Raw genomic sequence first — 227,277 nt, forward strand, 5'->3', positions numbered from 1 at the left:
GTGACCATCATCGACCTCACCTGTGCCCTTGATCTCGGAAACGGCCTCCTCAAGCATTTGCTGATAGAGTTCGAAACCCACTTCCTTGATATGGCCCGACTGTTCTTCGCCGAGCAGATTGCCAGCACCGCGAATATCCATATCGTGGCTGGCCAGCTGAAAACCGGCACCGAGCGTATCAAGTGATTGCAAGACTTTCAGCCTGCGGTCGGCCATCTGCGTCAGCATTTTGTTTGCAGGCAGCGTGAACAACGCAAAGGCACGCTGCTTCGAGCGTCCAACCCGGCCGCGCAATTGATAAAGCTGGGCAAGACCGAACATATCGGCGCGGTGGATGATCAGCGTATTGGCCGTCGGAATATCGAGGCCGGATTCCACGATGGTTGTCGACAACAGCACATCATATTGCCCGTCATAGAAGGCATTCATGATGTCGTCGAGTTCACCGGGCGGCATTTGCCCGTGTGCGGTCGCTACTTTCAACTCCGGCACCTGCGAATCCAGAAAATCCTTGATTTCGCTTAAGTCAGAGATGCGCGGGCAGACATAAAAACTCTGACCACCACGATAACGCTCCCGCAGCAATGTCTCGCGGATGACCAGAGGATCGAATGGCGACACGAATGTGCGCACCGCCATGCGATCCACCGGCGGCGTGGTGATCAGCGACAATTCGCGAACGCCTGTCAGTGCCAGCTGCAATGTCCGCGGGATCGGTGTTGCTGAAAGCGTCAGCACATGCACATCGGATTTGAGGTCTTTCAGCCGCTCCTTGTGCTTGACGCCAAAGTGCTGCTCTTCATCGATGATCAAAAGGCCCAGATTCTTGAACTTGATCCCCGACCCAAGCAGTGCGTGGGTGCCGACGACAATATCGATCTGACCCTCGGCAATGCCCTTCTTATTCTCCGCCAATTCCTTGGAACCGACCAGCCGCGACGCCTGTGCCACATTCACAGGCAATCCCTGAAAGCGTGTCGAAAATGTCTTGTAATGCTGCCGCGATAGCAGTGTTGTCGGCACCACAACAGCCACCTGAACACCATTGAGCGCAGCGACAAAGGCAGCACGCAGCGCAACTTCCGTCTTTCCAAAGCCGACATCGCCGCAGATCAGGCGATCCATCGGCTTACCGAGTGAGAGATCGTCAATGACCGCTTCAATAGCGCGGTCCTGATCTTCCGTCTCATCATAGGGGAAACGCGCCGCAAACTCGCCGTACAGCCCCTCGGGCGGCGTGAGAACTGGCGCACCGCGCATTTGCCGCTCAGCAGCAATGCGGATCAGATGCCCGGCAATCTCAAGCAGCCGCTTCTTCAGCTTGGCCTTGCGCGCCTGCCATGCACCGCCGCCAAGCTTGTCGAGAACTGCCGTCGAGCTTTCCGAACCGAAGCGCGAGAGAAGTTCGATATTTTCAACCGGCAGGAACAGGCGATCATCACCCGCATAATGGATTTCGAGACAGTCATGCGGCGCACCTGCCGCTGTAATCGTCCGCAAACCGATAAACCGGCCGATACCGTGATCCACATGGACAACGATATCCCCTGCATTCAGCGCAGCCACCTCACTGATGAAATCCTGATCGCGCTTACGCCGCTTGGACCGGCGAATGAGCCGGTCACCCAGAATATCCTGCTCGGCGACCACAACGAGATCACCCGCATCAAAACCGGTTTCCAGAGATAGAATACCGGCGGTAATCTTGTCGCGAGCCAATGCCTTGACCGTGCGCAGGTCTTCGACCAGCTCGATCTTTTCAAGGCCATGCTCGTTCAGAACCTGAATCAGCCGGTCGCGCGATCCCTCGCTCCATGCGGCAAGCAGCACTTTTTTGCCCGCAGCGCGTTCATCGGCAATATGTTTGACCACACTATCGAAGACATTGGCGTCCTTGGCGGTGCGCTCTTCAACGAATGTTCGTCCGCGATGAGCACCCGCATGGATAACAGACCGCCCGGTTACAAACGGCGCATCGAAAGGCGAGAAATCAATCCGCATCCCGGATGAAATCGCCGCTGCTTCCACTTCTGCGGGTGTCAAATACAAAGAGCCCGGTTCCACCGGCTTGTACGGCACCGCTTCTCCGGGTTCTTTACCATCCGACTGTTTTTTGCGCGCCTCATAATGATCGACCACCATCTTATGACGTTCGGCCATGGCTTCATGCGCCAAATGGTCGAAGATGACGGGCATGTTGCCCGCATGATCAAACACGGTTTCCATGCGCTCATAGAAGAGTGGCAACCAATGCTCCATACCGGCAAAGCGGCGACCTTCCGATATGGCCTGATACAATGCGTCGTCACGTGAAGGCGCACCGAATTTCTGCACATATTGCGAGCGGAACCGGCTGATTGTCTCCGGCGAGAGCGTGATTTCGCTCATCGGCTGCATGGAAAATTCGGTTTTCTGGCTTGATGTACGCTGGGACGCGGCATCGAATGTGCGGATGGATTCGAGCGTATCGCCGAAGAAATCAAGCCTTAGCGGCTCTTCGGCTCCCGGCACGAAAAGATCAAGAATACCACCGCGTACGGCATATTCGCCGACATCGCGCACGGTTGAAACGCGCTCAAACCCATTGTTTTCAAGGCGTTGAACAAGCGCATTCATGTCAATTCTATTGCCGGGCTTGGCGAGAAACAGCTGCTCAGCCAACACTTTACGCGGGGGTAGCTTTTGCAGCACCGCATTGGCGGTCGCCAGAATGACACCCGGATGTTTTTGATCACGAAGGGAAGCAAGGCCAGCCAGAGCCGCCAGCCGCCGCGCCGCCGTATCGGAACCGGGTGATACCCGATCATAGGGCAGGCAGTCCCAGCCGGGCAGTTGCAGCACCGGCAGATCAGGCTGCACGAAATTTAGCACCTGTTCGATATCGGCGACGCGCTGGCCATCGCTGGCAATAAACAGCACCGGACCGCCCGCACCCGCTTCGGCAACCACCTTGGCCAGCGTAAAGGCTTCATAGCCGTCAACCACGCCGTCAATGACGACATGTCCATTGATATCCGGTTTCAGTCCGAGTTTGGAAAAGGCAGTCATATCTGATCAGAATTTCATTGTGTTGCGAGAAGCCACGATCCTGTGAAAGATCGGCGTATCATATTCGGCGGGAACGTCAGCCTCCCCGGTAACCCATTTGAGCAGGTCGCGGTCGAGCGCTTCCATCAGTTCTTCATACTGATCAAGTTCCAGCTCCGTCAGGCTTTCAATATGCGCATCGGCAAATTGCCCGAGAATCAGATCCATCTCGCGCATGCCGCGATGCCAGGAACGAAACAGGATTTTGCGCTGTCTTGGTGGCAGATCAACTGTTGAACGACTGCTTCCGGTCATGGACAGTCTCCCTTGGAATATCATGAAAAGGCTTCGGCTGGGCGGGAAGCCATAGGATTGCGGCTGGGTATAGCGTGCATTGAGGCCGCTGTCAGCCTTGCAACGCGCTTTGAAGACGTTAAACCTAGGGAATGCGTCCATCTTTGCTTGATCCCCTGTTTGCTTCCGTACGCTCGCTTCCCGGTATCGGACCGAAAGTGACGGGCCTGCTTGCCACTTTGCTCGGAACCCAGCCACCCGGAACCGAACCGCGCGTCGGCAATCTCGTTTATCTGCCGCCCAACAGCGTTATCGACAGGCGCAATCGCCCGGGAATCGCCTACGCGCCTGAGGGTGCCATTGTCACGCTGGAAGTCCGCATTGATCGCCACCAGCCGGCACCAAAGGGACGCGGTAATGTGCCCCACCGCGTTTTTGCCCATGACGATACCGGGGAAATCGGCCTTGTCTTTTTTCATGCCAAACTCGCATGGCTGGAAAATATCATGCCCGTCGGTGAGACAGTCATCGTTTCCGGGCGCATTGAATGGTTCAATGGGAGACCGACCATGGTTCACCCGGATCATATAGCCGCTATTGCCGACGCCGCATCGCTGCCACTGGTCGAACCTGTTTATCCCCTGACCGCTGGCCTTTCGCCCAAAGTGCTGGCGCGGGGCGTACAGGAAGCTTTGGTGCGAGCACCTGACATGCCTGAGTGGATCGAGGAACCGGTTCTTGCCAAACATGCCTTTCCCACGCACCGGCAGGCGCTTGAAACGATACATCGGCCGCAAGACCCCACGGATATCGCTCTTGATCACCCGGCGCGCCAGCGTCTCGCCTATGATGAGTTTCTGGCCGGTCAGTTGGCACTCGCCTTGGTTCGCCTCAAAACGCGGCGTCTGTCAGGCCGCAAACTGGAAGGCGATGGAAGTCTCAAGGCAGAGATTATTGCTGCATTGCCCTATGCGCTGACTGGCAGCCAGCAGCAGGCAATCAAGGAAATCATCGCCGATCTGCGCGAACCGGAACGGATGCTCCGATTGCTGCAAGGCGATGTGGGCTCCGGCAAAACCATCGTTGGATTGCTCGCCATGGCCCATGCGGCGGAATCAGGCGGGCAATCGGCTCTGATGGTACCCACTGAAGTTTTGGCCCGGCAGCATTATGCGACGATAGCTCCCTTGGCTGCAAAAGCTGGCCTTCGCGCAGCATTGTTGACAGGCCGGGAAAAAGGTCGTGAGCGCGAGGATATATTGGAAGGTCTGCGTTCAGGCGCGATCCATATCATCATCGGCACCCATGCGCTCTTTCAGGAAAAGGTTAGTTATCACGACTTAGTCTTTGTAATCATTGATGAACAGCACCGCTTCGGTGTTCATCAGCGGCTGCTGCTTCAATCCAAAGGCTCGGCCCCTGATATGCTCGTCATGACCGCAACTCCTATCCCGCGCACACTGGTTCTGACTGCCTTTGGTGACATGGATGTATCAAAGCTGACTGAAAAACCAGCTGGACGCCGCCCGATCACCACTGCGATTCTGCCGATGGAGCGATTAAGCGAACTGGTAGACCGTATGCGCCGGGCGATCGCCGACGGCCAGAAGATTTACTGGATCTGCCCGCTGGTTGAAGAATCCGAACTGGTTGATCTGGTTTCCGCCGAAGAGCGCTTTCAAGCGCTGCAACCATTGCTAGGCAATCAGATCGGTCTGGTGCATGGTCGCATGAGCGGACCGGAAAAAGATGCGGCTATGCTCGCCTTCAAGAATGGTGAAACACGCCTTTTGATCGCAACGACAGTTGTTGAAGTGGGTGTTGATGTTCCCGATGCCACGATTATCGTTATCGAACACGCGGAACGCTTCGGCCTTGCCCAGTTGCATCAGCTGCGCGGGCGCGTTGGACGCGGCGACAAACCTTCCACCTGCCTTCTACTCTACAAGGGACCGTTAGGCGAAGTTGCCCGTGCGCGGCTGGAGATCATGCGCGAGACGGAAGACGGCTTTAGAATCGCCGAGGAAGACCTGAAACTGCGTGGTGAAGGCGAATTGCTGGGCACCCGGCAATCCGGCACACCGGGTTTTCGGCTTGCAAGTATTGAAGCCCATCAGGAGTTTCTGGAAATCGCCCGCAAGGATGCGCGTTATATTCTCGGACGCGACCCGGAACTGCAAAGCGCGCGCGGCGAAGCTTTGCGCGTTCTGCTTTATCTCTTCGAACGCGACGAGGCCGTGCGGCTTCTTCGCGCGGGATAGATCATTCCACCGTTACCGATTTCGCCAGATTGCGCGGCTGATCCACGTCCGTGCCCATGAACACAGCCGTATAGTAGGCCAGCATCTGGATAGGCAGGGCGTAGATGATCGGTGTGATGATCTCGGGCATATCAGGCAGAATAACCGTATGCATGGTCTTCAACGTACTGGCCGCAGCGCCGCGTGAATCGGTAATCAGAATGATCTTGCCACCACGAGCCGCTACTTCCTGCATATTCGAGACTGTTTTTTCAAACCAACGATCATAGGGCGCAATGACGATGACCGGCATGTGTTCATCGATCAGCGCGATGGGACCATGCTTCAACTCGCCCGCCGCATAGCCTTCCGCATGAATATAGGAAATTTCCTTGAGTTTCAGCGCGCCTTCAAGAGCCAGCGGGAAGCTCGTGCCACGGCCGAGATAAAGCGCGTGCTTGACCTGCGACAGATCGCGGCTGATAGCCTCCATCTGTTGTTCCAGCTTCAATGCCTGCGTCGCATAACGCGGAATTTCGGAAAGCTCATGCACAAGACGGCGCTCATCATCAGCAGAAATGGTGCCGCGCATCTTGCCCGCTGTCACCGCCAATGAAGCAAGCGTTGCCAACTGGCATGTGAACGCCTTCGTCGAGGCAACCCCGACTTCCGGACCAGCCAGCGTCGGGAAAATCGAATCGGACTCGCGCGCCATGGTCGATTCTTTAACATTGACCACGGAGCCGATCTTCAGCCCTTGCTGCTTGCAATAGCGCAGCGATGCCAAAGTGTCCGCGGTTTCGCCCGACTGCGAAACGAACAAGGCAAGACTATCTTTCGACAATGGCATTTCGCGATAGCGGAATTCCGACGCGACATCGATATCAACCGGGAGCCGGGCAATCTGCTCAAACCAGTATTTGCCGATCAGGCCGGCATAATAGGCTGTGCCGCATGCCGATGCCGCGATCCGGTCGATCTTGGCGAAATCAACGGGAACCGCATCAGTGCGAATGGTACCCTTGGAAAAATCAAGGTAATTGGCCAGCGTATGGGAAATAACCTCCGGCTGCTCGTGGATTTCCTTTTCCATGAAGTGGCGGCGATTGCCCTTGCTGACGAGAAACGCCGTACCAGCAGATTTTTCGATCCGGCGTTTAACAGCCATGCCGCTTTCATCATAGATCGCCACACTGTTGCGCGTTAGCACGGCCCAGTCACCGTCCTCAAGATAGGACAGTGTGTCGGTGAAAGGAGCAAGCGCAATGGCGTCCGAGCCCAGATACATCTCGCCGTCGCCATAACCCACAGCGAGCGGCGGTCCATTGCGGGCGGCAATCAGCAGATCCTCCTCACCCTTGAACATAATGGCAATGGCAAAGGCACCGCGCAGTTCCGGCAAGCTCTGGCGAACCGCTTCAACAGGGGAAAGCCCACGATCGAGCGCACGCGTCACCAGATGGGCAACGGTTTCCGTATCGGTTTCAGTTTCAAAGACATAGCCGTCTTTCTCCAGCATGCTGCGCAGCTCGGCAAAATTCTCGATAATGCCATTATGAATGACAGCAAGACGCGGCGTTGTATGCGGATGCGCATTGCGCACGGTCGGCGCACCATGCGTGGCCCAGCGTGTATGACCGATACCGATTGTGCCGCTGAGCGGTTGTTCTTTCAGAAGATTGTCCAGATTGACGAGCTTGCCCTCGGCGCGGCGCCGGTCAAGCACGCCTTTGTTGAGTGTCGCAACACCGGCGGAATCATAACCGCGATATTCCAGACGTTTCAGCGCATCCACCAGCAATGGCGCAACCTGTTCGCGTCCGATGATTCCAACAATTCCGCACATAGAAAGCTCCGATGGCTCAGGGTCTCGATTTCTTCTTGCCTATGGCAAACTTACGCCGGGAAGAAGGCTGGTTACAATTCAGTCTTTAGCATGAAGCAGAATGGGCTATTCCGCTTTCTTGGCTTTTTTCTGCGCGGCATAACGCTCGCGCAATAGCACAGCCCGCCCTTCCTTGATGACCTGATGTGCCCGGCCAAATGCCAGCGCGTCGTCTGGTACATTCTGCGTAATTACACTGCCAGATGCCACATAGGCATTGTCACCAACTGAAACAGGCGCGACCAGCGAGCTATTGGAGCCGATAAAGGCACCAGCCCCGATCTGCGTCAAAGCTTTGTTGTAGCCGTCGTAATTGCAGGTGATCGCACCAGCTCCGATATTGGCACCGGCGCCCACATTCGCATCCCCAAGATAACTTAGATGACTGACCTTGGCACCTGCCCCGACTTTGGCATTCTTCACTTCTACGAAATTTCCGATCTTGGCATTTACCGCGAGATCGGCGCCTGGCCGCAAACGTGCAAATGGCCCTACCATTGCTCGCGGACCAATATGTGCACCTTCCAGATGCGAAAAGGCATGAATGACGGCACCAGTCGCAATCGAAACGCCGGGACCAAAGACGATATTCGGCTCCAATACTACATCTGATTCAATCAAGGTATCGTAGGCAAAAAACACTGTTTCGGGTGCTTGAATGCTCACACCGGCCAGCATCATTGCGCGCCGCTTGCGGTTCTGCCAGATAGCTTCGGCTTCAGCCAGTTCCACACGCGTATTGATGCCAATAATATTCTCAACCGGAATTTCAATCGCGACTGCCAATTTGCCAACACCATTGGCGATTTCGACCACATCGGTCAGATAATACTCGCCCTTGGCATTGGCATTCCCGACCTTGTCCAGAAGTTGCAAGGCGCTGTCACCGCGCAGGGCCATAAAGCCACCATTGCAGAAACCGATTTTCTTCTCGTCATCACTGGTATCCTTGTCTTCGCGAATGGCGAGAAGTTTACCGTTTTCTTCGATGAGACGACCATAACCGGCTGGATTTTCGGGCCGGAAGCCCATGATAACGACATCGGCGCCATCCTCAAGCTTGGCGCGTGCCTGATCCAGCGCTGCTGTTTCAATGAGTGGTGTATCGCCAAACACGACAAGAATATCGTCATAGCCGCGCGCTATAGCATCACGCGCCGCAAGCACGGCATGGGCTGTTCCCAGCCGCTCCTTCTGTTCATGCACCGTCACATTTGAAACAACTGATTTCACTGCGTCGCGAACAGCATCGCCCTCGCGGCCAACCACGAGCGCAATGTCACCACTGCCAGCACTATGAACTGCCTTGGCCACATGAGCGACGATAGGCAGCCCGGCAATCGGGTGAAGCACTTTCGGTAGCGCCGATTTCATGCGCGTGCCCTCACCGGCGGCAAGAATAACCGAGAGGCAGGTACGTGATGTCATTGTCAGAATTCCGAATCCGTTTTGGCTAAGCACAGTCTTATGCCTGATCGTGGCATAATCCCGGTTGCCAATGCATGAACAATTTCCGTTTCTTTAGCCGAGTTGGCCAAGGATTGGAAATGTTTCAAGCAGCCAGAACGAGAATGTCTGCAATCCACCGGTCAGGAACAGAACACCTGTTGCCACAAGCAGCCCGCCCATCACCTTTTCCACTTTGCCGAGATGCATACGGAAACGCGTGAGGAAGCGCATGAAATAGCCGGAGAACAAGGCTGCTATAATAAACGGAATACCAAGACCAAGCGAATAGACTGCGAGCAGCAATGCTCCGTCCGAGACCGTATCACGACCGCCTGCAAGCGCGAGGATTGGTCCCAGAACAGGCCCAATGCAGGGCGTCCAGCCAAATGCAAAGGCAAGGCCCATCACATAGGCTGCCAGCGGATTGGCCGGTTTGCCCTTGGTCTGGAACCGCGCTTCACGCGACAGGAACGCCAGACGAAATACGCCGAGGAAATTCAACCCCATCAGGATAATGACGATACCGGCAGCAATTGCGATTTCCTGCTGCCACATGCGCAGCAACCCGCCAATCGTCGAAGCACCCGCCCCCAGCAATACAAACACAGTCGAAAAACCAAGGACAAAGCAGAATGACGACAGCAGCAGGGCCTGCCGAACCGGAGAAACACGTGCTGCGGGCTGATCCGAACGGAAATCCTCCACGGTAACGCCAGCCATATAGCAGAGATAGGGCGGCACCAATGGCAGGACGCAAGGGGACAGGAAGGACAGCGCACCGGCACCGGCGGCGGTCAGATAGGAGACATCAAGCGCCATATGCGCTCCTCGTTTGGCATTACAATTTCAACTTGTGGTGCCATAGGCCGAATCCCCCGCAAATTCCAATCACCTTTTCGCCAGTTCTGCGCACAATCCTCCCTTCACTTCCGATTTTAAGGGCGTCATATCCGTGTGAAACGGCTTCATTGCTCAAAAAAACCGTGGAACCTGTAAAAACAAGGCTCAATGTTGCAAAAACAGTGCACAATAGCTGTTGACCGATGCCAAAGTCATCCCTATGTTCCGCCGCACTTCCCAAGGGTTAGCGCAAGCGTCTTCCCTGACTGGGAGCGCGTAGCTCAGCCGGTAGAGCAACTGACTTTTAATCAGTAGGTCCGGGGTTCGAACCCCCGCGCGCTCACCACCTCTCCAGACAATTCCCTGAAATTTTGGCGACTATTCAGTGTGCAGTTCTGTGCGCCGATTGGCGATCACCGTTTCCGGGGGGACAAGCGTGGGCCTATACCGAAGTGACCGGCGGCAGTAATATGCATACCGTACCGTGAACGACGCGGTCACTGAGGGTCAAAACAAAATGAACGGGAACACCAAGGACAAGAATAAAGCACTGATCAGGCTCGTTTACGAGAAAACACGAAACGGCGGGCCGCAATCAACCGCACCTTTACTCGATAGTGAATTCGTCGCCCGTATTGGCGATAGCGTACCTTGGGGCGGTGTTTACAAGGGCCCGGATCATTATCTTGGCACATGCGTACGGCAATATTCTCTCTATCTTGAGCCGACATCCGTCGTCTATGAAACTCTGAATTCCCAGGATGACGAGGTACACGCTCTCGTTCACCTCAAGATGCATGAAGGCGACGCCACCGTACCTTTCCTCCATACATGGACAGTGCGCGGCGATAAGGTCACCCATCTGAATTCCGTGTGCCTGCAACCCAGCCTTCTGTCAGCCCCAATATTGTCGGCCCGCAGAAAACGGCCAAAGCGATTGCAGCTTTATGAGCGCCTGATGCTGGTCAAACGGCGGCAAAGCATGTGAGACTCAATCAACGGTATTAAAAGGCGCTGATTTCAGTCTTCGTAGGCGGCACTGAAAATATGTGCATCGCACCCTGTCGAATTATCCATCTTTGCTCTAGATTTTCGTGGTTCCGGCACTCCAGCAATCATGATTTCCCCAAAGCACAGGATGAATAATGACCAGTAACCTCCTCGTCCGCCCCGTTAGCCGTCAGGATTACGATCAATGGCTACCGCTGTGGGATGGTTATAACGCATTTTATGGCCGTTCAGGTCCGACTGCCCTGGCACCGGAAATCACGCGGATGACATGGGAGCGATTCTTCGATGCCTACGAGCCCGTGAACGCCCTCGTCGCCGAAAGCGATGGAAATCTTCTGGGTCTGACGCATTATATTTTTCACCGAAGCACCACCTCGATTGCGCCAAACTGCTACTTGCAGGATCTGTTCACCAACGAAGCCGCGCGGGGCAAGGGCGTCGGCAGGGCTTTGATCAACGGCGTTTATGAGCGCGCGCAGTTGGCAGGATCGCCGCGTGTATATTGGCTCACACATGAAACCAATCACACTGCCATGCAGCTCTACAACAAGGTGGCCGAGCATTCAGGGTTCGTCGTTTATCGCAAGTTTCTTTGACAAACTTTACCGCAGTATCGGGGCCAACAAGGTTACTGCACAAGCTTTTCCCGCAGGAAGAGCCCCAATTCCTTGGTAATCTTGGACGGCTCCTTGGCCATAAACAGGCCGAAGTCGGCGCTTGGCGCTGACGGCAGCTTGTGTCCTGAGTCAATCGTTTCGCAATCGGTTGGAATACTCTCGGGCAACATCAGGCTATATCCAAGCCCGGCCCGCAATGCTCCGATCAGAGCGCCATAGCTCGACACCCGGCAAGCCACAGACCATTCCACACCGGCACTGGCAAAAGCCACACTTGTCTTATCCTGCCATGTGCATGAGCCCTCAAACACAATGAGAGGGACTGCATCGCCCTCAGCCACATCGATCAACCGGCTTCCACTCCAAACCAGCTGTCGCGACCAATGAAAGAACGGCACAATCGAAAATCGCGATGGATCGGCAATCACGATGTCGAGTTTCTCGTTTTGCAAGCTTTGGCTGAGTTCGCCACTATGTGCCGTGACCAGATCAAGTTCAACCTGCGGAAACCGCTTGCGAAACTCCGCCAGAAGGATGGGCAGGCGCGTCACCACGAGATCTTCAATCAGCCCAAGCTTTACACGGCCAACAAGCTGCCGTCCTTCGATTTGCAGACGTGCATCTTCACCAAGCGCGATGAGCTTGCGTGCATAAGCCACGAGAACCTGGCCAGAATCGGTCAGCGAGACACCGCGCGAAGTGCGATTGAGAAGTTGCACGCCGAGATCAACCTCCAATCGCTTGATCTGCATGCTCACCGCTGCCTGCGTGCGTGACAAACGTTCGGCGGCTCCGCTGACAGTGCCGGTTTCAGCAACCACAATGAGTGCTCGCAAAAGATGCGGATCAAGATTCAAGTCCATCAATATTCCTTATATTGATATAAGAAATATCAAGATACATTATGACTTGGCGATATGGCAAGGAACACTCCTGAACCAAGGAGTTGATCTTGACCACATTTCGCGAACGTTTTGAGGAAACTGGCCTGACATGGCCCGCTATTACACCTGCGGATTTCCCCTTCAAGCCAGCCATACGTATCGACAATATTGTCTATATCTCGGGGCAAATACCGGAGATCAGCGAGAACATCGCTTTCACCGGCAAAGTCGGCGACGCGGTCAGCATTGAAGATGCCAAAAAGGCAGCAGAAATTTGCGCAGCCAATATTCTGTTCTGGCTCAGCGAAGAACTTGGCGGCGATATCTCGCGCGTGGTGCAGATCGCTAAAGTCACTGTTTATATCAACGCTGTTGCTGGCTTCAGTGGATTTTCTGCTGTCGGGAATGGTGCATCCGAGTTGCTCCTGAATATCCTGGGTAATAAGGGAAAACACGCCCGTGCAGCCATCGGCATGGCGGGACTACCACTCAATGTACCTGTGGAAGTCGATGCAATCATCCATGTCAGCTAGGCGTCAATAACAGTGAGATCATTATCATGAATTTCGGATTGGATGGAAAACGAGCGCTTGTGGTGGGTGGCAATAAGGGGCTTGGTCGCGGAGTAGCAAAGTCTCTCGCCGAAAACGGCGCAATCATTGCCATATCGGGTCGGGACGAAGCAGCGTTGAATGACACAGTGAATGAGCTTCATGCCCATTCTCCCCGCTCCTTTGCTCTCAATGCCGATCTTGCTGATCCGGTGGCTTTGGCAGCCATGCTTGACCGCATTGATCGGGATATGGGCGGGGTTGATATTCTGCTTTTGAACGGTGGGGGCCCACCACCATTTTCCGCATCTTCGCTCAATATTGTGCAATGGCGAACGCAGTTCGAAACGATGTTTCTCTCCGGCGTGCGCATTGCAACGCATTTTCTCCCCAGAATGCGCGAACGGCACTGGGGCCGCATCCTTGTCGTGTCATCGACCAGTGTCCGGGAGCCGATTGCGGGCCTGACCGCATCAAACGCGCTGCGGGCTGCCGTTGCCGGTTGGGCAAAGAGCCTTGCGGGTGAAGTCGCAGCAGATGGCGTAACCGTCAACTTGCTGCTTGCCGGGCGTCTGGCCACCGCACGTACGGACAAGCTCGAACAAATGGATGCCGACGCGCAAGGCCTGGATGTTTCCGTCATAGCCGCACAAAGTCAGGCCGAGATTCCGGTTGGCCGCTACGGTACGGCTGAGGAGTTCGGGGCCGTGGCGGCGTTTCTCGCCAGCGAGCAGGCATCTTATATAACCGGAGCGGCCATCCCAGTTGATGGGGGCTTGTCGCGCGCTATTATCTAGTGATGATGAAACAACCCATGCCCCAGCCCTCCAAGTCTCGCTGGTGCAATCGTGTTCTAACCACAAAACTCATCCGAATGAAGGAATAGTGCCATGCCGGAGCGAAGCCGTGTTGAAGCCTTTGTGGCAATTGTTGAAAGCGGCGATCATGTGAAAGCCATCCGCGATTTTTATCATGAGGATGCATCAATGCAGGAGCCGGGAAAAGAGCCCCGGCGCGGTCGCGATGTGCTGATTGCGCATGAGCAAGCGGCTTTGGACCGGTTGCAGAACATGCATACCCACCCTGCCCGTGCTGTACTCGTCGACGGCGATAATGTTGTCATTCATTGGGTATTCGACGCCACCAACCGCGAAGGCGTGACGCGGCGACTGGAAGAACTGGCCTATCAGCGTTGGCAAGGCGATCGCATTGTCGAAGAGCGCTTTTTCTACGACACGGCATCGTCTTTCACCATTGTTGAAAAGTGAAATGCAATTGAACCCACCCGGCCCTTCAAGCCGGGTGGGTTCACATCAGCAATCAGGCCCTGCCTGCCCGCGTTGTAATCCCGATCGTTATGGCTGTTAGCAACAGCAGTGCCGAAGCGACTATGATGACCGATGTAAACGCCTGTTCGAATGCGGCGTTGGCCAAGCCAATCAAGGTCGAGGCAGTATCAGGCGCGAGCCCCTGCGCCATGATCAATGCCTCATCAAGACTGTCGTAAACCAATGCCGATACATTCATCGTATCAGGCAATACCAGTGTAACGCTGTAGATCGTCGACATAAGGCTGCCGAGCAGAGCAACACCCATTGCGCCGCCAAGTTCATAGGAAACTTCCTCGATCGAAGCCACCGTTCCGGCGCTCTCTTCCGGCGTATTGAGCATGACGGCGCTTGATGCCGCAGTCATCGCCGCACCGAAACCGAAGCCAAGAATCACGAGGCTTGAAATCTGCACAAAGGGTTTTGCATCATACACGTAGAGCAGGCTGGCAACGCCAAGTCCGGCTGCAACGAGACTGACCCACATGATACGTTCCGATCCGAGGCGCGGCAGCGCCAATCCAGCAATCGGTCCAGCAACAAATGCCGCCAATGGTACCGGCAAAATAAGAAGTCCGGCCTCCAGTGGCGACAATCCCATGACCAGCTGAAAGCGCTGGCTCAGTACCAATTCCATGCCAACAAGGGCAAGCGAAGCAATGAAGGCGGTGGCAACACCCGCTGAAAACCGCCTGTTACGGAAGAGTTTGAAGTCAATCATCGGCTGCGTCGAACGCCCCTGACGCCGAACGAACAGCCAAAGAAAGGCCATGCCGATGATAGCGGCTATCGATGCAGCTGCGTAGACAGGCGCCTGTTTGCCAAACTCCTTGATCGCATAGGTTACCCCGATGAGGCCGACCATGATCTGCCCCGAGGCAACAATATCCCACGGCCGCGTCGCATCACCCGCCCGGTTAGGAATCACCCAGAGCGTAAAGGCAAGCGCGACAATGACAATCGGAACGTTGATCAGGAAGACCGAACCCCACCAGAAGTACTCCAGCAGGACACCGCCGAGGACCGGGCCAATGGCGGCACCGCCTGAGGCAATTGCCGCCCAGATGCCAATAGCAAAGGCCCGTTCCTTTTCATCGGAAAATGTCTGCCGCACGATTGAAAGCGTAGCGGGCATCATCATGGCCGCGCCGACGGCCAGCAAAGCGCGTGAAGCGATGAGAACGCCGCTTGTTGGAGAAAAGGCTGCCGCCAGAGAGGCCAGACCGAATACGACAAGGCCGGCGGAAAAGAGTTTCTTGTTGCCAAACCGGTCGCCAAGCGCACCGGCACCGGGCAGCAGACCGGCAACAACAAGAGGATAAGCATTGACGATCCACAGCTTGGCGGAGGCAGAGGCATGAAGATCATGGGTTAGACGTGGCAAAGCCGTGTAAAGAACTGTCATGTCAATGACGACGAGGAACAGAGCGCTGGAGACGATCGCAAGGACCAGCCAGCGGTTTTGGGGTAGCATTTCTTTCACCATTGGAGCGTTCTTCGCTCCCGTTATAATTGCAATCGCGGACCGATTGTTCATCGATCCGCAATACATATATAAATACGATCGTATTGAAATGGAAGAGGGAGATCGATTTGGGCCGGAAACGCACGATTGATCGGGATAAGGTTCTCGACGCGGCAGAATCTGTTGTGAGCAAGGTCGGCGCAGCTGCATTGACCATCGATGCCGTTGCAAAGGCTGCCGGTATTACCAAAGGCGGCGTGCAATATTGCTTTGGTACGAAAGGCGCTTTGATCGACGCCATGCTGGAGCGCTGGGGGCAGGATTATGATACGCAAGTGGTGCAACTGACCCAAAAAGCATCCGCCTCGCCTATCCACGCCCATCTGGAGGCTACGCGCAAAGGCGACGAAAGCTCTAACGCCAAAGCCGCAAGCCTGATGGCATCACTTATCCAGACGCCCGAACATCTTGGCAGCACCCGCGAATGGTATCGCACGAGAATGGCGGATTTCGACCTGACGACGGAAGAAGGACGGCGGGCAAGAACCGCATTCATCGCTACGGAAGGCGTTTTCATGTTGCGCTTCTTCGGCTTCATGGAAATCAGCGAACAGGACTGGAACGCCATCTTTGATGACATAGAGGCATTTGTACTGAGCAAGGAAAAGCCCGGAACATAATCCCCTGTCAGGCTGCAAGCGGGATTCTCAGTTCGGCCCTTAGGCCACCTTCCGGATCATTCTCAAGCTTGATATCGCCACCGCAGCGCTGTGCAATGTTGCGCGCAATGGTAAGCCCCAGCCCAAAACCACCGGTTTGCCTGTTACGTGAACCCTCCACGCGCCGGAATGGCTGGAAAACCTCATCCAGTTTGGCTTGCGGTATGCCCGGCCCCTTGTCCTTGATCGCAAGAACAATGTCATTTCCCACCTGTTTCAGGCTGACATTGGCCTTTTCACCATAGGTCACCGCATTGTCGATCAGGTTTGTAACACAGCGGCGCAGTGCAATTGGCCGGCCGAAGCAGATGAATTTGCGCGAAGCCGCACTTTTTTTGTCGAACGTAACCTCAGGATAGTTATCGACAATAGAGTCGACGAGCGACCAGAAATCGATCTTCTCCTGTTCTTCATCCACCACCTCATAGGTGGCAAAATCGATGACTGAACGCGAAATCGCTTCAATATCATTGAGGTCCTGCATCAATGACTGACGCAATTGCGATTTGCGCAAAAGTTCAAGCCGCAAGCGGATGCGGGTCAATGGCGTGCGCAAATCATGGGCCAATGCCGCTGCCAGTTGCTCGCGGTCCGCAACATATTCACGCAATTGCTCCTGCATCGCATTCACCGCCCTTGCCGCGGATTTATATTCCGAGCTGCCATATTCGGGTAATGGCGGAATTTTGACGTCCTCACCGATGCGTTTCACCGCACTTTCCAGTGCGCGGTATGGCGCTGTCAGCCTGCGCATCGCCCAGATCGACAGAATGATGACGATGGCGGCGACCGCCCCGAACAATGGAAGGGTCTGCACCGTAAGTATCGGATCAATCGGCGAAACCGGTGTTACAAAGTTCAGCCATTGCCCGTCATTGAATTCGATAGATGCCGCAAGGCCACCGCTTTGGCTAAAATCCTGCGCGAGATCTGACAGCTGTTTTTCCACGACACCGACATCAGGATTGAGGGCGCTCGAACTTATCTCAGTACCTGGCGAAACCTTATTGGGTAAATCCCTGCGAACCCGGGCATCGGTGACGCCAAACGCCGAGAAGCGTGCAACAAGCACATCTTCAAGCTCCGCGAGATTGTCATCGGATGCGATCGCCGATGTCACTGCCGGATCATCCGACATATAAAGCGGACTTGATGCATTCGACATGACCGCAGCAAGTCGGATTCGCTCCGGTGGCGGTGCAGCGTAGAGCAGCTTCACCAGCGTATAGGCGCGCTCGCTCAGACGAAACAATTCAAGGATATTATTGCCCTCATTGCGATCGCGCGAGACGATGGACAGCGTGGCAATCTGTGTCGTGATCAACCCGGCAATCAGGATCAGCAGTATCCAGCTTGGCAAGGACTGGGGGAAAAAACGCTTCATTCCGCTATGACTTCCGGCACAAACTGATATCCGCCACCGCGAATTGTCAGGATCAGCTTGGGCGAACGCGGATCATCTTCCATCTTGCGGCGCAGACGGCTGATGAGAATATCAATGCTGCGATCATAGCCATAGGCCACATTGCTTCCCGCCAGTTCCAGAAGTTGATCACGGCTCAGCATGCGCTGTGCGCTCTTGACCAGTGTTTCAAGCAGGTTGAACTCTCCACTTGTCAGTTCCACGCGCACATTGTCAGGCGATACGAGCCGGCGCCGTGAACAATCCATGGTCCATCCGGCAAATTTATAAACCTGCGGCTCTAGACGGCGATCCGTCCCCGGCCCGTCAAGACGGCGAAGAACAGCCCTCACCCGTGCCAGCAGTTCGCGCGGATCAAATGGCTTGGAAACATAGTCATCTGCTCCCATTTCCAGTCCGACAACGCGATCGGTGGTTTCAGTGATTGCCGTCAACATGATGATCGGCACGCGCGAGTGCATGCGGATGTCACGGCAAATCTCCATGCCGCTTTTGCCCGGTAGCATCACGTCGAGAATCAGCAGGTCGACGGGCGTGCGCGAAAAAATGACCTGCATCTCGTCATTGTCTCTGGCGACCGAAACCCGCATGCCGCGCTTTTTCAGGAATTCATGCAGCAAATCACGAATAGCCTCGTCATCATCGACAATCAGGATATGTGGCTCGGACTTCATGCGAATCTTTCAACAATAAAAGGCTCTGATTTGCTTATCCGGCAACAAGATAGTGTCCGAAATCCGCATTGACCAGCCGGAACATATGCGCCTACGGGCGATTCAGCATCGCTTCCAATTTCAGAAACAATCCAGAAACAAAACTCTACAGAGCGGAAAAACGCCCGCAATAGTCGTGCCCGATAACAAGCGCATCGGTTCTGCTCCACCACGGAAACAGAACAAGCATTCACAAAGGGTCCTATGCGTAACATTTTGACCATATCGACAATCATTCTGACCGGCGCTCTGTATTTCGCCGGGCCGATTGAGACGTCCATGGCTGATGAGACGCCAACCCGTACCGTGCTTTGCGGCAAACTTCAGCAGCAAACTCAACAAGCCATCACCGAACACGCCGAGGCAAAACGGGCTGCCAAGGCGAGAGCACTTCAACGTAAGGCAACCAGGTTTTGTGCCAGCAACAAGCAGGCGCAAGGCATCAGGACATTCGCCCAAGCGTTGAAACTGCTCGGTGTGCAGCCGATTGATGATTGATCGACTGTGTCCCATGAGCCCCCATCAAAAGGAAACTGACCTATGAAAAAGTCCCTCTATACAGCTCTCGGCCTTGCCATCGCTCTCGCTGTTTCGGCTCCAGTTCTGACCGTTTCCAGCGCCAACGCAGCAACTGCAGCTGCACCAGCTGCCGCAGCACCAGCGACAGCCGCCGCTCCCGTTAAGCACGCTGCAAAGGCAAAGCATCACGTCAAGAAGACCGTCAAGCACAAGGCTCACAAGAAGGCAGCTGCCAAGAAGGTCTAATCTTCTCAATGCGCTATTCTTGACTAGTCTCAAAACTATGCCGGACATAGGAAACCATAGCCGGCATAGCTTTTTGATGTCTGACGCTTCCGCCATATTGTTTTTAAGTAGTAAAAAAGATCAATGATTTCTGCTGGATAGCGTCACGCCAGATCAAAGACGCTAGATATTGTGGTAATCGACCCGATCCATACAAGTTTAATTACCCAAAACACATTTCCCATCGTAAAATCCTCGTGATGATTCTGCGGCCGATCACGGATCGCCCATGAAGAGCGGCATCCACGGTCTGGACCATCGTAACGCAACCGGCATGTGGAGAGACGACTATGGGTGGAGAATCACTACTTATTTTCCTGTTAGTGGGACTGATCGCTGGATGGCTGGCGAGTCAGCTCGTTCGCGGAGGCGGCTTTGGCCTCATCGGCGACTTGATTGTCGGCGTCATCGGCGCGTTCATAGCGGGATATCTCTTTCCGCGTCTGGGCATTTCGCTGGGAGCCGGAATTCTGGGCTCGATTATCGCGGCCACAATCGGCGCCGTTATATTGCTCGTCATTCTTCGTGCTGTTAAACGAGCCTGACGTCATAGAACACCAAAAATGACAAAGCCTCCGAACCCGGCAAGGTTCGGAGGCTTTCTTTTTGCGCGATAATCAACCGATCAGGTATGGCTTGGCTGAGGTTCTGCGCCCGGCTGCGGTTTGGTCACTGTCTCAACCTTATGATCCTTGTGGGAAATGAAGGTGTAGAACATCGGCACCACAAAAAGCGTGAAGATCGTACCAACCAGAATACCCGAGAAGATCACCAGACCGATGGAGTAGCGGGCTGCCGCACCCGCACCTGTTGCCGTGATCAGCGGAATAACGCCGAGCGCCATAGCTGCTGTGGTCATCAGGATCGGGCGAAGACGTGTCTTGGCAGCCAGAATAATCGCATCGTGCCGCGATATGCCGTGCAGTTCACGCTGCTGGTTGGCAAACTCCACCATAAGAATGCCGTGCTTGGTGATCAGCCCCACAAGGGTGATCAGCCCCACCTGCGTATAGATGTTCAGCGTACCAAGTCCCATATTGAGCGGAACAATTGCACCGAAAATCGACAGCGGAACCGACATCATGATGATGAACGGATCGCGGAAGCTTTCGAACTGTGCCGCAAGCACAAGGTAGATCACGACGATAGCGAGCACGAAAGCAATCAGGATTGTATTGCCCTGCGTGACCTCCAGACGCGATTGGCCTGTGTAATCCAGGAAGAAGCCGTTTGGCATCAACGGACGTGCCGTATCAACCACAGCCTTCAGGCCCTCACCCGTTGTAACGCCCGGCATCGGCAATGCGGAAATCGTTGCCGAGTTAAGCTGATTGAACTGCTCGATAGCTGCCGGAGATGCATTTTCCGTCACTTTGATAACCGCCGATAACGGCACCATGTCGCCGGATGAACTCTTGACGAAGTATTTGCCAAGGTTTTCCGGATTGGAACGGAAATCTTGCGGTACCTGCGGAATGATATCGTAGCTGTTGGAATCGCGGTCAAATTTCGCGATCTTGCCGCCACCAACCAGAAGCCCAAGCGTCTGGCCGATTTCACTGACAGGAATACCCAGAGCTGATGCACGATCACGATCAATCGTCACAGTGACCTGTGGCGCGTTAAACGATAGCGAATTCTGCGCGACAATGAACTTGCCTGAAGCCTGCACCTTGTTCTTGATCTCCTCAGCCACTTCGAAGACCTTGTCGGCGGGACCCGTCGATTGGATGACGACCGAAATCGGCAAGCCACCACCCGTGCCGGGCAAGGTTGGCAGCGCGAAAATATAGGCCTGTGCACCGGCAATCGGACTGATCATGCCTTGCAGTTCCTGCTGCAACTGCTTCTGCGACTTTTCGCGTTGCGCCCAGTCTTTGAACACCCAGATCGCAAATGCCGAATTGGTGGTGCCCAGACCCGCAATATTAAAGCGGGCCTTGAGTTCAGGCAGATCCTTGGTCAAGGCATCAATCTGATTGGCATAGAGCTGCGTATAGTCGGTTGTCGCATATTGCGGCGCGTTGACAAGCGAGACCAGGAAGCCCGAATCTTCTTCCGGTGCCAGTTCGGATGACGTCTTGTTGAACAGGAAGGCCGTCAAAGCCACAAGCGCTATAACGATGAACAGGGTTATCGGCCGGAAAGCCAGCGATCCCGCCACCCGTCGTTCATAGGCGCCTTCCAGCCAGCTGAAGCTGTTGTCAACAATACGCTGGAAACGGCTGTGATTGCCACTTTTCAGCAGCAAGGCGCACATCATGGGCGAGACCGTCAAAGCAGCTACGCCCGAAATGATGACCGCACCAGCCAGCGTGAACGCAAACTCGCGGAACAAGGCACCTGTAAGGCCGCCGGTAAACCCGAGCGGCGCAAACACAGCCGCCAGTGTAATCGTCATCGCAATGATGGGGCCGGTGATTTCCTTCATGCCCTTAAGCGCAGCGTCGATTGGCTTGAGCCCCTCTTCGATGTGACGATGGATGTTTTCCAGAACCACGATCGCGTCGTCAACGACGAGACCGATCGCCAGAACCATCGCGAGCAGCGAAAGCAGATTGATCGAATACCCCAGAAGGAACAGGAAGAAGCAGACGCCAACCAGTGAAATTGGGATCGTTACGACCGGAATGATAACCGAGCGGAATGATCCAAGGAAAAGCAAAATCACCAGAACAACAATGAGCACCGCTTCACCGATCGTCTTGAACACTTCCTCGATGGACGAGCTGATCTGCTCAGTCGAATCGTAAAGCATGATGATAGACATGCCTTCTGGAAGCGTGGCGTCGATCGCAGGCAGTTCTTTGCGTACAGCAGCCGTCATATCCAGCGGGTTCGCCGATGGTGTCGGGAAAATACCGAGGAATGTGCCACTTGATCCATTGAAAGTAACCCGTGTGTCCGTATTGACAGCTCCAAGCTCAATGCGGGCCACATCGCGCAGACGGACGATATTGGTGCCATCCGACTTGATGGGCATCGCACCAAAGGCTTCAGGCGTCTGCAAGGTCGTTTTCAGCGTAATTGGCGATGCGACATAGAGGTTTTCGATCTTGCCCGGCGCCGACAGGAAGTTTGACTGCTTGATAGCGGTCAAAACCTCCGATGCGGTGGTCTTGCGTGCAGCGAGCTGAATCGGATCGATCCAGACACGCATCGAGAACACCTGACCACCCAGAACCTGCGCATCGGCAACACCTTGAATCGTCGACATACGCGGCTGGATGACGCGCTGCAGATATTCGGTAAGCTGCACACTGGACATGTTGGGATTTTGCACAGCCAGATACATGGTCGCGAACTCCTGACCAGTACCCTTCTTGATCACGGGATCATCGGCTTCCGTTGGCAGATCACCGCGAACCTGATTGACCTTGGAAATGACCTCGGTCAGCGCCGCGTCTGGATCAGCGCCAAGTTTCATCTGCACGGTGACCGTGCTGGATGACGGCACCGATGATGATGTCACATAGTCAATGTTTTCCGTTGTGGTGACAGCCTTGGCAATCGGTGCAGAAATGAAACCCTGCATCAGATCGGCGCTGGCGCCCGCATAAGTCGTTGTGATGGTGATAGCCGTTTCGTCAACCTTCGGGTACTGGCGAACCGCAAGGTTCGACACGCCCTGGGCGCCGAGCAGGATAATCATCAAGGCGACAACCGTCGACAGAACTGGACGGCGAATGAATACATCTGAGAAATTCATTTTGTGGGCAGTCCCGCGTCAGTGGTGTTGGCTGGATTGACGGCATTGGCAATTGTCACTGCTCCGCCGGCGTTCAAGCGATTTTGGCCTGCAGTCACAACAATATCGCCCGCCTTGATGCCTTTGGTGATCTCAACCAAAAGACCTGAGCGGCGACCCGGCGTAACGAAAACCTGCGCAAGAACAAATCGCTCTTCCTTCTTGGCAGCGGCAGGGTCAGCTGGCTTTGTTGCGTCGGCTGGCTTGGCAGCGTCTGCTGGTTTGGCAGCATCGGCAGCCTTGGCCGGCTCTTCCTTCTTTACCTCAGGACGAAGAACGAAGATGTAATCGCCGTAAAGGCTGGAGACGAGCGCGGTCTGCGGCAGAGTAAACACCGCATCTTCCTTTGGAAGCGTGACATAGACCTGAGCAAACTGGCCCGGACGCAATTTGCCGTCCGAGTTGTCGACCTTCGCACGCACGGAAACCAGCCGTGTTGCCGGATCGATCCGTGGCTCTACAGCCGTGATCTCACCATTGTAGCTCTGGTTGGTATCTGACAGGCTCATCTTGATCTGTTGTCCGATATGAACCTGATTGAGATTTTGCTCGTTAACCGTGAAATCGACGCGCATGGTGGCAAGATCCTGCAACGAGACAACAACGTCGCCCGGCTTCAGATACTGCCCCTGTTCGATCTGCGGAATACCAACCGTGCCCTTGAAAGGCGCCTTGAGCAGCTTCTGCTCCATGACGGCCTGCAATTTGGCAATTTCGGCCTTCTTGGCCAGTGATGCGGCCTGTGCCGTATCCACATTGGATTCAGCGCCGACACCACGCGTATTCAGCGTGCGTGCGCGTGCCAATGTCTGATCGTTCAGAACATCCTGAGCCTTGGCAGCCACAATATCAGCCTTTTCGATGGCATCATCCAGCTGCAGGAGCGAAGCGCCCTGCTCTACAACCTGATTTGCCGTGAAAGGGATTTCCTTGACGATACCAGCAACCTCGACAGCCAGGCTAACGCCCTGAATAGCGCTGACGGAGCCGATGGCTTCAATATTCGGTGTCCATACGCTGGGTTCAACCTTGTAGGTCGAGACAGCTTGGGCAGGCTGTTGCATGGTGGCAAAGAACTGCTTGATCATTCCCTCTTTGAAATAATTGAACCAAACCAAGCCTCCGCCAAGCACCACGACCAGAAGTAGAATGATCACGGGTAGAATGTAGCGCTTTATCATGGGGAACCGCTCCGGAACAAAACAATGGCCAGCAAAGTTTGTTGCCAGCCTGTCAAATGAGAATAACGTGATGTGGACTTGATTGCCACGTGCCATTTACTGTACCGTCCGGACGGTAAAGTCAATAGAAACAGGATTCCTTATGGGACTAAAGTTTTGAAGAAAGAGCAGAATGCGGGCGGCAGTTCTCACAACGAAAGATAAAATTCTGCAGGCAGCTGCGGAAATCGCCATGGAGGTGGGTCCTGTTCACCTCTCTCTTGATGCGGTCGCGAGGCGAGCGGGGCTTTCAAAAGGCGGCTTGCTCTATACGTTCCCCACCAAGGCCAAACTGCTCGAAGCACTGGTTGAGCACCATGTGGCGGAGTTTGACGAATCACTGCGCATGCAGGAAGCCAAGCGAAACCACAAGGTGAACAGCGTGGTTCAGGCCTGTATCGAGGTGTATCGCGCTGAATTTGTGCTCAATGAGCCTGAACCATCGGGCATATTGGCTGCTATCGCCAATGATCCGAGCTTTATCGATCCCATCAGGCGCTACAACAAACAATTACTCGATCGTATGAAAGAGAACTCGGAAGATCCGACAATGGCGCTGATCGCATTTCTGACCATAGAAGGCCTGCGCAGCCTGAAGCTGCTCGATATGGATACCCTGACCCACGAAGATCAGATCACGGCGATTGACGGGTTGCGTCAGCTTTTTGCGCCCTGTGATCCCGATAAGCCATCCCAGCCCGCAACGGGCTGATCAGGCATAAACCGGAATATCACCCTGAGCCCAGGCACCTTGGGTCTCTTCGCTGAATGCCTCGAAGCGTTTGGCCTCAATGGCATTGCGGATGCCCTGCATATGCTGCTGGTAATAGGCCAGATTATTCCATGTCAGCAACATGCCGCCGAGTGCTTCACCTGATTTGACCAGATGATGCAGATAGGCGCGGCTGTAATCACGCGCGGCCGGGCATGACGACTCTTCATCAAGCGGACGCGGATCATCCGCATGGCGGGCATTGCGCAAATTGACCTTGCCGCGCCGGGTAAAGGCAAGACCATGCCGCCCTGCCCGTGTCGGCATCACACAATCGAACATATCGATCCCGCGTGCGACGGATTTCAGAATATCGTCAGGCGTACCGACGCCCATCAGATAACGCGGCTTTTCCGTGGGAAGTTCGGGACAGGTCACATCGAGCATATCGAGCATGACGTCCTGCGGCTCGCCGACTGCAAGACCACCGACCGCATAGCCCTTCAAATCCATGGCTTTAAGCGCCTGCGCGGAGCGAATGCGCAAATCCGGCACGTCGCCGCCCTGCACGATGCCAAACATCGCCTTACCAGGTTGAACACCAAAGGCCGTCTTGCACCGTTCGGCCCAGCGCAACGACAATTCCATAGCGCGCTGAATATCCTTCGGCGTCGAAGGCAAAGCCACACACTCATCGAGCTGCATCTGAATATCGGAATCTAGCAAGCCCTGTATCTCGATTGAACGTTCCGGGCTCATTTCATAGGCGCGCCCATCGATATGCGAGCGGAAGGTCACGCCTTTTTCGTCGAGCTTGCGCAATTGCGCCAGAGACATGACCTGAAAACCACCGGAGTCCGTCAGGATTGGTCCCGGCCAGCGGGCGAAATCGTGCAGACCACCCAGCTTGGCAATGCGCTCGGCACTGGGACGCAACATCAGGTGATAGGTATTGCCAAGAATGATATCGGCACCAAGATCGGCAACCTGATCCATATACATGGCTTTGACCGTCCCGGCCGTGCCTACAGGCATGAATGCGGGCGTTCGCACGGTACCGCGTGGCATGGTGATTTCACCACGCCGGGCTTTGCCATCGGTTGCGATCAGTTTGAATTCAAAATTTTCTGTCATGATGCGGATCGCCATAACAGGCTTGCATCGCCATAGGAATAGAAGCGGTAGTGATTTTTGATCGCATAGGCATAGGCCTCATGCATGCGCTCAAACCCGCTGAAGGCGGAAACCAGCATGAACAGCGTCGATTTGGGCAGATGAAAATTGGTCATCAGCAGATCAACCGCGCGGAACTGATAACCCGGCGTGATGAAAATATCCGTCGGACCCGACCACGCTTTGACAACGCCATCGGGCGTGGTCGCGCTCTCAAGCAGTCGCAGCGATGTAGTGCCGACGCTGACAATACGTCCACCCCGTGCTTTCACGGCATTCAGCGCATCAGCAGTGGCTTGATCGACGTGGCCAATCTCCGCATGCATCTTGTGATCGGCAGTATCATCGGCTTTGACGGGCAAAAAGGTGCCCGCTCCCACATGCAGCGTCACGAAATGTTCTTCGATACCGCGCTTCTTCAGGTCTTCGAGCAGTGCAGGCGTAAAATGCAGCCCAGCAGTGGGCGCAGCGACTGCACCTTCCTCACGAGCATAAATGGTCTGATAATCTTCCTTATCGCGGCCGTCTTCTGCACGCTTTGAGGCAATATAGGGCGGCAAGGGAATATGCCCGACGGCAGCAATCGCCTGATCAAGATCGGCGCCGCTGAAATCAAAGACCAGCAAAGCCTCGCCCGCTTCGCCTTTCTCTGCAACAGTGGCCTGAAGCGATCCCAGCAGACAGGCATTGTTGCCATGGCCGAAATCGATCCGCTCTCCCTGTTTGATGCGTTTCGCGGGGCGCAAAAAGGCTTTCCAGCGATCTGGTCCGGTGCGCATATGCAGGGTCGCGCTGATTTGGGCTTTCACGCCTTCACGTTCGCGAAAACCTTCAAGTTGCGCAGGTATCACTTTGGTATCATTGAAAACCAGCGCATCGCCAGCCTGCAGAAAATCACCAAGATTCCTGACAATATTGTCCTCAAATCCTGAAGTATTCGCCTTCACAAGCAAAAGCCGCGCTGAATCGCGCGGCTCTGCAGGTCTCAATGCGATGTTTTCTTCCGGCAGGTCAAAATCGAAAAGATCAACACGCATGATGTATCAATGCGATCTTATTCGACGTCTGCGGCAACGCGCATCGACACGATCGAATCCGGATCCTGCACAGGCTCGCCGCGCTTGATCGTGTCGACATTGTCCATACCTTCGATAACCTGACCCCAAACCGTGTACTGACGGTTGAGAAAAGCAGCATCATCAAAGCAGATGAAGAATTGGGAATTGGCAGAATTCGGGTTCTGCGAACGGGCCATGGAGCAAGCGCCACGACCATGGTTGGCATTGGAGAATTCAGCCTTCAGATCAGGTTTTTCCGAACCACCCATACCGGCGCGCGATGGATTGAACGACGAACCGCCCTGCTTGCCAAACTTCACGTCGCCAGTCTGCGCCATGAAACCGTCGATAACGCGGTGAAACACAACGCCATCATAGGCGCCTTCGCGTGCCAGTTCCTTGATGCGCTCGACATGGCCGGGGGCGAGGTCAGGATAGAGTTCAATGACAACATTGCCCTTGGTCGTTTCGAGCAAAATCGTGTTTTCTGGATCTTTGTAAGCCATATGAGGCATCTCCTGTTTTATGTGTGTTATTTTGCCGGACCGACAGTGACCTTGATCATCTTGTCCGGGCTATCGACAGCGCCGTTCTGCGCTTCATTGCCTTTTTTGATCTTGTCGACGGTTTCCATACCGCTCGTCACCTTGCCGACAACCGTGTACTGGCCGTTCAGGAACGAGCCATTGTCAAACATGATGAAGAACTGCGAATTGGCCGAATTGGGGTTGGATGAACGCGCCATGCCAACAGTGCCGCGCACGAAGGGTTCCTTCGAGAACTCGGCAGGCAGGTCAGGACGCTTGGAACCACCGGTTCCAGCGGCCGCCTGATTATAGCCCTTCTCGGTATTGCCATACTGCACATCGCCAGTCTGGGCCATGAAACCCGGAATAACGCGATGGAATACGACACTGTTATAGGCACCTTCCTTGGCGAGTGCCTTGATCTGCTCGACATGTTTTGGAGCAAGATCGGGGCGCAGTTCGATCTTTACATCGCCGTCCTTGAGCTTGATGATCATTGTGTTCTGGTCATCGGCCCAGCTTGGGCTCAATGATGCGAAAGACAGGGAAGAAACGGCCGCCACAAGAAGCGCAGTGCGAAATACGGACATGAAAGTCTCCAAAGGATCGGGTTAAAAAGAGAGCCCTATTTGAATTTGGCCTTGAGCGCCTCGGCGACAAGAGCAGGAGCAAAGTGCCTGATATCACCGCCCATGGCCGCAATCTGGCGGACCAATGTGGCAGTAATTGTGCGAACCGAAGGATCGGCCGGAAGGAATACAGTTTGCAGTTCCGGCGCCATCTGGCCGTTCATGCCAGCCATCTGCATTTCATAGTCAAGATCAGTACCGTCACGCAGGCCCCGCACCAATAGCGAAGCACCATGTTTACGCGCTGCATCAATCACCAATCCGTCAAAAGAAATCACTTCGAGCCGCTGACTATCCTTGCCGAAAACATCCGCCGCAACGCGGTTGATGAGGTCCATACGCTCGGCAAAGGAAAACAACGGCGCCTTGCCCGGATGAATGCCGATGGCCACGAAAACCTTGTCGGCAAGGCGCAACGAGCCCTTCAGGACATCCATATGGCCATTGGTGATCGGGTCAAATGATCCGGCGTAAATTGCGATTGTCATACCGTCTCCTAACCGTTTTGCCCGCAGCTTTCAATGGCCGCAAACATTGCCCTTTCATTCTTAAATGAACGGAAGATGAACGAGGCAATCAGCAAGCATTCAGTTGCCGTTAACTATAAAGAACTCTGAAAATGAAACCTTTTGGCTCTTAGGGCGTTGTTAACCATAAGAAAGCTGAAGATTGAAGGGACCAGAAATGTTTATTCTTCTTAGCGTTGGCATGATGATCGCGATGATGGTTTCCGCCGTCGTCATGATGATCGAAGAAAACAAAAAGCGGGAAGCCAAAGTAAAGACATCCCGCTTCGGTATTTATCCTATGAATGGCCGCATCGACCGCCAGCGGTTCTAACTTTCGTCAGAACCGCTCTCTGGGGCTGATGTATCTGCCTCACCGTCGATAGGCGCAACTACCTCAAGTTCTTCGTCTTCGCTGTCGGTTTCTGAAATCCGCTCGACCGAAACAACCTTCTCGCCATCCGCAGTATTGAAGATCGTCACGCCCTTCGTGGAGCGTCCCGCGAGGCGAATACCGTTCACCGGCACACGGATCAGCTGACCACGATCAGAAACAAGCAGTATCTGATCCGAAGCTTCGACCGGGAACAGCGATACCAGCTTGCCGATTTCATCAGTCTTTGATGTATCCGTTGCGCGGATGCCCTTGCCGCCGCGTCCTGAAACGCGGAACTCGTAGGACGAAGAGCGCTTGCCATAGCCAAATTCGCTGACGGTCAGAACCGTTTGTTCGCGATCACGCAACTCGCCATAGCGTTCCGGACCAAGATCCGTCACATCCGTAGCCTCTTCGCCGACCAATGCGATTTCCTCGACATCATCTGCGCCCTGCGCACGCCGCTCTGCAGCGGCCTGCTTCAGATAAGCTGTCCGTTCGGCAGGCGTCGCTTCGACATGACCAAGAATAGCCATCGAAATGATCGTATCGCCGGGCGCCAATGTGATGCCACGCACGCCGATGGAATTGCGGCCAGCAAAGACGCGCACATCGGTAACCGGGAAGCGAATACACTGGCCGCCGGCTGCTGTCAGAAGCACATCGTCAAATTCATCGCATGTATCGACGCCGAGGATTTCATCGCCCTCTTCTTCGAGCTTCATGGCGATCTTGCCATTGCGATTGACCTGAACGAAGTCAGAAAGCTTATTCCGGCGCACGGTGCCGCGCGTCGTTGCAAACATCACATCGAGATTTGCCCAGCTTGCCTCATCCTCAGGCAACGGCATGATCGTGGTGATGCGTTCGCCCTGTTCGAGCGGCAGCATGTTGATCAGCGCCTTGCCGCGTGATTGCGGTGTGCCAATCGGCAGACGCCAGACCTTTTCCTTATAAACAATACCGCGCGAGGAGAAGAACAGCATCGGCGTGTGGGTATTGGCCACAAACAACCTTGTGACGAAATCCTCGTCCTTCATGGTCACGCCCGAACGGCCCTTGCCGCCACGACGCTGTGCGCGATAGGTCGTCAGTGGAACGCGCTTGATATAACCCGCATGGCTGACAGTCACGACCATATCTTCGCGGGCGATCAGGTCTTCATCGTCCATATCAGCACCGCCATCGGTCAATTCCGTGCGGCGTGGTGTGCCGAATTCGTCGCGAATAGCGGCAAGTTCGTCCTTGACGATGGTCATGATGCGCAGGCGCGACGCCAGAATTTCGAGATAATCCTTGATCTCGACGCCGATCTTATTGAGCTCGTCGGCGATTTCATCGCGTCCAAGCGCCGTCAGACGCTGCAGACGCAGGTCAAGAATGGCGCGGGCCTGCTCTTCCGACAGATTGTAGGTATTGTCATCATTGAGCGTGTGCCGCGGATCAGCAATCAGCGTGATCAGCGGAGCCACATCATTGGCTGGCCAGCGACGCTCCATCAACTGGTCACGCGCCGTCGCTGGGTCCGGAGCCCGACGGATCAGCGCAATGATTTCGTCAATATTGGCAACGGCAATCGCCAGACCAACCAAGACATGCGCGCGGTCACGCGCCTTGCGCAGCAGGAACTTTGTGCGGCGACTGACAACTTCCTCGCGGAAGGCGACAAACGCGCGCAAAATATCCATCAGGTTCAGAAGGCCGGGCTTACCACCATTGAGTGCCACCATATTGGCACCGAATGACGATTGCAGGGGCGTGAAGCGATAAAGCTGATTGATGATAACGTCAGCAACCGCATCACGCTTCAATTCCACGACAACGCGGTAACCGTCACGATCAGACTCATCGCGAATGTCCGAAATGCCCTCAATACGCTTTTCGCGCACCAGATCGGCCATCTTTTCGATCATCGTCGCCTTATTAACCTGATAAGGCACTTCGGTGATAATAATGGCTTCGCGGTCGCCGCGCATGCTCTCGACAGCAACCTTGCCGCGCATCAGGATCGAACCACGACCGGTACTATAGGCCGAATGGATACCCGAACGGCCTAGAACGATACCGCCTGTCGGGAAATCCGGTCCGGGAATGATTTCCATCAGTTCCGGCAGGTCAATCGCCGGATTGTCGATCAGGGCAATACAGCCATTGATGACTTCAGCAAGATTGTGCGGAGGAATGTTGGTGGCCATACCGACGGCGATACCACCGGAGCCATTGACCAGAAGGTTCGGAAAGCGCGCAGGAAGAACCACCGGCTCCTGCTCACGGCCATCGTAATTGTCCTGAAAATCGACGGTTTCCTTGTCAATATCTTCAAGGAGTGACTCCGTAACCTTCTCAAGACGGCACTCGGTGTAACGCATCGCGGCGGGAGAATCGCCATCGATGGAACCAAAATTGCCCTGTCCATCAACAAGCGGATCGCGCAGCGACCAGTCCTGCGCCATGCGAACCAGCGCATCATAGATCGAAGCATCGCCATGCGGGTGGAATTTACCCATGACTTCACCGACGACACCGGCAGACTTACGATAGGACCTGTTCCAGGACAGACCCATTTCGTTCATCGCATGCAGGATACGCCGATGCACCGGCTTCAAACCGTCACGCACGTCAGGCAATGCACGGCTGACAATCACGCTCATGGCATAGGAGAGATAGGAGCTTTGCATCTCCTCGATAATGGAAATCGGCTCGATACCGAAATTTCCGCCTGGTTTATCGTCTTCTGGGCCGGATGGTGGGGTTAGTTCAGACACGAGGCACTCATCTTTCGTATAGAATCAATCTTCATCTTATAGCGGCTTTTCAACGCAAAAGCCAACCAACGGCACCGCAATGCACAGTTGAAAACCCTTTGTTTTCAATAGGATACAACAGTTCATTTCAATCAGTGAAAAACTTGGTTGCAAAATCTCAACTTTATCGACGCTTCACCGCGAATCCGGTACTGTTCATCAGCTTCAATCAGAGAAGAAAAGCAAAATCGTGGCGCTTTATGACACCCTGCTCAATGCGCTCGTTACCTTGATGGTGACGATCGATCCACCGGGACTGGCGCCGCTCTTTCTGGCGTTGACACGGGGCATGAATCGCAAGGAGCGTGGTCAGGTCGCCTTGCGCGCCAGCATCACTGCTTTCATCGTCCTGACGATTTTCGCTGTCGCCGGTGCGCAGATATTGGCGCTGTTTGGCATCACCATCGGTGCCTTCCGTATTGCGGGTGGCCTGCTCCTGTTCTGGATCGCGTTCGAAATGATCTTCGAGAAGCGACAGGAGCGTCACGAGAAGAGCGCCACGATTGCCATCACCAAGGATCATATCCGCAATATCGCTGCTTTTCCGCTGGCCATTCCGCTGATTGCCGGTCCCGGCGCTATCTCGGCAACAATCCTGCTTGCCGGCACCTTGTCCGAGCCGGTATCGCGCCTTGCGCTGATTGGTATCATTCTGATCTGTATCGCTGCGTCCTACCTCGTATTTTTCCTTGCTGAGCGCGTTGACCGGTTTTTGGGTGAAACTGGCCGTTCGATCCTCACACGCCTTCTGGGCGTCATCCTTGCGGCGCTGGCGGTGCAATTCGTGGCGGATGGTATCAAGACCTTCATCACCACCTGATTATTTGAGATGATCTTCCTCTGCCGCATCCTTCTGCGTGATCAGTCGCGCGCTGCGCGCACCGCTGACTGAAATCCACAACCAACTCATGGCTACGGCAAGACGATTGCGCACGCCGATCAGAAAGTAGATGTGCGCCAGTCCCCATAACCACCAGGCGACATACCCCTTAAGCTTGATAAAGCCAAAATCCGTAACTGCCGCGCGCTTGCCGATCGTTGCAAGATCACCCGCATGGCGATAGCGGAAGGGCCTTGGCGTATTATCGCCCGCCAGTCTTGCCTTGATGGTCTTTGCGACATGAATGCCCTGCTGTTTGGCCGCAGGCGCAATACCGGGAACCATGCCCTTGTCGCCATTCTTGACGGTCGCCGTATCGCCGATGACAAAAATATCCGGATGACCGGGTGCCGTCAGATCATCATTGACAACAACACGCCCTGCCCGGTCTGCCGATACGTCGAGCCATTTTGCCGCCGGAGACGCCTGAACGCCCGCAGCCCAGATGATGGTCGCAGCACCCACAAATTTACCGGCATATTCCACACCATCGGCAGTACATTTCATCACCGGATTGCCCAGATGCACCTGCACGCCAAGCTTTTCCAGCGCCCGCTGCGCATAGGCAGACAGATCAGGCGCGAAAGCGCCGAGCACCCGGTCTCCGCCTTCGATCAGGATCACCTTTGCCGTGGCAGGATCGATGACCCTGAACTCACCTTTCAGCGTATCGCGGGCAAGATCAGCAATCGTTCCGGCGACTTCAACGCCTGTCGGTCCCGCGCCGATGATCACGAATGTCAGCAAAGCCTCGCGGCGCTTCGGATCAGGCTCGCGTTCAGCCTTTTCAAAGGCGGTCAGAATACGTCTGCGGATCGTGGTGGCATCTTCAAGCGTCTTGAGACCGGGGGCAAATGGCTCCCAATCATCATGGCCGAAATAGGCATGGCGCGCGCCTGTTGCCAGCACCAACGTGTCGTAGGGAATAACCTCGCCATCCGCTGTTGAAATGGTCCGCGCATTTGTATCAACACTTTTAACAGTGCCAAGCAATGTCTTGATATTGCTGTATTTACGCAGGAGATGCCGGATAGGCCAAGCAATTTCCGATGTGGCCAGTGTCGATGTCGCAACCTGATAAAGCAAAGGCTGGAAAAGGTGGTGGTTGCGCTGATCGACAACAGTGACGTCGACATCAGCATTGCGCAAGGAATTGGCCGCTTCCAGTCCCCCGAATCCCGCCCCGACAATGACCACCCGGCGCGGGGTGTTCGAGGGCTTCGCAGTATCTGTCATATCAGGCTCCTTGAGCAAAAGCCTCCCTGTTCCTTTAGAGCATCTAACACGCCGAGCGAAAAGGTCAAAACGGCTGGCTTACCGCCGTCAGTGCAGCCCAGCGGCCCGGTGTGATGCCAAAAGCTTTCTTGAACTGCCGGTTGAGATGACTTTGATCGGAAAAACCCGTTTCCGCTGCAATTTCCGCCAGCGGCACACCAATTTTCATCAGATCCTTTGCCCGCTGAAGGCGGCGCATCAACAGGAACCGATGCGGACTTGTGGCATAGAGCGTCCGAAAATGCCGCGATAACGCGTAACGATCAAGACCGCTGACCGTTTTCAGCTCCTGTGAACGCACCACGCGCAAGGCATTGTCAGCCAGATAGTCACGTGCCATCCCCGCCTGCCTCACTGCTGGTTTGCCCATCGGCTTCAATGGCTGCCCGGCATGCCGGGACAATCCCTGCGCCAACTGTGCGACGATATCATCAGCCAGCAGCTCATCCATTTCCTCGTCCAGATTGTTGAAAGCCATTGAAATGGCCTGAACAAGCGGCGCATCGGCAAAGACCGGATCGCTGATAAAAGGCAATGACCCTCGATTGCCGCCAAGTGCCTCTATTGCCAGCGCGGGTTCGAGATAGATAATCCGGTAACGCAGGCCATCATCCGTGCCAGCACCGCCATCATGCACTTCATCAGGGTGCAAAACCAGAATATTGCCGGGAAGGCTTTGCCGCTTTTCGCCGCGATATTGAAATGTCTGCACGCCATGCAGCGTCAGGCCAATGGCATAGGTATCATGCCGGTGCGGCTCAAACGCATCGCCGGTAAAGCGCGCTTCCATACGTTCAAGGCCCGGATTGGAAGGCGCCGACAGAATCGCATCGCGCACCGGACGTTCGCACAAACGTCCAAGACCGCGCAGCGCTTCCTCTCTTAGATTTTCCGGCATCCGCATTCCCGACCCATGACTGGAGACCTAGATTTGGTGTTTGATACGAAAATTGCAATTGTTGTGCGCGATGATTTAGCGACGTGGCAGAAACTCAACGTGTCCTCATTCCTGACCGGTGGCCTTGTTGCGCAAACCTCTGGTTTGATCGGTGAGCCCTATATAGATCGTGCTGGCAATCATTATCACGCTCTGCCCATCCAGCCCATTATCATACTGACGGCAAATCAGGTCACCCTGTCGGCGATCCATCGCCGCTCACTGGAGCGCGAGGTCAAATCCTGTCTCTATGTCGAGGAAATGTTTGCAACCGGCTATGACCAGCTCAATCGGGCGACATTTGCCCGGTTTGCGCCTGATGATGCCAAAGTTGTCGGCATTGCGCTGCGGGCGGAAAAGAAGATTGTCGACAAGATCACCAAGGGTGCAAAAATGCATCCATGAGCCTACCAACCTGATACGAGCGCAAACACAACGAGATAACGCACCGTCTTGGCAATCGCGACCAGCAGGACAAAACTCCATATTGGTTCGCGCAAGACGCCCGCAATCACTGTCAGCGGATCGCCAATGATCGGCACCCAGCTCAAAAGCAGCGTCCACTTGCCATAGCGCTGATACCAGCGCGTGGCACGGTCCAGTTGCGCCTCGCTTGCCGGGAACCATTTTCTGTTGCGAAACTGTTCAATCCCACGCCCAAGCAGCCAGTTGACCATGGAACCAAGGACATTGCCCACGCTTGCAACGGCAATCAAAGCGGATGCCGGATAGGAATGGCTAAGAAGTAACCCCGCAAGCAGCGCTTCCGATTGCATGGGTAAAATGGTTGCGGCCGCAAAAGCGGCCGCGAACAATCCGGCATAAACACCAAAATCAAGCATGATCAGGCAATAACCGGCAACTGATTACAAAACTGGATCAGAACGGAATCTCGTCATCGAGATCACGCGAGAAATTACCGCCTGCATTGTTGCCGCCGCCGCTATTGCTTGACGAGGACGCGCTGGAACGGCCGAAATCGGAACCATAATCACCATTATCGGAAACCTGGCCACGGCTCGAATTATCAAAAGAACGCCCGCCGCCGGAACCGGCACCCTCACCGCGTGAATCGAGCATCTGCAATTCGCCGCGGAACTTCTGCAGAACGATTTCCGTCGTGTAGCGCTCATTGCCGGTCTGGTCCTGCCATTTGCGCGTCTGCAAGGAGCCCTCAATATAGACCTTCATGCCTTTTTTCAGATACTGCTCGGCAACCTTGGTCAGATTATCGTTGAAAATAACGATATTATGCCATTCGGTTTTTTCCTTGCGTTCGCCGCTGTTCTTGTCGCGCCAGCTTTCTGACGTGGCAAGGCTGAAACTGACAACAGGATCACCTGAACCCATTTTCCGAACTTCCGGGTCCTTGCCCAGATTGCCTACCAAAATCACCTTGTTGACACTGCCGGCCATAAAAATACTCCACAAAATTAGCTTTTCGATTTTGCGCCATCATACAGAAGCCGCGCACCCGGCGGGTAACTGTCTGGCTCTATCCACAAAATACTGCTCAAATCCCGCATCCAACTGCCGTGAAACGCATGGCTGGATGAACTGGCAACTGACATTCTCCTGACAAATCTGTCAGGAGCCTTGCCCTCGTGCCGTTTCACCGGTGCAACTTTCCTGCGCTTGTCTGGTTTATCAGACGCGGAACCAACAGGTTTTGCGCTGATTTCACCTTGCCTGCAATATTTGTTCTTTTTTTGTTCTATCACTTGCTCTATGGATGTCAACATGGCTATGGTGATTCCAACTCAGGTACAGCCTCGTAATTTGCAGGAAACTTTCTAAATAAGGGAAAGACTCCGGCCAGCGAGCCAGTTCCTCCCCCATAACGGCGTGACAGTCATGAGCGATCAGAAATTTATATCCATTCGTGGTGCCCGCGAACACAATTTGAAGAATGTCGACCTCGACCTGCCGCGCGACAAGCTTATTGTCATGACGGGCCTGTCCGGTTCGGGCAAATCGTCCCTCGCATTTGATACGATCTATGCGGAAGGCCAACGGCGTTATGTCGAGAGTCTGTCGGCCTATGCCCGGCAGTTTCTGGAGATGATGCAAAAGCCCGATGTCGATCAGATTGACGGACTTTCACCAGCTATTTCCATTGAGCAGAAGACGACGAGCCGCAATCCGCGTTCCACGGTCGGCACTGTCACGGAAATCTACGATTATCTGCGTCTGCTCTATGCGCGTGTCGGCATTCCCTATTCACCTGCAACGGGCCTGCCAATTGAAAGCCAGACCGTCAGCCAGATGGTTGACCGCGTTCTGGCGCAGGATGAGGGCACGCGGCTGTTTATTCTCGCGCCAATTGTCCGCGGTCGCAAAGGCGAATACCGCAAGGAATTGGCCGATCTGCAGAAGCGCGGCTTCCAGCGCGTAAAAGTTGACGGCATATTCTACGAAATTGCCGATGTTCCGGCGCTGGACAAGAAATACAAGCATGACATTGATGTGGTGGTCGACCGCGTTGTCGTGCGTTCGGATATTTCGGCTCGTCTGGCTGACAGTCTCGAAACAGCGCTGAAGCTTGCCGATGGCATTGCTCTGGCGGAATTTGCCGACAAGCCGCTTCCATCTGATGAAACATCTGGTGAATCCGCGAATAAATCCAAGAACGAGACACATGAGCGTCTGATGTTCTCGGAAAAGTTTGCCTGTCCGGTTTCGGGTTTCACCATTGCCGAAATTGAGCCGCGCCTGTTCTCGTTCAACAATCCGTTTGGTGCATGTCCGACCTGCGATGGCCTTGGCACCCAGAAGGCAATTGATCCCAGTCTGATCGTCCCGGATGGAAGCCTTACTTTAAAGGGTGGCGCTATTGCACCTTGGTCGAAATCGAGCTCGCCCTATTACAACCAGACATTGGAAGCATTGGGCGGCAGCTACGGCTTCAAACTCGCTGACCGCTGGCGCGATATCAATGAAGAGGCACAGAACGCCATCCTTTACGGCACCGGCAGCCGCGAAGTTCATTTCTCCTATGATGACGGCCTGCGTTCCTACAAGACAACAAAGCCTTTCGAAGGCGTCATTCCCAATCTGGAACGGCGCTGGAAGGAAACAGATTCGGCTTGGTCGCGTGAAGAGATTGAGCGCTTCATGTCCGGCACCCCCTGCCCGGCCTGCGGCGGTTATCGCCTGAAGCCGGAAGCGCTGGCCGTCAAGATCGGCGGTCTGCACATTGGTCAGATTACCGAAAAGTCGATCCGCCATGCCGACGCCTGGTTCAGCGATATCGATAAAAGCTTCAACGACAAGCAGACCGAAATTGCCGCGCGTATCCTCAAGGAAATTCGCGAGCGTTTGCGCTTCCTCAATGATGTCGGCCTCGATTATCTGGCACTGTCGCGCAACTCAGGCACGCTATCCGGTGGTGAGAGCCAGCGCATTCGTCTGGCATCGCAGATCGGTTCCGGCCTCACTGGCGTGCTGTATGTTCTCGACGAGCCATCCATCGGTCTGCATCAGCGCGATAATGAGCAGCTTTTGAAGACGCTGCGCCATTTGCGCGATCTCGGCAATACGGTCATCGTCGTCGAACATGACGAAGATGCGATCCTGACCGCCGATTATGTGGTTGATATTGGTCCAGCTGCCGGTATTCACGGCGGCGAGATCATCGCGGCGGGCACGCCTGCCGATATTATGGCAAGTCCGAAATCACTGACAGGCAAGTATCTGTCCGGTGCGATTGAGGTGGCCGTACCTGCGGAGCGGCGCAAGCTGAACAAAAAGCGCATCAAGATCGTCGGCGCGCGCGGCAATAATCTGAAAAACGTTTCCGCGGAAATTCCGCTTGGCACCTTTACCGCAGTGACGGGTGTATCCGGTGGTGGCAAGTCGACATTCCTGATCGAGACCCTGTTCAAGTCGGCCTCGCGCCGCATTATGGGTTCGCGCGAACAACCGGCGGAACATGACCGGATTGATGGTCTGGAATTCCTCGACAAGGTTATCGATATCGACCAATCGCCGATTGGCCGCACGCCGCGTTCCAATCCCGCGACCTATACGGGTGCGTTCACGCCGATCCGTGACTGGTTTGCCGGTCTGCCGGAAGCCAAGGCACGCGGCTACCAGCCGGGACGCTTCTCATTTAACGTCAAGGGCGGGCGCTGTGAGGCCTGTCAGGGCGATGGCGTGATCAAGATCGAGATGCACTTTCTGCCCGATGTCTATGTTACCTGTGATGTCTGCCACGGCAAACGGTATAACCGCGAAACATTGGAAGTGCTGTTTAAAGGCAAATCCATTGCCGATGTGCTCGATATGACTGTTGAGGAAGGCGCCGAGTTCTTTGCCGCTGTTCCCGCCGTGCGTGACAAGTTGCAGACACTGGCAAAGGTGGGGCTTGGCTATATTCACGTCGGCCAGCAGGCCAATACCCTGTCGGGTGGTGAGGCACAGCGCATCAAGCTTGCCAAGGAACTGTCGCGCAAGGCAACGGGGCGCACGCTCTACATCCTTGACGAGCCGACAACCGGCTTGCATTTCCATGACGTAGCAAAACTTCTTGAAGTGCTGCATGAGCTTGTGGACCAAGGCAATACGGTCGTGGTTATCGAGCACAATCTTGAAGTCATCAAGACAGCCGACTGGGTCATTGATCTTGGACCGGAAGGTGGTGATGGCGGCGGTGAGATTGTTGCTGTCGGACGACCCGAAGAGATCGTGGAGGAGCCACGCTCCTATACCGGCAAATTCCTGAAAGAACTTTTACAACGCCGTCCCGGTAACAGGGCGCAGGCTGCGGCGGAATAGTTGACAAACCCGCCGGAGACGGCGGGTTTTGTTTATGGGCTGGAACAAAGACGGATTGACGGGAGGCAACCATCATGACCACAAGCGGGACAATCAGAACAGGGATTGGCGGCTGGATTTTCGAGCCATGGCGCGGCACCTTCTATCCCAAGGGACTGTCGAAGACCAAAGAGCTTGAATATGCCGGTCAGCATTTGAGCACTATCGAGATCAACAGCACCTATTACGGCACGCAAAAGCCGGAAACCTTTGCCAAATGGGCAAGTTCGGTTCCCAACGGCTTCATTTTCTCGGTCAAGGGCAATCGTTTTGTCACCAACCGCCGCGTGCTGGCGGAAGCCGGCGAATCTATGGAACGTTTCATCAAATCCGGTATTGCCGAACTCGCCGACCGATTAGGCCCGCTGCTCTGGCAATTTGCACCGACCAAAAAATTCGATGCTGAGGATTTTGGCGCATTTCTTGATCTTCTGCCTGAGAAGGAAGGTGGTATTCCGCTGCGCCATACGGTTGAGGTACGCCACCCCTCCTTTATCGATCCCGATTTCATTGCGCTTCTGCGCAAAAAGAATGTCGCTGTCGTCTATGCCCATCATTTCGATTATCCTGAAATTGCCGATGTGACGGCGGATTTCGTCTATGCGCGCTTGCAGAAGGGCGATGACGCAGTGGAAACTGCCTACCCCGCCAAGGAGCTTGATCAGTGGGCAGAACGGGCCAAACTTTGGGCCAGAGGGGATGAGCCGGATGATCTGCCGCTGGCAGCGCCAGCAAGCAAACCAGAGAAAAAGCCGAGAGATGTTTTTGTCTACTTCATTCATGAAGGCAAAGTGCGCGCTCCGCAGGCAGCACAGGCACTGAAGGATCGCTTACCTCGTAAGCCTATTGATGCATCACAATTGGCTGCGCTAACGGATAAAATGTATAAGCAAGACGAAAGTGCCGACCAATTCACGCGTAAAATGCGTGATGAAGACCGCTATTGATGTTTTACGTTGATACATCGGTGCTCGTAGCTGCTCTTACAGCTGAAGGGGAAACAAAGAGAGCCCAAAAATGGCTTTCCGAGCAAGCTCCCGGCGAAATTGCAATAAGCAATTGGACAATCACAGAGTTTTCGTCAGCGCTATCGATCAAATTGCGAACAGGGCAACTTGACTTGAAAAACCGAGACGAAGCACTATCGACATTCCACCGCATTGTTACTGAATCATTTAAGCTTTTTCCGGTTTCGAATATACAGTTTTCGCAAGCGGCCAAACTAGCAGATCAACACGACTTGGGGTTACGGGCTGGCGATGCATTACACCTCGCTGTTGTCCTAGATACTGGTACAACAATGTGTACCCTAGATAAACGCTTTGCGTATGCTGCCGATGCCTTGGGAGCAAGAGTTCACCAACCACACTGACTGCTTTATAGGCATTTTGATTATTTTTTAATCACATTGCGTATGACACATATTTTTCTCTGCAAGCACAATGACAGGCAGTTCGAAAAACTCCCTGCGTCAGCATGGGTAAAATCACATTCCTCGAATTAATTCACTTTAGGGGTCGACTTGGCATGCTTCCTGCTTTTTGTTGGGCAAGCGGGCAAGAGGTCCGCCTGCCATACATAGGGAGTTTATTCTCTGATGAAGAAAATTGAAGCCATCATCAAACCATTCAAGCTGGATGAGGTGAAAGAGGCACTGCAGGAAGTGGGGCTTCAGGGCATTACCGTGACTGAAGCCAAGGGCTTCGGACGTCAGAAAGGCCATACGGAACTGTATCGCGGCGCTGAATATGTCGTCGACTTTCTGCCAAAAGTGAAAGTCGAGATCGTTCTGGGCGACGAGTCCGTCGAAGCTGCCATCGAGGCAATCCGCAAGGCCGCTCAAACAGGTCGTATTGGCGACGGCAAGATATTCGTTTCCAATATCGAAGAAGTCGTGCGTATCCGTACCGGCGAATCCGGTATCGACGCAATCTGACCCTGCTATCCCATTTTGCCGGCGCTGTACCCGCCAGCCCATCCGCTATCATCGTCGCTGAACAAGGAAAACTGACATGACGACCGCAAAAGACATTCTCAAACAGATCAAGGACAATGATGTAAAGTTCCTTGACCTTCGCTTCACTGATCCGAAGGGCAAGCTGCAGCATGTGACGATGGACGTTGCCGAAGTTGACGAAGACATGTTCGCCGATGGCGTCATGTTCGACGGCTCCTCCATTGCCGGCTGGAAAGCCATCAATGAATCCGACATGGTTCTCATGCCTGACACTGACACGGTTCATATGGACCCGTTCTTTGCGCAGTCGACCATGGTCATTCTCTGCGACATTCTCGATCCGGTCTCCGGCGAAGCCTATAACCGCGATCCGCGCGGTACAGCCAAGAAGGCCGAAGCCTATATGAAGGCTGAAGGCATCGGCGACACCATTTTCGTTGGTCCAGAAGCTGAATTCTTTGTCTTTGACGACGTCAAGTACAAGGCTGATCCTTACAACACAGGCTTCAAGCTCGATTCAACAGAATTGCCGTCCAACGACGACACCGATTATGAGACCGGCAACCTCGGTCACCGTCCGCGCGTCAAGGGTGGCTATTTCCCGGTTCCTCCTATCGATTCCTGCCAGGACATGCGTTCGGAAATGCTCACGGTTCTTACCGAAATGGGCGTTCGCGTTGAAAAGCATCACCATGAAGTGGCGGCTGCACAGCACGAACTGGGCATCAAATTCGACGCCCTCACCCGCAACGCTGACAAAATGCTGATCTACAAGTACGTCGTGCATCAGGTTGCGAACGCCTATGGCAAAACTGCGACCTTCATGCCAAAGCCAATTTTCGGCGACAATGGTTCGGGCATGCATGTGCACATGTCGATCTGGAAGGAAGGCAAGCCAACCTTCGCTGGTAATGAATATGCCGGTTTGTCTGAAAACTGCCTGTTCTTCATCGGTGGCATCATCAAGCATGCCAAGGCAATCAACGCCTTCACCAACCCGTCGACCAACTCCTACAAGCGTCTGGTCCCCGGTTACGAAGCTCCGGTTCTGCTGGCTTACTCCGCACGCAACCGTTCGGCCTCCTGCCGTATCCCGTTCGGCTCGTCGCCGAAGTCGAAGCGCGTTGAAATCCGCTTCCCTGATCCGACAGCCAACCCATATCTCGGCTTTGCCGCGATGCTGATGGCCGGTCTCGACGGCATCAAGAACAAGATCCACCCCGGCCAGCCAATGGATAAGGACCTTTATGATCTTCCTGCAAAGGAACTCAAGAAGATCCCGACCGTTTGCGGCTCGCTGCGTGAAGCTCTCCAGAGCCTCGACAAGGATCGCGGCTTCCTCAAGGCCGGTGGCGTGTTCGATGACGACCAGATCGACAGCTTCATTGACCTGAAAATGGCAGAAGTGATGCGTTATGAAATGACCCCGCATCCGGTCGAATACGACATGTACTACTCGGTCTGATTAGACCTGTTTGGTATCAAGGAAAACCCCGGGCATGCCCGGGGTTTTATGCTTTTGATCGCAGCGAGACTTGGAATATCGGGGAACAATGTTATATTGTTCTTGGAGTGAGAGGCGAGCTTTCGCCCACCTCTCGTGTCTTAGATTGTGAATCGAACCCGGAGCACGACTTGCCAGCCTGTCCGGGTTCTTTTCACTTCCAGGGTGATGGTCAGTGGTTTACGCCACATCACGTCACCTCCAAGTTCAAAGGCAAGGCCATTGCCATGGTCGGGAGGCCTATCTTCCCGACGCACTGCTGGCTCAGTGCATCCTGCTTTACCCTTGAAACACCGTCACAGATTTAATGCGGCACGAATTCGCATCACGCAATAAACGTGGAGTTGAATCAATAAGATAAAGCAGGTTACTGATAGTTTTAATGGAAATCCTGGCGTGGCGCTTAGGAAGCAGCGACAGCTTCAAGCATTTTGACGGCAGCATTCATCTCGCGCTCGCGGATGGCACGGCGGGCCGCAGCTTCGGCGTCCTCGCCCCACTGTTCGATAGTCCAATCTTCATCCACATGCGCCAAATTCCACGCATTGTCGCCGGAAATTTCACCCTTCGCGACGGCAATAGCCAGAATGGCCGAACCGGTCAGGGTCGTGATTGTATGCAAAGCGGCGATGGCAAAAGCATCCTTGAACTGGCCAAGATGTACACCAAAGGCGGCAAGCGCTTCACGCGGCTGCTCCGCATGCATGACACCTTCTGCGAGGATGAACCGCGCACCGAGTTCCGATGCCGCCCAATCAATAATCGGGTCCCAGAGCTCGGTTTGGCGCGCAACCAGCCGCTCCGGTGAACCGGCACGGTAACAGAGCATATCCGAGGAGGCGAAACGCAGCACATCCTCCAGCACTGCCTGCGGATCATTGACGATGCCGTCAATGGCAGTATTGGCCAGCCGCGTTGCCGGCATTTTAGCCGGATCAATCTCTTTTTCCTGCGCAGCAAACTCATCAGCAATCAGCTGGGCCGCGTCGCGGGTCGGCAATACAAGATTTTGCCGGGCGGGTGTTTTGACGGCTCGACCATCCAGTTCAACGGCAAACAGCCCATCCTGCTCAGCCACGGCTGCAAGTTTATAAAACCGCTTGGGCAAAGGCAGCTTGGACGTTATCTGCGCCCGGCGCACCGGATCTGGATCGGAAAGGCCGTCCTGAGTGTCCAGATTAAAAAGATCGTTGCGCATGATCAAAGTCCGTCTGTTTTGGTCTCAGTGGCTGAAAGCCCGATATAAGTTAAGGCATAGGCCATCACGAGTTGCGGCTATCAAGCCTCAATTGTCTTCGTCGCCATCACGTTCATCGAGGCCAAGAAGATTCCAGGTCTGCACCATATGCGGTGGCAGTGGCGCCGTGACATCAATGATGCCGCTGCCCGACGGATTGGGAACGCGGATGCGGCGCGCATGCAGATGCAGGCGGTTTTGAATGCCACCCGGAAACGACCAGTTGGTATCGGCTTCAAAATATTTCGGATCGCCAATGATAGGGCAGCCAATATGCGCCGCATGAACACGCAGCTGGTGCGTACGCCCCGTATAAGGCTCCATTTCCAGCCAGGTCAGCACTTGGCCCGCCGATTCAATGACGCGGTAATAGGAAACCGCATGATCGGAATCCGGCTCACCGTGCTGGGCCACACGCATGCGGTCGCCATCGGGAGTGGTTTCTTTAACAAGCCACGTGGTGATCTTGTCCTCGCGCTTGCGCGGAATGCCTTTGACGAGGGCCCAATAGGTCTTCTTTGTTTCACGCTCGCGGAAAGCCGCAGTCAGTGCCTGTGCGGCGCCGCGTGTGCGTGCGACCACAAGAACACCCGACGTATCGCGGTCGAGCCGGTGCACGAGCCGGGGTTTTTCACCCTTCTTGTTGCGCCAGGCTTCCAGCATGTCATCCACATGCCTGTTAACGCCGGAGCCGCCCTGCACTGCCAGACCGGCAGGCTTGTTGAACACAAAAACCTTTGGGTCTTCATAGAGCAGCATCTGGGAAAGGACATCGCCATCTTCCCGGCCGCGAATACTCTTGCCGGTCAAATGCTGGCCATCGGCCTTGGCGTCCACCTGCAACGGCGGAATGCGCACCGATTGGCCCGCCTGCAGGCGTGTGTCCGATTTGGCGCGTGAGCCATCAACCCGGATCTGCCCCGACCGCAGCAATTTCTGCAGGTGTCCGAAACCCAAACCCGGATAATGTACCTTGAACCATCGATCAAGGCGCATTTCCGCCTCGCCGGTGTCAACTGTCTTCTGCTCTACCACTGCCATAATTCATACCCTGTCTAATCAGGCATGCGCTTAGCACTAAGCGACCGCTCTTGCGAGCCATAATCCTAAAAACAGCGCACCAATGCTCAATATGACGCTCAGGAGCACATAAATCAGTGCTGAAAACACCTCACCACGTTCCCATAAGAGCGCAACATCAAGCGAGAAAGAGGAAAAGGTGGTGAAGCCACCCATGATACCGACGGCCACAAACAGGCGAAGTTCAGTCGAACCGTCGAAACGTCGCGCCAGAAGCTCGATAAACAGCCCCATCAACAGGCCGCCAACCACGTTCACGGTCAATGTTCCCCAAGGAAAAGCTGCACCCAAAATCCTGGTCATCAGCAGGCCGACGAGATATCGAGCAACCGAACCGATAGCTCCACCTGATGCAACCAGTAATATTGCGTTCACTTTACCTTGCCTCCGGCGGTTTATTCTTTGAAGTCAAATATTTGACTCATCACGGGACGTTAACAGACGTAGAAAAATGTTCCTTGAACAGACGCGGAAGTGACACATCTTTAGAGCATTGAATATTGCAGCGCACAAGCACCTCATGCAGAGTCAAAATTGAGGAATGTGCGCAGAAGCGGGCATAACGAGCGGAGTGGCAAAGTGTCATTGATACAGATCTATTGGAAATCTCTCCAATATCTCGGGGCGGAAAAGCGTGCGACCACGTTTATCTGCCTGGTCAACGTTGCCTTGGCCCTGACAATGCTGTTTGAGCCTGTTCTTGTGGGCCGCGTCATTCAGGCGATTACAGTTAAATCCAATATCTGGCCGCCTCTCAGCCAGCTGGCCGGTGTTGGCCTGTTCCACATCGTTGCCAACGTGCTGGTATCGCGTGAAGCTGACAGGCTTGCGCATCGCCGTAAACTGTCAGTGTTGACGGAAGCCTACAATCGCGTGATCAGTATGCCGCTTGCCTGGCATCATCAGCGCGGCACGTCCAATGCCATGCACACGCTTTTGCGCGCTATTGAAACCCTGTTCAGCCTCTGGCTTGAATTCATGCGCACACATCTTGCAACCGCTGTTGCGCTCGTGGGCCTTGTTCCCATGGCCCTGTCGCAGGACTGGCGTCTGGCATCGGTTCTCGCCGTTCTTGGTGTCGTCTATGTCATCGTCAGCCGCGTTGTAACGGCAAAGACCAAGGATGGTCAGGCACAGGTTGAGCGCCACCATATTCAGGCATTCAGCCACGTGACGGACTCAATGGGCAATATCTCTGTTCTGCAGAGCTATAACCGTATTGATGAAGAAACACGCGCCCTGCAGTCTTATACAAAGCAGTTGCTGGATTCACAGTATCCGGTTCTAAACTGGTGGGCTCTGGCTGCCGGTATCAACCGCATGGCCTCGACAATCTCGATGGTGGTGGTGCTGTTCCTCGGTTCCTATTTCGTCATTCAGAACCAGTTGAATGTTGGACAGGTCGTGGCATTCACCGGTTTTGCTGCCTTGCTGATCAGCCGTCTTGACCAGCTGAGCGCCTTCGTGAACCAGATTTTTGCTGCTCGCGCCAAGCTCGAAGACTTCTATGAGATGGAAGACTCCGCTGCTTATCAGGCTGAGCCAAAGGCTGTGCACGACATCGACAATGTCAGCGGCGAAGTGGAATTCCAGAACGTGTCATTCGATTTTGCCAAATCGACACAGGGTCTGAAGAATGTCTCGTTTAAGGCCAAGGCGGGTCAGACGATCGCTATCGTCGGTCCAACGGGCGCTGGCAAGACAACGCTCATCAACGTGCTCCAGCGCGTTTATGACCCGAAGGAAGGTCGCGTGCTGGTGGATGGCATCGACACACGCACGATCAGCCGCCGTTCGCTGCGCAATGCGATTGCCACGGTGTTCCAGGATGCGGGTATGTTCAACCGCAGCATCGAGGATAATATCCGTGTTGGCCGTCCGAATGCGACCGATGAAGATGTTGCAGCCGCAGCAACTGCTGCCGATGCAAGCGACTTCATCCTGTCAAAATCGGCAGGCTTTGATACGATGGTTGGTGAGCGTGGTTCGCAGCTTTCGGGTGGTGAACGTCAGCGTGTTGCAATTGCCCGCGCTATCCTGAAGGACGCGCCGATCCTCGTGCTTGACGAAGCAACGAGTGCGCTCGACGTTGAAACGGAAGCACGCGTCAAGGTTGCGGTCGACAAGCTGTGCCAGAACCGCACGACATTCATTATTGCGCACCGTCTGTCGACGGTTCGTGATGCCGATCTTGTGCTCTTCATGGACCGTGGCGAAATCGTTGAGTCCGGCAGCTTTGATGAGTTGGCACACCAGAACGGCCGCTTCACTGCACTGCTCAAGGCCGGTGGCCTCAAGTTGGATGATGATACGACCAATGTCACGCCCTTCCCGCGCAAGCCGGAAGCTGCGGCGTAAAACCTTACATAAGCACTTAAAATGCAAAAGGCCGCTTCATCTGAAGCGGCCTTTTTTGTTCATTCTAAAACCGCAGATTTTCTGCCAAATCGGTGGTTCATGGTTCGTGGTTCGTGGTTCGTGGTTCGTGGTTCGACAAGCTCACCATGAGGGAGAGTGAGGATGCAACGCTAATCGCAGAGATTGCAGATCAAAAAGGTTGCAGAACAAAAAGGTTGCAGATCACAAAGGTTGCAGAATATAGCTCCCTTTCATCACCCCTCTCCCTCATGGTGAGCTTGTCGAACCACGAACCCACGAACCACACATCGCCAATTTTGCAGGTGACTACTCACCGCGCTCAACTCTCAGCCGGTTCCAATATTCGATACGTTTGCGGATTTCGCGTTCAAAGCCGCGCTCGGGTGGATTGTAAAAGGTCTGGCGGCCAAGGGCATCAGGAAAATAGTTCTGCCCGGAAAACGCTTCGGGCTGATCATGATCATAGGCATAGCCCTTGCCATAGCCCTCACCCTTCATAAGCTTTGTTGGTGCATTCAGAATGTGTTTGGGCGGCACAAGCGAGCCATTCTCCTTGGCCACCCGCATCGCTGACGCAAACGCCGTATAAACAGCATTCGACTTGGGCGCAGTGGCGAGATAAACGCAAGCCTGCGCCAGAGCCAATTCACCCTCAGGCGAGCCCAGATAATCATAGGCATCTTTGGCAGCGTTGCATATGACCAGAGCCTGCGGATCGGCAAGACCGATATCCTCGCTTGCCATGCGCACGAGACGCCTGCCAATGAACAACGGGTCTTCACCCGCATCAAACATGCGGCAGAGATAATACAGAGCCGCATCAGGATCAGAACCGCGCACTGATTTGTGCAGGGCTGAGATCAGATTGTAATGCCCGTCCTGCCCCTTGTCGTAAACAGGAGCCCGGCGCTGGACGATCTGCTGGACGCGCTCGACATTGAAGATTTCTCCTTCACGCGCCGCGCGCCAGACTTCCTCCGCAAGCGTCAGGATTGCCCGGCCGTCACCATCGGCCATGCGCACGAGGCTCGCCCGTGCTTCCTCATCGAGAGGCAATGGTTTGCCTTCGTGCTCCTCGGCCCGTTGCATCAGCGCTATAAGGCTGGCTTCGTCATGCGGATGAAAGACGAGCACACGCGCCCGCGACAGAAGAGCGGCGTTCAGCTCAAATGATGGGTTCTCCGTCGTAGCACCCACGAGAACAATCGTTCCGTCTTCCATGACTGGCAGAAACGAATCCTGCTGGGCACGATTGAACCGATGAATCTCATCGACGAATAATAATGTCTGGCGACCGGACATTTTTCGCGCCCGTGCCATCTCGAAAACCTTTTTCAGGTCGGCAACACCGGAAAAGATCGCCGATATCTGTTCGAAGGCAAGATTGGTTTCACCTGCAAGCAAACGTGCAACGGTGGTCTTGCCGGTGCCGGGCGGGCCCCAGAAAATCATCGATCCGAGCGAGCCCGACGCGATCATGCGTGTCAGGGCACCTTCGGGTCCGGTCAGGTGTTCCTGACCGGTCACCTCACCGAGAGATCGCGGACGCAAACGGTCGGCGAGCGGCCTGCTCCGGTCCGAAGCCGGATCGTCCTTCGCCGAAAATAGATCCGTCATTGTCCTGCAAGCCTCATCTAGCGAATGATCTGGCGGATGACCGCACCGCCGCGTTCAAACTCGAAGCGCCACAATACGGGCGAACTGGACATCACCGCCGTCAAATCTGCGACCGTGGTAATATCGCGACCGTTGACCTTGCGCACAATATCGCCTGGCTGCAAACCAATACGAGCTGCCGGGGTATCGGGGAAAATCTTCTCGACCGCAACACCTGTGGTGTCGCCCGACAGACGCAGACGCGTCGCACTGCTTGGTGTGAGGGTAATAACCTGCGCTCCGGAAAGCGGGTTCTTGCCTTGAATCACCGCCTTGCTGCTTGGATCATCAGGCCTTGGCTTCTCCAGTACCAGAGAAATCACCTTCTCCTTTGACCTGCTCAGAACGCCAAGCTTCACAGTCTTGCCAATTCCCGCGGTCGACAGGCGATATCCAAGTCCATCAAAATTCTCGATACGGAAATCGTCCACGGACAAAACCACATCACCAACCAGAAGTCCGCCCTTTTCGGCCGGTCCATCCTTGACGACACTGGTTACCAAGGCACCGTAAGGCTGCTTCATTCCAAGACCTTCGGCGACATCAGACGTTACGTTCTGGAACGTCGCGCCAATATATGGGCGTTGGAATGTGTCGCCGCCCTGCTTTGCCGTGTCGACAACGGCGCGCACCATGTTGGAAGGAATGGCAAAACCGATACCGACAGAACCGCCGGAGCGGGAGAAAATCGCTGTATTGATACCGACAAGCTTGCCATCCATGCCGATCAAGGCACCGCCGGAATTGCCGGGATTAATCGCCGCGTCTGTCTGTATGAAGAAGTCAAAATCGGAAATACCAACCCGGGTGCGGGCTTGTGCCGAGACAATGCCGCTCGTCACGGTTTGACCGACACCAAAGGGGTTTCCAATTGCCAGAACCAGATCACCGACCTCAACCTTGTCTGAGTCGGCAAGTTGCAGGACCGGAAACTGCTCATTCGCATCGATCTTCAGAATGGCAAGATCGGTCGATTCATCTTTGAGAAGAACGCGTGATTCAAATTCGCGTCCATCGGATAATGCGATCTTCACTGTTTCCGCATCGCGAATAACGTGGTTATTGGTGACGACGATACCCGTTGGATCAACGATGACACCGGAACCGAGCGACGATTGAATGCGCGGTGGGCCATTGAATTTGCCACCGAAGAACTGCTCGAAGAAAGGATCACCGGAAAAAGGCGAGCGCTGTTGCACTTCGCGTGCCGCGTAAACATTGACGACCGCTCCCGCAGTCTGTTTGACAAGCGGCGCAAAAGACAATTGCGTATCCGCACGGGTTGCCGGGACCTGCTTTGTCGTATCAACAGCCGTTTGCGCGTAAACTGGCGCTGTCATACCGGACATAAGTGCCGTGCAAATAAGAAGCGTCCGTGCTGATAGTGCAATTCTGGAAGAACTCATATCGATCTCCTGTACTGATGAATCAGTAAAGCTTGTCAATCCAATGTGCTGAATTTCATAGGAGATACCAGCCATGAAACAAAGCAAATTTGAGACATGGCGGCTCTCGCCTAAAATACGCGATCACGATTAATCTATCACAGGGGGTTGCGGAAGGCTTCCAACAGAAAAGGGGCCCGTAAGGGCCCCGATCCTTAAATCCAGCAATGCAAAAGCGCAGATTATGCGGCTTCAGCTTCGCTTGCCTGTTCAGCAGCAACGCGGGCCAAATCCTTGGAACCCTTGGCGCTGACATCACGATCAACGAATTCGACCACTGCGAGCGGTGCATTGTCACCGGTGCGGAAGCCTGCCTTCATGATGCGGATGTAGCCGCCATTGCGCTGGCCATAACGCGGAGCAAGCGTGTCAAACAGCTTTGCTACGAGCTTGGCGTCGCGGATTGCCGAGATCGCCTGACGACGAGCATGCAGATCACCGCGCTTGCCGAGTGTGACAAGCTTTTCAACGATTGGACGAATTTCTTTAGCCTTGGGCAGCGTTGTAACGATCTGCTCATGCTCAATCAATGATGCAGCCATATTGGCAAACATCGCCTTACGATGGCTGGCAGTCCGGTTAAGCTTGCGGCCTGAATTACCGTGGCGCATGAGCCTTCTCCTTCAATTTCTCTTTTCGGGCTCACGGCCCGGGCTTTGTTGTCGGGCAAAAGCCCGGGTTCTTAATACTGGTCTTCGTAACGCTTCGCGAGATCTTCAATATTTTCTGGCGGCCATGATGGGACTTCCATACCAAGATGGAGACCCATGGAAGCCAGAACTTCCTTGATTTCGTTTAGCGACTTGCGACCAAAGTTTGGTGTACGCAGCATTTCTGCTTCTGTCTTCTGAATAAGATCGCCAATGTAAACGATATTATCATTCTTCAGGCAGTTTGCCGAGCGTACGGAAAGTTCGAGTTCATCGACCTTCTTGAGCAGAGCCGGATTGAACGCAAGTTCAGTGACCTGTTCCTGCTGTACTTCCTTCTGCGGCTCGTCAAAGTTGACGAAGATCGCCAGCTGGTCCTGCAGAATGCGTGCTGCATAAGCAACAGCATCTTCACCGGAGATTGAACCATCGGTCTCAATCTGCAGGATAAGCTTGTCATAATCGAGAACCTGTCCCTCACGGGTGTTTTCGATCTTGTAGGAAACCTTGCGAACCGGTGAGTAGAGGCTATCAACCGGGATCAAGCCGATTGGCGCATCTTCTGCACGGTTGCGGTCAGCCGGAACGTAGCCCTTGCCGGTGTTAACGGTGAATTCCATGCGGATTTCAGCGCCTTCATCCAGCGTGCAAATAACGTGTTCCGGATTGAGGATTTCGATATCGCCAACCGTCTGAATGTCGCCAGCCGTTACAACGCCTGGGCCTTCCTTGCGGACGACCATACGCTTCGGACCATCGCTTTCCATGTGGATAGCGATTTCCTTGATGTTAAGGACAATGTCCGTCACATCTTCACGAACGCCTGGGATCGATGAGAATTCATGCAGAACGCCATCAATCTGTACGGCAGTCACGGCAGCGCCGCGCAGTGAAGACAGAAGCACACGGCGCAGAGCATTGCCGAGCGTCAAGCCAAAGCCGCGTTCAAGCGGCTCAGCGACAACAGTTGCCTTTGTCTTCGAGCCGGAGGTCTGGAACTCGACCTTGTTCGGCTTGATCAATTCTTGCCAGTTTTTCTGGATCATCTAGTTTTTCCCTATCCTTGCCATGCCACCATCCAATCGTGACAATGAAGCGTGGAAACCGTAGAGGAACTGAATTTCAGCTCATACGGCCAAATCTTGTCGAAACAGATTAGACGCGGCGACGCTTGCGCGGGCGGCAACCATTGTGCGGGATCGGTGTCACATCGCGGATCGATGTAATCGTGAAACCAGCAGCCTGGAGTGCACGCAGAGCCGATTCACGGCCGGAGCCCGGTCCGCAAACTTCAACTTCGAGCGAACGCATGCCATGTTCCTGTGCCTTCTTGGCACAATCTTCAGCAGCCATCTGTGCAGCGAAAGGCGTGGATTTACGTGAACCCTTGAAGCCCTGCGCACCGGCGGAGGACCAGGCAATTGCATTGCCCTGCGCATCCGTGATGGTGATCATCGTGTTGTTGAATGTCGAATTAACGTGGGCAACGCCCGACGAAATATTTTTACGCTCGCGGCGGCGAACGCGTGTGGCTTCCTTGGCCATAGTAGTCCTTTCAGTTGATCTCGACGCCTCCGTATTTCCAGAGGCTCCACCATGGTTTCAGTTAAAGTGCGAAACCGGCACTGTATATCTCTGCACAAAGCAGAACCGGCGCAGCGAACCGCGCCGGAGTGATCTTACTTCTTCTTGCCGGCGATTGCCTTGGCAGGACCCTTACGGGTACGCGCATTGGTATGCGTACGCTGGCCACGAACTGGCAGGGAGCGACGATGACGCAGACCGCGATAGCAGCCCAGATCCATCAGACGCTTGATGTTCATCGAAACTTCACGACGCAGATCACCTTCTACATGGTAATCACGATCGATGGTTTCACGAATCTGCAATACTTCGGCATCGGTCAACTGATTGACACGACGCTCCGCAGGAATGCCGACCTTAGCGACGATTTCCTGTGCAAACTTTTGACCAATCCCGTGAATGTACTGAAGCGCGATAACAACGCGCTTATTCGTCGGGATGTTGACGCCAGCAATACGAGCCACGTCTGTTCTCCTTGTTAACCGGCAGAGCTGGGCAGTCAACGCGACCGGCCAGATGACGGGATGAAAATGATATCCGGGACAAACACAAACGATCAGCCCCGAACCTGCTTTACCGGATCGGCGCCGATCGCTTCATATCCAAGCGAATTTCCGCCGTCTTTGAAGGAATCGCTTCGAAAAGTCAACTCCTCCCGTACATTTTTGTCGAAAACTAAAGTTCCGCCAAAATCTTTTCGATTGATGCGGTGACTTCTTCGAAGTCCGCCATGCCATCAACCTTCTTCAGCTTGCCCTTGGCATAGTAATAGCCAATCAGGGGCGAAGTCTGTTTGTAGTAAGCTTCCAGCCGCGTGCGAACCGTTTCAGCATTGTCATCGGGACGCCGCTTGAATTCTGTCGAACCGCATTTGTCGCACACACCCGGTACCTTGGGCTGCTTGTTGGTGTCGTGATAACCCGTGCCACACTTGGCGCAGGTATAACGTCCGGAGATTCGCTCGACGAGCACATTGTCGTCGACCTCAAGCTCGATGACACAATCAAGCTCAAATCCCTTGTCCGACAGCATGTCCCCCACGGCATCGGCCTGAACAAGTGTCCGGGGATAACCATCAAGAATAAAGCCATTGGCTGCATCGGGCTGATCAATGCGCTCTGAAACGATCGCATTGACGATTTCGTCGGATACCAGCTTGCCGGCATCCATGACAGCCTTGGCGCGCAAACCGACATCGGTTCCGGCTTTGACTGCGTCCCGCAACATGTCCCCAGTGGAGAGCTGCGGTATCCCTAGTTTCTCTACCAAGCGCTGAGATTGAGTTCCCTTACCTGCCCCCGGTGGTCCGAGAAGTATTAATCTCATCTGTTCCGCTTCCCTCCACGGAGCTTAGACTTCTTGATAAGCCCCTCATATTGATGCGCGATCAGGTGACCCTGGATCTGTGCAACCGTATCGAGCGTGACGCTCACGACAATCAGCAGCGATGTACCGCCGAGATAGAAAGGAACGCCAGCCCAGGAAATCAGGAACTCCGGCAGCATGCAGATCAATACGAGATAGGCTGCGCCGAGAACCGTGATGCGGGTCAAAACGTAGTCGATATATTCGGCTGTACGTTCACCGGGACGAATGCCGGGAATAAAGCCGGAATGCTTCTTCAGCTGATCGGCAGTGTCCTTCGGATTGAAGACAAGCGCCGTGTAGAAGAAAGCAAAGAACACGATCATCGCGGCATAGGAAGCCATATAGAGCGGCTGGCCATGACCAAGCGAAGAAAGGATCGTCGTCGCCCAGCCCGGAAGGTTCTGGTTGTTGGCAAAGCCGGCAATGGTGGCAGGCAGGAGCAACAGCGAAGACGCGAAGATCGGAGGAATAACACCGGCTGTATTGAGCTTCAGCGGCAGGTGCGATGTATCGCCCTGGAACATGCGATTGCCCACCTGACGCTTCGGATACTGGATCAGAAGACGGCGCTGTGCACGTTCAACAAAGACGATAATACCGATGACTGCAATCGTCAGAACAATGATTGCAAGGATAATAGGCGTAGACAAAGCGCCGGTACGGCCAAGTTCCAACGTGCCGGAGATGGCCTGCGGAAGGTTGGCGACAATACCGGAGAAGATGATCAGCGAAATACCGTTGCCGATACCGCGCGCTGTAATCTGTTCACCCAGCCACATCAGGAACATGGTTCCGCCAACGAGCGTGATAACGGTCGAAAACAGGAAGAATGGTCCGGGATTGGTGACAATGCCCTGACTGCCCTGCAGACCAACGGCAATGGCATAGGCCTGAACCGTCGCCAGCAGCACCGTGCCATAGCGTGTATACTGGTTGATGACCTTACGGCCCTGCTCGCCATCTTTCTTGAGCTGCTCAAGCGCCGGAATAACCGACGTCATCAGCTGAACGATAATCGACGCGGAAATGTAGGGCATGATGCCGAGCGCAAAGATCGCCATACGAGCGACCGCGCCACCAGCAAACATGTTGAACATGCCGAGAATGCCTTGGGCCTGATGATTGAAGGCCTGGGCATAGGCACCAAGATTAATGCCGGGAAGCGGAATGTAGGTTCCGAGCCGGTAAACCAGCAATGCGCCTAATGTAAACCAAATGCGCTTTTTGAGCTCTTCGGCTTTGGAAAAAGCAGAGAAATTAAGATTGGAGGCGAGCTGTTCAGCGGCTGATGCCATAAGTAGTCTCCGGTCTGCGCCCGTCAGGCACTGACGGTCCTACCCAGATATGTGCCGTTACTGCGCCGAGCATTCCTAATCGGAATAAGGAATGCATCAGCACCAGGATTTTCCCATCATATTTACCAAAAGAACAATGCGGGATTTTTTTGGTAAATATGATCGGGCAAGACAAGATACAAGCGGCGACCCGGAAGGCCGCCGCTCATTTCATAGATTTATTCTGCAGCTGCTGCAACAGCAGGAAGCTTGACCGAACCGCCAGCCTTTTCGATCTTTTCGATCGCGACCTTGGAGGCGCCAGCAACTTCAACCGTTACCGCAGTGGTGATTTCACCACCGGAAAGCAGACGGACACCGTCTTTTGCACGGCGAATAATGCCAGCGGCTTTCAGGGTTTCAATCGTGATCGCAACCTTGGCATCGAGCTTCTTGGCATCGATAGCAGTCTGGATGCGGCCAACAGATACTTCATTGAAATTCTTCATGAAGATGTTGGTAAAACCGCGCTTTGGCAAGCGACGGTAAAGTGGCATCTGTCCGCCTTCGAAGCCGTTGATGGCAACGCCCGAACGGGACTTCTGGCCCTTCACACCGCGACCGGCAGTCTTGCCGGAGCCGGAGCCGATACCACGGCCAACACGCTTGCGAGCCTTGGTGGCGCCTTCGTTTTCACTCAGATCATTGAGTTTCATTTGATCAATCTCCGGAGTTCTTAAGCCTCGTCCACAACGCGGACGAGATGCTGAACTTTCGCAATCATGCCACGGACGGAAGGCGTATCTTCCAGAACCCGGCGACGATGCATTTTATTGAGGCCCAGGCCAACAAGCGTTGCACGCTGTTCTGCCGGACGGCGGATAGGGCTGCCGATCTGTTCGACCGTAACCGTCTTACCCTTCTTCTTCTCAACCATGACTTATATCCTTTAGTCTACAGCTAGCGGGACCGAGATCCCTGCCCTGCTGCGCCAGCTTCTGGCCTATTCTTCCGAACCGACCACGTCGCGGCGACGAGCCTGCAGTGTGGAGTACTTGATACCGCGCTGGGCAGCGATGTCCTTGGGATGCATCTGGTGCTTCAAGGCATCGAATGTCGCACGAACCATGTTGTATGGGTTCGACGAGCCGAGCGACTTGGCAACAACGTCCTGTACACCAAGCGTTTCGAAAACGGCACGCATTGGACCACCGGCGATGATACCAGTACCAGCTGTTGCTGCACGAAGCAGAACCTTGCCGGCGCCATGACGGCCATGAACATCGTGATGAAGTGTACGGCCTGAACGCAGCGGTACAAAAATCATCTCACGCTTGGCAGCTTCAGTGGCCTTGCGGATAGCTTCCGGCACTTCACGTGCCTTGCCATGACCAAAACCAACGCGGCCCTTCTGATCGCCAACGACGACGAGAGCTGCAAAACCAAAACGCCGGCCGCCCTTGACGACCTTGGCGACACGGTTGATGTGAACTAGCTTGTCAACGAATTCGCTATCGCGCTCTTCGTTGCGGCCGCGATCCTCGCGGTTCCGTTTTTCCTGTGCCATGCTCCTAATTCCTTTTTCTTTTCCGGTAGCACGAATGATAGTAGCGAAATCCGGCTTACAGGAGACAAGCCCCTGCAGTCCCGGATCTCGAAAGTGTTTGCCTTAGAAGCTGAGACCAGCTTCGCGAGCAGCTTCAGCAAGTGCCTTTACACGGCCGTGGTAAATATAGGCACCACGATCAAAGACAACTTCCTTGATGCCAGCCTTGACAGCGCGCTCTGCAACGAGCTTGCCGATCAGGGCCGCAGCATCCGAATCTGCACCGGTCTTCAGCTTGCCCTTAAGGTCAGCTTCGAGAGTGGATGCGGATGCAATAGTGTGTCCACGCGCATCATCAATGATCTGCGCATAGATATTCTTCGAAGAACGGTGGACGCTGAGCCGCGGACGGTCACCGGCAACCGCCTTGAGCTGGCGGCGAACACGCGAAGCGCGACGCTGAATGATTTCTTTCGGCGATGCCATGACACGAATTCCTTACTTCTTCTTACCTTCTTTGCGAACGATCTTCTCGCCCGCATACTTCACGCCCTTGCCCTTGTAGGGTTCTGGACCACGATATTCGCGGATCTCAGCGGCAACCTGACCAACCTGCTGCTTGTCGATGCCAGTGATGACGATTTCCGTCGGCTTCGGCACTGCAACTGTAATACCTTCCGGTACCTGGTAGACCACTTCGTGGCTGAAACCGAGCGACAGCTGGACATTCTTGCCCTGCATAGCCGCACGATAACCAACACCATTGATCTCGAGACGCTTTTCAAAACCGTCCTTAACACCTGTGAAGATGTTGACGATCATCGTGCGGCTCATGCCCCACTTCGACCGTGCGGTCTTGCTGCTGTCACGTGGATCAACGCGAACGGCGTTATCTTCGAACTTGACCAGAACTTCGTCGTTGGCGACAAAGCTCAGCTCACCCTTGGGGCCCTTGGCCTTGATGGTCTGGCCGTCAACGCTGGCGGTTACGCCTGCCGGGACTGCCACTGGTTTTTTACCGATACGAGACATTTTTCAAACCTTTTCCAGCCAGCGCTTAGAATATACGGCAGAGCAATTCGCCGCCGACATTCTGTTCACGTGCCTCGTGGTCTGCCATCACGCCCTTCGGCGTCGACAGGATTGAAATACCAAGACCGTTCGCAACCTGCGGGATCGACTTGACCGAAACGTAAACGCGACGGCCAGGCTTCGAAATACGGGTAATCTCACGGATTACTGGTACATTCTCAAAATACTTCAGTTCGATTTCGATTTCGGACTTGCCGTTTTCAAAATCAACCTGGCTGTATCCGCGGATATAACCTTCGGACTGAAGAACATCCAGAACGCGTGCGCGCAGCTTGGAAGCAGGTGTAGAAACCTTGCCCTTCTTGCGCATGATTGCGTTACGGATACGTGTCAGCATATCGCCGAGAGGATCTGTCATAGACATCTGTCTTCTCCCTTACCAGCTCGACTTCACGATGCCAGGCACCTGGCCGAGCGAACCCAGCTGGCGCAATGCGATACGCGACATTTTCAGTTTGCGGTAATAACCGCGCGGACGGCCCGATACTTCACAACGATTGCGAATACGAACCTTGGTGGAATTGCGTGGCAGTTCTGCCAGCTGGATAGTCGCGCGGAAGCGCTCATCCAGAGGAAGCGACTGATCCATCACGATTGCCTTCAAACGAGCACGCTTTGCAGCAAACTGCTTGACGAGCAAACCACGGCGCTTGTTCTTTTCGACTGCGCTAGTCTTTGCCATTTCAAATACCTCGCTACGCTTGCCGTTACTGGCGGAAGGGGAAGTTGAAGGCGCGCAAAAGAGCGCGTGCTTCATCATCCGTCTTCGCAGTCGTGCAAACGATGATGTCCATGCCCCAGATCTGATCAACCTTATCGTAGTTGATTTCCGGGAACACAATGTGTTCCTTGATACCCATGGCAAAGTTGCCACGACCATCAAAGCTCTTTGGGTTCAGACCGCGGAAATCTCGAACGCGCGGCAGCGCGATCGTGATCAGACGATCCAGAAATTCGTACATACGCTCTTTACGAAGCGTAACCTTCGTGCCGATCGGCATATTCTCACGTACCTTGAAGGTAGCGATCGAATTACGCGCCCGGGTAATAACCGCCTTCTGGCCAGCAATCAATGCCAGATCTTCAGATGCGACAGTTGGCTTCTTGGAATCAGCAGTTGCTTCACCAACGCCCATGTTAAGAACAACTTTGGTGATGCGGGGAATCTGCATCTCGTTGTCATATTTGAACTGCTCGAGAAGATCTTTACGTACCACTTCAAGGTACTGCTTCTTCAAGCGTGGTTCGATCTTTGCAGCTGGATTAGCCATCGATCTGGTCTCCCGAACGCTTTGCTACACGTACCTTGTCGCCGTTCTCGAGGACCTTGAAGCCAACACGGGTCGGCTTGCCATCCTTGGGGTCGGCAATAGCAAGATTGGACAGATGGAGCGGCGCTTCTTTCGAAATAATGCCAGCTTCCTGAGTCTGTGTCTGCTTCTGGTGACGCTTGACAACGTTGATGCCACGAACGAGCGCCTGCTCATCCTTTGGCAAAACTTTGATTACTTCGCCGGTACGACCTTTGTCCTTACCAGCAAGAACGACAACGCGGTCGCCTTTACGGATTTTCTGCATCGTCTGCTCCTTTAGAGTACTTCTGGAGCCAGCGAGATGATCTTCATGTGGTTCTTTGCGCGAAGTTCGCGCGGAACCGGTCCGAAGATACGCGTGCCGATAGGCTCTTTCTTGTTGTCGATCAGGACTGCAGCGTTCTTGTCGAAACGAATAACGCTACCATCTGCGCGACGGATGTCCTTGGCTGTGCGAACAACCACAGCCTTCATCACGTCACCCTTTTTTACACGGCCGCGCGGAATTGCTTCCTTGATCGAAACGACAATAATGTCGCCGACCGAAGCATACTTCCGCTTCGAGCCGCCCAGCACCTTGATGCACATGACACGACGGGCGCCGGAATTATCCGCGACGTCGAGGTTTGTTTGCATCTGAATCATGACTAGCCGCCTTCTTCTTGTTCAACCGGACTGGGCTTTCCTTGCCCCTCGCGATTGTTGCGTACTTACATACAGATAGTTAATTAACTCGCCGGGGCGTCTGTTACGACAACCCAACGCTTGTCTTTCGAAATCGGCTTCGATTCCTGAATGGAAACGGCATCGCCGACCTTGAACTGGTTGCTCTCGTCGTGCGCCTTGTACTTCTTGGACTGGCGCACAGTCTTCTGGAGGAGCGGGTGCGAATAGCGCCGCTCGACCTTGACCACGACGGTCTTGTCGTTTTTGTCGCTGACGACAACGCCCTGCAGAATGCGTTTAGGCATGGTTTTCTTCCTTAAGCCTTGCTCTCGACCGCTTTCTGGCGGGCGACTGTCTTGATGCGCGCTATATCACGGCGAATCTGCCTGACACGAGCGGTTTTTTCCAACTGACCGGTTGCTTTCTGGAAGCGCAGATTAAACTGCTCTTTCTTCAGGCCAGCCAACTCTTCATTCAACTGATCGAGGCTCAAGGCCCGGACTTCTGCGGATTTCATAACATCCACCCCTTATTCTGCGATGCGCTGAATAAAGCGCGTCTTGACCGAAAGCTTGGCAGCACCAAGGCGAAGAGCCTCACGAGCCACGTCTTCCGGAACGCCGTCGAGCTCAAACATGACGCGGCCTGGTGCTACACGGGAAGCCCAGTAGTCCACGGAACCCTTACCTTTACCCATGCGGACCTCGGTAGGCTTCGATGTTACTGGCACATCCGGGAAAATCCGGATCCACACACGGCCCGCACGCTTCATGTGACGGGTAATTGCACGGCGAGCGGCTTCGATCTCACGCGCGGTTACGCGGTTCGGCTCGAGGGCCTTCAGGCCGAAAGCACCAAAATTAAGATCCGTGCCGCCTTTCGACGCGCCGTGGATACGGCCCTTGAACTGCTTGCGGAACTTTGTGCGCTTAGGCTGCAGCATTGTTCTCTACTCCAAAATTCTCTTTCCGGAAAGACGCTATTTTAAGCGTTTTCGCGGCGACGGTTCTGACCCTGATGACCATCACCTTCAACAGCGCGACGTTCGGAGGCCATTGGGTCATGCTCAAGGATTTCGCCCTTGAATACCCAGACCTTGACGCCGCAGATGCCGTAGGCGGTGTGTGCTTCAGCAGTTCCGTAATCGATATCGGCACGAAGTGTATGCAAAGGCACGCGGCCTTCACGGTACCATTCCATACGCGCAATTTCCGCGCCGCCAAGACGACCCGAGCAATTGATACGAATGCCTTCTGCACCAAGACGCATGGCCGACTGAACGGCACGCTTCATGGCACGGCGGAATGCAACACGGCGTTCCAGCTGCTGAGCGATGGACTGCGCAACCAGTACTGCGTCTGTTTCCGGCTTGCGGACTTCAACGATATTGAGAGTTGTGTCCGCGTTTGTCATTTCTGACAGCTTGCGGCGCAGCTTCTCGATATCGGCGCCCTTCTTGCCGATGATCAGACCTGGACGTGCAGCATGGATCGTAACGCGGCACTTCTTGTGCGGACGCTCGATCACCACCTTGGAAATGGCAGCCTGCTTCAATTCGTCCATCAGATACTTGCGGATCTTCAGGTCTTCATGCAGCAGCTTGCCGTATTCACCGGTGTTCGCGTACCAACGCGAGTCCCAGGTCCGGTTGATGCCAAGGCGGAAGCCAACCGGATTAATCTTCTGGCCCATTATGCGGCCTCCCCTTTTTCCTCAACTTCGCGGACAACGATCGTCAGATGCGAGAATGGCTTCTCGATCCGGCTTGCACGACCGCGACCACGAACGTGGAAACGCTTCATCACGATTGACTTGCCAACATAGGCTTCAGCAACAACCAGAGCATCAACATCCAGGTCATGGTTGTTTTCTGCGTTGGCAATAGCTGATTCGAGAGTCTTTTTCACCGTTCCTGAAATGCGCTTGCGCGAAAATTCCAGATCGGCAAGAGCGGCGTTAACCTTCTTGCCACGGATCATAGCCGCCACCAGATTTAGCTTCTGAGGGCTGATACGGAGCGTACGGGCAACGGCTTTCGCCTCGTTGTCCTTAAGCTGGCGCGGAGCCTTAGCCTTGCCCATCTTTATTTCCTCTTCGCTTTCTTATCCGCGCCATGACCGTAATAGGTACGCGTCGGAGCGAATTCACCAAACTTGTGACCGATCATCTCTTCGTTGACCGAGACCGGCACATGCTTGTTACCATTGTACACACCGAAGGTCAGACCGACGAACTGTGGCAGGATCGTGGAGCGACGGCTCCAGATCTTGATAACTTCACTGCGACCGCCCTCACGTACCTTCTCAGCTTTCTTGAGAAGATAGCCATCGATGAACGGGCCTTTCCAAACTGAACGAGCCATTTCAGACTACCTCTCTTACTTCTTGCGCTGATGACGCGAACGAGCGATGAACTTGTCCGTCGACTTGTTGGAGCGCGTCTTCTTGCCCTTCGTAGGCTTGCCCCACGGAGAAACTGGATGACGACCACCGGACGTACGACCTTCACCACCACCGTGCGGGTGATCAACCGGGTTCATGGCAACACCGCGAACGTGCGGGCGCTTGCCAAGCCAACGGCTGCGGCCTGCCTTACCAAGGCTGATATTGCCGTGGTCAGGATTGGATACTGCACCGACCGTGGCAAAGCACGAACCGTGGACAAGGCGCTGTTCACCTGAGTTCAGGCGAAGGATTGCCATGCCCTGGTCGCGGCCAACGAGCTGCGCATAGGTACCGGCGGAGCGAGCAATCTGACCGCCCTTGCCTGGCTTCATCTCCACATTGTGGATGATGGTACCAACAGGGATCGACGACAATGGCATCGCATTGCCTGGCTTAACGTCTGTCTGTGCGCCAGCAATAACGCTGTCGCCAACAGCCAAACGCTGCGGAGCCAAGATGTAGCTCAACTCACCGTCTTCGTAGCGGATGAGAGCAATGAATGCGGTCCGGTTCGGATCGTATTCAAGGCGTTCAACCTTGGCAGCCACGTCATGCTTGCGGCGCTTGAAATCTACAAAGCGGTATGTGCGCTTGTGACCACCACCCTGATAGCGTGCAGTGACGCGACCGGTGTTGTTACGACCACCCTTTGAATGAAGACCTTCGGTCAAAGCCTTGACAGGCTTGCCCTTGTAGAGCTCCGAACGGTCCACAATCACCAGCTGACGCTGGCTTGGTGTGGTTGGATTATAATGTTTGAGTGCCATTGTCTTTACTCCACGGCCCCTCAGAGACCAGTCGAAACATCGATCGACTGCCCTTCGGCAAGCGTCACGACTGCTTTCTTGACATCACTCTGGCGCCCGACGATGCCGCGGAACCGCTTCACCTTGCCTTTGCGCACAGCTGTATTGACTGCAGTAACCTTCACGCGAAACAGCGCTTCGACTGCGGCCTTGATTTCCGGCTTCGTTGCCTTGCGGGCTACGTTGAAGACGACCTGGTTATGTTCAGAAACCAGGGTCGACTTTTCCGTAATAACCGGGCTGACGATCACGTCGTAGTGGCGAAGATCGGTCATTTGAAACGCTCCTCGAGAGCTTCAACTGCAGCCTTGGAAAGCACGAGCTTGCCGCGACGCAGGATGTCGTAAACATTGATGCCCTGAATTGGCAGAACATCGATGTTCGGGATGTTCGAAGCAGCACGACGGAAATTCGCATCAATCTCGGCACCGCCGATGAGAAGCGCATTTTCGAAGCCCAGCTTGGCGAACTGCGAAACAAGTACCTTTGTCTTTGCATCGGCAGAAGCCAGATCATCGATGATGATGAGTTCTGAAGCCTTTACCTTGGCAGACAGGGCATGACGGAGCGCAAGAGCGCGAACCTTCTTCGGCAGGTCATGATCGTGGCTGTGAACAACCGGACCATGAGCCTTACCACCGCCGCGGAACTGCGGAGCACGTGCCGAATGGTGACGGGCGCGGCCCGTACCCTTCTGCTTGTACATCTTGGCGCCGGTGCGTGCGATTTCCGAACGACCCTTTGCCTTGTGCGTGCCCTGCTGCTTGCGGGCAAGCTGGTAACGGACCATGCGCTGAAGGATGTCGTCGCGTGGCTCAAGACCGAAAATCTCTTCCGAGAGTTTGACCTTGCCGGCGTCTTTGCCTTCAAGTGTTGTAATTGTGAGATCCATTATTCGGCTCCCTCGGTTGTCTGAGCTACTTCTGCATCAGACACAGCTGCTGCGGTGTTTGCGGCCTGGCGAACACCAGCTGGCTTGGGAGCAGAAGCTGGCAGCGCTACCTTCATGGCATCGCGAACCAAAATCCATGCACCCTTGGAACCAGGAACAGCACCACGAACCAGAATAAGACCACGATCCAGATCAGTCGAAACAACTTCGATGTTCTGGGTCGTCACGCGGGTCTGACCCATGTGACCGGCCATCTTCTTGCCCTTGAACACTTTACCCGGGTCCTGACGCTGACCGGTCGAACCGTGAGCGCGGTGGGTTACCGAGTTACCGTGTGTGGCGCGGTGACCACCGAAGTTGTGGCGCTTCATCGAACCGGCAAAACCTTTACCGATCGATGTACCCGTCACATCAACCTTCTGACCAACGACGTAATGCTCGGCCGTGATCTCAACACCGACATCCAATAGGTTGTCAGCAGAAACGCGGAACTCAGCCACTTTCGCCTTTGGCTCAACAGAGGCCGTCGCGAAATGACCGCGCAGTGCCTGTGTTGTATTCTTTACTTTGGCCAGGCCTACACCGAGCTGAACGGCAGTGTAGCCATTCTTCTCGACTGTACGCTGAGCCACAACCTGACAATTCTCCATCCGGAGTACTGTCACCGGCACATGCTCACCTGCGTCATTGTAGACGCGAGTCATGCCCAGTTTCTGTGCAATTACACCTGAACGCATCGGTTCGTCCTTCCGTCCTCAAGCCTTACAGCTTGATCTCGACATCAACACCAGCGGAAAGATCGAGCTTCATCAGCGCGTCTACTGTCTGCGGGGTTGGGTCTACGATATCGAGAAGACGCTTATGAGTGCGCATCTCGAACTGTTCGCGGCTCTTCTTGTCGATGTGCGGCGAGCGATTAACCGTGAACTTCTCGATCCGCGTAGGAAGCGGGATCGGTCCGCGCACATTGGCACCGGTACGCTTGGCAGTCGACACGATTTCCCGCGTCGAATCGTCAAGGATCCGATGATCAAACGCCTTGAGGCGAATGCGGATGTTTTGACCGTTCATTTCATCTTTTCCTTGTTTAGCGGAGACGCCTATAACAGGCGTCCCTGCATAAAACCTTAATATTATTCAATGATCGAAGCGACGATGCCTGCACCGACGGTGCGGCCACCTTCACGGATAGCGAAGCGGAGCTTCTCTTCCATTGCGATCGGCACGATCAGCGTCACATCAACAGAGATGTTGTCGCCGGGCATAACCATTTCCGTGCCTTCCGGCAGTGTTACTACACCCGTCACGTCGGTCGTGCGGAAGTAGAACTGCGGACGGTAGTTGGAGAAGAATGGCGTATGACGGCCACCTTCGTCCTTCGTCAGGATATAGGCTTCTGCCTTGAACTTGGTGTGCGGCTTGACCGAACCTGGCTTGGCAAGGATCTGGCCACGCTCAACGTCTTCACGTCCAACGCCGCGGATCAGCGCGCCAATGTTGTCGCCTGCCTGGCCCTGATCGAGCAGCTTGCGGAACATTTCAACGCCGGTAACTGTTGTCTTTGTCGTCGGCTTGATGCCGATGATTTCAACTTCTTCACCAACCTTGACGATACCGCGTTCAACGCGGCCCGTCACAACCGTACCACGGCCGGAGATCGAGAACACGTCTTCGATTGGCATCAGGAACGGCATGTTGATCGGACGCTCTGGCGTCGGGATGTACTTGTCAACTTCAGCCATCAGCGCGCGCACTGCGTCTTCGCCGATTTCCTTGTTGCTGTCTTCAAGCGCAGCCAAAGCCGAACCCTTGACGATCGGTACATCATCGCCAGGGAAGTCGTACTTCGACAGAAGCTCGCGGACTTCAAGCTCAACCAGTTCGAGCAGTTCAGCATCGTCAACCTGATCAACCTTGTTCAGGAACACGACGATCGCAGGAACGCCAACCTGACGGGCAAGCAGGATGTGCTCGCGGGTCTGTGGCATCGGGCCGTCAGCGGCAGACACAACCAGGATCGCGCCGTCCATCTGTGCAGCACCGGTGATCATGTTCTTCACATAGTCAGCGTGGCCGGGGCAATCAACGTGTGCATAGTGACGCGCTGGCGTCTCATACTCAACGTGTGCCGTCGAGATCGTGATGCCGCGGGCCTTTTCTTCAGGCGCTGCATCGATCTGGTCGTAAGGCTTGTACTCACCAAAATACTTCGTAATCGCTGCTGTCAACGACGTCTTGCCATGGTCAACGTGACCAATCGTGCCGATGTTGACGTGCGGCTTGTTACGTTCAAACTTGCTCTTAGCCATAGCTGTCGTTCTCTCGTCATCACAACCGGTCTAGGGCCGGTACCATGTTTGTAGCTCAGACGAGACAGCACGCCGTCCGTCAGCTCAGTCGCCCGCCCGATCAGTTACGATCAATCCGGGTTAGCTTTGTCCTGATCATGCTCGTTCATATGGGGACACATGAGCGGCGTGCAATGCTCAAGACAAAAATCGAAGAGCACCAATACACGCTCACGCGTGCACGCGGTGCTCTTGTAAATCTGGAGCGGGTAGCGGGAATCGAACCCGCATATTCAGCTTGGAAGGCTGCTGCTCTACCACTGAGCTATACCCGCACACCTTACTGTGCCGTGCATTCATGACGCACAAGGACAACAGTAACACTCATCACAGCGCACAAGCCATACCAAAACCATTTCAGGTCTTGGCGGCGTGCGCCAGGCGGGCGGTTCCGGCAGTGGTGGAGGAGGTTGGATTCGAACCAACGTAAGCCAAGCTAACGGATTTACAGTCCGTCCCCTTTAACCACTCGGGCACTCCTCCGGTCACTGCCGTGGAACCGCGCCATCAGGCACTCTGCAAACCGTCTGCCGAATTTGTTTTCCAGCGGCGGCTTGCGGGTGGCCTTATGCCGACTAGCTTTCGTGGTGTCAACAGTCTGCAGAAGAAAATGACGGACCCTGTGAAAATCAATGCTCAGGGGCGCCGGTTCATGCCGTTGCGGCGCAGAAAACCGAAACGCCTGCATTTTCGCCAATAAGCATATATCGCCGGGCGACATGAAAGGTTATAGGTTGCGCCATGAGCGAAGATAAACCATCCCACACACCCAAAGATTCCCACTATGCCACGCTGCGTCGCCAGTTCCGCGACAAGAAGGCAGGAGGCCCGCCACAAGCGCAGCGCCCCACACGGCCAGCGACGGAAGGAACACAGGCGCCGGAAGGACTGGTGCGCCTTTATGGCCTGCACACGGTGCGCGCGGCGCTGGATAACCCCAATCGCCAGATCAAGCGCATGCTTGTGACAAAAAATGCCCTCGACCGGCTGGAAATTGCCGATTCGGACGCCCTGCCCTTTGATGTCGATATTGTCGATCCGCGTGCTATCGACCGGGAGACCGGTTCGGAAGCCGTGCATCAGGGTGTGATGATCGAGGTCAAACCGCTAAAGGCCCAGTCGCTGAAGGCGCTCAAAGACAGCAAGCTCCTGTTGATTCTCGATCAGGTCACCGATCCGCACAATGTCGGTGCCATCATGCGCTCCGCCGTGGCTTTCGGTGCCGGCGCCATTGTAACGACAGCCCGTCACAGCCCGCAGGAATCGGGTGTATTGGCCAAGGCTGCCTCCGGCGCACTTGAACTCATTCCGCATATTGAGGTGCGCAATCTCGCCGAAGCGATCGACGAACTGCACGAACTTGGCTTCGCCACGATCGGGCTTGATTCGGAGGGCCCGCTGGAGCTGGAAAAAACCATGGCAGGTGATCGCATCGCTCTGGTTCTCGGTGCAGAAGGCAAAGGCCTGCGCCAAAAGACGCGTGAAACAGTGACCCACCTCGCCCGGCTCGACATGCCCGGCGCAATCAAGTCACTCAACGTTTCCAATGCGGCGGCTATATCGCTTTATGCAGCTCAGCGTTTCCTGACTGCCAAGGCCGATTAAAAAAGAATCATCGATCTGAATATTTTTCGCTGCTGCGGTGTTCATTCCACGTCAGGGCACGCACTTGAATAAGTGGTGCCCTCCTGACGGAGTGTACCGATGCTGCGAAATAATACGGAATCTTATGGGCTGGTGACGATCCTCTTCCATTGGATCATTGCCATCATCTTCATAGGGCAGATTTTGCTCGGCTATCTGATGGTTCGAACCAGCGATTTCGCGCTGCAGTTCAGCCTTTTTCAATGGCACAAGTCCTTCGGATTTCTCATTCTTGGCCTTTCAGCATTCCGGCTGCTCTGGCGAATGGCAAATCCGCGCCCGCGCGATCCGGTTGATATGAGCCGCATTGAACGTTTGGCAGCGCATATGGCGCATGGCATCCTTTATCTCGCGCTCTTCCTCATTCCATTGACTGGCTGGGCACTGGCGTCGAGTTCACCGCTGCAGATACCCACCTTTGCCTTCAATCTCGTCGTCATACCGCCGCTACCCCTGACAATATCAGATCAGGCGGAAGCATTCTGGACAGCCAGCCACGCCTGGCTTGCCTATCTCTCCGCATTCGTAGCCGCCGCCCACATATTGGCGGCCTTTCATCACCATTTCTGGAAGAAAGACGCTGTCTTGCGGCGCATACTCGGTTGGCATTCTCGCATCCGCATCACCGCACAAAAGGATATCAGATCATGAAAAACGCCAAGAAATTTGCTTCCGGCATAGCAAGGACTGCGGTGGCTTTGTTCATCGCTATAGCGCCCGCCATGGCCAATGCAGACACCCTGTCGGAGGTCGCGGGCCGCTATCAGATAGATGCCGCTTCCCGTATCGGGTTTGTTGTCGCGCAAATCGGCGGCGGCGGCATATCGGGTAACTTCAAAAAGTTCTCCGGCGTGTTTGCCCTTAACAACAGCGACATCAGCCGGTCGACCATCGAATTCACGCTCTTTCCTGAGAGCGTCAGCACTGGTCAGGCCCGCATTGAGAGTTTCCTGCGCTCCGACGCGGTTTTTGATTCGCAGAATTTTCCAAAAGTCACGTTCAAGTCGACACAAATCACCCAGACCGGCCCCAGCACGGCCAATGTCGATGGCATATTGACCGCACGCGGCAAAAGCAGCCCTGCCAGTTTCCAGGCCAGCCTTTCCACCCACGACAAGAATGCGATTGTCTTTCATGTCGAAGGTAAGGTCATGCGCTCGCGCTATGGAATGGATGTAGGCACACCAATCTATTCCAATGTTGTACAGTTCGACATGACAATCCACGGGCAGAAAAGTTAGTACAAATTACGACAATTAAAGACAATTTACGGTTTTTACTTGCTAGCGCGTTAATCATCAAATCGGGAATAGACAAAATTGGCAGAATACACTGAACGTAACAGGGGTTATCCATTGTCATATACTTTAGTATGAATTAGCTTAACCGTGTGTTGGAGGAAGATTCATGTCGCATCCGTACCGTGATTTACCTGACCACCAATATTGGCGCCGCGCGATAAGCTCGCACACCTGGGACGAAATCGATCCAATTGTTGATACACCCGTCAAACTGCAGCGAACCACCCGGGTCGCCACAGCGGGCAGCTGTTTCGCCCAGCGGATTGCGGCCTCGCTAATGGATCAGGGCTACTCCTATCTCAAGACCGAAGATCCTCCGAACGGGCAGGAAGAGAACCCGCTCTACGGGCAGTTCTCCGCCGCCTATGGCAATGTATACACGGTCTTGCAGCTCCACCAGCTGATGGGGAGAGCCTATGGGACCTTCAAACCGGAAATCAATTACTGGGTCAATTCACAGGGCCGGTATATGGATCCGTTCCGGCCTGCGGTACGGGAAGAAGGTTTTGAAACTCTGGAAGAGTTGCTCGATCTGCAAAAATCGCATCTTCGCGCCGTTCGCAGGGTTTTTGAAGAGTGCGAAGTCTTCCTTTTCACCTTCGGTCTGACCGAAGGCTGGCTGGCAAAAGGCGACAAAGCCGCTATCCCGGTTGTTCCCGGCGCCGTTGACTGCCCGGATTGGAATGATCGCTACGAGTTCCACAACGCCCGTGTCCATGAAATGAACGAGTTGTTGAATGCGTTTTTGAAGGATTTGCGGCTCGTCAATCCGACGGTCGAGGTGATCCTGACGGTTTCCCCGGTATCGATGATCGCTACCTACGAAAAGCAGCACGTCCTTCTTTCAAACACCTATACCAAATCTGCTCTCAGGGTTGTCGCCGAAGAAACGGCCAGAGACCACGATTTCGTCTCGTATTTCCCATCATTTGAAATGGTTCACGCCCACCCGTCACAAGCCCAATACTATGAAGATGATTTTCGTCTTGTTCGTTCTGAAGGCGTGGCACGCGTCATGGCAATGTTTGCAAAACATTATCTTGGCAACGACGATTCCCAGAAACCTCGGTCCAAGCCCGCTCCGCGCAGTGTCAACAAGGAATTGGCCGAAGAGACGGCACGGGAATACGCAAATGTTGCGGGCGTTCTTTGCGATGAGGAAAGACTGGCATTTTAGGAGCTGAAGTCGAATGACCGTACGCGTAGCTGTCGTTGGAAACTGTGCTGCACTTGGTATTGCGAATGCTGTTCAGGCATTATCACCCGATACTTATGTTCAACATTTCAGCGTTGCTGATATTTATGGCCTTGATCCGACACAGATCAAAGAGATGTTTGACGGGTTTGATCTCAGCTTGTCCTTCTCCGAAATTGGCAGCTATCAGGCAATTCACCAACAGGTCCTGAAGATTAACCGCTCCGTCATGTGGCCAAGCATTGTGTTTGCCGGATATCATCCGGATATCGCCTATTTTGGCATTGACGGTCGCATCGCCAGCTCCTGCCTTGGCGCATATAACTCACGCATAGTCGCACTGGGTTTTGCCCATGAGATGTCGGTGGAAGATACTGCCGAACGTTTCAACGCTTTGACTTACGGCCGCCTCGGCTATTTTGACGCCTATGATCTGGGCCGCGAAGAGTTCTTGCGCACGGCTCGCAATCACAACCTTGATCTTGAAGCAGATTTTGCAAAATGGGAGAAAACCGGCCCATTCATGTACACATCCAATCATCCCAAAATACAGGTGATTAATGATGTGGCTCGTAAACTGATCGAGGCATCCGGGCTGGAGATTACCGGGGATATGGACACGGACGCCACCGTGCCCGATTATTTTGCCAACAACATCGTTTGGCCTCTTTACCCGGAACTCGCAAAACGCATTGATAATCCGAATGGCTCATACGAGTTCAGACCGGCTGGCCATCTCCACAATCCGTCAACAGTATTGAATTTGGAAGAATTCGTTGATGGCTGTTTCAAGAAATACACGACTGACGGATTTACCCCCGCTCAGTTCAGAAACACCGGCCTTTACACCGTGCTGGGTCCGCGAATGGGCCTCGACCTGCGCCACTGACGCCTGCCTCTTGCTACGACCACATCAATCCTTGTCCCCGACCGATATCTCTGCCACGGCAGGTTGAACGGTTACCTCTTCGCTCTTTCGCGGAGCATAGCCAAGGATTTGCCGGACGCCCTTTGCTGAAAAGGGTTGAGCAAGCTGGCCAAGGAAACTCTTGGCGACACGCCCACTGATGCCGATGTCCACTGGTGAGGGGCGTGGCGGGTTAAAGTAAGTTCCGAGTATCTGGTCCCAAAGCACGAGATTCTCACCATAATTGGTGTTTCCCTCAGAGAGTTCCTTTGAGTGGTGCCAGCGATGCAGACGCGGCGTGCTCAAGAACCAGTCGAGGGGTCCGGTTCGTACATCCACATTGCAATGGGTCAAAAGACCGGTGAACGCAGTAACGGCGCTGATCCAGAGGAATACTGGCAATGGTGCACCTAGCAGATAGAGCGGTATCTGGCTGAGCACGATCTTGAACAGGGAGTCGATTACGTGGAACCGGCCCGTATTGACGACCCACAGACGCTCGACACTGTGGTGCAGCGCGTGAAACCGCCAGAGTGCAAGTTTCTCGTGAGCCAATCGATGCGCGATATAGAGCCCGAATTCCGCAATGATCAGCCCGAGAACAACCTGAATCGCCAGCGGCCAGTCGCTTGGCCATATATGCACGGATGTTGCAAGAACCGGCTGGGCAATGATGGCCACGACCATGGGGAACGATGCTCCAATGGCAGCAGCGATCTGCACAGCGCCCTTTGTCAGCATTGTATGGGCGATATCATTGAAGGTCTCGCCATCCCGTTTTAGCCATGTCTCCTCATAGGGCATGATCCGTTCGAATATGGCGATCAGGGCCACCACGGAAAAATAAACCACATTGAACCACAGCAGCGGCGATTGCGTCTGGAAGGCTACATAAGTGCCGATGAGACCGACAATGTAGAACAGCGGCCACAGCGAATAGGAAAGCGCCGCATAGAGCCATGAATTTCTGGGGATTGTCATTGGAAAATCCCCTCATTGTGGGTCATCAATCTGTATTTCATTTTCGTCGCAGTCATTATTGCTTCACGCGGTGCTAATTCAATTGGCTTGCTTTCTCGCGCCGCACAAGTGGCTTTTCACCAGAAAGGGCAGACGTCAAATTCTGGCGCGTACAGCAAGTTGGGTTTTCACTCGTTTAGATTGCAAGAACATTGCATGAAATCCTGATTATGACATTCCCAACCGGAACTTTTATTTGATTCCGCGGTTCAGTCATCGCTGGATTTCCAGCAGAGGCTTGACATTATTACCTGCTCTCCAAGTTGGTTGGTGGTCAAGCCTCTCCTATTTGGGACGTGCAAAGCGTCAACTCAAGGCCTTGGCGATAAACGGCAGACTAATGTCCATGCGATAATCCACAGCCGTATGATTATCATCGAACTCCTCATAGCGATGGCTGATGCCAAGTCGGTCAAGCGTGCGATGGATGCGGCGTGAGCCGTAAAGGATGTTGTACTGATCCTTGGTGCCGCAATCGAAATAGACCGCTTTCAGTTTCTTAAGATTATGGCCATGCGTTTCCGCCAACTGTGCCGGGTCCCAGGCCAGCCAGTTGGCCCACCGCTCCTCGATAAGTTCACAGGTTTCCAGATCGATGGGTAGACGCAATCCAAGAAACGCAGCCGGGTCAGGGTCAAATGTTGCGGCTTGAGCCAGTGTCATGATCACCAATGTGTCATTGTCACTTTTCTTCGGCTTCGCCTCGAAAGCCTTTATCCAGGCTTCGATGGACAGGTCGTGTTCGGCCAAAGCCCGCAACACACCGGGGAATTCGGCGAGATAGAGCTGTTCAAACCCCGCATCGCCGGAATGGCTCGCCGCCGCCGACCAGACGTCAGGCCGGCGCATTGCATGCACATGCGTGCCATAGCCACCGGAGCTTTTACCGAAAACCCCACGCTTGCCAAAACCACCGCAGCGAAACTGGCCTTCGACCTTCGGCAACATCTCATCAATAAGGAAATCTTCCCAATTGCCCATTGCCGCACTGTTTATGTACTGGTTGCCACCCAGACGGGTAAAACAGTCAGGGAATGCAACGACCACAGGCGGCATCTCACCAGAACCAATCAACCGGTCGAGCCGCTCCGGCACATTCTCGCCAAACCCCTTCCAGTTGGTGTGCGCAGGACCGCCAGCCGTGAAGCCAACCAGATCGACAAGCAGTGGCAGGCCCGCGCCATCATGGCCGGCAGGCACATAGACATCGACAATTCGATCGGTCGGATCGCCCAGAACATTATTGCGAAGATGCACGCTGTTGATATCAAGGCGGTGCACAGTTCCGGCCGGATGATTGGTGACACGCATGGGAAAGCCTTCGGATAATTGACAAGCGAGCCTCCGCCACAAGGACAGATTCGCGTGATCAAACGTGCTACCGGCGCAGCGCGAAGGCAAGCCTGTTTGTAACCGCTACCCGTCGCATCACGCCGCTTTACTGGCGGATCAATAAATTATCACATCAAATTTGATCGAAACCGGTGGTCCTCACAACCCATTTGGTAAGATTCCGTTAGGATTTGAGGACTAGGTGATTGGGGAAGACAAAGGACTTGCCCATGCGCCGCGTGATGATGATTGCTTTGTTGTTGCTGACAGGCTGCGCCTCAGCGCCCACTCAGACCAACAATGTTTGTGCCGTGTTCGATCAAAAGGACGGCTTTTTCAACAATTGGTATTCCTACGCCAAGGGAGCGGAAGCTCAATATGGCGTGCCGGTTCCTATTCTTATGGCAACGATCAATACGGAATCCGGCTTCCAGGCGCGCGCAAGACCCCCGCGGACCAAATTGCTTGGCTTTATTCCATGGACACGCCCATCCAGCGCATACGGTTATTCCCAGGCGCTCGACGGGACATGGGCCGAATTCCAGCGCAGCACCGGCCGTTATGGCAGCGGACGGACAAGTTTCGCCGACGCTGTCTATTTCGTCGGCTGGTACCATGCACAAAGCCACCAGAAGAATGGCATTGCGCTCAACGACCCCTACAATCTCTACGTCGCCTATTATGCCGGTCCGAAGGACTACGCACGGGGCACATGGAGAAACAAACCTGATATCGACCGGGTCGCGCGCCGTACCGCTGCTATGGCAAGCAAATATGCGGCGCAGATGCAAAGCTGCGGCATGTAGATTTACAGCGTGGATCGCGGGCACCCCGCCTCAAACATCAATCAAACGAAACGGGCGCCATGGGCGCCCGTTCTGTTTAGCGAAACAATGATGTTACGAATGACTTATGGCTTCATCGCCGTGTACGCGCCATCATGCCAGACATTGATGTCATACTTGGCATCCTTGATGTCGCCCTTCTCATCAAAAACAACAGCACCAACAACGGTGTTAACCGGCTTTCCATCCTTGAGTGCGGCGGCAACCTTCACCGCATCGTCGCTGCCGGCGCGTTCCACGCCCTGGGCGATAGCTTCAACAACAGCATAGGAGAAAAGCGTGAAACCATCAGGCGTGAAGCCACTGGCCTTGATTTTCTCGACTGCTGCCTTTGCCTCAGGACGTGCCTGCGGATTTGCCGGGAACGTGAACATCACGCCTTCGCCAGTCTTTCCTGCCACCGCCCAGAACTCAGGCGAAGCAATGGAGTCACCCATCATCAGCTGGAACTTGACGTTCTGATCTGCTGCCTGACGCAGGATGAGACCGGCTTCCGGATGATAACCGCCGAAATAAACAAAGTCTGCCTTTGCTTCCTTCAGCTTGGTAATCAGCGCCGAATAGTCCTTGTCACCAGCATTGATGCCTTCATAGAGGACTTCCTTCAGTCCGCTCTCGTTCATCTTGCCCTTCACCGCATCGGCAAGGCCTTTGCCATAGGCTCCCTTGTCATGCAGGATGACGACGCGCTTGCCCTTGTACGTCTTGGCAATCCACGGTCCGACAAATTCGCCCTGACCATCGTCACGCGTGTAAAGGCGCATGATCGTCGACCAGCCTTTTTTCGCGGCCGCCTCGGTCAGATCAGGATTGGATGATGCTGGCGTCATCATCAGCACACCGGCTTCCGCATATACAGCCGAAGCGGGAATGCTGGAGCCCGAGCATGCATGACCGTCAACAAACTTGATGCCTTCCGCAACAATGCGATTGGCAATCGATACAGCCTGTTTTGGATCGCAGACGTCATCTTCGAACACCAGTTTGATCTGGCGGCCTTTGACACCGCCCTTTTCATTGATAGCAGCGGCTGCCGCCTGTGCACCCTGTTTGAATTGATCACCGATATTGGCAAGCTGTCCGGTCATCGGACCGGCGACTGCGATTTTCAGATCGTCAGCCAAAGCTGCCGGTGCGCCCAAAGCAACACCCAGTAACGCAGCTTGCATTATTCTTTTTAACGGCATGTTTTTTCCCCTCATTTTTCTTCAATTGTCCCCAAGGACGAGCGAACCGTACTATAAGTAAAATTGAAATACCACGGCTCCCATATGATCATTTAGTAGGAAAAACGCTGCGTTGGTTAGTGAAATATTAGAATGATTTTCCGCCGTTTCGCCTATTGCCAATTTTACGGATTTTTTGTCGAAAGCTCATAATCAGTAAGTACTTCTTCGAGAACCTTGCGGGAATTCTCCGCTTCAAGCGGATTGGTACCGGCAAGTCCGGCATAGACAATCAATGCCTTCCACAATGTCCAGCCGCGCCCCCGCACCCATGTTGCCTCGTCAAGTGGCAAAGCAGCGCGAAATGCCCCTCGGCTCTCGCCGTGAAAGAACGTCCAGGCGATGGCCAGATCGCAGGACGGATCACCTACACCTGATGTGCCGAAATCAATGACTGCACTCAGCGTGCCATTCTTGACCAGAAGATTACCGAAGCTGATATCCCCATGAAACCATACAGGCGCACCGTGCCATGTTGCATCAAGCGCAGCATCCCAGGCGGCGGTGGCCGCATCGGTGTCGATCTTGCCCCGCAACGCCACAATAGCTTGCCGGGTTTGCCCGTCATAAATGGTCAAGGGCCCACCACGATAAAAATTGTGTGCGCCCGGTGCTGGACCATCCGTTGCATCGGCTCTTTGCAAGGCGGCGAGAAACGCCGCCAGATCAATAGCAAACTGTTTGAGATCGCCAATACGTTCCGGTTTGGCAACCTCCCCCTCAAGCCATTTATAAACGGACCAGTGCCAGGGATAGTTCTCGTCAGGGATTCCCATGGCCAACGGCGCCGGGATCGGCAGGGGCAAATGCGCCGCCAGCTTTGGCAGCCAGAACTGTTCCTTCTGGACTTGTTCCGCATAATCCCTGCTGCTCGGCAACCGCACCGTCATTGCATCGCCAAGATGAAACGTGCGGTTGTCCCATCCGCCATGCTCGACAGGTTTAACCGGCAGAGCAGCCCATTGCGGAAATTGCTTGGCAACCAGCCTTCTCACCAGCGTGACATCGATCACCGGCGCGCGGTCCTGTCGCTCATCCTCTGACATTGATGACCGCTCCTAATCTGGCTTGGTTTGCTTTGCCGCTTGCGAAGCCCGCCGCTTGTCCGTCAGTCCGTCGTGATCACCCATTGTTCGCTCTGGCGGATTCTCCCACCAGTCGGAACGAAGCGGCTTTCGCTCTGGATTACGGGGATAGTAGATGAGATTCTCCGGCTTTGGTGTTTCACCCACAACCAGCAAACGCACCTCTTCCTCAGTATTGTTGAGAAAGCTGTGGCAAATCCCCGTCCCTGCGGGAAAGCCGACACCATCACCGGGCTTCAATCGATGCAGTACCCCATCAATCCACACATCAGGCGTGCCGTGGATCACATAGACGAATTCTTCCTCTGCGCTTTCGGCATGCGGGAACGATGTACGCCTTCCTGGCAGCAACCGCTGATGGTGGATACCAATTCTGCCAAGCCCGAACTGCTGCCCGAATGATGCATCCACGGCGAGCAGTTCATCATCGCCCTTGTAGTGATCTTCATCCGGCCGCTCGATATCGGACCAGTGCGCGATAAAGGGCGGACGCCCTGTTGATGTCATGTCATGCCTCCCGATCAAACGAACAGCGCGACGATAGATCGTGCAATTGATGCCAGCAACATTGATCGCGGTCTTTCCGCTGGCATTTGCGTGTTTACATGGCGATTAAATAGGGATATTTATTGTCCTTAATAAAATGCCGATTGTGTTCGGCTATGGAATGAATTCATGATCCTGAAAAGCCAAGTCGAATGGGCGTTGCATTGTTGTGCCATCCTCGCAGGTCTGCCTGACGGCCGCTATCTGTCCACCAAAGCACTCGCCGAGTTCCACGGGTTACCGAAAGAATACCTCTCAAAAGCGCTACAGAGCTTATCGCAGGCAGGTCTCGTCCACACGACGCTTGGTCCGTCAGGTGGATACAGATTGGCAAAGTCTCCAGCTGAACTCAGCTTCCTCGACATTGTCGAGGCGGTAGAGGGCAAGACCAGAACCTTTGTCTGCAACAATATTCGCGCCAACAACCCTTGCCGCCCGCAAGGCTATTGTGAAAGCAGCCCATGCGCCGTTGCCCGCATCATGTGGGAGGCCGATGAAGCGTGGCGCGAGCGGTTGCGCAGTGTCAATCTGGCTCAACTGACGGAAACCCTGTCTCAGGAGATACCGTCCAAACTCTGGAAGAGTAGCTTTGAATGGGTGTTAGACCGCGCGGGGTGAAGGGGCGGCCGCAGGCAGCGCATGCTGCGCAGCGGGCATCTGGAAGAGATAACTCTGCGGCGGCATCGCCAGAGAAAGGCCGCTGGCCTCACATTGGCGATAGACCAGATCAATCACCTCATTTTTCGCGGGCGTTCTATTGGCCGGGCTAGGCACGCGAAAGAATAGCTCCGCTTCGATTGCAATCGCATCGATTGTTTTGAGGGCGACGATTGGCGGCGGGTCCTTGATGATTTGCGTGCAGCCTTGCAAGGCAACTTGCATAACGGTCTCAATAACTTGCGGCCTGTCTGTTGCGGCAATACGCACCGTCAATACCATCTGATAGGCCTCATCGGGACGGCTGAGATTGGTCAGTCCGACCTTGGCCAACACGCTGTTTGGCAGAATGATAACGTTGTGTGAGCCGGTTAAAAGATAGGTGGAGCGCCAGTTGTTTTCGGTGACGCGTCCCTCCGTGCCATCACCCAGCAAAATCCAGTCACCGATAACGAAGGGCCGTCCCAGCGTTAGCGCAATGCCGGAAAACACATCACCAAGCGTGTTCTGTAGCGCGAGACCAAAAATAATGGCAACCACGCCTGAAGTTGCGACGAGTGTACCGATAGGCACATCAAAGACGAAGGCCAAAATGGATAGGAAAACCCCGAGATAGACTGCCGCAACGATCAGATCCTGCAACAGGCGTGCTTCCTGCGGCCTCCGCTCCACAACAATATAGATACGAACAAATCCAATCATCGCCCAGGCAAGGTGTGTCCACCAGAGAATCTGCGCAGACATGGCCAGAAATGCCGCCACGCCTTGCAGGTGTTTCTCCGTGAACCGATGCGGCAGAATCCCATTGAAGCCAAGTATGGCCGTCATGACGACGAAGAAAACAATCTGGACGACAAGCCGCGCCGTCGGGCGACCGCGACCCTGCAAAAGCCAAACGATGACCCCAGCAACGCCGAAAAGGTCGATCAGAATAAGCGGCAAGGGAAGATGATCATTGAACATGGCATGTCTCATTGGCACTGCATGGCAAAACCGGGTGCAATGAACGACACCCGGTTTTCATTTCTGACTTACTTCTTGATCGGAAAGGTCAGGCCCTTTTCTTTCGTATCGACAACGAAGACCGCCAGAAGCTTGGCCGGTTTTGTCTTACTGCCATTGGCACTGACACCATGGCGATCACCCGGCATTTCCGAAAAATTCTCGCCGGCATGGTAGACTTTCACCGGACCATCATTGACCTGACTGCGGATGGAGCCTTCCAGAACGGTGGCATAGATGAAAGCTGAGGTCGGATGGGTGTGGGCCTCGGACGAACCGCCAGGCCCGTATTCGACCAGTATGCCCTTGATGCTCTTGCCGGGAACGTTCGGCAGTTCATGCTCATAGACGAGCGTGACTTTAGCGGTGTTTTCGCTTGCGGTGGCAGAGATTACCGGCGCGCCCAAAACCACGGTCGCAACAGCAAAGCCTGTGATGATTGATCTTAACATTTCAAAATCCTTTGTTTGGGTGGGATAAATGTCTTTTACGATTTCCGGCTGGTGGCAAACCACTGCTCGAACGTAATCCGGCCAAGCCGGGGATTATTGTCGGAGACCAGTGAACCTTCCTCCAGACGCGCACCAAAATAGCGAGCCTCCGGATCAGGCTGGACTTTGCGGGAATCGCCCATCGCCTTGAGGTATCGTTCGACCAGATCGCTCAGCCGCGAACGCTCCGGGCCAGCAATCTCAAGCGTCCCGTTGAGAGGTTGGGCAAGTGCGATATCGGCCATAACATCGGCAACGTCATCGGAAGCGATCGGCTGCACATAGGCCGGAGACAGATGCACTTCGTCACCCACTGTCCCGGACTGAGCGATGCCACTGAGGAATTCCATGAACTGTGTGGAATGAACAATCGTATAGGGAATGCCCGCGGCCTTGATCAGATTTTCCTGAGCCAGCTTTGCACGGAAGTAGCCGCTTTCCTGCAGACGTTCCGTGCCAACGACAGAGAGCGCGATATGGTGTCTGACCGCAGCGGATTTTTCCGCCGCAATCAGGTTACGCCCTGAAGTTTCAAAAAACTCCAGCACGGCCTTGTCTTCGAAGGATGGCGAATTGGCCAGATCAATGACGACCTGCGCCCCGGCAAGCGCTTCGTTCAGCCCCTCGCCTGTGATTGTATTGACGCCTGTGTTTGGAGATGCGGCAATCACCTCATGTCCTTGCTTGCGCAGGCGTTCAACTGTCTTAGAACCGATAAGGCCGGTTCCACCAATAATAACGATTTTCATATGACTTCTCCGTTCAAAGGGCTCTGTGCCCGCATGTATCTGTGACTGTTTGAAGGAGGCTTTAGTTCAAACCGGCTTTGTCGAGGCCATAAGCTTTGTCGGCCGAACCCGGGACAGTCTTGAACGCGACGTTGACGCGGTTCCATGCATTGATAACCATGATCGAGAAGGTCAGATCGGAAACTTCCTTTTCAGATAGCTGTCCACGTACCCGCTCATAAAGCTCATCGGGAATACCGCCCTCGGTCAAGGTCGTGAGCGCTTCAGTCCAGGCAAGAGCAGCGCGTTCACGCGGGACGAAAAGGGTCGACTCTCGCCAGATTGCAACGTGATGGAGGCGCAGTTCACTCTCTCCGTGAATTTTTGCTTCCTTGACATGCATATCGAGGCAAAACCCACAGCCATTGATCTGTGACGCCCGGATATGGATGAGATCGTGGATAGTCTGCTCGATGGCACTGTCTTTCAGGGCCATGCTGAGGTCCAAAAGCTTTTTGAACAGTTCAGGCGATTGTTGAGCATAGTTCAGGCGCGACGTCATTGCTTTCTCCATAATTAAGGACATTTAATATCCTTATGGATAATTTATATCCTTAATTTCTGGACTGTAAAGCCATTCACGTATAAGTTGCAGACATAAGGCTTATGTCGAAAAGTATGAGGGTGACGATGGACATCGTATCTGCGTTGAGAACATTCCTTCGGGTGACTGAGACCGGCTCGTTTTCAGCCGCCGCAGCAAACCTTGATTTGACGCAGCCCGCCGTGTCCCGCCAGATATCGGCGCTGGAAGCGCATCTGAACACACGCCTTCTGCATCGCACCACAACTGCAATGACGCTCACCGTCGAAGGTGAGCAGATGATCCCGATGGCATTAAGGGTTGTCGAAGCGGTTGACGCTCTCGGAGAGGCAAGCTGCACGGAGAAGTCAGCCATATCCGGGAAAGTCCGCCTCTCCCTCCCTACGCCACTCGGGCTTTATGCAAGTGACAGGCTGGCCGGGTTGATCGAACGTCATCCGAATCTTTCCGTGGAACTGATCTTGCGCGAGGAACCATCAGATTTGGTTGGGGAAGGAATTGACCTTGAAGTTCGCCTTGGTCCGGTGGCAGACGGTAACCTGATCTGTCGCAGGATCGGATGGACAACCGCCTTTCTTGTCGCAGCACCGCACTATCTAAAAGGGCGAGTGGCCCCGGAAACGCCGGGAGACATCGACGCACATGATTGCATCTCCTATAGTCGCAGCGGGGATGGACGGGTTTGGTCGTTCTCCGGTGGGGCCACTGACATTGCCGTGCCAATTGCCCCCCGCATCATTGCAAACAACTCTGTCGCGGTTCATCGCGCGGTTCTGGCTGGGGGCGGGCTTGCGGTGCTTTCCCACATCCTTGTCTCCCGTGATCTGGAAGACGGCAGACTTGTCAATGTCATGCCCGATTTTCCACCGAGCCGCCTGCCGATCTGCGTTGTCTATTCAACCCGCCGAAACATGCCCCAGCGCGTCCGGATCGCTCTTGATTTCCTCATTGAGGCCGTGCGGGAAGACCCGATGATGGCGTCTTCGTCCTCGGCAAAAGGCATGGATGAGAATTAAGAACATCATGTCCCCTTTATCTACAGATGCAATTGATTTCATTGACATTTGATACACAACTCGCACAGATTTAGCTTTGTTCTGTACGACTTGCTCTTTGAACCCGAGGACAGCGGAGCCAGTGGAATGATGCGAAGGCAATGATGGAAGATAACCCTGCACTTCATAGCCGTCATTTAGGCATGACAGCACTATTGAAATCGTATTGGATTTTCGTGTTTCTGGTTGGGCTATTTAACGTCTTTGAGTATCAGGGTTACGCGGTATTGGTAATGCTTGGCACTATCGTTTTTTCGCTGCCTGCGATGGCCGTCGTAATCGCGCTCTATTTCCTGTTCCCAAAACATTTCAATCGCCATTATCTGTACTACTGCCTAGGCATACCAATCCTCTGCATTTCGATACTCCTCTGGGGGCTTGGCAAATCCGATACAACCGTGACATGCGCTGCCATTATCGGTCTTATCTCTCTGCCGACCTGCGCGATCTATTTCATGCGGCAAGAAATCAGGCGCGCGAAGCAGAAATGAATGCAACACCGCCCAATCCATCCTGCAAGAAGGCCGTTTGAAATTCTAACTAGGAAGGTCTGCACGGCCAGCCGCCGTTGCTGCAAATGATCCTTCAATATTATCACAATCGTTCACGACTCTTCATTCTGATTGTCCATATCAACGACATTGCATCATATCGATATGCCCCCTGACCATAGATGAGTTGTGCAGGCAAATAAGCCACAAGCGCGCCTCCAGCAAACATCGCCAGTCCCTTTATTGCAATAGATCGATTCACGGTCCTGCTCCCCTTGCGAACACCTAAGCGCATTATTCACGCTTGACTCTCCACGGCAACGAGGCCCTGCTTCGGAAGATACTGACCCCTCGTGGCTGTAGACAACACCTTGTGGATTGGAAAGATTGGACACATGGCGCTGAAACGGATGGACAATATAGGAATCGTTGTCGATGACCTCGAAGAGACGATTGATTTCTTTCGCGAGCTTGGCCTCGAGCTTGAAGGACGGGCCATGATCGAAGGAGAATGGGCCGGGCGTGTCACCGGACTGGGCGATCAGCGCGTCGAGATTGCCATGATGCGTACGCCTGATGGCCACAGCCGATTGGAGCTATCCCGTTTCCTCACGCCACCTGTCATCGCAGATCATCGAAACGCCCCGGTCAATGCCTTGGGTTACCTGCGCGTCATGTTCACCGTAGATGACATTGACGACACGCTCGAAAGGCTCCGCAAGCGCGGTGCACAGGTCGTCGGCGAAGTCGTGCAGTATAAAGACGTGTATCGGCTCTGCTATATCCGCGGGCCCGGAAAACTTCTCATCGGACTCGCCCAAGAACTCAGCTAATTCGCTCAATCGGGATCTGACAGGCATTTTCTCTGAAACGATGACAATAGAACAAGCCCTGATTGTTGGGCGCATCTTGAAATCGCCATATCGAAGCATCACGTTTTCTCTGTTGTCGCTCTCCAGTGTACAACATGAGGTCCGGCAACCCTTCCCCGTTACTGCCGGGCCTCATCTTAGTTGAGCGAACCAACATTCCATCTTCCAGAAATGAAAAGCCCCACAATCCGCAGGAAAGTGGGGCTGATATAGCGCGGCCGATTTAATCGACCGAGATTACTTCTCCGGTTCGACGATCGACGGAGACTCTAATATCATCCCCTCGATAGTCGGTTCCCTCAATTATGAACCGCGACCGCGTTCTCGTAACATCGTCAACCTCGCGAAGCCCCTCCGAACGCGCGATCCGCACGGCTGTTCTCTCGCTTATGCTGCTGATGCGCCGATAAGAACGTTCCATCTGAGGTTCAACAAGCCGAACCCCGCCCGGACCAATTTCGATGGATTGTGCGTATGATGGTGCTGAAGAAACCACCATCAGAGCCGCTGCTCCTGCCATTACCAGAACCTTGTGCATTACTCTCTCCTTAACTGTTCCTGCCAAGCTGTTTGACCAATGCTTCGCAGGCACCCCACGACTGACGGTTAAGAATCCGTTTAGGGCCATTGTGAGGCGGTGGAGCTGTTCAAGGATGAATATCCAACAACAGGTAGCTGACGGGCCACACGCGTGAGCCATCCAAATATTTGCAATCTCCGGCCCTACATTGGCTGCATCGACTAAGTGTGCAGTAACTGCCCCATAAGGGAGAAAAATTACCTTTGGCTGTCGGTTTTATCGCTCTCCACGCGTCTTCCTTACAAGGACATATTCAAGAGGAGACCAACATGCTCATTATCGCAGGCCACTATTCCGTTTCACCCAAACTTCGCCAATCATACGTAGACGCTTTCGCCGATCTGGTTCACAGGGCGCGGGCTTATCCGGGTTGCATCGATTTATCAATCAGCGCTGACCCAATTGATCCATCCAGAGTAAATATGATCGAAATATGGACTTCCGACGAAGTGCTGGCGGCTTGGCGCAAGAATTGTAATCCGCCTAAGACTGGTGTCAAAATGCATGATGTCAAAGTGGAGAAGCACTATATCAGCCGGTCAGAAGCTCCATTCTGAATTTGGTACAACTCTTCATGGCGGTGAATGGCGTGGATCGAAAGATGCGTCGAATTAAGTCTTCGAAGCGCATTGCGGACCAGATTGAGAACGCATTGCCCCGCACCTTTAAAAAGGTGCTGGACAGTCAACAACTTAAGAATCGCTAAAAGAAAAATGGTGCCCCCGGAGAGACTCGAACTCCCGACCCTCTGATTACAAATCAGATGCTCTACCAACTGAGCTACAAGGGCAGCGGCGTCCGATTAGCACAAACATCCCGGATGTAAAATGGAAAAACAGCACTTTATGCAATTTTCCCGCTTTTTTTGATTGAGCAGCATTTTGCCAGATCAATCGCGCCGTGCTAGGCGATACGTCCTTGAGATGCTCGGACACGCAGGCAGCCATGAACCGGAATATTGAAACCTTCGCTTTTCTTTCCTCCGGAACACCGGAATCCGACGAGGCTATGCACAATCTCGTCAAGCTTTACGGCCAGACCGCACCGAAGGATGCCGATGTCATCGTCGCGCTGGGCGGTGATGGTTTCATGCTGCAGACCCTGCAGAACCACATGAACCAGGGCAAGATGACCTATGGCATGAACAGGGGCTCTGTCGGCTTCCTCATGAACGAGTACAGCGAGACCGACCTGAAAGAGCGTGTAGAGGCCGCACAGGCTGAAACGATCCGCCCGCTGAAGATGGTTGCAGAATCGCTTGAAGAGGGCACAGTGACTTCCTTTGCGCTCAATGATGTCTATCTGCTGCGCCAGTCCTATCAGGCAGCCAAGATAAAGATCACCGTTGACGATCAGGTCCGGCTTGAAGAACTGATCTGCGATGGCGTGATGGTGGCAACCCCAGCCGGCTCCACCGCTTACAATCTGTCAGCTCAGGGCCCCATCCTGCCACTTGATGCACGGTTGCTCGCGCTCACCCCGGTTTCCCCGTTCCGCCCGCGCCGCTGGCGCGGTGCGCTCCTGTCAAACAAGGTCACGGTGCGGCTTGATATCCTTGAACCGGAAAAGCGGCCGGTCAACGCTGTCGCTGATCACACGGAAGTAAAGTCGGTGCTTTCGGTGACAGTCGAAGAAGCATCCCAGTTGCGTGCAACCATTCTGTTTGACAAGAACCATTCATGGAATGAACGGATTCTCAAAGAACAGTTCCTTTATTGACAACATTAGACTAAAGTGATGCACAATTGTAACAGACTCTTAAATCTCAAGGGATGCAAGAGTTGACTTTTGTTGGTATGGGCCGTAACGCCATTCCTGCAAGACATTGTGCAATGAAAAGCACCCATTCCATTGGCAAAATAACGGACATGTGCGGCATCGACTGCAGATAGAAAGTTAAATCTCCATTGACCACGTTCGCTGATCTGGGCCTTTCGCCGAAAGTGCTCGATGCTGTGGAAGCAGCAGGATACACCATCCCCACTCCGATTCAGGCTGGGGCGATCCCGCACGCGCTGCAGCGCAAGGATGTTCTCGGCATCGCCCAGACCGGAACAGGCAAGACTGCTTCCTTTGTGCTGCCGATGCTCACATTGCTTGAACAGGGCCGCGCCCGCGCGCGCATGCCCCGCACGCTGATCCTTGAGCCAACACGCGAGCTTGCCGCGCAGGTCGAGGAAAACTTTGTCAAATATGGCAAGAACCACCGGCTCAATGTCGCGCTACTGATTGGCGGCGTTTCCTTTGATGACCAGTTGCGCAAGCTTGAACGCGGCGCTGACGTGCTCATTGCCACGCCCGGCCGCCTGCTCGACCATTTCGAGCGCGGCAAGCTGCTTCTGACCGGTGTTGATATTCTCGTCATCGACGAAGCCGACCGTATGCTCGATATGGGTTTCATTCCCGATATTGAGCGGATCTGCAAACTGATCCCCTTCACCCGCCAGACACTGTTCTTCTCGGCCACCATGCCGCCAGAGATTACCAAACTGACGGAACAGTTCCTGCATGCGCCCGTGCGTGTTGAAGTCGCCAAGGCCGCGACCACAGCCAAGACGGTTGAGCAGCAACTGGTCAAGTCAGGCAAAAAAGATTGGGAAAAGCGCGCCAAGCTGCGAGATCTGATCCGCGCTGAAGAAGATGGCCTGAAAAACGCGATCATCTTCTGCAATCGCAAGAAAGACGTTTCCGAGCTGTTCCGCTCGCTGGTCAAGCATGAGTTCGATGCCGGTGCCCTGCATGGCGATATGGATCAGCGTGCCCGCACCACAATGCTGGCCAATTTCAAGGACGGCAAACTGAAAATTCTCGTGGCCTCTGATGTGGCGGCACGCGGACTTGATATTCCTGACGTAAGCCATGTCTTCAATTTCGACGTGCCTATTCATTCGGAAGATTATGTACACCGCATCGGTCGCACGGGCCGCGCCGGACGTTCCGGCAAGGCTTTTACGCTGGTCACACCTGCCGATGTAAAACATCTTGCATCCATTGAAAAACTGATCGGTGAAGACATCAACTGGTATGATGGCGACCTCGCCACCCTGCCCGTTTCGGAAGAAACCGACGAAGCTCCGCGCCGTGGCCGTAATGCCCGCGGCAAGAGTGAAACCAAGCGCAAGCCGCGCAATGAAGGCCGCGAACGCGAACGCCCGCAGTCTGAGATCGACATCATCGCCGCGGCCGACCGCGCCAAGGAAACCGGCGAGCAGCCTGTAACCGCTGAAGAGCCTGTGAAAAAGACAGCCGAGAAGCCGCAAAAAGCTGCCATCAAGGCCGACAATGAACAGCGCCGCGCCCGTCCTGCTGCCCCGCAGGAACAACCGCGCCGTGAACAGGAACCGCGCCGCGATCATCGCCGCGACCGAAATGACAACGATACATCACCGGTTGGTTTTGGCGATGAAATCCCTGCCTTCATGCTGATCGATACAAAAATCTGAGGGCTCGATCGTGAATGCACCGGGCGTTGGATGTGGAATCGTCTTCTTAAGGGACGGCCATATCCTCTTGTTACAACGCAAGAAAAGCCCCGAGATCGGCGCTTGGGGTATCCCCGGCGGCAAGATCGATTTTCTGGAGACCGCCGAACAGGCAATCAGACGCGAAGCCTTTGAGGAGACCAGCCTTGAGGCTGGTTCCATCCGCCAGCTTGGCCTTAGCGAGCAGCTTTTCCACGATGAGCGCCAGCACTGGTTTGGCGTCCTGTTCCTTGCCGAAACATTTTCCGGCGAAATGCAGCTGCTTGAACCGGACAAACATGGCGGTATCGACTGGTTTCCTCTCGATAACCTCCCCGCGAAGCTTACGCTCCCGACCATGCATGCGCTGGAATTGATCCGTCAAGACGCCTGAGCCCCCTCTTACGGAGGGAGCTTTAATCAACGGGTCGGGCCATTCTGCTGATAGGTCCTGTTACTTCACCGCACGCAGCGAGGCCTCATAGGCCTTGCGCGCCCATTCGGTCATGATGTCAGGATCATCAAACGCATCGGCAGGGATTGACCAATAAGGCATTTCGACAGTTTTTGATTTGCCTTCGTAGGTCCACCGCCGGCAACCGGCGGCCTCAAAATCCGGTGCAGAGACCTTGTCAGCCTTCAAGAGGATTTCGTCGGCAACCTCAAGCGCGAAAACCAGCCCGTGATGATAGATGCCCTTGCCGCCAAACATGCGTTTGATGGTGACAGGCCCGAGGCCGGAAAACAGGTCGTGAATCGCATCATTGTCCATGGCTTGAGTATTGCAGGCGCAAAGACGGGCGTCACGCCGAAAATTGCGCTACCATGACTGCAAATTGAGGCGGGAAAACTCAGGAAGTGGCTGAAGCCAAAGCTTCCGGCTTGGCAGGGGTCAATTCGACCGACTCACCACAGCCGCAGGCTGATGTCTGATTGGGATTATTGAAGACAAAGCCCGTGCGCAGGGTCGTTACTTCAAAATCCATCTGCGTGCCCAAGAGATACAGCACGGCTTCCGGTGCTACAAATACCTTCGAGCCATCCTTTTCGACAATATCATCGCCGGGCTTGGCTTCTGTAACGAGATCAATGGTATATTCCATACCCGCGCAGCCGCCTTTCTTGATGCCGACGCGAATACCGAGCGCATTTTCACGCGTCGCTACAATCTCGCTCACGCGGGATGCTGCAGCATCAGTCAACGTCATGACAGAAAAACGACCCATTTCTAATCTCTCTTGGTTCAGATCGTACAACGATCAGTCTGTATCATAGTTAGTGTTACATAGTCGTCACCGCAAGTGTTCAAACTCACCCACGTCCCACAAACCTGCATGCAGAAGGCAGAAATCATGAATTACCGCCATCTCATTCTCTGTAGCGTCGCCGGTCTGGCGCTGAGCCTGACACCTGCGCTGGCCCAGGAAGCCAAAAAGCCCGAACCGCCAAAGCAGGAAACCGGGGCTAAGCCCGCAGCACCCGCCGCGGCCGCGCCAGAAGCCCCTGCCACCAAGGAAGCCCCGGCTGCCAAGGAAGCCGCAGAGGCCCCAAACCAGTCTGTGCCTGATTATCTTGACGACCGCAGCACGCCCGAACAGCTGGTCAAATCCTATTATAACGCCATCAACCGGCAGGAATATGCCCGCGCCTATAGCTACTATGCCGAGGAAGGCCACACACAGGCCTTCCCGCAATTTCAGGCGGGTTATGAAAACACCGTTTCAGTGGTCCTGCGCCTTGGCAAGGTTGAAAGCGAGGGCGCAGCCGGTTCCACCTACTGGAGCCTGCCACTGGCAATTGAATCGACGCAGAAGGACGGTAAGCGCACAGTTTATAACGGTTGCTATCGGCTGCGACTGGCAAATGCGGCCATTCAGGGCGTTCCCTTTGTGCCACTGTCCATTCTCGACGGCACCCTGCAGAAATTCGAGAAGCCACTGGATCAAAGCGTGCCTGAAGCGTGTGAAGCGCCCTGACGGCCTTAGAAATAACTGACAATGCTGACGATGGCGACCAGCAGGCATGCCAGGGCCGCAGCCATGGAGCCTTTTGCGTTCTGTTCTGCCTGTTCCAGCACGGATTCGGCTGCACAACTCATGGCAGACCGACCATCAAGCAATCCGGCAATATCAGCTCGTGTGAGAATCTCGGTCGATGAATGCCAGTGCCAAGCGGCCTTCAGCGCGAAGAAAATAACGCCCGCTGTGCCAAAACGCACAATCCATATGGCAATAGGCAAATCAAAAATCATAATAAAACAAATTCAAGCGCTGGGTGATGCCCCACCACATATTCGATGACATTATGTATCATCAATGGCATCCGGGACATAAACGGTTAAACTGTCTGCACCAAACGGTGCAGAGCGGACAACCATATCATGCTTGGCTACCGGACTTCTGGCAATTAGACTTTAGACGTAAGACCTTAGATTAATATCTGAGATGCGCGCGACTGGATCAGTACCAGCCGACGGCGACCTGCGCTTCTTCCGACATACGGTCGGGCGTCCATGGCGGATCGAAAGTCATGCTCACGTCAACAAAACTGACGCCTTCGACCGAGCTTACCGCATCCTGTACCCAGCCCGGCATTTCACCGGCGACAGGGCAGCCCGGCGCTGTCAGGGTCATTTCGATCTTTACGGACCGGTCGTCCTCGATATCGATCTTATAGACAAGGCCCAGCTCATAGATATCAGCGGGGATTTCCGGGTCATAGACCGTCTTCAGCGCGCCGATAACATCATCGGTCATGCGTGCCAGTTCATCGGCTGGAATAGCAGACGCAGAAACAGCACCGCTTACCTCGGAAGTCTCTACAGGTGCTTCCGGCTTCACAGTTTCGTCTTTTTCCAGTGTCTCGACTTTATCGGTCATCGTTTTCACCCAAAGAATTTCCGCGCTTTTTCCAGCGCATCGGCGAGAACATCGATCTCGTCTCTTGTATTATACATCGCAAACGATGCACGGCATGTGGATGTTACGCCGAAACGTTTCAAGAGCGGCTGAGCACAATGTGTGCCTGCGCGCACCGCAACACCCGCCCGGTCGATGACCATCGACACGTCATGGGCATGAATGCCAGCAAGTTCGAAGGAGATGATCGCGCCCTTGCCCTTGGCATCGCCGAAAATACGCAGCGAATTGATCTGGCGCAGCCGCTCATGCGCATAATCGCGCAAATCTTCCTCATGGGCGAGAATGGCGGCGCGGCCAATCTTTTCCACATATTCAATGGCTGCCCCAAGACCAATCGCCTGAGCAATCGGCGGTGTGCCAGCCTCGAAGCGGTGCGGTGGATGGTTATAGGTGACAATATCCTCAGTCACCTCTTCAATCATCTCGCCGCCGCCCTGGAAGGGGCGCATGGCTTCCAGCTTTTCCTTGCGGCCATAGAGCACGCCGATGCCGGATGGGCCATAAATCTTGTGGCCAGTGAAAATATACCAGTCGCAGCCGAGATCCTGTACATCAACAGGCAGATGCACCGCGCCCTGACTGCCATCGACAAGCACCGGAATGCCGCGCGCATGGGCGATGCGAACGATTTCCTTGATCGGCGTCACCGTGCCAAGCACGTTGGACATATGGGTAATGGCAACCAGCTTGGTGCGATCAGTCAGCCGCGCCTCGAATTCCTCGATATGGAACGCACCCTGCTCATCAACAGGTACCCAGACCAGCTTTGCACCCTGCCGTTCCCTGATGAAATGCCAAGGCACAATGTTGGAATGGTGCTCCATGATCGACAGGACAATCTCGTCGCCCTCACCAATATTAGGCATGCCATAGCCATAGGCGACCGTATTGATCGCCTCGGTAGCGGACTTGGTGAAAACGATCTCATCGACAGAATCCGCATTCAGAAAGCGGCGAACGCTTTCGCGCGCCTTTTCATAGGCGTCCGTAGCGGCGTTCGACAGGAAATGCAGGCCGCGATGCACATTGGCATATTCATTCGAATAGGTGTGGGTGATCGCATCAATAACCGCCTGCGGCTTCTGTGCCGAAGCGCCATTGTCGAGATAGACAAGCGGTTTGCCGTAGACTTCACGCGACAGGATGGGAAAGTCGCGGCGGATCGCCTCGACGTCATAACCGGCTTGAATGATCTTCGTATCCATAGTGCCCGCGCTTTCCTGCGTTTGGGTCAAATGTTGAATGCCGGCCGGATCAACCGGCAGGCGAACAATCAGACATGAGCAGCCAGCCACTTGTCGAGAATAGCTTCCAGAGCTTCGACCAGCGGTTCGCTTTCCAGTTCTTCGATGATTTCAGCCACGAATGCCTTGATCAGCAGGCCGCGTGCATCACTTTCGGGGATGCCGCGCGCCTGCAGATAGAACAGGTGGTTGCTGTCGATTTCCGTCACCGTTGCACCATGGCCGCAAGCCACATCATCGGCAAAAATTTCGAGTTCCGGCTTGGCATCAAATTCGCCATCATCGGACAGGAGCAGCGTGTTGCAGGCCATGCGCGCATCGGTCTTCTGGGCGATCCGGTTGACCTTGATCTGACCCTGAAAGACACCGCGTGCGCGGTCTGTTACCACATTGCGGATGATCTGCACCGACGTGGTGTTTTCAACCAGATGGCCGAGCGTCATGGTCACATCCGTATGGCTGTCGCCACCGAGAAGGTTGACACCGCGCAGCTGGAAGTCCGAGCCTTCACCCTTGGACAGCACATGCACTTCCTGCCGCACCAGCTTGCCGCCCGCATTGACGATATAAACCGTCAGCTTGGCGTTGGTGCCGATGGTCGCGGTGAACTGGGCAAGCTGTGTGGCTTCAACGCCCTGTTCGCGCAGGATGATCCAGACAATCTGTGCATCATCGGCAACAGTGATATTACTGACGGACGTTGAAAAGCCCTCACCCTCGCCGCCGGTCTGACGCTCGATAATGGTTGCCTTGCTGCCCTTGCCGAACTTGACGGCAAAACGCACGTGGCCCTGCCCACGCACCTGCGCATTCTGCAGTTCCAGCGGCGCTTCAAGCTCGACACCGTCGGCAACGTTCACCGACCAGCCATCGGTCACGTAAGCGGCATTGATCTGGCCGATTGCATCGTCACCACCACGAATGGCAAGATCACGGATCGCCGATCCATCCGCCAGTTTTTCGCTGTATTTGGTGAATTCGACACCTTCAATCCGCGGCGCGTTCAGTGCAACGCCGTTGGAAACGGTGGCAACAGCTGATCCCTGAATAACGGCCGGCAAGGCATTGGTACCAGCCGCGCTATCATACGCAGCAACGCTACGCAGCAAGGTGCGCAGATCGGTATAGTGCCAGCTTTCGACGCGGCGCGACGGCAGGCCCTGCGTCTTCAATGCCTCGATGGCATTGTCACGCGCGCTGACGATTTCCGCATCGCCCGGCAATTCGCCCATCCGGTCTACAAACGAGTCGACCAGCGCCGCTTCTGCGGTTGTCGGCTGGCGTCCTGTGTGAACATTCATAACGTCGCTCCTCAGGCTGCCTCGCCGATGATATCGGCATAGCCGTTCTCTTCAAGATGGAGGGCAAGGTTCTTGTCGCCCGACTTGATGACCTGTCCCTTGTAAAGGACATGGACACTATCAGGAACGATATAATCGAGCAGACGCTGATAGTGGGTGATCACGATCACCGCACGGTCAGGCGAGCGCAGCGCATTGACGCCATCGGAAACAATCTTCAGCGCGTCGATGTCGAGGCCGGAATCGGTCTCGTCAAGCACGCAAAGCTTTGGCTCCAGCAGTTTCATCTGCAGGATTTCCGCACGCTTCTTTTCGCCGCCGGAGAAACCGACATTGAGCGGACGCTTCAGCATGGCAATATCCATATCGAGCGATGCCGCAGCCGTTTTTACGCGGGCGATGAAATCAGGAATTTTTAGTGGCTCTTCACCGCGCGCCTTGCGCTGCGAGTTCATCGCCACTTTCAGGAATTCCATCGTCGCAACACCAGGTATTTCCATCGGATACTGGAACGCCAGGAAAATGCCCTTGGCCGCACGCTCGGATGGATCGAGTTCCAGAATGGATTCGCCATTGTAAAGAATGTCGCCTGATGTGACTTCGTAATCTTCACGGCCCGCAAGAATATAGGACAGTGTCGACTTGCCGGAACCGTTCGGCCCCATAATCGCCGCCACTTCGCCCGCCTTGACCGTGAGGTTAAGGCCGCGAATGATTTCGGTGTCCGTATCTGCGATCTTCGCATGAAGGTTGATGATCTCAAGCATTGTATTACCCTTTGAATTCCGTGGGATCAGCCGTGGCGATCCCTAATATGATCTTGTTTGGCGAATGACTGGCCCTTGGCCGCCACATGGCTATCCGACTGAGCCCTCAAGGCTGATGCCGATCAGTTTCTGCGCTTCCACGGCAAATTCCATCGGCAGTTCCTGAATGACTTCCTTGACGAAGCCATTGACGATCAACGCAATAGCCTCCTCTTCCGGAATGCCGCGCTGCATCACATAGAACAGCGCATCTTCGGAAATTTTTGAGGTCGTCGCTTCGTGTTCGAACTGGGCGGTGGCGTTCTTTGCCTCGATGTAAGGCACCGTATGCGCACCGCAATCATTGCCGATCAGCAGCGAGTCACACTGGGTGAAGTTACGCGCATTCTCCGCCTTGCGATGGGCCGAAACCTGACCGCGATAGGTGTTGTTCGACTTACCAGCCGAAATACCCTTGGAGATGATACGGCTCGACGTGTTCTTGCCGAGGTGCAGCATCTTGGTGCCGCTGTCGATCTGCTGATGACCATTGGAAACCGCGATGGAATAGAATTCGCCGCGTGAATTGTCGCCGCGCAGGATCACCGATGGGTATTTCCACGTAATCGCCGAACCGGTTTCAACCTGTGTCCACGAAATCTTGGAGTTCTTGCCGCGGCAATCGCCACGCTTGGTCACGAAGTTGTAAATGCCGCCCTTGCCTTCCGCATCACCGGGGAACCAGTTCTGCACGGTCGAATATTTGATCTCGGCATCATCAAGTGCAATCAATTCCACAACTGCCGCATGCAGCTGGTTCTCATCGCGCTGTGGTGCCGTGCAGCCTTCGAGATAGGACACATAAGCGCCCTCTTCGGCAATGATCAGCGTGCGTTCGAACTGGCCGGTATCCCGCTCATTGATGCGGAAATAGGTTGACAGTTCCATCGGGCAGCGAACACCCTTGGGCACGTAAACAAACGAACCATCGGTAAAGACAGCCGAATTCAGCGTCGCATAGAAATTATCAGAGACCGGCACAACGGAAGCCAGATACTTCTTGATCAATTCTGGATGCTCGCGGATCGCTTCGGAGATCGAACAGAAGATGACGCCTGCTTTGGCCAGTTCAGCCTTGAAGGTTGTAACAACGGACACGCTGTCAAACACCGCATCCACAGCCACACGGCCTGACTTATAGACATTATCGCTGGCTTCTTCCTCATCGGAAGGGCTCGGCTCGCCCATTTTGCGCACGCCCGCAAGGATTTCCTGCTCTTTCAGCGGAATACCCAGCTTCTCATAGGTGCGCAGCAGCTCAGGATCAACCTCGGCAAGCGATGTCGGGCCGGTCTGGTTTTTTGGTCCAGCGTAATAAACCATGTCCTGGAAGTCGATCTTCGGATAATTCACCCGCGCCCATGTGGGCTCTTCCATGGTCAGCCAGCGTTCATAGGCTTTCAGACGCCATTCCAGCATCCACTCCGGCTCGTTCTTCTTGGCCGAAATAAAGCGGATAATATCTTCGCTAAGGCCCTTTGGCGCCTTATCCATTTCGATAAGGGTCTCAAAGCCATACTTGTACTGGTCCACATCCAGGGTGCGGACCTGATCAATAGTTTCCTGCACGGCAGGCATTGGCGTTCTCCATCCTCGCGGGATTCAAGGTCCCGCAGTTGCAAACGTCAAGGCGTGTGTCGTCTTGAATATTTGCCTCAATGTAGTGTGCTAACGCACGATTTAACACCGGTAATCACCGGATATTTTGTAATTATCGGCAAGTTGTTGCCAATAATCGCAATATTTCACGCCGCATCGGCAGCAGCCAGCTTGGACCGGTCGCGCCGCGCAACAATTTTTGTCAGCGCATCCAGAAAAAGCGCTATCTCGTCCTGCGTGGTTTCAGGCGATGTGGAGACCCGCAGGCCGCCTGTTCCATTACCAAAACCCATGGCCGCAAGCACATGGCTTGGTCCAACTTTTCCCGAAGAACAGGCAGATCCTGCCGATAGCGCAATTCCCGCCAGATCGAAAGCGATTTGAACGGTTTCCGCCTTCATATCTGCAAGACTGAAGAAGGTCGTATTCGCAAGCCGGTCGACCGTATCGCCATAGATAACCGCATCCGATGCTATTGACCGGATACCGTCCTCGATGCGCTGCCGGTTGGTAAGCCCCCAGCCACCGGATTCAAGCTGCTCGCGGGCAAACCGCGCCGCTGCGCCAAAACCTGAGAGGATGGGCAAGGCTTCCGTTCCGGCGCGATGCCCCTTTTCCTGTCCACCGCCGCGAACAAGCGCTTTGGGCATGACCAGATCGGAAACAGCGATAATCGCGCCAACGCCCTTGGGGCCGCCGATCTTGTGCGACGATAAAATGAGATAATCAGCAGAAGCCGTTGTGATATCGAGAGGAATCCGCCCTGCCGCCTGCACGGCATCCACCACAAGAAATCCGCCGAACTCTTTGACAATCCTGCCGATTTCGCCAATGGGCTGCAAAACGCCGGTTTCATTGTTGGCAGCCTGTACGGCAACCAATGGCAGGCCTTCGCTCTTGTTATGGGCGGCGAGACGTGCGCGCAGTTGGCCAAGGTCAAGCAGGCCATTCTTATCAACGGAAACCGTTTCAATCTGCTCCGGCGCGAACTGACCGCCTGCCAGCACACATGGATGCTCGCTGGCACTGACATAAAGCCGCGAAAGCCGCACCGGCGCGCGTCCCATCACATAATGCGGGGTGAGCAGGGTTGACGCGGCCTCGGTGGCACCCGATGTAAAGAACACATGATCAGGTTTGGCATTCACAAGAGCGGCCACCTCGCGGCGGGCGCTTTCAAGAATTGCCTTTGAAGCACGGCCTTCGCTGTGAACGGACGATGGATTGCCCGTCTGCGCCAAAGCATCGACCACAGCATCGCGTGCCACCGCAAGCAGCGGTGCACTGGCATTGTAGTCGAGATAGGCGCGTTTTTGGGCCATACCTGTCGCAAATCCTGTTCTTTTGAACTATGCGCTGGCGAAAAGCGCAATTTTCTTGAAATTCAACCTCGGACCAGCCTATTAAGCCGCTTCGAGACAAATTCTACACCAGTTTTGAACGGTTCTAAACTGGTTTTATGGGTGCTGTTGATCGCCGTCAAGTCCGGCTGATAAACAGGAACCCTGTGGCGAAGAGTGGAGTACACATGCCTGAAGTAATTTTCAATGGACCTGCGGGCCGTCTTGAGGGCCGTTATCAGCCTTCGATGGAAAAAAATGCGCCAATAGCCATCGTGCTGCACCCGCATCCACAATTTGGCGGCACCATGAACAACAAGATCGTCTACGATTTGTTCTACATGTTCCAGCAGCGCGGTTTTACGACATTGCGGTTCAACTTCCGTGGCATTGGCCGCAGCCAGGGCGAATTTGACCATGGTTCGGGCGAACTGTCCGACGCCGCCGGTGCGCTTGACTGGGTTCAGTCGCTGCACCCTGATTCGAAAACCTGCTGGGTCGCCGGTTATTCCTTCGGTGCGTGGATCGGCATGCAGCTTCTGATGCGCCGTCCGGAGATCGAAGGCTTTATTTCCGTTGCTCCGCAGCCCAACACCTATGATTTCTCGTTCCTCGCACCCTGCCCCTCATCGGGTCTAATACTGCATGGCGATCAGGACAAGGTTGCCCCGGCCAAGGACGTTCAGGGTCTGGTTGACAAGCTGAAAACCCAGAAGGGCATCACCATCACCCAGAAGACAATGGTCGGCGCCAATCACTTCTTCACCGGCATGACCGATGAAGTCATCGTAGAATGCTCCGATTATCTCGACCGCCGTCTGAATGGCGAACTGGTGGAAGCCAAGCCAAAGCGCCTGCGCTAACGGCTTAGGGCATTCTTGCTGCATTGCAAATCCTCGGGCCCAAACCCGAGGATTTTTGATTTGAGCCGGTTCTGTATGAAAGTGGTTCGTGGTTCGTGGTTCGACAAGCTCACCATGAGGGAGAGGAGTGATGAAAGGGAGCCAAGTTCTGCAACCCTTGCGCTGCAATCTCTGCGATTAGCATTGCAACCCTCCCTCTCCCTCATGGTGAGCTTGTCGAACCACGCACGATGTTGCTGCAGCCATCAATTTAAAAAAATCATGCCAACTTATCCAACACCATCTCACCTCGCTTATTCTGATGGTGTCCTTTCCGGCGGGAATGCTCCGGAAACTTTCTGAAGTCAGGAAAGGATCGGTGATTTCGTCTGCGGGGAGAACCCAACCGCAGGGGAAGCGGTTTTATCTCACAAGGGTAAAACCAGTCATCGGGACGGGTGATCCGGGAGTTTTCTTGGTTGAAACAGGAAAATCTCCGGGGAACGCATTGATTACACTACCAATACCAAGACTTCCGCGTTCCCCTGATGGATCGCCCGTCTTTCCCACCCTTCAATAGCCAGACGCGAAAGCGGGCGTGGTGATGGGAGAGGTATGTTCTGCAACTGCAATGTTGGTGGATGTATTCACCCCCCTCTGTCCTGTCGGACATCTCCCCCACAAGGGGGGAGATCAGCCTTCAATACGTTTCTTGCACAATCTGAAACTGTTCCGGTTGTGCAAAGGCGTTCATGTCAATGTGATCTCCCCCCTTGTGGGGGGTCCGAAGGACGGGCGAGACCCGTGGCTCGCCCCGGCAGTCCGACAGGACAGAGGGGGGGTGAGCGCTGCCGGTTCGTGGTTCGTGCAATCTACTTCCTACTCCCCACAACCACTCCACCCGGCACCGCCGCATCACACCCCGTGGTCGTCGGAAACGTCAGCGGCAAGCCATCAACGGCGCGCACGGCGAGATAGGCCCAGGCCTCCGCTTCCATCGAATCGCCGTTGAGACCCAATTCCTCAGCTGCAATAACCGCTGCACCGGTCTTGGCTGCCCCATCAGTCAGATCAGCCATGATAGTCGCATTCTTGCGACCGCCGCCGCAGATCACCCACAGCACGGGCATGTCAGGCGCATAGGCACTGGCTTCGAGGATTGCATCGGCAGTGACTTTGGCGAGTGTGCGCGCGCCGTCGGCAAGCTCGGGATTGCCGAGATCTTCGAGCGTGAAATCATTGCGGTCGAGCGACTTTGGCGGTTTCAGGTCAAAGAACGGCTTGGCCATATAACGCCCCACGGCATCGGTCAGCACCTGACCTTCGCTGGCAATTGTTCCGCCGGAATCATAGGCGATTCCCGCCCTGTCCTGCACCCACTGGTCGATCAGCGTGTTGCCGGGACCCGTATCAAAGGCGATGGGATCGGCAGTCCCCGATATAATCGTCACATTGGAAATACCGCCAATATTGACAAAGACGACCGGCCTGCCCTTGCCAAGCTCGGCAGGAACCCGTGCAGCGAGCGCCTGATGATAGACGGGAACCAGCGGCGCGCCTTGCCCGCCATGCACCATGTCATTGGCCCGCATGTCGTAGACGACAGGAATAGCGGTCAGATCAGCCAGCAACTTGCCATCACCCAACTGTACCGTCAGTTTCTCCAGCGGCCGATGCAAAACTGTCTGGCCATGAAACCCAATAATATCAATGGCATCGGCGCTTAGCTTGTGATTAGAGAGAAAGCCGAGAACCGCCTCGCCATGCCGCCTGGTCAATTCCTGTTCAATTGCTGCGAGACTGCCGGGCCGTTCATTGCGCGTGCGAATGGATTTTGCTTCACCAAGCCCCGCTTCGATGCGGCGGCGGAATGCCGACTCATAGGCGACAAAGCCTGACGGACCGCGCCGAACCTCGTTTTTGCCATCGGTTTCGAGGAGCGCGATGTCGATTCCATCCATAGATGTTCCGCTCATCAGGCCAATTGCCCGCCTTATCGCTGTCACGTCACACCCTTTCTTGTGATTCGGTTCGGAATGATGTTAAACGGCCACGTCTTGTTCGGCACGTTTCTTCATGCCGGATGCTTCCCTACGTAAAAGTTTCAGGAAAAATCATGTCTGCCTTCAAATCCGACTTTATGCACACGCTTTCCACGCGCGGCTTCATCCATCAGGTCTCCGACGAGGCTGGTCTGGATGCGCTTTTCGCCAAGGAGACAGTGACTGCCTATGTTGGATATGATGCGACGGCCACGAGCCTGCACATTGGCAACCTTATTTCTGCGACCATGCTGTATTGGCTGCAGGAAACCGGACACCGCCCGATTGCCCTGATGGGCGGCGGTACTTCCATGGTCGGCGACCCCTCTTTCCGCGATGAACAGCGCAAGCTGCTGACACCCGAGGCGATCAACACGAACATTGAGGGCATCAAGCGGATTTTCGCGCGCATTCTGCGTTTTGGCGATGGCCCGACCGATGCGTTTCTGGTCAACAATGCCGATTGGCTGATGGGTCTTGGCTATGTGGAATTCCTGCGCGATGTCGGCCGCCATTTCTCGGTCAATCGGATGTTGTCCTTCGACAGCGTCAAGCTGCGGCTGGATCGGGAGCAATCCCTCTCCTTCCTCGAATTCAACTACATGATCATGCAGGGCTACGACTTCGTTGAACTCAACCGTCGTCATGGCTGCGTGTTGCAGATGGGCGGCTCGGATCAATGGGGCAACATCATCAACGGCGTTGATCTTGGCCACCGCATGGGAACCCCGCAGCTCTACGCTTTGACCACCCCGCTGCTCACCACCAGTTCAGGTGCCAAGATGGGCAAGTCAGCCTCCGGCGCGGTCTGGCTCAATGAGGATGCCTTCAGCCCCTATGATTTCTGGCAGTACTGGCGCAACACGGAGGATGCCGACGTCGGTAAATTCCTGAAGATTTTCACACGCCTTTCGCTGGATGAAATCGCGCGGCTGGAAGCGCTTGGCGGCTCGGAGATCAACGAAGCCAAGAAAATCCTCGCAACGGAAGCAACCGCAATCGTGCACGGCCGCGAAGCTGCGACAATGGCGGCCGAAACCGCCCGCACAACCTTCGAAGAAGGCGCATTGGCCACCAACCTGCCATCCATCGATATTGCCACGGGCGAACTTGATGGCGGTATCGGTATCCTGACACTGCTTGTGAAGGCTGGTCTTGCCGGCTCAAACGGCGAAGCCCGCCGCCATATTCAGGGCGGTGCTGTCCGTGTGAACGATGCCAGTATTTCCGATGAAAAGGCGCAGGTTTCAACGGTTGATGTGACAGGTGATGGCGTGATCAAGCTGTCACTGGGCAAGAAGAAACATATTCTGGTCCGCCCTGCATAACGAGCCGATTTTGCGTGGTTCGTGGTTCGACAAGCTCACCATGAGGGAGAGTGAGGATGCAACGCTAATCGCAAAGAGTGCAGCACAAAGATTGCAGATCGCAGATATTGCAGTTCGCAGATATTGCAGTTCGCAAATGTAGCAGAATTTGGCTCCCTTGCATCACCCCTCTCCCTCATGGTGAGCTTGTCGAACCACGAACCACGAACCACACACCCTACCCCCGCAACAAAACCACCCAGTTTTGCTCTATTGCGTGTTTCTCACTGAAACTCGAAAATTGACCTGAATATGCCCGGTGCGATAACCGAAATCGGATTGACGATAATCTGTGGCTGTTTGATTGGGCCCTGTAGCTTATAGGTAATGCCGATCAGGCCGCGATCCCGGCCATTGCCGAGCAGCAGGCCGAGCACCGGCAGTTCGCCAAAGATGCGATTAATGCCATAGGCGGGCATGAACGTGCCTGTCAGAGCCATATTGCCCTGAGGATCACTCAATACTCCTTGGAACGTCGTCCCAATAGTCGAACCGCGTACAACGCCATTGGCGAGATTGATATAATTCTTGCCCTTCTCGATCTGGGAAAAGCCCCGCTCGAAAGTAACCGTCGACACATCGATATTCTTCTTCACCGCGTCGTTAAGGCTGGTACCGTTTGGCGACGAAGAAACGAGGCTCGCCAATCTCGGTTCATTGACGAGGGTGAAGTCGCGCGCATCGATCTGCCCGCGCAATGGGCCATCGCCTTTGGAATCGAGTGTAACGGTGATGCTGCCGCCCTGCATCTTGTCGTAGAAGCCGGTAAAGCGCAGCACGGCCCCTGCATCCTTTGACTGAAGGTTGACAGAACGCGCGCCACTTTCCGAACTGTCCGTGGCGATGACCTTCTGGCCGGATTTCGTTACCGCGTTGAAAGCAAGACCGGAAACATTGGAACCGACGCTCTCATAGGACAGTGATACATTGCCAAAGCTTTCCGAAAAGAAGCCTTGAACATCATCAATATCCGCATTGACGAGAACACGTTTCTTGTCGCTGTTATCGCCGCTCTGCTTCTTGTCGGTCACCTGATTGAGCAGGGAGCGCGCGTCAAATGACTTGCCTTTGACATCCGCCCGGTAGCCATAGCCGGTGCGCGATACCTTGACGGCAATATCATCGGTGCGGTTGAGGCTGACCTGACTGAAATCCGCACTGGCAAGGTCGCCTTTGACCACGGATATGTCTCCGCGCAACCGGAAGGTTTCGCCGGAGATATCGAGATTTTTGATGCTGATATTGTCCGCATCCTGCTGCAGGCCGAATTTCGCCGTGGCTTTCACCCCGGCGCCTTTGGTCCAGCCAAGCTGTGCCAGCTTCACTTCGGCTTTGCTCAGGTCAGCAGTAGCAACCTGACCGCCATCAGCGGATTTATCGATATCGACAGTAATTGGCCCCGAGATAAACGGATCAAGGCTTGGGAATAGCGTATTGCGCGTTTTATCGTCCAGTTGCAGCGAGACCGATTGCCTGCGCTTGGCAGGATTGCTGCCGAGCGGTTCAAACAGCGTAATATTGGCTGGAACACCATTCAGCTGTGCCTTGACGTCGATATTCGCCTCGGTGTCGTTGACGTTAAGCGTGCCGTTGGCATTGGTGATCGTCTGGCCATCGAACTTCTTGGAAAGGTTCACGCCATTCAGATCGATCGCGGCTGACCATTGCAAACTTCCCTGCGGCGCGTGGCGTGTCACCGGAAATGTCACAAGAACATGGGTTTTGACATCGCCGCTGATATCATCTGGCGTAAAGGGCACACCCTTCACCGCATTGATCGGCTTAAAACCGGCGATCTCGGCAATAGCAGAGGCATCACCGGCAATATTCAGATCAAGCTCCGAAAGCACCGGACGTTGCGGACCCCACGGAATGATCAGCGTACCATCAACAATGCGCGCTTCGCGGTTGCCGGGCGTAAAGGCCGAACCTTTCAGCAGCTTGATGGTCGTATAGGCGCCGCGCACGCTGATAGCCCCATCGGCATCGCGGATAGGCGGCAAATCTCCAACAATGTCGAAGCGCGTATCCTTTACGTTGAAATCAACCTGCACTTCATCGGCCGTCAAGGGCGGTGGTTTGCCGGGGCCATCGAAACGGCCAGCGGCAAAAATAACGTCGATACGGCTGTCCTTTACCTCGCCGCCCACGATATTATCGAGAACCCAGCGACGCGCACCGGTGGCAATCCAGATCGGCCATAGCTGCTTGACCTGCGCTGACGGCATCTTTGGTACACGCAGCGCAAGCGTCATCGCCGGTGAGCCCTTGCCAAAGGTTGCACTGCCCTGCCCGTAAAGTTCGTTCTCGCCATCACTGCGCACGGCGATCTCGGACAGGTCGAGTTTTTTCTCACCCGGTGCGTATCGTCCGGTCACTCGCGCATTGAACACAAGCGGTGGCTCTGTGGAATCCTGCGGCGCGGAACTGGCTTCCTGCGTGAGCAGCTCAAAACGATATCCGGGATTCGCGACCTCTCCCACAGCTGTTGCATCGTCAGGCAATGGCTCTGGCCCGATGGCACCTTCAACAACGCCCTTGAAACCACCGAAATGGATGCTAGACGGTGTAATCTCAACCTTTTTCGTACCGAACACATGTTCGAAATTGATCTGGGTGCTGGCGCCCATGTCCGAAACATTGCTGATACTGACGGGACCTTCGCTCACATTGAGCGAACCCCAAACCCGCATCGGCACGGTCGGCGCACCGGCAACCCCATCCAGCTTGATTTCAGCTTCGTTGTTATAGGCAAAATACGAACCATCGGGCTTTATGCCATCGGCATCCGGCACAGGCGCTATGCCGTGCGTGCCAATGAGCGGAATCTTGCTGATCGCCAGTGAGAATGAATCGATCTTGGCACCGATGGCGGCACGTTTGACCTGCGCCGATACATCGATGACCTTGCCTCTCCACTCCACCAATCCCTTGATTGCGACGGGACCGCCCGTTTCAGCCAGTTCCAGATTGATAATGCGCAGGCTTTCCGGCTGACCGGCAACGGTGAAATCAAAGGTCGTATCGGAGACTGTGATGTCACGGGTTTCGCGCTGATCCAGCAATGAAACAGCATTCTGCAACCCGGTAAAAAGCAGCTCCGAAACGCCATCAAGATTAACAAGACCGCGATCATCCTGCGGCACAATCGACATGAAGTCGAAAGGCTCCTGACTGGCAACCTTGATCTGCGCCCCGTCAAGCCCAAGACTCTGCACCTGCACATTGCCCTGCAAGAGCGGCAGCGTGGCCAGACCGATGCGCACCGAGCGGATATTCTTTATCTCCACACCGCGTTTGACGTCGGAAATATTGACATTGCGCGCTTCAAGCGCGACGTGCCTGCGTTGATCAAGCGAGATTTGAGCCGATTGGATCGTGGCATCGGTATCGGGGCCGACAACGGATTTGAGCGCAGTCTGCGCGCGCTGGGTCAGCGCTTCGCCGCCAATGCCGACACGCAACACCACGAAGGCTATTCCGGCAAGAACCACGAGAAGAAGCAGGAATGACGCCAATGCACCACAGACGAATCGAAACCGCGAGCGGCGGGCAGGCATAGCTACCGGCACCTCGCCCTGCTCGACCGCAGACGGGTAATGATGAAATTTCAGGAAGTCGCGCTTTGTAAAACGGACTCTTTTCGGTTTCTCTGTCAAATTCCCAAGCCAATTGAGGAATCATGTGGGAAACCGTAGACGATTCCCTTGCCTCTCTTATAGTTGCCCAAGTGAGGCTCGCATTCAATGATGAAAGAAAGGCATTCCTATGACAACTCTGGAAATCGGCAATCCCGCCCCGGACTTTACCCTTCCCCGTGACGGTGGCGGCACGCTTTCTCTGGCGGAATTGCGCGGAAAACCTGTTGTCCTGTATTTTTATCCAAAGGACGATACGAGCGGTTGCACTCAGGAAGCCATCGAGTTTTCCGGACTGAAGCCCGAATTTGAAAAGCTTGGTGCAAAAGTCATCGGCATGTCGCCCGATCCAACCAAGAAGCACGATAAGTTCAAGACAAAGTATGATCTGAAGGTTGATCTTGTTGCCGACGAGGAAAAGACCATTCTGGAAGCCTATGGCGTCTGGGCTGAAAAGAGCATGTATGGCCGCAAATATATGGGCGTTGAACGCACGACCTTCCTGATCGATTCGAACGGCAAGATCGCCAAGATCTGGAACAAGGTGAAGGTTCCGGGCCACGCAGCCGAAGTTCTCGCGGCCACCAAGGCGCTCTAGGTCATCTTGTCGTTGAAATGAATGGAAAAATGCCACTCCGTTAGGGTTTGTTAACCATAACGGAGTGTAATGCCCGTCAAGAACTGAAGCTAAAAATGACGAGCAAAGCGGCCATGAAGAAGGCAAAACATTCCCCCATCTTCAGCAATCAGAAAGAACCCCACACGGTCATCATCGCGCGGGGCGAAACTATTCGTCATTTTACCCTGCGGCCCTGGGCAGCCATTCTTGGCGGTACCCTCGCCTTCGCGCTGGCGGGAACCTATCTGATTGCCACGTCCTATCTGGTTTTCCGCGATGATCTGATCAGCGGCAGCGTTGCCCGTCAGGCACGGTTGCAGCAGGCCTATGAGGACCGCATTGCCAATCTGCGCACCCAGCTTGATCAGGTCACCAGCCGCCAGATGCTCGACCAGCAGCTTATGGAAACCAAAGTATCCGAACTGATCCGCCGCCAGAAATCACTGGCTGAGCGGCATGACAAGCTCGCACCTATGCTGGAGCGCGCAGAACATGCGGGCGCCGCTGTTGCACCGGTTGTGGAAGACAACGCGCCGATGGACAGCAATGGTCAGGACGTCGTGAAATCGCAGGATGACGAAGCGTTCTATGGCATCGATCCCATCATTACGGGACCAACGCCGGTCTCGCACAAACCGGCACCGCGCAGCGATAAGCCAGCGAAAGGCGTCGACAAGGCGGAACTTCTGCTGAAATCAGTCAATACATCGCTCACGGACATTGAAGCCAAACAGATCGCGCAGATGCAGACGCTGTCCAATACAGCCTATGAAAACGCCGACAAGATCATGGAAGCGCTGGCTGCCACCGGCGTCAAACCGGTTCTCGATGAAAAGTCAGATGTGGGTGGCCCCTTCATTCCCGCCGGTAGTGTTGCTCCCTTTGATGCCAAGCTGAATGACCTCGATCAGGCGCTGGAACGGCTGGAAAGCGCCAAAAGCCTGGCCAAAACCATTCCCATTTCCAATCCGGTTCCGGGCATGCCCGTGTCCAGCACTTTTGGCGTGCGCAAGGACCCGATCATCGGCTCCATGGCGTTTCATTCCGGCATGGATTTCCGCGCAATATCAGGCTCGTCAGTACATGCGACAGCCAACGGCACGGTCACCGAGGCTGGCTACAATGGCGGTTATGGCAATATGGTCGAGATCGACCATGGAAACGGCCTGTCGACCCGCTATGGCCATATGAGCCAGATTCTCGTCACCGTCGGCCAGAAGATCAGCATCGGCGATATTGTCGGCAAGGTCGGCAGCACAGGCCGTTCCACCGGCCCGCATTTGCACTATGAAGTACGCAGAAACGGCAGCGCCATCAATCCTGCCGGTTTTCTCACAATTGGCCGCGAAGTCGCTACGGCGCTTTAAGCCAATGGTCTAGATTTTTCCTTGTTTCTTCAGCACGTCCGCTGCATCAAACGCCCCACGCGCACCACCTTCATTTGCCCGGAACATAACAACCGTAACTCCAACATTGGCAGTTGGTGCATAAACCGGAGTTGCGAACCCCTGGCCCGCATAGGTGCCGTAAGCAGTGTTACCGTAAACATTTGCGCTTGCTGTGCCTGAACCATAGCTTTGGACACCAGCAAGTCTCTGTCCTTGTGAAGTCGAGGCTTGTTCCAGACGGAAGTGCGTATAGCCCCGCCTTAAAGTTGCTTCAGCTGCCTTCTTCATGGTCATGCTGGGAGCGCTGCCTACAAACAAAAGTCCACTCGCTTGTGTGTCCAACCTCACCATGTTCTGTGCCAATGGCATTTCACTCGTTGTGGCACAGGCAGTGACGAACAACGACATAAGACCGATTGCGATACGCTTCATATTCCCCCCCAATATTAATAGTCCACCCCGGACGCGGCGAACCTATCTAGAGAGACCCGTAGCTGCAATATCCAACTTATTTGTAATTTCGTAATATGAGCGAACTTACCCGGCGAAGTGTATCGCAATCACACACAAATATTAAAACGTGTTGGATAGTAAGCGTAAAAAAACCGGCAGGAAGATATCCTGCCGGTTTTCTGATTTGGCAATGTGCCAGAACTTTTAGGCGATATCCTGCACGTCCGCATCGGTGCCGTGCACGCGGTGTGCCAGCGCTGCTTCCATGAACATATCAACATCGCCGTCGAGCACGTCCTGCGGGCTGGTGCTTTCAACACCCGTCCGCAAATCCTTGACCAGCTGATAGGGCTGCAGGACGTAGGAGCGGATCTGGTGGCCCCAGCCAATATCGGTCTTGGATGCGGAGATGGCGTCGGCTGCCTGCTCGCGCTTTTCCAGTTCGGCTTCATAGAGACGCGCGCGCAACATGGACCACGCCGTGGCGCGGTTCTTGTGCTGGGAGCGTTCCGCCTGACACTGCACGACGATACCAGTTGCGATGTGCGTGATACGCACGGCGGAGTCTGTCGTGTTGACGTGCTGACCCCCGGCACCGGAAGCGCGGTAGGTATCGATGCGAACATCGGCTTCTGTCACCGCGATCTCGATATTGTCATCGACAACCGGATAAACCCAGATACTGGAAAACGATGTGTGCCGCCGCGCATTGGAATCATAAGGCGAAATGCGCACCAGACGATGCACGCCCGATTCTGTCTTCATCAGACCATAGGCATTGTGCCCCTTGATCAGGATCGTGGCGGACTTGATGCCGGCTTCTTCACCGTCATGGATTTCGAGCAGTTCGACCTTCATGTCCTTGCGATCGGCCCAGCGCGTGTACATGCGCAGAAGCATCGACGCCCAGTCCTGACTCTCCGTGCCACCGGCGCCGGAATGCACTTCGACATAGGTGTCATTGGCATCGGCTTCACCGGATAGAAGCGTATCGATCTGGCGCCGGTCGACTTCCACCTTGATGGCGCGAATGCCCTCTTCCGCCTCGGCAACGATGGACTTGTCGCCCTCCTCATCACCCATGGCGATCAGCTCGATATTGTCTTCGAGCGACTGGCTGAGTGTGCGGATGGAGTTGATGCCGTCTTCCAGCTGCTGGCGCTCGCGCATGAGCTTCTGGGCTTCCTGCGCGTCATTCCACAGTGCGGGGTCTTCGGCAAGCTGGTTCAGATAGCCAAGGCGTTTGATTGACGTATCCCAGTCAAAGATGCCTCCTCAGCAGGCTTATGGCCTGCTTGATCTCATCGACCAGCGTCTCGATTTCAGCGCGCATTGGCTGTCCGTTCCTTCTGCATTTATCGTTATTTTCGAATTTCGGCGGACCATATTCACTGGTCCGCGCGATGTAAAGTCTTGAAGCTTTACGAATTATCCGGGTTTGAGGCTGTTAGAAAAGCCCGCCGCCGCCGCCCTGAATGGCCCTGTTGACGTTCGGTGACTGCACCTCAACCGGCGCACCTTCCGAGAACGTACCCATGCCGATGACGGAGTAGCTGTCCGCAGGACCTGTGCCCGGCTTGAAGGCTTCCATGATCACATTGGGCTGGCCTTCGCTAGCGCGCATACCCGTCTTGCGATCGATAGCGACAACAGTCATGCCCTCGGGCACGCGGAAGTCAACCGAACGCTGGCCCTGCATGGCAGCTGCAAAGAAATCCTTGGCCACCGGCGCGGCAAGCCCGCCACCAGTGCCGCCATGGCCCATCGCCGTCGGTGTGTCATAGCCAAGATAAAGGCCAATCACCAGATCAGGCGTGAAGCCCATGAACCAGGCATCCTTTTCATCATTTGTCGTCCCTGTTTTACCGGCGATAGGACGGTTCAGGCTTTTGAGGATCGTTGCCGTACCACGCTGGATAACGCCTTCCATCATCGATGTGATCTGATAGGCGGTCATCGGGTCAAGCACCTGATCACGGTCATCAACCAGTTCCGGCTCCGGCTGGTTCTTCCAGTCTTCCGCCGTACAGGTTTCGCACTTGCGCTCATCATGCTTGAAGATGGTCTTGCCGTAACGGTCCTGAATACGGTCGATGATCGATGGTGTGATCTTGCGACCGCCATTGGCGATGATCGAATAACCTGTGACCATGCGCATCACGGTCGTCTCGCCTGATCCGAGCGCCATGGCCAGAACCGGCAGCATCTTGTCATAAATGCCAAAACGTTCGGCATACTCAGCCACAAGCTTCATACCCATATCCTGCGCCAGACGCACGGTCATCAGGTTACGTGACTGTTCAATGCCGTAGCGCAAGGTCGATGGTCCGGCAAAGTTGCCGCCGTAGTTCTTTGGCGCCCACACACCGAGGCTGCCGCCCTGATCAATGGAGATCGGACCGTCAAGCACCACGGATGCGGGTGTATAGCCATTATCAAGCGCCGCTGAATAGACGAATGGCTTGAAGGACGAGCCGGGCTGACGCATCGCCTGCGTTGCACGGTTGAATTCGGATTCGGCAAAGGAGAAGCCCCCAACCATCGCCAGAACGCGGCCCGTATGCGGGTCCATGGCAACCATGGCGCCTTCGATCCCCGGCACCTGATGCAGATCGAAGGCCGTATCGCTGCCCTCCTTCTTCTGCACGAACACAACATCACCCGGCTTGAACACGCCTTCCAGCGATTTTACCGGCGTGCGCCTGCCATCCTTATAGAGGTTCATGGCCCATTTAATGTCAGCCACCGCAATCGTGCCCTTCTTGCGCTCGGGCACCAGACCGTTTGCATCGTTACGCTCCGGCTGAAGACCAATCGTGGCCTCGGTGGGCGTCACTTCAAGAATGACCGCAAGCTGCCAGTCCGGAACATCGGAAAAAGGCTTGATTTCTGCCAGAGGAATACCCCAGTCGCCAATGGTCGAAATGGTCTTGTAGGGGCCGCGATAGCCCTTGGCCTCATCATATTTGAACAGGCCATGCTGCAGGGCGGCACGCGCCTGCACCTGCATTTTCGGATCAAGCGTGGTGCGCACCGACAGACCGCCCTCATAAAGAGCGTTCTCGCCATATTTGCCGATAATCTGGCGGCGAACTTCTTCGGTGAAATATTCAGATGCGAAAAGATAATTGCCCGTATGGCGCGGCGTCACGCCAAGCGGCTCTGCTTTTGCTGTCTTCGCCTCTTCGGCGGTCACATAGCCATTTTCGGCCATACGATCGATCACCCAGTTGCGGCGTTCAATCGCCCGCTCGGTCTGGCGGAAGGGATGGTAATTGGATGGCCCCTTGGGAAGCGCGGCCAGATAGGCAGCTTCTGCAACGGTGAGTTCATTGACCGATTTGTTGAAATAGGTCAGCGCCGCGCCAGCAATACCATAGGAGTTCAGGCCAAAGAAAATTTCGTTCAGATAAAGCTCAAGGATGCGGTCCTTGGAATAGGCCTGCTCGATGCGGAAGGAAAGGATGGCTTCCTTGACCTTGCGGCCCATCGTCTGATCGGAAGAAAGCAGAAAGTTCTTGGCGACCTGCTGGGTAATTGTCGATGCGCCAACCGGACGGCGTGAGCCCCAGTTCTGAATGTTGACGATGACAGCGCGCGCAAGGCCACTGATATCAACACCGGGGTGCTGGTAGAAATTCTTGTCTTCCGCTGAAATGAAAGCAGCTTTCACACGATCAGGAATGGCCTGAATAGGCAGATAAAGCCGCCGCTGCCGTGCGAATTCTGCCATCAGCGCGCCATCAGACGCGTGAATGCGCGTCATGACAGGCGGTTCATACTTGGCCAGAACTTCGTAGTCGGGCAGGTCTTTCGATACATTGACCACATAAAGCGCCGCGCCGCCTGCCGCCAGAAGCGCCATGACGGTGCCGATTCCGAAAAAATATCCGATCAAGCGTATCATTTGTATCCGGAACCCGTTTCATCCATTGGCATGTCGATAATCGATGCACGATCTTTATCAATGCAGATTGCACCCCGGGAAACCGTTCCCCGGCACTTCAAACCGGAATACACAACGCCCGGCAAACTCAGTGACGCAATTGAGCGACAAATGTGACAAAGGCAAGGACAACCCGGTTCTGCACACAATTTAAATACCAATTGTGGAGTTTCGGCAACGCACGCGTGAATATACTAAACGTTACAACTCAACCGGCGGTCGGAAACTGTCAGTTCAGTGCGCCTGCTGTCTTTTTTCCGGAAAATTCACCAACGGCAGTGGCAAGGCGCTCGGCCACGTGGCTGCGCCATGCGGGGTCCTGCATCAGTTTTGCATCTTCTTCATTGGACAGGTAGCCGATTTCCACCAGCACCGAAGGCACATCCGGCGCACGCAGCACCTGGAACCCGGCAAAGCGATGCGGATTGTTGATCATGTTCACATCGCCCTTCAGCGCACGCACCACGCCTTTGGCAAAGCTCAAGGAGAATGTGTGCGTCTCGCGCCGTGTGAGATCCATGAGAATATCGGCGATCTCAGGCGTCTCATTGTCAAAGGTGACGCCCGCCACCGCATCCGCCTTGTTTTCGCGGTCGGCCATGGCGCGCGATGCCGCGTCGGAAGCCTTGTCGGAAACCGTATAGACAGTCGCGCCGCGAATGCTGCGCTGGTTGATCGTATCGGCATGAACGGAGATAAACAGATCGGCTTCGTACTGGCGGGCAATCCGCACTCGTTCGGTCAGGCGCAGGAATTCATCGCTGTCCCGCGTCATTTCGATCCGCAGGCCGGGAATCTTGCGCAACTGGTCGCGCAGTTCCCGCGCAAACATCAGCGTAACGTCCTTTTCCATGATGCCGCCGGTGCTTTCCGCACCACTATCGATACCGCCATGCCCCGCATCCACCACAACGGTGAAGGGTTTAGGCGTTTTGCTGACCTCATTGGGCGCAGCACTTGCAAGACGATCGCCCTTTGGCGCCATCTGCGTGGAAGCGGTTGTTGCATTCTGGTTTTTGATGGCTTCGGCAAACTCGCGGTCAGAAGACGCTACAAGGTCGGCCACAAGGCGATAACCGGGGCTGTTATCATTCTTCAGAACATCGACCCGCTCGACACTGAATGGGCCTTTTACCGTAAAAATAAGCCGCGAACGGGCATCATCAATCATGCCATAGCGCACGTCATCAATAAGACCGCGCGGCTCAAGCGACTTCTTGTCAAAGGCAAACACGGCTTTGGGCAGATCAATCACCAGACGGTGCGGCTGATCCAGCATTAAAGTGGACACCTCGGGTTCACGATCGAAATTGATCACAACACGGGTCCGCAACTCGTCGCCTGCAGCCTGATAGGTCAAGGCGGCAAGTTCATTGGCGGCACTGGCTTTCTCGCCCGCCTGCACAAATGCAAGCAAACCCAGAAAGACAGTAACAAATACCCGGCAGATCACATTCATTTCATTGCAGATCGACGTCGGCACGCGCCGGACATCATCCCCTCTGGTGCTATTTCGTATCAGACGGAGCACGATTGTTACATCGCTTTAGCCACATTATATGTGAATGATAGGTAACGCGTCGTGGTTAATTTAGTCTTATTAACTGACTTGTCCCGCCATCTTGGCCGCCACTTCTGTGCCACCCTGATGACACGATTATGAAGAAGGCCTTGTCATAACGCGACACACCTCCTAAAAGCAAAGGTGGGTTACTTCCTGCCCTCCGGAATCAGGCTCCTTCGTGTCACGGCAAATGACCTGCTGACACTGAAGACAGAGACATGGAGCAGCAAGGGCGAATTTCGCTGTAGGTAACCGGAAAAGAATTTGGCGTGAGCAGACAGAAAATGTCGGCCAGCGCTTTTTGTGAACGGCAGATAGCGCAGACAAGGCGCGTCGAGCCAGCCCTTTCGGGGGTGTTAAAGTGTCGGCACTGCTTCAAGGCGTGCCATTCGTGAGGTCGTTTCGTCAGGAACAGAGATGTTTGATACAGACGTGACTATAATCGGCTTGAAAGCCGCGGGTGCTGAAACGCAACCCCGCGTGATGCCGTGTCTGTCTGTTTCTGCGAACCTTAATATATCCGGCAAATGTGAAAACGCGGCTCCGGCACCCCTACGGGCGTCCCGGTTGCACCGCGTTTTGAGCGTTTCAGCCGGGGAGAAGAATTATAATGTCGGACAAAATGCTAATCGACGCCTCCCACCAGGAGGAAACGCGCGTTGTCGTGGTTCGCGGCAACCGAATTGAAGAATTTGACTTTGAGTCGGAACACAAGAAACAGATCAAAGGCAATATCTATCTGGCGCGTGTCACACGTGTAGAACCATCGCTTCAGGCAGCATTCGTTGAATATGGCGGCAATCGCCATGGCTTTCTTGCGTTCAGCGAAATCCACCCTGATTATTACCAGATCCCTGTTGCAGACCGTCAGGCGCTGATCGAGGCGGAAGCCGAGGCAGCCAGCCAGGACGAAGACCATGAGGAAGCTGCCGGCGAGCAGCGCAGCCGTGATCGCAATGATCGTGGACAGCGCAATCGCCGGGGCCGCAGCCGTCGTGGCACCCGTCAGGGCGACGACGCGGTCAAGCTCGATGCCGCTGACGAAGAGAACGCATCCGCTGACGAAGCCGGTGACGCGCACGAATCGTCGGAACAAGGCGGATCGGACGAAACCCCGTCTTCCGAAGACAATGGCGGCCAGACCCTGGCTGCTGCCATAGACGCTGATGTCATTTCCGAAGCCATCATTGTTGAGACGGACGAAGCTACCGACGCTGAAGAAAAGGCTGACGAGAGCGACAATCACGCGCGCAAATCCAAGCGCCGTTCGCAGGACGACAAAGAAGAGCCGCATGACGAGCTTGACGAAGTCGATTCCATCGGTGCCGAAGATGCCATGGAAGAAGTTCCGACGCATCAGCGCTTCCAGCGCCGCCAGTACAACATTCAGGATGTTATCAAGCGCCGCCAGATTCTACTGGTGCAGGTCGTCAAGGAAGAACGCGGCAACAAGGGCGCGGCCCTGACCACTTACCTGTCACTTGCCGGTCGCTATTCGGTTCTGATGCCAAACACTGCCCGTGGTGGCGGTATTTCGCGCAAGATCACCAGCATTCAGGACCGCAAGCGTCTGAAAGACATCGTCAAGGATCTCGAAGTGCCCAAGGGCATGGGCGTGATCCTGCGCACCGCCGGTGCCATGCGCACCAAGCCCGAGGTCAAGCGCGACTACGAATATCTGATGCGCCTGTGGGAAAATGTCCGCAGCCTCACCCTCGCCTCCAGTGCGCCGACCCTCGTTTATGAGGAAGGCAGCCTGATCAAGCGCTCGATCCGCGATCTTTATAATAAAGACATCACGGAAATCCTCGTTGCCGGTGAAAACGGTTACCGCGAGGCAAAAGACTTCATGCGCATGCTCATGCCGAGCCATGCCAAGGTGGTGCAGCCCTATCGCGAGTTAACGCCGATCTTTGCGCGCAATGGTATCGAGGCACAGCTCGACCGCATGTTGCAGCCGCAGGTCACGCTGAAATCCGGTGGCTATATCATCATCAACCAGACCGAAGCGCTGGTGGCGATCGACGTCAACTCCGGGCGCTCGACCCGCGAACATTCGATTGAAGACACCGCATTACAGACGAATCTTGAAGCGGCGGATGAAGTTGCGCGGCAATTGCGTCTGCGCGATCTTGCCGGTCTGATCGTTGTCGATTTCATCGACATGGAAGAAAACCGCAACAACCGCGCGGTGGAAAAGCGGATGAAGGATTGTCTGAAAGACGATCGCGCCCGTATTCAGGTTGGTCGTATCTCGCATTTCGGCCTGCTCGAAATGTCGCGCCAGCGCATTCGTGCCAGTGTTCTGGAAAGCACGACACAGGTCTGCGCGCATTGCGGCGGTACCGGTCATGTGCGTTCCGCCTCGTCGATTGCGCTGCATGTCATGCGCTCGATTGAGGAATATCTGCTGCGTCATTCGCAGAACAACATCATCGTTCGCACCACTGTGGCAACAGCGCTTTATGTTCTCAACCACAAGCGCCAGAACCTTGCCGATCTCGAAACCCGTTTCGGTCTGACAATCAGTATTGAGGCGGATGACAGCGTTGGCGCCCAGCATTTCGCTATCGACAAGGGCTCCATTGCGCTTGGTCCGATTGTTCCGCTCACCGAAACGCCAGCTCTCGGCATTATCGATGATTTTGACGAGACCGATCCGGTCATCGAAGAAATCGATGATGAAGCCGAAAGCGAAGCGCAGCCCGGCGAAACCGCTCGCGCTGGTGACAATGACGAATCGTCCCGCAAGCGCCGGCGCAAGCGTCGTCGGCGTGGCGGTCGTGATCGTCAGGACGTCGCTGCCGGTGAGCCCGGTCAGGCCGTAAGTGGTGACAGCGAAGGTGACGACGCGGATGTTCCTGCTGTTGAAGGCGAGGATGCCGCTGCCGCCAAGGCACGCGAAGAAGAGAACGAACGCCGCAAGAAGCGCCGCCGGGGTCGTCGTGGTGGTCGCAAAAACCGCCGTCCGGAGGATGGCGAGGATCATCAAATCGCCGCCAAGTCCGTACCCGATGCGGAACCTGTTTTCGTAAGCATTCCGCTGCCGGATTTCAGCAAGCCCGCCGCGGTTGAAACCAAAGCGACTGCTGTCGAAGAGGCTGTTTTCGTCGAAAGCACAATCGTTGAGGTTGTTGCGGATGCGGAAGAAGCGCCAGCAAAACCAAAGCGCGCCCCTCGCAAGCCGCGCGCCAAGGCTGGAGCTGAACCCGCTGAAACTGTAGCGGAAGTTGTATCTGTCGAGGCTGAAGCACCGGCAAAGCCAAAGCGCGCCCCTCGCAAGTCAGCCAAGAAGGCTGTTATCGAGGAAACCGTTGCGGAGGTAGTTGCAGTGGAAGCACCGGCAAGCGCGCCGGTTGAGGTTGAACCTGCACCGGAACCCGTTGCTGCGCCAAAGCCTGAGCCAAAAGGGGAAAACGCTGCGCCCGTCGTCACCTCCAGCTCCACCAAGGATAAGAAAGACGGTGAAGCGTCGCCGAAACGCGGCTGGTGGCAGAAGAAGGGTTTTTTCTGAGCCTGAAAAACGCGTGGATAACTGAGTTGAAGAACCGGCATCATTGCCGGTTCTTCTTTATCAAGACTCCCTGTATCCTCTACGGAAGCCGCAGATTTGCCTGATTAATCTGCATTTTCACAATTAAGGGAACGCGATTTGCTTCTCTTTCAATAAGAGACTGACTTCGATACGAATAAGCCATGATGACAGTTCGACAGATCATTTCACGTCAATCGTTCACTGCCATGGCGCGCAGCGCAGGTGCTGCACTGGTCGCGGGAGCTATCAGCCTCGTACAGACTGACATTGCTGCCGCACAATCCAATGTGCCCATTGTCCGCGATGCGGAAATCGAAGCGCTTGTAACTGACTATGCCACCCCGATCATCAATGCAGCGGGTCTTGGCAAGCACGCTATTCGCATCGTTCTGGTCAACAACAACAGTTTCAATGCATTTGTCGATGGCCGCCGCATCTTCATCAATACGGGTGCTCTTCTTCAGGCGGAAACGCCCAATGAAATCATCGGCGTTCTGGCCCATGAAACCGGGCATCTGGCCGGTGGCCACCAGTTCCAGTTGCGTGAGCAGTTGGCACGCGCCAAGACCATGGCCGTTGTCGCAGGGCTGCTTGGCCTTGGTGCCGCCGTTGCGGGTGCTGCAACCAAGCAGGGTAGTGTAGCGCAGGCGGGTGCCGGTGTTGCCATGGGTGGTACGGAAGTCGCCATGCGCAGCCTCCTCAGCTATCAACGCACGGAAGAAATGGCGGCAGACCGGTCCGCGATCACTTACCTCGCCAACACGGGGCAATCAGCCAAGGGCATGCTGGTAACGTTTGAACGCTTCTCGAACGCCCTGTCATTGACGGGCACGCGCACAGACCCCTATCGCATCAGCCATCCTCTGCCGCGCGAGCGCATCGCCAATCTGGAAACACTCGCCCGCGCCAGCCCCTATTTCGACAAGGCTGATAGTCCTGCCCTGCAACAGCGTCACGACCTGATGCGCGGCAAGATCGCGGCCTATACCGGTGGCGGTGCCAGCGTGCTGCAAAGCTTCCGCAAAGACCCCAACAACATAGGTGCGCGCTACGGCAACGCCATTGCAACCTATCTCAACGGGTCGTCGCAGGAAGCGCTCGGGAAAATCGACGCGCTGATCCGCGAACAACCCAAAAACCCATATTTTCACGAAATGCGCGGCGAAATTCTGCTCAAACAGAGCAAGGTGACGGAAGCGGCAGAGGCCTATAAAAAGGCCGGAGCCCTCGATCCACGCAAATCAAGCCTTATCCGGATGAGCTATGGCCGGGCGCTTATGCTCAGCGGCAAGCCTGCCAATCTGAAAGCGTCGATCAAGGAAATTCAGGCCGGTATCGACCGTGACCGCGAATTCCCCGATGGATACGGTTATCTTGCCCAAGCCTATGGCCAGCTTGGCGACGGTCCGCGTTCGGACCTCGCTTCAGCAGAACAAAAATACTACTCCGGCAAGATTCAGGAAGCGCAAATTTTTGCCATACGGGCCCAGAGAGCCCTTCCCAACGGATCACCAGACTGGGTTCGCGCCCAGGATATCATCAATTCCAAGCGCAAATCAGAAGACTGAAGCTGCTTTGCCGACATCGATACAAACAAGGACATGACAATATGAAAAAAGTCGCTCTGGTAGGTGCATCCGCAGGCCTCGCCGCCCTCGTTGCGCTCGGTTTCAGCCAACAGGCTGTTCTGGCCCAGACCAGCACCGCTGCCACGTCGCAGCCTGCCATGTCTTCAAACGTCAATCGCGCTGAAATCGAAGCGATCATCAAGGATTACCTGATCAAGAATCCGGAAGTGCTGCTCGAAGCACAGGCGGCTCTCACTGCCAAGCAGGAAGCGACGCAGCAGCAGGCGCAGGGACAGATCATCAGCCAGAACAGCGACAAGCTTTTCAATTCGCCCGCCGATGCCGTCTTCGGTAATCCCAAGGGCGACGTCACGGTGGTTGAGTTCTTCGATTACAATTGCGGCTATTGCAAACGCGCCCTGCCCGACATGGATGCGCTGCTGAAGAGCGACACGAAACTGCGCTTCGTGATGAAGGAGTTCCCGATCCTCGGCGCCGATTCCACCCGCGCGCACATCGTGGCGAAAGCCTTCAAGGCGCTGATGCCTGAAAAATATCTGGAATTCCACCGCGACCTGCTTGGCCGTGATGGCCGCGCGACGGAGGATTCCGCCATGCAGATCGCCATCAAGCTTGGCGGCAACGAAAAGCAGATCCGCGAAAAGATGAAGTCACCTGAAATCGCTCAGGCATTTCAGCAGAACTATGACCTAGCCAACAGCCTGAATATCAACGGCACGCCGTCCTATATCATCGGTAACGAAGTGGTTCCCGGCGCTCTTGGTGTGGATGCTCTGGCTGAAAAAATCAGCCATATTCGCAACAAATAGCGCTGTTCATATGCCAATGATTGCAAAAACCCGTTGTGGACAAGCAATCAAGTGACTTTGCAGGCTTTTCGCTTGCCGATAAGCCGTTTATATGGGACCCGTCATCGGGTCCCGAAACCCGTCAATATGTCCGGTATGGTATGAAACAGCTGATCTTTGTCCTCAATGGCCCGAACCTGAACATGCTGGGAAAGCGTGAGCCGGGAATCTATGGCGCTTCCACATTGAGCGATATTGAGGCTCTCTGCCGCACTGAGGGTGAAAAACTCGGCGTTGAGATCGAGTTTCGCCAATCCAATCAAGAGGGTGATCTGGTCACCTGGATTCAGGAGGCAGGCGAGAAAAAAGCCGCTGTCCTGATCAATCCAGCCGCCTATACACATACATCAATCGCATTGCATGATGCCATCCGCGCGGCCGCGGTCACGCTGGTGGAAGTTCATCTGTCCAATATTCACGCGCGCGAGTCATTTCGCCATCACTCCTACGTTTCCCCTTTGGCCAAAGGGGTGATATGTGGCTTTGGGGTGGACGGCTATGTGATGGGCCTGCGCGCACTCGTCAAAGCAGCGGCACCGCAATAACAAGGGCTGCCGAACAGAAATAAGGGGCTTGAAAAAGCATGGCTAGCAGAAACACCGGGATCGACAAGGTCATGATCCGCGATCTCGCAGAAATTCTGAACGAGACGGATCTCACCGATATCGAGATCGAACAGGGCGACCTGCGTATCCGCGTATCGCGCCAGATCACAATGCAGGCAGCACCGCAGGCAGTCTATGCACAGGCTCCAGCCGCCGCTGCACCGGTTGCCGCCGCAGCACCCATTGAGGCAGCCAAGCCCGCTGGCGATCCATCGAAGAACGCTGTTCCTTCGCCCATGGTCGGTACAGCCTACCTCTCCCCTGCACCGGGTGCCCGCGCCTTCATCGAGGTTGGCACCAAGGTCAAGGAAGGCCAGACACTGATGATCATCGAAGCGATGAAGACGATGAACCAGATTCCATCGCCTCGCGCCGGTACCGTTACGGCCATTCTCATCGAAGATAGCCAGCCGGTTGAATATGGCGAATTGCTAGTTGTGATCGAATAAATCGAGAGCGTGATGTTTCAGAAAATTCTCATAGCCAACCGCGGCGAAATTGCCCTGCGCGTTCTGCGCGCCTGCAAGGAGCTGGGCATTCAGACTGTCGCGGTTCATTCGACCGCCGACGCCGACGCCATGCATGTACGTCTTGCGGATGAAAGCGTCTGCATTGGACCGCCCCCTTCGCGCGATAGCTATCTGAACATTCACCAGATCGTTGCCGCCTGCGAAATCACCGGTGCCGATGCCATCCACCCCGGCTACGGCTTCCTGTCGGAGAACGCCAAGTTCGCGGAAATCCTTGAAGCGCACAACATCACCTTCATTGGCCCCACCGCCGCGCATATCCGCATCATGGGTGACAAGATCGAAGCCAAGCGCACCGCAAAGCGTCTGGGCATTCCGGTTGTTCCCGGCTCCGATGGCGGCGTCACCGACGATAAGGAAGCCGCGCGCATTGCTGCCGAAATCGGCTATCCGGTTATCATCAAGGCTTCAGCTGGCGGTGGCGGACGCGGCATGAAGGTTGCGCTCAGCGAAGACGAACTGTCCGTCGCTCTATCGACCGCCCGCACGGAAGCTGGCGCTGCCTTTGGCGACGATGCTGTTTACATCGAAAAATACCTGCAGAAGCCACGCCATATCGAAGTTCAGGTCATGGGCGACGGCATGGGCAAGGCTGTGCATCTGGGCGAACGCGACTGCTCGCTGCAGCGCCGCCACCAGAAGGTATGGGAAGAAGCCAACTCACCCGCCCTCAATGCGGACGCGCGTGAGCGCATCGGCATGATCTGCGCCAATGCCATGGCCGATATGGGCTATCGCGGTGCGGGCACCATCGAGTTCCTCTACGAGAATGGCGAGTTCTATTTCATCGAGATGAACACCCGTCTTCAGGTGGAGCATCCGGTCACCGAAGCCATTACCGGCATCGATCTCGTACACGAACAGATTCGCGTTGCCTCGGGCGGCGGTCTTTCCGTGACGCAGGATGATATCCGCTTCCATGGTCATGCCATTGAATGCCGTATCAATGCGGAAGATCCCCGGACTTTCGCACCCTCACCCGGCAAGATCACTCATTATCACACGCCCGGCGGGCTCGGCATTCGTGTCGATTCCGGCGTCTATACCGGCTACAAGATTCCGCCTTACTATGACAGCCTCATCGGCAAGCTGATCGTGCATGGCCGCAATCGCGTGGAATGCCTGATGCGTCTGCGCCGTGCGCTGGATGAATTCGTGGTGGATGGCATCAAGACCACGCTGCCACTGTTTCAGGACCTGATCAACAATCCTGATATCGCCAACGGTGACTACGATATCCATTGGCTGGAAAAATATCTGGCTGGCGATACGAAAACTGCCGAAGATGAGGCATGACGGGTAAAGACCCGGCAGAAAGCTTCCAAATAGACCCCGAGTTGTTGCTGCGCGCCTATGCAACCGGGGTCTTTCCCATGGCCGAAGAGGCCGACGATCCGGAAATTTTCTGGGTCCGTCCGGAAAAGCGCGGCATTATTCCCTTTGAAAATTTTCACGTCTCGCACAGTCTGCGCAAGACCATTCGTCAGGGCCGTTTCGATATCCGTTTCGATACGGACTTTGAGGGCGTTATTGACGGTTGTGCCAGCGGCAGCGGTGAACGCGCCCGTACATGGATCAACCAGCCGATCCGGGAAGCCTATGGCAAGCTGTTCGAGTTTGGTCACTGCCACACGGTTGAAGCATGGCAGGAGAACAGGCTCGTCGGCGGCCTTTATGGCATTTCGCTAGGATCAGCATTTTTCGGCGAAAGCATGTTTTCGCGTGAGCGTGATGCGTCGAAAGTCTGCCTCGTTCATCTCGTTAGTCATTTGATTGAAAAGGGTTTTACCCTGCTCGATACCCAGTTCACCACCACCCATCTGGAAAGTTTTGGCGCCATTGAAGTGCCCCGGCGTCAGTATCAAAAAATGCTCGACAATGCGCTGGCAGAGTCAGCAGAGTTTTGATCCGTCATAGTCTTCGTAAGAATATGAAGTATTGTCCTTTTCGTTGAAGCTGCCACAGAGCAGAGCGACGAAAGATATTTTTACGAGCAGTGTCGGGTTGGTGGTTTTCCAAACGTCCTTGAGCTGGAAGCCCCAACACAGGAGAGGAAAACTATTATGAAAATCAATGCTTATCTGAATTTTGACGGACAATGCGAAGAAGCATTCAAGTTCTACGAAAAGGTTCTGAACGGCCAGATTCAATATATCGCCCGTTTCGGCGATATGCCCGAAGGTGCAGGGATGCCCGGAGCGGAAAATCAGGTCATGCATGTGCACATGACCGTCGGGAACGCCGAGTTGATGGGCTCCGATGCACCGCCGCCCTATTTTGAAAAAGCGCAGGGTATGCACGTTGCGCTGCATCCAGACAGTGCCGAAGAAGCTGAGCGCATCTTTGCCGGTCTCAGCGACGGCGCCCGCGTGACAGCACCCATTGGCGAGACATCATGGGCCATACGGTTCGGCATGCTGGTGGATCGCTACGGCACACCCTGGATCATCAACTTCGCCAAGCCGATGTAAGTTTACGCAAACAGGCTGATCCCGGTGCGGGTGTGCCGGGGTCACGGTTTTATCCGCTGTATATATAGTTCCAAGTTTCACCCCCCTCTGCCCTGTCGGGCATCTCCCCCCCAAGGGGGGAGATCACATTGACATGAACGCTTTCCCAAAACAGGAAGCGTTGCAGATTGTGCAAAGGCAGTAATACAGCTGATCTCCCCCCTTGTGGGGGAGATGTCCGACAGGACAGAGGGGGTATAAAGCCATGCAACGATGAAAGCAGGAACTCAGCTCTTGGCTGGAGCCGGAACATCCGAAGACTGTTTGCAGCCTTTTAGCCAGACATCATACACAGGATGCTCAACGGCGTTGAGACCGGGGCTATCGGCAAACATCCAGCCGGAGAAAATCTTGCGGATCTTGCGATCAAGCGTGATTTCATCCACTTCAACAAACGTATCCGTCTTCGGCGTTTCCGTATCCGGACGCGTGTAGCAAACACGCGGGGTCAGTTGCAGCGCGCCGAACTGAACCGTTTCATCGATGTAAACATCAAACGATGTGATTCGACCGGTGATCTTGTCGAGCCCGGAGAAAACGGCGATGGGATTGGAAATCTTGTCGTCGGCGGCAAAGGCCGGAACACACAGGCTTGCGGCAAGCACACCCGTCGCCAAAAGGCGTAATTTGCTGCGGAACGGAAAGGACAAGTGGGAACGGATCATTTCAATTCCGGCTGTGTTCAGGCTGACGGGACGGTCTCATACCAACCCGTCGATAATCACCAATTGTGGCAGAAGAAAATCCGCTCAGGATCCCGGTGTCCACGCATCATAGTCACCCGTAACTGTCGGGCGGTTGTCACCATGGGCAATGGAGCCTTTTGGACGATAGGCGGCAGCAGAACCGGTCAGATTGGGCTGATGTGCCTTTTCCCATGCATGCGGCTTGTAGTCTTCACGCGATGGCGCTGTTTCGGCGCGATGATGAATCCAGCCGTGCCAGCCAGCGGGAATGGCAGACGCTTCCGCATAACCCTTGTAGATCACCCAGCGGCGCGTACGGCCTTCGGAGTCCTGCGTGCCTTCATAATAGACATTGCCGAACTCGTCCTCACCGACTTTCGTACCCTTGCGCCATGTAAAGACGCGCGTACCGATCGTCTGACTGTTCCACCAGGTGAAAAACTGTAAAAGGAAGGTCTTCATAGCAATCCTGCTTCGAACTCTCTCGTTCAACTCTTCGGGTTATGGCCGTATCGTCAGGCGATAGCAAGGGTCAAGTTGCCGCTGGCCCTGCTTCAACAACCATTTTGAAACCGGCATGGCTCTTCTTGAAGCCAAGCCCTTCATAGAAGCGATGCGCGTCAACGCGCTTTGCATTTGACATCAGCTGGATCAGCCCCACGCCATGTTCCTTGCCCAGCGCAATACAATGGTTGATCAGCTTGCCACCCACGCCCTGCCCGCGCATATCGCTGCGGGTCTGCACTGCACCAATGGTCATGTTGGTCGTGCCAATGCTCGTCAAGGTTGTGGTGAATGTCACCTGCGCTGTGGCAACCACTTCACCATCCAGAACACCTACAATCAGCTGATCGCAGTTGCTGGCCTCGATCTGGTCGAAGGCACGTTCATAGCGCGGGAAAGCTTCAGGGTCGGTCGTGTCGCCATGGCCACCCAGCAAATCTTCAGCAAAGATCGCAATCAAAGCGGATAAATCCGCACGCTCGGCGCGGCGAAAAACCAATGTCACGGTGCAAGCTCATATCCAGACAGGGATTTTTCCATGACCAGCACGGAAATACCGGAATTGGCCTCGCCCCAATTGTCTGTCCGTGCGCCGGTCAAATCGAATCCACGGCTTTCATAAAAGCGCCGAGCCTTTTGATTTGATTCGATAACTTCAAGCTGCAACATGAACACGCCGGGGAAAGCGCTTTCCGTTTCCGCCAGAAGCAACGACCCAACGCCGTTGCTCTGCTTTTCCGGATGCACATAGAGCTGGTTGAGCAGCGCCAGCTTGTGATCCTTTTGCGAGGCATAGGCCATGCCAAAAAGATCAGCCCCGTCATCGGCAAGAATGAACTCCGAATAGGGTTTCGCCAGCTGCTTTTTCAATGCATCCAGCGAGTGGTAGCGATTGGTAACCGCATTGACCTTTTCGACGCCATAAACATCGTCGTAAGTCGCATGCCAGGTCTCTACGAGCAAATCACGGACTGCTGCCAGATCGTCCTTCGTCGCGCTTCGAATCCACATATTTTAATCGACAATCCCGAGTTTTGCCTTGACCAGATCGCTGACAGCCTGCGGATTTGCCTTGCCACCAGTAGACTTCATCACCTGCCCGACAAACCAGCCAGCCATGGTTGGTTTTGCCTTTGCCTGCTCGACCTTATCAGGATTCGCGGCAATGACATCATCCACGGCTTTTTCAATGGCGCCGGTGTCAGTCACCTGCTTCATGCCGCGCTCTTCAACCAGTTTGCGCGGATCGCCGCCTTCGTTCCAGACAAGCTCGAACAGGTCTTTGGCGATCTTGCCTGAAATGGTGCCTTCCTTGATCAGGTCGATAATGCCGCCGAGCTGATCCGCCGATACGGGAGATTCTTCAATCCCCTTGCCCGCCTTGTTCAGCGCGCCGAGCAGATCGTTGATCACCCAGTTTGCCGCAAGCTTGCCATCGCGCCCTGCAGCCACCGTTTCAAAATAATCGGCAATCGCCTTTTCCGTCACAAGAATAGACGCGTCATAGACCGAAAGGCCAAGCATTGACACAAGGCGCGCCTTCTTGTCATCGGGCAGTTCAGGCAAATCGGCGCGCAGCTCATCCACATAGGACTGCTCGAATTCCAGCGGCAGCAGGTCTGGATCGGGGAAATAGCGATAGTCATGCGCTTCTTCCTTGGTGCGCATGGAGCGTGTTTCGCCCTTTACGGGGTCAAACAGCCGTGTTTCCTGATCGATTGATCCACCATCTTCCAGAATGGCAATCTGGCGGCGCGCTTCGTAGTCAATGGCCTGACCAGCAAAGCGGATGGAGTTGACGTTTTTGATCTCGCAGCGCGTGCCGAATTCGCCGCCCGGCTTGCGCACGGAGACGTTGACGTCAGCGCGCATCGAGCCTTCATCCATGTTGCCATCGCAGGTGCCGAGATAACGCACGATGGTGCGCATCTTGGTCAGGTAAGCCTTGGCTTCATCGGCCGAACGCATATCCGGCTTGGAGACGATTTCCATCAGCGCCACGCCTGAGCGATTGAGGTCCACATAGGACATGGTCGGATTCTGGTCGTGCAGCGACTTGCCGGCATCCTGTTCCAGATGCAGGCGCTCAATACCGATCTCTACATCTTCGAACTGGCCCTTATTGTCAGGACCAACGGAAATCAGCATGGTGCCTTCGCCAACAATCGGCTGCTTGAACTGGGAAATCTGATAGCCCTGCGGCAAGTCAGGATAAAAATAGTTCTTCCGGTCAAACACGGATTTCAGGTTGATCTGTGCCTTCAGACCAAGACCGGTCCGAATCGCCTGACGCACGCACCATTCGTTGATGACAGGCAGCATGCCCGGCATGGCCGCATCAACAAGCGAGACGTTCTCATTGGGCTCAGCACCAAAGGTCGTCGAAGCACCGGAGAAGAGTTTCGAATTGGACGTGATCTGCGCATGGACTTCCATGCCGATGACGATTTCCCAGTCGCCTGTGGCACCGGAAACAAAACGCTTGGGTTCGGGTGTGCGGGTATCAACGAGAGTCATGCTGGACTGCAATTCCTGGCTAAATTTATCTGTCTATTGGCTAATCGAAACAGCCCCGTGAGGCAAGTGTTTCTGGACCTGCAAGCATCACGTTTGAGGAAATGCGCTGCTTCGACCTGTTTTTCCGGGCCTATGGTGATACCGTTGATTCCCGGGAGCGGTGATCGGGAGAGGATCGCCTGACATATGTTCGGAGGACATCCATGCAAAATATCTACGGTTTCGCCATCCCTGAAACCCTTGCTGAAACCGTAAGCCCCGAAACAACGGCGCTTGTTGTCTACGATATGCAGGTGGGAATATTGCACCAGATGAAGGATGGCGCTGCCATACTGGACAAGGTGCTGCAAACGCTCGAAATTGCCCGCTCCGCCGGCATCCGCATCTTCTTCATGCGCCATATGTCCCTGCCGAAGAAAATGGCCGGTGTGTTTCAACACAAGCAAATGATGGCCTGGCAGCGCAAAGTGTCAGCCGAAGAGGTCGAACCATGGTTCCTGCGTGACAGCCCCGGCTTTGCGCTTGCCCCGGAATTGGCGGTGCGCGAGGATGAGGCCATTCTCGACAAGATCACCTTCTCAGCCTTTGAAGGCACACCGCTCGCCATTGCCCTGCGCGATTGCGGCCTCAAAAGCTTCATCATCTGCGGTATCGCCACGGAAATCGGCATCGACCCGACGGTGCGCCATGGCGCTGATCTCGGCTTTATTCCGGTTATTCTCACAGATGCCTGTGGCGGCGGTCATGCGGAGGCGGCAGATCGGTCGATGGCCAACATGGCCTATATGGGCGACTCCATCCTGTGCACCGTCGATGAACTGGCAGCCGCGCTTAATCCACGTTAGTTCGTCGCCCGCCCTGACTGGAAAAACGATGCAACCGCAAAGCGCGTTCGCATCGGACGCAAACAGGCCAATCAAAGGCGGTGCGAACTTAACGGTCCCAATGCCGGGCTGTTAGCTTGATGCAGGAAAGCACTATCGCAACGGAGGCACTGAAATGGCACACCGCAGGTGGCTCGTTCCAGCACTGGCAATTCTGGGCCTCTTAACATTGCCCGAAGCAGCAAGTGCCGCCTGTTCCAGCATTGACACCGGCAAATGCACGATCGAACTGAAGACGGGCATTCGTATGGCCTATGTTGAGACCGGTCCTTCGGATGGAAAAGCCGTCATCCTGCTGCACGGGCTGACCGACACAGCGCGCTCCTGGTCTGCCACTATGGCAAGCCTTCACAAGCTTGATCCCTCCCTGCGCATTCTTGCGGTTGATCAACGCGGCCACGGCTCATCCTCAATGCCAGCAGGCGCGGAATGCCCCAAAGACCCGAAATCCTGCTTTGCACCTAAACTCTTCGCCGACGATCTCTCGGCTTTCATGGAAAGCCTGAAGATTCCAAAAGCAACGATAGCGGGTCATTCCATGGGATCAATCGTATCACAGGAAATGGCGCTTGATTATCCTGACAAGGTTGAGCGTGTGATCCTCGTTGCCACCAGCAACAAGACCAAAGACAATTCCGTTGTCCGGGATTATGTGCTCAACGAACCGGTGCTTGGCAGTTGGAAAAAAGCACTCGATGCCAAGGGGATTACCAGCTCCGAAGCGATCTGGAATGCAACGCCGCGCGATGCGGACCCCAAGGCGGAGGAATGGATTGCCAAAAACTGGGATGTTGATCCAGTGGCGGACCCATCACTGGTCAAGGCAATTGTCCCGGAAACGTCCAACGTGAAAATGGGAACGTGGATTGGGGCGACGAGCGCGCTGCTTGACTTTGACAACACCGCCCGCCTTGCCAACCTCAAGACACCTGTTCTTGTTCTATGGGGATCGCAGGACAGTATTTTTTATCACGAACCCGACCAGATCGGCATCATCGACGCATTACGCAAGGCAGCATCCGCAAACGGTATCGTGGCAGTCTGGAAGCAATATGGTGTCGACCCCCTGCCAGCATCCGGTGCGCAGGAAACCGATATCGGCCATAATGTGCAATGGGATGCACCCGATCAGGTCGCCACCGATATTCTGAGCTTCATCAAAACGGGCAAACCAACACCGGACCTCACGCGTGCCGTCATCACTTCGGCAGGCACGACAATCAAGACCGAACCCGGCAAAGCGACCATCATAACTTTGCCTTAAGCTGCCAGCATCTCCCGCAGTACCATGCGCTTGAAACCGTCGACCAGTGCAGCGCCTTCCGTAGGGTCGACGGAAATTGCGAGATGCATCGTCGCTTGGCCCAAATGCATGATCAGGAAGCTTGAGTTTTCCAGAAAAGCCCTGTCCGCAGCCGGATTGACGCGGGCGCGCGCGTCGGCCAGCACAGCACCGTTCAGGCGGCTATCAAGCAGATCTATATCGCGCAGCGCCTTATCCGCCTGTGTGCCCGACCAGATGTCGCGCATGACGGGTTCGGCAAGAAACAGCGCATAATAAATATCAATCAACTCCGCAAAAGACGCCTGTAAGCCGTTCATATCATGAACATTTTTCAGCGTATCAGCAATGCATTCGCGCCCTAGTGCATTGTACCGATCGGCAAGGGTGCGGATGATTGATCCCTTGTCCGGAAAATACTGATAGAGCGACCCGATCGATATCCCCGCTTTCTCAGCCACGTCGCTCATGCGCATGGCGTCGCTGCCATTGTCCGCGATCAGCGTCGAGGCGCAGGACAGGATGCGCTCCACCCGCTCCTTGCTGCGGCGCTGGGTCGGTTCCTTGCGCATGGCGGCTTCCTTGTCGCCACTCTCAGGCACGATAGGTGCAATCTCATTCATTGGCAGAGTCTCCAACTCTCATAAATTCCACTTGACTCGCAGAATATGAGGATTTATCACTTATTGCAAATGTGAGGATTCCTCATATTAATTGAAGGGAGATGAAAATGACCAACAGCAGCACTTCTTCGACAAAACCAATCCTGATTATCGGTGGAACCGGAAAAACTGGCCGCCGCGTTGCCGAACGCCTGACGGCACAGGGCGTGTCTGTCCGCATCGGTTCACGCAGCGGCACCCCGTCCTTTGACTGGGAAGACCGCAACACCTGGCTTCCGGCGCTTGATGGCGTGAGAGCCGCCTACATCACCTATTACCCCGATATTGCCATTCCCGGCGCGACGGAAACAGTTGAAGCACTCACCCGTCTTGCTGTTGAAAATGGCGTCAAGCGGCTGGTGCTGCTGTCAGGTCGCGGCGAACATGAAGCCCAGCGTGCCGAAAAGGCTTTTCAGGCATCAGGCGCCGACTGGACTATCGTTAGAGCCAGCTGGTTTGCCCAAAATTTCAGCGAGAACGTCATGCTGGCCTCCATTCTTGCCGGTGAACTGGCCCTGCCGGTTGGCGATGTGCGCGAGCCCTTCATCGATACGAATGACATTGCCGATGTTGTCGTGGCTGCGCTCACCGATGACAGGCATATCGGCCAACTCTATGAAGTCACCGGCCCGCGTCTCTTGACTTTTGCCGACGCGGTGGCCGAAATCGCCAGCGCCACCAAACGCGATATTCGCTATGTGACGATAACGCCGGAACAGTTCTCGCAAGGGTTAGCGCAGGAACAGCTTCCGCCTGAAATCGTCGGGCTGTTGAACGACCTCTTCACGCAGGTGCTCGATGGCCGCAATGAATATCTGTCCGACGGTGTGCAGCGAGCATTGGGCCGCGCCCCGCGCGACTTCTCAGACTACGTTCAGGAAACAGCAGCAACCGGCGTCTGGTCGGTATAGTGGAGGGACAGTAACATGTGGCTACCTATTCTCACCCTTTTGGCCGCCTTGGGAAGCGGCCTGATGGCGGGTTTGTTCTTCGCCTTTTCAAGCTTCATCATGACGGCATTCGCCAAGCTTCCGCCCGAACAGGGCATCGCCGCCATGAATTCGATCAATGTGACGATCCTCAACTTCTCGTTCACGCTGGCTTTCTTCGGCACAGCAGCGATCTGTGTGGTGCTTGGTGTTGTCAGCGTTCTACGCTGGAGCGACGCCGGGTCTCTGGCCCTACTGGCTGGCAGCGTGCTCTTTCTCGTCGGCACGATCATCGTTACAATGGTTTTCAATGTACCGCTCAATGACGCATTGGCGGCGGTTGCTCCCGCAAGCACCGAGGGCGCAAGCGTCTGGGCAAATTATCTGAAGGATTGGCTTCCCTGGAATCATGTGCGGACGGTTGCAAACTTCGCCGCCCTCGCCGCCTTCATCTTCGCCTTCGCCCAGCAATCGCAGGCATAAAACTACCCGATGACACGAAGCGCGCGTGCAGCGCGCTTCAAAGCCTGCGGCGGCTGACCATAAAGCCGCAAAAACGCGCGCCGCATGCGTTCGGGATCCACGAACCCCACGGACACCGCAATGCTCTCAATCGGTTCACTACCCGATTCAATCCGCCCTCGTGCCGCTTCCGCCCGCAAACGCTCTACCGCCTTTGCCGGAGTCTCTCCCGTTTCAGCCCGAAATGCCCGGCCAAACTGACGCGGACTGAGACAGGCCGCCTCTGCCAGCCGTTCCACCGGCAATGCCTCATGCAAATGCTCACGGGCAAAGCTCAAAGCGCGCCGCACCCGGTCGCTATCGGGCGCCAATTCCAGCATGGCGGAAAATTGCGACTGGCCACCGGGACGGCGATGATAGACCACCAGCTCCTGCGCCACCGCCCGCGCTGCATCGCCACCAAGATCATCCTCAATCAGCGCCAGTGCCAGATCAATTCCTGCGGTGATACCAGCCGATGTCCAGACCGAACCATCCTTCACGTAGATTTTGTCGCCATCAACCGCGATATCGGGAAAGCGCTTTTGCAGATCCGCCGCGCGCCGCCAATGGGTTGTCGCCCGCCTGCCGTCAAGCAGACCCGCAGCCGCAAGCAGAAACGCACCGGTGCACACACTGGCAACCCGCCGCGAACGCAGCGCCATATCCCGTACCAATGCGGGAAGTGTTTCCGTTTGTGATCCCGTGCGCGCGCCTCTACCGCCTGCAATCATCAGTGTATCGAAAGTCTGATCCCCGACCCGCTTGGTCATGACTTCAAGTGCTGCGGTGCTCGCTACAAGCCCGCCATCTGCCGAGATCACGTGCAACCGATATTCCGGCCCTGCAATCTGAAAAGCCGACAATGGCCCCGTCAGGTCGAGAATCTGAAACTCAGGGAAAATGAAAAATCCGATATTGCGGGTCATGGCTGGAAATGAGGGTTCTATGTCATTTAAGACTCGATCATGCCGCTCTATTCTGATGCTGTCAACTCATGCAGAGGAATAGCCATGGCCCATCCGATCACCATCGTCATCCCCATCTACAACGGCGTCACGCATCTTGATTTCACTGGACCGCACCAGTTTCTCTCCCGTCTGCCGGATGCAAAGGTCATTGTTGCTTCCATGGGTGGCAAGGATGTCGGTGCGGACGGCCTTGTCTTTTCCGGTCTTGCTGATCTTTCGACAATCGAACGGTGCGACGTGCTTTGCGTGCCGGGTGGCTCCGGTTGCACACGCGCCCTGCAGGATGAAGCGTTTGTCCTTGCAATTCGCCACCTCGGCCTCTCTGCACAATACATCACCTCGGTCTGTACCGGATCGCTGATCCTTGGCGCTGCCGGTCTTCTCAAGGGCAAACGGGTGGCCTGTCATTGGGCATGGCGGGACATGCTGCTGCCATTCGGTGCTATTCCCAACACTGATCGCGTGGTGCGCGACGGCAATATCCTGACTGGCGGCGGCGTCACCGCTGGCATTGATTTTGTGCTCACGCTGATTGCCGAATTGCAGGGGGATGAGGTTGCCCAGCGCATTCAACTCATGCTCGAGTATGCGCCTGCCCCGCCTTTCAACTCCGGCCGCCCCGAAACCGCATCGCAAAAGACTGTCGACGCAGTGCGCAGTTGGATGCAGCCATTTGTGCAACAGCGGCATGACGAGATCGCGCTGGCTGCTGCACGGCTTGCGGAATAATCCTGCTCCAATCAACCAGACCCGGCCAGCCATGTGGCCGGGTTTTATTTTCTTATAATCGCGCTTGCGACTCACATAAGTCTGTGCTTATGTATTGGCATGTCTGAGGTCGATATATTCAAGGCACTTGCCGATCCCACCCGCCGCGCCGTGTTTGAACGGCTGGCCGATGGTGAGAAGAATGCGACGGAACTGCGCGAGGGATTTTCCCTGTCACAGCCCGCCATGTCGCAGCATCTTGCGGTGTTGCGCTCCGCCGGGCTTGTTGCCGAACAAAAGACCGGTCGCCATGTTCATTACCGGGTCAACCCGGATGGACTGGCGCAAATCCACCAATGGCTCAACCGCTACCGCGCCTTCTGGCCGCAGCGCGTCGATGAACTGAAGCAGCTTTTGAAGGAGATGGATCAATGACCAGCGACACGGCAGAAGCCGACACCGCCCTGCGTTACGAATATGATCTGGATGCCGCACCCTCAAAAGTCTGGCGCGCCCTGACCGTGCCGGAATTCGTGGCCCGCTGGCTGCTGCCCGACCCGCAGGCGCCACAGGAGCCATCGCGCATTTCGCTTGAAGTCATCGAGGCCGATACGGAGCGCTTCGTTCGCTATTCCATGCGCGAAGACGATGAAGCGGTGCCTGATAGCATCGTCACCTTCCGGATCGATCCCAATGGCTCGGGCGGCACCACGTTCAGCATTGTGCATGAGCCTGTAGCCTTGGCAAAGCCGATCAGCCGCACCGCTGCCAACGGCAACGCGCCGCCGACAACCATGCGCCTTGCCGCTTAAACCAAACAAAATCTCAATATCGAAGGAGTGTTCGCCATGCGCGACATGATGCAGCTCGTCCCTATGGTCGTGGAACAATCCAGCCGTGGTGAACGATCATTTGATATCTATTCGCGCCTGTTGCGCGAGCGAATTGTCTTTCTGAATGGTCAGGTGGAAGATGGAATGGCAACGCTGATCTGCGCGCAACTGCTGTTCCTTGAATCGGAAAACCCGAAAAAACCCATCTCCATGTATATCAACTCGCCCGGCGGCGTGATTACCAGTGGTCTTGCCATTTATGACACGATGCAGTTCATCACCTGCCCTGTTGCCACGCTGTGCATGGGCACGGCGCGCTCCATGGGATCATTCCTGCTGATGGCTGGTGAACCCGGCCATCGCGCCGCCCTGCCCAATGCCAGCCTGCACGTACACCAGCCGCTTGGCGGTTTTCAGGGTCAGGCCTCGGATATTTTCATTCAGGCTCAGGAAATGGCCGTCGTTAAACGGCGCATGACAACGCTCTATGCCCATCATTGCGGACGCACGGTGGAAGAGGTCGAGAAAACCCTCGACCGCGACCATTTCATGACCGCACAGGAAGGGCTCGACTGGGGGCTTGTGGATACGATCATCACCAAGCGCGACAGCGATCCGTTGCAGATTACGAAGGAGTGAGCGCCAGCCTCACCCCTTCCAGTGCGAACAGCGGATCACATCGCAGAAATTGCCACGATGGAAATGCGGATCCTTATCCGCAAGTACATCGGCCTTGACGTTGCCAAAAGTGGTGTCAGGCTTGTGCTTGATGCCGTCATAGAAGGCCTGAATGATATCTTCCTTGAAGTGGTCACTGCGTGGAAACGCCTTGACCACCGCCTCACGCTCCGCATCGCTATATTGCTTGTAGGTCAGCCCCAGCACATCCATCTCCACCCCGGCAGTCACCAGTGCCACAACAGGGTGCATATGTTTGGGGATTCCGGGCGTTGTATGCAGGGCAATCGCCGTCCACACCGTATCAATATCCGCTTGGGCAATGCCATGACCGCGCAAAAATTCCCGTGCCGCATTGGCACCATCCACTTCGAAGCGCTCATCGGCGCTGCTGTGCTGATGGGTCAGGCCCATATCATGGAACATTGCGCCGGTGTAAAGCAGCTCAGGGTCGAATTTCAGCCCCTTCTGCTGTCCTGCAATCGCACCGAAATAATAGACGCGGCTTGAATGGTTGAAGAGCAGTTCCGAAGCCGTGTCACGCACCAGCTCGGTGACGTCTCTTGCAAGCTTCGTATCGGGAATGCTGATACCACCAATGGATATGGACATTTTGAGTTCTCCTTTGTCTTGGATACCGACCCTATCGTTCGCGCCATTTGGCAGCAATTGACTGAATACGTCTAATTCTGCCAATATACGATCCGTAACGCCACGGAGCGAAAAATGCGGACCATCAGTCTATTGGCCATGCCCGGCGTCCAGCTTCTCGATGTATCGGGACCAATGGACGTGTTTGCCGAAGCCAATGTGCAATCGGGACGCACGGAATATGAATTACAGGTGGTCGGCATTGAAGCCGGGCCAATCCGCAGTTCATCAGGTGTGCGGCTTTTGCCTGACCGGATCATAACGGATGAGGCAGATAGCATCGATACAATGCTGGTTGCCGGATGCCCGCATGCGCCTGATATCCGGCTTACGCTGGAACAACATCAATGGTTGCGCAGCTCCTGCCTGCGGGCGCTCCGCTTTGGTTCCGTTTGCAGCGGCGCTTTCATTCTTGCAGCGGCAGGGCTGCTTGATGGCAGGCGCGTCACCACCCACTGGGCCGTCGCGGACACCCTGACTGCAACTTACCCCACCATTCACGTCGATGCGGATGCGCTGCATGTGCGCGATGGTCCTGTGCGGACTGCTGCGGGCGTGACGGCCGGGCTCGATATGGCGCTTGCTCTGGTTGAGGAAGATCTTGGCCGCGACATCGCCCTCAAAGTGGCGGGTCAACTGGTGATGTTCTTCAAGCGCCCCGGCGGACAGATGCAATTCAGCCGTCATGGCGAGGCGGAACCGGGCGGGCGGTCCGCCCTGCAGGAGGTCCAGCGCTGGGTTGCCGCCAATCCCGGCGAAGACCATTCCGTCGCCAGCCTTGCCCAGCGCACCGGGCTTAGCCCACGCCATTTCGCCCGTATTTTTCAGCAGGAAGTGGGTATTACACCGGCTATATGGGTGGAAACGGCGCGAATCACCGCTGCGCGCAATCTTCTGGAAAATGGCCACCGGCTGCCAAAACAGGTCGCAGTCGAATGCGGCTTTGCCGATGCGGACACGCTGCGCCGCGCCTTTGTGCGCCATGTCGGCGTGACACCGGCAGAGTACAGGCGGCGCTATTTGTGAGGGTGGACAGGGCGGCGATCTTATTTTATACGGCTCGTCCACACCGATGGAGTGTTTATGTCTAATCAGTCTGAGTCCCGCTAGAGCCCCAGCTTCTTTGAAGGTTGGGGCGTGAAAACAGGAGCACCGCGCCAAACGTATTTGGCAGCGGATAGGTTCTTATGGGCTTTTGCCCGTTTTCCCAGGACTTGGATCAATGGATATTTCGCGCGACGAACAGCGCATACTTCACCTGCTCGCCCAGGGCGGCAAAATTTTACTCGAAAAAGATGAGCGCAAGGCCATCACGGACATCATCTGCCTCACCCGCGATGGTTCCCGCTATACGGCTTGCAATTTGCGGCTCTTCCGCAAGCTCAAGCAGAAGGGCGCCATCGCCTCATCCGGCGGCGGCCCCTACCGCGTAACCCGTCGCGGCCTGCAACTGGTAAGGGCGGAGCTGGATAATCGGTAAATGGGTGACCGGCGGTGCTGAATGGTGCCGCCGGTTGCTTTACCAAGGTTCTGGCATTGATGTTGAGGCATTCACCCCCCTCTGTCCTGTCGGACATCTCCCCCACAAGGGGGGAGATCAGCTGTCACTACTGCCCTTGCACAATCTGCAACATTTCCAGTTGTGCAAAGGCGTTGATGTCAATGTGATCTCCCCCCTTGTGGGGGAGATGTCCGACAGGACAGAGGGGGGTGAGCGCTTGGCAGAGCCATTGTTCGTGGTTCGACAAGCTCACCATGAGGGAGAGTGGAGCACTGCAACGCTAATCACCAACTTTGCCGAACTTGGCTCCCTGCAGCCTATGCTCTCCCTCATGGTGAGCCTGTCGAACCACGCAGAATAGGCCTGCAATCATCGATGCAAGCTAACCACAAACCCTCAAAAATCCTCCGGCTCGGGTATCCGGCCAAACGCAATTTTTGAGCCGATATAATTCCCCGGACCGGTGGTCAGCCCGAGATTGAGTGCCTTGGAACCGTGGCGCACGCGCACCTTGTCGAGCATATCGGACACCCGCTCCCACTGTCCGCGCTGTTCGGTGACGGCGTACGTATCAAACAGATCCTGGCTTTCCTCCGTCTCGCTGGACAGATCATGCAGCACAACGGTCACGGTGCTCACATTTCTCATTTCACCTGCCTTGACCATTTTATCGTGCAACGCATTGAGGCAATTGAGAAAACTGTGGTCATCACGCGCCGGGCGAAATTGACCTTCCATGGTCACGCGGTTGTCCCGGTGGGCACCAACCGTATAGCTGAGCGCTCCTGCGCGGTAATGCGAACGGCGCAAACGCCGGGCGGCGCTGAGGCAAAGCAGCCGCGCGCATTGCAGCACCTTGTCGGGTGCCCGCCAGTCCGGCGGCAGGTTGCGGCCATGGCCAAACATGCGTTTGACCGTCTCGGGCTTTTCCACCGCATAGCCATGCAGCGCCGTGACAAACCGCTCGCCCTCCACGCTGCTCCAGATTGCCCGGGCGTGTTTGGGCGCGAGCGCCCAAAGGCCCGGCACGTCATTCACCCCGGCCTGTCCCAGCCGCTGCTCCATACCCTTGGAAATACCGGGTAGATCTTTCAGTCGCAGGTCGAACAGCCGTCCCGGCAGGTCTTCATGGTCAAGCACGACGCAACCATCGGGCTTGTCCATTTCCGCCGCGATCTTGGCGAGGAGTTCATTCAGGGAAATGCCGATGGAACAGGTCAGCACCGCGCCCATTTCATTGTGCAGAGCCCGCTTGATGCGTGCGGCAAGCCCATGCGGGTCCTTTGCTTCCGATGCCAGCAGCGTGCATGCAACTTCATCAATGGAACGCACCGCAGCAATGGGCACGCACGTCTCAATGGTTTTCAGAATCTGGTTATGCAACTTCACATAGACGTCAGGCCGGGCTTCCAGAAAAACGATATCAGGACAGAGTTCTCGCGCTTCGCGTACGGAAGTGCCTGTTTTGATGCCAAACGGCTTTGCCTCGCGGCTGGCGGCAATCACACTCGTATGGGGAGAATCCAGCGGCACTACCGCAATCGGACGGTCGCGCAGTGCCGGGTTCAGCTGCTGCTCGGCGCTGGCGAAGAAACTGTCAAAGTCGAGATACAGTTTTTCCAGATGGGTCGGTTTGCGCATGGATCACGGGTTCTATCATTGCCGATATGAGAACAAAAATAGAACATATGCGGAGAGAGTGCAAACTTATTCCGAAATTGCCGCGGTTCTGCTGACAGCCGCCGTCAGGCTTTTGCGGCGTCCATGATACGAAACTGGGTGGTTGTCGACCCGTTCCAGTGGTTGAGCGCAAGATTACCCGCCACATGCATGGATTGGCCAAGATTGCCGAACAGGAAATCACCAAGCGGCGCACCCGTGGCGCGAAAGGCAATGGCGTTGATGCGCTTGCCATCGGCCCCCGCCAGCGTTGCCTTGACGTGGTTGGTGCCAACGGTGCGGGCATCAACCAGCCTATGGTGTGGCAGCACAAGCACGGGCTGCGGATGGCCCGACCCGAACGGCCCGGCCCTTTCCATTGTCTCATAGAGTGGCACTGTCGCACCCGAGGCACTGAGCGCGCCATCAATGGCCAATGACTCGTTTTCGCGCAATTGGCCGACCATTTCCGCCGCGTGCTCTTCGAAAAATGCCCGCAAGGCACCCATTTTGCCACGTTCAAGTGTGATACCCGCCGCCATCGCATGGCCGCCGCCCTTGACCAGAAGCCCGGCATCAACGGCACTGCGCACCAGTTTGCCGAGATCAAATCCGCTGATCGAACGTCCGGAACCACTTCCCGTGCCATTGACATTGAACGCAATGGCAAAAACCGGACGGCGCGTCCGCTCCTTCAATCGTGCCGCAATCAACCCGACAATTCCGGGGTGCCAGTCGTCACTCGCTGTCACCAGAACGGCAGGACCGCCGCCACTCGACATCTCAAACATAGCCTCGGCTTCCGCCTGCTCCAGCATGACGGTTTCCATGGCTTGCCGTTCCGTATTGAGCCGATCAAGCTCGGTGGCAATGCGCGCTGCTTCGTTGGGATCATCCAGTGTCAACAGGCGCGAGCCGAGCCCGGCATCGCCAATACGCCCACCGGCATTGATGCGCGGTCCGATCAGATAACCGAAATGGAAGGCGCTCAGCGGCTCGCCGATGCGTGATACCCGCGCCAGAGCAGCAAGCCCGGCATTCTGCTGCGCCCGCGCCACCAGCAGACCTTTGACCACAAAGGCGCGGTTCAGTTCTTTGAGCGGCACCACATCGCAAACGGTGGCCAGCGCCACCAGATCAAGCATCGACAGCAGATCAGGCGCAAGTGTTCCCGTCGCGATGCGCTGTTCGCGCAGCGTCCGCAAAACCTGCACCAGCGTGAGGAAAACCACACCCGCCGCGCAAAGATAGCCCTGCCCTGACAAATCATCTTCGCGGTTGGGATTGACCACGGCGACGGCAGCGGCTGGCAATTCACCGCCGACCTGATGGTGATCAAGCACAACCACATCGGCGCCTGCCTCACGGGCCGCCTCAATGGCCAAAGCGCTGTTGGTGCCGCAATCCACGGTGACAATCAGCGAAGCGCCGTTTTGCGCCAGTTCGCGCATGGCCTGCGGATTTGGCCCATAACCTTCGAAAATCCGATCCGGGATATAGATGTGATTGGCAATGCCGTAATGGGTGAGAAACCGCGACAGAATGGCCGATGAACAGGCGCCATCCACATCGTAATCGCCGAAAATCGCCACTTTTTCATGTTTGCCGATGGCCTGCGCAATGCGGAGGGCGGCCTTCTCCATATCGGTGAGCGAGGCCGGATCGGGCATCAGCCCCTTGATTGTCGGATCCATGAAGGCCGGCGCATCATCGACACCAACGCCGCGCCCGGCAAGAACACGGGTGACAAGATCGGGAAAACCATGGTTCTGCGCCATGGCAAGGGCAATGTTGGCCTCGCGCGGTCCCAGCCGGTCAATCCATTTGAGACCGGTTGCCGAGTTTTCAACGCCGAGGAAGAGCCGTTCTGGTGCCATGCAACGCTTCAATCATCCGGCGCACCTGAATGCAATGCTTCGAATGATGTATCCGGTGAACAAACCGGCAATTACTGGGCGGGCGCTGGTGTAACGGCCCCATTTGCAGGCGCGGCTGCACCATCCGGCGGTGGTGGTGGCGGTGCACCGATGTCATGCATTGTTGTGGCAAGCGAGGTGGCGAAGTCGGAAAGGGTGCGTTCCGCCGCTTCCTTGCTGCCTTTCGCGTAGTTGGCGGCGGGCTGGATCAGCAGATAGCGGCTATGCATACCGACAACACAGACGAGAAAGGCGTGCTTTTCCTGTGCCGCGTCGGCGCTGACACAGGGCATTGCCAGACCTGCACTGTATGGCAGCGTACTCTGCACGGCTATTTCGCCAGGTTGTGTCGAATGATACTGGGTCGCCTTCTCAAACAGATCGCGAACAACTGGATCATCCGCCCCGTCCTTGATGGGATAGGCGGCTGCCTTGTTGTTGGCCTTGACGCCCGCCATTATCACCGTTGCCTTGGCATCCACGGCTTCATATTCCGCTGTGACACCAAAATCCTGCGGATTGACACTGTGCTTGACCAAGGTGAATGGCCCAACGGTCTGAGGAAATTTGTCGGCAATGGAATTGGATCGATACCCCTGAATGAGGTCAAGATAGGGATCCTGAGCCAACGCACCGCCGGACAGCCCGGCGAGCACGAGCGTCGAAACAAGGCAGGCAGTTATTTTCGTTCGGATATTCATGGCTTTAACACTCATATGAACTCCCGATATGAAAATAGCTCAAAAAGCATGGCCCCAATAGGGCAATTCCTACTGAGCCACGAACGCAGTTAATAAAATGCCCTGCTGCTCGGGTGAGCGGCAGGGCAAAAAGTGTTTCAATTGCCTGATCTTACTGGAATTTGCTCATATCCTGATGCTTTGCCTTGATCTCGCGCACGGTCTGCGAGTGCGAGCGCATGACGATGGTATGGGTCTGGATATAGTCACGGGCGAATTTGACGCCTGACAGCATATTGCCGTCCGTAACGCCGGTTGCGGCGAAAAGCACGTCACCCTTGGCCATTTCTTCCATGGTGTAGATCTTCTTGGGGTCGCTGATGCCCATCTTGGCTGCACGAGCGATCTTGTCGTCGCTGTTGAGCTGCAACCGGCCCTGCATCTGACCGCCAATGCAACGCAGTGCTGCGGCAGCCAGAACGCCCTCAGGCGCACCACCAATACCGATATAGATGTCGATGCCCGTTTCATCGGGGTCGGTTGTGTGGATCACTCCGGCCACGTCGCCATCACCGATGAGGCGGATCGAAGCGCCTGTTGCACGTACTTCCTCGATCAGACGCGCATGGCGCGGGCGATCCATGATGCAGGCGGTAATCTCGTTGATTGGAACACCCTTGGCTTTCGCAACGGCAGCAATATTCTCGGCTGCTGGCGCATCAAGCTGGATAATACCGGCGGGGTATCCGGGTCCAACGGCAATCTTTTCCATGTAAACATCCGGCGCGTAAAGCAGATTGCCCTTTTCGGCAATCGCGATCACTGCAAGCGAATTGGGCAGGTTCTTGGCGCAGATTGTTGTGCCTTCCAGCGGATCGAGCGCAATATCGACTTCGGGGCCGGTACGTGTACCGACTTCTTCACCGATATAGAGCATCGGCGCTTCATCGCGCTCACCCTCGCCGATCACCACGGTACCGCTGATTGGCAGACGATTGAGTTCCTGACGCATGGCATCCACGGCGGCCTGATCGGCAGCCATTTCATCGCCGCGTCCGCGCAGACGCGCTGCCGCCACGGCGGCACGTTCGGTCACGCGGACAAGCTCAAGGGTCAAAATACGGTCGAGGCCCATTGAAGTCTGGTCGGAAGTTTTCGGCATAAATCTATCCTGCGTTCGTGTGGAGATACCCAGTTGCGGATCAACAGGGTTCTTCCTAGCATTGCTGTGCAAACCTTTTGTCAAAGTCATGCCGCAGCGGCAAGACCCCGCCAGCAGGAAAGTGCCCTCACCGAAAAAGCTAATCGATTAAACGGGCTAGCAGCCGTTCACGAAGCAATACAGCGCTTTTACAAAGGGTCATGTGGTTGGCTTTTGTGTGAGGGGGTGTGGTTCGTGGTTCGTGGTTCGACAAGCTCACCATGAGGGATTGGGTGGATGCAACGATAATCGCCAACGTTGCAGACTACCGACATTGCAGAACCTGACTCCCTGCAACCCACCCCTCTCCCTCATGGTGAGCTTGTCGAACCACGAACCACGCATCACGCACTGTGGTGATGCAAAGCAAATCTCCTTACAAAGAAACCACTGTCGTCCATTCAGAAAGCTGCTCTGTTCTGGCACGCGTAGGCGCGTCAATTTCGATCAGCAATGGAGCGCGGGCGGCATGGATATTGAGCGTTGGAAACCACAATCGGTTTTTGTCGACGACAATCAGCAATCCATCCGTATCGCCGACCGGAGAAAATGTATCGGTCTGGGGCGGAAACGGCGGCACACCAAACCCGGTCGTCAACAGATCAACGGAGGTTTTGACGTTCTCAACAGCAAAACCAATCTCGGCAATGGAAAATGGCTGCGGGCCAACAAAGGGCAGACCGCTATATTCATCATGGGCAATATATTCCAGAATAATCCCTTCGGGGCCGATGAAGTAAAGTGAACGCGAATGCCAGCCCTGCGGACCGGTAACAACATCGCTGTCACCGACGGAAATCAGTCCAATGCGCCTACCCAACCAGTCTCTGATCCGCTCGAACTTTGTCGGTGCAATGCCGAACGCCAGATGATGCACACCGCTGAATGCTGTGCCCTGCTCCATCACAAGGCGGCTGTAACCCACAGTTACAACGGCATGGCTGATATGCTCTTCAACCGGCAACTGGAGTATATCCCGATAGAAGGAAACAGCCGCGCTTAAATCCTGCACAGTGATGCGCGCAGAGAAAATCTTCATTTCACATATCCCTGAAAATCATTCGATTTGCCCAACGTAATTCCTCAAGCAAGGTTGAGGTCAATAGCCGTAAACATCTGTTTTAGATATATTTTGGTGCATAATAACAAAACGCCACCCCTTGGAATACAAAGGATGGCGTCTGAACCGGGTAAATAATCTGGCCTGTTAGCCAGCGCGCTCGATGCGGATCATCTGTGGCTTGTCGGTGGCATGTCCATCCTTGACGATGCCTTCCAGCGCCTTCTTGACGGCGGCCTCGGTCGTCTCGTGCGTGACGAGAATGACAGTCTTGGTCGCATCAGCATGGCTTTCCGGCGTCTGACGCTGGACAATCGATTCCAGCGAAATGTCATTATCGGCCATACGCTTGGCAATGGCTGCAAAAACACCGGCACGGTCATGCACTGTCAGGCGAATGAAATAGCCGCCCTCATGCGAACGCATCTTGGCGCGTTTATAGGGTGCGAGGGCTTTTGCCGGTGTGCCAAATACCGGTCCATGCTGGAAACCTGGACGGCTTTTGGCGATATCGGCAAGATCACCAATGACCGCCGATGCCGTTGCAGCACCGCCCGCGCCCGGACCAGACAGCAGCAACTCGCCAAGCAGATCGGTTTCAATGGCCACCGCATTGGTCACGCCATGCACCTGCGCAATCACCGATTCGACCGGAACCATGGTTGGATGCACACGCTGCTCGATACCGCTATCGGTTTTGAGGGCAACGCCAAGCAGCTTGATGCGATAGCCGAGTTCATCGGCGGCTTTGATATCGGCCAGCGAAATATTGCTGATGCCTTCGAGGTAAATATCATCGGCGGCAATCTGCGTGCCAAAGGCGAGACTGGTCAGGATCGCCAGCTTGTGCGCCGTGTCGTTACCTTCAATATCGAAAGTCGGATCGGCTTCCGCATAGCCAAGACGCTGCGCGTCGGCGAGACAATCCTCAAACGAAATGCCCTCATCCCACATCCGCGTCAGGATGTAGTTGCACGTACCATTCATGATGCCATAGACGCGCGACACGGTGTTGCCGGTGAGCGATTCACGCAAGGCCTTGATAACCGGGATACCGCCAGCGACCGCCGCTTCGAAGTTGAGCAGAACGCCCTTTTCCTCGGCAATCTTGGCAAGAGATACGCCGTGCTTGGCCAGAAGCGCCTTATTGGCGGTGACCACATGACGGCCAGACTTGAGCGCAGCTTCCACTGCAGTGCGGGCTGGACCCTCGTCACCGCCGATCAGCTCGATAAAGACGTCGATATTATCAGACTTCGCCAAGGCAACGGGATCATCGAACCAGGTGGCAGATGAGAAATCCACGCCGCGATCCCGCTTGGCATCACGCGCAGATACAGCGGTGACGATGATTTGCTTGCCGCACTGACGGGTGAGCATATCGCCCTTGTCCCGCAAAATTTTCAGGACCGCGGCACCAACAGTGCCCAGTCCGGCGATTCCCACGCGCAGCGCATCACTCATCGTTCATTTCCCTGAAATATCTAGCCTGAAACGGCGCCCAAAGGCGCCGCGAGTTCCGGTTTCGGCTTACCGCTTAGCGGCGCGCGTTCAACGGAATGACGTTGTGCAGCTTTTCATCCGCCGTTGCAAGAAACCGCTTGAGGTTGCGGGCTGCCTGACGAATGCGATGCTCGTTCTCGACCAGCGCGATGCGGATATAGTCATCACCGTGCTCGCCGAAGCCGATGCCCGGAGCAACGGCCACATCCGCATGTTCGATCAGAAGCTTGGAGAATTCCAGCGAGCCGAGGCTGCGGAATTTTTCCGGGATCGGTGCCCAGGCGAACATGGTTGCCGCCGGTGATGGAATATCCCATCCGGCGCGGCCAAAACTGTCGACCAGAACATCACGGCGATGCTTGTAGATCGAACGGACCTCCGCAATGTCGGAACCATCGCCGTTCAATGCAGCAGCGGCAGCAACCTGAATGGGCGTGAATGCACCATAGTCGAGATAGGATTTAACCCGGGTGAGCGCCGAAATCAGGCGTTCATTGCCAACGGCAAAGCCCATGCGCCAGCCGGGCATGGAGAACGTCTTTGACATGGAGGTGAATTCCACGGCCACATCAATAGCGCCCGGCACCTGCAAAACAGATGGAGGCGGCGCATCATCGAAGTAAATCTCCGAATAGGCCAGATCCGACAGAATGATGATTTCATTCTTGCGGGCAAAGGCAACCACATCCTTATAAAAATCCAGCGATGCCACATGGGCTGTTGGATTGGATGGATAGTTGAGGATCAGTGCCAGCGGCTTGGGGATCGAGTGGCGAATGCCACGCTCCAGCGCCGGGATGAACTGGTCATCGGGCATCGCCGGGATCGAACGGATCACACCGCCCGACATGATGAAGCCGAAAGCATGGATCGGATAGGTCGGATCGGGGCAAAGCACCACATCACCGGGCGCGGTGATCGCCTGCGCCATATTGGCAAAGCCTTCTTTCGAGCCAAGCGTTGCCACAACCTGCGTGTCCGGGTTGAGCTTAACGCCGAAACGGCGCTCGTAATAGGCGGCCTGAGCGCGCCGGAGACCCGGAATACCCTTGGATGAAGAATAACGATGGGTGCGCGGGTCCTGAACGGCCTCGCACAGCTTGTCGACAATGCCCTGCGGCGTCGGCAAATCGGGATTGCCCATACCCAGATCGATAATGTCCGCACCCGCCGCTCGCGCGCTCGCCTTCAGGCGATTGACCTGTTCAAATACGTAAGGTGGCAGGCGGCGAACTTTATGAAATTCTTCCATAGGTTTGGGTCCGGTAAAATGGGTTTAATGTGCGGGTGCGCTATACACCCAAACTGCAAAGCGGTCGAGCAATGATTGACCTTTTGTGTCTGGCACTTAAGTCAATTGCTGCGATGCCATCCAGCTTGGGATTTCTTAGGAAGACACTGTGAATGCGGTGTCTTCGTGACTATGCAAGGCAGCGTGTTATTGCGTGCCTTCGATGGCCTTCAGATCATCCTGCTGTTGCTGGACCAGCTTCTTCATTTCCGCCTGTCGCCGCGCAACGGCGGCGGGATCGGCGGTGGCATTGCCCTGCCCGCTTTTGGCAGCAACAAGCTTCTTATGCACTGCGTCCTTCTCTTGCGGCGTAAACTGCGCGGTCTCGCCCTTCGGATCGGGTGTGAACACCGGATAGGTGCCGGTATTGACCGGACCGGTCAGCGGCGAGTTGGACATTGGCTCCGGCGGCATGTTCGCACAGGCGCTCAGACCAGCAATCAGAACGGCGCCAACCGAGAAGCGGATAATGGTTTTGACCGAGATATTCATTGTTTGTCCTGACTGCCGGAATCGATATTCATCATGGTGATAAGAATTGCAGGTTAGAGGGATAGCATTAGAGCCCCGTACATTCAAATAGGTTCAATTCTGTTTCTCCAAGGGAAATACAATCTGCGGGCAAGGTGACAACACCATCATCTTTCCTGCAGAATGGCTTCAATTGAATGTCCGTTGCTCTGACTTGTGGTATCATGTCTATTATGCTGATCGGGAGGATCGGCGGGAGGAAGTGAATATATGGATAATCACGGCGACAAGACCGGAAAAACGCCGAACCTCGATCATTATGTCATCAAGGACCCTGAAGCCTTCGCTCGTAATGTCGCCCATATGATTGAGCAGGCCGGCAAGGCCGCTTCCGCCTGGGTCGAGCCGCGTGAAAAAGGTCTGAAGCGCGACACGATTGCCGATCCTGTCACCGATGTGGTGAAAACCCTCTCACGCGTTTCCGAGTACTGGTTATCAGAGCCGGGCCGTGCGCTTGAAGCGCAAACCAAGCTTTTCGCCAGCTACATGACCATCTGGTCCAACTCCATCCGCCGCATGAGTGGTGAAGAGGTTGAAGATATCGTCAAGCCCGACAAAGGCGACAAGCGCTTTTCCGATGAGGATTGGGGCAAGAATGCCTTCTTTGACTTTCTCAAACAGGCTTACCTTGTCACAGCAAACTGGGCTGGCGAACTGGTCACCCATGCGGAAGGCCTTGACGATCACACGCGCCACAAGGCCGCGTTCTATGTCAAGCAACTGACCTCAGCCATATCGCCGAGCAATTTCCTTTTGACCAATCCCGAGCTTTACAAGGAAACGGTCGCCAGCAATGGCGAAAATCTGGTCAAAGGCATGAAGATGCTGGCGGAGGATATTGTCGCCGGTGGTGGTGATTTACGCCTGCGTCAGTCAGACCTGACGAAATTCACCCTTGGCGAGAACGTCGCGACCACGCCCGGCAAGGTCATTGCCCGCAGCGACGTGGCCGAAATCATCCAGTATGAAGCATCCACCAAGGACGTGTTGAAGCGTCCGCTTCTGATCTGCCCGCCATGGATCAACAAATTCTACATTCTTGATCTCAATGCTGAAAAGTCCTTCATCAAATGGGCCATCGATCAGGGTCACACCGTTTTTGTGATTTCATGGGTCAATCCCGATCATCGTCACGCGCTGAAGGACTGGACCGCCTATATCAATGAAGGCCTCCGCTTTGGCCTCGATACAGTCGAGAAAGCCACAGGCGAAAAGGAGGTCAATGCGATTGGCTATTGCGTTGGTGGCACCCTGCTCAGCGCCGCCCTTGCCCTTTTCGCGGCAGAAGGCGAAAACCGGATCAAAAGCGCCACACTTTTCACCACCCAGGTCGATTTTACTTACGCTGGTGATCTCAAGGTCTTTGTCGACGAGGATCAGATTCGCGCGCTGGAAGCCGCCATGTCCGCCGAGGGCTATCTCGATGGCACACGCATGGCGACAGCCTTCAATATGTTGCGCTCCGGCGATCTGATCTGGCCCTATGTCGTCAACAACTACATGCGCGGCCGCGATCCGGTGCCGTTTGATCTTCTCTATTGGAATGCCGACGCGACACGGATGAGCGCTGCCAATCACTCCTATTATCTGCGCAATTGCTATCTCGATAATAATCTGGTGCGCGGGATGATGAAACTGGCAGGCGAGAACCTGTCATTGGGCAACGTCAAAATCCCCATCTACAATCTCGCAGCCAAGGAAGACCATATTGCCCCGGCTTTGTCAGTCTTCACCGGCTGCAAATATTTTGGCGGCGATGTCACCTATGTGCTCGCTGGCTCCGGTCATATCGCTGGCGTCGTCAACCCGCCTGCCAAGAACAAATACCAGTACTGGACCGGCGATTCACCGGTTGGGGCATTCGACGAATGGCTCACCAAGACCACAGAACATCCCGGCTCCTGGTGGAATCATTGGCACAAATGGATCGAATCGCAGGATGAAAACCGCGTCCCGGCCCGCATACCGGGTGAAAATGGTTCGGAAATCCTCGCCGAGGCCCCCGGAACCTATGTCCGCATCCGCGTCTGAAAACCCGCTATTTTGCTGGCTTTTAAGTTTATCGAAGCGTTGAGAACCGTGGCAGGAAAGTGGCTAATCACTTTTCTGCCTCATTCTCACTATAGCCAAACGCTTGTAGAGACGTTTAAAAACCGTTAACTTTACCAACTCTCTGCCGGTGTTTTTTGCACTTCAACGAAACTTCGCGAGCGTCCTGCTCATAAGAAAAGCGGATTGGACTGAACCTTTGCAAGCGCCGGAAAAGACGAGACGGGGGAATCGTTGAACAAACTGTCAGCCTCAGTAGCGGCCTTCCGGGCAAGCACCGTCATATGCGTTGTCACGCTTTTTGCGATGGCAACGGTGTCGTGCACGTCTACGGGCTCGTCGCCGACAGCAGGTTCCGTCCTCAGTGTCGCCCCAACAACGACCACAACATCCACGGCTACCGCCAATGCAATGCCCGTGACTGGCTCGGAAAGTGTCTCTCCGGAAGCATTGGCACTTGCTGGCGGTTCAGAAACCAATGCGCTGAAGGCTGTCAATGAGGCCGCCGTGCAGCCGGGGCAGGATAAGCTTGCCGCCGCTAACGCCACGCCGCTGCAGGCAGGGAAAGAGGCGGCTGCCACAGCTGCACCGGGCAAGATACCCGGCAAAACCGCGCTTTTCGGATCAAGTACACCAACACCACAACCGGAAGCCCAGCAGCAGATTGCAGCGCTGGCACCAGCAGCGGCGAAACCACCGGTAAAGACTTCATTGTTTGGCAGTTCCACCAAAGCTCCGGAACCGGTAGCAGCAGAGCAACCTCAGCAGGTTGAAACGCCTGAGGCCAGCAGCAAGGGCGCAAAAGCGGCTCAAGCCGCGGAAGCACAGGCAGCCGCAGCCCAAACACGGCCGGGCGCAGGCAAGGATAACGGGCGGCTGGTGCGGCTCTTTTCCAATAACAATGCTGCCCCGCCGTCAAAACGTCTCGTAGCCGTCATTCAACCCAAGGCACAGGCTCAGCTCAAGGCACTCAGCAGCGATAGTCAGGTGCAAATGGCCGGACTGCCCTCTCCTTCTGATTACAAGCCGACCGAGCATCTTGCCTCGCTACCCGGCGTGCGCCCCAATGGCGGCATTGTCATCATGCAGCGCGACAGCCTTTATCAGGATGATGATGAGGGGTCCGCAGCGCCGGTGATTCTCGCTTCAGCGGCCGGACTCGCCCGTCTTGCTCCCAATGGCCTCAGGGTGCAGCGCGAAAGCGTCGACGTAGCCTGCCTGAAACCGCAGCTGGTTGGCATACTGAAAACAATCGAACGCCGTTATGGCAAATCGGTTATCGTCACGTCAGGCTATCGCAGCCCGCCCTACAACCGGCTGGTGAACGGTGCAAAGGCCTCTTTGCACATGTCCTGTGCCGCCGCCGATATTCAGGTTCCCGGTGTTTCCAAATGGGAATTGGCAAATTTTGCCCGGTCAATGCCGGGGCGTGGCGGCGTTGGCACCTACTGCTATACCGAATCAGTACATGTCGACATCGGCCCGACTCGCGACTGGAACTGGCGCTGCGGCCGTCGTCGCAGCTAGTATAAATCGATAGTAGCGGCACTCGTTCTGCCCGGCACGCAGTATATTTGCCCACAGCCGTCCGAAACAATTTTCACTTTTCCCAAAAAAGAATGAAATATGGGGTTGCAGTCGAAAAACTGTTTCACTATAAGCCGCTTACCTGCAGGCGCCCATCGTCTAGCGGTTAGGACGGCGCCCTTTCACGGCGCAAACAGGGGTTCGATTCCCCTTGGGCGTACCAGGTTTTCTCCCCGGAAAATCAATGATTTATAACAGCTGGCTAACAACCCTGCGTGTCGTATGGTCATGTGAAACGGCCAGCCCTTGAAGGAGCCGGCCGTTCTGTCTTTGGTCAGTATTATCAGTTTGCAGGCGCCGGTTTTGCTGGATCCGGTGCGGGAGTTGCCGGAGCTGCATTGGGTTTTGCAGGTTCCGACGTGGTCGCAGGTGGCGTCGTACCACCCCCTGATTGCTTGTTGTCACAAGCTGCCAACGTGAACGCAGCGATCGCTAGAATCGGTACAAGAAACTTATAGTTCATCGTGTCTCCTCCTATGCGTTTCACCCGCCTTAGGCAGGCAAGACACAGGATGTGACACTCAAAGCGATGAGAACAGCCCACGGCGTTCAAGCTTTGTCACTGACTGTTAAAGAAAGTTATGAGGTTGTATTCCTGACCTGACCTATCATGAATCACTGCTGAGATTCCGATCTTTAGCAGTAGGGTTCGGTTTAACCTCCAAACGAACCCGAATTCTCCCACCCCAGAGCAAATTTGCCTGCCCCTTAAAAGGCAGGCTTTTTTTCGCCTTCTGTTTTTACACAGTGCGGATGCAATGCCTGCGAATGAGCATAACTGAGCCACAATCCCGGCACGTTTTTTCTGTCTCTTCGGCCCATGCAGGAAAACATAATCATGAGCAAACAAACGAAAACAACGCTGACATTCTTTCTGGCTGGCCTTGCTGCTATCGCGGCAGTGCTGACCGCAGATATGTCCCTCGCAGACGTGATCCGGACAGTCCAAAATCTGTCCTGACGGCTGAAAGCCTGTCCTGACGGCTGAAAGCCTGTCCTGACGGCTCAAAGCCTGTCTTGATTACAGATTGTTCAGAGCCGCCGGTTCGGATAGATCTCGGACATGATTTTCTCCACGCCCCTCGCCACCGGCAAACTGGTCCAGCGCTATAAACGATTCCTCGCCGATATCATTCTGGACGACGGCATTCCGATTACCAGTTCCGTTCCCAATACAGGTTCCATGCTCGGGCTCACTGATCCCGGCATTCGCGTCTGGTTGTCCCAGTCCGACGATACGAAACGCAAATATGCGCACACGCTGCAAATCGTCGAAGCACAGGGTACATTGGTTGGGATCAACACCGGCCTGCCCAACCGCATTGCCGAGGAAGCTATTGTGGCAGGTCTATTGCCGGGCCTTTCCGGATATCGCGATCTTAAGCGCGAGCAGAGATATGGTGCCAATTCACGGATCGACATCCTGCTGACTGACCCTGAGCGCCCGACAGCCTATGTCGAGGTGAAGAACGTCCACTTCTCCCGGACGGCAAATCTCGCGGAATTTCCCGATTCTCCGACCGCCCGTGGCGCAAAACATCTGGACGAGCTAGGCAACATGGTTGAGAATGGTCACCGTGGTGTCATGCTCTATGTGATCCAGCGCGATGATTGCGACCGCTTGAGAATCTGCGGCGATCTTGATCCGGTTTATGCAAGGGCATTCGAGCGGGCAATGGGTCGTGGGGTTGAAGCTTACGCAATAAAATGCCACATCACACCTTCGGGTATCGCAGCAACAGGCGCGATACCCATTATTGATTGACGCCAAGCGGAAAGCACCATGGTTACCTATCTTGATGCGCAGACTGCGCCCCTGAAGAACACCGGACAGATCAGGCTGCACGGCCCTGACGGTTTTGCGGCCATGCGCAAAGCTTGCCAACTGACCGCACGCTGCCTCGATGAGCTTGCGAGCATTGTTGCACCCGGCGTCACCACCAATACCATCGATCGCTTCGTCTTCGAATTTGGTGCCGATCATGGCGCCCTGCCCGCAACGCTGAACTATCGCGGCTACACAAAATCGTCCTGCACCTCGATCAATCATGTGGTCTGCCATGGCATTCCCGATGACAAGCCAATGCGTGAAGGCGATATCGTCAATATTGACGTCACCTATATTCTCGACGGCTGGCACGGCGACTCCAGCCGCATGTATCCGGTTGGCGAAATCAAGCGCGCTGCGGAACGGCTTATGGAAGTAACCCACGAAAGCCTGATGCGCGGCATTGCAGCCGTCCGCCCCGGCGCGCGCACAGGCGCTATCGGCGCAGCGATCCAGAATTATGCGGAAGCGGAGCGCTGCTCGGTTGTACGTGATTTCTGCGGCCACGGCGTTGGCCAGCTGTTTCATGATGCACCGAACATCCTGCACTACGGCACGCCCAATGAGGGCGTCGAACTGCGGGAGGGCATGATCTTCACCATCGAGCCGATGATCAATCTTGGCCGTCCGCACGTCAAAGTGCTCGCCGATGGCTGGACCGCAGTTACGCGTGACCGCTCGCTGACAGCACAGTACGAACACACAGTCGGCGTTACCAAAGATGGCTGCGAAGTCTTCACGGTATCACCGGCAGGCCTGTTCGCCCCAGGACTGAAACTCGAATAGAATGCAGAGGCCCATGAGCGAAGACGAGCCACAAAAGACTTTCTTCCTCAATGAGCCTTCCCCAAACACCCTTCAGAAACAACCTGGTGTTGAAAAAAGCGCTGGCACGTCGAATCTTGCCAGCAAACCGGATGAGCCAGTCGAGCCTCATTATACCGGTCACCGCGAGCGCATGAAGGAGCGTTTTCTGAAAGTTGGCCATCAGGGCTTGGCTGACTATGAAATGCTGGAAGTGCTGCTTTACCGCTCGATACGGCAAGGTGACACCAAGCCGCTCGCCAAGGCGTTTTTGGCGCGCTTCGGCAGTCTTGCGGAGGTATTGGGTGCACCAGAGCATCTGCTGCTGGAGGTGAAGGGCTGTGGGCCCGTTGTGGCCTTTGACCTTAAACTCATCGCCGCCTTTACGCACCGCATCATCCGCAGCGATATGAATCAGCGCACAGTGCTCGGCTCATGGGGCAAGCTGATCGACTATTGCACTGCCGCCATGGCGCACGAACAGCGCGAGCAGTTGCGTATTCTGTTTCTCGACAAAAGAAACACCCTGATTGCCGACGAGGTGCAACAGGTTGGAACAATCGACCATACGCCCGTTTACCCGCGTGAAGTCATCGCCCGGGCGCTGCAATTGTCAGCCAGCGCCATTATCCTTGTCCACAATCACCCCTCCGGCGATCCGACACCATCGAAAGCCGATATCGAAATGACCAAGACCATCGCCAATATCGGCTCGCAAATGGGCATCGTGGTCCATGATCACATCATTATCGGCAGGAACGGCCATGCCAGCCTCAAAGGCATGAAACTTTTTTAGCCCTGTCAAAATTGCATTCGAACCGCAATCGCGATCAAATGCCCTCTCCCGGCGGCGTGTAGTTGAATGCCGTGCATATGTGGAGAGTTTCATGAATTCGGTTGAGAAAGCGATCTGGTACGTTGAAGGGCATTTTGCCGAGGACATAACGCTCGACGATATTGCCGGCGTTGCAGGTCTTTCGCGGTTCTATATGTCGCGTGCATTCGGCATTTTTGCCGGGCGCTCGGTCAGCAGCCATATACGTGGCCGCAGATTAACGGAAGCAGCGAAATCCCTGTGCGAAGGCGCCCCGGATATTCTCAGTGTCGCGCTTGATGCCGGTTATAGCTCCCACGAGGCATTCACGCGGGCGTTCCGCGATCAGTTCGGGCTTACCCCCGAACAGGTTCGCGCACAGCGCCATGTCAGAAACATCCCATTGGTGGAGCCGATGAAAATGGATCAGCAATTTATTATCAATCTGGAAGAGCCGCGCATCGAAAATGGCAGGCCGATGCTCATCGCAGGCATAGGCGAACGGTATAGCTGCGAAACAAGTTCAGCCATCCCGGCACAATGGCAACGCTTCGGCCCCTATTTCGGCCATATCAACGGCCAGATCGGTGATTTCGCCTATGGTGTGTGCTGCAATGGCGATGATGCCAGTAATTTCGACTATATTGCTGGTGCTGAAGTGAAAGACTTCTCGGATATTCCGGCGGAATTTGCGCGGGTTCGCATACCCGCCCAGACCTATCTGGTATTCTCGCACCGGGATCATATCTCGACGATACGCAGCACCATCATGACGATCTGGGGCAAATGGATACCCGAATCCGGTCATGTGCTGGCTGATGCGCCCAATTTTGAGCGCTATGGGCCGGAGTTTGATGCGCGAACTGGCAATGGCGGCATGGAAATCTGGATTCCAATCAATAGCTGAACATATCCTGACACAGTGCTGTCAGCAGCAAATCCGCTATGATGAACACATAAAAGCGGAGAAACCAGCATGTTACAGGCCTGTCTCAACGGAGGACGGACACGGGAATTTCACCCTGCAGTTCCGTTGACAGCATCGGAAATAGCCGGGGATGCAGCGCTTGTCGTGGCAGCCGGGGCGCGTGAATTACACATCCATCCACGCGGCCCGGACGGATTGGAAACACTCGATCCGGATCATGTTGCCGAGACATTACAGGTTGTTCGCGCAATCATACCAGGCATTCCTGTCGGCCTTTCCACCCATTGGCGCATAGCACCGGGCGGAATTGCCCGACAGGAACCCATCAACCGCTGGAAGACACTCCCTGACTATGTCTCGATTAATCTGATCGAAGACGATGCAGAGGATTTGATCGCCCTTGTTCTTGGCAAAGGTATCGGCGTAGAAGCCGGCCTCTGGTCCATCGACGATGCAGAACGATTTGTCAGGCTGAGCAACGCCGGAAAATGCCTGCGTGTCCTGATTGAGATCAACGAACAGGATGTTGAGGATGGCTTGCGCGTTGCAGACGGCATACAGGCGGTCCTGAACGCGGCGGGCAGCAAACTTCCCATCCTCATGCATGGCGATGAAGTCAGCGTCTGGCCGCTCTACAGGGCAGCTATGGAGAGAGGTTTTGACGGCCGCATCGGTCTGGAAGACGGCAATCTCCTGCCTTCAGGGCAAATGGCAAAGGATAATGCCGATCTGCTGCACGCTGCTTTCAGCATGCTTGCTCGCTAGATATTTTTATATCTCATCGAGAAACTCATCCAGAAACCGGCGCAGCCGCTCTTGCCGCACCTGCGCTATCTGCGCGCCTTTTGCAGTATTGAATCCAGCAGTCAGTTTGAAAAGCTTCGTCTCGAAGTGATCAATGGCGAAGTTCCTATCGTCAAACTCACGGTTGATTGCGGTCGGATCAGCGCGATCATAGAGCCCACTTCCCATTCTACCGGCAATGTAGAAACACCGTGCCGCACCAACCATACCAATGGCATCCAACCGGTCGGCATCCTGAAGGATTTGCGCCTCCAATGTACGTGGTGGAATGTTTGCAGAAAAACTATGCGCCTCAATAGCATGTGCCGCTGCTGCGATCTTGTGAGTTTGCCAGCCGATATCTGTAAGAAGGTCAGATGCCTTCTTCGCGGCCAGCTGCGAGGCTTGTGCCCGGAGCGGCGAGTTCTTTTCCACCGCTACGCAATCGTGCAGGATTGTCGACGCAACCAGTATCTCCTTGTCGCCGCCCTCCGCAGCATGGATTGCTGACGCGTTTTTCCAGACCCGCAAGAGATGCGACACGTCGTGGGAACCATCCGTTGAACCCTCGGTCGCATAAGGTAGCAATTTTTCGGCAAGCGCCTCGAACGGCGTAAAAGCAGCAAAGGACATTGCACGGCATCTCTTTGGAATCAGTCGGAGTGCCAACATACCCTGTTGAAACATGACCGGGTATAGGTAACAAAAAGGCCGCTCAAAAGCGGCCTTTTCATTCAATAAATCAGAAGCTTATGCTTCGTCTTCGGTCTTCTTCTTGGCGGCCTTTTTCGGCGCTGCTTTCTTGGCAGGCTTCTTGGCTTCACCAGACTTTTCGTCCGACTCGTCTTCAGCCATCAGCTCTTCCTTCGTCACCTTCTTGTCGGTGACATTGATGGAAGTGAGAAGGTGATCGACAACCTTTTCTTCAAAAATCGGAGCGCGGAGATTGTTGATTGCTTCCGGGGTCTTGCGGAAGAATTCATAAATCTGCTGTTCCTGACCTGGGTACTGACGAACCTGATCGTAAACGGCGCGCTGCAATTCTTCTTCGGTCACTTCGATACCGGCCTTGTTGCCGATTTCGGAGAGAACGAGACCAAGACGAACGCGGCGCTCAGCCAGCTTGCGATATTCTTCGCGCGCGGCTTCTTCCGTTGTGTCTTCGTCTTCAAAGGTCTTGCCAGCCTGCTGCAGGTCCTGACCGATCTGTGCCCAGATATTGTTGAACTCGGCATTGATCAGACGTTCTGGCGATTCGAACTGGTACTCACCATCGAGCGCATCGAGAATCTGACGCTTGACCTTCTGGCGGGTGAACGAGCCGTACTGGCTTTCGATCTGTTCGCGGATAACCTGACGTAGACGGTCGGCGCTTTCGATACCGAGCTTCTTGGCGGTTTCGTCGTTGATTTCGAGTTCGCCGGGCTTGCCGATTTCCTTGACGGTGATGTCGAAGGTTGCATCCTTGCCTGCGAGGTGCGCCGCACCATATTCAGCCGGGAACGTCACCTTGATCTGCTTTTCGTCGCCAGCCTTGGCGCCTACAAGCTGATCTTCAAAGCCGGGAATGAACTGGCCCGAGCCGAGGATCAGCGTTGCGTCCGTATCAGCGCCACCATCGAACGGCTCGCCGTCGATCTTGCCGAGATAATCCATGGTAACGCGGTCGCCGGTTTCGGCCTTACCCTTCTTGGGCTCAAAAGTCTGGGCAGAGCTTGCAACGCGCTTGACCTGCTCTTCAACTTCCGCATCCGTAACATCCACGACTTCGCGCGTGATGGAAATCTTGGAAGCATCCTTGAGTTCGATCGCTGGCAGAACTTCGTAGTTCAGCGTGAATTCGAAATCGGCTTCGCCGTTCAGAACCTTGTCTGCTTCCTTCTCGTCTTCAGTCATTGCGACTTCTGGCTGGGTAGCGGACTTTTCGTTGCGGTCTGCAAGGATCGTGCGCGAGGAATCGCTGAGGATCTCGTTGACGACTTCAGCCATGAAGGACTTGCCGTACATCTTGCGCAGGTGATTGAGCGGCACTTTGCCGGGGCGGAAGCCATTGATGCGCGCCTTGGCGCTGGCACCTTGGAGGCGTTCGGAAAGCTTTGCTTCCAGATCCTTGGCCGGAACGACGACCTTGATCTCGCGCTTCAGCCCTTCATTGAGCGTTTCAGTAACCTGCATGTCCAAACCTTCACTTTTTTAACATTTGTCCCGCCGTCGCCGGCCTATTAGCCAGATTGCGGGAGAAAAACTGTCTGCCATCGTGGCTTCTGGTGCAGATGGGGCGAGCCATGCCCTGACCATCTACGTTGATTTTATTGCTTTATTTCTTTTTCGGCCTGTTATTTGTGTCAGAATTCTTATCACAGAACGTGCCACAAAGCCGCGGAAGAAATTGCACCCTTACCGATTGGTGGCTCCATTTACTTGCACTGCGTACAAAAATCAATGGCACAGCCCTATGCGATTTGAAAATCCGCGCCGGTGCGCCTGAACTCCTGCACACAAGTCCGGCGCTTTCATGATCACAAAAAGAAGTGAAATATTTGTCTGATGACAACCATGTGCAACTGTGCAAATCTTGATGTGTGGGGACCATCGATAGCCATACTGGAAATACACCATACGGAATTTTGGAACTGCCCTTGCGCTGGTCCCTATCGAGACTAAGTATTAAATCGATACAATCTGAGAAATTGACTTGTTTGTCTGCGGCACCAGCGTTCCAGCTGTTCTGGTCAGTGCTCATCTGACTCGTAGCCATAAGATGAATCACCGGCGCGGACGGAGATGCCCAAGCATTTCAACAGGCGCGGAAGTCTGATCGTCATGGAGGCCTGCCCTTGTCACGGAACTCTCTTTCTACACTTACCCTCGGCTTTGCACTTGCGCTCACGACTGCCTTGCCGGTGCTGGCGCAAAATGCGCCCCCGCCTCCGACAGTCACCGTAGCAAAACCTGTCGTGCGCGACGTCATCGACAGCGATGAATTCATCGGCCGCTTTGAAGCCGTCGATCAGGTTTCTGTCCGATCGCGTGTTGATGGCTATCTCGATACTGTCCACTTCAAGGATGGTGCTCTGGTCAAAAAGGGTGATCCGCTTTTCACCATTGACCAGCGGCCATACATATCCGCGCTGGCTCAGGCACAATCCGCGCTGGAAGTTGCCAAGACCACGGAAACCTATGCGGAAGCACAGTTCAAGCGGACACAATCGCTGACCGGAAGTGGCACATTGTCCGTATCGACGCTGGATGACCAGCGGCGGGCGTTTCTCGCCGGTCAGGCGAGTGTCGTTGGTGCTCAGGCCGCCGTGGATGCAGCCCAGCTCAACCTCAACTATACGCAGATCACTGCCCCGCAGGATGGCCGTATTGACCGCCGGCTTATTTCGGTCGGCAATCTGGTCAATGCCAACAATACAATCCTGACATCTATCGTTTCGCTTGATCCGATCGACTTCTATTTCGACGTGGATGAGCGCAACCTGTTGTCCTATTCGAAGACTGCCCGTGAAAACGGCGCAAATCTGCAGGAAGGCGGCGGTGGCCTTGAAGTCACCGTCAGGCTTACCGATTCGAACGAGCAGCCATTCAAGGGCAAACTCGACTTTGCCGAGAACAGGCTGGATGATGCTACGGGAACAATGCGCGTGCGTGCACGCTTCGACAATCCCAAGTTCATTCTTCAACCCGGCCTTTTTGGCCGTGTCGAAGTGGCTGCTTCGAACACATATAAGGGCACGCTCGTGCCTGATGAAGCGGTTGGCTCCGATCAGAATGAACGCGTTGTCTATGTCGTCAATGCTGACGAAACAGTCACCACCAAGCCAGTTCGTCTCGGACCGAAGCTTTACGGCTACCGGGTTATCCGCAGTGGCCTGAAGGGTGACGAAACCATCGTGGTCAACGGCCTGATGCGCATACGCCCCGGCATCAAGGTCAAGCCCGAAATCATCCAGCTTCCGCCGGAGGTTAAGGGTGCGGAGGCAGGGCAATGAGGTTTGCGCATTTTTTCATCGACAGACCGATCTTCGCGTCGGTTCTGTCCATTGTGCTGCTGATTGTCGGCGGTATCGCCTATACTCAGCTTCCCGTTGCCCAATATCCTGAAATCGCACCACCAACCATCGTTGTCCGCACCGCCTATCCCGGTGCTGATGCCGAAACCATTGCCAATACGGTCGCCACACCCATCGAACAGCAGATCAACGGCGTCGAGGACATGCTCTATATGTCCTCCTATTCGACCGCTGACGGCTCAATGGCGCTGACGATCACCTTCAAGCTCGGCACGGATCTCGATAAGGCGCAGGTTCTGGTGCAGAACCGCGTTGCCATCGCCGTACCGCAATTGCCGCAGGACGTGCAGCGCAACGGTATCACCACGACGAAAAGCTCGCCCGACCTGATGATGGTCGTCCACGTGCTTTCGCCTGATAATCGTTATGACCAGCTCTATGCGTCCAACTATGCCAACACCCGTATCCGTGACGTTCTGTTGCGGCTCGACGGTGTCGGTGAAGTTACTATCTTTGGTGAACGCCAGTATTCCATGCGTATCTGGCTCGATCCGCAGAAACTGGCCGCTTACAGCATGACATCCGCTGATGTGGTTCAGGCGCTGCGTGACCAGAACGTGCAGGTCAATGGCGGCGCTATTGGCGGGCCGCCCACATCAGGCACGAATGCTTTCCAGTATACGGTCACCATGCAGGGCCGTTTCAGCGATGCCCGCCAGTTCCGCTACGTCATCGTCAAGACAAGCGGTGATGGCCGTCTTGTACAGTTGCAGGACGTCGCCCGCATCGAGCTTGGTGCGAAAGACTATGTGACAAACAGCTATCTCGACGGCAGCCCTGCCGTTGCACTGGGTATTTTCAGCCGCCCTGGCACCAATGCGCTCGCTGCCGCCGAAACAATCCGGTCCACGATGACGGAACTCTCCAAGGATTTCCCTCCGGGCCTGAAATACGACATCGTCTATGATCCAACGGAATTCATTTCTGAATCAATTTCCGACGTTTACAAGACGATCTTCGAAGCCGTCATCCTTGTGGCACTGGTTGTGCTTGTCTTCCTGCAATCCTGGCGGACGGCAATCATCCCCATCGTTGCAATTCCAGTCTCGCTGATCGGCACCTTTGCCATACTCTCGGCATTCGGCTTCTCGCTGAATATGCTGACCTTGTTTGGTCTGGTGCTCGCCATCGGCATTGTGGTTGATGACGCCATTGTGGTGGTCGAAAATGTCGAACGAAACCTCGCGGCGGGCATGAGTCCGAAAGAAGCCTCGCACATAACCATGGATGAGGTCGGAACTGCGGTCATCGCCATTTCGCTGGTGCTGATTGCGGTGTTTGCGCCCACAGCCTTCATTCCCGGCATCTCTGGCCAGTTCTATATCCAGTTTGCCGTGACCATCTCGGCCGCGACGGCCATTTCGGCGCTTAACTCGCTGACACTTTCGCCTGCTCTGGCAGCAATCGTGCTGCGACGGCATGACCATGCACTGTCCAACAATCCCGCAGCACGTTTCGGGCGAATGCTCGCCAATGGTTTCAATACGGGCTTCGACAAGATGGCGAACGGCTATTCATGGATCGTTCGGCGCCTTGTCGGATCGTGGGTTGGCATAGGCGCGTCTCTGCTCGTCTTTGTTGGCTTGCTCGGCGCCACATGGTTTATGGCCAATACGATCCCGCGCGGCTTCGTGCCGCCCATGGACCAGGGCTACGCCATTGTGGTCGTCCAGCTTCCTGACGGTGCATCCCTCGCCCGCACGGACGCGGTTATTGAAAAAGCGTCAAAGATCATCCGGGGTATTCCGGGTGTCCGCAACGCGGTGGCCTTTGCCGGCTTCAACGGTGCGACGTTCACCAATGCATCAAACTCCGGCGTGGTCTTTGCTCCGTTCCAGCCCTTTGCTGACCGGATCAAGAATGGCCAGACCGGCGATTCGATCATCAAGCAGATCTATGGAAGCCTGCAAAGCATTCAGGAAGCCTTCATCATCGCCGTACCGCCGCCACCAATTCGCGGCGTCGGTAATGCCGGTGGCTTCAAGATGCAGATTCTCGACCGCGACAGCTCGGACATGCGCCGCGTTCTCGGCCTTGCCTACCAGATGATGGGGGAAGCCAACCAGACACCGGGACTAACAGGCGTCTACACCACTTTCTCCGCCAATAGCCCGCAATACTTCCTCGAGATCGACAGAGACAAGGCGCAGGCGCTCAACGTGCCTATTCCAAACATCTTTGAAACGCTCTCAACCAATCTTGGCACGTCCTATGTCAATGATTTCAACGCCTTCGGCCGTGTTTATCAGGTACGGGCGCAGGCCGACCAGCAATACCGGCTGGATCGGACTGATATCCTTGCACTGAAAGTACGCTCGGCCACGGGCGCACTGGTGCCACTTGGCACCCTGATTGAAATCAAGGACACAAACGGCCCCTCGCTCGTGCAGCGATACAATATGTACGTATCGGTGCCGCTACAGGGTAACGCTGCACCCGGTGTTTCCTCCGGTTCAGCGCTTGACAAGATGGAGGCATTGGCAGCCAAGACCCTGCCCGCTGGAACAACCTTCCAGTGGACAGAACTTTCGCTGCAGGAGAGACAAACGGGCAACACGGCTATCCTGATCTTCGGACTTTCCGTGGTGTTCGTCTTCCTTGCCCTCGCTGCCCAGTATGAAAGCTGGGTCCTGCCACTGGCGATCATCCTGATTGTCCCATTGGCAGTGCTGGCCGCGCTGATAGGCGTCTATTTGCGAGGGATGGATAACAACATCCTGACTCAGATCGGTCTTGTGGTTCTGATTGGTCTGGCGGCGAAAAACGCGATCCTGATCGTGGAATTCGCCCGCCAGCATCAGGCGGAAGGCTCTACTCCCGTCGAGGCAGCCATTGAAGCCAGCCGTCAGCGTCTGCGCCCGATCCTGATGACGGCTTTCGCCTTCATCTTCGGTGTCGTGCCGCTGATGATCGCCCAAGGCCCCGGCGCAGAAATGCGTCAATCACTGGGTACGGCTGTGTTCTCCGGCATGCTTGGCGTGACATTCTTCGGCCTGTTCCTGACACCGGTGTTCTACGTTGCACTCCGCTCCATCGGGCGCAAGAAAGCCACTGTGGAGACGCCTACGGAAGCGCCTGCCCATTAGCGCTGGCACTCCCCCTTACAAATCAGATCGCGCCGGCATCAGTGTCGGCGCGATTTTTTATTGGCATCGAAATTGATCCTTTGAGGCATTGCAAAACGCCTCACTTTCACCAGACTGCTCGGCAGATTCTCAAGGAAGTGAAGCTCATGACCGTTCACGATATCCGCCCGACTGTCGACGCCCCCGATGATGATCCGCATATCTGGCTCGAGGAAATTGAAGGGACCAAGCCGCTTGAATGGGTTGCCCGGCAATCCGCAGCCACCCTACAGCGCTTTGGTGGCCAGCAATTTGAACGGGATCGTGATGTTCTGACCGCAATTCTGAACAGGCCAGACAAGATTCCGATGGTCGCACGCCGTGGCAACTATCTCTACAATGTCTGGCAGGATGAACAGAACCCGCGCGGCCTGTGGCGCCGCACCACCATGGCATCCTATAAAACGCCGGAGCCGGAATGGGAGCTTCTCCTCGACATTGATGCGCTCGCCACATCCGAGAACGATGACTGGATATGGAGCGGAGCGCATATCGAATCGGAAAAACGGCAGCGTGCCATTATCAGACTATCGCGCGGTGGCAGCGATGCCGTTGTCCATCGCGAGTTCGATATGGACAGCTTCCGTTTCATCGAGGATGGGTTCAACCTGCCCGAGGCGAAAGGCGATCTTGACTGGCTGGACATTGATACCGTCCTGATCTCGAGCGCGCTTGGCGAAGGCATGGTTACCCAATCCGGTTATGCCCGCACTGTGCGTCTGTGGAGGCGTGGCAGTGATCCACTGTCTGCGCCTGTCCTCTTTGAATGCCCACCGGAATCCATGGCTGTGGGTGCAGATATTGACCGCAGCAGCGGCAGCGAGCGCATCTGGTTTGTCGAGCAGCGCTCCTTCTTTGAAACGACGGGCTGGTTGGGCGACCGTGAAGGCGCCAAACAGCGTCTGGATGTACCGGCGACGGCCTGGTGGAATTCCTACAATAAATGGCTGACCGTAAAGCCGAGGGAGGACTGGACCGTATCCGGCATCACCTACCCTGCCGACACGCTGCTGGGCATTTCGCTCCAGGCCTTTCTAACGGGCGAGCGCAATTTCCAGATTCTGTTCGAGGCCGCGCCGCGCCGCGCCCTGCAGGGCTTTTTCTGGAATGATAAGAAGCTTGTTGTCTCGTTTCTCGACAATCTTGCGCCGCGCTTCGAAATTTTCGAACCCGGCGAAGGCAAATGGGCAAAGACATCCGTCAGCGCCCTTCCCTCCGAAGGTATTGTTCATCTCTGGTCGCTGGATGTCGAACATGACGACACCACGGGCGAATTGCTGGTTGCAGCACAGGACCCGATAACGCCAGCACAGGTGCTGTTGCTCGATATTGCCAAGCCAGAGGCCATCGCCGCACCGACGCTGCTCAAACAAAGCCCTGCGGTCTTTGATGCCACCGGCCTTGTTGTCACGCGGCATGAAGCTATCTCGACGGATGGCGAAGCGATCCCTTACACGCAGATCGGGCCAAAGGGTGAAACGGGTGATGCACCTGTCCACATGACTGGCTATGGCGGTTTTGGTCTGTCGATGGAGCCTTATTACAGCGCATCCATCGGCAAGTTGTGGCTGGAACGCGGCGGCACCAGCGTGGTTGCCAATCTGCGCGGCGGAGGTGAATTCGGCAGCGCGTGGCACGAGGCGGGGCGCCGGGCAGGCAAAAAGCTCTCCCACGATGATTTTGCCGCCATTGCCGCAGATCTGGTTCGTCGCGGCGTTACGCGGCCCGAACGTATAGCGGCAGAAGGCGGCTCCAATGGCGGTCTGTTGATCTCCAATATGCTGACGCGTTACCCCGAACGTTTCGGGGCGCTGTTCTGCACCATTCCACTGATCGACATGCGCCGCTACAACAAGCTTCTCGCCGGAGCAAGCTGGGTCGACGAATATGGTGATCCTGACAAGCCTGAGGACTGGGACTTCCTGAAAGAGCTGTCAGCCTATCACAATGCTGTACCTGGTCGTCCCTATCCGCCCACCCTCATTGCAACAACACGCCGGGATGATCGCGTTCACCCCGGGCACGCACGCAAGATGGCGGCAAAGCTGCAGGCTCTTGGCTATAATACCTATTTCTACGAGCCTGAAGCTGGCGGGCATGGTTATGGCAAGGACAATAAAGAACGGGCGAGCTTCATTGCGCTTGGCTACACTTTCCTGCGCGATGCAATCGGCTGGAAGCCAGTCTCGGAGTAAACTGTTCAAACAGCAGCTTTTTCCTTTGACCCCCGGGAAGACGGTGATATAGAGACCGGCGCTTGGGGGTCGAATACGACAACCATCTGCGGATATGGCGAAATTGGTAGACGCACCAGATTTAGGTTCTGGCGGGAGACCGTGGGGGTTCGAGTCCCTCTATCCGCACCACTCTTCAATAGATATTTCAGGATTTTAGATCGATCTGTCAAAGCCGCTTTAGTTGCGGCTTGTCAGTATGCCGGCTCCTGATAGAGCAGACGCCCATTATACTTGAGCGCACTGATCTGTGCGTCGCCTGTCTTGGACACCGCGATCACAGCATCAACCGCGTGTTCGCCTTGCATCTTCTCAACAGTTTGCCCCCATCCCTCGGGAAGGTAATAGCGCTCAACGCCGTACTGAACCGCATACACGTCGTTTGTGACCGCGTAGGAATGATTGAGCGTCCGTCCGTGCAATTGAACGTCACCGGCAGCAATGTCCGTACGCTTCTGCCAGGAAGCACTGGCGAAATTCCAGCGCCCGTCCGCACCTTCCTTGACCGTAACATAGATATCGATGAGCCCTGTTGTCTCGGGCTTATTGCCCGTCACTTTGTCTGTCCCAACAGATGAAATGCCATAGCCCAGCCGCACATATTCGCCGCGCAGAAGGTCACGCGGATCAACCGGTTCCGTTGCCAAGGTGATCCTTGTACCATGGCGAAGAACCGTCGCATGCTTTTCCACCATGGCGTAAAGTACACCCGATTGCAGCAGTGCGACGACAATCCCTGCCAGCAAAAAGCGATTTATTTTCATAGCGCTACACTCTTCAGCAGACTCTTTTTCTGAAGGCGCCGCTCCATGCGGATGACAAAGACCGCAAGCAACAGGACCAGCACACCGACAGTGAGGAAAAAGCCGGCTGTTCCAATCATCGTGCCGATTGTTTCGAAGGCAAGATAAAGCACCTCAACACAGAAAATCGCATAGGCGCTCCACCTGATGGCAAGATTGCGGTGGCCCGACAGGGCCAAACCGGCAATCGCAAGCGCCAGAATGGCAAAGCCCGTTGTCACCTCGCGCGTCCGGCCAAACCCATGATCATCAAACTGGAAAATCATCAGCACCATGTGGGCAGCCAGAAAGCCATAGGCACCAAGACCTATACCCCATCCAGTCAGATCATCCAGAACCGGCGATCGCAATGCATCAAGCAAAAACAAGCCAAGTCCTGCGGCAAGCGACAGCCACAGGATGACACTGACATCAAGATCGAAATGAACCACACAGACAAAGACCAACAGTAAGACTGCCAGGAAATGCCGCGCCGCGTCAGCTTTCACGTACCAGATAAGGCCTGCCGCCATGACAGAAAAGACTGGTACGAGCCAGACATAGGTCAAACGTGATGCATTATCCGGCTCCACGCTTGCCGCAAGATAGATACCGGCAATGACAATGCTGGTTGAGACAAGCGTCGGTGATCGCAACAACAGGGCAGCAATAACCGTTCCGCCAGTCCACCACAGGGCAGCAGAGGCCATATCACCCGATAGATGATACATCTGACCGACAAACGCGATACCGGCGCCGAAACCTATGGCGGCGATCAGATAGAGCGCTTCGCTGAAAATCTTGTCACCCCGGCTCGCCCGCCATGCGCCGCCAAGATAACCGCACCAGAGAACAGCAAAGATCAGCCCAACGCGAACAAGCCTTGGCATGGCTTCCCAATTCGCAGCGATCAGGGACAGGAGCGCGGCGCCTAGCAGAATAGCGCCGAGGATGGCCAGAACATTGCCAAGGCCAAAGCTGACGCCCTGCCCGGCAATATCTTTGCGCAAGCGTTCTGCCGTGGCGTCATCAATCAGCCCGTCACGCTGCCACCGCGCAATATGCTTGCGCAGGGTGAAGCCGATTATCATGCCTTCTGCTCCCGATTCGAGATGTGTGACTAATAACGATAGCCGTAATGAAAACGCAATTGCAGCCGGATTCGGGCAACAAACCATGAAGATGACAATTGTGCGGCGCAGCAATTAAAATCGATTAATGATGCAATGCAACATATGCATAGCTGGCGTGCAAACTTGGCTCTGCACATTCGGCAAGGCATCCACTATCTTCAGTTCAACGATCAAGACTGATCAACGAAACAATTTGAACCGAATGGTGAATGAAATGAACCTTATCCGCTCTTACAGCAACTGGCGCCGTTATCGTGACACGGTTTCCGAGCTGAACCGTCTGTCGACCCGCGAACTGAACGATCTGGGCATCTCCCGCTCGGACATCCCGTTCGTAGCCAAGAAGTCCGCAGTACGCTAATCGCATAACAGAATATCGCCGAGGCTCATCCTCCTCCCAGAGCCTCCGCGATCAAAGGCCGGCACTCCTCCTCCCAGTCGGCCTTTACAAAACGGCACCCACCGCACCTCCTCCCGCGGTGGGTGTTGTTGTTTCGGGCCTACCTCTGGCTGTTGAAACCTCTCTCCTCCCAATCAGTCAAACGCATAACGTCAGGTTTTCCGCCCGCCGGCTCATACCAGGAGTCGACGGCCCAGAGCGTTCCGGATTTGTCGCGCAGCACCGCTGCGAAATGCGGATAGCGGCCATCGACGAAGCTTCCGCGCGATTCCCGGCGGCTGACACTGTGATGTCGCAACAAGCCAGCATTTTGCAAATAGCGCAGGAAATGATCCGTATTGGTGGATTCATCCACGCAATCCATCTGACCCTTCTGCCGTGCTTCGCCAAATTCCATCTTTGGCCGGTCCGCCACGCCAATCACCTGTGTCGAGCGAAGCTCAAACACCTGCACGGCGCGCCGTATGGCAGCGCGCTCCGCATCGGCCGATTTGCGTCCACTTGCCATAATGGCGGCAATCCGAGTGCGATCGCCTGATGTCAACGTCACCGGTGTTTGGAAGTAACAACCATAACCATGGCAGACACGGAAGCTTTGCGCATTGGCGGAACCTGGCCAAAGTGACAGCGCCGTAAAAAGAACCAACGACAGATAAAACCCTAAGCCTGATGTTTTCATGCGCCATTGTATCAACGGCCATAATCAAAACCTATCACAACAGCTTGATTTGGTTACCGGCACCATCTCTGCGGGGTAGAAACGTGCGGTGAACCTGCGTACATTCGCAGTCCCCAACCATCCTCCCCGGAGATTAAATCATGCAAAAACGCCCCCTTGGCCGTACTGGCCTTTCCATCGCGCCGCTGGTTTTTGGCGGCAATGTTTTCGGCTGGACCGCCGACAAAAAGACTTCCTTCGATCTGCTCGACCGCTTCGTCGATGCGGGCCTCAATGCAGTCGATACAGCCGATGTTTACTCACGCTGGGTTCCGGGAAACAGCGGCGGCGAATCAGAAACAATCATTGGCGAGTGGATCAAGTCTCGTAACGCACGCGATAAGGTGATCATCATCACCAAGGTCGGCGGTGACATGGGTCAGGGCAAGAAGGATCTTTCCCCTGCCTATATCGCCAAGGCAGTTGAAGCATCACTGAAACGGCTGCAGGTGGACAGCATCGATGTATATCTCTCCCATTGGCCTGATCCGGAAACGCCTTATGAAGAAACACTGTCGGCCTATGACACGCTGCTGAAGGCAGGCAAGATCAAATCCATTGGTGGCTCCAATCTCGATGCGGACCAACTGCGTGCGGCGCTTGATGTTGCCAAGGCAAACGGCCTTCCCCGTTATGATGTGCTGCAGCCAGAATATAATCTCTATGACCGCGTCAGCTTCGACGGCAAGCTGCGCGACCTGTGCATCGCCGAAGAGATCGGCGTCATCAGCTATTTCGCACTCGCACGCGGCTTTCTCTCCGGCAAATACCGCAGCCAAGCTGATCTGGCACAGAGTCAGCGTGGCAGCGGCGTCAAGGATTATCTCAACCCGCGCGGGTATCGCATTCTTGATGCACTGGATGCGGTTGCCGCCAGGCACGGCGCCAAGCAGGCCGAGGTGGCCATCGCGTGGATCATAGCCCGCGACGGCGTGACAGCCCCCATTTCCAGCGCCACATCGCTGCAGCAGTTGGAAAGCCTGATCAAGGCAGCGTCGCTGAAACTTGACGCAAGCGATATTGCCGAACTTGATAAAGCCAGCGCCTGACCCTTTAAAAGCCGCCACGGACAAGCTGTGGCGGCTTTTGTACCATTGAAGCGTGACGCCAAACCGTTTATTGGGGTGCTATGTCAAACACACCCGTACATATCATTGGCGGCGGTCTCGCCGGTTCCGAAGCTGCATGGCAACTGGCCGAAGCAGGTATTCCCGTCATCATCCACGAAATGCGCCCCGTTCGCGGCACAGATGCGCACAAGACGCAGGATCTGGCTGAACTTGTCTGTTCCAACTCGTTCCGCTCCGATGATGCCGAAACCAACGCCGTTGGCGTCCTGCACGCGGAAATGCGCCTTGCCAATTCACTGATCATGGCATCGGCGGATTCCCATCAGGTTCCGGCTGGTGGCGCGCTCGCTGTCGACCGTGATGGCTTCGCTCAGGCCGTCACAGCCAAGCTTGAAGCACACCCGTTGATCACCATCGAGCGTGAAGAGATCACCGGCCTCCCGCCCGCAGAATGGGACAAGGTCATCATCGCGACCGGCCCGCTCACGGCCCCTTCTCTTGCGGAAGCCATTGGCAAGCAGACCGGTGCTGACGCACTCGCCTTTTTTGATGCCATCGCGCCGATCGTCCATTTTGACAGCATCGACATGAATACCTGCTGGTTCCAGTCGCGCTACGACAAGGTCGGTCCCGGCGGCACCGGCAAGGACTATATCAACTGCCCCATGACCAAAGAGCAGTATGAAGCCTTTGTGCAGGCGCTGATTGGCGGGGACAAGACGGAGTTCAAGCAGTGGGAAGGTACGCCCTATTTCGATGGTTGCCTGCCAATCGAGGTCATGGCGGAACGCGGCGTCGAAACTCTGCGTCACGGCCCCATGAAGCCGATGGGCCTGACCAATGAGCATAACCCCACTGTCAAGGCCTATGCCGTCGTGCAGCTCCGGCAGGACAATGCACTTGGTACGCTCTACAATATGGTCGGCTTCCAGACGAAGCTGAAATATGGCGCACAGACTGAGATTTTCCGGATGATCCCCGGCCTTGAGAATGCAGAATTTGCGCGTTTGGGTGGTCTGCACCGTAACACCTATCTGAACTCGCCCATCCTGCTCGATCCGACACTGCAGCTGAAATCACGTCCGGGCCTGCGTTTTGCCGGTCAGATCACCGGTTGCGAAGGTTATGTCGAGTCTGCAGCCATCGGCCTGCTTGCCGGGCGTTTTGCTGCCGCCGAGCGGCTGGGGCAGAGTTTGACGCCACCGCCTGTTACAACTGCCTTCGGTGCTCTGCTTGGCCACATCACCGGTGGCCATATCGTCAGCGATGAGGAACCCGGCAAGCGCTCGTTCCAACCGATGAACGTCAATTTTGGCCTGTTCCCACCGATTGAAGCGCCAAAGTCCGAGGGCAAGCGCCTGCGGGGCAAGGAAAAGACCAATGCCAAGAAACGCGCCATGAGCGCGCGTGCCCTTGCAGATTGCCGGGCTTGGCTGGGTTTGCCAGTGATAGCTGAGGCTGCTGAGTAACCAAAGTGTTGCAGAGCCTATGGTTCGTGGTTCGTGGTTCGACAAGCTCACCATGAGGAGAGTGCGGATGAAAGGGAGTCAGGTTCTGCATTCCTTATGATCTGCAAAGTTGACGGTTATCGTTGCATCACCCCTCTCCCTCATGGTGAGCTTGTCGAACCACGAACCACGCATCACGCGCGATATCCCGCAGAACAGTACGCGATTCAAGCAAAGCGCATTGAAGCCCGGAGCATAACCCACTGGCGGCGTAGCGGCGAAACAACCGGCGTCTCATTCGCCACATCAAACCCACTCGCCTTGAGTTTCTTCAAATACATTCCTGTGAGACCAACGGGCAGATAGGCAGGGCGCAACGTTGCTGGCAGTGATTTCGCCGCTGTTTCATACTTGCCAAGGTGATCCTCAGCCAGTGCAATCATCGCATCTATCGCGCGTTTGATTGCAGCCTTATCCGTACCTTCGAGCAGCATCTCTGCGCTGCAACCGACGGCTGCCAATATATCTGCCGGAATGTAAGTCTGGCCGCGTCGCCGGTGCAGCGGCAATAGCCGCAACAATCCGGTTACGGCCTGCGCAACGCCTGCATGCCCTGCAATATCTGCCTGGGCTGGTGCCTTTTCCGCATCCAGTACCAGAGACGCCAGTTGGATCAGTGCCGAGGCCGTCTCACCGCAATAGCCCTCAAGATCATTGCGGCTGGGCATGGGATCATCATAGAGGTCGAAAATACGCGCTTCGCAATAATTGTCGAAGGCGGCGCGTGGCAGATTGTACGTCTTGATTGCTTCCAGCAAAGCCGCTGCAACAGGATTGCCGACCGCTTCGCCATGCTCGGTGCCGTTGATCAGATCGCGCCACCACTGCAATCGCACTTCACCCGGCAGTGGATCGTGGATCAGATCACGGATACGCGCGATCTCCACATTGAATGCGTAGAGCGCAGCCAAGGCACCCCGTTTCTCTTCCGGCGCATAAAGCACGGAAAGATAGCGGTCCGGATCGGCATCCCGCAATAATTGCAGACAATGGGATTCATTTGCGTTCATGGGGCTGAGATACAGACAAGCGCCGGTTTAATCTACAGCAATCAACGCCGCAGCGACGGCGCGATCTTCCGCCAGCAGAACATTATAGGTGCGCACGGCGGCACCCGTGCTCATGGGATCAGAGGAAATGCGATGCTCGCGCAATACATCGCGCAGGGCCTGCGGCAGGCGGCGCAATTCCGTGCCCATACCGACAAGCAAAATCTCGATATCATCAGCCTGTTCAAGCACCAGAGCCAAATCCTCTGCGGTCAGGGCAGTTTCGATCTTTGGCGCCCAGCCATGAATGCCCGATGGCAGGCAAAGGATTGATCCGCGATGCGACATATCGGCGAACCGGAACCCGCCATTGCCATAGGCATCTATCGGCGCACGACCGGGGAAATGCGCATCCCGGATTTCAATGCCTTTGACCACTGTTCTATTCTCCGACATCGGCCCGGCGGCCATCCTCGACAACATCCCGCCCTTTTAGGCCAAACAGCATCAGCAATGGGCCTGCGACGAAGATCGACGAATAGGTCGCAACGACGATGCCAACAGCGATGGTAAGTGCAAAGGCGCGCACATCATCACCGCCATAAGCATAGAGTACGATCAGTGCCAGGAAGGTAGCCAGTGATGTCAGGATGGTACGCGACAAGGTTTGATTGATCGAGGCATCGAGCACCGCAGACAGGGATACACCATTGCCATGCCGCCGCAGATTTTCGCGAACCCGGTCGTAAATGACAACCGTATCGTTGAGCGAATAGCCAACAATGGCCAGCAGGGCCGCAATACTCCAGAGGTTGAACTCCATCTGGAAGATGATGAACATGCCGAGCAGCAGCAAAACATCGTGGATCGTCGCAATGATCGCGCCAAGCGCAAAATGCCATTCGAAGCGGAACCAGACATAGGCAAAGATTGCAGCGAGAGAAAGCGCAACGGCCAAGCCGCCCGCTTTGGCCAGTTCGCCTGATACCGTCGGCCCTATCACATCGACCCGGCGGAATTCATAATCCTGATCGAGTTCGCCGCGGATTTTAACCCCAACGGTCTGCTCGGCATTCTCACCCTCACCCTGACTGCCAACAGTAATGAGCGCGCGGTCATCCGATTTGAATGGTTCGATCTTTACGTCGCCAATGTTGAGATCATCAAGCCGGCTGTACACATCATCCAGATCGATCGGGCCCTCACTGGACGCGATCTCAACCATCGTTCCGCCCTTGAAATCGATGCCGAAATTCATGCCGATAACAAAGAACAGGACGATGACTGCCACGCTTGATAATGCCGAGAAACCAAGCGTCAGCCCACGCAGGCGCATGAACGGAATTTTCGTGTTGTAGGGAACAAGCTTCAATGCCGCGCGGGGTACTTCCTTCGGCTTTGACCACTGCACCCATGCCGAAACCATCCAGCGTGTGAGGGTGAAGGTTGTGAACAGCGTGGTAATAATGCCGACGGTGACAGTCACGGCAAAGCCATGCACGGGCCCAGTGCCCAGAATGAAAAGCACCAGAGCCGCGATCAAGGTGGTGACATTGGCATCAACAATCGTCGCCTGCGCCCGGGCAAACCCGGAATCAATCGCCTGAATGACCGAAAAGCCTGCACGTCGATCTTCGCGGATACGCTCATAGATGAGGACGTTTGAGTCAACCGCCATACCTATGGTCAGAACAATACCAGCCACGCCCGCAAGGCTGAGGGGAACGCCAACAATGGTCAAAAACGCCAGGATCAGAATGATGTTGACGATCAGCGCTATGCTGGCGATCACGCCAAGCAGGCCATAGGTCAGCAGCATGAACAGGATGACAAGCCCAGCACCGATAAGTGCTGCAATCTTTCCAGCTGAAACAGCCGACGCGCCAAGATCCGTTCCGACCGACCGCTCTTCAATGACAGTAACAGGCGCAGGCAGTGCTCCAGCGCGCATGACGATAGCAAGATTGCTGGCACCGGACAGATCAAAATTACCGGCGATTTGGCCGGTGTTACCCGGAATGGCCTCGCTGATAACTGGTGCCGACAACACCTGATCATCGAGAACAATGGCGAACGAGTTTCCGATATTCTCCTTCGTTGCCTTGGAGAAGCGCTCAGCACCGGCACTATCAAGCTTGAATGTGATGACCGGCTGCTGCGTCGCGGTATCGACACCCGCCTGTGCACCAACGAAATTCGCATTGGTAACGATAGGTTCTTTCTTGACGAGATAGGCGACGGGCGGATCATCAAAGGAATAGACAACATCCGAGCCCGCAGGCGGCGTGCCATCAATGGCCTGCTGCACCGGCATTGATGTATCGATCATCCGAAAGCTCAATTGCCCGGTGAGGCTCAGAATGTCCTTGAGCAGCTGCGAGTCATAAAGACCCGACACTTCAACGAGAACACGGCCACTTCTCTGGCTCTCCACATTGGGATTGGTATAGCCAAGTTCGCTGAGGCGGCGGTTCATCACCTCTATTGCCGCATCAGTCTGCGCCAGCTTGTCTTTGTCGACCTGCAGGCGGATACGCGAACCGCCCTCCAAATCAAGCCCAAGCGCAAGCTGTTTCTTTGGAAGCCAATTTGGCAGGTTCGCCAGCTGGATGGGCGTAAACAGATTTGGCAGAGCCAGGATCACGCCTACAAGAACAACGGCCCAGATGAGAAGTGTCTTCCAGCGGCTAAAATAGAGCATGCAGTCGCGACCTCAAGAATCAACAGGGCGGCCTGATGCCGCCCCGTCACTATGACTTATTTCTTGTTATCGGCAACCGGTTCGCCTTTGACGCGTACGTCCGACACCAATGCGCGGATAACGCGAGCCTTGACGCCCTCGCCGATTTCAACTTCGAGTTCGCCAGTATCTTCGAACACTTTCGTCACCTTGGCAACGAAACCACCACCGGTGATGATGGTGTCACCGCGGCGGATGTTCTTCAGCTGCTCTTCGCGCTTTTTCATCGATGTGCGCTGCGGACGGATGATCAGGAAGTACATGATCACGAAAATCAGGATGAATGGCAGGATGCTCATCAGCATTTCCGGCGCACCACCGATGCCCGTTGTCTGTGCATATGCGGGAGTTACGAACATAGAGACAGTCTCCAGAGTAATTCTTGTTTGAATGATACAGAACCTGCGGAATACAATGTTTGGAATGGGAAAAGCAACCGTGCAAAATCCCGCATCCCGCTTTTCGGTTTCCCATCAACATGATAGTGGCTTGAACGCAGAAAAAACAAAGGCTTGAGAAGAATGTTCGAGGAATTGCTGGCCGATAAACTTGACCGACTGATTGCTGTGCTGGAACGTATGGCACCGCCAAAAGCGCAACCCGCCAATCTCGATGTGGCTGATTGCTTCGTCTGGAACCCGGATCATCTTGCCTTTGACCCGGTTCTGAAGGTCAATCGTGTCGACATTTCCCTCATTCGCGGCGTCGATCGTGTGCGCGATATTCTCTTTGACAACACCAAGCGCTTTGCCGATGGATTGCAGGCAAATAATGTATTGCTGTGGGGCGCGCGCGGCATGGGTAAATCATCGCTGGTCAAGGCGGTTCACGCTTCGGTGAACGCTGCGGCGCCCGGCAATGACAATACGCTGAAGCTGGTCGAGATACACCGCGAGGATATCGACAGCCTCCCCGCCCTGATGGCCGCAATCAAGGACACACAATATCGTTTCATCCTGTTTTGCGACGATCTGTCCTTTGATCATGACGATACTTCCTACAAGTCGCTCAAGGCAGCGCTTGAAGGCGGCGTCGAGGGCCGACCTGACAATGTCATCTTCTACGCCACATCGAACCGACGACATCTCTTGCCGCGTGACATGATCGAGAACGAGCGCTCAACCGCCATCAATCCCTCTGAAGCCGTCGAAGAAAAGGTCTCGCTGTCAGATCGCTTTGGGCTGTGGCTGGGTTTCCACAAATGCAGCCAGGATGATTATCTCTCGATGATTGATGGCTATGCCGCCCATTTCGACCTGCCGATGCAGAAGGAACAATTGCACGCGGAAGCACTCGAATGGTCGACCACGCGTGGTTCGCGCTCCGGCCGCGTTGCATGGCAATTTACGCAGGATCTGGCCGGGCGGCTGGGCAAGAAACTTTAGTGCTGTGGATATGGAGGATTCATTAGATGGCGCTGCGAAACAATATCCAACTGGCTCATTATCTGATGTGGATATCCGTGCCAGTTCAAATAGCGATATTGTATCTCATGTTCTCTGCAGGAAGTACCTTGTACCTAAATATTTCAGTGTTTGTATCGCTGATACTTATGGCTATCGTAAGAGACATAAAACTGAAATGGACTATGCATTTCTTGGATTTTTTCAAATTCAAAGGAAATAGCGAAACTCACAAAGACGAATGGAAGGCGATGATGGTCTATGTTCCAACCTTTATAGGAATAGCGGATATCTCCAACAAGTTTGTAAACGACGGAAGTCTATTGTCGTATCTTATTGTTCTGAATCTCCTGGTATTCGTATCCCTTTCTCTGAAAGAATTCTTTTGCCGGGTTAAGCTCTGATTTGTCCAACCAACCTTGAAAACCCCGACGGTCACACCTCCACAGGTATCGAACTACAAGCAAAAGGCCCGTGCATCGCTGCACGGACCTTTTGAATTCAAGCACGAACCAATCAGGATTCGAGGAACTTCGAAGGATCAACCGGCGTCGAGTTCTTGCGAACCTCGAAGTGCAGCTTTGGCGAAGTCGCATTGCCGGTCATGCCCGAGCGGCCAAGTTCTTCGCCGCGCTTCACCTTCTGGCCGCGCTGTACATTCAGCTTGCTCGCATTGCCGTAAACCGTGACCAAACCATTATCATGGCGAACGAGAACCGTATTGCCGAACTCCTTCAAACCATCACCGGAATAGATGACAACACCGTTTTCAGCCGCCTTGATCGGGGTGCCCTCAGGAACCGAAATGTCGATACCGTCATTGCCCTTGCCGTAATTGGCAACGACACGGCCACGAACCGGCCAGCGCATCTGTGAGGCGCCGGTGGCTGATGGTGCGGATGCAACATCCTTCTCGGCATCATCGATAACCTTTTCGCTCGCCTGTGGCGGTGTGTAAGGCTTTGCCTGTCCGTCAGCCTGCGGTGCTGCCGGTGTCGTAGCCGTTGCGGCGCTCGGTGCCACGCTCGCGACGACCTTTGGCTGAACAACAGGCGGCGTTGCGGCAGTCTTGACCTGATCGACCGCGCCCTTTGCCTTCATGTTGTTGGCAACATTCTGCGCCATCGACGAGCTTGATGCCGGAATAACCAGAGCCTGTCCAAGACGAACATTACCGTCCTTCATGTTGTTGGCCTGCTTGATGGCCTCGACATTGGCACCCGTCTTGCGGGAGATGGCATGCAACGTATCGCCACTCTGAACAGTGTATGAACCGGCGTGGCTCGGTGACGTCGTATTATTGGCAGCTATCGCTGGAGCGGCAGCTGGCTTTGTCGGCATACGTGCCTCACGACCATCCGGTGTTTTCAGCGAACCGGCTGATGATGCAAGCGGCGGAGCCTGCACATTACCCATCGGCTGCGCCGAAGCGACCTGCTGGCGCACAGGAGCAGCGCTCACTGCCGGACGCATCGGCTGCGAGGAAACCGGCGGAAGCGCAGAAGCGCTTGCCGCACCTACTGGCGGCAGGCTGCTGCGCTGGACACCGCCCGCAGGTGGAACCGCATTGCGATTGACCGAAGCTGTGTAAGTTGAATCAACCGGCGGCGTATAACCGCGTGGGGCCGAATTCTGCCCCTGAATGATTGAACGCTGGTTGTCGCTATAGCCGGAGCTGAAATCCGCGCTGGTGAAGCGCGACACCCCGGAACTGCAACCTGCAGCCAAAGCTGCAATCAAGAGAACGCTGGCATTCAGTGCCAGCCGCTGTGACGCTTTGTCTAGTACACTCAAACGCATCGCTTATCCCGCCCGTACTCAATACAAGAATATTGGACCATTAAACCGCGTTAATGTTACCCGACCGTTAAAACGCATAAAAAATTTGTAAAAGATTCACCAAATCCATAAACGGTTGCGCCAACACTGCGGCGGGCGAGCCCGTCAGAGTGCTGTGGCGACACCATCCAGCAGCGGCAAGAAGCGTGCAGGCATCATATCCTCACGTTCAAAACGGCTGCCGATTTTGGACAGGCGCGACACCACCTGCTTGCCATCAACCGGCCCGATCGGTGCAATCATCACCCCGTTGGACGAGAGAAGATCGACGAACTGGCGGGGCATGCTTTCAAAGGCCGCCCAGACGATAATGCGGTCAAACGGGCCGTCATGGGTCAGGCCAAGCTTGCCATCCGCATGCTTGATGAACAGGTTCTCGATCTTCAATGCCTGATGGCGTTGCTGGGCAAGTTCAATCAGCGTGCGATATCGCTCTATCGAAAGCACACGTCCGGCAAGCCGGGCCATGATTGCGGCGGTAAAACCCGTGCCGGTGCCGATTTCCAGAACCCGGTGCGTCGGCTCAAGATCAAGCGACTTAATCAAACGGGCCTGCAGATCCAGCCCTTCCATGAATTCACCGCACTCGATCGGCAGCATCCGGTCGCCATAAGCCACTGTTCCAAGATTGCCGGAAACAAAAGCCATGCGGGGCGTCGCTTCAAAAGCCCCCATAAGCCGCTGATCCGACAGCCCCAAGGACCGCATACGCAGGACGAAGGCGGCAAAGCCCTCCCGTTCAGAAAGCGCAGGCTTCATGCGAAGGCGTCCTCCAAAGTCTGGCGCGTTTCGTGCGCCGTCAGATCGAGCTGAAGCGGTGTGATGGAAATATAGTTCGCCCGGATTGCCGCCACGTCACTATCGGGCGCAGGCTCATCCTTGCCACGACCATAACGCAGCCAGTAATAGGGCAATCCACGCCCATCCTGCCGTTCTTCAATGGTCAGCCCATGGGAAAGCTTGCCCTGAGCCGTCACACGAACACCCGCCAACTCACCGCCGCTGCAGCTGGGAAAATTCACATTCAGCAACACGCCCTTGGCAAGTTCAACGCCAAGCAATTTCTTTAGCAGAGCCGGAGCCCGCTGCTCGACAATCTCCCACGGCAGAATGCGTGCGCCGCCATTAAGGTTGTACTCCTGCGACAAAGCGATGGAATTGATACCAAGCAAAGTGCCTTCAATAGCCGCAGCAATGGTCCCGGAATAGGTCACATCATCGGCCGTGTTCGAACCGGAATTAACGCCTGACAGGATCAGATCCGGTGCTTCAGGCATCAAGTGCCGCACGCCCATGATCACGCAATCCGTGGGCGTACCGCGCACGGCATAGTGACGATCATCGATCTTGCGCAGGCGCAGCGGCGTTGAAAGTGTCAGCGAATGCGCGAGACCGCTCTGGTCGGTTTCCGGCGCAATCACCCAGACATCGTCGGAAAGCTGGTGGGCAATGCGCTCAAGAACAGCAAGACCTTCCGCATGAATACCATCATCGTTGGTCAGCAGTATGCGCATCGCCCTCTCCTATGCAGCTTTTTCGATTCGTTTCAGTCCACCCATGTAAGGCACAAGTACTTCAGGAACCGTAACGCTGCCGTCTTCATTCTGATAATTTTCGACAACAGCGATCAAGGCGCGGCCGACAGCCGTGCCGGAACCATTCAGTGTATGGACAAAGCGCGTCGACTTCTCGCCCTCAGGCCGGTAGCGCGCATTCATGCGGCGTGCCTGAAAATCACCGCAGACCGAGCAGCTGGAGATTTCGCGATAAGCCTTCTGGCCGGGAAGCCATACTTCCAGATCATAAGTCTTCTGCGCGCCAAAGCCCATGTCACCTGTGCAAAGCGTCATGGTGCGGAACGACAGATCAAGCCGCTTCAGCACTTCCTCGGCGCAAGCCGTCATCCGCTCATGTTCGGCAATGGAGCTTTCGGCATCGGTGACCGATACAAGCTCAACCTTCATGAACTGGTGCTGACGCAACATGCCGCGCGTGTCACGACCAGCGGAACCCGCTTCCGACCGGAAACAGGCGGTCAGCGCCGTCATGCGGATCGGCAGATCGCGAATATCGAGAATTTCTTCTCGTACCAGATTGGTCAGCGGCACTTCTGCCGTCGGGATCAGATAACGGCCTTCCGTTGTCTTGAAGAGGTCCTCTTCAAACTTTGGCAACTGCCCCGTACCATAAAGCACGTCAGCATTGACCAGCAGTGGCGGATTGACCTCCATATAGCCATGTTCCGTCGTGTGCAGATCAATCATGAATTGGCCAAGCGCCCGTTCCAATCGCGCCAACTGGCTCTTCAGGACGGTAAAACGGCTGCCCGAAAGCTTCGCGGCGCGTTCAAAATCCATATAGCCGAGATTTTCACCGATCTCGAAATGCTCTTTCGGCTCGAAGGAAAAGTTCTTCAGGTGGCCAACACGGCGCGTTTCAACATTGCCGCCTTCGTCCTTGCCAACGGGAACAGTATCGAGCGGAACGTTTGGAAGCACGGCCAGCGCATTATTCAACGCCCGGTCAAGCTGACGCTCTTCTTCTTCGGCAGACTGCAAAAACACCTTGATATCAGCGACTTCAGCCTTGAGACGGTCAGCCGTCGCCTGATCCTTGGCACCCATCGCCTTGCCGATCTCCTTGGAGGCGGCATTGCGGCGCTCCTGGGCATCCTGCAATTTGGCAATGTGCTGACGGCGCTTTTCATCCAGCTCGATCAACCGGGACGACTGAGCTTCAACACCCCGTTTAGCCAGAGCTGCGTCAAGCGCTTGCGGATTCTCGCGGATCCATTTGATGTCGAGCATGGGAATAAAGCCGTCTTGGAGTAGTCGTTGGAATGAGGACGTGATTGTCCGGCGAAACCGATAGCCGCGTCAGGAAGAGATATCGCTATCACTGGACCCTGATTGTGCTTCAGCTTCAGCAGCTTCACGCTTTTTCTCGATCAGACGCGCCATCCAGATGGAAACCTCGTAGAGAAGGATCGTCGGGAGTGCAAGACCGATTTGGCTGAGGGGATCAGGCGGTGTGATAACAGCAGCAACGATAAAGGCGATAACAATCGCATATTTGCGTTTGGACCGTAGGCCCTCATAGCCAACCAGCCCTACCCGAGCCAGCAATGTCGTGACAACCGGCAACTGGAATACGAGCCCAAAGGCAAAGATCAGCGTCATGATGAGGCTGAGATATTCTGAAACCTTCGGCAGCAGTGAAATCTGCACTTCGCCAGCGCCGCCTGTTTGCTGCATGGCAAGGAAAAACCACATGACCATGGGCGTAAAGAAGAAATAGACCAATGCGCCGCCCATGAGAAAAAGAACCGGCGATGCGATCAGAAATGGCAAAAACGCCATCCGTTCGTTCTTGTAGAGACCCGGCGCTACAAACTTGTAAATCTGCGAGGCAATAACCGGGAACGCCAGAACAATACCGCCGAACATGGCGATCTTGACCTGCGTGAAGAAAAACTCCTGCGGCGCGGTATAGATCAGCTGTGCCTTGGCCGGATCGAAACCAGCCCAGCCCACAGCCCACTGATAGGGAATGACCAACAGGTTGAACAATTGCTTGCCGAAATGGAAGCAGACCAGAAACGCCACAAAGAACGCCAGCAATGCCCAGATCAGGCGGCGGCGCAGTTCAATGAGGTGTTCGATCAGCGGGGCTGAGCTCTTGTCAATTTCGTCTTCGGCCTTGCTCAAGATTTTGTCCCCGTATCGCCAGCTTTGCCAGTGGCACGTGGCTTTGTCGTTCTTTTTACCGGAGCCGCCTTCGCAGGCGTTTCTGCAACTGTCTTGGCAGCAGGCGTGGCTTTGGCCGCCGTTTTGACAGGTGCTGCCTTGGTCGCAACTTTTGCCGGAGCCGCCTTGGCTGCCGTAGCCGCCGCCGGTGCTTTTTCAGCAACAGCTTTGGGCTTGGAGGCCCGGCCCGGCTTCTTCGGTGTTGTGGCGGTCATCAATGGCGCAACAGGCTCCATCACCTGCGGCTGCACTTGCGTCGCACCCGGCGCAGAGGGGTCCGGAATCGCAAGATTGTCTTTAGCTGCCGTTCCCGCATCTTTCAGTGTCGAGCGGATATCTTCGCCGATCGTGCGGACGGGATCGAAGACCTTGCGAATATCATTGCGCGGATCGAGACTCTTGGCATCGTTGATGATATCGCGCACGTCGTCGAGTTCGGCCTCCTTGAGAGCTTCATCGAACTGACGCCGGAATTCACCGGCCGTGGCGCGAAACTTGGCCGTTGCCTTGCCAAAGGCGCGCAGCATTTTCGGCAAATCCTTTGGCCCGACCACCACGATCAGGACGATCACGATCACCAGGATTTCCGACCAACCAACTTCAAACATTCATCATGCTCCAGCCACGACGCGGCAACGAGGCCGCGCGCAGGACAACTCTACTATGTGCCACTCAGGACTTTGTTGTCTTTTCCTTGGTGGAATTCACCGGCTGGCTCGTCTGATTGTCGATCGTCTTGGAATTGTCAGCCGTATCGTCGTCGCTCATGCCGCTCTTGAAATTCTTGATGCCCTTGGCAACGTCGCCCATCAATTCAGGAATCTTGCCACGACCAAAAACCAGAAGCACGATCGCCAGAACGATCAACCAGTGCCAAATTGAAAAACTACCCATCTTACCCTCGCATTCGCTCAACAGTTTGAGCTCATCTATGCCTTTTCCCCGTGCTTTTCAAACACAAGTGCATAATGTTGTTTCACATTCATGTTTGTTCGGCGCAAGTGCGAAGTGAAATCTTCGTCACGAATTTTGCAAACAGGCATGTTCGCGCCACCATCGCGCATAAATGTGGCAAATAAAAACTCAATCGTTCTCGACGCGCGGTGTCAAAAGTCCAAGCTCTTCCAGATCGATATCCGTCAACGGATCTTCATCCTCGGTCAATTCGTCAGGATCATTGACCGGAACCGGAATGGCAAAATTGGCAGGCATGCGCGCTGAAAGAAGTCCAGCACCACGCAATTCATCGATACCGGGAAGATCGCGCACTTCCTGAAGACCGAAATGATCAAGAAACGAGGATGTCGTGCCATAGGTAATGGGCCTGCCCGGTGTGCGTCTGCGGCCACGGAACTTGATCCAGCCCGTCTCCATCAGCACATCAAGCGTGCCCTTGGATGTTTCAACACCGCGAATATCTTCAAGCTCGGCTCGCGTGACCGGCTGGTGATAGGCAATGACTGCCAGAACTTCGAGAGCCGCACGGGACAACTTCTTTTGCTGTACGGCCTCGCGGTTCATCAGGAAGGCAAGGTCGGCGGCGGTCCGGAACGCCCATGCGCCGCCAACCTGCAACAGATTAATACCCCGTTTGGAATAAACAGATTGCAACTCACCGAGCAGTGCCGGAACGTCGACGCCCGATGGCAGCCGCTCTTCCAGCGCCCTCACCGTCACCGGCTCGGCAGAAGCAAACAGAATGGCTTCCGCCATCCGCAAGGCCTCGGAGACTGGAATAGCCGATGTCCATTCCGCCTCTCGCAGATCGCTTTCATCATTGTCGGCTTGCATAAGCAAAGGACCATTGTCAGCCATTGGCCACATCCCTCATCGTTGTGAGCGGAGGTTGCCCCGTCTTTTCCGCTGGCCGCGGCGCTCTATCGCGCAGGAAAATCGGCTTGAACGCACCAGTCTGCTGAATTTCCATATGCCCTTCCCGCACCATCTCAAGGCTGGCGGCAAAGGAACTGGCAAGCACTGTCGCGCGCTCACTCGGCGACGCAATGAATTCAAGCAAATACTGGTCCAAAGCCGTCCAGTCTTTCATCTCGCCAATGAGGCGCATCAGGATCGTGCGCGCGTCTTTCAGCGACCAGACACTGCGGCGCGCAATCTGCACATGGGAAATGGCCTGCTTCTGCCGCTGCGAGGCATAGGCGGTCAGAAGTTCGTAAAGCGTCGCCGAATAGATATTGGTCTGATCAACGATGACAGCCTCGGGCATGCCGCGCGCAAAAATATCGCGGCCAAGGCGGTTGCGGTTGACGAGTTTCGTCGCCGCATCGCGCATGGCTTCGAGCCGTTTTAGCCGGAATTGCAGCGTTGCTGCCAGTTCCTCGCCGCTCTCGCCTTCATCGCCCGGTGCCTTGGGGATCAGCAGTTTTGATTTGAGGTAGGTCAGCCATGCGGCCATCACCAGATAATCGGCTGCAAGTTCAAGCCGCAGAGCCTGCGCCTGACGAATAAAAATCAGATATTGCTCAACAAGAGCCAGCACGGAGATACGCGCAAGGTCTACGCGTTGGTTGCGGGCCAGATGCAGAAGCAGATCGAGTGGGCCTTCAAAACCCTTGATATCGATCAGCAGCGACGGCTCGCTGAGGCCGCGATCCGATGTGCTTTCCCACAGCGCCTCCATGGGTGCTGCGGTCGTGCCATTGGTTTTCTGTTCCGTCGCCGTCAAATCTCTCTCGCTTCTATGCCACCGCTTCGAAGAAACGCTGGAATTCTTCCCGGATATCAGCCTCATCGGAGGCATCCGGTTTCTTTGCATATTTGAGTGCCCGCTGCGCACGCTCCAGCGCTTTACCACCTAGTTCAGGCGTACAGGAGGCAACCGCCGTCATTTGTTCCATAATACCGTGGCAATGAAGCACGATATCGAGGCCCGCCGCAAAGATTGCTTTGGTCCGATCGAAATAATCCCCAGAAAGTGCATTCATCGACACGTCGTCGCTCATCAGAAGCCCGTCAAAGCCTATATGGCCCCGGATGATTTCTTCCACCACCTTGCCTGATGTCGTTGCCGGGTTCTTCGGATCAACAGCCGAGAAAATCACATGAGCGCTCATTGCCATTGGCAAATGCGCCAAAGCGCGGAACGGCGCAAAATCATGTTCCGCAAGCTCTTCAAGCGGTGTTGTCACCGTTGGCAGTTCATGATGCGTGTCGGCAAAGGCACGACCGTGCCCCGGAATGTGTTTCATGACCGGCAGCATACCGCCAGCAACAAGCCCTTCCGCTGCCGCCCTGCCCATCGCCGTGACGATCTCAGGATGCTTGCCATAGGCGCGCGTACCGATAACATCATTGGCGCCTTCGACAGGAACATCGAGAACCGGAAGACAATCCACATTGACGCCAAGCTTCAACAGATCGAACGCATGAAGCCGCGACAGGAGCCATGCGGCGCGCAATCCCGCCTCTTCGTCCTGTTTGAACAAGGCACCCAATGCGGAACCTGCGGGATAGTTCGGCGCCAGTGGCGGGCGCAGGCGCTGCACGCGTCCGCCTTCCTGATCGATCAGCACCGGCGCTTCATCGCGCCGCACCAGATCGCGCAGATGGGCAGTCAAGTCCTCGACCTGCGCTGCTTCGCTGACATTGCGGGCAAACAATATAAACCCCCATGGACGCTCATCGCGAAAGAACGCGATTTCGTCAGGGGTCAATTTCAGACCGGACGTTCCGGCAATCCATGCTTTTGATTCGCTCATATCAGAAGTCTACTGCGTTGATGCAAAAAAGGAAAAGGCGGCCAATGGCCGCCTTTGTCTGATGAAGGTGGGATAGCTTACTGCGTGACGAAGCAGCTGCCACCCGCCGACTTGAACTTGGTGCACAGATTGACTGCCGCATCCTTGGTACCGGCAGGAATGCGGACCCGGTAGAACGTACCCTTACCGGCAATCTCGGCCTGCTTGATATCGACACCACGACCGGCAATCACACCCGGATAGCGCTGGGCCAGAGAAGCGTAGGTCTTCTGTGCGCCTTCAGCGGTTGGCTGCGAGGCAACCTGGATCAGGTAACTACCCGGAGCAACAGCCGATGCGACCTGCTGAGGCTGTGCTGCTGGCTGCGCGGTTGCCTTCTGCGGAGCAACCCGGTCGACAACGTTCAGCGGCTGGTCGGCTGGACGATCAACGACAGGGGCATTCCGGGGCGAGACAGACGCAACGGTTTCGGACGTGATCTTCTTCGTCTCAACCGCCTTGGCCGGTAGCTTGCCGGAAGCCGGAGCCTGCGGTTTGGCAACCAGCGGCTCAACCGCGGGCTTGGGCGTTGCAGGATTGCTGGCCGCAGCGAGCGAGCCGATCTGATCATTGCCGTCAGGCATCGCATTCACAGGAGCCGGAGCAGCGGCAGCGACTGGACGCGCTGCAGGTGCAGCAGCCGGGCCGGAACTGACCGGATCAGCGGCCTGTGGAATAGCAGCAACCATCGTACCATCAGGCTTCACGACCATGGTCTGAACCTTGCGTGGTGCAATCGCGTTGTTCGGCTGCGCCTGCTGGTCAGTGGAAGCAACATTGGCAGCGGCAGGATCAACCCGTTCCTCGGCTTTATTGCCTGCTGTGTCGTTCATTGCTGCATCTTCGTCTTCATCGGTAGCGGCAAGATCAACAGGTGCTTCCTGCGTGGTAACGAGCTGCTGCTGCTTTGGCGGCGAAGTGTCTGCCGTTGCACCCTTTTCATAGACAATCTTGTCCTGAGCAGGAGCAGTCGCATTGGCAGTGGTTTCAGGCTGAACCTTGATTGGCGTTTTGTCCGCCATGATCACAACGGGGGTTCCACCGGAACCACCCATCCACTTATAGGCTGCAGCACCGGAAACGGCGATGAGAACGGCCGCAGCCACTGCACCCGGAACCATGAAGCTGCGTTTGCGGCTTGCGGGCTGAGCATAGTTTGTTGCGGCCATCCCGACATCATCACGCTTTGGATCGTAGCCAAAGTCCATATCGTCTTCGGGGCCATTGCTGTAATTGCTGGCAACCGGGCGTGCCTGATGGGCGCTGGCTGCTGCCACACCGGCAGCTGCTGCCGCGACACCAGCTCCGGCAAGCGCGTAATTTGCCGGGGAGTGGCCAGTCTTTTCTGCCTCATTGCCAAACACATCGGCAAAAATATCGGCGTACTCATCCTTGGGTGCCGCCGTTGACTGCGGCTCTTCCTGCGGCACGGCATAGGCGGCGCGGGGATCATCCGCTTCGATCGAGCCGAAAACTTCCGCGAATTCTGTCTCCAGTTCGCCCATACCATTATGCTGCGGCGCATCGTCTTCGTAATGCACTTCAGGCAGATCGAGAGATTCCGTATATTCAACCCGGCTCTCTGTGACAGCCATCGTATGAACATCCGGCGCCGACGCGATGGATGACGCTGCGCGATCCAGTTCATCCGCATAACCGCTCAAATCCTGCGGTTCCGGCAGATGATGGGCCTCAATCGCAGGTTCCGGAGCAGAAGCAACCGGCTGATGAACAGCCGCGTAGGACTGAACAGGGCTTTGATAATGCGGAAGTTCTGCGTCCTCAACCCGGGCTTCAGCCTGTGGCTCGGCTACAACTTCATCCTCGATATCAACAGGCACTTCGAAATCATCAAAGGCAGCCATCAGCTCTTCGGTATCAAAATCATCAAGCGGATCATCGTGAACCGTTGCAGATTCCTGTACCTGAACCGGCTCATCGGCAATGGGAGCCTGATAAGCGGCTGGCTCCGGCACATAGGCCGGCGCTGCCACGGGAGCAGGCTGTGCGACGGGCGCTGTATAGGATGTTGCGCGGCTGATGATGGGAGCAGCTTCAGTGCGACCGACAACCGGCGCTTGCGAGCCATAACCCCATGATGCATTGCCAGAACGTTGGGTCACAGGTTTTGCAGAACCCGCAAGCAGCGTCTCCAGCTCATCCTCAAGGCTGAGCGATGGTGCGGTGACAACCGGGCGCTCTTCGGCATAAAGAGCAGCAGGCTCCACACTCGGCGCAGGCGTTGGCTCTGGGGTGAAACTGACAGGTTCGTGCGCATCGGCGCCCTCGCCTGCTTCACTGTCCACATAGGCTGCTTCCGGCTCGTAATCGCCGTAATCAGGTTCTTCGTAGATTGCCACCGGTTCTGAAATCACCTGACGGACAGGTTCAGCGACATGATGTGAATGGGAAGGTTCCTCATCCGACATCAATTCCCGCTCGACCGCATCCTGCAGATCGAAATTCGCAAAAGGATCCTGCGCAACCGCAGGACTGTGATCATGCACGGCTTCCGCAGGTTGGGCAGCTGCTGCCTGTGGGTGCTCGTCAAAGTCACCCATGAGCTCGCGCTCCAGATCCATAGCAAAATCCTCGCTGGAACCGGTCGCAGAGTTCTCCTCTTCCTCGGGCGTTCCCATAATGCGGGAAAGCTCCATCAGAGGATCGTCATTACCGATTCGCGAATCATCCTGCCGGTGAGAACGCTGAAGATAGTTGTCCGCCATGGCGTTAATCCTGTACTCTCAACTATGGACGTCAAAAAACGTCACGCATTGGCCATACCAGCGCAATGTGGGCAAAAGTTGACAGGATTTCTACGCCTTTCAGCGCATTTCGGTTGGGGCGTCCGCACCAATGATAGACAATCCGGACGTCAAAACCTTAGAAACAACCTGAACCAGCCCTAGCCTGGCTTGGGACAAGTTTGGATCGTTAACCTTAATAAAACGTAAGTCCGCGTTTTCGGTTCCTTTATTCCACTGCGCATGCAGCGAACTTGCGAGGTCATAAAGGTAAAAAGCCAGTCTGTGCGGCTCCTGATGGACGGCTGCCGTTTCAATCAAGCGAGGGTATTCGGCAAGCTTGCGAATGAGTGCAATTTCACTTTCGTCCGTCAAAAGACCAAAATGCTGCGCGCTTGCAGCAAGTGATTCTTCGCCCATGCCGAGCTGTTCAATCGCCTGGCGGAACACTGAATGGCACCGGGCAGACGCATATTGAACGTAGAAGACCGGGTTGTCCTTCGAATGCTCCGTAACCTTCGCGAAGTCGAAATCCAGCGGCGCGTCGTTCTTCCGGTACAACATCATGAACCGGACAGGGTCCCGACCCACCTCTTCCACCACATCACGCAGGGTTACGAACTCGCCAGACCGTTTCGACATCCGCACGGGCTCGCCATTGCGGTAGAGCTTGACGAGCTGGCAGATCAGCACCGTCAGCTTGGCCGTACCGCCCGAAACCGCGCGGGCCAGCGATTCCAGCCGCTTGACGTAGCCGCCATGATCCGCGCCGAGCACATAGATCATTTCATCGAAATGCCGATCGTACTTGTCCTTGAAGTAGGCAACGTCAGCCGCAAAATAGGTGAACTGCCCGTCAGACTTCACCAATGGCCGGTCAATATCGTCGCCCACATCGGTTGAACGGAAGAGGGTTTGTTCCCGATCTTCCCAATCTTCAGGCACTTGCCCCTTGGGTGGCGGCAGCTTGCCCTTGTAGACATGGCCCTTCAGCGTCAGATCATTGATTGCCGACCGGATCTGCTTGGCATTATCGGCATGCAACGTCCGTTCGGAGAAAAACACATCATGATGCACGTTGAGCGACGCAAGATCGTCCCGGATCATGGCCATCATGGCATCGATAGTCCGGTCCTTGATGATCGCAGTTGCTTCTTCTTCGGGCATGGCCAGAAGTTTCGTGCCGTAATCGGCAGCAAGTGCCTGCCCCACCGGCACAAGGTAATCGCCCGGATAGAGCCCTGATGGAATATCGCCGATATGTTCGCCGAGCGCTTCCCGGTAGCGCAGCATCACCGAATTGGCGAGCACATCGATCTGCGCGCCCGCATCATTGATGTAATATTCCTTGGCGACATCATAACCGGCAAAAGACAGAAGGTTGGCCAGCGCATCGCCCACAACCGCACCGCGGCAATGGCCCACATGCATCGGACCAGTCGGGTTGGCCGAAACGAACTCGACATTGACCCGGTGACCATAACCGAGTTTCGACCGGCCATAATCGAGACCTGAATTCAGCATTCCGGCCAGTTGCCTGTGCCAATAGGTATCTTTGAGGCGCAGATTGATAAAACCGGGCCCAGCGACATCAACAGAGCCGACATCGGGGTCATTTTTCAGCGCATCGCCGATCTTGACTGCCAATTCGCGCGGATTTTGACCAACAGCCTTGGACAGAACCATGGCGGCATTTGTCGCGATATCACCGTGGCTCGGATCACGCGGCGGCTCCACACCAACGCGGGATAAATCCACATCAGCGCCATCAATAGTTTTCAATTCAAGCGCTTGCAGGGCTTTCTTAATCCGCGCGTCGAAATCGGCGAAGATGTTCATGACGTTATACTCGATCGGGTTTTTCAAATTGATACGGCCTTTTGACCGCGATTGGCCCTCCGCTTAAGCCAATTCGGGCGTGTGGTCAAACAAGCGGCGGTGCTCGCGCACAGCATAGGTGTCGGTCATGCCAGCCAGAAAATCGGCAACAAGCCGTGCGCGGGCCGCCAAACCGTCCTGTTTCTGCCCATCGCGCCAGCCTTCCGGCATGGTCTGCTCGTCGGCCATATAGGCATCAAACAAATCTCTCACAATTTTGTCAGCGGATTTTCGAATGCGCACAACACTCTCGTGAAAGTAAAGGTTCTTGTACAGGAATGCCTTGAGCAATTTTTCCTTCTCACGCATGGCGCCAGAAAACCCGATCAGCATACGCCCTGCATTGTGGATATCATCAACAGTTTGCGGCTGGAGCGCGTCAATATTGGATTGAGCAGTCCGGATAACGTCCTCGACCATGATTGTGATCTGCCGCCGGACAATCTCGTGCGCAGTCCGAACCTCATCCAAAACAGGATATTTCTCCCGCACCCCGCGCAAAATATCACCAGTCAAAGGCACATCCTCAAGGGCATCCAGTGACAAAAGCCCGGAGCGCAGACCGTCGTCAATGTCGTGCGCATTATAGGCAATATCATCGGCAATGGCCGCACACTGCGCTTCAAGGGAAGCATAGCGGCCAAGTTCGAGGTCATATTGGCTGTTATATTCGACAATGGCCGCAGGAACGGGATGTTTGAGCCCCCTGCCATCCGCATCAGTGAGCGGGCCATTGTGCTTCACCAACCCCTCAAGCGTCTCCCATGTCAGATTGAGCCCATCAAATTCGGCATAACGCTTTTCCAGATTGGTGACGATGCGCAATGACTGAGCATTGTGATCAAAGCCGCCGAAATCCATCATCCGCTCATTCAGCGCATCTTCGCCCGTATGCCCGAACGGTGTATGACCAAAATCGTGAACGAGAGCGATGGCCTCAGCCAGATCTTCGTCAAGCCGCATCGACCGTGCCAAAGCCCGGGCAATTTGGGCGACTTCAATCGTGTGGGTCAGACGGGTGCGGTAATGATCACCCTCATGGGCAATAAAAACCTGTGTCTTGTGCTTCAGCCGCCGGAAAGCCGTGGAATGGATAATGCGATCCCGGTCCCGCTGAAAGACCGTGCGCGTCGGACTTTCATTTTCCGGAAAGAGCCTGCCACGGCTTTGCTGTGGATCGCAGGCATAGGATGCCCTCTCCCTGTATCCGAAGCCAATTCCCTGCATCGACATGATTGAATTGAATGCCTTTCACTTTGCAACCACTGTGGTCGTTGACTTCGCGGTCGCCAATTCTTAGCTATGGTGTATGATGAATGGCAAGGTGTGACATGACAATGTCAACTTAAGCCGGAGCGCGGCGAACTTGTTCGCATTTGGAGCGTGATGAAATGAGTGATGCAATGAATGTTTCCGTATCCGATGCCGCTGCAAAGCGCATTTCGGCAATTCTGAAATCCGATCCTGACAAGACAGCCCTGCGCATTTCCGTCGAAGGCGGCGGTTGCTCGGGCTTTTCCTATAAATATGATCTCGTCGATGCACAGGACGCCGATGACATCGTTATCGAAAAGCTGGGCGCCAAGGTTTTGATCGATTCGATCTCTCTGCCCTATATTGGCGGCTCCGAGATCGATTTTGTCGATGATCTGATGGGGCAGTCTTTCCAGATCCGCAATCCCAATGCGACCTCGTCCTGCGGCTGCGGAACCAGCTTTTCCGTATAAGCAGCCATTTCTGCCGTTCGATAAAAGCCGCCTTATGGGCGGCTTTTTGTTTTTGCGCTGTGTGTCAGGAATATGTGCAGCACGGCTCATACTTGCCACCTCGCCGCTTGACCCGCTGGCGGGCGGGCGCGTATCTTTCCGCTCACGATCAATATCGATCTCCATGCAATCAAAAACCCAGCAAAGTCGTTGTTTCCCATGAAAATTGTCACCTGGAACATCAATGGCGTGAAAGCGCGGATCGAAGTCCTGATTGCCTGGTTGCAGGAGTCCAATCCTGACATCGTCTGCCTGCAGGAAATCAAATCCGTCGACGAACTCTTTCCGCGTGCCGAGATCGAAGCGCTGGGCTATCACATCGAAACCCACGGACAGAAGGGCTTCAATGGCGTTGCCATCCTGTCAAAGAAGACGCCTGACGAGGTAACGCGCGGTCTGCCCGGTGATGATACCGATGAGCAGTCGCGCTTCATCGAGGCGGTATTCTCGACAGAAACCGGCGCTATCCGCGTCGTTTCACTGTATCTGCCCAACGGCAATCCCATTGATACGGAAAAATTCCCCTACAAGCTGCGCTGGATGGCGCGCCTTGAGCGTTGGGCCGAAAGCCGGCTCGCGCTGGAAGAGCCACTGGTGCTTGCGGGTGACTACAATGTCATCGCCGAACCAAAGGACGCCAAGCATCCCGAAGCATGGGTTAATGATGCCCTGTTTCAACCGGAAACGCGTCAGGCATTTCGCCGTCTGGAAAATCTCGGTTTCACGGATGCTATCCGTTCGGTCACCGATGAGGCTGGCATCTATACGTTCTGGGATTATCAGGCTGGCGCCTGGCAAAAGAACAATGGCATCCGTATCGATCATCTGATGCTATCGCCTGAGGCGGCCAACCGGCTCGAATCCGCAAGCATTGAAAAGCACGTCCGCGCCTGGGAAAAGCCTTCCGATCACGTCCCTGTTGCAATTTCCCTGATTTGATTGGGTCTGTTCTAAGCGAACAGAGGCAGCTCAGAAGTCGCCGGTTTTGATGATATCTTCGGCCAAAACGATGGCTGTGCGCCGGTCCGCTTCATCAGCGATGGAAAACGCTTGTTCCTGAATATCGCCGATCCAGACACGATCCTGTTTGGAAGCCCGCTCGAAAGCAGCGGTCATCATGGCCAGCCCGCGCACGGTCTTGCCAGCCTGAAACAGGAGGTTGCCGAGCATGGCCTGCGCGCCCGCATGGCCCTTCTGGGCGGAAAGACGGAACCAGCGCGCTGCCTGATTGGGGTTGGGTTGACCACCCTCGCCCTTCATTAGCATCTTGCCGAGTTCGAACTGGGCAGCGGGGTCGCCGAAATTCGATGCGGCCTGCAGATAGAGATCGCGCGCTGCGCCGGGATTGGAGCGAATTGGAGAGTTCGGAATGCCGCGCTTTACATAACCGGCAAGTGCAACGAGCGCATCCGCAACGTAGCTCTCATTCTCTGTGCCCTGATCGGCGCCTTCATGAATGACCTGCTCGAACATCTTGTAGGCTTCATAGTCGTCTTCCTTGACGCCATCACCTTCCGCATACATGCGGGCAAGCTTCCAGTTTGCGCCCTGATGACCCTTTTCCGCAGCAAACCGTAGTGCTTTAACAGCCTCGTCCTTGTGGCCATTCTTGTAGGCAGAAAATCCGAACTTGAAGAGATCGAAGGGGCTTGAATCCTCGTTCATCTCCTTACCTGCATCAAAGGCATGGCACGGCAGCGTCATGACACTCAATGCAAGGCCAATCCCAAACATGGGGGCTGCGAAACGATCAATGATGAACATGACAGTGCACTTCCCTTGTCCGGAACGCGTGCGTCGCAGCATCGCCGCGCTCAGCACATCTCGTCAGGACCTGATATATGGCGACGCCCGCTGTTGTGCGGCTTGCCTTCCAATTTGTACCAGTCAGTGCTGTTCGCGCTGCCGGTGCTGTTATCGAGAAATATTGCACATCATTCCAGCGATCGTTTGACCGCATTCCGGCAATAGTACGGCCGGTTACATTTGAATCTGATATGCATGAAACAATGGAATCGTACGGGGTGCGCGTCAGTTCCGACATCGCGTAACGGCTATCTGTATAAGCCAGAGGGATCGGTTTTGCGTCCATCATTGCCCCGTGCGGGATATCGGCACCATTGCACGATATATCTTCAACCACTTATCGGTCGCCGCCCTATCGAGTTGCTCCGGGTTTGTGGCGCAAAATGGGCAAAATTGCCCCTTGCCTCCGCCTTGCAAATCATCGCTCAGAAGTGTTGCTGAATCGTCACAAAACGTAATGGAGAATTTCTTACTTTTAGGACGACGTGCATCGCACTGCACAACAAACCAAGGGCCAAATACTAAAAAGCCCGGTACGAATACCGGGCTTTTCTGTTCAATCTCAGATTGATTAGAACTTCAACTTGCCCGAGAGCGAGACCGCGGTGACAAGGTCGTCGCCAAAGTCATAAGTAGCATCTGTACCGCATTTCTTTGCCGCATTCGGGCAAGCCGTTGGGCCGTAGGAACCTGATGTCAGCATGCCGATTGCACCGCCCAAACGAATTTCAACGTTCTTGTTGGGCGAATAGGCAACACCACCGGAAAGCAGATAGGTATCGGTCTGAGTTGTCAGGCCTGTTGATGTGCCACGATCCCAGCTAACCTGCAGCTGGCCGCTCCACTGGTCGTTAAACTTGTGACCGACACCACCAGTAACTGTCCAGCCGTCCTGGAACATCAGATCAAGCGACGTCGCACGTGCTGGCGAAGCTGGTCCGCAGGCAATTTTTCCCTGCGTGGCAGTGGGGCAGAAAGCGATGACGTTGAGAACACTCCAGTCAACCCATTTGACCGAACCATAGGCCAGCCAGCCCGGTGCGAAACCGCTCTGCAGCTTGAATTCGACCGACTGTGGCATGGTTGCAGTGCCGTAAACATTGGTGATCCGGCCACCAATGCCGGGCGCCAGCGGCGACTGCGTCAGATCAAGCGTCCCGGTTACCGTACCCAGATCAACTTCTGAGTTGTAAATCAGGCTGGCGCGCAACGCGATCTCTGGAATTTCGTAGGCAGCGCCAATGCGCCAGCCAACACCGTTGCCTTCAAGATCAAGACGGCCTGTGCCATCGAAACGACCTGGGAAGCCGGGATGAACCTGACGTTCCTTGAAACCGGAAACTTCCTGATAGGAGACACCACCGATAATGCGGAAGTCGCCTTTTTCACCGACGTTGAATTTGTAGGAACATGTCAGACCCCAGTCTTCGCTCTTGACCTTGGTTTCGATGTTCTGATTGACGCCGGCCCAATTGTTGCCTGGGTTGGTGTGAACGCCCCATGGCTGGCTATAGGTGCCCAAGCAATCCAGATCGGGTGTAATGCCAACCTTCGCGCCAAACTTATAAACCGAATAGTCAGGCGTTTCGTTTGCGGACTTGCTTTTGTTATTGTTGTTGCCATCGCGCGGATCAGTATCCTTCGCATTCTTGATCTTGCGATCAGGCATAACGTAGATCACGCCACCTTCGGTCGCAAAACGCTCTTCACTGAAGAGGAGATCCCAGTTGTAACCACCGCGCTCAAGGCCCCCGGCCTGAGCAGCGGTAGCAACACTTGTCAAAAGAAGCGCGCCGCCGATGATTGTGGAAATAGTCTTAGTCATTAAGTCCTCCCCGAGACCTGAAAACTTCTGAACGCGCGATCACAGTTCAGCAAAATTGTTACCAATACGTAATAGGTAACAAAGCGCGCGAATCCTGCAACTTGTTTAAAACAGGAGGTTTTCGATGGTCGGAGGCATGAAATTCAAAAACGTGGAGCTTTCGTGTATTTTCACCCATGTTTTTTAGAATTTCGCAATGCACAACCCCGCATTGAAGCCAGAAACGGGCCGTTTTCAGCCAGAAAGCGTCAATGTTGCTCAAATGCAACGGCGCTCAAAAATGACCGAATTGGGGCGGATAACTGTCGAAAGTAGGATGCGCTCCCCACCTATTCAAGGGGAGCGCAGATTAATTCAATTAAATTGAGAATCAATTAGCCAGAAATGGCTAGTTTGCTCAACTTGCCTCGCTTACACGGCGAATGGCGACTTCGATCTTCTCAATCGATGCTTGCAATTCGATGAGGCGCTCGCGTTCGGCTTCGACAATCTCGGGCTTGGCATTGGCGACAAACTTCTCATTGCCAAGCTTCTTCTCGATCTTACCGATTTCCTCGTTGATTTTACCGGCTTCCTTGCCAAGGCGAGCAACCTCAGCCTTCACATCGATCAGGCTGCCCAGTGGCAGGCAGGCGGTCGCTTCGCCGATAACAAACTGAGCCGAACCCTTTGGCGCCTCATCAGCCAGATTGATCGTTTCAACGCGGGCGCGCCATTTGATCGATGCCTCATGGCGCACCAATCGCTCCTTGGTGGCATCACTGGTTCCAACGACAACGAGCGGAGCTGTTGCGGATGCCGGAACATTCATTTCAGCCCGCACCGAGCGGATACCTGTCACAAGATCAATCAGCCAGTTGATATCGGCTGCGGCTTCGGCATCGAGGAAATCCGGCTCCGGCCAGCCCGCATGGCAAAGCAAGGTATCACGCACCTGCCCCTCGCCTGCGGTATGCGCCCACAACTCTTCCGTCATGAAAGGCATGAACGGATGCAGCAGCTTGTAGATTTCATCGAGAACATAGGCAGCGCAGACCTGCGCTTCGGCCTTGGCTTCCGCATCTTCGCCGTTGAATACCGGCTTCAGCAGTTCAATGTACCAGTCGCAGAACTGATTCCAGACGAAACGGTAGGCAGCGCCAGCCGCTTCGTTGAAGCGATAGCTGGTAATGCCATCGGTAACGTCGCGCACCGCATTGGTGAGTTCTGTCAAAATCCAGCGATTGACCGTCAGCTTGGCATTCTCGGGGCGAAATGCCGGATTGCGTGCCACGCCGTTCATCTCGGCAAAGCGCGTGGAATTCCAGAGTTTTGTTCCGAAATTGCGGTATCCGGCAATACGGCTCGGGTCGAGCTTCACATCGCGCCCCTGTGCCGCCATGATCGCAAGCGTGAAACGCAGCGCGTCAGCCCCGTATTCCTCGATCAGTTCCAGCGGGTCGATGATGTTGCCTTTCGACTTCGACATCTTCGCACCGTTCTTGTCGCGAACAAGCGCATGCATGTAGATCGTGTGGAATGGCTCTTCATCCATGAAGTGCAAGCCCATCATCATCATCCGGGCCACCCAGAAGAAGATGATGTCAAAGCCTGTCACGACCACATCGGTCTTGTAGTACATGGCAAGCTCGGGCGTCTTATCAGGCCAGCCCAATGTGGAGAACGGCCACAGAGCCGACGAGAACCACGTATCGAGCACGTCCTCATCACGGGTGAGAAGTTCGCCCGGCTTGAAGTCTTCAAGCAGGTTCTGCACATAGGCCTTCATCGGCCCTTCATGCGCAAGATAATGCTGAACAGCAGCGCTCAAGGCCTCTTCTTCGGTTTTTTCGACAAAAACCTGACCATCTGGACCATACCACGCCGGAATCTGGTGCCCCCACCAGAGCTGACGGGAAATTGTCCAGGGCTGGATATTCTCCATCCAGTCAAAATAGGTCTTTTCCCAATTTTTGGGCACAAAGTTTGTGCGCCCTTCGCGGACACTGGCAATAGCAGGCTTGGCGAGTTCACCGGCATTCACATACCACTGATCGGTCAGATAAGGCTCAATCGGCACGCCGCCGCGATCGCCATGCGGGACCATGTGCGTATGATCGTCGATCTTCTCGAGATAGCCGCCCTCTTCCATCATGGTGACGATCAGCTTGCGCGCTGCAAAACGGTCCTTGCCATCAAGGGCATGGATCAGTTGATCGAGATGACTCGATTTCTCCAATCCTTCGAGGAAGTCGTTGTTATCCTTCAGGAAGATCGATGCATCCATGTTCAGGATATTGATGACGCGCAGATCGTTACGCTTGCCAACCTCCGCATCATTGAAATCATGGGCAGGCGTGATCTTGACTGCACCTGATCCGGCTTCCGGATCGGCGTAATTATCAGCAACGATAGGAATCAGGCGGCCAACCAGCGGCAGAACAACATTATTGTCCAGAACCGCGTGATAGCGTTCGTCTTTTGGGTTAACCGCAACGCCCGTATCACCAAGCATGGTTTCCGGACGAGTCGTGGCAACCACAATATAGGTGTGCGGATTTTCCGGATCGAATGCGACATTCTCAAGCGGATAACGAAAATGCCACAGATGGCCTTTAAGCTCACGCTGCTCGACTTCGATGTCGGAGATCGTTGTCAGCAATTTCGGGTCCCAGTTGACCAGACGCTTGTCCTTGTAGATCAGCCCCTGCTTGTAGAGGGTGACAAAGACTTCAAGAACGGCCTTCGAAAGCCCCTCATCCATGGTGAAACGTTCACGCGACCAGTCACAGGATGCGCCAAGGCGCTTCAGCTGATCGACGATAATGCCGCCGGATTCCGACTTCCATTCCCAGACCCGCTCGATGAATTTTTCGCGGCCCATGGCACGGCGGCCCGGCTGCTGGCGTTCCATCAACTGGCGCTCGACCACCATCTGTGTCGCGATACCTGCGTGATCCAAACCCGGCTGCCACAGCACATTCTTGCCGCGCATACGCTCGAAGCGGACAAGAATATCCTGAATCGTATTGTTCAGCGCGTGGCCCATATGCAGCGAGCCGGTCACATTGGGCGGAGGAATAACAATCGAGAAAGGATCAGCGCCGGGCTTTGAACCAGCTCCAGCCTTGAATGCTCCAGCTTCATCCCAGCGTTCTGCGATCTTCGGCTCTATAGCCCCGGCGTCATAGGTCTTCTCAAGCATGCGAATAGTCCGTCATTTTTGCGGAAAAGGATTAGCTACGGTGTAAACCGAATGGCTGGACATAAGTCAATGATAACTGGCGAATGTCGTCGGAATGGCTTTGACTCGCGGGTAGAAGAACTCCGTGAGTATCATCGTATCGCACATTGCGCTTACATCAAGGCGAATGCCGTCTCGCAAGCTATAGCCACAAGCGGACGCGGAGTCTGCGGAGCGCGATTATATACGCTCTCGCGATTGTTGGGAGAATGTAGTCCGGATCCATATTAGCGTTTGGCGCCACGCGCCACGCGCTCAATTTCCTCACGTACAAGACGCTCGACGAGATTTGGCAGATTGTTATCCAGCCAGTCCTGCAGCAAGGGCCGCATGATTTCCTGTGCGATCTCGTCAAAAGAACGCCGCTGCTCGTTCTGCACCGCAAAGGAAAGATCACCGAAAGCGGCACTGACCTGACGTTCCGTCGCTTCAGACAGGATCGGCTCCAATGCACGCTCCAGATCCAAAGACACTTCGTCACCTATGGTTGCCTCTGATGCATCAGAGACGGCTTCAACGGGCTCCGGAGTAAACGTCTGCTCTTCCGCCTTGATCTGCTCCGGTTCAATGGCAGGCTCCTCGTAGGGTACAGGCGCGACGACAGGGGTTTCGATAATCGCTTCCGGTACTTCAAAGGTCTCTGCCTCATGCCCATGATAGTCCATTGGCTCATGCACAGACGTTTCGGGAATGACGGGTGTCTCCAGAACTTCAGGCTGCACGACTGATTCCGTTACGGTAGCTTCGCGTTCAACGAGTTTCGACTGAAGCGGCGAGAATGGCCGGCTCAGCGGTGCCTCAAAGGATTGCGGGGCCGGATGCGAAACGGCAATGCCTTCGCGTGGCGGCAATTCCACCTCTTCGTCGGCTAGATCATAGGACTGAGGCTGCACCTGCATTGCAGCGGTCTGAACAGGGACATCTGAATTAACGGGTGTAGGCACAACATCATCCGTGCGCGTCGTATCACTCTCTTCGATGATGCGACGGATCGAGGCGAGAATCTCTTCCATAGAAGGTTCGCGCGCCACGCTGGATGATTGTGCCATGATACTCTCGCCTACTACATCTTGTTTCGCTGCCAAGCAACGAATCTGCATTCAGTGTAGAGGCTTACATTGTCTTTGAGAATCCCTCGGGCCGACAATCCGGTCTAACCCACAGACTTTTCTGGCCATCGCGAAAAACCTGATATCTCAATCCACAAACGCAAATGCCGCCGGAAGTTGACCGGCGGCATCTGAATAATCTCGAATGAATGGACCCAAAAGCCTAACGGCCGTCTGGCGTCCGCAGTCCGAACCACTTGTCCTTGACGGCTTCGTAATGCTCTTCCGGCTTGTATTGAGCCACTTGCAGCCCGATCCGTTCCGGCGAAAGCCGTCCAACGGCCAGAAGTACAGCATAACTTGTGACGACGCTGTCACGTTCAGCTTGCGCCAAAGCGATCTGTCCGGAAAGAACCTGAGCCTGCTGCTGCAATACGTCGAATGTCGTGCGCTGGCCAACCTTGCGTTCTTCAATCACACCGTTCAAGGCGAGCTGTGCGGCGGAGATAACGGTCTTCTGCGCAACAATGGATGCCTTGGCGGCTTCAAGCTGCGACCAGGACTTGGCAATCGCCTGACGCACCGTATCCCGCTGTACATCAACTTCAATCCGGCGCTGGGCCGCAGTTTCCTTGGCCTGACGAACCAGTGCTGGCGTGCGACCACCGCTGTAGATCGGAATGGTCAGCGTGATGCCTGCCGATGCCGTGGTGTAATCATTTGACGAGCCCGGCGTGCCGCCCGTGTAAAAATCATTGCGGTTCACGCTACCGCTCAACCCAACTTGCGGCAGCAAAGCACCTTCGTTGGATTTTACGTCATAGCCAGCTGCGTCAAGTGCATACTGCGTCGCCAAAATCGCTGGGTGATCGTTAGCTGCAATGGCAAAAGCCGAATCCATGGACTTGGGCAAGTTCTTCGACGCAATACTTGCCGACTTGAGGCCAGTCGGCGAAGCGCCAACAATCTGAATATATGTCGCTTCGGCGGTCTTTGCATCTGAACGCGCTACGTTAAGCGTGGCGATAGCCGCCGCTTTCTCCGCGTCAGCCTGCGCAACGTCTGTTCGCGTGCCTTCACCAACATCAAACCGAGCCTTGGCAGCACGCAGCTGCTCATCAAGGAATTCAAGGTTCTTTTGCCGCAGAACAACGATCTGACGTGCCAGATACACGTCCATGTAGGCCTGTGCAGCACTGAAAAGCAGATTCTGAGTGTTGTTCCGCAGATTCTCGCGAGCAGCCAAAACCTGCGTCTTGGAAGAAGCTACTTTGTTCTGTGTTTGAAATCCGTCAAACAACGTCTGGTTGACCGAAATACCATATGTTCCACTGGTGGAATCATTGGTGCTGCTGCCATCATTCCGGCGCGCAGCAGCGGTCAAATTCGCTGTGGCTGAAATTGTCGGACGATAACCGGATTTGGCAACGGCAACACCCTCATCCGTCACGCGCACACCGGCACGATCAGCATTAAGCGTCGAATTGTTGCCATATGCCTTGGCCATGGCGCCAAGGATCGTTTCTGCCAGTGAAGGCGTAGATGTCAAGACCGTCGCCGACAGCAGCGCCGCGGTGAGTACTCGCTTACCCGCTATGAACACCATAAACCCCTTCATTCTCTAAAATCTGTAAACCCCAGACCGAACCGACTGGTTCGACCACATGTCGTTCATTAGCTTTCAATTTGCAAGATGGACCACAGACACATTTTTCGATATCCGAACAAAGTGGTCAACCGTTGCACTTTTGTCTCATGCGCGACAGTTAAAACTCGAACTCAGGCACTTTCTCAAAACCGGGAAGCAGCTTCACGGCAGAGTTGAAAGCAGGACGACCGGACACAACTCCATCATTCTTGACGTAGATCATGGCCTTGGCAGAATTGCCCGCGCCCTCAACGGCGACAAGACGTCCCCCATCCTTCAGCTGGTCGAATAATGGACCAGGAACATGATCAATACCACCCTCAAACAAAATCACGTCGTAAGGTGCTTCTGAAGCGTAGCCATTTTGCAACGGCGCGCTAACCACAACCACATTGTCATAACCAAGTTCCGCCAGCGTCGTGGTTGCCTGCTGTGCAAGGCTCTGATCGTTTTCGAGCGCAATGACTGACCCGGCGATTCGCGAAAGCACACCAGCCGAGTAACCAGTTGCACAACCAATATCGAGCACGACATCGTCAGGCTGCACATTTGCCAATTGTACAAGCTTGGCGAATGGCGAAGGTTGCATCAGATAACGTGGGCCTGATTCCGCAGTAGCCGCAGCCACAAGCACATCCTCGTCAATGTAAGCCAGAGGCACACGCGCGGCCGGTACAAATTTTTCGCGGGGGACATCAAGGAACGCCTGAAGCAGTGGTTTGTCGGTCACATCAGTCGTACGCAACTGATTGTCGACCATCTTGATGCGAAGATCTTCAAAGTTCAGCGTCATGGTCCACAAGCTTTCCTGGCAAGGCACTTGCAACACAGAGCGCTTGCAAGCGCGTAACAGGCCTCCGCCGGATGATTACAGCAGAAGCAATAATTTAGGACAGGATGTGGCAAAAAATTAAGCCATCGTCAATCAATGTCTGCCCTGACGAGATGACATAGCTGTCATTTTTCACGAATATCAACCATTTCTCGCGAGCCGTAATCTTTGTGCAACTCTTGTCGCGTTTTTCAGGGGACGGAACGCCGGGGGTCATCGTCTTGCGATTGATTCTTTGGTGACCCGTAACAGCGATAAATTTTGAGATTCGAAACATCTGGTACCGCGTCTAACGTCATTGTGAATTGATATGAGCAGCGTAATTGCGCGACTAACTGAATGCGACACATCTTAAAGTATAACAAAAACAGGCGTCGAACTGGTTGAAAATCCGTGGTAAAGTAAAACGCACTGAAGCTGCTTTTATTTACCTTGCTATTGTTTTCCGCTCACGCATGTACTCAATTCTGTGATTGAACTGACAGCACGCACCTGCCATTGTCATACGCAGGCAAAAGGAATCGGTAAGCGGTAATAGGAATTAGGCGTAAATGATTGATTTCAAAGGACTGGGCGATTTTCCCGTCAGTCACGACGAACTCACCGGACTGGCCGACAGGGATGCGCTTGAAGAACATCTGGATAGTCTTTGCGCATCTTACGGCGAAAGTGACTTCGTTGACCGCATAGAATTTGCCGTTCTTTGTATCGATATTGACAGCTTCAAGACCATCAACGAACAGTATGGCCGCAGCGACGGTGATAATCTTCTGCGACTGGTAGCAGACCGGTTGCAGTCCTGTTTGCGCAAGAACGATGTGGTTTACCGTCTGGGCGGCGACGAGTTCGCCATTGTGCTCGTTCAGGTAACGGCAGAAGAGACCGCCCGCGTTGCCGACAGGATCATCGGATCGATCTCTCAGCCCTACGATCTGGGTGGAGACGCCCCCATCCGAATAACGGCGACAATCGGTGCCGCACTTGCCCCGCGTGACGGCCAGACACCGGAAAGCCTGCTTTGGTGCGGTGATGCCGCGCTCTACATTGCAAAAAACGCCGGCAGAGGTGTATATCGCCGCTATTCGGAACGCCGGTCCAGCTAATTCCGGGTCTGGTTCAGCACTGTAACGTCAGTGCCGTCGCCGTTAATGCTCCGATACGGTAAAAATGGCTGACTCGATGAATCCCACAGAACGGCAGGCTTTCGATCAGGCAAATGAGGCAATTCGCCTCGGCGCCACCGGCAACCATTTGCTTGCGGTCAAGCATTGGGAAAAGGCTTCGCGCATTGCGGATGAACATTTACCGCAGACAGATATCAATTTCTGGATCAAGAGCGGATTTGGTGCGGCTCTCTTTGACGCAGATCGTTTTGACGAAAGCATCGCCATATCGCAGATGGCGCGTGACTGGTGTCTTGGCCATAAGCAGCCACTGGCATCGCTCTCCATTGCGCGCTCATACCTTGCCCTTGGTCAAACCACGGCCGCAACGACTTACTTGCGCGAAATTCACACCCTGATCGGTAACGATATATTCGCAGCGTTCAATGATTCCGACGAGGTTAAAATACGCGCGGCCCTCTCGGACAGTGAACAAAATTGAAATAAAACGAACAATACCAATATTTTAATCGATTTTACTGTGTGTTTTGCAGTCCAGTATTATTGACAGCGGAACACTTGTTTAAAATTGAAATTAAAATCTTCGCCGCCACAATGATTTTTGTAATAGACCGTCGCAATTGTTGATTTGAACTGCAGAACTCTTGCCTATTTTGATCGCTACCACGTCCGGCAGTTCAATTCGGAGTCACAGAATGACGATCAAGACCGTTCCACAGGAAGTCTACCAGCGCCATGAGCGCGAATGGCAGTTGCTTCGTGAAGCCTTGGCTAAAAACAAGTCCGCGAGCGACGCCCAGCCGGGTATCAATGTTGAACCGAGCATGCCTGCAGAGGCTATTCCGGGCGCATTCCCGCAGTAATCCGGCAGACATATAACCCGCGCGGTCAACATTATTGGCCGCGCGGGCTTTATTTTATCCGTATTAATATCAATTGAATTGACAAACAGCAGCTTCTAATTTCGTTTGAGCGACCAAATCCGGGATTAGAAACGGTAACACTATATGAGGAAAATCCTCATCATCGCATTGTCTGTCATTGCCGCTTCGAGTGTCGTGCTCGTCAGCAGCGCTGAAGCCGCGCGATTCGGGTTTAGTTTCGGTGGACCTCGTGGCCACGGGAGTAAGCCGAGTGGCAAGGCCAGCAGCATGAACCCCGGCAAGGGGAATAACGTTGGCCCCGGCAAGGGAAGCGGTACCGGCCCTGGCAAGGGCAGCAGCACCGGCTCTGGCAGAGGGGGCCCTCAAGGCGGGCACAGGCGATAGTCTTGGATACTATATGGACACTAGCGTTAATTATTGTCCCGTCCATGGGTTTCATTTTGATGCTGGCGACGCTCGCGGCCTTCTTCGGATGGCTCTTGCGCAAGGTCATAGCTATCTCAATTGAAGCGTCACACCTTTATAGCCTGCTTTTTGTGAGCGTTCTGGCTGCATGGCTTTATGGGATTGAGACTTATAAAGGGCTTGGCTTTTCCGCGGTCTTAGTAATGTGTATATTTTTAAGCATATTTGCCTATTTTGCACTTTTCATCATTCAATGCTCTTTAGCATGGCGATCGGACAGGGCTTCATTATCGCTTCAATCTCAATCTTCCCTAAAGACAGCGCCGCCTTCCTCTCACGACACAACACCTATTTCGCAAGCCTGAATAATGTTCGGGCGATAGCTTTGGCAAAAATCCAGATAGGTTCTGACAATTGTCGATTGATGGCAATGCGGGGGATAGATCAGCTTGATAGACCATTCAGGCAACGGATAACGCGGCAGCAATGGTATGAGACCTTAGTCAGCCATAGTCGCATCGAGCAATCCTTGGATCAGTTTCGAGTTTACTCCGTCCGGGTTGTGCAAGCCGTAATTATCGTACCAATCCTGAGGTGCTTCGGGATGAGGCCCGATCAGCGTTGCACTGCCTTTGCCATAAGAGTAGCGTGCGGCTGCCACATCCCCGTTCTGGTAGTGCGCAAGTGCCAGAAAGCCTGAATTCGCATCATTTTTTGGAAGATATGGGCCATCCTGGTAGTATGTCCATAACTGAGAACCCTTCCATTTAATGGGCACCACGTAATCACCGATATCGGAAACTGGAAACCCCGGTCTTCCAACCTCGGAATCGGTTTCACCTTCCACAATATGAAAACCCAGATCCGTGGCGAGATACGCGCCCATGCAAATTCCCAGATACCGCCCGCCTTTGGATACGAAATCCCTGACAGACTGGATGCCAGCTTTTCCAAGGCTTTTTCTCGCCCCTTCAATATCCTGTCCACCGCCGGGTTGGACATACAATGAAGCCCCGATGAAACTGGATGGTTCCAACTTCAACTTTTCATTCGGGCCGATAAACTGAACGTCAAAATGAAAGGTACTGTTCTTTAAGGCGTCGGCGATTGCAGAAGAACAATCATCACATCCGGCAGGCCCGCGATACACAAGAGCCAAACCGCCCTGCGATGCATTTGCAGGGCTGTTCAGCACGAGAAAACACAAGAGAAGTGCATATTTTGCTCCGCCAAACATAATCGAATTCCCAATTGATCTGATCCTGCGCGCCCTACCCTATGTCAAATTGCGGTTTAATTTTGTGAAGCAGCCAACCCATACAGAAGCTCTCCGGATGTGACGGAAGCCCCGCTTTTGTTTCACGGATGAAGTACTAGAATGACGAACTCTGCCGTGCGGTGCCGAAATGCAATGCTTCTTACGGGAGGAATCACGATGGAAAACAACAATGACAGCCTGATACTTGATCTGGTTGAATGGGTGGCCCGGGAACCGCGACAGTATGCAGATGCGATGGACGCATGGAAAACTTCCTGCCCCCGGCTGACAATTTGGGAAGATGCGATTGATCGCGGTTTCATCGACCGCTCCGCGTCACACTCAAGGACAACGCAAATCGTAGTGACCGCATCTGGAAAACAATTTCTCGCAGCCAATCATAGGCTGCAAGCCCACTAACCCGCCCTGATACACCTGGCAGGCCATAGACCCACAGCGGACTGAAGCCATCTGCTTAGGTTGGGTTTGACTGGCAAGTGTTTTCTGGCCGTAGGTCCGCACTGGGAATTTGTACCAGTACCCCGAGCCCAGTTGCACAAACATCCGTTATGAACGTTCATGGTACTTATGTTAGTCCTTTGAATTTGCCGTACAAAACTATGCGATAACGTTAAGGGATGTCATTTCAAATGCGAGACCACGTTGTCCGTCAGCTATTATTCTCCTCGGAGGCAACGAATCCCAGCACTTGTATAACCAGTCTTGCTGCTTCATGGCCCACTGCCCTGACATACATATTGTATAAAACAACTGCCTCACGAGGGGCGAACATTTCGCCACCAAATTCTTTGGCGAGACTTTCAAGACTGCGGTAAGCCCTCAACCTACCCGCGCCGACAGTTCGGTCGATGTAAAGTATCTCACCAAATGGGCCGCGGTATGCATAGATCGCATGCGCTCCTGCGGTTTTTCCTTCTCTGATCAGATTGACACCTATCATGACGACACTGCCGTCGCGGGGAACCAACTGCTCCAATTCCTTAACACTTGAAATGTTTTTCCAAGGGCTGACCTTGACGCCAAGTTGGGTGAGAAAGCTAACACCCACCTTCAGATCGGCGATGGCTGGCAGGTGCCCCATCTTCAATCCCAGGGCGGCAGCAATATCATCAACACTGGCAAAAAGTCGCCCCTCAAATTTATGACCTAATTGCGCGAGTGCCTTGGCGGAGGCGACCCAGAAACACCCGCCCGTCGCCGCCTGGGCCGGGATATCAGCAATGAGACGCACGCGAATGGCGCCTTTTACGGCCTGCAGAGCTTCAGCTGCTTTACCTACCGGGAAAATAGCGACAACGCGCAGTGCATCTTTGCCAACGCCGCCAAGTGTGCCTTCCTTGACACCATCACCCAATCTGAGGATGTCCACAAAGCCTTGACCAAAGGTCATCACAGCGGATGCGCCCGCACCGACAATCATCGCGCTTTGACTGTAGTGCGAGTCCTCCACCCATTTGTCGATTATTCCTTGGGATTCGTTCTTTTGGCCATCCCACCAGTCAGCGATCTCAGTGAATTTCCACATGCGCGCGCCCCCAAGCAAACTCAATTAGATGTCAACGAATATCCGTTAAAACGTCGATACTCGACGGTGATGAATTACTGCGCGGCAGTCAAACGCAATCTATTGCATTGGGGGTGCTGCTTTTGGAACGGAAGAGCTTGCATGTGAAATAATGGGAATTCTGTGCAGGTAAACGCCCCTCACTAAACGCAGCGATGAAAGCGTGCAATGTGGCATTTAATTGCCTCGGTATATTTAGTTCGTATAATTCTGACCTATCTTAAACGGCGCCGCCGTTGGACACCAAAACCGACGGCACCCAATGCCAGACCCAAGACAAGACCACCTGTGTGTGCCCAGTTTGCCACCGGTCCAAGAACATTTGTCCAGCACAAGATAAACCAACCAAACATGATGATAACGTTGTTATGCGTGATAAAATAAGCGCTTGATCCCTCTGCCCGGACACGAATGAATACGTAGCCAAAGAGGCCATAGACCACTCCGGACATCCCGCCAAAAGAGGGGTTCTGCAGTAAATATTGCGTAATGTTGGACACAAGCGCGAGCATCATAACTAATATGATAAACCGGATATATCCAATGCGTTGCTCAATCTGGCCGCCCAAATCATAAAGCCAGAACATATTGAAAATCAGGTGCATCGGGCTGAAATGTAGAAAGATGGGTGTGAACAGACGCCACACTTCGCCATTCATAATATCATGAAACCTATAGTCAGACTGGCTGGCTATCATAAGTTCAGACGTGACTTCTGGATTGTCTCCCAAACGGGTAACGATCGCAATGACAACACAAACCAGAATAAGGATCAACGTCGGCGTGGGCGATTTAATAACAGGCAAGGTAAAATCCCAACTGTATCCGAATGGCATCCATTATCGATGAGACAGAGATACCGGTTGCTACATCCATGAAAATACAAGCAATAACAAATAGATAACTAATTGTGGAAAGAATTGGAGGCCTCGCCCGGAATCGAACCGGGGTGCAAGGATTTGCAGTCCTCTGCGTAACCACTCCGCCACGAGGCCTCATTGACTGGGGACAGGACACAAGTCCATGAATCTCCGGTGCCGTTCTCTAGGAGACCAATCTGGCGCCGTCAAGTCATTCCCGACAAAATCCTGTCGCTATGGCAAACAGAATTTTCCGAGGCAAAAAGTATGGATGCTGGGCATGACATTGCTTTTTTCGAGATTGATTGACTGCTGAATGACAGCTTGCTCGCCTATGCGGATCAATTATGATTCAAACTATGGAAGTGACCCCATCCCCACACAATGACAACGGGCCCTCGGCGTCAGCCCTGCGATTTCCGCTCAAGCGCATTGCGCGTGTCAGTCTTTTCTTTGCGGGACTTCTGATCGCATCCTATGTCGCCAGCGCCCTGTTCTATCTGTGTCTTGCCGGTTGGGATTCTTTCAGCAAACCAGAATCCATCGCCAAGCTCTCAGATGTCAGCCAATGGTTCAACATCGCACCGCTTATAGCAATCATCGCGTTCCTGCCTGCCCTGCTGGCAGTGACCATTGATCAAGCCAGGCAACGAAGCTCCGCGCTGTTCTTCATGGTCTGTGGTGCGCTCCTTGGTGTTATTCTCGCCGCCGCTATCCGAAACATCACAGCCATAGTGATGATCGGGAGTATAGGTGCCGTAGCTGCGCTCATCTTCTGGCTTATTGCTGTTCACTCCACCCGCAGGTTTCTCTAGACGGGTGAAATCTCGTCACCCTGCCCCAGCGCTCTTTGCATCAGCACCGTATCCACCCACTGTCCAAATTTGAAACCAACAGAACGCAATGTTCCCACCGGCTCAAAGCCAAGCCGCTCGTGCAGTCTCAACGAACCTGCATTGCCGCTATTGCCTATTATGGCCACCATCTGCCGCCAATCGCCTGCCTCGCATCGCCTGATCAATTCACCCAGCAACAACGACCCTATACCGCAGCCGGACATTCCATTGGCGATGTAAACTGAATCCTCCACCGTATAACGATAGGCAGGGCGTGGCCTATAGAGTGTAGCGTAGCTATATCCGACGATATGCCCGCCCGCCTCGGCCACCAGATAGGGCAATCCGGCAGTGAGAACGCCTGCCTTGCGCGCCATCATGTCATCCAGCGATGGAACCTCAACTTCAAAAGAAGCGATACCATTGAGCACATGATAGGCATAAATGGATTGAACTGCTGCCATGTCGCGATCATCAGCATCACGTATATGCAAGGCAGCGGAATCAAACTGCGAGGCCTTTGATTCAAACAATTGATTATTCAACAGATTATCCTTCGGGGTTCCGCGCAGGACATCGGCTGGCGTCAGGCCGATATCATCAAGCAAGTCTGGTTCAAGCCCGCGCAACGCGGCAAGTTGATGGATTCGTGATTGGGGTGCAGCTGTCAGATACCAGTTCATCTGCTGCAACAACGCGCGGATTCTGCCCACCTGTACCGCCATTTTACCGCATCCTGCCCATCCTTTTCACCGACCATCGGTCAAAAAGCTGATGACACTGTGATCCCATTCACAATATAAAAGAAGCTTTGGTAGACTATACGAATTATAAGGAAATCTTTGTGTCGTCCCTTAGCCTTGATCAACTTGCAACCTTCGTGGAGGTTATCGAACTCGGCAGTTTTTCAGCCGCTGCAGACCGATTGAACATCAGCCAACCGGCCGTGAGCCTGCAGGTGCGCCAACTCGAAAAGCGGCTCGGCGTTCTCCTGATCGAGCGAATCGGTCGCAAAGCCACCCCAACAGCTGCCGGTACTGAACTTCTCGCCCATGCCGGGCGCATTAACCGGGAAGTCTCAGGCGCTTTGGATGCCATGGCCCGATATACGACAGACACAATCGGGCGTGTGAGGCTCGGCACTGGCGCGACCGCCTGCATCTACCTGCTGCCGCCGCTCCTGCGCAGTCTGCGCCAGGGTTTTCCCTCGCTGTATATTACCGTCAGTACTGGCAACACCATAGATTTGGTCAAGGCGGTGGAAGACAATGTGCTCGACGTAGCACTTGTGACCATGCCCGCATCGGGTCGTATGCTCGAAATTAAATCAATCCTGCGAGAGGAATTCGTCGCAATCGCACCGGCTGGTGTAGTCATGCCGCCGCAGGTCACGGCTGCGGAACTGGCCAAGAATCCGCTGATTCTCTTTGAATCTTCCGGTAACACGCGCCGGGTCATTGACCGATGGTTTGAGCAGAGTGGCATAACCTTGCAACCTGTCATGTCACTGGGAAGCGTGGAAGCAATCAAGGAGTTGGTCCGAGCCGGACTTGGTTGGGCTATCGTTCCCGCAGTGGCTGTGCGGGAACCGGAACAAAGGCGGGCCTTTACGGTGCGCCCGCTCATCCCCAATCTGCACCGCGAGCTGGCACTCATTATCCGACAGGACAAGATAGTAACCCGCGGCCTGCGCGCATTGATCGCTGCGATCTCCGAAAGCGGCACACGCAGACAGATCTGAGATTCAAAACCTGTACTGAATTACAGCCATTGCCTGCCATCGCCGCCCGCGCAGCCATAGGGTGGCAGATTATTGCCAAAATTCTTCTTCAGCTGGGCGCAACCCCACTGCCTGATCGGGACGGGCATATAATTATTGAGGCTGATTCCAACCTCATCATAGGGGCTCGTGGTGTTTGTTATGTACTGGTACCAGCGCCCGCCGATAATAACGACCAGCGCAATCACAGCGACAAGCAATATCCGCACGAATCTCATCATCCCACCCCTCCCTCAGGCAAAGAACCAATAGGAACAGGGGTAGCAGCGCAAAAGAACTGCGCCAAGATAGAACGAATCAAATTTTTGAATCAGAAATCGCACGGCTCATGAATACGGCCAAACAGCCTGAAATCAGGCCTTGCTGTTGCTGGCAGAGGATCGATTCCCCTTCCAGCGCCGTCCAAGCTTCACTTCGAGCTGGCGTCGCTTGCGCCGGACGATCGTGGAATCATGCGAAAGCACGACAAGACCGAGCGGAATCATCCAGAAACCGAGAATCGGCAGGAAACCGAGTATTCCGCCAACAATAAGCGTACCACCCAGCGTGCGACGCATTGCCACCGATTGCGGTATTGGCACATGACGGCCAAAGATACGCATATGGCGGCGTTTTGGCGTCGTGGAATGCTCTTTAGCACCGTTTGACGTATGATTACCGGTGTTTTCGGGGCGTTCGGTCACTCAGCAGCTCTTTCGTATTTCGTGTTCAACAGACCCCCGATGTAGGGACGCCGGACGGGCATTTCATCCTTTCCTGTGAACATTATATGAAAAAAAGCGAAATGGTCCTTTGCAAAAGCGAAACCCTTTTGCTATAGGCCACTTCGCTGATGACTGAGTAGCTATTCCCCGGTAGCTCAGTGGTAGAGCAACCGGCTGTTAACCGGTTGGTCGCTGGTTCGAATCCGGCCCGGGGAGCCAGTCACCTCAAAGGCTTAGCAGCTCACGCTGCTGAGCCTTTTGCTTTTAGAGCTATTTTCGAACATTTACCGCGCTATAACCACTCACCAATCAGACGCGAGCCCCTTACCGTTCACGGGTAATCGATGCTATAGATCGCGACAACAACACCGATCCCCCGGAGACGATATGTTCCTGCTCACTGTTGCAACAATCTGGACTATTGCAGCGCTGACACCGGGGCCGAATTTTTTCATGGTTGTACGTTGCACCCTCACCGGCTCGCGCAAGATCGCGATCTCTGCCGTCGCAGGCACCATAACGGGAACACTGTGCTGGGGGCTTGCCGGGTGGCTGGGCGTCGGTTCATTGTTCATGGCCGCGCCGATTGCCTATATGGGTTTGAAAATTGCTGGCGGTATCTATCTTCTTTGGCTTGGTCTTCGGCTGCTCTGGCAGGTACGCCAGCCAAAGGGCGACATGATTATTCCTGCAAACAAGGTCAAGCTGACACCCATGGGTGCATGGCGTCTCGGGCTTGCCACCAACCTCGCCAATCCAAAATCCGCGCTGTTCGTCGCCAGTCTGTTCGCAGCAACCATGGCACCGGGTACACCCTGGACCCACGGCGCCGCAGCGGTGGTCGTCATGGTGACCATATCAACCATCTGGTATGCCGGCCTTGTCGCCGCCCTCAGCCATCGTACGGTTGCTGACGCCTATCAGCGGGCGCGGCGCGCCATCGATGCCTTCGCTGGCACAATCTTTATTGGTTTTGGCTTGAAACTGGCATTGTCTGATCGGTAGTCAGAGCCGAGCCAAGAACTAGTATAGCTCACTTTTTCAACACGAACTTTTGTACTTATGTATAATTGAAAGTGCCCAATCTCCATGTTAGCCCTAGTGCTTGGAGATGATTTGATGTCCGTTTTAGCAATCACGATTCTTTGTATTGTTGCCACATGGGTGGCCTGCTTTCTGTTTCCGCATCTTGACTGATGAGCCGGGTCTGATGGCCTGCGCTTCCCGCTCAGCGAAGCAGCGGCAATCCTGACCACATGCGCCGCGATATCAACGCACCCATGTGGTGTTCTCGACATAAATATCGGCTTCCATAGTAGCCTGAACAAAGATCGATCGTACCATGGCGGGCGAAGCATGGCCCTCCATTGCCTCGGTGCAGGCCATTTGGGCGAGAAGGTAAATCCTCCCCCGCTCACCCGGCCAATCACTCGATAAAAACTCGGCGGCTTCAGCCACGGAACCGATGTTCCGCAGCTTGAACGAATGAAGTGACTCCACGGTCACCGGTTTGAACTGAGCGTTTTTCATGGCTTAGAAACGCGGATCGTTAAAACTGGTTCCAATCTGAAAAGCGCCTGTGGCAAAATTGCGATGCTTGCGCTTATCGCAAAGCCGTTCCCATCACATGCACGTTATCAGCTAAGTCGCAGATTTGCGTATTCAGCAGAGCTCCGCATGTCTGTCGTCATGAAACACTCGAAGCGATAGCCTCTTATATCCTCTATTAAGTCCATTCTCCCAACTCGCAGAAGTATCTGGCAAATCGTAAAAATCACTTGCCCCGGCGTCTATCGAGATACCGGGGCATGCAGCCAGTCTCACAATGGGTAGCGTCTAGAACGGTTGACGGAAATCCAGCCAGCGTCGATCACTATCCGGGAATTTCAGGTAGGAGCGCATGCTGGGGCTCAGATTGATATCGCAAAGCAGGTGGCCATTGAGGTCAGACAGACTGCCCCCAGGTCCATTGCTATGCTTTGCCGCCGCAGGAATCATCCACGACAGATTAAGGCCAAAATATCGAACTTCAGTCATTTCAGACTCCTAAAGTCATCAAGCTCTTTTCTATGTCTGGAGAAATAGTTCTTTATTTCTGGGATCACCAACGTAAAATGACGCATAAGCCATCAAGCCATTTAATGGGTAAATCATGTCATCCCTGCCGCTTCCAGCCATCCGCGTGTTCGAATCCGTTGCTCGCCTGCAGAACTTCACCAAAGCGGCTGAAGAACTGAACATGACCCAATCAGCGGTAAGCTATCAGGTGAAGCTGCTGGAGGAATTTGCCGGGGCACCGTTGTTTCACCGGCTTGCCCGCGGCGTCTCCTTGACTGATAAGGGCGACCTCGTAGCGCCGGTGATCCGCCGTGCGCTGGCCGAACTCAGTGAAACCTTTCGCGCTATCCGCGAGGAGCAGAATTCGGTTCTGCTGGTTTCGGTCATACACACTTTCGCCAGCAATTGGCTGACGCCGCGCATTGTGGATTTTCAAACCCGGTTCCCGGATATATCGGTACGCTTCGATATTGCGTCGCGGATGGTGGACTTTGTGGCCGAAGGTATCGATTGCGGCGTCAGGATGGGTAAGGGAAGCTGGCCGGGATTAAAAGCGCACCGGTTGCTTTCCGGGGGCTTTACCCCCCTTGCCAGCCCCGCTTATCTCGAAAAATACGGCCGGCCACAAACACCTGTGGACCTGCTCAACTATCATCTGATCACCCCTAATGATGATTGGTGGCCCATCTGGTTTCGTCAGGCAGGCGTGGAAGGACCACTTGTTATGGCCAAGCCGGGTGTTGGCATCGACACCCAACAGATCATCGCCAACCTCGCCCTATCAGGCGGCGGCGTCGCGCTCGTTTCAGAAGGCATATTCAAAGACGAAATTGATTCCGGCAGGCTCGTTCAACTGTTTGATGTCTGCGCCTCAACCGGCTCGGATTTCTACCTCGTTTATCCCGAAGGCAGGCAGTTGCAGCCGAAAACGCGGCTCTTCCGGGACTGGATACTGGAACAGGCGGGCGTCCTCTGATTATTTCCTGCCGTAGGCTGCCATAAACACGCTTACGCCTTGCTCGGCATGTCGGCGCAACGCGTCAAGTTTCGGAATGGCCCCATCACCCAACAGCATAACCTGATTGACGGGCTCGGCCATGACGAGCCAGTTGAAATGGGATGCGGCAATTGCCGGGTCTTCAATCTCAAGCAAGCCACGTTCGGCGAACACAGCAAAATTTGCCGCCAGAGCCATCATCGCGCGCTTCGGGCCGCGCTCATAAAGCACCTTGGCCAATTCAGGAAAACGGCTGACCTCCCCGATCACAAGGCGGCGCAGCTGCATGAGTCTCGGCGTCAGAACGACTATCAGCTGTTGATATGCATAATTCGAAAGATACTCCGCAAGATCTTCGCTGCCTTGAAACTCCGGAATTTGACTGTGGACCCTGTCACCGGCAACGCTGACCATGCTGGTCACGATCTCAACAAACAGCGCTTCCTTGCTCTCGAAATGCTTGTAGACCGTTTGCTTCGAAACAGCCGACCGCGCAGCGATATCGTCCATATTGGTGCCAAGATAGCCGTTCTGCAGAAACACCTCTGTCGCCGCATCAAGGATCGCCTTGTGCTTGCGCTCGGAACGGTTTGGTTCCGCTGTGCCCGCTGGATGAATTGAAGTCACTTTCGTCATAAAACCGCTTACCCGCAATTGCTGCACCCTAGCATGATTCCCGATGGGATCGAGTGTGTACCGTTGACACATAGTACTGGACAGTCTAGTTTGATTCAAGGAGATCAATACACATACAGGTTTGCTCAGTTCACGAAGACTGTTGGCCGGATGCGTGCCAACGGCTTATCAACAGGAGTTGCACAATGACGTTTCCTACCAAGACAGGTACATTGAAAGTGCCGGGCGCCAAAATTTACTATGAAGCCCAAGGCTCTGGGCCTCTCCTGCTGCTCATTGCCGGAGGCCCCACGGATGCAGGGGTTTTTGCCGGACTTTCACATTATCTCGCCGACCGCTACACGGTGGTGGCTTACGATCCTCGCGGGAATTCACGCAGTCCCTTCGATGGCAAGCCTGAAGCATTGCAGCTTGATGTTCACGGCGACGATGCCGCCCGGTTGATTGAAGCATTGGGCGGCGGACCTGCCTTTGTGATGGGTAATAGCGGCGGCGCGCAAATCGGGCTCAATCTGGCCGCGCGGCATCCGGAAAAGGTGCGCGCACTGGTAGCGCATGAACCGCCATGTCTGATGTTGCTTCCCGATCCCAGCGAGGCCTTGGCCGGTAACAAGGAAATTCACGACACCTATCAGCGCGAGGGCGTGGAAGCGGCGATGCAAAAGTTCATGGCCATGGCTGGATTGGACGAGCACGGTGAGGAGGAAGCGCCGCAAGCGCCTCCCCCGCCCGAAGCTCTGGAGACATTCGAGCGGATCAACGGAAACATGGAGTATTTTCTCGCCCATGGCCTCATGCCGCTTTCGCTGTACCAACCGGAGATTGATACACTGCGTACGGGTAAACCCGGTGTAATCGTTGGCGTTGGCGAGCAAACCGTCGGAGAAATTGCCAATCGTACGGGCGTAGCACTGGCTGAAAAGCTTGGCACGCAACCCGTGCAATTTCCCGGTGATCATGGCGGCTATGGCCCTCACGCCGAAGCTTTCGCAAAAACGCTTCACTCAGCATTCGCACAAGCATGAACAGCTTAGAGCGTCGCGCCTTACCCGCGGCACGACGCTCTGACAGCCGTCAAAGACAATCTGGAGAACGAACCCATGCATATACAGTTTGCCGAGCTTCCTGTGTTCAATCAGGACCGTGCGAAGAATTTCTACATTGATCATTTCGGCTGCACGGTTGCAGCCGACGTTCCCATGGGCCCGGATGGATGGCGATGGATAGAGCTTAAATTTGCGGGTTCGGAAACAAACCTGCATTTTATCAAAAGAGCGGACGATGAAGCGGCCAGCCAACCTGTGATGGTTCTTGTGGACGACAACGTTGCCGGCACCGCTGGAACCCTCAAATCAAAGGGTGTCGAAATCATCACCGAACCGCAGGCTGCGCCCTACGATCCCGGACGCACCGTCGCCGAATTCAGGGACAGCGAAGGCAACCGCATGGTGATCAGCAGCCGCTGATTAGAAAACAAACCGGCGCGCCAGTATATGCCCCCGCGCCCTCACCTCGTCCAATCCCTGCAACATTCCTTCGCGGGCGAATACGGATAGTCGCTGCCAACTCCCGTCAGCGATAGGCTTCGGTTACGGCTTGGGCTGCGCTCGCAATGATCATTGCACGCAGGGTCGGCGTTTCGCGGGAATCCGCCACAAAAACGCTGATTGCAACTTTGCCACCATCGGGTGCGGTCAAGATACCCACATCGTTTGTCGCCACGTTGACACCCTTCCAGGTGGGGCTGGTTCCTGTCTTGTGCGCAACGCTCCAGTCCTTGCCAACGCCAGCACGCAGCCTGTCCGGAAATGTCGACGTCTCGTTCATGATGGCAAGCAGCCGATTGGTTGAACCTGTAGAGATGAGCTTGCCATTCATGAGCGCGGCGAGAAATTCTGTCATCGCGCGCGGCGTAGCCGTATCGCGCGGATCTTTCTGATAAGCGTCAAAGGCAGTATCGCGCTCCACCTCCGGTACAGCCTTGATTGCCCGTTGCAGCACCTTCGCATCCACATATTCCCGCTTCCATTGCAGCCCGACAATATCCGTTTGCAGATGCCGTTCGTCGCGATCAATCCGAATACCACTGATCGCTTTGCCTGCGAGAAACGAATTGATCGTCCCGGTTCCGCCCAACCGGTCAATCAGTATATCCACGGCAGCCGAATCGCTGTCCACAATGGCGCGGCGCACAAGATCAGCGGCGTTGGTCCGAAAGAAACCGTTCCGTTCGACAATCTTCGCGAGAGGCTGCTTCATAAGGCTGAGATTTTCAGATCTGATGATAATCGGGTCTTCGATATTCACAGCGCCATGATCGGCAGCATCGAGCGTTGCTGCACCCGCAATCAGCTTCACAACACTCTGCAACGAAAATCGCTCGTCCCCCCGCACGCAGACGGACGTTCCTGCTTGGTCCAGCGCGCAGATACCAATGCGCGCATCCTTGCCCGTAGCCAATTTTTCGAGACGTTGTTGAAGCGCTGCAGGGTCTGCGATTCCTCCTGCATAACTCACATGGGATATACCCAAAGCAGACACAGCGGCAATCGCAAGTGCAAATGGCTTCATGGCTCGGCATGCCTTTCCGGTCAGTTCAATTCCCGATCTTTTATAAAACCAAGATTACGGCAGCCTTACTGGCATCTGATCTTCGGAAGGCAGTTGCAAGGATCGCGCTTGCTCCAGACCCGGTACAGCGCGTAATCTTTGACCTGATGGCTTGGGGAAAAGCATGCGGGCAACGCTCGGATAGATATTGGTGATTTTAGGCGCCTGCCTCGTCGCAGCAGCCATGTGGATATGGGTGGGCCACGACTATCTGTTGATCGATCCATTCTGGATCAGTTGGGCCATCTTCACGTTTTTCAGGCCAGCAAGCATCCCCCAGACATTCTATGACGTGCTCGTCGGCGTGACCGCTTCACTTGGAATTGCCGCATACAGCCAGGGAAAATACCTGCTTCGCCCGAAACAACCGGCAATGGGTGAGACTGGTCCCGAACAGCCATAGCCGAACCTTATATTTTCTTGAGATTCAGCGAAGATACCCGGAATCGAATCCTTACATCGCATGGAATATGCTTGGTTGAAGAATAACAACGGTTCCGACCATGCACGCCCTTACGCTTTTACTGGCTGTTATAGCGGCTGTCCTGCTCGCCTTTCAGGCAAATCCGCGCCGCGAGCACAGTTCAACAAATACCAGCGGCACGCGCTACAACGACGCTGACATTGCAGTGTTTGTGTTTGCATTCGCTCTGGTGATGGTCATTACGATGATGGTCTGGTCGCGCTAACCTCTTGATGCCTACATGGCATTCTGTCACGCTGTGCCAGAACGGTTATCCCCAAAGGTCATCAATGAAACTCCCAAAGCTGCCATTCACCGTGACGGACTGGAACAAAGTGCCGGTCACAGAACATTCGGGTGAACAGGGAAAAGCACTCTGGCGCAGCTTCACGACTGATGATTTGCGAGTACGAATTGTCGAATACACGCCGGGATATCTGGCCGATCACTGGTGTGACCGGGGACATGTTCTCTATGTTCTTGAAGGCGAGCTTGATACCGAACTGCGCGATGGCCGCACGTTCAAGCTGACAACTGGGATGAGCTATCAGGTTTCAGATTATGGTGATGAAGCACACCGGTCTTCAACGAAAACAGGTGTGAAACTCTTCATCGTTGATTAGATCACGAGCCGTAACCAACCCGCTATTTGTCTGATGCTTCTTCCTCGAACATCACGGCTACATCGGCATTGGCCGACAGCCGGACCTTGTTGCCCTCGACCTCTGCGACAAGCGACGTCGAAATATAGTGATGATGGCCCTTGTGCGAGCCCTCGCCGCTATCTTTCTTGGTTAGCTTGATACGGGCACCTTCCACGTGATCCACCGTACCAACATGGACACCATCGGCGCCGATGACTTCCATATGTTCTTTGATCTGTGTTGCAGGCATGATTTTTCTCCAAAAAGGTTACGAAGCAGAACGCGCAAGACGCGCTTTGGATGCATTGCCCCGGCGAAATTGTTTACAGCACCAGATGGGTTATTCGAATGGACGGCAATAGATGCTTGTATCCCGCTTGATCGCCTCCTACCATTCCTGACAACGGGCATAGTGTCAGGAAAGCATTGATTCAAAAATGGCTGACGAGATTCTCACACCAGCACAGATGGGCGAAGCCGACCGGCTAACCATCGCCGCCGGACCGATTGACGGATATGGATTGATGTTGCGGGCGGGCTATGCGGTTGCCCGCCACATCCTCACCAATTATGGCAGCGCGACCGCCTTTCACATTCTTTGCGGCCCCGGCAATAATGGCGGTGATGGCTATGTTGTTGCCAGCCTTCTTAACGAGAGCGGCGTCAAGGTGCATCTATGGAGCGATGACAAGCCGAAAGCTGGTTCCGATGCAGCCTTTGCCCGGCGCGATTGCAGTGTCAAAGCCGCGCCTCTTGCCGGCTTCAAGCCAGAACCCGGCAGCGTCGTCATTGACGCCTTGTTCGGTGCCGGTTTGAACAAGCCTCTTACAGGAAAAGCAGCCGTTGTAATCGAACGCAGCAACGAAGCCAGTGTCACCCGCATTGCCATCGATGTGCCATCCGGCCTTGATGGCACAACCGGCGTGCCGCTTGGTCCAGTGCTGAAGGCCGATTGCACCATTACCTTCTTTCGCAAGAAACCGGCACATCTGCTCTATCCCGGACGAAGTTTATGCGGCGAAGTCGTGGTTGCAGATATCGGCATCCATGAAGACGTGCTTTCCACAATCCATCCGCTGTGTTTTGAGAACCTGCCACAACATTGGCGACTGCCCGCTCCCGGCGTGGACACGCATAAGTACAAACGCGGCCATGTCGCCGTGTTTTCAGGCGGGGCGACATCGACAGGAGCGGCGCGACTTTCGGCATTGGCGGCCGCGCGCAGCGGTGCAGGTGCGGTCACCCTGCTTTCCCCGGCGGAATCTCTGGCTGTCAACGCCGCACATCTGACCTCAATCATGCTCAACCGCTGTGAAACCGACCACGAACTTCGGTCATTCCTGGACAGGCGCAAACCTTCCGCAATGGTGCTGGGTCCCGGTTTTGGTATAGGCGCGCGTACCCGCTCAATTGCGCTCGCCTTGCTCAAGGAACAGCTGCATCTGGTTTTCGATGCCGACGCGATCACCTCGTTTCAGGACCACCGCGACGAGTTGTTCAATGCCACACGCCGTGCATCCGAGGTCCGGCTGGTGCTGACGCCGCATGAGGGCGAGTTCACGCGGCTGTTCCCCGATATTGACGAAGACAATACGCCTTCGAAGGGAGAGCGCGCCCGTGCCGCAGCCCGGCAGGCCAATGCGATTATCATCTATAAAGGGCCTGACACAGTCATTGCTTCGCCCGATGGCCGCGCTGCGATCAACAGCAATGGTACCCCGCTTTTAGCCACTGCGGGCTCCGGCGACGTTCTATCGGGCATCACCGCTGGTCTGATGGCGCAGGGAATGGCACCCTTTGAAGCCGCCTGCGCAGCGGTGCACATCCATGCGCAGGCGGCGCTTGATCTTGGTTTTGGCCTGATAGCCGAAGATCTGCCCATTGCCGCAGCGAAGGTGATCGCACGGCTACATCATCGCTGAGTCACGCAAGCGCGGGAACAGCTCGCGCTCCAGCAACGATTTTCTGCCGCCAGCCTAAAAACAACCCCAGCGCTATAATGGCGACGCCGCCATGAACGTAATAGGCCAGACTATAACCACCACGCTGGACCAGCCAACCGGCGACAACATTACTGAACGAGGCACCAATACCCTGCACTGTCATCACGGCTGCAAGGCCCACATTGAACCGTCCGCTGCCCGAGAGCAGCCGTTCAGCGGCAACGGGGGTGACGATGCCAAGAAATCCAGCACCAAGGCCATCCAATATCTGGACAGGATAAACTGACTAGAAGTCTGCGACAGAGCCCGCAATCGCGCCACGCACCGGCAAGGCAATCAGTGCAATAAAAAACACGAAGGATAATCCGAAACGCCGGATCAGAAACGGAGCAATGGCGGCGGCGGCAATCATGGTGAGCTGTGATATGCCGGTAATCAGTGCAGTTGTGCGGAACGGTGTGCCAAGTTCGATGGAAAAGGCCTGAGCGATCAGGCGGCTCATCGGTGCATTGCCAAAATGGAAAACCATAAGGATAAGAGCGAGCAGGATCAGTCCCGGCGTCTCGATCAATACGGAATAACCAGATGGCCCCGGCTTGCCATCATCCTTTGCCAGCCCACGCGCCACCTTGTGGTCAATTTCAGCCGGATCAATCATCAGGGTTGCCGCAATGGCACCCGCGGCAGTGACAATCATCATGCCGATGATGCCGTACTGCCCCCACAAAACTGTCGTAATGTATACACCAACCAGTGAGGCGACATTACCCGCATGATTCCAGAATTCGTTGCCCGATACCTGATCGGAGAATTTTGCCTCGCCAACCAGACCGAGCGTGAGACCCATCAGGGCGGGCCCCACCACAGCGCCAACAATCGCCGTCATTGCCTGCCCGCCAACCACCACAGAAACGTTCGGCACATTAAGGGTTAGAAGTGCGGCAATCGTAACCAGCAATACAGGAATGACAATCAGCGCCCGTTTATACGGCGTGCCGTCGACCAATGCCCCGAATAGCGGCGTTGCGACCATTCCAAGAATACCGCCGCCTGTCGCAATGATTCCCAATGACATCGATGTCCAACCATGGGTAGCCAGATAGGCATCAAGAAAAGGTCCAAGCCCATCCCTGGCATCGGCGAGAAAGAAATTAAGTGCAGCAAGTGCAATGAGTGACGGAGTTAACCGATCGCCAAAACGCTCAGATGTTTGCACGCAGTTGTCTCCGAACAAGAGAAAGATGTGTTATCAACGGACAAAAATGGTTCAGGAGCCGCATTGTTCCCGTTCTGTTATGCCTGTTGGGATATTCGCCTCCCAACTTTTTAAAATTACCCGTTTGAATTAACTCTGTCTTTACCTTGATCGGGCACTTTCAATTCAAGCGCGATTTGTACTGCGTACGCGCTTCCTTAATTTTGTGAGCGTCATTATTCTGTCGTAATATCAGGGTATTCATTCTCACGTAGCGAACAGCTTGTTTCCATTTTTGACCACGGATGTACTGGCACTGGTGTTGAGGCAAGTTTAGGAAGGTCGGGTAGCTCCCGGCCTTTTGCTTTTTTAGCCCATCTCCTTTTCGCTACCAAGATCAATACTTTATGTTAGCATTCCTGCTGATACTGATTGCCTTGGCTGAGGGGCACTATCGGCAATGATTGCACTCAATATCCTGTTGCTTATGATCGAGGCGCTTGTCTATTTCGCCGTGATGACAGCTCTGCTGCATTGGCGAAAGCGCTACGGCCTCGGGGTTTTTCTGTGCGCCCTCGGTGTGATGCACTTCCTTGAGACCTATCTCGCCGCTTTTTTCTACATTCAGCTGCCGTTTGGCATCATCTCCCCCGGCTCTACTGTCCTGTTCAGTGGCAAGCTGATGATGATCCTTCTCCTTTATATCAAGGAGGATGCACTCACGGTCCGCCAGCCTATCTATGGCCTTCTTATCGGCAATTTCCTGCTGATCGGGCTCCTTTTCATCGCACGCAATCACGAAACGGTTCAGCTGGTGACCAGCCGTCAGCCTGATCTCGATTTTGTCGATGAAATGGGCATGCTGATGGTTCTGGGTACTGCTCTCCTCTTTATCGACGCCATCGCCATTATCCTGTTTTACGAAAAGCTCGGCCGCTTCTTTGCGCGACATCAGGCAATACGTATTTTCATCGTTTCGGCTGTCATCCTGAGCTTCGACCAGATCGGCTTCTTCGTGGCACTGCACTATGTCGCCGGTACGCCCGTGTCCGCGCTATGGGGCGGCTGGGTGGCAAAGCTTGGTGCGGCGCTGGTCTATAGCCTGATGGTGACGGCCTATCTGCGCTGGTTCAAGGATGAGCCGCAAAATGAACGGCGGGCGAGCCTGCGCGGTGTATTCGAAACCCTGACTTACCGGGAAAAATACGAACGGCTTCTGGAAGAAACCGGACGTGACAGCCTGACCGGTGCGCGCGACCGGCGCAGCCTGACGAGTGAAGGTCCACGCCTTTTTGCCGAAGCGCGCAAGGAAGGATCAACATTCAGCCTGATCGCCATTGATCTCGACGATTTCAAAAGCATCAATGATACCTATGGCCACCAGACCGGCGACATGGTGTTGCAGCAAACGGCGCGCAAGATGCTGGCCAATACCCGCAAGACCGATCATTTCTATCGCTATGGCGGTGAGGAATTCATCGGAATCTGTCAGGGACTTTCAAGTCAGGGATCATCCGCCCTCGCCGAGCGACTACGCACGGCAGTCGAGGCGTCACCTTATCAGAACGTGAAAAACGTCACGATCAGCATCGGCGTGGCTAATTTTCCGGGAGATGGCGAGAATTTCGATCAGCTCTTTGCCAAGGCTGATGAGCGGCTCTACCGCGCCAAGCGCACAGGCAAGAACAAGGTCATAACGCTTTAGTAGGTTACCGTGACAATGATTGTGTCATCGTAATTACCCGGCGCCGGTGTTGTCTGCGGTGGAACACGCCCATAGACAATGATGGGTTGTGATGTGCCAGTGCCAGTGCCCGCCACAGTATTTGTTCCTATCGTATTTCCCCAAGGCAACGTGCGGTTCGTGTCCCGGTAGAGGCCATAGGTGACGACACCGCCAGTCCCGGTCATTTTACGCGCCGTCGGGCTCGTTCCGGTCCCACCGAGACTGAGCGAAACCGTATATGGCACGGTCGGTGTGCAGGTTACGTTCACCTGACCGGTCTGATCAATATTGGCATTGAGCAGCCCCCTGTTACCGAAATCAATATTCTGCGCCGTGACGAGGCAATCATTGGCGAGCGTGATCTGTGCGGTGAACGCGGGCGGCGAACCCGTCAACCCCGAGGCGGCCGTACAGCCTGCACCATCATCATAACGGAAATGAAATGTGGCATTGGCACCCGTAAATGTCGAGATATAGGTCCCGGCAGGCGCGGCTTGCTGGCTGGCAAGAATTTGGCCGTAAAGAGTGATCGTGGTCGAGCCACTACCGAGCAACGGACCCAAGATTGTCGTAAATTCCACCAAAAATCCGGGGGCGCGACCGGCGTAAGGCCATGTTGCCGAACCCCACACGATGGAGCGCGCGGCATCCTGAAACAGCTGATAATTCAGCACATTGGCACCACTCAACATCTTGCGCGCGCTGGCGGTTGCTCCGCCGCTGCCTTCGTTCAAATCAGGGCAAACCAGCACTTTGCGGCCAAGACCGAGCAGACCGGAGCAATCCGCTTTCACCGTCGTCATGCTGTTGATGACATTGCCCGGAATCGTACTCCCGGAGAACACTATACCAGGAACTGTAAAGGTGCAGGATTGCGCCCAGACAACAGCGGGCAGCAGCAGGACGCCGACGAAAAAGACAAACCGGAGCAGCCAGTTCCTCATGAGCACACCACATTGCTGATTTTGACCTGCGTGCCCGGCTGGGCGCGATAGGTGAACTGCGCTTTGCAACTGCGACCATCCAGACGCTCGATGATGATTATATTCTGGGCACGCAGTTTCTCGATGAAGGCTTCACCGTCATAGCCGACGACAAATTCGTCCGTTGAACCGTCAATATGTCCGCGCAAACCAGCCTCCAGCGGTTTGCCGGCCCCATCCACCAGGCTGACAATGGCCGAGGCAGACGTCTGGCTCACATGGAAATCGACGACGACGCCGCTGCGGTCAGCCGGCACAACGATATTGCGTGTTGATCCTATGCTTGCGTCAACGGGAAGATTTTTTGGATCGATGGCCACTGTGTTTGGCTCATATGAATTCAGGTCAGGCACAAGAATCTTGCCGCTCCGGTTGGTTCTGCCAACCGGGCGATTTTCCGAGAGAACCTCAACATCAGGCGCGCCGACATCCACGACCGCAAAGGCATCATTGATGCGGTTTGTGGCGAATACACCACCGGCGGCCACCGCAAGCGCGCCATCAATCTGCGCGCTCGCGCGGGTATTCCCGTCAAACTGCTCGACATCACCCTGTACGCGCGCATAGCGCCCGCGATAACTCGCCGAGGCCAGCCGGTCTGGATTGTCACCTTCACGGGTGCGTAGACGCCAGCCATAACTGCCCTCTTCCAGGCGCTCGGACTTGGCGATATCGACGACGCCGGAGGCACCGCTTGCCGTCTGTTCGTAGCCGGTTGTTACGGTGATGTTGTTGTCAAACGGAATGGTGAGGCCAGCAAAAACACCAAAGCTGTCGCTATTTTCGAGATCGGTGAAAGCAGTTGCATAGAACGAACTGTTCTTGAACACCGTCTGACTGAAGGAAGCACCGATGATACGGTTCTTCTCTCCGTTTGCCGCTTCAATCTGCGTAAAAGACAAATTGAGATTAGAGCGTTCAAATGGCCCCGGCGCGGACACGGTCACCTGTGCCAACGAGCGCGGCACGCGTGGACTGAAGATGGCAACCCCCGCTGGATCAAAGACCGAAAGCCGGCTTGTATCGGCGGAAACCGACGCAACGTCATCATAATTGCCGAATGCCTGCTGCATGCGGGCAAAGACAGTATAATTGCGATAGCTGAGCTCCACCGAGCCATTGACGAGAAAACCTGTATCGCCGTCATGACTGCTTCCCGCCACCGCCAGAGAACTGACACCATAGCCGCCAATCGGAAACGCAACGCCGACACCGCCATTGAGCAGATCAACACCGCCCTCAAAATGTCCTTCCAGCGTCAGCAAATCACTGACACCATAGCGGACAGTGGCGATCCCCATCGCGTCACCGGCATAGTCGCTTGATTCAGTACCGAAATCACGCCGGGGAAACCCAACCTCACCGGAGAAGTCCAGAAGACCTTTGCGCAGCAAAAGACTGGATGAGTAAAAAGGCAGCGTGGTTTTGGTTTCGCGGCCAAGCGTATCACGCAGCACCACTTGCGCCTGTCCCGATCCGGTGAACACCGGGAAATTGGTCACCTGAAACGGGCCAGAGGGTACCGTGCCGCTATAGGTCTTGACGTTCTGTGTATAGACTTCAAGCGTCGACGGTACGGCGGCAGAGCCAGAGATAACGGGTATCGGAATGGTGACCAGATCAGAGCGCAGGTGAAAATTGCGCTGCACCTGCAGGCCGCCAAGATAAACGGGGCGGGTCCACTGCAAACCACCGGAAATGAAATCACCAGCCCGATAGGTAATCAGCCTCTCCGTGTCCGAATAGGTATACGTTGTATTGAGGCGCTTGAACCCCTGCAAATCCGTATCGCTGGCGCTTGATGTGAAAGACTGAGTGAGTGTGCCGAAGGGACTGAAGAACCGGGCATCAAAACCGCCGGATATTCCCTGAAACGGCTTGGCATTGCCCGAGAACAGGTTGTCACTGCTGGCAAAGAGCGAGTAATTCAGTACCGCACCGTAACTTGATTGCGGTTTTGGATGGTCGTCATCCGGCTTTGGATTGATATCGATCTGTTTGGCTGCCCGTGCCTCGTCATTGGTGGTCACGTAAAGGCGCTGGTTTTCCATATCCACGCGGTATTGGACGTCAGGCAGGCGATCAACCCGGATCGAGCCATCCTTGTCCCGGGCGCTTGACACCGGCTTCAGTCCAACTTCCTTCAATTCCTCAGCACGTGCTGACAGCCCGCCATCCGCCAGCTGCCGAAAAGCGCCTGCCAATCCGGTCGGTTCATCATTGATGAAGACCTCTAAATAGAGGTCCTGTGCGATGCCGGGCTGCGGCACGGTCTGCTCCGCTTCTACAGCATTGGTATCTTGAGCCCGTCCAGAGGTAAGAATGCACGGGCTTATGCAGAGTGCCACAACAAGACTAGCGGCCGCTGACCGCAACGCTGACATCAAGCGGTCCAGAATCGCTCTGCGCCTTCAGGGCAATGGAACCGGCAGACACCGCTTTACCGCCACCCACTGGCCATTGCATTGAAGCGCCACCAAGGACGTAGCCGACCAATCCCTTTCGTGTACCGATTTCACGCCCGCCCTGCATCAACTGCACATCGGAAAGGCGCAGCCGTGAGTCGCCATCGTTGCGCGCAGCAAGCACAAGCCCGCCGCCAGAGCGTTTGATCGTCCAGGCTACCTTCGGTGCCGACGCATCAGCGTCCTTGAAGAACACTGGAATGGAATAACGCATGACCAGCGTGACGGTGCCGCCCTTGCGACGCGACGGATCAGGCAATTCGTCAACGATCACCCGGTAGCTTTCCTCACCCGCCACCGGCTTTTTGCTGACCCTGATTACCCGTACCAGATAATCCTTATTGCCAGTCAGAACGGTTGATGGAGGACTTGCCACCACATCACTTGTTGGTTCGAGTTGCTCGACACCATTGACCTGAGTCCAGCGGAAAACACGCACCTGCACGTTAATTGGTCGCTTCGCCTGATTTGTCAGCGTCAGTACAGCAGCGCTTCCCGGTGCAGTCAGATCAAGGCTGGTGGGTGCTACACGCAGTGAAGCCGCATTGGCTGTGCTGCAAAACAGCATAAAGAGCCCCATCGCTCCGATGCGTTTAAGCATGGATCGCATCTCGTTCTCCTTTTTGTCTAAGCTTTAGTAGGTAACGGTCACCGTTATCGTATCGTTATAGGTGCCGATTGCCGGGGTGGTCTGAGCCGGAACAAGCCCATAAACCGTGAGTGGTTGTGCAGCACCATTGCCTGTACCGCCCACCGTGTCGGTACCCACCGTATTTCCCCAGACAGTTGCATGGGTTACTTCCGTATACAGCGAGTAATTAATGGTTGCAGAAGCCGGGCCAGTCATTTTGCGAACCGCTACCGTTGCACCCGCTCCGGTTCCGGCATTCAATCCAACATTATAAGGCGTTGCATTGGTGCACTGGACCGACAGTGCGCTTGTGGACGGAACATCCGCTGCAATAACGCCTGTATTGGGAAAGGTCATGTCAGTCGCACTGACCAGAATAC

General features: G+C 55.0%; 227 protein-coding genes, 8 tRNA genes and 1 pseudogene (2 of these 236 running past the window's edge). 94 read left to right on the forward strand and 142 right to left on the reverse strand.

Annotated elements, in window-relative coordinates; translation table 11 throughout:
- Both mfd and BLU05_RS00315 read right to left on the reverse strand, forming a co-directional pair.
- On the reverse strand, window positions 1-3,048 hold the 5' portion of the coding sequence (mfd, locus tag BLU05_RS00310; RefSeq protein WP_091876896.1) for a transcription-repair coupling factor. 450 nt of this gene lie to the left of the window's left edge; 3,048 of the gene's 3,498 nt are visible here — the first part of the coding sequence; the start codon lies at window positions 3,046-3,048; its stop codon lies beyond the left edge, outside the window.
- 6 nt (window positions 3,049-3,054) lie between these two features.
- Window positions 3,055-3,342, reverse strand: coding sequence for an FAD assembly factor SdhE (locus BLU05_RS00315; protein WP_091876898.1), 288 nt, complete (start codon window positions 3,340-3,342; stop codon window positions 3,055-3,057).
- Between the two features lie 131 nt (window positions 3,343-3,473).
- Here BLU05_RS00315 and recG point away from each other — a divergent pair, with 131 nt between their 5' ends.
- On the forward strand, window positions 3,474-5,582 hold the full coding sequence (recG, locus tag BLU05_RS00320) for an ATP-dependent DNA helicase RecG (protein WP_091876899.1): 2,109 nt from the start codon (window positions 3,474-3,476) through the stop codon (window positions 5,580-5,582).
- Window position 5,583: 1 nt separating this feature from the next.
- Here recG and glmS read toward each other — a convergent pair whose 3' ends face one another.
- From glmS to BLU05_RS00335, 3 genes are all read right to left on the reverse strand, one after another.
- Window positions 5,584-7,407: a glutamine--fructose-6-phosphate transaminase (isomerizing) gene (gene glmS / locus BLU05_RS00325; protein WP_091876901.1), complete on the reverse strand. Its 1,824-nt coding sequence runs from the start codon at window positions 7,405-7,407 to the stop codon at window positions 5,584-5,586.
- A gap of 105 nt (window positions 7,408-7,512) precedes the next feature.
- A complete protein-coding gene (gene glmU, locus BLU05_RS00330) occupies window positions 7,513-8,874 on the reverse strand; it encodes a bifunctional UDP-N-acetylglucosamine diphosphorylase/glucosamine-1-phosphate N-acetyltransferase GlmU (RefSeq protein ID WP_091876903.1) in 1,362 nt (453 codons plus the stop codon).
- Between the two features lie 93 nt (window positions 8,875-8,967).
- On the reverse strand, window positions 8,968-9,714 hold the full coding sequence (locus BLU05_RS00335; protein WP_091876904.1) for a cytochrome c biogenesis CcdA family protein: 747 nt from the start codon (window positions 9,712-9,714) through the stop codon (window positions 8,968-8,970).
- Window positions 9,715-10,005: 291 nt separating this feature from the next.
- Here BLU05_RS00335 and BLU05_RS00340 point away from each other — a divergent pair.
- The 3 genes from BLU05_RS00340 (at window position 10,006) to BLU05_RS00350 (ending at window position 11,342) form a co-directional block, all read left to right on the forward strand.
- Window positions 10,006-10,081 (forward strand) — tRNA-Lys (locus BLU05_RS00340).
- 171 nt (window positions 10,082-10,252) lie between these two features.
- Entirely contained in the window at window positions 10,253-10,723 is a 471-nt protein-coding gene (locus BLU05_RS00345) for a hypothetical protein (RefSeq protein WP_091876906.1), read from the forward strand.
- Window positions 10,724-10,880: 157 nt separating this feature from the next.
- Complete coding sequence (locus tag BLU05_RS00350) at window positions 10,881-11,342, forward strand: GNAT family N-acetyltransferase (protein ID WP_091876908.1); 462 nt, start codon at window positions 10,881-10,883, stop codon at window positions 11,340-11,342.
- Between the two features lie 32 nt (window positions 11,343-11,374).
- Here the strand turns inward: BLU05_RS00350 and BLU05_RS00355 are convergent, their stop codons facing one another.
- Window positions 11,375-12,226 (reverse strand): LysR family transcriptional regulator, encoded by an 852-nt coding sequence (locus tag BLU05_RS00355; RefSeq protein ID WP_091876910.1) that lies wholly within the window; start codon window positions 12,224-12,226, stop codon window positions 11,375-11,377.
- Window positions 12,227-12,315: 89 nt separating this feature from the next.
- Here BLU05_RS00355 and BLU05_RS00360 point away from each other — a divergent pair, with 89 nt between their 5' ends.
- The 3 genes from BLU05_RS00360 to BLU05_RS00370 all read left to right on the forward strand — a co-directional run bounded on the left by BLU05_RS00360 (window position 12,316) and on the right by BLU05_RS00370 (window position 14,066).
- On the forward strand, window positions 12,316-12,780 hold the full coding sequence (locus tag BLU05_RS00360; protein ID WP_175540491.1) for a RidA family protein: 465 nt from the start codon (window positions 12,316-12,318) through the stop codon (window positions 12,778-12,780).
- 26 nt (window positions 12,781-12,806) lie between these two features.
- The gene (locus BLU05_RS00365) at window positions 12,807-13,595 is read left to right on the forward strand and encodes an SDR family oxidoreductase (RefSeq protein ID WP_091876914.1); all 789 of its coding nucleotides are present in this window, start codon (window positions 12,807-12,809) and stop codon (window positions 13,593-13,595) included.
- A 93-nt stretch (window positions 13,596-13,688) separates the two neighbouring features.
- On the forward strand, window positions 13,689-14,066 hold the full coding sequence (locus tag BLU05_RS00370) for a nuclear transport factor 2 family protein (RefSeq protein ID WP_091876916.1): 378 nt from the start codon (window positions 13,689-13,691) through the stop codon (window positions 14,064-14,066).
- Between the two features lie 52 nt (window positions 14,067-14,118).
- Here the strand turns inward: BLU05_RS00370 and BLU05_RS00375 are convergent, their stop codons facing one another.
- Entirely contained in the window at window positions 14,119-15,600 is a 1,482-nt protein-coding gene (locus BLU05_RS00375; protein WP_091878352.1) for an MFS transporter, read from the reverse strand.
- A gap of 119 nt (window positions 15,601-15,719) precedes the next feature.
- Here BLU05_RS00375 and BLU05_RS00380 point away from each other — a divergent pair, with 119 nt between their 5' ends.
- A complete protein-coding gene (locus BLU05_RS00380) occupies window positions 15,720-16,271 on the forward strand; it encodes a TetR/AcrR family transcriptional regulator (RefSeq protein WP_091876918.1) in 552 nt (183 codons plus the stop codon).
- A 7-nt stretch (window positions 16,272-16,278) separates the two neighbouring features.
- Here BLU05_RS00380 and BLU05_RS00385 read toward each other — a convergent pair whose 3' ends face one another.
- Both BLU05_RS00385 and BLU05_RS00390 read right to left on the reverse strand, forming a co-directional pair.
- The gene (locus BLU05_RS00385) at window positions 16,279-17,694 is read right to left on the reverse strand and encodes an ATP-binding protein (RefSeq protein ID WP_091876920.1); all 1,416 of its coding nucleotides are present in this window, start codon (window positions 17,692-17,694) and stop codon (window positions 16,279-16,281) included.
- Window positions 17,691-18,407: a response regulator gene (locus BLU05_RS00390; RefSeq protein ID WP_091876922.1), complete on the reverse strand. Its 717-nt coding sequence runs from the start codon at window positions 18,405-18,407 to the stop codon at window positions 17,691-17,693. Before BLU05_RS00390 ends, BLU05_RS00385 begins: the two co-directional genes overlap by 4 nt.
- Before the next feature lie 318 nt (window positions 18,408-18,725).
- Between BLU05_RS00390 and BLU05_RS00395 the strand changes: the two genes are divergently transcribed.
- The 3 genes from BLU05_RS00395 to BLU05_RS00405 all read left to right on the forward strand — a co-directional run bounded on the left by BLU05_RS00395 (window position 18,726) and on the right by BLU05_RS00405 (window position 19,795).
- Window positions 18,726-18,944: a hypothetical protein gene (locus BLU05_RS00395; protein WP_091878354.1), complete on the forward strand. Its 219-nt coding sequence runs from the start codon at window positions 18,726-18,728 to the stop codon at window positions 18,942-18,944.
- 42 nt (window positions 18,945-18,986) lie between these two features.
- Window positions 18,987-19,211, forward strand: a complete 225-nt coding sequence (locus tag BLU05_RS00400) for a hypothetical protein (protein ID WP_091876924.1) — start codon at window positions 18,987-18,989, stop codon at window positions 19,209-19,211.
- Between the two features lie 329 nt (window positions 19,212-19,540).
- Window positions 19,541-19,795 carry a GlsB/YeaQ/YmgE family stress response membrane protein gene (locus BLU05_RS00405; RefSeq protein ID WP_091876926.1) on the forward strand — a complete coding sequence of 85 codons (255 nt, stop codon included), beginning with the start codon at window positions 19,541-19,543 and terminating at the stop codon, window positions 19,793-19,795.
- Window positions 19,796-19,875: 80 nt separating this feature from the next.
- Here BLU05_RS00405 and BLU05_RS00410 read toward each other — a convergent pair whose 3' ends face one another.
- Window positions 19,876-22,959 carry an efflux RND transporter permease subunit gene (locus tag BLU05_RS00410; RefSeq protein WP_091876928.1) on the reverse strand — a complete coding sequence of 1,028 codons (3,084 nt, stop codon included), beginning with the start codon at window positions 22,957-22,959 and terminating at the stop codon, window positions 19,876-19,878.
- A complete protein-coding gene (locus BLU05_RS00415) occupies window positions 22,956-24,179 on the reverse strand; it encodes an efflux RND transporter periplasmic adaptor subunit (protein ID WP_091876930.1) in 1,224 nt (407 codons plus the stop codon). Before BLU05_RS00415 ends, BLU05_RS00410 begins: the two co-directional genes overlap by 4 nt.
- Before the next feature lie 172 nt (window positions 24,180-24,351).
- Between BLU05_RS00415 and BLU05_RS00420 the strand changes: the two genes are divergently transcribed.
- Window positions 24,352-24,930 carry a TetR/AcrR family transcriptional regulator gene (locus BLU05_RS00420; protein WP_091876932.1) on the forward strand — a complete coding sequence of 193 codons (579 nt, stop codon included), beginning with the start codon at window positions 24,352-24,354 and terminating at the stop codon, window positions 24,928-24,930.
- Here the strand turns inward: BLU05_RS00420 and tgt are convergent, their stop codons facing one another.
- Genes tgt through coaD form a run of 5 tightly spaced genes read right to left on the reverse strand, consistent with a single transcriptional unit; the run spans window position 24,931 to window position 28,805 of the window.
- Complete coding sequence (gene tgt, locus BLU05_RS00425; protein ID WP_091878356.1) at window positions 24,931-26,064, reverse strand: tRNA guanosine(34) transglycosylase Tgt; 1,134 nt, start codon at window positions 26,062-26,064, stop codon at window positions 24,931-24,933.
- Window positions 26,061-27,140, reverse strand: a complete 1,080-nt coding sequence (gene queA / locus BLU05_RS00430) for a tRNA preQ1(34) S-adenosylmethionine ribosyltransferase-isomerase QueA (protein ID WP_091876934.1) — start codon at window positions 27,138-27,140, stop codon at window positions 26,061-26,063. The genes tgt and queA overlap by 4 nt, the downstream gene beginning before the upstream one ends.
- Window positions 27,141-27,157: 17 nt before the next feature.
- Entirely contained in the window at window positions 27,158-27,667 is a 510-nt protein-coding gene (locus BLU05_RS00435) for a peptidylprolyl isomerase (RefSeq protein ID WP_091876936.1), read from the reverse strand.
- 26 nt (window positions 27,668-27,693) lie between these two features.
- Entirely contained in the window at window positions 27,694-28,278 is a 585-nt protein-coding gene (locus tag BLU05_RS00440) for a peptidylprolyl isomerase (RefSeq protein ID WP_091876938.1), read from the reverse strand.
- 35 nt (window positions 28,279-28,313) lie between these two features.
- On the reverse strand, window positions 28,314-28,805 hold the full coding sequence (coaD, locus tag BLU05_RS00445) for a pantetheine-phosphate adenylyltransferase (protein ID WP_091876940.1): 492 nt from the start codon (window positions 28,803-28,805) through the stop codon (window positions 28,314-28,316).
- Between the two features lie 196 nt (window positions 28,806-29,001).
- Between coaD and BLU05_RS26080 the strand changes: the two genes are divergently transcribed.
- The gene (locus BLU05_RS26080; RefSeq protein WP_175540493.1) at window positions 29,002-29,157 is read left to right on the forward strand and encodes a hypothetical protein; all 156 of its coding nucleotides are present in this window, start codon (window positions 29,002-29,004) and stop codon (window positions 29,155-29,157) included.
- On the opposite strand, the gene gyrA is transcribed toward BLU05_RS26080, so the two are convergent.
- Window positions 29,154-31,964 carry a DNA gyrase subunit A gene (gyrA, locus tag BLU05_RS00450; RefSeq protein WP_280139022.1) on the reverse strand — a complete coding sequence of 937 codons (2,811 nt, stop codon included), beginning with the start codon at window positions 31,962-31,964 and terminating at the stop codon, window positions 29,154-29,156. The genes BLU05_RS26080 and gyrA overlap by 4 nt on opposite strands.
- A gap of 229 nt (window positions 31,965-32,193) precedes the next feature.
- Here gyrA and BLU05_RS00455 point away from each other — a divergent pair, with 229 nt between their 5' ends.
- The gene (locus tag BLU05_RS00455; protein ID WP_091876942.1) at window positions 32,194-32,823 is read left to right on the forward strand and encodes a MarC family protein; all 630 of its coding nucleotides are present in this window, start codon (window positions 32,194-32,196) and stop codon (window positions 32,821-32,823) included.
- On the opposite strand, the gene BLU05_RS00460 is transcribed toward BLU05_RS00455, so the two are convergent.
- Both BLU05_RS00460 and BLU05_RS00465 read right to left on the reverse strand, forming a co-directional pair.
- A complete protein-coding gene (locus tag BLU05_RS00460) occupies window positions 32,824-34,119 on the reverse strand; it encodes an NAD(P)/FAD-dependent oxidoreductase (protein ID WP_091878359.1) in 1,296 nt (431 codons plus the stop codon).
- A gap of 64 nt (window positions 34,120-34,183) precedes the next feature.
- Entirely contained in the window at window positions 34,184-35,056 is an 873-nt protein-coding gene (locus BLU05_RS00465; RefSeq protein ID WP_091876944.1) for an AraC family transcriptional regulator, read from the reverse strand.
- A gap of 36 nt (window positions 35,057-35,092) precedes the next feature.
- On the opposite strand from BLU05_RS00465, the gene BLU05_RS00470 reads away from it, so the two are divergent.
- Window positions 35,093-35,500, forward strand: coding sequence for a DUF2000 family protein (locus tag BLU05_RS00470; protein WP_091878360.1), 408 nt, complete (start codon window positions 35,093-35,095; stop codon window positions 35,498-35,500).
- Window positions 35,501-35,502: 2 nt separating this feature from the next.
- Here BLU05_RS00470 and BLU05_RS00475 read toward each other — a convergent pair whose 3' ends face one another.
- Together BLU05_RS00475 and ssb are read right to left on the reverse strand one after the other, a co-directional pair.
- Entirely contained in the window at window positions 35,503-35,937 is a 435-nt protein-coding gene (locus BLU05_RS00475; protein ID WP_091876946.1) for a YqaA family protein, read from the reverse strand.
- A gap of 37 nt (window positions 35,938-35,974) precedes the next feature.
- The gene (ssb, locus tag BLU05_RS00480; protein WP_091876948.1) at window positions 35,975-36,511 is read right to left on the reverse strand and encodes a single-stranded DNA-binding protein; all 537 of its coding nucleotides are present in this window, start codon (window positions 36,509-36,511) and stop codon (window positions 35,975-35,977) included.
- 438 nt (window positions 36,512-36,949) lie between these two features.
- On the opposite strand from ssb, the gene uvrA reads away from it, so the two are divergent.
- The 5 genes from uvrA to glnA all read left to right on the forward strand — a co-directional run bounded on the left by uvrA (window position 36,950) and on the right by glnA (window position 43,332).
- Window positions 36,950-39,871 (forward strand): excinuclease ABC subunit UvrA, encoded by a 2,922-nt coding sequence (gene uvrA / locus BLU05_RS00485; RefSeq protein WP_091876950.1) that lies wholly within the window; start codon window positions 36,950-36,952, stop codon window positions 39,869-39,871.
- A 74-nt stretch (window positions 39,872-39,945) separates the two neighbouring features.
- Window positions 39,946-40,857: a DUF72 domain-containing protein gene (locus tag BLU05_RS00490; RefSeq protein ID WP_091876952.1), complete on the forward strand. Its 912-nt coding sequence runs from the start codon at window positions 39,946-39,948 to the stop codon at window positions 40,855-40,857.
- On the forward strand, window positions 40,857-41,282 hold the full coding sequence (locus tag BLU05_RS00495) for a type II toxin-antitoxin system VapC family toxin (RefSeq protein WP_091876957.1): 426 nt from the start codon (window positions 40,857-40,859) through the stop codon (window positions 41,280-41,282). The genes BLU05_RS00490 and BLU05_RS00495 overlap by 1 nt, the downstream gene beginning before the upstream one ends.
- Window positions 41,283-41,507: 225 nt before the next feature.
- Window positions 41,508-41,846, forward strand: coding sequence for a P-II family nitrogen regulator (locus tag BLU05_RS00500; protein ID WP_008123000.1), 339 nt, complete (start codon window positions 41,508-41,510; stop codon window positions 41,844-41,846).
- Between the two features lie 76 nt (window positions 41,847-41,922).
- Entirely contained in the window at window positions 41,923-43,332 is a 1,410-nt protein-coding gene (gene glnA, locus BLU05_RS00505) for a type I glutamate--ammonia ligase (protein ID WP_091876959.1), read from the forward strand.
- A gap of 442 nt (window positions 43,333-43,774) precedes the next feature.
- On the opposite strand, the gene BLU05_RS00510 is transcribed toward glnA, so the two are convergent.
- The 3 genes from BLU05_RS00510 to crcB form a co-directional block, all read right to left on the reverse strand.
- A complete protein-coding gene (locus tag BLU05_RS00510; protein WP_091876961.1) occupies window positions 43,775-44,569 on the reverse strand; it encodes an ATP12 family chaperone protein in 795 nt (264 codons plus the stop codon).
- Between the two features lie 87 nt (window positions 44,570-44,656).
- Window positions 44,657-45,649 carry an RluA family pseudouridine synthase gene (locus tag BLU05_RS00515; RefSeq protein ID WP_091876963.1) on the reverse strand — a complete coding sequence of 331 codons (993 nt, stop codon included), beginning with the start codon at window positions 45,647-45,649 and terminating at the stop codon, window positions 44,657-44,659.
- A 36-nt stretch (window positions 45,650-45,685) separates the two neighbouring features.
- The gene (gene crcB / locus BLU05_RS00520; RefSeq protein ID WP_091876965.1) at window positions 45,686-46,063 is read right to left on the reverse strand and encodes a fluoride efflux transporter CrcB; all 378 of its coding nucleotides are present in this window, start codon (window positions 46,061-46,063) and stop codon (window positions 45,686-45,688) included.
- Between the two features lie 204 nt (window positions 46,064-46,267).
- Between crcB and BLU05_RS00525 the strand changes: the two genes are divergently transcribed.
- Window positions 46,268-48,046, forward strand: coding sequence for a glucan ABC transporter ATP-binding protein/ permease (locus tag BLU05_RS00525; RefSeq protein WP_091876967.1), 1,779 nt, complete (start codon window positions 46,268-46,270; stop codon window positions 48,044-48,046).
- A gap of 327 nt (window positions 48,047-48,373) precedes the next feature.
- On the opposite strand, the gene BLU05_RS00530 is transcribed toward BLU05_RS00525, so the two are convergent.
- The 32 genes from BLU05_RS00530 to BLU05_RS00685 form a co-directional block, all read right to left on the reverse strand.
- The gene (locus BLU05_RS00530; protein ID WP_091876969.1) at window positions 48,374-49,684 is read right to left on the reverse strand and encodes a replication-associated recombination protein A; all 1,311 of its coding nucleotides are present in this window, start codon (window positions 49,682-49,684) and stop codon (window positions 48,374-48,376) included.
- Between the two features lie 17 nt (window positions 49,685-49,701).
- Window positions 49,702-51,072, reverse strand: coding sequence for a DegQ family serine endoprotease (locus BLU05_RS00535; protein ID WP_091878362.1), 1,371 nt, complete (start codon window positions 51,070-51,072; stop codon window positions 49,702-49,704).
- 278 nt (window positions 51,073-51,350) lie between these two features.
- The gene (rplQ, locus tag BLU05_RS00540; protein ID WP_091876971.1) at window positions 51,351-51,779 is read right to left on the reverse strand and encodes a 50S ribosomal protein L17; all 429 of its coding nucleotides are present in this window, start codon (window positions 51,777-51,779) and stop codon (window positions 51,351-51,353) included.
- Window positions 51,780-51,850: 71 nt separating this feature from the next.
- On the reverse strand, window positions 51,851-52,864 hold the full coding sequence (locus tag BLU05_RS00545) for a DNA-directed RNA polymerase subunit alpha (protein ID WP_091876973.1): 1,014 nt from the start codon (window positions 52,862-52,864) through the stop codon (window positions 51,851-51,853).
- A gap of 109 nt (window positions 52,865-52,973) precedes the next feature.
- A complete protein-coding gene (gene rpsK / locus BLU05_RS00550; protein ID WP_008124952.1) occupies window positions 52,974-53,363 on the reverse strand; it encodes a 30S ribosomal protein S11 in 390 nt (129 codons plus the stop codon).
- Between the two features lie 134 nt (window positions 53,364-53,497).
- The gene (rpsM, locus tag BLU05_RS00555) at window positions 53,498-53,866 is read right to left on the reverse strand and encodes a 30S ribosomal protein S13 (RefSeq protein WP_091876975.1); all 369 of its coding nucleotides are present in this window, start codon (window positions 53,864-53,866) and stop codon (window positions 53,498-53,500) included.
- 211 nt (window positions 53,867-54,077) lie between these two features.
- Window positions 54,078-54,728, reverse strand: a complete 651-nt coding sequence (locus BLU05_RS00560; protein ID WP_091876976.1) for an adenylate kinase — start codon at window positions 54,726-54,728, stop codon at window positions 54,078-54,080.
- Window positions 54,725-56,065, reverse strand: coding sequence for a preprotein translocase subunit SecY (gene secY, locus BLU05_RS00565; RefSeq protein ID WP_091876978.1), 1,341 nt, complete (start codon window positions 56,063-56,065; stop codon window positions 54,725-54,727). Before secY ends, BLU05_RS00560 begins: the two co-directional genes overlap by 4 nt.
- 218 nt (window positions 56,066-56,283) lie before the next feature.
- Window positions 56,284-56,760 carry a 50S ribosomal protein L15 gene (gene rplO / locus BLU05_RS00570; RefSeq protein ID WP_091876979.1) on the reverse strand — a complete coding sequence of 159 codons (477 nt, stop codon included), beginning with the start codon at window positions 56,758-56,760 and terminating at the stop codon, window positions 56,284-56,286.
- Window positions 56,761-56,780: 20 nt separating this feature from the next.
- Complete coding sequence (rpmD, locus tag BLU05_RS00575) at window positions 56,781-56,981, reverse strand: 50S ribosomal protein L30 (protein ID WP_091876981.1); 201 nt, start codon at window positions 56,979-56,981, stop codon at window positions 56,781-56,783.
- A 66-nt stretch (window positions 56,982-57,047) separates the two neighbouring features.
- Window positions 57,048-57,611 (reverse strand): 30S ribosomal protein S5, encoded by a 564-nt coding sequence (rpsE, locus tag BLU05_RS00580; RefSeq protein WP_091876982.1) that lies wholly within the window; start codon window positions 57,609-57,611, stop codon window positions 57,048-57,050.
- A 102-nt stretch (window positions 57,612-57,713) separates the two neighbouring features.
- The gene (rplR, locus tag BLU05_RS00585) at window positions 57,714-58,076 is read right to left on the reverse strand and encodes a 50S ribosomal protein L18 (protein ID WP_091876984.1); all 363 of its coding nucleotides are present in this window, start codon (window positions 58,074-58,076) and stop codon (window positions 57,714-57,716) included.
- Window positions 58,077-58,088: 12 nt separating this feature from the next.
- Window positions 58,089-58,622: a 50S ribosomal protein L6 gene (rplF, locus tag BLU05_RS00590; protein ID WP_091876986.1), complete on the reverse strand. Its 534-nt coding sequence runs from the start codon at window positions 58,620-58,622 to the stop codon at window positions 58,089-58,091.
- 25 nt (window positions 58,623-58,647) lie between these two features.
- Entirely contained in the window at window positions 58,648-59,046 is a 399-nt protein-coding gene (rpsH, locus tag BLU05_RS00595) for a 30S ribosomal protein S8 (protein ID WP_091876988.1), read from the reverse strand.
- Between the two features lie 12 nt (window positions 59,047-59,058).
- Complete coding sequence (gene rpsN, locus BLU05_RS00600; protein ID WP_091876990.1) at window positions 59,059-59,364, reverse strand: 30S ribosomal protein S14; 306 nt, start codon at window positions 59,362-59,364, stop codon at window positions 59,059-59,061.
- 25 nt (window positions 59,365-59,389) lie between these two features.
- Window positions 59,390-59,953: a 50S ribosomal protein L5 gene (rplE, locus tag BLU05_RS00605; protein WP_091876992.1), complete on the reverse strand. Its 564-nt coding sequence runs from the start codon at window positions 59,951-59,953 to the stop codon at window positions 59,390-59,392.
- Window positions 59,946-60,260: a 50S ribosomal protein L24 gene (rplX, locus tag BLU05_RS00610; protein ID WP_091876995.1), complete on the reverse strand. Its 315-nt coding sequence runs from the start codon at window positions 60,258-60,260 to the stop codon at window positions 59,946-59,948. Before rplX ends, rplE begins: the two co-directional genes overlap by 8 nt.
- 11 nt (window positions 60,261-60,271) lie before the next feature.
- Window positions 60,272-60,640, reverse strand: coding sequence for a 50S ribosomal protein L14 (gene rplN / locus BLU05_RS00615; RefSeq protein ID WP_068881785.1), 369 nt, complete (start codon window positions 60,638-60,640; stop codon window positions 60,272-60,274).
- An 83-nt stretch (window positions 60,641-60,723) separates the two neighbouring features.
- Window positions 60,724-60,966 carry a 30S ribosomal protein S17 gene (rpsQ, locus tag BLU05_RS00620; RefSeq protein ID WP_091876997.1) on the reverse strand — a complete coding sequence of 81 codons (243 nt, stop codon included), beginning with the start codon at window positions 60,964-60,966 and terminating at the stop codon, window positions 60,724-60,726.
- Window positions 60,967-60,977: 11 nt separating this feature from the next.
- Entirely contained in the window at window positions 60,978-61,178 is a 201-nt protein-coding gene (gene rpmC / locus BLU05_RS00625; RefSeq protein ID WP_091876998.1) for a 50S ribosomal protein L29, read from the reverse strand.
- A gap of 12 nt (window positions 61,179-61,190) precedes the next feature.
- On the reverse strand, window positions 61,191-61,604 hold the full coding sequence (gene rplP, locus BLU05_RS00630; RefSeq protein WP_091877000.1) for a 50S ribosomal protein L16: 414 nt from the start codon (window positions 61,602-61,604) through the stop codon (window positions 61,191-61,193).
- Window positions 61,605-61,645: 41 nt separating this feature from the next.
- Window positions 61,646-62,353: a 30S ribosomal protein S3 gene (gene rpsC, locus BLU05_RS00635; RefSeq protein ID WP_091877002.1), complete on the reverse strand. Its 708-nt coding sequence runs from the start codon at window positions 62,351-62,353 to the stop codon at window positions 61,646-61,648.
- Window positions 62,353-62,742, reverse strand: a complete 390-nt coding sequence (gene rplV / locus BLU05_RS00640) for a 50S ribosomal protein L22 (RefSeq protein ID WP_091877004.1) — start codon at window positions 62,740-62,742, stop codon at window positions 62,353-62,355. Before rplV ends, rpsC begins: the two co-directional genes overlap by 1 nt.
- A 2-nt stretch (window positions 62,743-62,744) precedes the next feature.
- Window positions 62,745-63,023, reverse strand: coding sequence for a 30S ribosomal protein S19 (gene rpsS, locus BLU05_RS00645; protein ID WP_008124912.1), 279 nt, complete (start codon window positions 63,021-63,023; stop codon window positions 62,745-62,747).
- A gap of 15 nt (window positions 63,024-63,038) precedes the next feature.
- Complete coding sequence (gene rplB, locus BLU05_RS00650; RefSeq protein WP_091877005.1) at window positions 63,039-63,872, reverse strand: 50S ribosomal protein L2; 834 nt, start codon at window positions 63,870-63,872, stop codon at window positions 63,039-63,041.
- Window positions 63,873-63,892: 20 nt separating this feature from the next.
- A complete protein-coding gene (locus BLU05_RS00655; protein WP_091877007.1) occupies window positions 63,893-64,186 on the reverse strand; it encodes a 50S ribosomal protein L23 in 294 nt (97 codons plus the stop codon).
- Complete coding sequence (gene rplD / locus BLU05_RS00660; RefSeq protein WP_091877008.1) at window positions 64,183-64,803, reverse strand: 50S ribosomal protein L4; 621 nt, start codon at window positions 64,801-64,803, stop codon at window positions 64,183-64,185. The genes BLU05_RS00655 and rplD overlap by 4 nt, the downstream gene beginning before the upstream one ends.
- The gene (gene rplC, locus BLU05_RS00665; RefSeq protein ID WP_091877010.1) at window positions 64,803-65,540 is read right to left on the reverse strand and encodes a 50S ribosomal protein L3; all 738 of its coding nucleotides are present in this window, start codon (window positions 65,538-65,540) and stop codon (window positions 64,803-64,805) included. Before rplC ends, rplD begins: the two co-directional genes overlap by 1 nt.
- A gap of 25 nt (window positions 65,541-65,565) precedes the next feature.
- The gene (gene rpsJ / locus BLU05_RS00670) at window positions 65,566-65,874 is read right to left on the reverse strand and encodes a 30S ribosomal protein S10 (protein WP_008124902.1); all 309 of its coding nucleotides are present in this window, start codon (window positions 65,872-65,874) and stop codon (window positions 65,566-65,568) included.
- Between the two features lie 62 nt (window positions 65,875-65,936).
- On the reverse strand, window positions 65,937-67,112 hold the full coding sequence (tuf, locus tag BLU05_RS00675; protein WP_091877012.1) for an elongation factor Tu: 1,176 nt from the start codon (window positions 67,110-67,112) through the stop codon (window positions 65,937-65,939).
- Between the two features lie 240 nt (window positions 67,113-67,352).
- A tRNA-Gly gene (locus BLU05_RS00680) sits at window positions 67,353-67,426 on the reverse strand.
- A 123-nt stretch (window positions 67,427-67,549) separates the two neighbouring features.
- A tRNA-Tyr gene (locus tag BLU05_RS00685) sits at window positions 67,550-67,634 on the reverse strand.
- A gap of 258 nt (window positions 67,635-67,892) precedes the next feature.
- On the opposite strand from BLU05_RS00685, the gene rlmB reads away from it, so the two are divergent.
- The 5 genes from rlmB to BLU05_RS00715 all read left to right on the forward strand — a co-directional run bounded on the left by rlmB (window position 67,893) and on the right by BLU05_RS00715 (window position 72,180).
- Window positions 67,893-68,756 carry a 23S rRNA (guanosine(2251)-2'-O)-methyltransferase RlmB gene (rlmB, locus tag BLU05_RS00695; protein WP_091877016.1) on the forward strand — a complete coding sequence of 288 codons (864 nt, stop codon included), beginning with the start codon at window positions 67,893-67,895 and terminating at the stop codon, window positions 68,754-68,756.
- 99 nt (window positions 68,757-68,855) lie between these two features.
- Entirely contained in the window at window positions 68,856-69,446 is a 591-nt protein-coding gene (locus BLU05_RS00700) for a cytochrome b (protein ID WP_091877018.1), read from the forward strand.
- Window positions 69,443-70,036 (forward strand): YceI family protein, encoded by a 594-nt coding sequence (locus tag BLU05_RS00705; RefSeq protein ID WP_091877019.1) that lies wholly within the window; start codon window positions 69,443-69,445, stop codon window positions 70,034-70,036. The genes BLU05_RS00700 and BLU05_RS00705 overlap by 4 nt, the downstream gene beginning before the upstream one ends.
- 166 nt (window positions 70,037-70,202) lie before the next feature.
- Complete coding sequence (locus BLU05_RS00710; protein ID WP_091877021.1) at window positions 70,203-71,273, forward strand: GSCFA domain-containing protein; 1,071 nt, start codon at window positions 70,203-70,205, stop codon at window positions 71,271-71,273.
- 13 nt (window positions 71,274-71,286) lie between these two features.
- Window positions 71,287-72,180, forward strand: coding sequence for a WcbI family polysaccharide biosynthesis putative acetyltransferase (locus BLU05_RS00715; protein ID WP_091877023.1), 894 nt, complete (start codon window positions 71,287-71,289; stop codon window positions 72,178-72,180).
- A gap of 24 nt (window positions 72,181-72,204) precedes the next feature.
- Here BLU05_RS00715 and BLU05_RS00720 read toward each other — a convergent pair whose 3' ends face one another.
- The gene (locus tag BLU05_RS00720) at window positions 72,205-73,179 is read right to left on the reverse strand and encodes an ornithine lipid hydroxylase OlsE (protein ID WP_091877025.1); all 975 of its coding nucleotides are present in this window, start codon (window positions 73,177-73,179) and stop codon (window positions 72,205-72,207) included.
- 345 nt (window positions 73,180-73,524) lie between these two features.
- On the reverse strand, window positions 73,525-74,529 hold the full coding sequence (locus BLU05_RS00725; protein ID WP_091877027.1) for an alpha/beta hydrolase: 1,005 nt from the start codon (window positions 74,527-74,529) through the stop codon (window positions 73,525-73,527).
- Window positions 74,530-74,780: 251 nt separating this feature from the next.
- Here BLU05_RS00725 and BLU05_RS00730 point away from each other — a divergent pair, with 251 nt between their 5' ends.
- A complete protein-coding gene (locus BLU05_RS00730) occupies window positions 74,781-75,356 on the forward strand; it encodes a transglycosylase SLT domain-containing protein (protein ID WP_091877028.1) in 576 nt (191 codons plus the stop codon).
- Window positions 75,357-75,460: 104 nt separating this feature from the next.
- On the opposite strand, the gene BLU05_RS00735 is transcribed toward BLU05_RS00730, so the two are convergent.
- The 3 genes from BLU05_RS00735 to BLU05_RS00745 all read right to left on the reverse strand — a co-directional run bounded on the left by BLU05_RS00735 (window position 75,461) and on the right by BLU05_RS00745 (window position 78,213).
- Complete coding sequence (locus BLU05_RS00735; protein ID WP_091877030.1) at window positions 75,461-76,582, reverse strand: ABC transporter substrate-binding protein; 1,122 nt, start codon at window positions 76,580-76,582, stop codon at window positions 75,461-75,463.
- Between the two features lie 164 nt (window positions 76,583-76,746).
- The gene (locus tag BLU05_RS00740) at window positions 76,747-77,667 is read right to left on the reverse strand and encodes an aminoglycoside phosphotransferase family protein (protein WP_091877032.1); all 921 of its coding nucleotides are present in this window, start codon (window positions 77,665-77,667) and stop codon (window positions 76,747-76,749) included.
- Between the two features lie 12 nt (window positions 77,668-77,679).
- On the reverse strand, window positions 77,680-78,213 hold the full coding sequence (locus tag BLU05_RS00745) for a cupin domain-containing protein (protein ID WP_091877034.1): 534 nt from the start codon (window positions 78,211-78,213) through the stop codon (window positions 77,680-77,682).
- Between the two features lie 168 nt (window positions 78,214-78,381).
- Here BLU05_RS00745 and BLU05_RS00750 point away from each other — a divergent pair, with 168 nt between their 5' ends.
- Window positions 78,382-78,870 (forward strand): RrF2 family transcriptional regulator, encoded by a 489-nt coding sequence (locus BLU05_RS00750; RefSeq protein WP_091877036.1) that lies wholly within the window; start codon window positions 78,382-78,384, stop codon window positions 78,868-78,870.
- Here the strand turns inward: BLU05_RS00750 and BLU05_RS00755 are convergent.
- From BLU05_RS00755 to BLU05_RS00770, 4 genes are all read right to left on the reverse strand, one after another.
- The gene (locus tag BLU05_RS00755) at window positions 78,853-79,872 is read right to left on the reverse strand and encodes a mechanosensitive ion channel family protein (RefSeq protein WP_091877038.1); all 1,020 of its coding nucleotides are present in this window, start codon (window positions 79,870-79,872) and stop codon (window positions 78,853-78,855) included. The genes BLU05_RS00750 and BLU05_RS00755 overlap by 18 nt on opposite strands.
- Window positions 79,873-79,940: 68 nt before the next feature.
- On the reverse strand, window positions 79,941-80,363 hold the full coding sequence (locus BLU05_RS00760) for a cupin domain-containing protein (RefSeq protein WP_091877040.1): 423 nt from the start codon (window positions 80,361-80,363) through the stop codon (window positions 79,941-79,943).
- Between the two features lie 35 nt (window positions 80,364-80,398).
- Window positions 80,399-81,151 (reverse strand): SDR family oxidoreductase, encoded by a 753-nt coding sequence (locus BLU05_RS00765; RefSeq protein WP_091877042.1) that lies wholly within the window; start codon window positions 81,149-81,151, stop codon window positions 80,399-80,401.
- Window positions 81,152-81,212: 61 nt separating this feature from the next.
- The gene (locus BLU05_RS00770) at window positions 81,213-81,692 is read right to left on the reverse strand and encodes a carboxymuconolactone decarboxylase family protein (protein WP_091877044.1); all 480 of its coding nucleotides are present in this window, start codon (window positions 81,690-81,692) and stop codon (window positions 81,213-81,215) included.
- Window positions 81,693-81,820: 128 nt separating this feature from the next.
- On the opposite strand from BLU05_RS00770, the gene BLU05_RS00775 reads away from it, so the two are divergent.
- The 4 genes from BLU05_RS00775 to BLU05_RS00800 all read left to right on the forward strand — a co-directional run bounded on the left by BLU05_RS00775 (window position 81,821) and on the right by BLU05_RS00800 (window position 85,289).
- Window positions 81,821-82,750, forward strand: a complete 930-nt coding sequence (locus BLU05_RS00775) for a LysR family transcriptional regulator (protein WP_091877045.1) — start codon at window positions 81,821-81,823, stop codon at window positions 82,748-82,750.
- 140 nt (window positions 82,751-82,890) lie between these two features.
- Window positions 82,891-83,280 (forward strand): hypothetical protein, encoded by a 390-nt coding sequence (locus BLU05_RS00780; protein ID WP_139210354.1) that lies wholly within the window; start codon window positions 82,891-82,893, stop codon window positions 83,278-83,280.
- A gap of 395 nt (window positions 83,281-83,675) precedes the next feature.
- Complete coding sequence (locus BLU05_RS00785; RefSeq protein ID WP_091877049.1) at window positions 83,676-84,113, forward strand: VOC family protein; 438 nt, start codon at window positions 83,676-83,678, stop codon at window positions 84,111-84,113.
- Window positions 84,114-85,001: 888 nt separating this feature from the next.
- The gene (locus BLU05_RS00800; RefSeq protein WP_091877054.1) at window positions 85,002-85,289 is read left to right on the forward strand and encodes a putative quinol monooxygenase; all 288 of its coding nucleotides are present in this window, start codon (window positions 85,002-85,004) and stop codon (window positions 85,287-85,289) included.
- Window positions 85,290-85,446: 157 nt separating this feature from the next.
- On the opposite strand, the gene BLU05_RS00805 is transcribed toward BLU05_RS00800, so the two are convergent.
- A tRNA-Thr gene (locus BLU05_RS00805) sits at window positions 85,447-85,522 on the reverse strand.
- Between the two features lie 155 nt (window positions 85,523-85,677).
- Here BLU05_RS00805 and BLU05_RS00810 point away from each other — a divergent pair.
- The 3 genes from BLU05_RS00810 (at window position 85,678) to BLU05_RS00820 (ending at window position 88,587) form a co-directional block, all read left to right on the forward strand.
- Window positions 85,678-86,451, forward strand: coding sequence for an NAD kinase (locus BLU05_RS00810; protein ID WP_091877056.1), 774 nt, complete (start codon window positions 85,678-85,680; stop codon window positions 86,449-86,451).
- A 188-nt stretch (window positions 86,452-86,639) separates the two neighbouring features.
- Window positions 86,640-88,175 carry a DEAD/DEAH box helicase gene (locus BLU05_RS00815; RefSeq protein WP_091877057.1) on the forward strand — a complete coding sequence of 512 codons (1,536 nt, stop codon included), beginning with the start codon at window positions 86,640-86,642 and terminating at the stop codon, window positions 88,173-88,175.
- Window positions 88,176-88,185: 10 nt separating this feature from the next.
- Window positions 88,186-88,587 (forward strand): NUDIX domain-containing protein, encoded by a 402-nt coding sequence (locus BLU05_RS00820; RefSeq protein WP_091877059.1) that lies wholly within the window; start codon window positions 88,186-88,188, stop codon window positions 88,585-88,587.
- A gap of 60 nt (window positions 88,588-88,647) precedes the next feature.
- On the opposite strand, the gene BLU05_RS00825 is transcribed toward BLU05_RS00820, so the two are convergent.
- Together BLU05_RS00825 and sufA are read right to left on the reverse strand one after the other, a co-directional pair.
- Entirely contained in the window at window positions 88,648-88,965 is a 318-nt protein-coding gene (locus tag BLU05_RS00825; RefSeq protein ID WP_091877061.1) for a TfoX/Sxy family protein, read from the reverse strand.
- 79 nt (window positions 88,966-89,044) lie between these two features.
- Window positions 89,045-89,419, reverse strand: coding sequence for a Fe-S cluster assembly scaffold SufA (gene sufA, locus BLU05_RS00830; RefSeq protein WP_091877062.1), 375 nt, complete (start codon window positions 89,417-89,419; stop codon window positions 89,045-89,047).
- 126 nt (window positions 89,420-89,545) lie between these two features.
- Here sufA and BLU05_RS00835 point away from each other — a divergent pair, with 126 nt between their 5' ends.
- Window positions 89,546-90,169: a hypothetical protein gene (locus BLU05_RS00835; RefSeq protein WP_139210356.1), complete on the forward strand. Its 624-nt coding sequence runs from the start codon at window positions 89,546-89,548 to the stop codon at window positions 90,167-90,169.
- Between the two features lie 5 nt (window positions 90,170-90,174).
- Here BLU05_RS00835 and BLU05_RS00840 read toward each other — a convergent pair whose 3' ends face one another.
- From BLU05_RS00840 to BLU05_RS00870, 7 genes are all read right to left on the reverse strand, one after another.
- Window positions 90,175-90,444, reverse strand: coding sequence for a hypothetical protein (locus BLU05_RS00840; RefSeq protein ID WP_091877066.1), 270 nt, complete (start codon window positions 90,442-90,444; stop codon window positions 90,175-90,177).
- A gap of 208 nt (window positions 90,445-90,652) precedes the next feature.
- Window positions 90,653-91,072: an SUF system Fe-S cluster assembly protein gene (locus BLU05_RS00845; protein WP_091877068.1), complete on the reverse strand. Its 420-nt coding sequence runs from the start codon at window positions 91,070-91,072 to the stop codon at window positions 90,653-90,655.
- Window positions 91,073-91,077: 5 nt separating this feature from the next.
- Window positions 91,078-92,319, reverse strand: a complete 1,242-nt coding sequence (locus BLU05_RS00850) for a cysteine desulfurase (protein WP_091878363.1) — start codon at window positions 92,317-92,319, stop codon at window positions 91,078-91,080.
- Window positions 92,320-92,387: 68 nt separating this feature from the next.
- A complete protein-coding gene (sufD, locus tag BLU05_RS00855) occupies window positions 92,388-93,659 on the reverse strand; it encodes a Fe-S cluster assembly protein SufD (protein ID WP_091877070.1) in 1,272 nt (423 codons plus the stop codon).
- Between the two features lie 11 nt (window positions 93,660-93,670).
- On the reverse strand, window positions 93,671-94,426 hold the full coding sequence (gene sufC, locus BLU05_RS00860) for a Fe-S cluster assembly ATPase SufC (RefSeq protein WP_091877072.1): 756 nt from the start codon (window positions 94,424-94,426) through the stop codon (window positions 93,671-93,673).
- 90 nt (window positions 94,427-94,516) lie between these two features.
- A complete protein-coding gene (gene sufB, locus BLU05_RS00865; RefSeq protein WP_091877074.1) occupies window positions 94,517-96,043 on the reverse strand; it encodes a Fe-S cluster assembly protein SufB in 1,527 nt (508 codons plus the stop codon).
- A 167-nt stretch (window positions 96,044-96,210) separates the two neighbouring features.
- Window positions 96,211-97,386, reverse strand: coding sequence for a cysteine desulfurase family protein (locus BLU05_RS00870; RefSeq protein ID WP_091877077.1), 1,176 nt, complete (start codon window positions 97,384-97,386; stop codon window positions 96,211-96,213).
- 206 nt (window positions 97,387-97,592) lie between these two features.
- Between BLU05_RS00870 and BLU05_RS00875 the strand changes: the two genes are divergently transcribed.
- Complete coding sequence (locus tag BLU05_RS00875; RefSeq protein ID WP_091877079.1) at window positions 97,593-98,267, forward strand: alpha/beta hydrolase; 675 nt, start codon at window positions 97,593-97,595, stop codon at window positions 98,265-98,267.
- A gap of 851 nt (window positions 98,268-99,118) precedes the next feature.
- Here BLU05_RS00875 and BLU05_RS00880 read toward each other — a convergent pair.
- The gene (locus tag BLU05_RS00880; RefSeq protein ID WP_244518089.1) at window positions 99,119-100,222 is read right to left on the reverse strand and encodes an anhydro-N-acetylmuramic acid kinase; all 1,104 of its coding nucleotides are present in this window, start codon (window positions 100,220-100,222) and stop codon (window positions 99,119-99,121) included.
- A gap of 140 nt (window positions 100,223-100,362) precedes the next feature.
- Between BLU05_RS00880 and tyrS the strand changes: the two genes are divergently transcribed.
- Window positions 100,363-101,616 (forward strand): tyrosine--tRNA ligase, encoded by a 1,254-nt coding sequence (gene tyrS, locus BLU05_RS00885; RefSeq protein ID WP_091877083.1) that lies wholly within the window; start codon window positions 100,363-100,365, stop codon window positions 101,614-101,616.
- A 263-nt stretch (window positions 101,617-101,879) separates the two neighbouring features.
- Here tyrS and BLU05_RS00890 read toward each other — a convergent pair whose 3' ends face one another.
- Window positions 101,880-105,215: a DUF3971 domain-containing protein gene (locus BLU05_RS00890; protein ID WP_244518090.1), complete on the reverse strand. Its 3,336-nt coding sequence runs from the start codon at window positions 105,213-105,215 to the stop codon at window positions 101,880-101,882.
- Window positions 105,216-105,423: 208 nt separating this feature from the next.
- Between BLU05_RS00890 and bcp the strand changes: the two genes are divergently transcribed.
- Window positions 105,424-105,891 (forward strand): thioredoxin-dependent thiol peroxidase, encoded by a 468-nt coding sequence (gene bcp, locus BLU05_RS00895; RefSeq protein WP_091877088.1) that lies wholly within the window; start codon window positions 105,424-105,426, stop codon window positions 105,889-105,891.
- A gap of 95 nt (window positions 105,892-105,986) precedes the next feature.
- Window positions 105,987-107,279 (forward strand): M23 family metallopeptidase, encoded by a 1,293-nt coding sequence (locus BLU05_RS00900; protein WP_244518091.1) that lies wholly within the window; start codon window positions 105,987-105,989, stop codon window positions 107,277-107,279.
- 9 nt (window positions 107,280-107,288) lie between these two features.
- Here the strand turns inward: BLU05_RS00900 and BLU05_RS00905 are convergent, their stop codons facing one another.
- The 4 genes from BLU05_RS00905 to BLU05_RS00920 all read right to left on the reverse strand — a co-directional run bounded on the left by BLU05_RS00905 (window position 107,289) and on the right by BLU05_RS00920 (window position 113,182).
- On the reverse strand, window positions 107,289-107,732 hold the full coding sequence (locus BLU05_RS00905) for a hypothetical protein (RefSeq protein WP_091877090.1): 444 nt from the start codon (window positions 107,730-107,732) through the stop codon (window positions 107,289-107,291).
- A gap of 225 nt (window positions 107,733-107,957) precedes the next feature.
- Window positions 107,958-109,086 (reverse strand): peptide chain release factor 2 gene (prfB, locus tag BLU05_RS00910; protein WP_139210360.1). Its coding sequence is split into 2 segments (ribosomal slippage): window positions 107,958-109,016 and window positions 109,018-109,086, totalling 1,128 coding nucleotides; the frame shifts between segments, so codons are not numbered across the junction.
- A 114-nt stretch (window positions 109,087-109,200) separates the two neighbouring features.
- Entirely contained in the window at window positions 109,201-111,660 is a 2,460-nt protein-coding gene (locus BLU05_RS00915) for a penicillin-binding protein 1A (RefSeq protein ID WP_091877094.1), read from the reverse strand.
- A 268-nt stretch (window positions 111,661-111,928) separates the two neighbouring features.
- Window positions 111,929-113,182: an N-acetylmuramoyl-L-alanine amidase gene (locus BLU05_RS00920; RefSeq protein WP_244518092.1), complete on the reverse strand. Its 1,254-nt coding sequence runs from the start codon at window positions 113,180-113,182 to the stop codon at window positions 111,929-111,931.
- A 691-nt stretch (window positions 113,183-113,873) separates the two neighbouring features.
- On the opposite strand from BLU05_RS00920, the gene BLU05_RS00925 reads away from it, so the two are divergent.
- The 8 genes from BLU05_RS00925 to BLU05_RS00960 all read left to right on the forward strand — a co-directional run bounded on the left by BLU05_RS00925 (window position 113,874) and on the right by BLU05_RS00960 (window position 122,841).
- Complete coding sequence (locus BLU05_RS00925; RefSeq protein ID WP_091877098.1) at window positions 113,874-116,777, forward strand: Rne/Rng family ribonuclease; 2,904 nt, start codon at window positions 113,874-113,876, stop codon at window positions 116,775-116,777.
- 182 nt (window positions 116,778-116,959) lie between these two features.
- Window positions 116,960-118,366, forward strand: coding sequence for a M48 family metalloprotease (locus tag BLU05_RS00930; protein ID WP_091877100.1), 1,407 nt, complete (start codon window positions 116,960-116,962; stop codon window positions 118,364-118,366).
- Window positions 118,367-118,407: 41 nt separating this feature from the next.
- Window positions 118,408-119,196: a DsbA family protein gene (locus BLU05_RS00935; RefSeq protein ID WP_091877102.1), complete on the forward strand. Its 789-nt coding sequence runs from the start codon at window positions 118,408-118,410 to the stop codon at window positions 119,194-119,196.
- Between the two features lie 140 nt (window positions 119,197-119,336).
- The gene (aroQ, locus tag BLU05_RS00940; RefSeq protein ID WP_091878367.1) at window positions 119,337-119,780 is read left to right on the forward strand and encodes a type II 3-dehydroquinate dehydratase; all 444 of its coding nucleotides are present in this window, start codon (window positions 119,337-119,339) and stop codon (window positions 119,778-119,780) included.
- 38 nt (window positions 119,781-119,818) lie between these two features.
- On the forward strand, window positions 119,819-120,289 hold the full coding sequence (gene accB / locus BLU05_RS00945; protein WP_091877104.1) for an acetyl-CoA carboxylase biotin carboxyl carrier protein: 471 nt from the start codon (window positions 119,819-119,821) through the stop codon (window positions 120,287-120,289).
- Window positions 120,290-120,301: 12 nt separating this feature from the next.
- The gene (gene accC / locus BLU05_RS00950) at window positions 120,302-121,666 is read left to right on the forward strand and encodes an acetyl-CoA carboxylase biotin carboxylase subunit (RefSeq protein ID WP_091877106.1); all 1,365 of its coding nucleotides are present in this window, start codon (window positions 120,302-120,304) and stop codon (window positions 121,664-121,666) included.
- 41 nt (window positions 121,667-121,707) lie between these two features.
- Window positions 121,708-122,277 carry a leucyl/phenylalanyl-tRNA--protein transferase gene (gene aat / locus BLU05_RS00955; protein WP_280139027.1) on the forward strand — a complete coding sequence of 190 codons (570 nt, stop codon included), beginning with the start codon at window positions 121,708-121,710 and terminating at the stop codon, window positions 122,275-122,277.
- A gap of 156 nt (window positions 122,278-122,433) precedes the next feature.
- Window positions 122,434-122,841 carry a VOC family protein gene (locus BLU05_RS00960; RefSeq protein WP_091877110.1) on the forward strand — a complete coding sequence of 136 codons (408 nt, stop codon included), beginning with the start codon at window positions 122,434-122,436 and terminating at the stop codon, window positions 122,839-122,841.
- 266 nt (window positions 122,842-123,107) lie between these two features.
- Here the strand turns inward: BLU05_RS00960 and BLU05_RS00970 are convergent, their stop codons facing one another.
- The 5 genes from BLU05_RS00970 to gatB form a co-directional block, all read right to left on the reverse strand.
- On the reverse strand, window positions 123,108-123,545 hold the full coding sequence (locus BLU05_RS00970; RefSeq protein WP_244518093.1) for a DUF2155 domain-containing protein: 438 nt from the start codon (window positions 123,543-123,545) through the stop codon (window positions 123,108-123,110).
- 84 nt (window positions 123,546-123,629) lie between these two features.
- Window positions 123,630-124,028 (reverse strand): NADH:ubiquinone oxidoreductase subunit NDUFA12, encoded by a 399-nt coding sequence (locus BLU05_RS00975; RefSeq protein WP_091877114.1) that lies wholly within the window; start codon window positions 124,026-124,028, stop codon window positions 123,630-123,632.
- A 70-nt stretch (window positions 124,029-124,098) separates the two neighbouring features.
- The gene (locus BLU05_RS00980; protein ID WP_091877116.1) at window positions 124,099-124,575 is read right to left on the reverse strand and encodes a GNAT family N-acetyltransferase; all 477 of its coding nucleotides are present in this window, start codon (window positions 124,573-124,575) and stop codon (window positions 124,099-124,101) included.
- Window positions 124,572-125,081 (reverse strand): GNAT family N-acetyltransferase, encoded by a 510-nt coding sequence (locus BLU05_RS00985; protein ID WP_091877118.1) that lies wholly within the window; start codon window positions 125,079-125,081, stop codon window positions 124,572-124,574. Before BLU05_RS00985 ends, BLU05_RS00980 begins: the two co-directional genes overlap by 4 nt.
- A gap of 3 nt (window positions 125,082-125,084) precedes the next feature.
- Entirely contained in the window at window positions 125,085-126,587 is a 1,503-nt protein-coding gene (gatB, locus tag BLU05_RS00990; protein WP_091877120.1) for an Asp-tRNA(Asn)/Glu-tRNA(Gln) amidotransferase subunit GatB, read from the reverse strand.
- Between the two features lie 203 nt (window positions 126,588-126,790).
- Here gatB and BLU05_RS00995 point away from each other — a divergent pair, with 203 nt between their 5' ends.
- Both BLU05_RS00995 and BLU05_RS01000 read left to right on the forward strand, forming a co-directional pair.
- The gene (locus BLU05_RS00995; RefSeq protein ID WP_091877122.1) at window positions 126,791-127,432 is read left to right on the forward strand and encodes a cysteine hydrolase family protein; all 642 of its coding nucleotides are present in this window, start codon (window positions 126,791-126,793) and stop codon (window positions 127,430-127,432) included.
- 154 nt (window positions 127,433-127,586) lie between these two features.
- A complete protein-coding gene (locus tag BLU05_RS01000; RefSeq protein ID WP_091877124.1) occupies window positions 127,587-128,735 on the forward strand; it encodes an alpha/beta fold hydrolase in 1,149 nt (382 codons plus the stop codon).
- Here the strand turns inward: BLU05_RS01000 and BLU05_RS01005 are convergent.
- Window positions 128,732-129,376 (reverse strand): TetR/AcrR family transcriptional regulator, encoded by a 645-nt coding sequence (locus tag BLU05_RS01005; RefSeq protein ID WP_091877126.1) that lies wholly within the window; start codon window positions 129,374-129,376, stop codon window positions 128,732-128,734. The genes BLU05_RS01000 and BLU05_RS01005 overlap by 4 nt on opposite strands.
- A gap of 107 nt (window positions 129,377-129,483) precedes the next feature.
- Between BLU05_RS01005 and BLU05_RS01010 the strand changes: the two genes are divergently transcribed.
- Both BLU05_RS01010 and BLU05_RS01015 read left to right on the forward strand, forming a co-directional pair.
- The gene (locus BLU05_RS01010) at window positions 129,484-130,326 is read left to right on the forward strand and encodes an NAD(P)H-binding protein (protein ID WP_091878370.1); all 843 of its coding nucleotides are present in this window, start codon (window positions 129,484-129,486) and stop codon (window positions 130,324-130,326) included.
- Between the two features lie 15 nt (window positions 130,327-130,341).
- Window positions 130,342-130,827 carry an anthrone oxygenase family protein gene (locus BLU05_RS01015; RefSeq protein ID WP_091877129.1) on the forward strand — a complete coding sequence of 162 codons (486 nt, stop codon included), beginning with the start codon at window positions 130,342-130,344 and terminating at the stop codon, window positions 130,825-130,827.
- A 2-nt stretch (window positions 130,828-130,829) separates the two neighbouring features.
- Here BLU05_RS01015 and BLU05_RS01020 read toward each other — a convergent pair whose 3' ends face one another.
- Window positions 130,830-131,774 (reverse strand): GlxA family transcriptional regulator, encoded by a 945-nt coding sequence (locus BLU05_RS01020; RefSeq protein ID WP_091877131.1) that lies wholly within the window; start codon window positions 131,772-131,774, stop codon window positions 130,830-130,832.
- Window positions 131,775-131,858: 84 nt separating this feature from the next.
- Here BLU05_RS01020 and BLU05_RS01025 point away from each other — a divergent pair, with 84 nt between their 5' ends.
- The 4 genes from BLU05_RS01025 (at window position 131,859) to BLU05_RS01040 (ending at window position 133,996) form a co-directional block, all read left to right on the forward strand.
- Window positions 131,859-132,545 (forward strand): DJ-1/PfpI family protein, encoded by a 687-nt coding sequence (locus BLU05_RS01025; protein ID WP_091877133.1) that lies wholly within the window; start codon window positions 131,859-131,861, stop codon window positions 132,543-132,545.
- A 99-nt stretch (window positions 132,546-132,644) separates the two neighbouring features.
- Window positions 132,645-132,959: an ArsR/SmtB family transcription factor gene (locus BLU05_RS01030; RefSeq protein WP_091877135.1), complete on the forward strand. Its 315-nt coding sequence runs from the start codon at window positions 132,645-132,647 to the stop codon at window positions 132,957-132,959.
- Window positions 132,956-133,336: an SRPBCC family protein gene (locus BLU05_RS01035; protein ID WP_091877137.1), complete on the forward strand. Its 381-nt coding sequence runs from the start codon at window positions 132,956-132,958 to the stop codon at window positions 133,334-133,336. Before BLU05_RS01030 ends, BLU05_RS01035 begins: the two co-directional genes overlap by 4 nt.
- A gap of 36 nt (window positions 133,337-133,372) precedes the next feature.
- Window positions 133,373-133,996 carry an ATP-dependent Clp protease proteolytic subunit gene (locus BLU05_RS01040; RefSeq protein WP_091877139.1) on the forward strand — a complete coding sequence of 208 codons (624 nt, stop codon included), beginning with the start codon at window positions 133,373-133,375 and terminating at the stop codon, window positions 133,994-133,996.
- Between the two features lie 9 nt (window positions 133,997-134,005).
- On the opposite strand, the gene BLU05_RS01045 is transcribed toward BLU05_RS01040, so the two are convergent.
- Window positions 134,006-134,647, reverse strand: a complete 642-nt coding sequence (locus tag BLU05_RS01045) for an HD domain-containing protein (protein WP_091877141.1) — start codon at window positions 134,645-134,647, stop codon at window positions 134,006-134,008.
- A gap of 114 nt (window positions 134,648-134,761) precedes the next feature.
- Between BLU05_RS01045 and BLU05_RS01050 the strand changes: the two genes are divergently transcribed.
- Together BLU05_RS01050 and BLU05_RS01055 are read left to right on the forward strand one after the other, a co-directional pair.
- Window positions 134,762-135,712, forward strand: a complete 951-nt coding sequence (locus tag BLU05_RS01050; protein ID WP_091877142.1) for a GlxA family transcriptional regulator — start codon at window positions 134,762-134,764, stop codon at window positions 135,710-135,712.
- Window positions 135,713-135,908: 196 nt separating this feature from the next.
- Window positions 135,909-136,166, forward strand: a complete 258-nt coding sequence (locus BLU05_RS01055) for a YjhX family toxin (RefSeq protein WP_091877144.1) — start codon at window positions 135,909-135,911, stop codon at window positions 136,164-136,166.
- 417 nt (window positions 136,167-136,583) lie between these two features.
- Here the strand turns inward: BLU05_RS01055 and BLU05_RS01065 are convergent, their stop codons facing one another.
- The 8 genes from BLU05_RS01065 to BLU05_RS01100 all read right to left on the reverse strand — a co-directional run bounded on the left by BLU05_RS01065 (window position 136,584) and on the right by BLU05_RS01100 (window position 145,989).
- Window positions 136,584-137,828, reverse strand: a complete 1,245-nt coding sequence (locus tag BLU05_RS01065) for a Y-family DNA polymerase (RefSeq protein WP_091877148.1) — start codon at window positions 137,826-137,828, stop codon at window positions 136,584-136,586.
- Between the two features lie 104 nt (window positions 137,829-137,932).
- Entirely contained in the window at window positions 137,933-139,723 is a 1,791-nt protein-coding gene (gene recJ, locus BLU05_RS01070) for a single-stranded-DNA-specific exonuclease RecJ (protein WP_091877150.1), read from the reverse strand.
- Window positions 139,724-139,794: 71 nt separating this feature from the next.
- Window positions 139,795-140,478 (reverse strand): hypothetical protein, encoded by a 684-nt coding sequence (locus BLU05_RS01075; protein WP_139210362.1) that lies wholly within the window; start codon window positions 140,476-140,478, stop codon window positions 139,795-139,797.
- Window positions 140,479-140,614: 136 nt separating this feature from the next.
- Window positions 140,615-141,604 (reverse strand): class II fructose-bisphosphatase, encoded by a 990-nt coding sequence (gene glpX / locus BLU05_RS01080; RefSeq protein ID WP_091877154.1) that lies wholly within the window; start codon window positions 141,602-141,604, stop codon window positions 140,615-140,617.
- A 415-nt stretch (window positions 141,605-142,019) separates the two neighbouring features.
- The gene (locus tag BLU05_RS01085; RefSeq protein ID WP_091877156.1) at window positions 142,020-142,682 is read right to left on the reverse strand and encodes a VOC family protein; all 663 of its coding nucleotides are present in this window, start codon (window positions 142,680-142,682) and stop codon (window positions 142,020-142,022) included.
- Between the two features lie 168 nt (window positions 142,683-142,850).
- Entirely contained in the window at window positions 142,851-144,167 is a 1,317-nt protein-coding gene (locus tag BLU05_RS01090; RefSeq protein ID WP_091877158.1) for a homoserine dehydrogenase, read from the reverse strand.
- 73 nt (window positions 144,168-144,240) lie between these two features.
- Complete coding sequence (locus BLU05_RS01095; protein ID WP_091877160.1) at window positions 144,241-145,458, reverse strand: LL-diaminopimelate aminotransferase; 1,218 nt, start codon at window positions 145,456-145,458, stop codon at window positions 144,241-144,243.
- Window positions 145,459-145,644: 186 nt separating this feature from the next.
- Window positions 145,645-145,989 (reverse strand): flagellar basal body L-ring protein FlgH, encoded by a 345-nt coding sequence (locus BLU05_RS01100; RefSeq protein ID WP_091877162.1) that lies wholly within the window; start codon window positions 145,987-145,989, stop codon window positions 145,645-145,647.
- Window positions 145,990-146,238: 249 nt separating this feature from the next.
- Between BLU05_RS01100 and phaC the strand changes: the two genes are divergently transcribed.
- The 9 genes from phaC to BLU05_RS01140 all read left to right on the forward strand — a co-directional run bounded on the left by phaC (window position 146,239) and on the right by BLU05_RS01140 (window position 154,803).
- Complete coding sequence (gene phaC, locus BLU05_RS01105) at window positions 146,239-148,059, forward strand: class I poly(R)-hydroxyalkanoic acid synthase (protein ID WP_091877164.1); 1,821 nt, start codon at window positions 146,239-146,241, stop codon at window positions 148,057-148,059.
- A 252-nt stretch (window positions 148,060-148,311) separates the two neighbouring features.
- A complete protein-coding gene (locus BLU05_RS01110) occupies window positions 148,312-149,604 on the forward strand; it encodes a YcbK family protein (protein ID WP_244518095.1) in 1,293 nt (430 codons plus the stop codon).
- A 148-nt stretch (window positions 149,605-149,752) separates the two neighbouring features.
- Window positions 149,753-149,827: transfer RNA gene (locus BLU05_RS01115), tRNA-Glu, on the forward strand.
- Between the two features lie 675 nt (window positions 149,828-150,502).
- Complete coding sequence (locus BLU05_RS26540; RefSeq protein ID WP_280139023.1) at window positions 150,503-150,625, forward strand: hypothetical protein; 123 nt, start codon at window positions 150,503-150,505, stop codon at window positions 150,623-150,625.
- 102 nt (window positions 150,626-150,727) lie between these two features.
- The gene (gene sfsA / locus BLU05_RS01120) at window positions 150,728-151,429 is read left to right on the forward strand and encodes a DNA/RNA nuclease SfsA (protein ID WP_091877166.1); all 702 of its coding nucleotides are present in this window, start codon (window positions 150,728-150,730) and stop codon (window positions 151,427-151,429) included.
- An 18-nt stretch (window positions 151,430-151,447) separates the two neighbouring features.
- Window positions 151,448-152,278 (forward strand): type I methionyl aminopeptidase, encoded by an 831-nt coding sequence (map, locus tag BLU05_RS01125; protein ID WP_091877168.1) that lies wholly within the window; start codon window positions 151,448-151,450, stop codon window positions 152,276-152,278.
- A 1-nt stretch (window position 152,279) separates the two neighbouring features.
- A complete protein-coding gene (radC, locus tag BLU05_RS01130; RefSeq protein WP_244518097.1) occupies window positions 152,280-153,092 on the forward strand; it encodes a RadC family protein in 813 nt (270 codons plus the stop codon).
- Between the two features lie 91 nt (window positions 153,093-153,183).
- Entirely contained in the window at window positions 153,184-154,017 is an 834-nt protein-coding gene (locus BLU05_RS01135; RefSeq protein ID WP_091877172.1) for an AraC family transcriptional regulator, read from the forward strand.
- 69 nt (window positions 154,018-154,086) lie between these two features.
- Complete coding sequence (locus BLU05_RS01140) at window positions 154,087-154,803, forward strand: 3-keto-5-aminohexanoate cleavage protein (RefSeq protein ID WP_091877174.1); 717 nt, start codon at window positions 154,087-154,089, stop codon at window positions 154,801-154,803.
- Between the two features lie 6 nt (window positions 154,804-154,809).
- Here the strand turns inward: BLU05_RS01140 and BLU05_RS01145 are convergent, their stop codons facing one another.
- Complete coding sequence (locus BLU05_RS01145) at window positions 154,810-155,454, reverse strand: HD domain-containing protein (protein WP_091877176.1); 645 nt, start codon at window positions 155,452-155,454, stop codon at window positions 154,810-154,812.
- A 117-nt stretch (window positions 155,455-155,571) separates the two neighbouring features.
- The gene (gene tig / locus BLU05_RS01150; RefSeq protein ID WP_091877178.1) at window positions 155,572-156,996 is read right to left on the reverse strand and encodes a trigger factor; all 1,425 of its coding nucleotides are present in this window, start codon (window positions 156,994-156,996) and stop codon (window positions 155,572-155,574) included.
- 662 nt (window positions 156,997-157,658) lie between these two features.
- Here tig and BLU05_RS01155 point away from each other — a divergent pair.
- From BLU05_RS01155 to BLU05_RS01170, 4 genes are all read left to right on the forward strand, one after another.
- Window positions 157,659-158,816 (forward strand): efflux RND transporter periplasmic adaptor subunit, encoded by a 1,158-nt coding sequence (locus BLU05_RS01155; RefSeq protein ID WP_091877179.1) that lies wholly within the window; start codon window positions 157,659-157,661, stop codon window positions 158,814-158,816.
- Complete coding sequence (locus BLU05_RS01160; protein ID WP_091877181.1) at window positions 158,813-161,983, forward strand: efflux RND transporter permease subunit; 3,171 nt, start codon at window positions 158,813-158,815, stop codon at window positions 161,981-161,983. Before BLU05_RS01155 ends, BLU05_RS01160 begins: the two co-directional genes overlap by 4 nt.
- A gap of 146 nt (window positions 161,984-162,129) precedes the next feature.
- Complete coding sequence (locus BLU05_RS01165; RefSeq protein WP_091877183.1) at window positions 162,130-164,217, forward strand: prolyl oligopeptidase family serine peptidase; 2,088 nt, start codon at window positions 162,130-162,132, stop codon at window positions 164,215-164,217.
- A gap of 88 nt (window positions 164,218-164,305) precedes the next feature.
- Window positions 164,306-164,388, forward strand: a tRNA-Leu gene (locus tag BLU05_RS01170).
- A 62-nt stretch (window positions 164,389-164,450) separates the two neighbouring features.
- On the opposite strand, the gene BLU05_RS01175 is transcribed toward BLU05_RS01170, so the two are convergent.
- On the reverse strand, window positions 164,451-165,020 hold the full coding sequence (locus BLU05_RS01175; RefSeq protein WP_091877185.1) for a GDYXXLXY domain-containing protein: 570 nt from the start codon (window positions 165,018-165,020) through the stop codon (window positions 164,451-164,453).
- Entirely contained in the window at window positions 165,017-166,129 is a 1,113-nt protein-coding gene (locus BLU05_RS01180) for a DUF2157 domain-containing protein (protein ID WP_175540494.1), read from the reverse strand. Before BLU05_RS01180 ends, BLU05_RS01175 begins: the two co-directional genes overlap by 4 nt.
- A gap of 256 nt (window positions 166,130-166,385) precedes the next feature.
- Between BLU05_RS01180 and BLU05_RS01185 the strand changes: the two genes are divergently transcribed.
- Complete coding sequence (locus BLU05_RS01185; protein WP_091878374.1) at window positions 166,386-166,532, forward strand: DUF1127 domain-containing protein; 147 nt, start codon at window positions 166,386-166,388, stop codon at window positions 166,530-166,532.
- 139 nt (window positions 166,533-166,671) lie between these two features.
- Here the strand turns inward: BLU05_RS01185 and BLU05_RS01190 are convergent, their stop codons facing one another.
- Window positions 166,672-167,250, reverse strand: coding sequence for a hypothetical protein (locus BLU05_RS01190; RefSeq protein WP_091877189.1), 579 nt, complete (start codon window positions 167,248-167,250; stop codon window positions 166,672-166,674).
- 140 nt (window positions 167,251-167,390) lie between these two features.
- Between BLU05_RS01190 and BLU05_RS01195 the strand changes: the two genes are divergently transcribed.
- Together BLU05_RS01195 and trmFO are read left to right on the forward strand one after the other, a co-directional pair.
- Complete coding sequence (locus tag BLU05_RS01195) at window positions 167,391-168,338, forward strand: aldo/keto reductase (RefSeq protein WP_091877192.1); 948 nt, start codon at window positions 167,391-167,393, stop codon at window positions 168,336-168,338.
- Between the two features lie 80 nt (window positions 168,339-168,418).
- A complete protein-coding gene (gene trmFO, locus BLU05_RS01200) occupies window positions 168,419-169,828 on the forward strand; it encodes a methylenetetrahydrofolate--tRNA-(uracil(54)-C(5))-methyltransferase (FADH(2)-oxidizing) TrmFO (RefSeq protein WP_091877194.1) in 1,410 nt (469 codons plus the stop codon).
- A gap of 206 nt (window positions 169,829-170,034) precedes the next feature.
- Here trmFO and BLU05_RS01205 read toward each other — a convergent pair whose 3' ends face one another.
- From BLU05_RS01205 to yajC, 4 genes are read right to left on the reverse strand one after another with little or no spacing between them, the layout of a single operon-like run.
- On the reverse strand, window positions 170,035-170,877 hold the full coding sequence (locus BLU05_RS01205; RefSeq protein ID WP_091877196.1) for a phytoene/squalene synthase family protein: 843 nt from the start codon (window positions 170,875-170,877) through the stop codon (window positions 170,035-170,037).
- Window positions 170,878-170,904: 27 nt separating this feature from the next.
- On the reverse strand, window positions 170,905-171,294 hold the full coding sequence (locus tag BLU05_RS01210) for an Mth938-like domain-containing protein (protein WP_175540526.1): 390 nt from the start codon (window positions 171,292-171,294) through the stop codon (window positions 170,905-170,907).
- Between the two features lie 4 nt (window positions 171,295-171,298).
- Window positions 171,299-173,557: a protein translocase subunit SecD gene (gene secD / locus BLU05_RS01215; protein ID WP_091877198.1), complete on the reverse strand. Its 2,259-nt coding sequence runs from the start codon at window positions 173,555-173,557 to the stop codon at window positions 171,299-171,301.
- A 56-nt stretch (window positions 173,558-173,613) separates the two neighbouring features.
- Window positions 173,614-173,955, reverse strand: a complete 342-nt coding sequence (gene yajC / locus BLU05_RS01220) for a preprotein translocase subunit YajC (protein ID WP_091877200.1) — start codon at window positions 173,953-173,955, stop codon at window positions 173,614-173,616.
- Between the two features lie 162 nt (window positions 173,956-174,117).
- On the opposite strand from yajC, the gene BLU05_RS01225 reads away from it, so the two are divergent.
- Entirely contained in the window at window positions 174,118-174,981 is an 864-nt protein-coding gene (locus BLU05_RS01225; RefSeq protein ID WP_091877202.1) for an ATP-binding protein, read from the forward strand.
- A 534-nt stretch (window positions 174,982-175,515) separates the two neighbouring features.
- Here BLU05_RS01225 and BLU05_RS01235 read toward each other — a convergent pair.
- The 13 genes from BLU05_RS01235 to BLU05_RS01295 form a co-directional block, all read right to left on the reverse strand.
- Window positions 175,516-176,799: a peptidoglycan DD-metalloendopeptidase family protein gene (locus BLU05_RS01235; protein ID WP_091877206.1), complete on the reverse strand. Its 1,284-nt coding sequence runs from the start codon at window positions 176,797-176,799 to the stop codon at window positions 175,516-175,518.
- A 144-nt stretch (window positions 176,800-176,943) separates the two neighbouring features.
- Window positions 176,944-177,597, reverse strand: coding sequence for a protein-L-isoaspartate(D-aspartate) O-methyltransferase (locus tag BLU05_RS01240; RefSeq protein ID WP_091877208.1), 654 nt, complete (start codon window positions 177,595-177,597; stop codon window positions 176,944-176,946).
- The gene (surE, locus tag BLU05_RS01245; protein WP_091877210.1) at window positions 177,594-178,352 is read right to left on the reverse strand and encodes a 5'/3'-nucleotidase SurE; all 759 of its coding nucleotides are present in this window, start codon (window positions 178,350-178,352) and stop codon (window positions 177,594-177,596) included. Before surE ends, BLU05_RS01240 begins: the two co-directional genes overlap by 4 nt.
- A gap of 9 nt (window positions 178,353-178,361) precedes the next feature.
- Complete coding sequence (serS, locus tag BLU05_RS01250) at window positions 178,362-179,645, reverse strand: serine--tRNA ligase (protein ID WP_091877212.1); 1,284 nt, start codon at window positions 179,643-179,645, stop codon at window positions 178,362-178,364.
- A 69-nt stretch (window positions 179,646-179,714) separates the two neighbouring features.
- Window positions 179,715-180,545 (reverse strand): twin-arginine translocase subunit TatC, encoded by an 831-nt coding sequence (gene tatC / locus BLU05_RS01255; protein ID WP_091877214.1) that lies wholly within the window; start codon window positions 180,543-180,545, stop codon window positions 179,715-179,717.
- Window positions 180,542-181,192, reverse strand: coding sequence for a Sec-independent protein translocase protein TatB (gene tatB / locus BLU05_RS01260; RefSeq protein ID WP_091877216.1), 651 nt, complete (start codon window positions 181,190-181,192; stop codon window positions 180,542-180,544). The genes tatC and tatB overlap by 4 nt, the downstream gene beginning before the upstream one ends.
- Window positions 181,193-181,256: 64 nt before the next feature.
- Window positions 181,257-181,478, reverse strand: coding sequence for a twin-arginine translocase TatA/TatE family subunit (locus BLU05_RS01265; protein ID WP_091877218.1), 222 nt, complete (start codon window positions 181,476-181,478; stop codon window positions 181,257-181,259).
- Between the two features lie 189 nt (window positions 181,479-181,667).
- On the reverse strand, window positions 181,668-182,375 hold the full coding sequence (scpB, locus tag BLU05_RS01270; protein ID WP_227988139.1) for an SMC-Scp complex subunit ScpB: 708 nt from the start codon (window positions 182,373-182,375) through the stop codon (window positions 181,668-181,670).
- Between the two features lie 16 nt (window positions 182,376-182,391).
- Window positions 182,392-183,222 carry a segregation and condensation protein A gene (locus BLU05_RS01275; RefSeq protein WP_091878380.1) on the reverse strand — a complete coding sequence of 277 codons (831 nt, stop codon included), beginning with the start codon at window positions 183,220-183,222 and terminating at the stop codon, window positions 182,392-182,394.
- Between the two features lie 58 nt (window positions 183,223-183,280).
- Window positions 183,281-184,300, reverse strand: a complete 1,020-nt coding sequence (gene nagZ / locus BLU05_RS01280; protein ID WP_091877220.1) for a beta-N-acetylhexosaminidase — start codon at window positions 184,298-184,300, stop codon at window positions 183,281-183,283.
- Window positions 184,301-184,377: 77 nt separating this feature from the next.
- Window positions 184,378-187,065, reverse strand: a complete 2,688-nt coding sequence (locus BLU05_RS01285; protein ID WP_091877222.1) for an SPOR domain-containing protein — start codon at window positions 187,063-187,065, stop codon at window positions 184,378-184,380.
- 99 nt (window positions 187,066-187,164) lie between these two features.
- Window positions 187,165-188,922: an arginine--tRNA ligase gene (gene argS, locus BLU05_RS01290; protein ID WP_091877224.1), complete on the reverse strand. Its 1,758-nt coding sequence runs from the start codon at window positions 188,920-188,922 to the stop codon at window positions 187,165-187,167.
- A 63-nt stretch (window positions 188,923-188,985) separates the two neighbouring features.
- Window positions 188,986-190,194: a deoxyguanosinetriphosphate triphosphohydrolase gene (locus BLU05_RS01295; protein WP_091877226.1), complete on the reverse strand. Its 1,209-nt coding sequence runs from the start codon at window positions 190,192-190,194 to the stop codon at window positions 188,986-188,988.
- Between the two features lie 158 nt (window positions 190,195-190,352).
- Here BLU05_RS01295 and erpA point away from each other — a divergent pair, with 158 nt between their 5' ends.
- Together erpA and xth are read left to right on the forward strand one after the other, a co-directional pair.
- Entirely contained in the window at window positions 190,353-190,688 is a 336-nt protein-coding gene (gene erpA, locus BLU05_RS01300; protein WP_162700314.1) for an iron-sulfur cluster insertion protein ErpA, read from the forward strand.
- 198 nt (window positions 190,689-190,886) lie between these two features.
- Window positions 190,887-191,666, forward strand: a complete 780-nt coding sequence (gene xth / locus BLU05_RS01305; RefSeq protein ID WP_091877228.1) for an exodeoxyribonuclease III — start codon at window positions 190,887-190,889, stop codon at window positions 191,664-191,666.
- 30 nt (window positions 191,667-191,696) lie between these two features.
- Here xth and BLU05_RS01310 read toward each other — a convergent pair whose 3' ends face one another.
- Window positions 191,697-192,431, reverse strand: a complete 735-nt coding sequence (locus BLU05_RS01310; RefSeq protein ID WP_227988138.1) for a tetratricopeptide repeat protein — start codon at window positions 192,429-192,431, stop codon at window positions 191,697-191,699.
- Between the two features lie 137 nt (window positions 192,432-192,568).
- Here BLU05_RS01310 and BLU05_RS01315 point away from each other — a divergent pair, with 137 nt between their 5' ends.
- On the forward strand, window positions 192,569-192,778 hold the full coding sequence (locus BLU05_RS01315; protein WP_091877232.1) for a hypothetical protein: 210 nt from the start codon (window positions 192,569-192,571) through the stop codon (window positions 192,776-192,778).
- Window positions 192,779-193,104: 326 nt separating this feature from the next.
- Here the strand turns inward: BLU05_RS01315 and BLU05_RS01320 are convergent, their stop codons facing one another.
- From BLU05_RS01320 to BLU05_RS01340, 5 genes are all read right to left on the reverse strand, one after another.
- A complete protein-coding gene (locus BLU05_RS01320) occupies window positions 193,105-194,358 on the reverse strand; it encodes an OmpP1/FadL family transporter (RefSeq protein WP_091877234.1) in 1,254 nt (417 codons plus the stop codon).
- A gap of 397 nt (window positions 194,359-194,755) precedes the next feature.
- Complete coding sequence (locus BLU05_RS01325; protein ID WP_091877236.1) at window positions 194,756-197,542, reverse strand: valine--tRNA ligase; 2,787 nt, start codon at window positions 197,540-197,542, stop codon at window positions 194,756-194,758.
- A 266-nt stretch (window positions 197,543-197,808) separates the two neighbouring features.
- Window positions 197,809-198,630 carry a PopZ family protein gene (locus BLU05_RS01330; protein ID WP_175540495.1) on the reverse strand — a complete coding sequence of 274 codons (822 nt, stop codon included), beginning with the start codon at window positions 198,628-198,630 and terminating at the stop codon, window positions 197,809-197,811.
- 223 nt (window positions 198,631-198,853) lie between these two features.
- Window positions 198,854-200,248, reverse strand: a complete 1,395-nt coding sequence (locus tag BLU05_RS01335) for a TolC family outer membrane protein (protein WP_091877240.1) — start codon at window positions 200,246-200,248, stop codon at window positions 198,854-198,856.
- Window positions 200,249-200,396: 148 nt separating this feature from the next.
- Complete coding sequence (locus BLU05_RS01340) at window positions 200,397-201,071, reverse strand: protein-L-isoaspartate O-methyltransferase family protein (RefSeq protein WP_091877243.1); 675 nt, start codon at window positions 201,069-201,071, stop codon at window positions 200,397-200,399.
- 590 nt (window positions 201,072-201,661) lie between these two features.
- Here BLU05_RS01340 and BLU05_RS01345 point away from each other — a divergent pair.
- The 3 genes from BLU05_RS01345 (at window position 201,662) to BLU05_RS26085 (ending at window position 203,097) form a co-directional block, all read left to right on the forward strand.
- Entirely contained in the window at window positions 201,662-202,213 is a 552-nt protein-coding gene (locus tag BLU05_RS01345) for a GGDEF domain-containing protein (protein WP_091877245.1), read from the forward strand.
- A 76-nt stretch (window positions 202,214-202,289) separates the two neighbouring features.
- Window positions 202,290-202,715 (forward strand): hypothetical protein, encoded by a 426-nt coding sequence (locus BLU05_RS01350; RefSeq protein WP_139210366.1) that lies wholly within the window; start codon window positions 202,290-202,292, stop codon window positions 202,713-202,715.
- A 214-nt stretch (window positions 202,716-202,929) separates the two neighbouring features.
- The gene (locus BLU05_RS26085) at window positions 202,930-203,097 is read left to right on the forward strand and encodes a hypothetical protein (protein WP_175540496.1); all 168 of its coding nucleotides are present in this window, start codon (window positions 202,930-202,932) and stop codon (window positions 203,095-203,097) included.
- A 925-nt stretch (window positions 203,098-204,022) separates the two neighbouring features.
- Here BLU05_RS26085 and BLU05_RS01365 read toward each other — a convergent pair.
- The gene (locus BLU05_RS01365; protein ID WP_091877252.1) at window positions 204,023-204,760 is read right to left on the reverse strand and encodes a BPL-N domain-containing protein; all 738 of its coding nucleotides are present in this window, start codon (window positions 204,758-204,760) and stop codon (window positions 204,023-204,025) included.
- Window positions 204,761-204,958: 198 nt separating this feature from the next.
- Between BLU05_RS01365 and BLU05_RS01370 the strand changes: the two genes are divergently transcribed.
- Window positions 204,959-205,201 carry a hypothetical protein gene (locus BLU05_RS01370; protein WP_091877254.1) on the forward strand — a complete coding sequence of 81 codons (243 nt, stop codon included), beginning with the start codon at window positions 204,959-204,961 and terminating at the stop codon, window positions 205,199-205,201.
- Between the two features lie 250 nt (window positions 205,202-205,451).
- Here BLU05_RS01370 and BLU05_RS01375 read toward each other — a convergent pair whose 3' ends face one another.
- The 3 genes from BLU05_RS01375 to BLU05_RS01385 all read right to left on the reverse strand — a co-directional run bounded on the left by BLU05_RS01375 (window position 205,452) and on the right by BLU05_RS01385 (window position 207,361).
- Window positions 205,452-206,327 carry a hypothetical protein gene (locus BLU05_RS01375; RefSeq protein ID WP_091877256.1) on the reverse strand — a complete coding sequence of 292 codons (876 nt, stop codon included), beginning with the start codon at window positions 206,325-206,327 and terminating at the stop codon, window positions 205,452-205,454.
- A gap of 254 nt (window positions 206,328-206,581) precedes the next feature.
- Window positions 206,582-207,172 (reverse strand): rhomboid family intramembrane serine protease, encoded by a 591-nt coding sequence (locus BLU05_RS01380; protein WP_175540497.1) that lies wholly within the window; start codon window positions 207,170-207,172, stop codon window positions 206,582-206,584.
- Between the two features lie 115 nt (window positions 207,173-207,287).
- Window positions 207,288-207,361, reverse strand: a tRNA-Cys gene (locus BLU05_RS01385).
- A gap of 212 nt (window positions 207,362-207,573) precedes the next feature.
- Between BLU05_RS01385 and BLU05_RS01390 the strand changes: the two genes are divergently transcribed.
- A complete protein-coding gene (locus BLU05_RS01390) occupies window positions 207,574-208,041 on the forward strand; it encodes a hypothetical protein (RefSeq protein ID WP_139210368.1) in 468 nt (155 codons plus the stop codon).
- Here the strand turns inward: BLU05_RS01390 and BLU05_RS01395 are convergent.
- A complete protein-coding gene (locus tag BLU05_RS01395; RefSeq protein ID WP_348271750.1) occupies window positions 208,038-208,787 on the reverse strand; it encodes a GNAT family N-acetyltransferase in 750 nt (249 codons plus the stop codon). The genes BLU05_RS01390 and BLU05_RS01395 overlap by 4 nt on opposite strands.
- Window positions 208,788-208,906: 119 nt before the next feature.
- On the opposite strand from BLU05_RS01395, the gene BLU05_RS01400 reads away from it, so the two are divergent.
- The gene (locus tag BLU05_RS01400; protein WP_091877262.1) at window positions 208,907-209,803 is read left to right on the forward strand and encodes a LysR family transcriptional regulator; all 897 of its coding nucleotides are present in this window, start codon (window positions 208,907-208,909) and stop codon (window positions 209,801-209,803) included.
- 20 nt (window positions 209,804-209,823) lie between these two features.
- Here the strand turns inward: BLU05_RS01400 and BLU05_RS01405 are convergent, their stop codons facing one another.
- Complete coding sequence (locus tag BLU05_RS01405; RefSeq protein WP_091877264.1) at window positions 209,824-210,063, reverse strand: hypothetical protein; 240 nt, start codon at window positions 210,061-210,063, stop codon at window positions 209,824-209,826.
- A gap of 132 nt (window positions 210,064-210,195) precedes the next feature.
- Window positions 210,196-210,444, reverse strand: coding sequence for a hypothetical protein (locus tag BLU05_RS01410; protein WP_091878385.1), 249 nt, complete (start codon window positions 210,442-210,444; stop codon window positions 210,196-210,198).
- 246 nt (window positions 210,445-210,690) lie between these two features.
- On the opposite strand from BLU05_RS01410, the gene BLU05_RS01415 reads away from it, so the two are divergent.
- Together BLU05_RS01415 and BLU05_RS01420 are read left to right on the forward strand one after the other, a co-directional pair.
- Window positions 210,691-210,765: transfer RNA gene (locus tag BLU05_RS01415), tRNA-Asn, on the forward strand.
- 168 nt (window positions 210,766-210,933) lie between these two features.
- Window positions 210,934-211,551: a LysE family transporter gene (locus tag BLU05_RS01420; protein ID WP_091877266.1), complete on the forward strand. Its 618-nt coding sequence runs from the start codon at window positions 210,934-210,936 to the stop codon at window positions 211,549-211,551.
- Window positions 211,552-211,815: 264 nt separating this feature from the next.
- Here BLU05_RS01420 and BLU05_RS01425 read toward each other — a convergent pair whose 3' ends face one another.
- Together BLU05_RS01425 and BLU05_RS01430 are read right to left on the reverse strand one after the other, a co-directional pair.
- Window positions 211,816-212,076, reverse strand: coding sequence for a DUF982 domain-containing protein (locus BLU05_RS01425; protein WP_091877268.1), 261 nt, complete (start codon window positions 212,074-212,076; stop codon window positions 211,816-211,818).
- A 306-nt stretch (window positions 212,077-212,382) separates the two neighbouring features.
- The gene (locus tag BLU05_RS01430; protein WP_091877270.1) at window positions 212,383-212,583 is read right to left on the reverse strand and encodes a hypothetical protein; all 201 of its coding nucleotides are present in this window, start codon (window positions 212,581-212,583) and stop codon (window positions 212,383-212,385) included.
- A 115-nt stretch (window positions 212,584-212,698) separates the two neighbouring features.
- Here BLU05_RS01430 and BLU05_RS01435 point away from each other — a divergent pair, with 115 nt between their 5' ends.
- Entirely contained in the window at window positions 212,699-213,580 is an 882-nt protein-coding gene (locus BLU05_RS01435) for a LysR substrate-binding domain-containing protein (RefSeq protein WP_091877272.1), read from the forward strand.
- On the opposite strand, the gene BLU05_RS01440 is transcribed toward BLU05_RS01435, so the two are convergent.
- Window positions 213,581-214,237 (reverse strand): TetR/AcrR family transcriptional regulator, encoded by a 657-nt coding sequence (locus BLU05_RS01440; RefSeq protein ID WP_091877274.1) that lies wholly within the window; start codon window positions 214,235-214,237, stop codon window positions 213,581-213,583.
- A gap of 185 nt (window positions 214,238-214,422) precedes the next feature.
- Here BLU05_RS01440 and BLU05_RS01445 point away from each other — a divergent pair, with 185 nt between their 5' ends.
- On the forward strand, window positions 214,423-215,262 hold the full coding sequence (locus tag BLU05_RS01445) for an alpha/beta fold hydrolase (RefSeq protein ID WP_091877276.1): 840 nt from the start codon (window positions 214,423-214,425) through the stop codon (window positions 215,260-215,262).
- 75 nt (window positions 215,263-215,337) lie between these two features.
- On the forward strand, window positions 215,338-215,703 hold the full coding sequence (locus BLU05_RS01450) for a VOC family protein (RefSeq protein ID WP_091877278.1): 366 nt from the start codon (window positions 215,338-215,340) through the stop codon (window positions 215,701-215,703).
- A gap of 106 nt (window positions 215,704-215,809) precedes the next feature.
- On the opposite strand, the gene bla is transcribed toward BLU05_RS01450, so the two are convergent.
- Window positions 215,810-216,808 (reverse strand): class A beta-lactamase, encoded by a 999-nt coding sequence (gene bla / locus BLU05_RS01455; protein WP_091877279.1) that lies wholly within the window; start codon window positions 216,806-216,808, stop codon window positions 215,810-215,812.
- A 187-nt stretch (window positions 216,809-216,995) separates the two neighbouring features.
- Here bla and BLU05_RS01460 point away from each other — a divergent pair, with 187 nt between their 5' ends.
- From BLU05_RS01460 to BLU05_RS01470, 3 genes are all read left to right on the forward strand, one after another.
- Window positions 216,996-217,250: a hypothetical protein gene (locus BLU05_RS01460; protein WP_139210369.1), complete on the forward strand. Its 255-nt coding sequence runs from the start codon at window positions 216,996-216,998 to the stop codon at window positions 217,248-217,250.
- A 100-nt stretch (window positions 217,251-217,350) separates the two neighbouring features.
- Window positions 217,351-217,536, forward strand: coding sequence for a hypothetical protein (locus BLU05_RS01465; RefSeq protein ID WP_091877282.1), 186 nt, complete (start codon window positions 217,351-217,353; stop codon window positions 217,534-217,536).
- 64 nt (window positions 217,537-217,600) lie between these two features.
- On the forward strand, window positions 217,601-217,933 hold the full coding sequence (locus BLU05_RS01470) for a DHCW motif cupin fold protein (RefSeq protein WP_091877284.1): 333 nt from the start codon (window positions 217,601-217,603) through the stop codon (window positions 217,931-217,933).
- 22 nt (window positions 217,934-217,955) lie between these two features.
- Here the strand turns inward: BLU05_RS01470 and BLU05_RS01475 are convergent, their stop codons facing one another.
- Window positions 217,956-218,204 (reverse strand): DUF2171 domain-containing protein, encoded by a 249-nt coding sequence (locus BLU05_RS01475; protein ID WP_175540498.1) that lies wholly within the window; start codon window positions 218,202-218,204, stop codon window positions 217,956-217,958.
- Window positions 218,205-218,391: 187 nt separating this feature from the next.
- Here BLU05_RS01475 and BLU05_RS01480 point away from each other — a divergent pair, with 187 nt between their 5' ends.
- Window positions 218,392-219,876 carry an NAD(P)H-hydrate dehydratase gene (locus tag BLU05_RS01480; RefSeq protein ID WP_091877287.1) on the forward strand — a complete coding sequence of 495 codons (1,485 nt, stop codon included), beginning with the start codon at window positions 218,392-218,394 and terminating at the stop codon, window positions 219,874-219,876.
- Between the two features lies 1 nt (window position 219,877).
- On the opposite strand, the pseudogene BLU05_RS01485 reads toward BLU05_RS01480, so the two are convergent.
- A pseudogene (locus BLU05_RS01485) lies at window positions 219,878-221,131 on the reverse strand (MFS transporter).
- 421 nt (window positions 221,132-221,552) lie between these two features.
- Between BLU05_RS01485 and BLU05_RS01490 the strand changes: the two are divergent.
- The gene (locus tag BLU05_RS01490; protein WP_091877289.1) at window positions 221,553-222,797 is read left to right on the forward strand and encodes a GGDEF domain-containing protein; all 1,245 of its coding nucleotides are present in this window, start codon (window positions 221,553-221,555) and stop codon (window positions 222,795-222,797) included.
- On the opposite strand, the gene BLU05_RS01495 is transcribed toward BLU05_RS01490, so the two are convergent.
- The 4 genes from BLU05_RS01495 to BLU05_RS01510 all read right to left on the reverse strand — a co-directional run.
- A complete protein-coding gene (locus BLU05_RS01495) occupies window positions 222,794-223,762 on the reverse strand; it encodes a Csu type fimbrial protein (RefSeq protein WP_244518099.1) in 969 nt (322 codons plus the stop codon). The two genes, BLU05_RS01490 and BLU05_RS01495, sit on opposite strands and share 4 nt — an antisense overlap.
- A complete protein-coding gene (locus BLU05_RS01500) occupies window positions 223,759-226,071 on the reverse strand; it encodes a fimbria/pilus outer membrane usher protein (RefSeq protein ID WP_244518101.1) in 2,313 nt (770 codons plus the stop codon). Before BLU05_RS01500 ends, BLU05_RS01495 begins: the two co-directional genes overlap by 4 nt.
- Window positions 226,072-226,156: 85 nt before the next feature.
- Window positions 226,157-226,876 carry a fimbrial biogenesis chaperone gene (locus BLU05_RS01505; RefSeq protein WP_091877293.1) on the reverse strand — a complete coding sequence of 240 codons (720 nt, stop codon included), beginning with the start codon at window positions 226,874-226,876 and terminating at the stop codon, window positions 226,157-226,159.
- A 24-nt stretch (window positions 226,877-226,900) separates the two neighbouring features.
- Window positions 226,901-227,277, reverse strand: the 3' portion of a protein-coding gene (locus BLU05_RS01510; RefSeq protein WP_091877295.1) for a Csu type fimbrial protein. It continues 130 nt past the right edge of the window; 377 of the gene's 507 nt are visible here — the last part of the coding sequence; the start codon falls outside the window, past its right edge; its stop codon occupies window positions 226,901-226,903.

Origin of the sequence: Phyllobacterium sp. OV277, from assembly GCF_900104355.1 — a bacterium.
Lineage (GTDB): Bacteria > Pseudomonadota > Alphaproteobacteria > Rhizobiales > Rhizobiaceae > Phyllobacterium.

Coding starts and splice junctions, on each gene's coding strand:
- BLU05_RS00975 (WP_091877114.1), bottom strand. CDS start 124,028: ATGAAGACCTTCCTTTTACAGTTTTTCACCTGGTGGAACAGTCAGACG.
- BLU05_RS01165 (WP_091877183.1), top strand. CDS start 162,130: ATGACCGTTCACGATATCCGCCCGACTGTCGACGCCCCCGATGATGAT.
- rplO (WP_091876979.1), bottom strand. CDS start 56,760: ATGAAACTCAATGATCTGAGTGAAAACGAAGGCGCCACCAAGGCTCGC.
- BLU05_RS00395 (WP_091878354.1), top strand. CDS start 18,726: ATGGCTGATGAGACGCCAACCCGTACCGTGCTTTGCGGCAAACTTCAG.
- BLU05_RS00490 (WP_091876952.1), top strand. CDS start 39,946: ATGACCACAAGCGGGACAATCAGAACAGGGATTGGCGGCTGGATTTTC.
- queA (WP_091876934.1), bottom strand. CDS start 27,140: ATGCGTGTTGATCTTTTCGATTTTGACCTGCCGGAAGAAAACATCGCA.
- BLU05_RS00545 (WP_091876973.1), bottom strand. CDS start 52,864: ATGATCCAGAAAAACTGGCAAGAATTGATCAAGCCGAACAAGGTCGAG.
- BLU05_RS00390 (WP_091876922.1), bottom strand. CDS start 18,407: ATGAAGTCCGAGCCACATATCCTGATTGTCGATGATGACGAGGCTATT.
- uvrA (WP_091876950.1), top strand. CDS start 36,950: ATGAGCGATCAGAAATTTATATCCATTCGTGGTGCCCGCGAACACAAT.
- BLU05_RS01010 (WP_091878370.1), top strand. CDS start 129,484: ATGACCAACAGCAGCACTTCTTCGACAAAACCAATCCTGATTATCGGT.
- BLU05_RS00405 (WP_091876926.1), top strand. CDS start 19,541: ATGGGTGGAGAATCACTACTTATTTTCCTGTTAGTGGGACTGATCGCT.
- glmU (WP_091876903.1), bottom strand. CDS start 8,874: ATGACATCACGTACCTGCCTCTCGGTTATTCTTGCCGCCGGTGAGGGC.
- BLU05_RS00475 (WP_091876946.1), bottom strand. CDS start 35,937: ATGCTTGATTTTGGTGTTTATGCCGGATTGTTCGCGGCCGCTTTTGCG.
- BLU05_RS01370 (WP_091877254.1), top strand. CDS start 204,959: ATGGAAAACAACAATGACAGCCTGATACTTGATCTGGTTGAATGGGTG.
- BLU05_RS01035 (WP_091877137.1), top strand. CDS start 132,956: ATGACCAGCGACACGGCAGAAGCCGACACCGCCCTGCGTTACGAATAT.
- BLU05_RS00755 (WP_091877038.1), bottom strand. CDS start 79,872: ATGTTCAATGATCATCTTCCCTTGCCGCTTATTCTGATCGACCTTTTC.
- sufD (WP_091877070.1), bottom strand. CDS start 93,659: ATGAATGTTCACACAGGACGCCAGCCGACAACCGCAGAAGCGGCGCTG.
- BLU05_RS00715 (WP_091877023.1), top strand. CDS start 71,287: ATGACCGTACGCGTAGCTGTCGTTGGAAACTGTGCTGCACTTGGTATT.
- rplX (WP_091876995.1), bottom strand. CDS start 60,260: ATGCAGAAAATCCGTAAAGGCGACCGCGTTGTCGTTCTTGCTGGTAAG.
- BLU05_RS00775 (WP_091877045.1), top strand. CDS start 81,821: ATGGACATCGTATCTGCGTTGAGAACATTCCTTCGGGTGACTGAGACC.
- radC (WP_244518097.1), top strand. CDS start 152,280: ATGCAGAGGCCCATGAGCGAAGACGAGCCACAAAAGACTTTCTTCCTC.
- rplF (WP_091876986.1), bottom strand. CDS start 58,622: ATGTCTCGTATCGGTAAAAAACCAGTGGCAGTCCCGGCAGGCGTAACC.
- BLU05_RS01145 (WP_091877176.1), bottom strand. CDS start 155,454: ATGTCCTTTGCTGCTTTTACGCCGTTCGAGGCGCTTGCCGAAAAATTG.
- rpsN (WP_091876990.1), bottom strand. CDS start 59,364: ATGGCAAAGACTAGCGCAGTCGAAAAGAACAAGCGCCGTGGTTTGCTC.
- erpA (WP_162700314.1), top strand. CDS start 190,353: ATGAGTGATGCAATGAATGTTTCCGTATCCGATGCCGCTGCAAAGCGC.
- BLU05_RS00735 (WP_091877030.1), bottom strand. CDS start 76,582: ATGCCGTTAAAAAGAATAATGCAAGCTGCGTTACTGGGTGTTGCTTTG.
- BLU05_RS00760 (WP_091877040.1), bottom strand. CDS start 80,363: ATGTTAAGATCAATCATCACAGGCTTTGCTGTTGCGACCGTGGTTTTG.
- glnA (WP_091876959.1), top strand. CDS start 41,923: ATGACGACCGCAAAAGACATTCTCAAACAGATCAAGGACAATGATGTA.
- rpsS (WP_008124912.1), bottom strand. CDS start 63,023: ATGGCTCGTTCAGTTTGGAAAGGCCCGTTCATCGATGGCTATCTTCTC.
- BLU05_RS01100 (WP_091877162.1), bottom strand. CDS start 145,989: ATGAATATCTCGGTCAAAACCATTATCCGCTTCTCGGTTGGCGCCGTT.
- BLU05_RS00875 (WP_091877079.1), top strand. CDS start 97,593: ATGCCTGAAGTAATTTTCAATGGACCTGCGGGCCGTCTTGAGGGCCGT.
- BLU05_RS01025 (WP_091877133.1), top strand. CDS start 131,859: ATGGCCCATCCGATCACCATCGTCATCCCCATCTACAACGGCGTCACG.
- aroQ (WP_091878367.1), top strand. CDS start 119,337: ATGAAACAGCTGATCTTTGTCCTCAATGGCCCGAACCTGAACATGCTG.
- BLU05_RS01285 (WP_091877222.1), bottom strand. CDS start 187,065: ATGGCGGACAACTATCTTCAGCGTTCTCACCGGCAGGATGATTCGCGA.
- rplQ (WP_091876971.1), bottom strand. CDS start 51,779: ATGCGCCACGGTAATTCAGGCCGCAAGCTTAACCGGACTGCCAGCCAT.
- BLU05_RS01505 (WP_091877293.1), bottom strand. CDS start 226,876: ATGCGATCCATGCTTAAACGCATCGGAGCGATGGGGCTCTTTATGCTG.
- coaD (WP_091876940.1), bottom strand. CDS start 28,805: ATGACAATCGCAATTTACGCCGGATCATTTGACCCGATCACCAATGGC.
- rpsH (WP_091876988.1), bottom strand. CDS start 59,046: ATGTCTATGACAGATCCTCTCGGCGATATGCTGACACGTATCCGTAAC.
- tig (WP_091877178.1), bottom strand. CDS start 156,996: ATGCAGGTTACTGAAACGCTCAATGAAGGGCTGAAGCGCGAGATCAAG.
- BLU05_RS01405 (WP_091877264.1), bottom strand. CDS start 210,063: ATGATGAGATTCGTGCGGATATTGCTTGTCGCTGTGATTGCGCTGGTC.
- rlmB (WP_091877016.1), top strand. CDS start 67,893: ATGAGCGAAGATAAACCATCCCACACACCCAAAGATTCCCACTATGCC.
- BLU05_RS01315 (WP_091877232.1), top strand. CDS start 192,569: ATGGCGACGCCCGCTGTTGTGCGGCTTGCCTTCCAATTTGTACCAGTC.
- BLU05_RS00495 (WP_091876957.1), top strand. CDS start 40,857: ATGTTTTACGTTGATACATCGGTGCTCGTAGCTGCTCTTACAGCTGAA.
- BLU05_RS01445 (WP_091877276.1), top strand. CDS start 214,423: ATGACGTTTCCTACCAAGACAGGTACATTGAAAGTGCCGGGCGCCAAA.
- BLU05_RS01420 (WP_091877266.1), top strand. CDS start 210,934: ATGTTCCTGCTCACTGTTGCAACAATCTGGACTATTGCAGCGCTGACA.
- BLU05_RS00960 (WP_091877110.1), top strand. CDS start 122,434: ATGAAAATCAATGCTTATCTGAATTTTGACGGACAATGCGAAGAAGCA.
- rplE (WP_091876992.1), bottom strand. CDS start 59,953: ATGGCTAATCCAGCTGCAAAGATCGAACCACGCTTGAAGAAGCAGTAC.
- BLU05_RS00765 (WP_091877042.1), bottom strand. CDS start 81,151: ATGAAAATCGTTATTATTGGTGGAACCGGCCTTATCGGTTCTAAGACA.
- BLU05_RS01225 (WP_091877202.1), top strand. CDS start 174,118: ATGTTCGAGGAATTGCTGGCCGATAAACTTGACCGACTGATTGCTGTG.
- BLU05_RS00925 (WP_091877098.1), top strand. CDS start 113,874: ATGTCGGACAAAATGCTAATCGACGCCTCCCACCAGGAGGAAACGCGC.
- BLU05_RS01330 (WP_175540495.1), bottom strand. CDS start 198,630: ATGGCACAATCATCCAGCGTGGCGCGCGAACCTTCTATGGAAGAGATT.
- BLU05_RS00420 (WP_091876932.1), top strand. CDS start 24,352: ATGCGGGCGGCAGTTCTCACAACGAAAGATAAAATTCTGCAGGCAGCT.
- tgt (WP_091878356.1), bottom strand. CDS start 26,064: ATGACAGAAAATTTTGAATTCAAACTGATCGCAACCGATGGCAAAGCC.
- BLU05_RS00530 (WP_091876969.1), bottom strand. CDS start 49,684: ATGACGGATCTATTTTCGGCGAAGGACGATCCGGCTTCGGACCGGAGC.
- BLU05_RS00740 (WP_091877032.1), bottom strand. CDS start 77,667: ATGTCAGAGGATGAGCGACAGGACCGCGCGCCGGTGATCGATGTCACG.
- BLU05_RS00745 (WP_091877034.1), bottom strand. CDS start 78,213: ATGACATCAACAGGGCGTCCGCCCTTTATCGCGCACTGGTCCGATATC.
- BLU05_RS26085 (WP_175540496.1), top strand. CDS start 202,930: ATGACGATCAAGACCGTTCCACAGGAAGTCTACCAGCGCCATGAGCGC.
- BLU05_RS01175 (WP_091877185.1), bottom strand. CDS start 165,020: ATGAAAATAAATCGCTTTTTGCTGGCAGGGATTGTCGTCGCACTGCTG.
- BLU05_RS01015 (WP_091877129.1), top strand. CDS start 130,342: ATGTGGCTACCTATTCTCACCCTTTTGGCCGCCTTGGGAAGCGGCCTG.
- BLU05_RS01365 (WP_091877252.1), bottom strand. CDS start 204,760: ATGTTTGGCGGAGCAAAATATGCACTTCTCTTGTGTTTTCTCGTGCTG.
- gatB (WP_091877120.1), bottom strand. CDS start 126,587: ATGACTCTCGTTGATACCCGCACACCCGAACCCAAGCGTTTTGTTTCC.
- BLU05_RS01375 (WP_091877256.1), bottom strand. CDS start 206,327: ATGTGGAAATTCACTGAGATCGCTGACTGGTGGGATGGCCAAAAGAAC.
- BLU05_RS00835 (WP_139210356.1), top strand. CDS start 89,546: ATGAATTACCGCCATCTCATTCTCTGTAGCGTCGCCGGTCTGGCGCTG.
- BLU05_RS01295 (WP_091877226.1), bottom strand. CDS start 190,194: ATGTCGATGCAGGGAATTGGCTTCGGATACAGGGAGAGGGCATCCTAT.
- BLU05_RS00465 (WP_091876944.1), bottom strand. CDS start 35,056: ATGCCGGAAAATCTAAGAGAGGAAGCGCTGCGCGGTCTTGGACGTTTG.
- sufC (WP_091877072.1), bottom strand. CDS start 94,426: ATGCTTGAGATCATCAACCTTCATGCGAAGATCGCAGATACGGACACC.
- BLU05_RS01470 (WP_091877284.1), top strand. CDS start 217,601: ATGAAACTCCCAAAGCTGCCATTCACCGTGACGGACTGGAACAAAGTG.
- argS (WP_091877224.1), bottom strand. CDS start 188,922: ATGAACATCTTCGCCGATTTCGACGCGCGGATTAAGAAAGCCCTGCAA.
- rpsC (WP_091877002.1), bottom strand. CDS start 62,353: ATGGGCCAGAAGATTAATCCGGTTGGCTTCCGCCTTGGCATCAACCGG.
- BLU05_RS01440 (WP_091877274.1), bottom strand. CDS start 214,237: ATGACGAAAGTGACTTCAATTCATCCAGCGGGCACAGCGGAACCAAAC.
- BLU05_RS01340 (WP_091877243.1), bottom strand. CDS start 201,071: ATGACGCTGAACTTTGAAGATCTTCGCATCAAGATGGTCGACAATCAG.
- BLU05_RS01040 (WP_091877139.1), top strand. CDS start 133,373: ATGCGCGACATGATGCAGCTCGTCCCTATGGTCGTGGAACAATCCAGC.
- nagZ (WP_091877220.1), bottom strand. CDS start 184,300: ATGAGCGAATCAAAAGCATGGATTGCCGGAACGTCCGGTCTGAAATTG.
- BLU05_RS01275 (WP_091878380.1), bottom strand. CDS start 183,222: ATGGAGGCGCTGTGGGAAAGCACATCGGATCGCGGCCTCAGCGAGCCG.
- trmFO (WP_091877194.1), top strand. CDS start 168,419: ATGTCAAACACACCCGTACATATCATTGGCGGCGGTCTCGCCGGTTCC.
- BLU05_RS00335 (WP_091876904.1), bottom strand. CDS start 9,714: ATGGCGCTTGATGTCTCCTATCTGACCGCCGCCGGTGCCGGTGCGCTG.
- BLU05_RS00355 (WP_091876910.1), bottom strand. CDS start 12,226: ATGGACTTGAATCTTGATCCGCATCTTTTGCGAGCACTCATTGTGGTT.
- BLU05_RS01135 (WP_091877172.1), top strand. CDS start 153,184: ATGAATTCGGTTGAGAAAGCGATCTGGTACGTTGAAGGGCATTTTGCC.
- BLU05_RS01050 (WP_091877142.1), top strand. CDS start 134,762: ATGCGGACCATCAGTCTATTGGCCATGCCCGGCGTCCAGCTTCTCGAT.
- BLU05_RS00410 (WP_091876928.1), bottom strand. CDS start 22,959: ATGAATTTCTCAGATGTATTCATTCGCCGTCCAGTTCTGTCGACGGTT.
- BLU05_RS00500 (WP_008123000.1), top strand. CDS start 41,508: ATGAAGAAAATTGAAGCCATCATCAAACCATTCAAGCTGGATGAGGTG.
- BLU05_RS00825 (WP_091877061.1), bottom strand. CDS start 88,965: ATGGACAATGATGCGATTCACGACCTGTTTTCCGGCCTCGGGCCTGTC.
- BLU05_RS00710 (WP_091877021.1), top strand. CDS start 70,203: ATGTCGCATCCGTACCGTGATTTACCTGACCACCAATATTGGCGCCGC.
- recG (WP_091876899.1), top strand. CDS start 3,474: ATGCGTCCATCTTTGCTTGATCCCCTGTTTGCTTCCGTACGCTCGCTT.
- BLU05_RS01490 (WP_091877289.1), top strand. CDS start 221,553: ATGATTGCACTCAATATCCTGTTGCTTATGATCGAGGCGCTTGTCTAT.
- BLU05_RS01085 (WP_091877156.1), bottom strand. CDS start 142,682: ATGAAGATTTTCTCTGCGCGCATCACTGTGCAGGATTTAAGCGCGGCT.
- tyrS (WP_091877083.1), top strand. CDS start 100,363: ATGTCTGCCTTCAAATCCGACTTTATGCACACGCTTTCCACGCGCGGC.
- BLU05_RS00930 (WP_091877100.1), top strand. CDS start 116,960: ATGATGACAGTTCGACAGATCATTTCACGTCAATCGTTCACTGCCATG.
- BLU05_RS01240 (WP_091877208.1), bottom strand. CDS start 177,597: ATGAAGCCTGCGCTTTCTGAACGGGAGGGCTTTGCCGCCTTCGTCCTG.
- rplV (WP_091877004.1), bottom strand. CDS start 62,742: ATGGGCAAGGCTAAGGCTCCGCGCCAGCTTAAGGACAACGAGGCGAAA.
- BLU05_RS01430 (WP_091877270.1), bottom strand. CDS start 212,583: ATGACTGAAGTTCGATATTTTGGCCTTAATCTGTCGTGGATGATTCCT.
- BLU05_RS01465 (WP_091877282.1), top strand. CDS start 217,351: ATGCACGCCCTTACGCTTTTACTGGCTGTTATAGCGGCTGTCCTGCTC.
- BLU05_RS00440 (WP_091876938.1), bottom strand. CDS start 28,278: ATGTCCGTATTTCGCACTGCGCTTCTTGTGGCGGCCGTTTCTTCCCTG.
- accB (WP_091877104.1), top strand. CDS start 119,819: ATGGCTAGCAGAAACACCGGGATCGACAAGGTCATGATCCGCGATCTC.
- BLU05_RS00345 (WP_091876906.1), top strand. CDS start 10,253: ATGAACGGGAACACCAAGGACAAGAATAAAGCACTGATCAGGCTCGTT.
- BLU05_RS01140 (WP_091877174.1), top strand. CDS start 154,087: ATGTTACAGGCCTGTCTCAACGGAGGACGGACACGGGAATTTCACCCT.
- BLU05_RS01030 (WP_091877135.1), top strand. CDS start 132,645: ATGTCTGAGGTCGATATATTCAAGGCACTTGCCGATCCCACCCGCCGC.
- rpsQ (WP_091876997.1), bottom strand. CDS start 60,966: ATGCCTAAACGCATTCTGCAGGGCGTTGTCGTCAGCGACAAAAACGAC.
- sufA (WP_091877062.1), bottom strand. CDS start 89,419: ATGGGTCGTTTTTCTGTCATGACGTTGACTGATGCTGCAGCATCCCGC.
- bcp (WP_091877088.1), top strand. CDS start 105,424: ATGACAACTCTGGAAATCGGCAATCCCGCCCCGGACTTTACCCTTCCC.
- rpmC (WP_091876998.1), bottom strand. CDS start 61,178: ATGAAATCCGCAGAAGTCCGGGCCTTGAGCCTCGATCAGTTGAATGAA.
- BLU05_RS00840 (WP_091877066.1), bottom strand. CDS start 90,444: ATGATTTTTGATTTGCCTATTGCCATATGGATTGTGCGTTTTGGCACA.
- BLU05_RS01435 (WP_091877272.1), top strand. CDS start 212,699: ATGTCATCCCTGCCGCTTCCAGCCATCCGCGTGTTCGAATCCGTTGCT.
- BLU05_RS00375 (WP_091878352.1), bottom strand. CDS start 15,600: ATGCTACCCCAAAACCGCTGGCTGGTCCTTGCGATCGTCTCCAGCGCT.
- BLU05_RS01345 (WP_091877245.1), top strand. CDS start 201,662: ATGATTGATTTCAAAGGACTGGGCGATTTTCCCGTCAGTCACGACGAA.
- BLU05_RS00460 (WP_091878359.1), bottom strand. CDS start 34,119: ATGACAGATACTGCGAAGCCCTCGAACACCCCGCGCCGGGTGGTCATT.
- BLU05_RS01475 (WP_175540498.1), bottom strand. CDS start 218,204: ATGCCTGCAACACAGATCAAAGAACATATGGAAGTCATCGGCGCCGAT.
- BLU05_RS00785 (WP_091877049.1), top strand. CDS start 83,676: ATGGCGCTGAAACGGATGGACAATATAGGAATCGTTGTCGATGACCTC.
- glpX (WP_091877154.1), bottom strand. CDS start 141,604: ATGCCGAAAACTTCCGACCAGACTTCAATGGGCCTCGACCGTATTTTG.
- BLU05_RS01320 (WP_091877234.1), bottom strand. CDS start 194,358: ATGACTAAGACTATTTCCACAATCATCGGCGGCGCGCTTCTTTTGACA.
- BLU05_RS01180 (WP_175540494.1), bottom strand. CDS start 166,129: ATGATAATCGGCTTCACCCTGCGCAAGCATATTGCGCGGTGGCAGCGT.
- BLU05_RS01075 (WP_139210362.1), bottom strand. CDS start 140,478: ATGAGTGTTAAAGCCATGAATATCCGAACGAAAATAACTGCCTGCCTT.
- BLU05_RS00365 (WP_091876914.1), top strand. CDS start 12,807: ATGAATTTCGGATTGGATGGAAAACGAGCGCTTGTGGTGGGTGGCAAT.
- BLU05_RS01310 (WP_227988138.1), bottom strand. CDS start 192,431: ATGACGCTGCCGTGCCATGCCTTTGATGCAGGTAAGGAGATGAACGAG.
- rpsK (WP_008124952.1), bottom strand. CDS start 53,363: ATGGCCAAGGAAGCCACACGCGTTCGCCGCCGCGAGCGTAAAAATATT.
- BLU05_RS00905 (WP_091877090.1), bottom strand. CDS start 107,732: ATGAAGCGTATCGCAATCGGTCTTATGTCGTTGTTCGTCACTGCCTGT.
- BLU05_RS00415 (WP_091876930.1), bottom strand. CDS start 24,179: ATGATAAAGCGCTACATTCTACCCGTGATCATTCTACTTCTGGTCGTG.
- BLU05_RS01055 (WP_091877144.1), top strand. CDS start 135,909: ATGGATATTTCGCGCGACGAACAGCGCATACTTCACCTGCTCGCCCAG.
- phaC (WP_091877164.1), top strand. CDS start 146,239: ATGGATAATCACGGCGACAAGACCGGAAAAACGCCGAACCTCGATCAT.
- BLU05_RS00870 (WP_091877077.1), bottom strand. CDS start 97,386: ATGGCCCAAAAACGCGCCTATCTCGACTACAATGCCAGTGCACCGCTG.
- BLU05_RS00985 (WP_091877118.1), bottom strand. CDS start 125,081: ATGTGGATTCGAAGCGCGACGAAGGACGATCTGGCAGCAGTCCGTGAT.
- rplD (WP_091877008.1), bottom strand. CDS start 64,803: ATGGATCTCACAATTACAACACTTGAAGGCAAAGACGCCGGCAAGGTC.
- BLU05_RS00560 (WP_091876976.1), bottom strand. CDS start 54,728: ATGAGATTAATACTTCTCGGACCACCGGGGGCAGGTAAGGGAACTCAA.
- yajC (WP_091877200.1), bottom strand. CDS start 173,955: ATGTTCGTAACTCCCGCATATGCACAGACAACGGGCATCGGTGGTGCG.
- BLU05_RS00720 (WP_091877025.1), bottom strand. CDS start 73,179: ATGACAATCCCCAGAAATTCATGGCTCTATGCGGCGCTTTCCTATTCG.
- rplB (WP_091877005.1), bottom strand. CDS start 63,872: ATGGCACTCAAACATTATAATCCAACCACACCAAGCCAGCGTCAGCTG.
- secD (WP_091877198.1), bottom strand. CDS start 173,557: ATGCTCTATTTTAGCCGCTGGAAGACACTTCTCATCTGGGCCGTTGTT.
- BLU05_RS01335 (WP_091877240.1), bottom strand. CDS start 200,248: ATGAAGGGGTTTATGGTGTTCATAGCGGGTAAGCGAGTACTCACCGCG.
- surE (WP_091877210.1), bottom strand. CDS start 178,352: ATGCGCATACTGCTGACCAACGATGATGGTATTCATGCGGAAGGTCTT.
- BLU05_RS00750 (WP_091877036.1), top strand. CDS start 78,382: ATGATCCTGAAAAGCCAAGTCGAATGGGCGTTGCATTGTTGTGCCATC.
- BLU05_RS01020 (WP_091877131.1), bottom strand. CDS start 131,774: ATGACCCGCAATATCGGATTTTTCATTTTCCCTGAGTTTCAGATTCTC.
- bla (WP_091877279.1), bottom strand. CDS start 216,808: ATGAAGCCATTTGCACTTGCGATTGCCGCTGTGTCTGCTTTGGGTATA.
- BLU05_RS00915 (WP_091877094.1), bottom strand. CDS start 111,660: ATGATACGCTTGATCGGATATTTTTTCGGAATCGGCACCGTCATGGCG.
- serS (WP_091877212.1), bottom strand. CDS start 179,645: ATGCTCGACATCAAATGGATCCGCGAGAATCCGCAAGCGCTTGACGCA.
- BLU05_RS00350 (WP_091876908.1), top strand. CDS start 10,881: ATGACCAGTAACCTCCTCGTCCGCCCCGTTAGCCGTCAGGATTACGAT.
- BLU05_RS00880 (WP_244518089.1), bottom strand. CDS start 100,222: ATGAGCGGAACATCTATGGATGGAATCGACATCGCGCTCCTCGAAACC.
- tatB (WP_091877216.1), bottom strand. CDS start 181,192: ATGTTTGAAGTTGGTTGGTCGGAAATCCTGGTGATCGTGATCGTCCTG.
- BLU05_RS01350 (WP_139210366.1), top strand. CDS start 202,290: ATGAATCCCACAGAACGGCAGGCTTTCGATCAGGCAAATGAGGCAATT.
- ssb (WP_091876948.1), bottom strand. CDS start 36,511: ATGGCCGGCAGTGTCAACAAGGTGATTTTGGTAGGCAATCTGGGCAAG.
- recJ (WP_091877150.1), bottom strand. CDS start 139,723: ATGGCACCAGAACGGCTCTTCCTCGGCGTTGAAAACTCGGCAACCGGT.
- BLU05_RS00700 (WP_091877018.1), top strand. CDS start 68,856: ATGCTGCGAAATAATACGGAATCTTATGGGCTGGTGACGATCCTCTTC.
- BLU05_RS00400 (WP_091876924.1), top strand. CDS start 18,987: ATGAAAAAGTCCCTCTATACAGCTCTCGGCCTTGCCATCGCTCTCGCT.
- rpsJ (WP_008124902.1), bottom strand. CDS start 65,874: ATGAACGGTCAAAACATCCGCATTCGCCTCAAGGCGTTTGATCATCGG.
- BLU05_RS01095 (WP_091877160.1), bottom strand. CDS start 145,458: ATGGAAGAATTTCATAAAGTTCGCCGCCTGCCACCTTACGTATTTGAA.
- BLU05_RS00995 (WP_091877122.1), top strand. CDS start 126,791: ATGCAAAATATCTACGGTTTCGCCATCCCTGAAACCCTTGCTGAAACC.
- BLU05_RS01065 (WP_091877148.1), bottom strand. CDS start 137,828: ATGCGCAAACCGACCCATCTGGAAAAACTGTATCTCGACTTTGACAGT.
- BLU05_RS01000 (WP_091877124.1), top strand. CDS start 127,587: ATGGCACACCGCAGGTGGCTCGTTCCAGCACTGGCAATTCTGGGCCTC.
- BLU05_RS01235 (WP_091877206.1), bottom strand. CDS start 176,799: ATGCGTTTGAGTGTACTAGACAAAGCGTCACAGCGGCTGGCACTGAAT.
- BLU05_RS00705 (WP_091877019.1), top strand. CDS start 69,443: ATGAAAAACGCCAAGAAATTTGCTTCCGGCATAGCAAGGACTGCGGTG.
- BLU05_RS01450 (WP_091877278.1), top strand. CDS start 215,338: ATGCATATACAGTTTGCCGAGCTTCCTGTGTTCAATCAGGACCGTGCG.
- BLU05_RS01185 (WP_091878374.1), top strand. CDS start 166,386: ATGAACCTTATCCGCTCTTACAGCAACTGGCGCCGTTATCGTGACACG.
- BLU05_RS01090 (WP_091877158.1), bottom strand. CDS start 144,167: ATGAGTGATGCGCTGCGCGTGGGAATCGCCGGACTGGGCACTGTTGGT.
- glmS (WP_091876901.1), bottom strand. CDS start 7,407: ATGTGCGGAATTGTTGGAATCATCGGACGCGAACAGGTTGCGCCATTG.
- BLU05_RS01390 (WP_139210368.1), top strand. CDS start 207,574: ATGATTCAAACTATGGAAGTGACCCCATCCCCACACAATGACAACGGG.
- tuf (WP_091877012.1), bottom strand. CDS start 67,112: ATGGCTAAGAGCAAGTTTGAACGTAACAAGCCGCACGTCAACATCGGC.
- BLU05_RS00435 (WP_091876936.1), bottom strand. CDS start 27,667: ATGGCTTACAAAGATCCAGAAAACACGATTTTGCTCGAAACGACCAAG.
- secY (WP_091876978.1), bottom strand. CDS start 56,065: ATGGCATCAGCCGCTGAACAGCTCGCCTCCAATCTTAATTTCTCTGCT.
- BLU05_RS00970 (WP_244518093.1), bottom strand. CDS start 123,545: ATGATCCGTTCCCACTTGTCCTTTCCGTTCCGCAGCAAATTACGCCTT.
- BLU05_RS01325 (WP_091877236.1), bottom strand. CDS start 197,542: ATGCTTGAGAAGACCTATGACGCCGGGGCTATAGAGCCGAAGATCGCA.
- BLU05_RS01480 (WP_091877287.1), top strand. CDS start 218,392: ATGGCTGACGAGATTCTCACACCAGCACAGATGGGCGAAGCCGACCGG.
- BLU05_RS00535 (WP_091878362.1), bottom strand. CDS start 51,072: ATGTCCGGTATGACAGCGCCAGTTTACGCGCAAACGGCTGTTGATACG.
- BLU05_RS01205 (WP_091877196.1), bottom strand. CDS start 170,877: ATGAACGCAAATGAATCCCATTGTCTGCAATTATTGCGGGATGCCGAT.
- scpB (WP_227988139.1), bottom strand. CDS start 182,375: ATGCAAGCCGACAATGATGAAAGCGATCTGCGAGAGGCGGAATGGACA.
- BLU05_RS01495 (WP_244518099.1), bottom strand. CDS start 223,762: ATGAGGAACTGGCTGCTCCGGTTTGTCTTTTTCGTCGGCGTCCTGCTG.
- BLU05_RS00725 (WP_091877027.1), bottom strand. CDS start 74,529: ATGCGTGTCACCAATCATCCGGCCGGAACTGTGCACCGCCTTGATATC.
- BLU05_RS01410 (WP_091878385.1), bottom strand. CDS start 210,444: ATGCGTATCTTTGGCCGTCATGTGCCAATACCGCAATCGGTGGCAATG.
- BLU05_RS00900 (WP_244518091.1), top strand. CDS start 105,987: ATGACGAGCAAAGCGGCCATGAAGAAGGCAAAACATTCCCCCATCTTC.
- BLU05_RS26080 (WP_175540493.1), top strand. CDS start 29,002: ATGTTTATTCTTCTTAGCGTTGGCATGATGATCGCGATGATGGTTTCC.
- BLU05_RS00515 (WP_091876963.1), bottom strand. CDS start 45,649: ATGGCAGTGGTAGAGCAGAAGACAGTTGACACCGGCGAGGCGGAAATG.
- rplN (WP_068881785.1), bottom strand. CDS start 60,640: ATGATTCAGATGCAAACAAACCTCGACGTCGCGGATAATTCCGGCGCC.
- BLU05_RS01045 (WP_091877141.1), bottom strand. CDS start 134,647: ATGTCCATATCCATTGGTGGTATCAGCATTCCCGATACGAAGCTTGCA.
- BLU05_RS26540 (WP_280139023.1), top strand. CDS start 150,503: ATGAGCAAACAAACGAAAACAACGCTGACATTCTTTCTGGCTGGCCTT.
- BLU05_RS00385 (WP_091876920.1), bottom strand. CDS start 17,694: ATGAAGCGTTTTTTCCCCCAGTCCTTGCCAAGCTGGATACTGCTGATC.
- accC (WP_091877106.1), top strand. CDS start 120,302: ATGTTTCAGAAAATTCTCATAGCCAACCGCGGCGAAATTGCCCTGCGC.
- rpmD (WP_091876981.1), bottom strand. CDS start 56,981: ATGGTTGAGAAGAAGAAGGGTAAGACGGTTACGGTCGAACAGATCGGC.
- BLU05_RS00770 (WP_091877044.1), bottom strand. CDS start 81,692: ATGACGTCGCGCCTGAACTATGCTCAACAATCGCCTGAACTGTTCAAA.
- rplC (WP_091877010.1), bottom strand. CDS start 65,540: ATGCGTTCAGGTGTAATTGCACAGAAACTGGGCATGACTCGCGTCTAC.
- rplP (WP_091877000.1), bottom strand. CDS start 61,604: ATGCTGCAGCCTAAGCGCACAAAGTTCCGCAAGCAGTTCAAGGGCCGT.
- BLU05_RS00655 (WP_091877007.1), bottom strand. CDS start 64,186: ATGACCGATCTTCGCCACTACGACGTGATCGTCAGCCCGGTTATTACG.
- BLU05_RS01425 (WP_091877268.1), bottom strand. CDS start 212,076: ATGAAAAACGCTCAGTTCAAACCGGTGACCGTGGAGTCACTTCATTCG.
- BLU05_RS00730 (WP_091877028.1), top strand. CDS start 74,781: ATGCGCCGCGTGATGATGATTGCTTTGTTGTTGCTGACAGGCTGCGCC.
- BLU05_RS00315 (WP_091876898.1), bottom strand. CDS start 3,342: ATGACCGGAAGCAGTCGTTCAACAGTTGATCTGCCACCAAGACAGCGC.
- BLU05_RS00800 (WP_091877054.1), top strand. CDS start 85,002: ATGCTCATTATCGCAGGCCACTATTCCGTTTCACCCAAACTTCGCCAA.
- sfsA (WP_091877166.1), top strand. CDS start 150,728: ATGATTTTCTCCACGCCCCTCGCCACCGGCAAACTGGTCCAGCGCTAT.
- rpsE (WP_091876982.1), bottom strand. CDS start 57,611: ATGGCACAGGAAAAACGGAACCGCGAGGATCGCGGCCGCAACGAAGAG.
- BLU05_RS01160 (WP_091877181.1), top strand. CDS start 158,813: ATGAGGTTTGCGCATTTTTTCATCGACAGACCGATCTTCGCGTCGGTT.
- sufB (WP_091877074.1), bottom strand. CDS start 96,043: ATGCCTGCCGTGCAGGAAACTATTGATCAGGTCCGCACCCTGGATGTG.
- BLU05_RS00935 (WP_091877102.1), top strand. CDS start 118,408: ATGAAAAAAGTCGCTCTGGTAGGTGCATCCGCAGGCCTCGCCGCCCTC.
- xth (WP_091877228.1), top strand. CDS start 190,887: ATGAAAATTGTCACCTGGAACATCAATGGCGTGAAAGCGCGGATCGAA.
- BLU05_RS00850 (WP_091878363.1), bottom strand. CDS start 92,319: ATGGATACGAAGATCATTCAAGCCGGTTATGACGTCGAGGCGATCCGC.
- BLU05_RS00890 (WP_244518090.1), bottom strand. CDS start 105,215: ATGCCTGCCCGCCGCTCGCGGTTTCGATTCGTCTGTGGTGCATTGGCG.
- rplR (WP_091876984.1), bottom strand. CDS start 58,076: ATGGCATCGCCGAAAGAAATCATTCAGCGTCGCGCTTCGCGTGTTCGC.
- BLU05_RS00370 (WP_091876916.1), top strand. CDS start 13,689: ATGCCGGAGCGAAGCCGTGTTGAAGCCTTTGTGGCAATTGTTGAAAGC.
- map (WP_091877168.1), top strand. CDS start 151,448: ATGGTTACCTATCTTGATGCGCAGACTGCGCCCCTGAAGAACACCGGA.
- BLU05_RS01005 (WP_091877126.1), bottom strand. CDS start 129,376: ATGAATGAGATTGCACCTATCGTGCCTGAGAGTGGCGACAAGGAAGCC.
- BLU05_RS00510 (WP_091876961.1), bottom strand. CDS start 44,569: ATGCGCAACGATCTTTTTAATCTGGACACTCAGGACGGCCTTTCCGAT.
- BLU05_RS01395 (WP_348271750.1), bottom strand. CDS start 208,787: ATGGCGGTACAGGTGGGCAGAATCCGCGCGTTGTTGCAGCAGATGAAC.
- BLU05_RS01265 (WP_091877218.1), bottom strand. CDS start 181,478: ATGGGTAGTTTTTCAATTTGGCACTGGTTGATCGTTCTGGCGATCGTG.
- BLU05_RS00845 (WP_091877068.1), bottom strand. CDS start 91,072: ATGACCGATAAAGTCGAGACACTGGAAAAAGACGAAACTGTGAAGCCG.
- BLU05_RS01190 (WP_091877189.1), bottom strand. CDS start 167,250: ATGAAAACATCAGGCTTAGGGTTTTATCTGTCGTTGGTTCTTTTTACG.
- BLU05_RS00780 (WP_139210354.1), top strand. CDS start 82,891: ATGATGGAAGATAACCCTGCACTTCATAGCCGTCATTTAGGCATGACA.
- BLU05_RS00810 (WP_091877056.1), top strand. CDS start 85,678: ATGAACCGGAATATTGAAACCTTCGCTTTTCTTTCCTCCGGAACACCG.
- BLU05_RS01195 (WP_091877192.1), top strand. CDS start 167,391: ATGCAAAAACGCCCCCTTGGCCGTACTGGCCTTTCCATCGCGCCGCTG.